This is a genomic window from Clostridium sp. MD294 (genome assembly GCF_000364165.2).
GTDB lineage: Bacteria > Bacillota > Clostridia > Lachnospirales > Anaerotignaceae > Coprocola.
This window is the reverse complement of sequence record NZ_CP097810.1, coordinates 1845487-2076172: the sequence shown is the minus strand read 5'-3', so window position 1 is coordinate 2076172 and position 230686 is coordinate 1845487. Positions and strand designations below refer to the sequence as shown.

Here is a 230686-nt window from a genome sequence, read left to right as displayed (position 1 = left end):
CACTCATTTCATAAGCTTGGGTTGCAGCAGCAATACCATAAATAGAAAACATATCATTCCTTTTAGTTTCTTTTTTTGCTACATATTTTTCAACTTCAAAATTTTTTATTTCTCCAGCAATTTTTACTTTAAATCCTTCTGTATCAAATTTTTTGATATAATCAATGCCACAAACACCATTTTTCAATCCTTCCCAATAGCTTTCGACATCGTTTCCTAATGGAGTAATTGCACCCATACCTGTGACTACACATCTTTTCATGATTTATACCTCCTTATCACATTGCCATACCACCATTTACATGTATAACTTGACCTGTGATATATTGACTTTTTGCTAAAAATACTGCTGTTTGTGCAATATCTTCTACTTGTCCTAATTTCTTCATAGGAATTTGTGCTGTCATTTGTTTTATAATATCTTCTTTTAATACTGCTGTCATATCCGTTTGAATAAATCCTGGTGCAATGGCATTACAAGTGATGCCACGAGAAGCTACTTCTCTTGCAATAGACTTTGTCATACCTATTATACCAGCTTTAGAAGCGGCATAATTTACTTGTCCTACATTTCCAATTACTCCTACAATAGAAGAAATGTTAATAATAGTTCCTGAACGCTTTTTAATCATATAGTTTATTACATGACGTGTCATATTGAAACTACCCTTTAAATTGGTATTTAATACGGTATCAAAATCTTGTTCAGACATACGCATTAAAAGGCCATCTCTTGTAACACCTGCATTATTTACTAAAATGTCAATACTACCAAATGTTTCTATTGATTTTTCAATAATTTCTTTTGACTTGTCAAAATCAGAAACATCGCCTTGTATTGGTAAACATTCAACGCCATAATTTTTAATTTCTACAATAAAATCATCAGAAATAGTGCTTCTATAATTTAATATAATATTACATCCTTCTTTTGCAAAAGAAGTAGCTATCGCTTTTCCAATTCCTTTTGCTGCACCAGTTACTAAAACTGTTTTTCCTTTTAACATATCCTCTCCTCCATTTTCATCCTAACAATTTTTCTATTGTTTTTTCTAATGTTTTTTGATTTTCTACATTAAGTATTGTTGCTCCTTTTACTGTTCTTTTTACAAATCCACTTAATGTTTTACCAGGACCAACTTCTATAAACGTATCAACACCTTTTGAAGACAATGTTAATATCGTTTCTTCCCATTTAACAGGACTCATAACTTGCTTTATTAAAAGAGGAATAATATCCTCATTATTTTCAACTTCTTGGCCAGTTACATTTGTAATAACAGGTATATTCATATCATGTAAATGTAGCTGTTGCAACTCTTTTGATAATTTTTCAGATGCAGATTTTAATAGTGCAGTATGAAATGGACCACTTACATTTAATTTTGATACTATTTTAGCACCCTTTTCTTTTGCTGCTGCTGCTGCTTTCGAAGTTATATCTGTTTCACCTGCAATTACAATCTGTCCTGGTGCATTATAATTTGCAGGTGTTACAAAACCAAATTTACTATATTCCTTACAAATATTCTCTATTTGTTCCCTTTCCATGCCAATAATAGCATACATACTGCCTTTTCCTTCTGGTACAGCTTCTGTCATAAAACGTCCTCTTTTTTGTACTAATTTCACTGCATCTTCAAATTGAAATACACCACTCGCCGTATATGCACTATATTCCCCTAAACTTAAACCAGCTACATAATCTGCTTTTATTCCTTTTTCATTTAAGCAAGCTAATGTTGCCATACTCATAGTTAATATAGCTGGTTGTGTAAATTCTGTTTGATTTAATTTTATTTCTTGTTTAAAACATATATCGCTAAGAGAAAAACCTAAAGCATTATCTGCTCTTTGAAACATTTCTTTTGCACAAACATATTGTTCCTGCAACTCTTTTCCCATACCGACATATTGTGCACCTTGTCCACTAAATAAAAAAGCTGTTTTCATGATTTTTCTCCTATTTTTTTTAAATTATTTTTTCAATCGACATTTTATGATAATGATAAGCAAGGGAGCATATGCTCCCTTTTAATTTTTTAATACTTTGTTTTTATTTCAAATAGAGCTTTATTATCTCATAACTTTTACAGCGTCTTTCATGATATTTATATATTCACAGTAAAGTTCCTCTATTATCTCTTTTGCGGTCTGTTCTTTTGTTACTAAACCTGCAATTTGACCAGACATAACAGAACCATTTTCAACATCTCCGTCATGAACAGCCTTTCTTAATGCACCTGTACCTAGTTCTTCTAATTTTTCTGCTGGTGCATTCTGTTTTTCTAATGCTTCATAAGCTCGTGCCATTTTATTACGAATAACACGCACAGGATGACCTGTAGATAAACCAGTTATTGTAGTATCAATATCTTTTGCTTTTAATATTCTTTGTTTAAAATTAGGGTGTACTGTACATTCTTTTGCAACTAAAAATCTTGTGCCAAGCTGAAATCCAGAAGCACCTAACATAGTTGCAGCTGCCATACCTCTACCATCTGCAATACCTCCTGCTGCAATAACTGGAATATTAACAGCATCAACAACTTGTGGTACAAGTGCCATTGTTGTTGTTTTTCCAACATGTCCTCCAGATTCCATACCTTCTGCAATTACAGCATTTACACCATCTTTTTCAAAACGTTTTGCAATTGCTACAGAAGGAATAACAGGAATAACCTTTGCACCCATTTCTTGGAAGGCTTTTAAATGTGTAATAGTACTACCTGCACCTGTTGTAATAACTGGAACCTTTTCTTCATAGAGTACTTTTGCAATTTCTTCTGCATAAGAGGACAACAACATAATATTCACTGCATAAGGACGATCTGTCATTTCCTTTAATTTATGAATAGCTTCACGACAGCTTTCACCATTTAAATGACCTGTTGCCAAAACTCCCAAACCACCTGCATTTGATACTGCTGCAACTAATTCTGGAGTAGCAATCCATGCCATAGCACCTTGTATAATAGGATATTCTATTCCAAGCATTTCGCAAATATTTTCATACATAAGTTTGTTCTCCTTATCTTTTGTTACAAAATTATTGCTGATTTTCTTCTACAATTTTTACAACATCAGCAACAGTTTTAATTTTTTCTGTATCTTCAATTTTTACATCAAACTCATCTTCAATATCATTTATAATTTGAAATAAGTCTAAGCTATCTGCTTCTAAATCTTCCATAACACTTGTTTCTGGTGTAATTTCAGCAATATCCTTTCCTGTTTGTTCAGCAATAATTTCTTTAATTCTTTCTAATACTTCCATTTTTATGCCTCCTTAATATAATTTTTATTTACATTTTTATAAGTAACCCACCCCATGTGAGTCCACCTCCAAAACCTGCCATTAATATATAATCTCCTTGCTGTAATAATCCTTTTTTCATCATTTGATCTAATGCAATAGGAATAGTTGCAGCGGAGGTATTACTGTATTCAGCAATATTCATATAGAATTTTTGTAAAGGTATTTTTGTTTTTCGGGATATAATTTCTACAATACGAGCATTCGCTTGATGAGGTATAACATACTTCAACTGTTCAGCACAAATCCCGGATTTTTCAATTAAACGTAAAATACATTTTGGTGTTTGTCTTGTAGCAAAATCAAAAATGGCTCTACCATCCATGTGTAAAAAATTATCTTCTTCTACTAGTTCAGTATTAAATATATGAGAAGCCTTTTTTTCAGCACAAGTTAAAGACATACCACGATTTCCATCGCTGCCTATTTCTTCTGCTAATATACCTCCATGTTCTGCCTTTTCTAAAAAGACACCACCAGCACCATCACCAAATAATACACAGGTACTTCTATCTTTAAAATTTAAGTGTTTTGACAATACCTCAGCACCAATTACTAACGCATTTTTATAAACGCCATTTTTTATAAATTTGTCTGCTGTACTAACACCAAAAATAAAACCTGAACAAGCTGCACTTAAATCAAAAGCAACTGCATTCACTGCACCTATTTTTGATTGTACTAAACACGCTGTAGATGGTGTTGTATAGTCAGGTGAAACAGTTGCAACAATAATTAATTCAATATCTAATGCATTAATATTACCATCTTTTAAAATATTTAGTGCTGCTTTAGCAGCAATATCTGATGTATTTTCTCCTTCTGAAAAATGTCGCTTTTCTATACCACTACGAGAACGTATCCATTCATCACTTGTATCAACATATTGAGAAAGCATATCATTCGTAACGATTTTTTCAGGAACATAAGAGCCTGTACATTTAATTTTTGAAAAAATCATATTTTTTCTCCCTTGCTTAGAAATATTTTTGCAAATGTAAATTTAATTTTTTATATTTTCCATATCTTTCTCTCTAAAATTTATTATATACCAAATACTTTAATAATCAAAGTATATGATACTTTTTTTCATACGTCAATCTTTATTCTAAAAATAATACATTTAATTCTAAAATATTTTTGAGTAAAATGCAACAATTAATGCAAGATATATTGACAATAACTTATATTTGTAATATATTTTTTTATAGTTAATAATATTAAATCTACATCACATAGTTACAGAAACTATGTATTAAAATAATTTTATTTTCAAAAATTTATTTCATTTTGATTTTATATCTTGTTAAAAGGAGGGTCACATTTATGAAGCTAAAACCACTCCATATTGGTGATTTAACCATACCTATTCCAATTATACAAGGAGGAATGGGGGTTGGCATTAGTTTATCTTCTCTAGCTGGAGCTGTAGCAAAAGAAGGTGCTATAGGTACTATTTCTGCTGCACAACCAGGTTTTCTATCTAAAGATTTTTTAACAAATACAGTAGAAACAAATTTAAAAGCACTAGCTTATCATATTAAAAAAGCAAAAGAAATCTCTAATGATGGTATCATTGGTGTTAATATTATGAGAGCAGCAACTCATTATGCAGATTATGTAGAATGTTGTATTAAAAATGGTGCAGATATTATTATATCTGGTGCAGGATTACCTATAGAATTACCTAATCTAATAGGCAACTCTTCTATTAAATTTGCCCCTATTGTTTCTTCTGTGAAAGCAGCAAAAGTTCTATTGCATCGTTGGGATAAAAGAGGAGAACGTATGCCAGATTTTGTTATAATTGAAGGTCCTAAAGCAGGTGGTCATTTAGGATTTTCAGAAAAAGAACTACTTTTAGGACTACAAGACGATTATGCTTATTACGATAAAGAAGTTGAAAATATTATTGCTTATGTAAAAAGCTTTGAAGAAAAATATAATCGTCATTTTCCAGTTATTTTTGCTGGTGGTGTATATGATAGAAATGATATTGATCATTATATAAATTTGGGTTGTGATGGTGTTCAAATGGCAACTCGTTTTGTTGCTACACAAGAGTGTGATGCTGACATAGAATTTAAAATGTCGTATATTAATGCAAAAAAAGAAGATATTACTATTGTAAAAAGCCCTGTTGGTATGCCAGGACGTGCTATTAATAATCCTTTTATGGAACTGAGAAAAGTAGAAAAAGAAAATATAACAAAATGCTATAAATGCTTAGAAAAATGTAATCCAGCTACAACACCTTATTGTATTACAGAAGCTTTAATTCGTGCTGCAAATGGAAATATACAAAATTCTCTATTATTTTGTGGAGCTAACGCATATAAGGTAAATAAAATTACAACTGTAAAAGAAATTATAGATGAATTAAATCAATAACCCCCCATTTAGGGGGATTTTCTATTTTATACATCAATATTACCTGAAAACAATCCATAGACATCATCAATAGGTAATGAAAATACAATTCCTTTTGCAGGAGAGTTCATGCCCATTTCAGAAGAAATATTCATCATAATTTTTTGCTTAATTTCTTCTCTAGCAACAATCATTAAAATTTCTTTGTCTTCGTTAATTGTAATACCTAAAAATTTTGCTGCTTCCCTACCACTCACACCATGCCCATGTAAAATAGTTCCTCCTGTAGCCCCCACCTTTTTTGCTGCTTCCATAGCATCAGAAGAATAACCATGATTTACAATAGCAATTACTAAAGCATATTTTTTATTCAGACTCATTATATACTATTCCTCCTTAGAAATACCCGTTAGTGCATAAAATGATGACATTCCACCAATGCTATCTAATGAAATAGTAAAAACAATACCTTTACCAGCTTTATGGAATTCTGTTTTTTCTTTTAATTGAGCAAATATTTTAGGAATATCATCTGCATATACAGTAGAAATAAATACATCTTTTTCTTCTTCATTTAGTCCAAGATAATCTAATATTTCTGAACTTGCTGTTCCTTTTCCAAAACATAAAATAGAAAAGTTAATACCTTGACTTTTATAATAAGACATTAATTTCTTGCTTTTTCCTCTATCTACAATAGTAATCATTAATTTTAGAGGCTTTACTTTTTTTACTTTTGCCATTTTTAAAAAATCTCCTTATTTTAATCAAAATTCAATAATATCATTGTCCTCTTCTTTATGAGTTTTTATAGTAGTCTGCAAGTTTCTTCTTTTCTCTCCTATGGTATAAATTAAACCTAATATTTGTATAGTCACAAGAGGAGTCATGGCAACCATAGCTACAATACCAAAAGCATTCGTCATAATTTCCCTATTTAATGCTTGACAAGCTCCCATAGCTAATGGTAATAAAAATGTTGCAGTCATAGGACCAGAAGCAACACCACCAGAATCAAAAGCAATTGCTGTAAAAATTTTAGGAACAAAATGAGATAATAATATAGCAATACCATAACCAGGTATTAAGAAATACCAAATAGGAACATTTGTTAATACTCTAATCATTGCTAAACCAATAGAAATACCAACACCACAAGATAAACTAATAAGTATTGCTTTCTTTGTAATATTACCACCTGTAATTTCTTCTACCTGTTTTGTCAATACATGAACAGCTGGCTCTGCAATTACAACAAACATACCAATAATAATTCCAATAGGTACTAATATCCAGTTATAATATAGTTGGGCAATTTTATTTCCTATATAATTACCTATTGGCATAAAACCTGCATTAACCCCTGTTAAAAAACATACTAAGCCAATATAAGTATACATAATACCAACATATATCTTTCGAATATAATGTTTTGGTAATTTTAAATAAAACTTTTGAAAAATTAAAAAGAAAATAACAACAGGAGAAAGTGCTATTGCTACTTCTATAAAATGGTGAGGAAATTTATTTAAAAATAAAAATAAAATTTCTTTTACTGTTTTTACTGTATGTTGTGTTTCTACTACATAATCTTCTGAAGAAATACCAAAAAATAATCCAAGAAATAAAACTGCTAATATAGGCCCTATTGAGCATAATGAAATTAAACCAAAACTATCTTCTTGAGAATTTTTATCTCCACGGACAGAAGCTACTCCAAGACCTAAAGCCATTATAAATGGTACAGTAATAGGACCTGTTGTAACACCACCAGAATCAAAAGCAACTGCTAGAAATCGGGTTGGCGAAATATATGCCAATATAAATACAATAACATAAAAAATAACTAACAACTTTACTAAACTAATCTGAAACAATATACGTAATAGTGCTAATACAAGAAAACAACCAACACCTATTGCTACAGACAATATTAATGTCATATTAGGAATAGATGGAACTTGTGTTGCTAAAACTTGTAAATCTGGTTCAGCAATTGTAATCATCATACCAAATAACAATGAAATTAATATTAAAAATATTAGATTTCTTGATTTTGTAAGTTGTGCTCCTACTCTTTCACCCATAGGTATCATAGCAATATCTGCTCCTAATGTAAATAGTCCCATACCAAATATTAGAAAAATAGATCCTATTAAAAATAGAAGTATGCTATACCATGGCATAGGTACAATAGTAAAATTTAAAACTAATACAATAATTACAATAGGAATAACTGATGAAAGTGCTTCTAGTACTTTTGATTTTAAAAATTGATACAAATTGCTCCCTCCTTTATTTGTTATAAAATAAAATATCCTCTAAATCGGCATAGATAATATAATAAAGATGTCAATTTAAAGGATAAATTTTTACAGTAAACAATAAAATTGTATTCATTTTACTACTTTCACCAGTATAGCATAAATATACAAAACATTGTATTATTTTTGTGTATTTTTAACAGTTTCTTTATATTTTATGTAATTTCCATTTACCAGAATAATATCTCCATATAAAACAAATAATACGAAATATCCAATCTAAAATCATACCAATCCATACACCAATAGCTCCCATTCCCATAGATTTACCAAGAATGTAACTATTGATAATACGAAATATCCACATAGAAGCAATAGAACAAATCATTGTAAATTTTACATCATTTGCTGCACGTAAAGCATTTGGTAATGTAAAAGAAGCAGGCCATAAAAATATAGCACAACCACAATGTATCCATATTAATATTTTAGCTAATTGTAATGTACTATCAGATAAATGGTAAATAGCTAATAGTAATGGTAATACACAAAGTATAATAGCATTAATAGAAGAAGTAAAAGCATAGGATATTTTCATTAACTTTTTAGTATAGTATTCTGCCTGTTTATAATCTCCTGCTCCAACACATTGCCCTACAACTGTAATCATAGCAAGACTAATTGCTTGACCTGGAATACACCCCATAGAATCAATATTATTGGCTACTGCATTTGCTGCAATCTGTACTGTACCAAAACTAGCAATAATACCTACAACAAGAACTCTACCAAGTTGAAATAAACCATTTTCTAAACCATTTGGAATACCAATATGTAATATTTTTTTAATCATTGCTTTATGTAATTGAATTTTTAGTTGTGGTTTTATATATATCTGGTTTTTAGGATTACAAATCAAATATAATATAATAATAGACGCTAATAAACGAGAAATCAAAGAAGGAATAGCTACACCAGCAATACCTAAACGAAGTAAAAATATAAAAAAAGCATTCCCTCCAATATTAATAATATTCATTAAAAACGACAGCATCATAGAAACTTTTGAATTTCCCATAGAACGAAACAACGCTGAACATGAATTATAAATTGCTAAAAATGGATAAGAAATAGCTGTAATATCCAAATAAATAATAGCATTTTTCATAACTTCTTTTTCAATTTCTCCAAATAATAATTTTAATATTGGTCTTTTCCAAAATAATATTATAATCATAACAACTATAGAAATAATAACTGTTATAATTAAAAGTTGATAAGCAGACAAACAAGCTTGTTCTCTATTTTTCTTTCCTATAAATTGTGCAGAAACAACAGCACCTCCAGTTGATAATGCAGCGAAAATATTAATAATTAAAACATTAATCATGTCTACAAGTGAAACTCCAGATACTGCTGCCTCTCCTGCTACAGAAATCATCATAACATCTGCCATACCTACTGTTACAGCTAATATCTGTTCTATAATTAAAGGTATAATTAATTGATAAATTGCTTTATTAGAGAATAATTCTTTTTGTTTCATTTCGATTGTTTCAGCCATAATTCAATCCTTCTTTATTTATTAATTTACTTTTTTATCTTTTATAATAATGGTAGTAAAATATCCTGTATTATCTGGAAACTCTTTCAAAGAAAAATATTTTTTTTCTGTTTTCATACCACAATTTTCAACCATATAACAATCAAATTTATGTTCATTATGTAAGAGAAACTGCTTTATATTTTGAAATGACTTTCCTACTTTCATTAGCACTTTTGTTCCAGATAATGATAAAGCATATTCTATACCATATGAAGCAGGAATAATATGAAGCATTTCATCGCTTTCCGTTAAACTAATACCTAATGTAGAAGAAACTGCACAAAAAGAAGGAATACCAGAAATCATTTTAACTTGTTTTCCATTTTCTTTTACTTTTTTATGAATATACATATAAGTTGCATAAATAGAAGGGTCACCTAATGTTAAAAATGCTACATCGTTATTTTGTAAATATTGTAAAATAATTTTACTTCCTTCTTTATGATACTTTTCTAATAATACTTTATCTTTTGTCATAGGCATAAATATTTTAATAATTTCTTTTTGTACTAATTCTGGTATTGCTTGCACCACAATATCATAAGCAACAAAATTACCTGTTCCACTATTGGGTATTGCAATGATATTACATTTTTTAATACATTCTACTGCTTGATATGTTAAAAGTTTAGGGTCACCTGCTCCAATACCAACACCATATAATGTTCCCATAGTATATTTCTCTCCTTTGCATTCCATTGACATTATGATAGCTCCTTACTGATTTCCTTCAATAAAGGAGCTATTATTTCATAAATCAACTATTTTTTATTTGAATTATTTCTAAAATGTGATTTGCAAAATTTTCTGCTTTTTTACTTATTCCATCTATTTTTTGTATACTGTTTGGATCATTCGCCGTTTCTAATAAAGCAAAACGAGAAGGAAGTATAAATGTTTTATTCATGTTCAAAGCACTAATTAATTGTTCTGCTACTAAATCCCCTCCACTATAACCAGATACAATAATACCAAAAATATACTTTTCATAAAACCTTGTTTTTCGAAACAAAGCAGTTAAACGGTTAATAAAAGCACATAAATTTGCACTAACTGCATCATTGTAATTAGGACAAAGTAATACAAGTGCATCACATTCTAATATTGCTGGATAAACTTCATCAACAATTACTCCACCATAATAACAATTAGATTTAGCACTAAAATGCATACACATAGTATAGGGACAACCAGAACAATCTTGAATACTTCCATTTCTTAATGAAATTTCTTTTATTTCACAACTAGTTAAATGTTGCTTTGTCATATTCCAAAGTTGAGAAGTGTTAGAAGTTTTAAAATTACTTGCATGAAGTACTAATATTTTAGGTTGTTTCTTTTTAGTAGGTTTAAAAGATAATACTTGTTCTATTAACACTCGTACAGATTTTTCATATGCTCCGATATAATTTGTTTCCAATATTTTAGCTTGTATATTAAAATTTTGTAATGAAGCTGTAGCTTCAACAAGAGGTTTTCCTGGAAATGTACAACCAGCTTGATTTGCAGTAAATACAAATTCTCTTGCAATAGATTTTGTAAATAATTCACTTTCTCCATCTACAATAATACCAGCTATAGAGTTTTCTAAGAAATTAGCATCCATTCTTATTTTTTTCAAAAATCGAAAGTATTCCAAGTTAATACCAGAAATTCCTTGAGAAATAGCAAAAATAATTTTCTTATTTTGTAAATCTTGAAAATCCTCTTCTTTTGTAATTTTTCTATAAGAAATATTCGTTAGTGCCTTTTCTAAAACTTGTTCTAATCTTTTTGTTTTTTGTTTATCCTCACAATGAGGCTGTACTAAAATTAATTCATCTTTCATATTATATTCTCCAAATTTTGAAATGCTTTTTCAATACGACAGTATAATTGTTCTGTTAAAGGTAAACTTTCTATTTCTAAACCTAATTTTGTTGTTCTATTTTTACAACCCATATAAACACCACCTAAAAAATTAGAACTGTAATGCCATTTTCCTTGTATTGTTAATATAATAGAAATTGCAGCAGAAGAAAATGCTGGTGCAATATAAGGTTTAAATCCTAATTCTCTTGTTCTAATATTTGCTTCAACAGCAAGAGTTGTTAATTCTTTTGAAAGTACATCATCATAATTTTCAATACTATTTGCAATAACTAAATCTTGACCATGAGGGCCAAATGCTCTACCTTCTTCCAAAAAAATCTGAAAACGTTTTTCTTTTTTTGCAAAATAAGCTGCCCTTGCATTCATAACACCAAGTCCATAGCCTTGTATTTGTTCTGGTAAAAGTCCTTTTCCATCAAATTGTCCTTTTTCATTTTGATTACTTGATAAAAATGCAGCTTTACATAAAGGATCTACTGGGTCAGATACCACAGCGAATAATCCAGAAAAATTTTTTTCTCTTGCTTTTTTTGCAAAATTACATACAATCATTTTATTAGCTTCAAACTGTGCCATACGTACATCTTTTATATCAGAACCAATAGGAGGAATTCCTTTTGAAGCACAAAATACAAATACATCACAATCAAATAAATGTTGTTGATCTATAATCTCTATTTCTGGAAAAGCATTATATTCCCAAGGAAAAGTCGTTTGGTTCATTTCATATTCCCATCTTTTACATACTGCTTCATTCATATCACAAATGCCAATTTTATCAATACAATCTTTTCCGAGAAGTTTTAATCCTATTAGTACTGTACTACCTACATCACCTAATGCTAATATATGAATTTTTTTCTTTTTTATAAACGACAATTCATTTTCCTCTTTATTCCATTGCTCTAAACTTTTATAGCCTATATTAACACAAGTAATATTTTCTTTTTGAATGAAAGCTTCTTTTATTCTTTTAGGTAACTTATCATATTCGTTATTCATGTGGTTTGTGCTAAGCCATTTTATACTTTCTTGTGTCAATAACATTTCTGGATATGTTGCTAAAAAACGGCCCTTTGACTTTTGAATGTCTTTTTTAACTCCAACAATAATACTATTTTCTCTTTCTAACCATTCCATTTATTACACCTCACTTTTTGTATTACTTTATTAAGCCACTTAAACGAACCAATTTTTCAATATCGTTTGCAATATAAATAGATGGTGCTAAATGATAGTCATAACTTAAACAACCACCTTTATCTGGACAACTAGGGTGAATAATTACTTCATTTAATCGATTTAATGTTAAATTTCTTTCATATTCTTTTTGATATTCTTCTTCCAATACCATCATAATATTTTTAGCATTTTCTAATGCAGTCATAGATAAGTGATATATTGCTTCTTTAGTAGTATCTTTTAAAAATCCTGGCATAACATAAGGTAATATTAAATTAATAGAATTTAATAAATTTGCTTTTAATTTTTCTTTTCTTTCTACACTATCTCCTCCAATAAAAGGATAAATAGTAGACTCTACAAACCAAGCACGTAAAGAAGGTATAAAATATAAACTTTCTACTTTTCTATTTTGAATATCCATGAGATCTTTTCCTCTACCAGAAAGAACTCCAACAATAATACGTTCAATTTCTATATTTTCTGTTTTCAATAGTGGGTCTAATTCTTTAATACGATACCCTTTATGTAATAAATCATCTACTAATATGACTGGTCTACAAAATGATTTAATTGTTTTTGCTTGATTTTTTAATGGTGAATAATTAGGGTATTCTGTAATTTTAAAGCTTTTCAATTCAGAATGATAAGTTTTTTCTGTATGAAGAACTTTTGTCACAGTATTAGGAATTACCATTCCTCTTAAAATTTTACCAAAAGGTACACACATTGCAGTACCTAGTTTTCTAATAGGTAAAGGTTCACTTGGTACACCATTTGCTTTTGTAATTAATTCTACTAATCTGTGGTGCATAATACTAGAATGAAATGACAAAACTAAATTTCCTGGATAAAGTTGCGTCATAGCTTTTTGTAATTTACTATGTGTTTCATCTAATATATCAAGTACTCTCTCATTTCTGTTAAAAGGCTCTTTTATTACAGTTTCCATATTTTGTATGAATGCAATAGGATTTTTCATATCTACTACAAATATAGGTCGTTCTGGTAATGCTTCATTTAATAAATAAAATCCTTGCTGTTCTAAAACAATATGTATCTTTTTATTTATAAACCCAATTTCTGGACTAAATACGCAATATGTATAATCTTTGGCTAATGCACTTGCTAATGTTTCTGTCAATAAAAGTTGTTCTACATTTCTAATTTTTGTATTTTTAGAAACATATAATCCTGTTATGAGTAAAATACGACCAGAAGTGTTTTCTCTAATATGGTTTGCAACTTCCATGCTTTTAAATTCTTGATATAATTTTAATGTAGTTAAAGAACAAAATATAGATACACCTACGATTTCTCCTTCCATTTTTCCATCACGAATAACAGCAAAAAGTACATCTGGTCTATCCATAGCAAAACGAATTCCTTCTTGATTTTCATGTTTATAAGAAAACTCAAGTAATTCATTTTTTAAAGAATATGTTAAATGTTCAAATAATTCAATCTGTATTGTTTTTGCACGAAGAATTTGTTTATATTGAGGTTCTCTTAAATATAAACTATTTTCATAAATATAATTTTGTGCCACTGGGTCAATCAAAGTAGAAATATCTCTATTATCATCTATATTTTCTCTAATTCTAGTAGAACTAATATCTTCTAAGTGTACAGGCAATTTTAATTTTAAAATATTCCCTAAAATTTTACTATCTAATTTACCATCTTCACCTTCTTTTTGGTGTGTTTGACTTTCTCTTAAAAATAAAATATGATTAAAAGTTTGTATAGAATGTTCTACAGAAGGTACTTTATAAGAAGACGCATTTTCTACTACATCACTACCTGCTACCATATATACTTCTTTTTCTGGAAATAACTCTTTTAATTGTTTTAAATCACTAGGATTTGCAATATTTACTGGAATATCATCTGGAAATAAATAGATATTCTCTTCATTTGCTACAGACATAGTCACAATTTCACGTCGTATCATATGGGGTTGTGTCTTTTTAGACCAAGAAAATTCATCTAATGCTAAATATACAATAAATCCCATATCTCTTATTTCTTTTGCAATTCCTTTATGGCCTAATGAAAAAGGGTCAAACGTTCCTGGAAAAAATGCAACTTTATTTGGTTCTTCAAAGTCAAAATTCTTATAAGAAAATAAATAATCTCCAATAAAACGATAAATATAATTTAAAGAAGCTGCATTATAGAAAAAAGATAACTCAGATGTTTCTTTATTTTCGATTAATGTTGTAATCTTTTTAGCCATCATTTTAAAAATATCTTTTTTCTCTTGCAATGAAAGTAACTTACTACCAAATAAATATTGGCCAATTACTAAAACAGCCTCTTGACTCACTGTTTCATTATAATTTGCTAAACCACCTAAAATCATACCTAACATGATTTTCTTACGTTCTTTATATTTTAAGCTAGTTTCTTGAAAACGTTGTTTATATACACCATAATGTTGTAATACAATACCTAACGTATCCAATGTAAGACAAACAACACGAGCATTTGTGCTAATTAAAAGACGTTTTAAATCATTTACAAATTCATCTAATTCATCAGGATGAAGATAAAGTGCAAACTCCCCTAAATATTGAGGGATATATTTTGAAAATTCATATTCTCCAATTTCGAGGCCTTTTGTTAACTCTATAACAATTTCATTTCTTTGTGCTAATGTTAAAAGAGGTGCAATACTTACTAAAGCACTACCGGCGTTATGACGTACTGCTACTCTTTCACTCACTTTTACTAAATTAGAAAAATGTGTTGCAATTTGTAAAATAGGCATTTCTCTATCTAAGTTTACTCTATCTAAAAGCCATTCTATATTTACAGATTTAATTATCCATGGTGTTGCTACTTTTGTATTTTCTAAAAATATTTCAGATACAATAGAGTTTTCTTCATATATTGTTTTTAAATCACAATAATGAAGGCACTCTTTTAAATCCCAATTTTTAGCTACTCCATAAATTAAAAATTGTAATGTAAAATAATTTTTAGAAGGAACTTTTTTTATAATTTCCTGTAAACATAATTTCCATTTATTACTTGGCGTTATATTTTTGGTCATATATTTTATAAAATGTAATGTTGATGTCCAAATTTCTATAGATGGTGTTTTAATAGCTTCCTCTAGAAAATGAAGTATTATATCAAGTTCTTCCTCTTTTATCAACACCAAAGGTAATGACAAAAGAGCATCTATCATAATAAATAGTGTTGCTTCTTCTCTTTTTGTATTTTCATAAAATTTTAATAAACAACTCAAATATATCTTTTCTTTTTTTTCAGAACATCTATTTAATACAGATTCAAGTAATATTTTTAAAGTATATCCAATCCATCTTTTATGTTTATCTGTTATTTTATGGTCAGGTTCTATAATTAACTTTAAATATTGTGTTAATAATTCTTGACTTGTATGTTCTCCTAAAGAAATTTTAACATTTTTAGGTAATTCTTTTCTATAGTCTTCATCATAATTAACAATAATATTTCCCATCAAATCAGCAGCTTGTCTACGAATATCTCCTTCTCTGTGCATTAATAATTCATATAAAAAATTTAATGTCATTGTTTTCTGTTTTTGTGTCATATATGTAAAATATTCCTCAAATATATTTAGATAAGCACGACTATTTTTCCAATTTTTTGCACTTCTAGCTGCTTCTAAAATATTACCAAAAGAAACTTCATGGCTTACTCTATGCATAAGAGAAATATTATGTTCGATTGCCATATACTTTAAAGCTTCTACTGTTTCATTCATATTTAATATAGCCTTATCTTTTTTTATTTTAATTGATAATTGGTCTGTTTTAAAATCCACATTTACCCCAAGACTAATCATATAATTTTCAAAATCTTTTAATTTAGCATATACATGACGGTACCTACTTTCTTTTGCAGCATCAACATTATCTAATTTATCTAATATAACTTGAAATGAATCTTCTAAACTAAAAAATCCCATTACTTCTTTTCCATTTTCCCAACATTTTGTTTTTACTCTAAAATCCGAATAAATTAAAATTAAAGATTCTATTGGTAAATCCTCTAATTCTAAATCCCATGTGGAATGATTTGCTGCAATATGACCAATAGATGGTAAAAGATTTCTTTTACACCATAAATCGGTATAATAGTAATGTAAATAAGGAATTCTCTTTACTTCTTCATCTTTACAACCATATTTTCCAATATCGTGTCCTGCTGCTGCACCTGAAATTAACCCTAAATCAATAGGTACATTTGTTTTTACAATTTGTCTTGCAGTATGCATAGCAATGTAATGTACACCTGCAATGTGTGCAAGAGAATCAAAAGGCATAATTTCTTTTCCAATACGCATCAATTCATAGAAATATTGGTTTTTTATACATTTACGAAATCTTTTATATTCTTCTGCATAGTGACTTTCTGCAATTTCTTCTTCTGTTGCAAATTGAAAATCCCTTATTCTTTCAAAAGGTTGAGTATTTTGTTCATAATTGAGAAAAACACGCAAAATTTCTAAATAAAAGAAAATTGCTTTTTCATAATAAGGAGTAATTGTAATTTTTACACTCTCTTGAAAAAGCCCTTTCCTAATATATTGATAAATATAATCAAGCCAATTTTGTTGCTGCTCTTGTTCACAAAAAAGTTCCATTGTCTTTAAACAAACACTAAGAACATTTTTACAAGTAATTTCTTCTTGTTGTATTACAAATTTAATATTAGACTTCCAGTCATCTTGTTTTAATAAAAGTAGCATAGACTTTTTTGTAGTACGCATTTTGCGTAAAAAACGACGGTCAGTTAAACAATCAATTAAATTATAATATAAGTCTTGTATTGATTTTTTTTGCATAAACACACCCATTTCTATTATTTTTTTAATAATATAATTATCATTATTATATTGCTTTTTCAATAAAACATAAACTACTTTTTACAAAAATATGTAAAAAAAGAATCAATATTAATAATTGACTCTTTTCTAAAATAAATTATTTAATAGAACGTAATTCTCCTGTTTTAGGACTCATAATAAATCCATAAACTTCCACCTCTTTATGAATAAGAGGATGATTTTTAATAATTTCTAATGTAGAATGTACAGATTTTTCCACACTATGAAATCCAGTTAACCATTGTTCTACATTTTTATGAGTTTCATCAATATATTTTATATTTTCTACAGAAATACCATGCTGTATCATTTTTTGTATTACTTTTTTACCATCTAAAAGTTGACCTCCACAATCATCATGTCCTATTACTATAATAGTATCAACATCTAATTCGTATACTGCTACAATTAAACTAAACATAGCACTTCCATAAGGGTGCATTATTTGACCTCCAGCATTTTTAATGAGTTTAACATCTCCATTTTTTAAGCCAAGAGCAGCAGGCAAAAGTTCCGTCATTCTAGTGTCCATGCAAGCCAATATAGCAATTTTCCTGTCAGGATATTTTGTTGTTTCATATTTTTTATACATTTCATGTTCTACAAAAATTCTATTATATTCCAACATCTTTTTCAAACCATCATTCATCATTTGCTACCCCCTTATTTAGAAAGAATTTTAGCATAAATAGTCATACCATTCCCATTCTATACCCATAATAAAAGGAATTGTTTCTTCTTTTGGAAATTCTACTAAATTAAATTCTATTTCAAAATTATGATAACGTTCATTTTCAATGATAGCAATTCCTGTTATAATATAATGAGTTCCCTCTCCTTCTATATATTCTCCTTCTAATACTAAATCATCTTCTTCAATATATATTTTATTTAGTTCTTTTTTTATTTGCTCTGGTGTAAAATATTCTTTCAAAGCATATAACCTCCTTTTTTTAATTTTATCATTTCATTTGCATTTATTCAATACTATTTAAAAAGGTTGTATCTCTAAAAAAAAGGTGCTATACTAATAAAATGAATACTGATAAAGGAGCATTTTCTATGAATTATATTGTACTAGATTTAGAATTTAATCAGCCTTTTCAATTTAAAACTGGTTTTCAAACAACATTACACCCCAAATGTCCTTTCGAAATCATACAAATTGGGGCAGTAAAATTAAATGATCAACTTTGTATTTTAGATAAATTTAATATTTTAATTAAACCAGTAATTTATCCACGTATTCATCCTTATGTAGAAAAAATTACAAACTTAACTTATGAACAATTAAAAAGTGGCGTATGTTTTTCCGAAGCTTATGCTTCTTTTATAAAATTTATAGGAAAAAAAGATGCTATATTATGTACATGGGGCAATGACGATGTAAAGTCACTTTTCAAAAATATATTATTTTATAATTTAGATGCTACTAAAATCTGTAATCAATTTATAAATGTACAAAAATTTGCTTCTATATATTTGAAATATCAGCCTGGTCAAGCTATTGGATTAAAAAATGCTGTAACCGAATTAAATTTAAAAATAGAAAGTACTTTTCATGATGCTCTTAATGATGCTATTTACACCGCAAAAATATTTCAAATTGTATATTCAAAAGAAAACTCTCCTGAAATATGTCAAATTTCAGAATTGTTTCATAATCATGAAACAACACATCTTCATATGAAAGGTTTAGTAGAATATTTTGAAAAAATATTAAATAGAAAATTAACTGTTGAAGAAAAAATGTTAATCAAAAAATCATACAAATTAGGGAAAAATTGTTCGTTTGATATACCTAAAAAGGAAAACAAATATTATAAATAAAAAATAAAAAAGACAACTCTCATTTTTTATAAGAGGGTTTGTCTTTTTTATATTACTTTTTACTATATTGTAAAAGCAATAGCTCTACTGCTAATTCGCTATTCCATTTTCCTGTTTTTATATTGATATCTACTTGTAAACAAAATTCTAATGCTTGCCTTAATTCTTCTATATTAAAATATTTTGACTGTTGTACATATTGCTTTACCATAAAATCTCTTAATCCCATTTTTTCTGCTATTTGACTTTGTACTTTTACTTGTTCTAAAAGAATTTTGCATTGAAGTATCATACGAAACTGTCGTATTATCATAGCTAATATCATAAGAGGAGACTCTTTCATTAATAATAAATTATGATAAATTGTAATAGCTTGTTTAGATTGCCCATTTATCATTGCATTAAGTAAATCAAATATTTTAGTTTCTAATGATTTTATACAAATAATATCAATGTCATAAGATGTAGCTTGTGAATTTTCTGGCAAAAAAGCACCAAGTTTTTTAATTTCTTTTTCTAGTTGTATCATTTCTCCTCCTACCACATATAATAAATAGGAAGCAATTTTTGTTTCTATTTGAAATTTATTTCTTTTGCATTCTCTTATTATCCAATATAATAATTCTTTCTCAGAAAGGCCATTCATCTCTGCAATATAACCATATTTAGAAATTGTTTTATAAAGTTTTCCTCTTTTATCAGCTGCATTTTCTATAAAAACAATACAGGTAGTATCAGGTATTGTTTTTATATAATCTGACATTTTTTCAGTATCATTTTTTCGTCCTGTTTGAAATAATTCGCTTTCTTTTACAATAACAAGTCTTTTTTCACTTAAGAAAGGAAGTGTATCAGCACTATCTAAAATAGCAGAAATGTCTTGTTTATTCCCTTCAAAAATATCAAGGTTCATAATCTCTGCCGATGGTTCTAACACTGTTTTCTTCAATAAATTTGTATATTGTGTTTTAAGATATTGTTCCGTTCCATAAAATAAATAACAAGAAGAAATATTATTTTGTTTTAATCGCTTTTCTAATTCTTTCATTTCGTATACATCCCTTCTACAGTATAACCATTTTTGTCAATTAAAACAGTAATTGTACCTTGCTTTGCAGTTTCATAAAAAGTAATGTTCTGATTTTGTAAGCGTTCTATTGTTTCAGTGTGAGGATGCCCATACAAATTATTTTCTCCATAAGATAATATTGCAATTTCTGGGTTTACTGCTTTCAAGAAATTTTCTGTACTAGAATACTTTGAACCATGATGACCTATCTTTAGTATATCGCTTTTTAAGTCAATATTTTGTTGAAGCAATATTGTTTCATCAATGATACCAATATCACCAGTTAATAAAATAGAGGTATTCTTAGATGTAATATGTAATACCAAAGAACCATGATTATCATTTATATCAAAAAATTTCATTTTATAATAAGGGTATAACACATCTAACTGCATAGTATTACCTAATTTTTCGCTATCTCCAGCTCCTATAATAAAAATAGGAATTTCATTCTTTTGAGCATTTTTTAGAAATGTTTCATATAATGGCGTTCTTTCAAAATTATAATTCGATATATAAATCTTATTGATTTTTATATCATTCATTAATTCAATAGCTCCAAGACAATGGTCACATCCATATGTGTAATAAATAAACCATCAATTTCTGAAATACCTTGTTCTTGTAAATATGGTAATACTGTATAAACACCTGTATTACTCCCTAATGCAGTTTGAGACTTTCCTCCTGTATCTACAATATAATTATATTTATCATATGTTTGTATTACAATAGCATCTCCTTGGCCAACATATAGAAAAGAAATTTTGTCCCTTTGGAATATATATTGATTGCTAAAAATAATTATTAATATCATAACTTCTACAAAAACAATAGTACATTTATAATATATATTATTTCTTTTATAAAAATAAATTATCAATAATAACAAATAACATAATAATACTGTAATTAAAAGAGGCCTTCCCCAAAGTATATATCCATATGGTACCAATGTTGCCAAAGTACATACTTTTTCATAAAAACATAATATATAATATACTATTCCACTTAAAAAAGTTGCTACTGGTATTGAAAATAGCCCTATAATTCCTACTATCATACCAATACCTAATAATATACTAGTTAACGGTAATATAATTATATTTACTAAAATACCTATCATAGAAATAAAATAAAAATGGTATGCCATAATAGGAAAACTAACAACAGAAGTTATAAATGAAATCCCTAATGTATTTTTTATATAATATGGCAATGTACTATTTTTAATAATGTCTGAACCTAATAAAATACCTGTTACTATTATAAAAGAAAGCTGAAAACCAATATCCCATAGATACAACGGCTGTATTAATAAAATACAGATTGCAGCAATTGCAATATTATTTAAAGCATCACTTTCATAGTAGAAAATATTCCCTATAAGTCCAACACTAATCATAATAACAGCTCTAATAGCGGAAGGGGAAAATCCTGCAAAAAATAAATAAAATAATAAACAGAACAATACAATAACAGAACATTTCCTTTTATTCCACTTTAAAAGCTTTTCTAAAATATAAAAAATGTAAAAACTTATAAGAGAAATATGTAGTCCAGAAATAGCTAAAATATGCATAATGCCAGCTTGTGCATATAATTCTCTTGTAATACTATCAATATCATCTTTATCTCCTGTTACCATCGCTTTTAAAATAGCACTTTTTTCTGGAGGTAAAACAGTATTATATACTTTTTGAATATTTTCTTTAAGTGTATAAATATGACACAATATAGGTGTTTTTTGTTGTCCTATTATGTTATATTCTTTAATATACATTTTATAATGATATCCTCTGGTAGATAAATATAATTTTTCATTATATCCACTAGATATAGAATTTCTTTCCAAAGAATAAAGTGTTCCTTTTAATATCACATTATTCCAAATAGGTATGGTTTCATATTCTGGTAATATTGCTAGTATTTTTAATGGTTTTGTTTCTAATTCCGTTTCTGCTTCAATATAATCTGTTTTAATTGTTATTTTTTGCCTTCCAGATGAAGTATAAGCAGTATCTACTACAGTTCCTTTTATAGTTACTTCTTGATTTATCATTTTTTCTGTTTTTTCTGAAACAATTTGTAAACTATGTGTAATCAATAAATTTCCCACTAAAAAAGACAAAACAAATATAACAGGAATTTTACTTTTAAAATACCAACTTATTATTGCAGATATGACTACTATACTTATAGCAAAAAGAGCAAAATACATCATAGATGCACTTTGCCCAACAATAATGCCTATAATCATAAAAAATAAAGTCCATACAAATGGTCTAATCATAATTTTTTCCTCAAATATTTTTACTTTCAAATGGTTTTGTGTAATCTAAATTTCCCATTGTTTCTTCTATTTTTTCTCCTTCTATTAAAAATTGTACTTTTTCTACATTATATAGTGATACTATAGAATTCACAATAGAATAAATTGCAATTTGTTCATTAATATTACCATTTATTATTTTATCTATGGAACCACTACTTAAATCAACATAGCAAATTCCTTCCTTTGTTGTAGTAACATCTCTAATTTTAATGTCAGGAGGTAATGTTGAAATATGGCTATCTTCTTTTGCTCCTAAAATTAATTGTTCTACAACAGATTTTTCTCTTGTTTGTATTTGACTGATTTCAATTTCTCGTTCTTCTTTTACAAGATATTTTTTTGTCTTATCTGTAAAATATAATGAAACAATTTCATATCGTTTTGATTCTGGCGAAACATTCGGATTTATCATAGTATTTTCACGGTTCATTAAACCAATTGGTTCACCAGAAACTTTTTTTAATTCTTTTCCCTCTACTTTAATACAAACATAATCTATAAAATCAAGACTTGTTACTGACCATACTATAGCAGAACGACACATAATTTTTTCACCAAGTGATAAATTATTATACTCCTTTGATAAATCAATTATTGCAATATCTTCTTTTATAGTAATATCAATTATTGCAATATCTTGAGGAAATACTATTGTATTTTCTTCAATTTTAGAACCTGCTTGTAATTGATTTAATACAGATAGAATTAATTCTTCTTGTGTGTTTCCTTTTATTACTCTTTCTTCTAAACACAATTTATTTGTTGCAGTATTATTAAAATATAGCTCTATTGTTTTTTCATGAATGTTTACTAATTCTTTTTCCATTTTTGTAAAAAAAGATAAAATAATTATACTTATAATAAAAAATAATAAAATGAAAATCCATATAATATATTTATATTTTTCTTTTTTTAGCAAAGGACTCCCTCCTTTGCAGCCTTTATACTGCAATATCATATCGTTTGTTTTATAGGAATACATACTAAAAAAGTAGTTCCCTCTTGCTCTTTGCTACTTACTTTAATACTTCCATTATGCATTAAAATAGTAGCATGCGTAATGGAAAGTCCTAAACCTGTTCCTCCTGTTTCACGATTTCTTGTTTTATCTACTCTATAAAATCGTTCAAATATTTTACTAATTTCTTCTTCAGCAATTCCAATACCAGTATCTGAAACAGAAAGAAATACATTTTGATAGTCACTATCAATCGTTATTGTAATAAGTCCTTTTTCAGAAGTATATTTGATAGCATTTTCTACAAGGTTAGAAATAGCCAACATAAATTTTGTTTTGTCTACCTCAGCTAATACTTTTTCTTTTAATAAAGTATAATTTAATGCTATTTTTTTTTCATCTGCTAAAGGTTTCATTCTTTTAATAACATCTAAAACAAGTTGATTTAATTCTGTTTCTATAAAAGTAATAGGAATTTCTTTTTGATCTAATTTCACTAGCGTTAATAAATCATTTATAATTTCAGTCATACGATCAATTTCAGAAGTAATATCTTCTAAAAATTCTATATATACTTCTTTTGATACGTTTTTTTGTAATAATATAGATTCGCTTAAAACTTTCATAGAACTTAGTGGTGTTTTTAATTCATGAGATACATTCGATACAAAATTTTGTCTTGAAGTATCAACCTGTTCTAATCTTTCAGCCATATTATTGCAAGCTAAGGCTAAATCTGTAATCTCGTTATGACGAATTCCTCTTATATCAATTCTTTGGTCAAAATGTCCTTCTGACATTTTAATAATAACTCCTAATACTTTTTTTAGAGGTTCTATGAAAAATCTTGTAGAAAAATATATCAATATTGTTAACATAATTGTAATCATTAAAAAAAGTATATTTGATTGATTTCTAATTTCTCCTACTGTATCACTAACATCGTCACTAAGAGCTGAAATTAATACAACTCCAATTTTATTAGAATTCTTATCTAATATAGAAACAGTTGCATATATAACACCATCTTCTTGTTGCCTTGACACATCTTTATTATCTAATGCTTCAATTACTTCTTGTACAAGATATGTTTTTCCAATATCTTGGCGACTAGAATCATTTATAACAATACCTGAAGCATCAATAACAATAACACGAAAATTTCCTTTGTTACTAATCATTCTAATTTCTTCATTAAATTGGTTCCATTTTGTAGTATCATATAAATACTCAGAAGCTGAAATTTTTCCAGAAAGTATATTAGCTTGGTTTAAAAGTTCCTTTTTTCTTTCTTCTACAAAATATTCGTCCATAGTACGAAAAATAGTATTAGTAAAAAGGATAAGAGGAACAACACCTACTAGCATATATGTGAGTAATAACATACATTGTAAACTGTTCCATTTTTTCTTTAATTTAGTTAAAATAATAACCAACTCCCCATTTTGTAAAAATGTATTTTGGGTCACTTGGATTTTCTTCTATTTTTTCTCTTAATCGACGGACATGAACATCAACAGTTCTTACATCTCCTGGATAATCATATCCCCAAACTGTATCAAGGAGTTTTTCTCTGCTATATACTTTTCCTGGATTTTCCATAAATAATTCTAATAAATCAAATTCTTTTGCTGTTAAATTTGTTTCTTTACCATCAATAAATACACGTCTACTTTCAAACTCTAGTTCTAAATTTCGAATTTGTAATGTATTTTGAGCATCTTTATAAATTCCTTTATGAGTATTACTTCTTCTTAAAATTGCTTTAATCCTTGCCTTTAATTCTAATATATTAAATGGTTTTGTAATATAATCATCTGCACCATATTCTAATCCCATAATTTTATCCATATCTTCCCCTTTTGCTGTTACCATAATTATAGGAATTTGAGAAAATTCTCGTGTTTGCTGGCATACTTCTAAACCATCTATTTTAGGTAACATAACATCTAAAACAATTAAATCAAATTTTTCTTCCTTTATATAACGGAGGGCTTCTTCTCCATCATAAGCAGGTGTTACTTTCATTCCATCTTGTTCTAAAGAGAATTTAATTCCTTTTACAATTAACTTTTCATCATCCACAACTAAAATATGGTATGCCATTTCACTTTCCTCCTGTATTTTATTGGATTGTAATATAATCTTTTATTTTTTCAAAAATGCTATTTCCAATTTTAGGTACATTCTTGATTTCTTCTATTGTTTGAAAAGAACCATTTTCTGTTCTATATGAAATAATATTTTGTGCTAATTTTTCTCCTATGCCAGGCAATAAATCTAATTCTTCTACATTGGCTGTATTAATATTGACATATAACCTTTTTGTATCTTCTGATACTATTTCTTCTAACGTTTCATTTTGTACTTGTTTCTCTTTTTGCTCTAAAAATAAAGTACTATATTCTATTATAAAATTTTCATTTTTTTTAGGTATTACAATTTTTTGTCCATCAAATACATTCCAATCTAATGAAATAGCATTAGCATATTCTGTTACTCCTCCTGCTTTTTCGACCACATCTTTTAAAGTATATCCTTCTGTAATATTATATATGCCAGGATATTTTATTTCTCCTTCTATTTCAACTGTTATACCTTCTAGTACATCTAAAGAAGATTGTGAAGATACAGATACAAATTTCCTTTCTGTACCAAAATTCAATAAATTTTTTTTGCGTATTTTGCTATAAGATATACCACAAATGGTTATAATGAATAATAATAGGAAAATTAGCCACCTATTATCTACTTCTTTTTTTATTTTGCTCATATTTTTTCCTTCCTTGAAAATAAATAAAGAAAATTGCTTTAAATTACATCTCTATTTATTATAATTGATATTATTGTATCACATATTTTTATAAAGGAGTATATAATGAAAAAAAATATTTTATTGATTTTTTATATAATATTAATTTTATTAAATTTTACTTTTACAACATGGTCAAAGTCTAATGAAATAGTGCAATATCATGCTATAAAAAATGATCTAGAAATTAATGCTGACGCAGCGATATTAATAGATGCTACCACTGGAGAAATACTATTTGAAAAAAATAGCAATAAAAGAGAATATCCTGCTAGTATTACAAAAATAATGACAGCACTTTTAGCTTTTGAAGCTAATAAAATGAATGAAATAATTACCTTTTCACACAATGCTATATATGGTATAGAACCTGGTAGTAGTCATATCGCATTACAAGAAGAAGAACAAATTACTATGGAACAAGCTATCTATGCTCTACTTCTACGTTCTGCCAATGAAGCTGCACTAGGTATCGCAGAACAAATTGATGCTTCAGTAGAGAAATTTGCAGAACATATGACAACAAGGGCGAAAGAATTAGGTTGTAAGAATACAAATTTTGTAAATCCTCATGGACTTCATGACGAAAACCACTATACTACTGCATACGATATGGCACTTATTGCAAAAGAAGCACTAAAATTTCAAGAATTTAGAAAAATAATTAAAACAATTTATTATGAAATTCCCCCTACTAATAAACAAAATGAAACAAGATATCTTTATGGTCAACATCAAATGATAAAGCCGCCTTCTATTTATGTTTACGAAGGTTGTGAAGGTGGAAAAACAGGGTTTACAAACGAAGCACAGAATACACTGGTTACTTATGCTAAAAGAGATAATACAGAATTAATTGCTGTTGTATTTCAATGCAAAGGAGTACAACACTATGAGGATACTATTAAATTGTTTGATTATGGTTTTTCTCATTATAAAACAGTAAAGCTTTCTTCTATAAATGAAATTTCTCAGGCAATACCTGTTGTAAAAGAAAATGATAAAACAGTAAAAATATCTTCTATATTAGCCAAACCTACTGAAGATATTTATGAAACCGTTCCTATTGATTTTGACATCAATAAAATCAAAAAAATAATAGATTGTCCTGAAAATTTAGTTGTTCCTATCAATAAGAATGATACTATTGCTACTGTTACATTTTATTATGAGAATATACCTATTAAAACAGTAGAACTATTAGCAGACCATTCTGTTATTTTGGAAGAAAACGTAGCATTAGCATCTTTACAAAATGATAAAAAAATAAGTAATAACAAAAATCTATATTTTAATTCTATATTTAATATATTGATTTTTGCCATAATTTGTAGTATTTTATCCTTTTTAATAATATTTATTACCTATCATTTTATATTATGGCGTAATAAAAAACGAATAAAAAGAAAAAAACGACTAAAACAAAAATAATCAATTGTTTTTAATGAAATTAGTTAGTACTTTCTTTCAATTTGAAGAAAGTACTATTTATTTTTTGTTTCTCTTTCATATGGCATTGAAATAGTAAATGTAGTACCTTCTCCTTCTTTACTTTCTACTTTTACTTTTCCATTATAAAGCATCATAATATGCTTTACAATAGATAATCCTAAGCCTGTACCACCAGCCTTTCGAGAACGACTTTTATCAACTCTATAAAATCGCTCAAAAATACGATCAATACTTTCTTCTGCAATGCCTATGCCAGTATCTTTTACTTGTAATACAAAATACTCTCCCTGAAATTTGCAAAAAACCATTACACTTCCTTTTTCTGTATATTTAATTGCATTTTCAATTAAGTTAATAAACATTTGAGAAATTTTATCTTTATTACAAAAATAAAAAGGCATTGCTTCACATTCTATAGTTAATTTTAATCCTTTTTCTTCTGCTTGAGGACGTAAAAGCCCCTCTACATAAGTTAATATTTTTTCAATAGACTCATATTGCATATTAGTATCTTCTTTTCTTGTTTCAATCTCAGATAATGATAATATATCTTGTATTAAACGATATAGTCTATGCGTTTCAATGTCAATAATTTCTAAAAAATGTATTGCCATATCTTGATTGTTAATAGCTCCTGAACGTAATGTATCTGTAAATCCCATAATAGACGTTAAAGGTGTTTTTAATTCATGTGTTACATTTGATATAAAATTACTTCGCATTTCTTCTAATTTTTTAATTTGAGTTACGTCTTGAAAAACAAGTAATGTTCCTAAACTATTGTTCTGATTTTTAGTAGTAAAAATAGGATTAATATATATACGTAATATTTTATCTCCATTAAAATTAGATTTTAATATTACAATTTCTACAATATTTCTTTTTTCTGAAATAGACGTTTCTAATAACATTTGTATATCTTTATTATCACAAATTTCATAAAAATCTAATCCTTTACAATATGTATTTTTAATATCAAATAATTCGTAGCATTGAGAATTTATCATTAATATTTTATTTTTTTTATCTATAGCAATTACGCCATTTATCATACTATTTACAATAGCTTCCATTTTCTTATTTTCTGTTTCTAAAGCGTTTATAGTAGTATTTAATTTTATACTCATCATATTAAATGTTTCTGTTAAAAAACCAATTTGGTCATTTATAGTTACAGATATATTTTTATTATACTTTCCTTGAGAAACTTTCATAGCTGTATTTATTAAAGTATCTAATGGTTCAGATATCTTTTTAGACAAATAGTATGCACAAATAAAAGCAAAAATAGTACTAACAGTAACATTAATTATCATATTTGTCATTAATTCATTTAACTTCAATAAAGGTACACAAAAACGTAATACTATTCTTTCTGAATTCAATGTAGTAGGTATAGCTATATAAAAATAATTTTTATTATATACTTCATTTTTTCTAATAATTTTTAAGATTTCTCCTCTTAATGCTCCTTGTACTTCTGGCATATTTTTTAGGTTTACATTATGTAAATTTGTTTCAGAAGTGCTAATGATATTTCCATTTTTATCAATCATAGTAATATCTACATCTAAATCATTTGCTGTTTGTTTTATAAAATTATTTAATTCCATAAAATTTTTAGTACTATAAATTACATTTAAGTGCTTAGAAATTATATTTCCTTCTTTTAAAATATGACTTTGAAATTCTTGTATATAATAGTCATAACTAATTTTAATAGAATAAAAACCAATCAAACCAACAATAAAACATATTACAAATATATAAGAACAAAATACTTTTCTTTGCATACTTATCCCTCCTTATTTTTTGCTATTTTTAAAAACCTCATAATCCTTGATTTTGCAAGATTTTTTACATATGAAGATTATATAAAATCTTATAAAAACTACTTAGTAAAAATAATAAATTCATAACAAAAAAGTTTTTTATTTATCATACACTCCCATTCTATCATTTACAACAAATATCCTCAACATAACATCTATTAAACATTAACTTGCCTTTTTTGTTACCTTAGTAATGTATCTTTATCAATCAGTTTGTGTACTATTAGCCTTACCACTACCATCTGTAGTCGTTACTATAATAGAAAGTGTTTTTGTACTATCAATGATATTTTCAGATGATGTTCCTTCCCTTGAAACAACACTTCATAAAGCCTTTGAAGATAAAAAAGTAAATATAGTAAATCATAGACATAAACTCTTTTATGTAACACTTGATAAAATCAAAAAAGTTATCAAGAAAAACTTTGATAAAACAATAGAATTCATTGATATTCCAGATACAGTATAATATTATGTTAGTCAGAAAATAAGAAATTGTGGAAACTAAAATAAGTATTGTAAAATTACATTAATCGTGCTAAAGTCAAAATAGCTTTAGATTTTCTTAAAACTGCAAATGATAGTCATAAAGATGTAAAACGTATTTTATTAAAAAGTGATTTTACTGATTTTGAAGATTATCTATAAAATGAATATGCAGTAAGATAACTAAACAAATTTACTAAATGGAGAGATTTTCTTATGAAAAACCCTAATCGTTATGGTACCATTACAAAACTATCAGGAAAACGTCGCCGCCCTTTTATTGTAAAAGAAGGGCAATCAGGACAACAAAAAGTAATAGGTTATGCTGCTACAAAAGCAGAAGCAATGATATTGCTTGCTCAATATAATAATAATCCTTGGGATATTGAAACAAGCAAAGTTACATTACAACAGCTTTATGAATTGTGGTTACAAAAAAGAGCTGTAAAACTTGGTAAATCAAATCAAGGTTCTTTAAAAGCGTCCTATAATTTTTGTAAAAGTTTAGCTAATACTCCTTATAGACAAATTAGAGCCTATGAAATGCAAGACTGTATTGACAGTTGTAATTTAAGCCATTATACTCAATCTAATATTAAAAATCTTTGGGTACATCTTGACCGATTTGCTCTGGAATTAGATATTATTTCAAAACGTTATTCTGACTTACTTACAATAGCACCTACACCAGAAACTAATCGAAAAGTATTTACAGAAGAGGAAATCGCTCAAATATGGCAAAATCAAAATATAAAGTATATGGATACTGTATTATTTTTCCTTTATACTGGATTTCGCTTTTCAGAAATGATAAACTTAAAAGTAGAAAATGTGGACTTAGATACTGATATAATGATAGGTGGTGTAAAAACAAAAGCAGGTAAAAATCGTGTTGTACCTATTCATTCTAAAATAAAAAGTATAGTACAAAATAGAGTGGAGTGTTCTAAAAATGGCTATCTTTTTGAGTATAATGGTAAAAAATGGAGTTCTTCTTTTTATAGGATTATTTGGTCTGATTTAATGTCTACATTGAATATGAACCACATACCACACGAATGTCGACATACTTTTCGTTCAAGACTTGATAGTGCAGGAGCGAATAAAGTTTGTATTGATAGAATAATAGGACATAAATCAAATGACACAGGAGAACGAGTTTATACACATAAAACATTGCAAGAGTTAAAAAATGCTATAGAATTGCTTAATTAGTAACACTACTAAAAGTAATATAAATTGATAACAAATTAGTAACATAATATACAGAAAACTTGAAAATACTTAGTTTTTCTGTATATTATGTTTAGTCCTCCCTAAATTTATATCCAAAACCACGCACCGTTTTTATAAATATAGGAGTGCTATCATCTTCTTCTATTTTCTTTCTAATATGTCTGATATGTACATCTACAGTCCTTGTTTCACCAATATATTCATAACTCCATATTTTTTCTAAAAGTACATCTCTTGAATAAACCTTTCCAGGATTTTCTGCTAAAAATTTTAAAAGTTCAAATTCTTTTAAAGACATTTCAATAGGAACACCATGTTTTTTTACAGTCTTCGTTTCTAAACCAATTTCAAGACCATGTGTAGAAATTAATTTTTTTTCTGTTAATGAATATTGTTCTTCTGATACACGACGTAAAACAGCCTTTACTCTTGCTTGTAATTCTCTAACACTAAATGGTTTCGCAATATAGTCATCTGCTCCTGTTTCTAATCCCAGCACTTTATCAAATTCATCACTTTTTGCAGTTAATAAAATAACAGGAATTTTTTTAATTTCTTTAGTACTTCTAATACGACGCAATACTTCTAAGCCATCTATTTTAGGCAACATTAAATCTAATAAAACAGCATCAATTTTTTCTTTTGTCAATAATTCAAGGGCTTCTTCTCCGGTTTCTACTGTAATAACATAATAACCATTTGTTTCTAAATTATATTTTAATAGTTCTAAAATATGTATTTCATCATCAACAGCTAATATCGTTTTCTTCTCCATAGATGTTCCCCTTATCTGTAATACTTACTTTTATTGTAATTTACATAGTTTGTCAAAATAAGTATAACCAAATTATACTTATTTATATTATTATACCATATAATTACAAAAAAAGCTGGCTTTTAAGAATATTTCTAAAAGCCAGCTTTTTCATATATTATTTTTGATTTGCTTTTTGTTCAATAATTTTTTTCTGCATTTCCATAGGAGCTTCTTCATAACGTTCAAAATAATATTCGTAGTAGCCTCTACCCTGAGTCATAGAACGTAAATCTGTAGCATATTTGTGCATTTCTGCCAGAGGTACTTCTGCAATAATTACTTTTTTCTCATGTTCAGGGTTCATACTTAATATACGACCTCTTCTTTTATTGATGTCCCCCATAATATCACCCATATATCTCTCTGGTATTGTTACTTCTACATGAGCTATAGGTTCTAATATAGTTGGTTTTGCTTGTGGAAGACCATCTTTAAATGCAACAGAAGTTGCCATTTTAAATGCCATTTCTGAAGAGTCTACAGGATGATAAGAACCATCTACTAATGTAGCTTTCAAACCAACAACAGGATATCCAGCCAACACACCATTATTTACACATTCCTGTAATCCTTTTTCTACTGCAGGAAAATACTGTTTTGGAACAGAACCACCAAATATTTTTTCTTCAAAAATATAAGGTTGAGATTGATCATCAGATGGTTCGAATTCCATCCAAACATCACCATATTGTCCATGACCACCAGATTGTTTTTTATATTTACCTTGTACTTTTACCTTAGATTTAATTGTTTCTCTATAAGGAATAATAGGATCTGTTAATTCTACATCAATTTTATATTTTGTTTTTAATTTATTTACAACAACTTCTAACTGTTGTTCACCTTGTCCATATATAATTGTTTGTTTTGTTTCTTTGTTAATTTCTAAAGATAATGTTGGGTCTTCTTCTAATATTTTTGATAAAGCTGCAGAAATCTTATCTTCATCGCCTTTTCCTTTTGGTGCAATACACATAGAAAGGCCTGGTTTAGGTAAATCAATTTTTTCTAATTCAACAGGAAAATATTTTGAACAAAGTGTATCTTGTGTAGATGTATTAGATAATTTTGCTAATGCACCAATATCTCCTGCTTGCAATTCATCTACTTCAATTTGTTCTTTTCCTCTTACTACATAAAGATGTGCTACTTTTTCATAAGTATCTTTTTCAGGGTTATATACTGTTTTTGTAGTATTGATAACACCAGAAAGCACACGGAATATATTTAAACGACCAACATAAGGGTCAGATATTGTTTTAAATACAAAACAAGCAAGATGATCTTTTTCAGAGTTATATCTTTTCATGCCCTCTCCTTCGTTCTTCAAATCTTTACAGATGAAAGATGGACGACATTCAATAGATGGTGGCATAAATTTCACTATTGTACTCATTAAAAGTCTAATACCATATCCCATCATAGCAGAACCAAATATAACAGGAGCAATAGAATGATTACGAATGCCTTTTTTTAATCCTAAATAGATTTCTTCCATTGTTAACTCTTCATCATTAAAGAACTTTTCAAGTAAGTCATCGTCACTTTCTGCTGCAACTTCTACAACCCATGCACGTAGTGTTTCTACCTCTTCTACTTTATCCTCTGGAATATCACATTTTACCAATTTTCCATTATTATCTAGCATTCTAGCATCTCTTTTTAACACATTAATAAAACCTAATACTCCATTTGCATCTCTAAAAGGTACTTGTAAAGGTGCTACAATTTTTCCATATTTTTCTCTTAACTGATTAATTGTATTTTGGAAATCTGCACTTTCATCATCCATCTGATTAATAAAAATCATTTTAGGAATACCAATTTCTTCTGCATATTCCCATGCTTTTTCTGTACCAACTTCTAAACCTGATTTTGCTGAAACAACAATCAGAGCAGTATCTGAAACACTCATTGCTAATTTAACTTCTCCTACAAAGTCAAAATAACCTGGGGTATCTAAAAAATTGATTTTTGTGTCTTTCCATTCTACAGGTAAAACAGATGTACTTATAGAAACATTTCTACGAATTTCTTCAGGGTCATAGTCACTTACAGTATTTCCTTCTGATACCTTTCCAAATCTTTTTGTTGCACCAGAGTAGTATAATAATGCTTCTGATAGTGTAGTTTTACCACAACCACTATGACCCAATATCACAATATCTCGAACTTCATTTGCAGCATAATTTTTCATACTTTGTTTACCTCCTCTTGTTGTATTAACAGGCATTTTATATAATACTTTATTAGAATATCTCTCAAACATATAATTAAGGATATTATTATACTAATTCGACAATTATAATAAATATCCTTCTTTTTTATTAAAAATTATAAAAATATGTACATCTTTTATATTACAAAAGCCTGCAAATAGTAATAATTACTATTTACAGGCTTTTTTTATGCTTCTGGTTCTACAAATGGAATACCAAAATATTCTGTAAGGGATAAAACTAAATTTCGTGCAATTTTATCAATATTATCTTTAATCCATTGAGCATCTGTAGGATTATCATGATAAGCCACTTCAATTAGTGCGGAAGGTGCATAAGTTCTTCTTAATTCACGTAATGTTGATGTTGGAATGGTTTTCACTTTGTTGCTATCTGGATATATATCTTTATAATTTTCTGCAATAATTTCTGCTCCAGCTTTCCCCCATTTACTATCATACCAATAATATACATCTGCTCCTTGCATTTGACCTGCTAAAGAAGGAGAAGCTGCATTGGAATGTAAAGCTAAATGAAAATCATATTCTCCTTTATTAGAGTCATCAATAGCTTCTCCTAATGTTTGAGAAGGTTGATTTCTTGTAAATTCAATACCACTTGCAATTAAATAAGGCTCCATAGCATCTGCAATTAAATTCATATATTCTTCTTCTGTACCTCCATTTACGAATTGATTATATTCTTGTAAAGAAGGACTCAAATAAATTCTAGGCATATTTTTTCTCCTTTTATTTATTTCTTTGTTTTTATAGTATGCAATAAAATAAAAAGCGAAACTATTTTTTTAAATTTAAGATATTTTTTATTGTTTTTTGCTGTCGAAAAATGTATACTAAATATGGTAAATTTGTATATTTTAATACTATAAAAAGGAGCGATTTTAATGGGTATTTTCTTTTCAACAACATTCCCATCTTTACTTTTGTCTGTTGCTATCGCTACACAACCAACTTCTATTTTCGAAACACGAAATGAAATTAATTTCTTGTCTTCTGCTTCACAAGAAGAACATTTTATATTAGTAGAAGAAGAACAAGAAGTATCAGACAAAACAGAATTAATCATAGAAAATTTAGATGAGAGAAAAGATTTTTCTTTAGATAGAGGAGAAGCTTGTCGTTATATTATGGATACATATGAAATATTAACAGGTAAAAAGCCTAAAATCATATCGGAAACCCCCTTTTCTGATATTGATGCTGACAGTCAACAATTTATATTACAAGCATATCATTTAGGAATTGTAAACGGAAACGAAGATGGAACTTTTTTACCTTCAGATGGATTATCTAGAGGTGATTTTACTATATTACTTTACCGTTTGATACAAACAGTATATCCTGATGCTGACCTTTCTGGTGGAGAAAATATTGTATTTGAAGAACACGTTACAAAAGTAGCAACAATTCCACTTCAATTTGCATATTCTCGAGGATTAATAGATATTCAAAGTAATGGTTTAATAGGTTCAGATGACACAATTACTTTAGGTGAAGTTGCTGATATATTAAATAATGTTATAAAAACTGCACCTAATTTTCCTGTACAATATACTAAATTTGCACCTAAAAGAGCCTATTTAACATTTGATGATGGAACATCTGAAAATACACCAAAAATTCTAGATATTTTAAAACAATATAATGTAAAAGCAACGTTTTTTGTAACAGGAAATTGTGATGAGGTATTATTAAAAAGAATGCAATCAGAAGGTCATGTAATAGGAAATCATACAAGTAGTCATAAATATGAAACTTTGTATTCTTCTTCTGAAGCTTTTTGGTCTGATTTTAATAAAGAACAAGAATATTTAAACAATATACTAGGTACAACATCAATTTTTATGCGTTTTCCAGGTGGTTCTAATAATTCTATAGGCATGAAAAATGGTGTTATGGGTGATATTACAACACAAGCAAAACAAAACGGATATATTTATGTAGATTGGAATGTAGATTCTGGAGATGCTCGTGGTAATAATGTTCCAAAAGATACTATTATAAATAATGTTTTAGATGGTACATCTGGAAAAAGCCAAGCTATTATATTAATGCACCAAACAAAACCAAAACAAACAACTGTAGAAGCATTACCTGAAATTATAGAAGGACTACAAACACAAGGATATGAAATACGTCCTTTAACAGAAAAATCTTATACACCAAGATTTGTAAAATAAAAATTATATATTTAAAACTAAAAAGTCCATTATTTTTTAGATAATGGACTTTTTAATATTTAATAGACTTTTTTAATTATTGAGTGATATTATCTATAAATGTAAAAGGAATTGGATTTTTTATACTGTACCACTTGTCATTATATTTTATGTAACAATCTTCTGTACTATTTATAATATAATCAAAATTTATATTTTTTTCTTCAGATTGATACACTATAAAAGAATAAAATTCTTTTTCATTTGCATCTATTGGTATTTCATTTTCTGAAAGAAAGATTTCTTCTAATGATAAGTCATTCAACCAATTTGCAATTTGGTTAATTGTATCTGTATTTTCTATTATTTTTGTACTACTTGTATCTTTCATATAATGCGTATATTCTATTTTTGTAGCATTTGCAATTTCTTCAAAATTAATTACTTCTATTTGTTTCTGTTTACAACTTGAAAAAAGAAAAATACATAGCATAAGCAATATCAAAACGTCTATTACTTTTTTCATAATTTCACCTTACTTTTTAATATATTATCCAAAATGGTCCTAAGCTGTCTGCACTTCCTTTTGCTTCTGATAAAATTAATCCAAGAGGAAATGTTTTTCTTGTATTTTTTTTACTTTTAGGGTCTGCTACCAAAACATTTCCTTGCTCTGTAATGCCTTTCAATACTATAAAATGACCACTAGATGTAAATGTTCCTTTTCCCATCAATGCAATAACTAATTTATTATCAGAAAGGGCATCAACAATTTTTTGTCCTTCTAATACAGTAGCTTGTTCTACCTGTAATCCAAATGTTTTTGCAGCGTTTTCTATCAAAGTGTGATAACTGCCACTACCTTCTGCACAATATCCATTTTGATAAGACCAATCAGCCATTTGTTTCGGATTGATTGTAATATCTGTTAATGTAGAAACAACCATAGCTAAACAAGTTGGGCCACAGCCTGTAACAGAAATTAAATCTGTTTTTCCGTATTTTTCATTTGCCCATCGAATATCTTCTTGATTATAATATACTACTTCACTTTTTGCTGTGTAGTATGTAATTCCTCTTGTCAGTTCTTTTGCTGTAGCTTGATTTGCTGCTTGTTCTGCAATCCACTGTACAGTTTTACTTTCTGTAACTATTTCTTGTTGCTGCAAAGAAAAAGAAAGGAAAATGAAAACTGATAGTATACTTATCAAAGTTGATTTTTTGACATAATAAAATTTTGCTATATTCCATATTTTATCATTTGGTATTGTAACAGTTCTGTTATAATATGCTACTAATATTAAAAAAATGCTACTAAATAGAAATATTTGTAATATGATTTCTAACCTCATAATATCCCCTCCGTTCCTTTTTCTTTGTTAGTACTATCATATAACAAAGAGTTTAAGAAACACTCAATGGTTCATTACGAGTTTCTTAAAATTTAAGAAAGAAAAAATAACAATTTGTTTATTTCTATTTTTCTCTTAAATGAAATATTTTCTGATAGGAAGCAATTAGTAAACCACCTATACTATTTCCTATAGTCATAACAACAAGCGAAATCATTGTATCAATAGACCATGTTTTTGCCATAGCAAAATAATACATATTTGCTACAACGTGTTCAAAACCACTTAATATAAATACCAGAACAGGTACAAATACAGCAACAACTTTTATTGTCGAACCCTGTTGTTCTCGAAATGTATCTACTGCAATAAACATAAGTACACCACAAAAAATAGATAGTATAAAAATACTAACTAAATTATCATTTAATTTAGTTTGTGCCATAGTAAATACTTTATTTGACATTTCTTCTGTAAAAATTCTTGTATTTTGTACACATTTTGCAATTAAAGTTGTACCACAAAAATTTCCGATCCATGTAATTACCAATTCTAATATATATTCTTTTTTTTCAAAAGGAATATAACCAATTTTTCCTGTAAATAATTGTAAACGAAATATTACTACAGTAAATAGTCCTACGCCAAACATACAAGCCCCTAATGCCTTATTATCAAGTGAAAGAAAAATTGTTCCTCCCATACCAATCATAAATCCTGCTAATATTGCTGATACAAACTGTCTTATTTGTTCCATTTTAAAAACCTCCTATTTTTTAAATTATTTACCATAACAAAAAAAGCCGTGTCTGAACAAAATTGCCCAGACGGTCGGCTTAAAATACATCATACTTCATGTGGTTATTCCACTTCCGTCAGTTGTATGACTATTTTTTTACTATAACAAAAAAAGGAGTCACTTGTCAAATATATTTTTATTTTATTCATATCCATATTGTTTTTTAAATGCCCTATAACAATAAATGCTAATAAATATCGTACAAATTTCAGAAATAGGAACTACTAACCAAATTCCTATTACTTTTAAAAATAAGGGTAATATCAATATAATAGGTACAAAAAATCCTAAAGAACGCATAAATGATATAAATGCAGATATTTTTCCATTTGCAAAAGCAGTAAATAAAGCAGAAGAAAATATATTAAATCCATCAAATAAAAATGAAACAGCAAAAATGCGAAAACCTGTTACAGTAATATTATATAATGTAGAAGTTTTATCTGTAAAAATAATTGTAATAAAAGGTGCAATGATTTCAGATATACAAAACACAGAAAAACAAAATACTATAATAATATAATACCCATATCTTACTAATTTTTTCAAATTTTCTTTGTCATTTTTTCCATAATTATAGCTAACTAAAGGAGCAATACCAGAAGAAAAACCTAACACAATGGAAGTTAATAAAAATTGAGCATATAAAACAATTGTAATAGCCCCCACTCCATCTACGCCAATATATTGAAGCATTTTAATATTAAATAAGTACGTAGTAATGCCTGTTGAAATTTGTGTTACCATTTCAGAACTTCCATTTATACAAGCTTTTAATATAGTATTTAATTGAAATGTTGGCTTTTGAAAATATAATATTCCTTTTTTTCTTGAAAAATAAATAAAATAACTAAAAGCTATAAAAACAGGAATTATCATACCCATTTGTGTCGCCAAAGCAGCACCTTTTACTCCTAATTTAAGTGGTACTATGAAAATATAATCTAATATCATATTTATTATACCACCTATTATACCACTAAATAATCCAAGACCTGGCCTTCCAGCAGTAACAAGAAAATAATCAAAATATGTTTTTAATATAGCAATTGGTACAAAATATAATGTAACAGATAAATAATCATAGCAATAAAAATATAATTCTTCTGTAGAACCTGCTAAATAAATAATATTTTTAATAAATAAATTTCCAAATATTGAAATGAATACACCAATAAAAAGTACTACAATCGTTAGTGATGTGAAAATACTTCTAGCCTTTTTTTCTTTTTTTTCTCCTAAAAGCATAGCTACAATAGCACTTCCTCCTGTTGACATCATAATAGAAACACCTAATACTAAATTAACAACAGGATATACAATATTTGTAGCTGATAACGCTTGTGCACCTACATAACGAGAAATAAATACTCCATCCACAATTGTATATAATGACAAAAATATCATTGTAGACATTGTAGGTAATGTAAAAAGAATAATAGACTTAAGTGATATTTTTTTGTCTAATCCTACCGACATATAAAATTCCTCTTTTCTTTAAACTTTATTAGAAATTACTTCTGTTTTTAATATCTGATAAAAATAATATAAAAAATACAGGTAATAATATAAAACAGCAAAATAAAATAGACTTCTGTTTTAATATATGAATTAAAAAAGTACCTACTGCTGCTCCTATAACAAAAAATGCTATTACAGAAACATAATATAAAGATTTTATTTTACTTTGTTGGTTTTTTTGTTCTATTCCAGTACAAAAATGAATTACTGCTTGTCTAAGATTATTTGTACAAAATGTAGTAGCAAGAGGAATACCATTAGATTTACGAAATGTATTATATTGCATAGCACAAATAAAGGAAATTGGTACATTTGTAACACCATTTGAAAAAGTACTTGGAAGAAATGCTAATACAAATAATATTAATATTTCACATACTATAAATATTGTTTCCCAATGTAATATACTTAATTTTGAAAGCCACTTTGGAATGTATATTGTACAACTAATACCTACCATATAGGCTAATATAGGTAGTATATAGTAAGCAGCTTGTTCATATTGTTTATTTATAAAGAAAATAGCAAGTAGTGCAAAATTACCTGTTTGAGCATTACAAAACACGCCACCTTTTAAAAGGTATGTAAAAGCTTCTAAAAACCCTCCAACACTTGCTAATATAATACATACTAAAAAAGAAGCTTTTTTTGAAATTCTATTATCTTCATTTAGAGCCGTTTGTTCCATTTACTACACCCTTTCCTAATCTTTTTAAAGCTTCTTTTATTCTTTTTTCAACACCATTTTCTGTAGGTTCGTAATAAATCCTATCTATCAATTCATCTGGTAAATATTGTTGCTTTACATAGTTTCCTAAAAAATCATGAGGATATTGATAATTTAATTCTCCTTCTTCTTTTTTTGCACCACTATAATGACAATCTTTTAAGTAACTTGGAACAGATTTTATTTGTATATCAATTACATCTTTCATTGCTTTTTCGATGCCCATGTAACAAGCATTACTTTTTGGTGCACAAGATAAATAAGTGACAGCTTGTGCTAATGTAATACGACATTCAGGCATACCAACAAAATGAACAGCTTGTGCTGCTGCTACAGCTACCTGCAGTGCATGAGGGTCAGCATTTCCAATATCTTCTGATGCTGCTATAACAATACGTCTTGCAATAAATTTAGGGTCTTCTCCTGCATATAACATTTTTGCTAAATAATATAATGCTGCATGAGGGTCAGAACCTCTTATGCTTTTTATAAAAGCAGAAATTGTGTCATAATGGTTATCTCCATTTTTATCATAATTTAATGCTCTTTTTTGAATACAATCTTGTGCTATTGTTAAATCAATTTTTAATGTTCCTGTTTCATCTTTTTGAGTAGTAAGTACTGCTAATTCTAAAGCATTTAATGCAGTACGAGCATCTCCATTTGATATATCTGCTAAAAAATCAATTGCATCTTTTGAAACTTGTGCATGATAATTTCCTAATCCTTTTTCTGTATTTTCTAAAGCTTTTTGAAGTATTTGCTTTATATTTGTGCTTGTTAATGGTTTTAATTCAAATAATACAGAACGTGAAACAAGAGCCTTATTTACTTCAAAATAAGGATTTTCTGTTGTAGCACCAATTAATATAATTGTGCCATCTTCTACATAAGGTAATAAAGCATCTTGTTGTGTTTTATTAAATCTATGAATTTCATCAATAAATAATATTGTTTTGTTTTGATACATACCTAAAGTTATTTTGGCTTTTTCAATGGTTTCTTTAATATCTTTTATACCAGAAGTTGTAGCATTTAATTGCTGAAAACTATTTTTTGTTGTATTTGCTATAATTTTTGCTAATGTAGTTTTTCCCGTTCCTGGAGGTCCATATAATATAATAGAACTTAATCTATCACATTGAATAGCTCTATAAAGTAATTTGTTTTTTGCTATAATATGTTCTTGTCCTATAAATTCTTCTAATGTAACAGGACGCATACGAGAAGCAAGAGGAGCATTTTGTTTTTCTCTTTGTATATAGTTATATTCAAATAAATCCATGTTACTTTCTCCTTATTTTTTTAAAAGAAACTTTTCAAGTGCTAATGCTACACCATCTTCTTGATTAGAAGCAGTAACATAACCAGATATTTTTTTAATATCTTCATGAGCATTTCCCATAGCAATACCTAGACCTGCCTTTTCTAGCATATCAATATCATTTCTATCGTCACCTATTGCAATTGTTTGTTCCATAGCAATGCCAAAATGTTTACAAAGTCTTTCTACTCCAGAGGCTTTATTCCCTCCTTTTTTATTTATAAAAAGGTATTTATCCCACAAATGTTCACGAATATCAATTTTGCTGCAATCTCCCTGTTGTATAGTATCTTTTATTTCAGATATAACATCTGATTTTCCTGCAATTACAATTTGATAAATAGGTGATGATATTTCTTTTAAATTTTGCCAGTTTTTGATATAACGAACTCCTCCCATATAACTTTTTATTCTTCCGAGTGGTGTTCTTTTATTAAAAATGTCATAACGATACTCCTTTTCATTTTCTGCAAATTTATGATAAATATAACCAGTATTTATTTCTGTAAATACTTCTTTTCCTTGTGCAGAAGAAAGTATTAAATCAATTTCATACTGAGATAACTCTAATCCTTCTATAATATTTTCTGTTTCTGGTTCTATCAATACTGCACCATCAATACACCCCATAGCAACTTTAATTCCTGCTTTTTTTGCTACAGGTAATGCTTTTCGTATATTTCTACCTGTACAAATTGTTACAATTCCTCCTGATTGATTTACATTTGCTATTGTTTGTATTGTTTTTTTTGAAATATTACCTTTATTATCAATTAATGTACCATCAATATCTAATACTGCTAATTTATACATCTTTTTCCTCCTATTTTTTATAGCATATCATAAATTAAATAGTTTCTCCATATACACATAACAAAAAAGAGTATCATATATTTTTGATACTCTTTTATATACTATTTAAGCTGAAAACGTGACTCGAACACGCGACCTGCTGATTACGAATCAGCTGCTCTACCAACTGAGCTATTCCAGCAAACATAACTGCATAGTATTATAGCATTTTTTAAAATAGATTGCAACTAAAAAATAAGTTTTTAGTATAAAACAAAAAACAGTCTTCCTAGTGTATAAAGAAGACTGTTTTATACAATATAACTATTTTACTAATTTTTACTGATAGTATATAGGCATTACATCATGCCACCCATACCACCACCCATGCCTGACATATCAGGGTGAGCATCATTTTTAGAAGGTAATTCTGCTACAACAGCTTCTGTTGTTAAGAATGTAGAAGCAACAGATGTTGCATTTTGCAAAGCACTTCTTGTAACTTTTGTAGGGTCTAATATACCAGCATCTACCATTTCAACATACTCTTCTGTTAAAGCATTAAAGCCCATACCAGAAGAAAGTTCTTTTACTTTATTTACAATTACAGAACCTTCTAAGCCAGCGTTTGCTGCAATTTGACGCATAGGTGCTTCTAATGCTTTTAAAACAATTTCTGCACCTGTTTTTTCATCTCCTGTTAATCCATCAGCAACTTTTTTTACTGCTTCAATAGCGTGAATATAAGCAGCACCACCACCAGCAACAATACCTTCTTCTACTGCTGCTCTTGTAGCTGCTAAAGCATCTTCCATTCTTAATTTCTTCTCTTTCATTTCTGTTTCTGTTGCAGCACCAACTTTAATAACAGCAACACCACCAGATAATTTTGCTAATCTTTCTTGTAATTTTTCTTTATCAAAATCAGATGTTGTTTCTTCCAATTGTGCTTTGATTTGGTTAATTCTGCCTTGAATATCTTCTTTGTTTCCAGCACCATCAGCAATAATTGTCAATTCTTTTTCTACTCTTACTGTTCTTGCATGACCAAGCATATCAATAGTAGCTTCTTTTAAATCAATACCTAACTCATCAGAAATTACTTGAGCACCTGTTAAAGCTGCAATATCAGCAATTTGTGCTTTTCTTCTTTCACCATATCCAGGAGCTTTCACTGCAACACAATTAATAGTACCTCTTAATTTATTTACAACTAATGTAGCAAGTGCTTCTCCTTCTACATCATCAGCAATAATAAGTAATTTTCCTCCTACTTGCATAATTTGTTCTAACACAGGTAACAAATCTTGAATATTTGAGATTTTTTTATCTGTAATTAAAATAAATGGATCTTCTAATACTGCAATCATTTTTTCCATATCTGTTGCCATGTAAGAAGAAAGATAGCCCTTATCAAATTGCATACCTTCTACTAATTCAAGTTCTGTATTCATTGTTTTAGCTTCTTCTACAGTAATAACGCCATCATTTGTTACTTTTTCCATAGCATCTGCAATCATTTCTCCTACTTCATCATCACCAGCAGAAATAGCTGCAACATTTGCAATATGTTTTTTAGTAGAAACAACCTGACTCATTTTTTTAATTTCATCTACAGTTACTTCTGTTGCTTTTTGCATACCTTTTCTTAAAATGATAGCATTTGCACCAGCAGCAATATTTTTTAAACCTTCTTGTATCATAGCCTGTGCTAAAACAGTAGCTGTTGTAGTACCATCACCAGCAACATCATTTGTTTGAGTTGCAACTTCTTTTACTAACTGTGCTCCCATGTTTTCATATGGATCTTCTAATTCAATATCTCTTGCAATAGATACACCATCATTTGTAATTAAAGGAGAAATAAATTTTCTATCTAAAACAACATTTCTACCTTTAGGGCCTAATGTTACTTTTACTGTATTTGCTAATTTATTTACACCAGCTTCCATTGCTTTTCTTGCTTCTGTACCATATTTAATTTCCTTTGCCATTATAGTTTCCTCCTAAAAATATACTCTTATATTTTATAAAATTATTATTGTTCTACTTTTGCAAGAATATCGTTTTGTTTTATTACAATATATGTTTCACCTTCAAATTTAATTTCTGTACCCGCATATTTAGAATAAACTACTCTATCTCCTTCTTTTAATACCATTTTTACCTCTGTATCACCAACTAATCCACCTGGGCCAACAGCAATAACCATTGCTTCTTGAGGTTTTTCTTGTGACTGTGATGTTAATATTAAACCAGATTTTGTTTTTTCTTCTGCCTCTAACTGTTTAATTACAACTTTATCTCCTAATGGTACAAGTTTCATAAATAATAGCCTCCTTAATAAATATATACTCTAAAACTGTTAGCACTCATTGAAACCGAGTGCTAATTCCTAGTTATTATAGTATACATTGTTTTCCATTTATGCAAATATTATATTCCGTTAAATTTCATAATATTATAAAATATTTTTATAAATTTATATTATTTTATTATTATATCTTTTATATTCTTTTTTTTTCTCTTGTTTTTAAATAATATATATTTTAATACTATATAGAAAAGATATTTATTCAAAAAATTCCATAAACTCTTTATAAAAATAGAAAAAATTTTATCAAAATTTACAGTATACTATCTTTTTCCGACATGATATAATTTTTTCATATTTTACCAAATAAGGAGGAACAAAAAATGAATGAAAAAATAAAAGTAGCCATTGCAGGTTATGGTAATATTGGTCGTGGCGTAGAAGCTGCTATTGCACAAAATAAAGATATGATATTAACAACTGTTTTTACAAGAAGAAACCCTGAAAGCATTCAAATTAACACAGTAGATGCAAAAGTAATGAATATATCAGATGCTGCTTCTTTAAAAAACGATATAGACGTTGTTATACTTTGTGGAGGCTCTGCAACAGATTTGCCAGTACAAGGACCAGAAATGGCAGCTCTTTTTAATACAGTAGATAGTTTTGATACTCATGCAAAAATACCAGAATATTTTAAATCAGTAAACGATGCTGCTTCTCAAAATAACAACACTTCTATTATCTCTGTTGGTTGGGATCCAGGATTATTTTCTATCAATAGACTGTATGGAGATGCTATATTGCCAAATGGAGGATATTATACATTCTGGGGAAAAGGTGTAAGTCAAGGCCATTCTGATGCAATTAGACGTGTAAAAGGCGTAAAAAATGGTATTCAATATACTGTACCTGTGGAAAGTGCTGTAGAGGCAGCAAGAAGCGGAAATTTACCAGAATTAACAACTCGCCAAAAACATACTCGTCTTTGCTATGTTGTAGCAGAAGATGGTGCTGATTTAGCAGAAATTGAAAAAACAATAAAAGAAATGCCAAATTATTTTTCTGACTATGATACAACAGTAAATTTTATTTCAGAAGAAGAATTGAAAAAAAATCATAGTAAAATGGCACATGGCGGTTTTGTAATTCATAGTGGTAGCACAAATAACGGTGCAAATAATCATGTTATTGAATATTCTTTAAAATTAAATTCTAATCCAGAGTTTACAGGCAGTGTTTTAGTTGCTTATGCAAGAGCTGCTTATCGTCTTGCACAAAAAGGTGAATATGGTGCAAAAACAGTATTTGATATTGCACCTGCTATGCTTTCTCCAAAAACAGGAGAAATATTAAGAAATACATTATTATAATAAATAAAGGTGCAGTATTTTGGTTACTGCACCTTTGTTTTATTGTTATGACAATCATTATGAAAAGGACAATGAATACACCCTTCTCCACAATTTTCTTTTTTTCTCTTTTTTTTAGTATATTGATAATGTATTACACAAAATACTAAAAAAAGAAGTATAGTTATTGTAATAATATTTCCCAATATAAAATTCTCCTTTAATTAAATATAATAATCCATATATTGTTTTAATAAATTTTCAAATTGTTCTCCATCAGGTATATTTTTTTCATATTGTTCTATAGTATATTGATGTTGTGTATCTAGTTTATTTATCATTGTCCAATCTCCTGCAAATCCCATTCTTCTAGCAATTTGATACTTTCTTTGTGTTTGTCTAGGTAATGATAAAAAGGAGTTGATATAATCTATCATATCATTTAAATCTTTATCTAAATATCCATTTACATTTTGCAATAAATTAATAATATGGTCACTTGCTAAATAACCATTACAATTTTGAATATGTTCTAACATTATTTTAATTTCTAGCAATTTTTGTATATCACTACATTCTACAAATTCTCCAGATTTTACTAAATCTTCCATAAGAGAACCACTTTTTACAACAAACGTTCTCAGTCTTACAAAGTCTGGATTGACAGCATTAATTACATTTGCTGTTTCAATAGCATTTTTTTCAGAATATTTTTCTCCGCCAGCACCTGGCATAAAATAAATAGACAGTTCAATACCAGCTTGTTTTACTTTTTTTCCGCCTTCTATTTGTTGTTTTTGAGTAGTTCCTTTTCCAATTAACTGTAAAATATCATCGGCACCTGTTTCAAAACCTGAGTGAATTCTGTCTAATCCTGCTGACTTTAATTGATAAAATTGTTCTTGTGTTATTCGACATAACGTATCTGCTCTACCATAAGATGTAATACGTTTTATTTCAGGCAATTTTTGACGAATATATTTTATAATTTCTGTAAGCCATTCTGTTTTTAATACAAGAGTATTCGCATCTTGCAAAAATATAGAATGACAGCCTCCTTCTGTTATCCAATGAAAAACCATATAATAACATTCTTTTTCAGTTGATGTAGATAATTTATCAAATTCTTTTTGAATAGAAGAAATATCTAGTTTTCCGTTGCTATTATATTTTTGTATTTCATCACGATAATATGCCATAGCATCTATATCTTTTTTTATATCCTCTACTGTTCGAGTATGAAATTGTTTTGTTTTATACAACATACAAAATTTACATTTATTCCAAGGGCAATTTTCTGTAACACGAAGTAACAAACTGTTTGCCTCACTTGGTGGACGAATAGGTCCAATTTGAAATTCCATAGTAATATTATCCTCTCTTTATATTTATTGAAATAAAAGGAATGGATTTTTCCACTCCTTTTTTATTATACTATATCCATTTCCTTTTGTATATGACTTTATTCATAAGCAAAAAATGTACTTTGTGCTGGTGTACCATCTAGTTCCCAAAGTGTATTACTTGGTACAATTTCTATAGTACCATTTGGTCTTTGTATTGCTACATTATTTGCCATATTATTATATTCTTCTACTAAAACATAAGGCGAAGCAGAATAATCTTCTATTATAGCAACTTTTTCTCCTGTTGCCTTATCTTTTTTTTCAGAAAGTATAAATCTTTTCCAGTTATCGTCCCAATAATAATTTTGATTTACTACACGATTTTTTGCAGTATAAAATGTACTTTCATCTGGAATATTGTCTTTATCTGTACTTTCTGAAATTTTATATGCTTGATATTGTACTAATTTTAATGTAGGATTATTCTCATTATTTTCTCCTGATGAAAACTCTGAACGTTCTTCAATTTTTTGCCAACGTTCTTCTCCAGAGGTGTCCCAACTGCCATTCCATGTCACTTCAATACCTTCTGGTACATTTAGAACATTTTGAAACATTTGATTTTTGTCGTCCCAAATATAGCCTTTTAAAAAAGAAGAACGTTCGTAAGCACCAATATTTTGATTTGCATATTCTCTTACAATCATAATATTTGTACCATCACTATTTAAAGGTAAAAATAAAACATCTCTAACATCAAAAAAATCTCCTACATCATCTATATATGTATAATTTTCTCCTGTTTTATCTTTTGTATAAGCTGCTAAAACTGTATTTTTTAGTCCAAAAGATAATGCAATTACTGCTTGTTGTTGTCCATTTCCTAATAAATCTCCTTGATATACTGTAATTTCTAATACTTCATTAGGAGAAAAAGTTACATTTCTTCCTGTATCATTTAATACAATTCTAGCAATATTTTGTTTATTTTTTTCATCGTTTGGATTTTCTAACATATCTGATGTAATCTGTTCTACAACACCATATGTTTTTATGGTAAATATTGTAAATATTGCAAAAGCAATACAAATGATAATACCCCATCTTTTTAAAAACTTAACCATGTGGTATACACCTCCTATACCACTATGTATATGATTGTTTTTGTCAATTCTTTCCCATTTTTTTACCAAACAGCAACGATACCATCTGCTCTAGGTTCTGTTGCACCAACTAATACACCATTTTTTTGACGCAATATAATTTGCCCTCTACCAAAATCAATATTTTCTGCCTCTACTATAACATTATGCCCTTTTCTTACTAATTCTTCTGTAATAGCATAAGGAAATGTTCTTTCTAAGGCGATTTTTTTGTCGCCTAGCCATTGCCATCTAGGTGCGTCTAAAGCTTCTTGAGGGTTCATATGAAAATCAATTAAATTCATAATTGTTTGCATATGACCTTGTGGCTGCATAAAGCCACCCATAACACCAAAAGCTCCTACTGCTTCTTCATCTTTTGTTAAAAATCCTGGAATAATTGTATGATAAGGTTTTTTACATGGAGCAATACAATTTTCCATTGTTTCATCTAATGAAAAATTAGCACCTCTGTCATGTAGTGCAATACCTGTATCAGGTATTACAATTCCAGAACCAAAACCTTCATAATTGCTTTGAATGTAAGAAACCATATTACCTTGTTCATCTGCAGTACAAAGATATACAGTGCCGCCACAATAAGGATTTCCATGTTTTGGAAAAATAGCCTTTTCTCCTATTTCTTGTCGTCTTTTTTCAGCATACTGAGTAGAAAGAAGTTGTTGTGTTGTAACTTTCATAAAACGCTTATCACTTATATATCTTTTTCCATCTTCAAATGCCAATTTCATAGCTTCTATTTGTTTATGATAGGTATCAGTACATTCTCTATATTTTATATCAAATCCATTTATGATATTTAATGCCATCAATGCTACAATACCATGACCATTTGGAGGTATTTCCCAAACATCATACCCCTTATAATTGATAGAAATAGGTTCTACCCACTCTGGTGCGTAATTTTTTAAATCTTCTTTTGTTAAATAACCACCTGTTGTTTTTGAAAAGTCATCTATTTTATCAGCTAATGCACCCTTGTAAAAAGAAGTACATTTTGTTTGAGCTAATTCTTCCAATGTTTTGGCATGATATGGAGCACTCCATATCTCTCCCACAAAAGGGGCTCTTCCTTTTGGAGCAAAAATGCGAAACCATTCATCAAATACAGCTTCCTTACATTCTTTGCTATAAGTTTGAAAAGATTTTTCCCAAAGTCTTGCAATGGTAGGTGTTACAGCAAAGCCTTCTTTTGCATAAGAAATTGCAGGCTGTAATAATGTTTCAAATGGTAATTTTCCATATTTTTCAGAAAGTTCTGCCCATGCACCTACTGCACCTGGTATGGTAACAGGGAGCCAACCCCAAAAAGGCATTTTTTGATAGCCTTGTTTTTTTACTTCTTCTACTGTAATTTTTTTTGGTGACATACCACTGGCATTTAATCCTAATAACTTTCCTTCTTTCCATATCAGTGCAAAAGCATCACTTCCTAAGCCATTTGAAGTAGGTTCTACTACTGTTAAACAAGCTGCTGTAGCAATAGCTGCATCAATAGCATTTCCTCCTTTTTTTAACATATCTAAACCAGCCTGTGCAGCAAGAGGTTGAGAAGTGCAAACCATACCTTTTTTACCATATACTACTTTTCTTATTGATGGATATATATATTTTTGACTATCGAATTTTAATTCCAAAAATAACCCTCCCTTATAAAATAAATATTATTTCTATTATTGTATGTATTTTATAAGTAGAAAGCAATATATTTTGTTGTTAATTGTCAGAAGATTTTTGTTTTTGTCTTCCCTCATGGTCTATTTCGTAATTATCTCTTATGATTATTTCAGAAATTGGCACAATTTCATAACCCTTTTGTTTTAATCCTTTTATAATACTGTCTAAAACTTGAGGTGTGTATTTTGCATCATTATGAAACAATATAATAGAACCATTTCCTAAATGCTTATGATTTAATACTTGATTTATTTCATGTTCTGCTCCTAGTTCTTTCCAATCTAAACTATCTACATCCCATTGTATTGTATAATATCCTGTTTCTTGTGCTGCTTCTATTGTTTTATTATCGTATTCTCCAAAAGGAGGACGAAATAGCTCCATATCTACCCCTGTCAAATCTTTTACTTTTTGATGTGCTGTTTGTAATTCTTGTTTAATCTGTTCTTTTGTAAGCTGGCTCATATGAGGGTGTGTTGCAGAATGATTTCCTAAGTCATGCCCTGCTTCTGCAATTTTTTTAACTTCTTCTGGATAATCTTCTACCCAATAACCACACATAAAAAATGTTGTTTTTACATCGTTTTTATCTAATATTCTTAAAAGTTCATCTGTGTCATCTGCACCCCAGTGTGCATATAAATAAGTACGATTTATTTGTTATGTGTCTTTTTTATTATAAATTTTATGATAAAATAATATTGAGGTGATATTTTATGTTTAAAAGAGAAGAAGTAGTAAAAATACTTAATCAAGCACATCAAATTGATAAAAATTGTGAAATATTTGGTTCATCAAAACATCGTTATGTTCTTAATCCCCCTATAAGAAAGTCTTTTGTTCAAGGAGTAGAGCAAAAATATGGTTTTAAATTACCAGAAGATTATTTTCAATTTATTACAGAAGTTGGTGATGGAGGAGCAGGCCCTGATTACGGAATATGGCCATTTACAGATTTTTTAATGAAAGGTAACAGTCCAAGTATCGAAAAATTTAAAGAAGCCTATCGATGTAGCCTTTCAAATTCTTTTACACCAAGACAAATGCAATTAGAAGAAGTAGAAGAATATTGTACTGTGTCAAAAGAATTTTATAAAAAAAATCCAGACAAATATTTTATATATAAAAAATTTGATGACGAAGATAGTTGTGATGAAAATGGCTTTTTCATACCTGATACAGATTTATGTGATACAAATGGCTTTTTTGTACTTGGAACACATGGTTGCCAATTTGACTTTGGAATTGTTATATCAGGAGAAATGCGTGGACAAATACTTACTACAGATAATGAAGGAGCTTATGCTGTTATTGCACACAATTTTAGTGAATTTTATCAAGAATGGCTTGATTACCTTTCAGATAAGGAACAATTTCAAAAAGATTTAGAAGAATGGAAAAGATATTGAAAAGAGAAATATAGTAAATTGACAAAAAAATAATGTTATATTATAATTAATATATAATTTTATAATATTTTCTTCAAAAATGGTAATATCCTACCGGCGGTAATAGCCCGCAAGCATTTCATGCAGAATTCGGTTTTATTCCGAAGCCGACAGTAAAGTCTGGACGGGAGAAGAAAAATTGTATGATGTTTTAATATCAATTATTTTTCTTCTCTTTCATATAGGTTATAGAAGAAAATTCTATTAAAACATCGTACTATAAACGATGTTTTTTTATTTTGTAAAAAAGAAAAGAAAGGAAGTGTTTTTTATGGAAGTAAAAGTAAATCCTCTAGCAACGGAAAGTATACCAAAATTATTATTAAAATTTTCTGTTCCTACTACACTTACATTAATGGTAAATTATTTATACAATATTGTTGACCAAATATTTGTAGGGCAAGGTGTAGGTATTACAGGTATTGCAGCTACTAATATTTCTTTTCCCTTCTCTATAGTATGTACTGCATTGGCACTTTTAATAGGAGATGGCTGTGCCGCTCGTATTAGTTTATATCTTGGAAGAAAAGAACAACAAAAAGCTGATAAATGTTTTGGAAATGCTTTTCTTCTCTTAATTTTATGTGGTTTATCTATTGTATTATTAGGAAATTTATTTTTAAAAGAGTTATTGTTACTTTGTGGTGCAACAGAAACAATATTACCTTCTGCATTACAATATACAAGAATAATATTGTTTGGATTACCTTTTATGATATTTAATGTTGCATTTACTGCTATTATTCGTTCTGATGGAAACCCTAAATATACTATGAAAGCTATGATGATTGGTGCTGTGATTAATATTATATTAGACCCCATTTTCATATTTTATTTTCATATGGGAGTACAAGGAGCTGCTATAGCTACTATACTAGGCCAAATTGTATCTGGTATTATTTGTATTTATTATATACCTCGTTTTCAAAATATTACATTTCAAAAAGAAAATATGGCATTTGATTTACATACTTCTGTCAAAATTTTGTCACTTGGTATTCCTAGTTTTATTACTCAAATTGCAACAGCTTGTACTCAAATTGCTATGAATAATATAATGAGATATTATGGTACTGATACGATATATGGTAGTGATATTGCACTTTCTTGTTATGGTACTATGATGAAAGTATACCAAATTGCTCATGCTATGTTTGTAGGTGTTTCTTCTGGAACACAACCTATCAATGGTTTTAATTATGGAGCAAAACAATATAAAAGAGTAAAACAAACCTATTGTACTGCTGTTATAATTGCATTAGTTATTTCAATTATATGGTGGTTTATATATCAATTTTTCCCAGCACAAATTGCTGCACTTTTTGTTAGCAATGAGCAAGAATATTATATCTCATTTGCTGTTCATTGTTACCATTTTTATATGATGGCATTTTTTATTTATGGAATTCCTACTGTGACATCTTCTTTTTTTCAAGCAATAGGAAAACCTGCCAAAGCTCTTATTATTTCCGTTTGTCGCCAGATATTATTTTTAATACCTCTTTCTATTATTCTTTCTTCAAAATATGGTATAAATGGTGCGTTAATATCTGCTCCTATTGCAGATATTCTAGCATTTTTATTAGCTATTACATTAATATTATATGAATTAAATAGTTGGAAGAAAAAAGAATTAATTTAAATAAAACAAATCCCAAATTTACATATAACATAAAGAAATTTGGGATTTATTATAAAAAATAAAATGGAGAATATTGCTATATCAATAATGTATTAGATTTTTTTTAAAATAATCATCAATTTTTTTCTTAATTTCTGTAAGTTTTAAATATTTTGATAAATACCCCTCTGGCTTTAATGCTATTACCTTTTCAACGCTTTCATGGTCTGTTTTACTAGTTAAAAAAACAACTGGAACATCTGCAAATTCTTCTTCTGAACGAAGCATTTCTAGTATTTGTTTTCCATTACAAATTGGCATTTCGTAATCTAGCAAAACCAAATCTGGTTTATCTAATGTGATAGCTCGAATTGCAGACAAGCCTGATTTTGCTAATGAAACAGCATAATCTTCACTAAGTAATTCTTTCATACCTTGTCGTATTGTAGCAGAATCATCTACTACAAGTACTTTTGGTTTTGATGTTCTTTCTTCCATTTCTTTTTCTACAAGTGTTTTTTCAAGTTCAATAGTTACAGTAGCTGTGTTTGTTTGTTTGGGTATTACTTCTTTATTACTTGTTTTTCTTTCATTAAAGTATTTTTCAAGTTCAAACATTTTAGTATCTATATTATTTGTAGTATCCGTTTTTGCTTGTTTATCATTCATTTCCATTTCTGCAAAATATTTGTCAATTTCTTTTATTGTATTATTTATATTATTTCCTTTATTTGTTTTAGTAGCTGCTGCTTTGGCTCTTTTTTGTATTACTTCTTTTTCATTTTGTTCTTTTTCCATAAGATATTTTTCAATTTTTGCTATTTCTTTATTTGTATCAATTGGATTTATAGTACTATTCTGAAGTAACTGAGGTGCAATAACACTATAAGAAAAATATCCTGCACCTGTATTAAATAATAAACTAACTTGAGTTTTTTCTTTTTCAAGTGTTTTTTGAAACTGTTCATAACTTAATAAATTTTCTTCTTCTATTTCACATAATTCTGTAGATGGAAAATATTTCATAACACGTCTTACAAACTGTTGTGCTGTATATCTAGTAGCATTTAACAACATAGTATCAAGTTTATTTGATTTAATCCCCATAATTTTTCCAACTGTATTGATAAGTAGTTGTTCTTCAAAAGCCATAAAAATTTCCCATTTTTCTTCTTCATTTCCTTCCATACTATAAACTACATGATAATATATTCCTCTACCAAATTTTTCACCACCATAAGTTTGACTAATTACTTGAGACTCTAAATGAAACATATTATATAAAAGTTGTATAATTGTCTTTTCTATTGCTGTATATTCCTTATCTGATAAGCGATTTTCCCATCTACTTATTGTTTGCCCTACAATAGCAAGGTCCTCTGTTAATGTATGTCCAATTAACCACCCAGCACAAACACCTATAAAGTGACTCATTGCCTCTGGAGAATAATTTGTAATTTTTAATTCTTGTTCTAATGCAGGCAATGTGTGGTCTCGAAATCCTTTATGTATATATCTATGCGTTTCAAGTTCTCTATAAGAAATAGATTCCATGTACTTTTCTTCATCTTCAAAGTGTTTTAGTGCATGTTCTTTAAAATATTTTATTCCTTCTAAACATGCCCATTGACCTTTTTTTTCTTCTTCTCCAAATGCTAAAAGCTTGTTGATAATCCTAAAAAGTCTTTGATGTTCTTTATCAATAATATCTACACCGATATTATAATTGTCACTCCACACTAATTGATTATCCATATAAAATCCTCCTTTTACTATAGTCAAGCTTATATTTCATGTAAAATTAGAATTTTTGTAAAAATTCCTTTCTTTTGTTTTATTATGCTTTTTATTTAGTACTTTAAAAATCTAATCTACAATACAATTTTAATAAATATGCTATAAATGAAAGAAGAAATTTATAAAAATTGTATTTTTGTTTTAAATAACATAAGCATTCTTAATAACATAATAATATACCTTCCTTTTTTTATAATTATTTTTCTACATTACTTACTTTACATTATGCCATATTTCTAATATTTTTAAAATAGACTTTTTGCAATAAAATGGCACACAAATTTTAGCACTATTTTGGTAAATGCTTTATAAAATATTATGTATACTAATATAATATGTAGCCTGTCCATTTATTGTTACTTTATAATATAATTATATTATAATCGTATTTTTATAAATTAAATTTTTTCAAAAGGTATACTTTTTAGAAAGACAGTAAAAAATGTCAAAAAGTATACTTTTTGACATTTTTTCTATATTATTAAATTTCTTTAATTTTTGTATTATCACAATACATTTTTTATTTCTGCTGCATTTGTTCAATTTTATAGCTTGCTATATTTTTTAATATTGTTAAATAATTAGCATATAATATTTTAGTTCTTTGCTGTGTAATAGGTTCTTGTACTAAATAACACATTTCAAATACTTGACGTATCCAATTATAATAAGTATATGAAATGTTTTTAATTGCTTCTTGAGAAGATACTTCTTTTAGCTCTAATTCCATTTGTTTTACTTGAGCATCACAAATTACTTGTATGACATTTTCTGTAATTTTTGTTTCTTTTGCTTTTTTTATTATTTGGTTCCAGTTTCTTTGATAAATAGAGTTAATTCTTCCACCATATCCTCTACATATTCTTTCCCAATCGTTCCACATTTTTTCCATATTTTCACGAGGAACTAAATCATTAATTTCTTTGCACATATGATTTAACTGCGTAATACACATTATAGCAGTTCTATCTAATTGTTTTTCTTCTGGTTTTATATTAAATGCTTTTTCAGTAGTATGTTCTTGAGATAATTCGACAGCTGCATTTTTTAGTGTTGTAATATTTTCGTTTTCTCCTTCTAATTTTTCTAATTCTTTTTCTAAATCTTCTATAGTAGGTTCTGTTTTTTCATTCCAAATCGTTTTATGTTGTTCTATTTCAGAAATTATTTCGAGTTCTTCATTTTCATTTTCTTTTTGGGCAATAAGTTCTCCTAATTCTTCTAGTTCTTCCCATGCTGGTTCTTCAATTTTATCTGTCGCTTCTTTCAAAAAAGAATTTTCTTGATATGTTTCTGTATTATCTTTTTCTATTATGTATTGTTTTAACTCATTGACTGAGGCTAAAATTTCAGCTAATGTAATAGCAATATCTTCTAGTATACTTTTTTCACTAGAATAATTTTTTGGATTTTCCTTTACATTTAAAACATCATGAATATTTACTTTTTGATATTTTTGTATTATCTCTTCTTCTTTTTGTTTTGAAATATTTTCTCTAAAATCTGCTATCACACGAAATAAACTAGATTCAGAAAGATTTAAACAGTCTGCTGCTTGTGCAGCTGTTAACATACGATTTTCTGCCAAATTATAATAATAAAATACTTTTTCTAGTGTTTCATCATCATATTTCTTTCTCACTTTATATTCCCCTTCCCCTTGCATTACAGAAAAGCACAAAGAATATTCTTTGTGCTCCTAATTTTAATTTAATGTAACTATTAGTGTTTCTGGGTTCCATTGAATATTATTTTCATTAATTCCTAAAAGGTATGCCATATCTTCTACAGAAATAAAAACTCTACTATTCTTAATTTCTGGTGCAGTTTTCATAGGTGTAGCAACACCATTCAAATTCATAATATTATTGCCAATTTGTATACTACCAATACGTTGACCAGAACGTATCACAACAGTTTTTGTTTCTTCATTCCATTGTACACTCACACTATCAGATAAGTTTTCTATAACAACACGCAAAGGTATCATAATTGTTCCATTATATAAATAGCCTTTTTCCGGTTCTGTATTTTGTTCTGATACTGGAATAGATATCACATCTCTATATAGAATAGGAGTTTCTTGTTTCTCTCTTGGTGTTGTACTAATTGTTACAAAATCTTTTATTAAAGTAACAGATGATGTGGCATCATTTCCTTTTTTTGTACTTTGTTCATAAAATCCACCAAACACATTATTAGGATATGTCTCACTTTCTTCTGTAATTAAATCTAAATTATAAGTACCATCTGCTAAATTTCCATCTAAATAAAACTTAATATTAGAAATTTTTATTTCAGATGCTTGAGAACTTGCTTTTTCAATAGTAATTTTTAAAATATCTCTATCTATATCTATTTTTTTAACACGAATATTTCCTTTTGTAATTTCTACTGTTGCACCATCTTCAAAGAGCAATCGGTCTGCCTTTAAATAAATTGTTTTATCTTTTTCAAAAAGTCCTGGCGTTGGTTCTGTAATAACAATATCTTTTACTTGTGATTGACGAGTTGCAGAATGTAATCCGTTTGTAGTTGTCTTATCAATTGTATAGGATGGTGTATTTGCATAAACTACATTTCCAATAGTATTAGTCAATAACATAATGGATAAGACAAGTGCTGTTTTTTTCATGTCTTTTCCTCCTTATTTAATATACTACTATTTTACTGTATTTTTCGCCAAAAATCAATGGAAATAAATATTATAATAATAAGAATTATTTCAAATTTTTTATTAGGAAAGATATTCATTTATAAATTGATTTTCATTTAATATAGGTATATTTAATTCTTTTGCTTTTTTATTTTTAGAGGAATTAGATGTTATATTATTATTAATTAAACACTTTGTTTTTTTAGTAATAGTTCCTGTTACTTTTCCACCAAGAAGCTCTATTTTTTGTTGTAATTCTTTTCTATTTGAAAATTGTATTAAATCTCCTGTAATAACAAAAACCATATTAAGCAAAGGCAAATTTTCAACCTCTTCTACAATTTCTGGCTTTGTAAATGTAATGTATTGTAGTACTTTCTGTAACAATTTTATATGTTTTTCGTTGTGAAAATACTGATAAATACTATGAGCGATAATTTCACCAAAACCATCAATAGAAACAATGTCTTCTTCTTTTGCCTCTATTATTTTTTGTAAATCATATTCAAAATATTTACAAAGTAATTTAGCATTACTAAGTCCTACATGATTAATACCAAGAGCATATATAAAATTTGGAAGTGATACTATTTTAGATTTTTCAATAGAAATTATTAGTTTTTCATAAGAACGTTCTCCAAATCCTTCCATATTTTCTATAATATTTTTATGTTGTTTTAATAAGAAAATATCAGTATAGTCTTTTATAAACTCTTTTTCTACAAATTTTTTTAATGTTTCCTCAGAAAGTCCTTCTATATTCATAGCATCTCTTGAAACAAAATGAGAAAGTGAAAGAATTTTTTGTGCTTGACAATTCGGATTAGTACAATATAATGCTTTTCCATCTTTTAAAATACGAATTTCTGTTTCTCCACCACAAACAGCACAATATTGAGGTATTTTGATATTATTTTTTTGGGTTAAATTTTCTGCAATTTGGGGAATAATCATATTTGCTTTATAAACTTTAATGATATCCCCTATTCCTAATTTTAATTCTTCTACTATACTAACATTGTGTACACTTGCCCTACTAACAGTAGAACCTTCTAATTCAACAGGTTCAAAAACAGCAATAGGATTAATTAAACCAGTACGAGATGTATTCCAAATTATTTCTAACAATGTTGTTTTTGCCATTTCATCTGCCCACTTAAATGCAATAGAATCTTTTGGAAATTTAGAAGTTGTTCCCAAGCTATTACTATAAGAAATGCTGTCATATGTTAATACAAGTCCATCTGATGCAAAATCATTTTTCATTACTTTATTTTTATATTCTTGTACTGTTTTCTCTATAGTATCTTCTATAACTTCACTATGTTCTACAACAGTAAATCCCATTTTTGTAAGCCAATTCATTTGATTTATTTTAGAATTTTTAAAATCAATATTATCTGCTTTTGCTAATGTAAAAGCATAAAAAAGTATATTTCTTTTTGCAGCAATTTCACTATTTAATTGACGAACAGAGCCACTACAAAGATTTCTAGGATTTTTATAACTTTCTCCTTCTTGTAAAGAAAGATTAATTCTTTTAAATTCTGAAAAAGTAATAATCCCTTCTCCTCTAATAACAAGTTCTTCTTTATAAGGAATTTTTAAAGGAATGTTTTGAAATACTTTTGCATTATGTGTTACATCTTCTCCTATAGAACCGTTTCCTCTTGTTACTGCTTGTACTAACTCACCATTTTGATATGTTAATACAATAGTTAGTCCATCTAATTTCCAAGAAAGAATACCCTTTTGTTCTTTTAAAAACTCTTTTAACTTTTCTACTTCTTTCGTTTTATCTAATGAAAGAATAGCAACATCATGTTTTATTTTTTTTAAATTGCTTAATATAGTATAGCCTACTTTTTGAGTAGGACTGTTTGCCAAAATAGTATTTGTTTGTTTTTCTAATTGTAACAATTCATCATACAATTTATCATACTCATGGTCAGACATAATTTCTTTATCTTCTTGATAGTATGCACAAGAAGCCTTATTTAATAATGCAATCAGTTCTTTCATTCTTTCCATATATGAAAACTCCTTATTCTTCAATTTTTTTCAATTTAGAAAGTCCTGCCATAAATTTTTTAATTCCTTTTTCTCCAAAAGAAACTTCTACTTCAAAATCAGCACCACCAGAAGAAATAGATTTTACAATTCCAATACCATATTTAGGTGCACGTACTTTATCTCCTTCTTTAAAATCAATTTCAATATTTTTTGGAGAAGGAATTTCTAATTTAGTTTTTACCATACCATAAGGATTTGGCTTTGTAAATGTTGGCTTAATTCTCATTTTTGTTTTTAAAGCATATTCTTTTGCTGCAGCAGAAATAGGACGTACTGGCATTTCAATTAATTCTTCTGGTATTTCATTTAAAAATCGAGATGGTGTATTATATTGTGTAATACCATGTTGCATTCTACTTTTTGCAAAGGATAAAAATAATTCTTGTTTTGCTCTTGTAATCCCTACATAACATAGTCGTCTTTCTTCTTCTATTTCTTTTGTTCCTCCATACATAACACTGCTATAACTAGGAAAAATTCTTTCTTCCATACCAATTATAAATACATAATTAAATTCTAACCCCTTAGCAGTATGTAATGTCATAAGTGCAACATTACCATCATTTTCTTCATAGCTATCAATATCAGCTACTAATGCAATATCTTCCAAAAATCCTGAAAGCCCTCCCTCTATATTTTGTTTTTCGTATTCAGCGGCTTTATTTATAAATTCGTCTATATTTTCAATTCTTGATAATGCTTCATCTGTACCTTCATTTAACAGTATTTGTAAATAGCCTGAACGTTTTAAAATACAATCAATTAAATCCATTACAGAAAGTTGATGTACTTCATTTCTTAAGTCTTCTATTAGTTCATAAAAGTCTTGAAATTTTTTAGCTCTTGTTTTTAATTCTGGTATTTCATCTAAATGGGATAATGCTTCATAAAATGTCATATTATTTTCTATTGCAAAATGATTTACTTTTTCAATAGAAGTATCACCAATGCCTCTTTTAGGAACATTGATAATTCTAAATAGTGCAATATTATCTGATGGATTAGATAATACTTTTAAATAACAAATAATATCTTTAATTTCTTTTCTTTCATAGAAACGAACACCGCCAAAAAGATGATAAGGTATAGATTTTTTTACAAGTTGGTCTTCAATTGTACGAGATTGTACATTAGTACGATATAAAACAGCCATTTCGTTATAACTTTTTCCACTTCTTTTTAATTCTTCTATTTTTTCTGAAACAAAACGACTTTCATCATATTCATTTTCTGCTTTATAGACGTGAATAACATTTCCTGTTTCATTCTCTGTCCAAAGAGATTTACTTTTTCTTGTAATGTTATTATGAATAACAGAATTTGCAGCTTCTAATATTGTTTTTGTAGAACGATAATTTTGTTCTAATTTAATAAGCTTTGCTCCTACAAAATCTTTTTCAAAATCCAGTATATTTCTAATATTAGCACCACGCCAGCCATAAATACTTTGGTCATCATCTCCTACTACACAAATATTATTATGTCTTTCAGCGAGCATTTTAATTAATATATACTGAGCAGTATTTGTATCTTGATATTCGTCTACCATAATATATTGAAAACGATTTTGATATTTTTCTAAAACTTCTGGGTGTTGTTGAAACAATAGTACTGTCTTATAAATTAAATCATCAAAATCAAGTGCATTATTTTCTTTTAACATAACTTGATATATTTGATATATTTTTGCAGTTTGTACTTCTTTAAAATCATTTTTGTCTATTTTTGCTGCATATTCTGTCCAGCTAATTAGTTCCTCTTTTTGTTTACTAATGCGAGCTATAGCACTTCTAACTGAATATTCTTTATCTGTTAAACTAATATTTAATTTTTTAAAACATTCTCTCATTAATTTTTCTTGGTCATCAGCGTCATAAATAGAAAAATGATTATCAAAATCCATATGATGAATTTCACTTCTCAAAATTCTAACACAAGTAGAATGAAATGTACTCACCCAAACATCATTTGCAACTTCTCCTATCAAGTTGTTAATTCTTTCTCTCATTTCTTTTGCTGCTTTATTTGTAAATGTAATAGCAAGTATATTCCATGGACGAATTCCTTGTTCAATCATATGTGCAATACGAACAGTTAATGCTCCTGTTTTTCCAGAACCTGCACCTGCTAAAATCAATACAGGTCCATCTACCTGTAACACAGCTTTTTGTTGCATATCATTTAATTGTGTAAAATTTATCATAATTTTTATTTCTCCTATTCTGCTTTTAAAACAAAAAAAGAGGAAGGCAGAATACCTCCCTTCTGTTTTTAGTTCATTGTTTTGTTTTCCTCATTTTGTTTAATACGATTGATGGCTAATTTATATCCATCTGTGCCATATGTTAAAGCTCTATTTACACGACTGATTGTCGCAGTAGAAGCACCTGTTTTTGCTGCAATTTCAACATAAGTACATTTATTATCAAGCATTTCTGCTACTTCCATACGTTGTGCAATAGCGTGTATTTCATGAACAGTACATAAATCTTCAAAAAGCTGATAACATTCTTCTATTGTTTCCATAGACAAAATATATTGAAACAGTTTATCTGTAGACGGATTTTTAATTTTTATATTCATTAAAATGCACCTTCTTTACCTCTTTTTTCTATATTTATATAGTAACATTCTAAAGTGCTAAAGTAAAGAAGTTATTGATTTCTTTTTAATGCTTTTTTTAATTTTTCAACAGAAGTATTTACAACTAATGTATCTGGAAAACCAACTTTTTCTAAAAGAGAATTACAATATGTAAAATCTCCTATTTGCGTATAAAAATGTGCATCGCTTCCTAACACTACAGGTACCTCATATTCCATAGCATAATTTAATATTTGTTCAATAATAATATCGCTTCCTTTTCTAAATCCACTAGGAACAAGAGAAGCATTATTGATTTCTAATAAACATTTGGTTTTTTTTGAAGTTTGCACAATTTTTTTTATATCAATAGGATATCTGGGGTCACCAGGGTGTCCTAAAATATCAATAAATGGATTTTCCATAGCTTTAATACAAGCATTTGTATTTTCTTTTTCTGTACCAAATGAAATACATGGAGGGTGTAAACTAGCAATAGCAATATCTAATGTTTTTAATATATCTTCTTGTAAATCAACTGTACCATCATAATCCATAATATTCAATTCTGCACCATGCAAGACTTCTACATTATGCAGAAATTTTGGTAAAATATGATAATTAGTAAAAAATGCTCTGGGAGCTGTATTTTTCATACCAGGTGCATGGTCTGTCATAGCAATTAATTTCAATCCCTTTTGATTTGCTGCTTTTGCATTTTCGTCTATAGTACTATATGCGTGTTGACTAATAACAGAATGTGTATGAATATCTACAACATATTTCATAAAATTCATCTCTTTTCAATCGTTTTTATTAAAACAAGTATACCATGTTTTATTTATATTTTCAAAATAAAAATGGAGAACAAAAACAAAAAGAAATAATAATTTCTTTATTTTCATTGATATAAATAGTATCCACAAAATAATGTAATAAAATACGATTTAATTTTTCTTCTTCACAAAAAGTACTATTCTTATAAATATTTTGTAATGATGATTTTATTTTTTGTATTTTTTTTTGATATGTATTTTGATATTCTATAATATCTCTTTCTTCTAAAATGCCATGAGAAAAGGCTTGTAATAATCTTTTTTTTCCTTCAGAATATTTTTTTTGTTCTTGTTTTAATTGTTGTTGTAGCGTTATTTGATTTTGTTTGCTTTGTGCTTTAATACAAATTTGTTGTTCCTTTTCAAAAAAAAGAATAAATAATATATTTAATATATATTGTAATATATCAATTAATGTTTCTTCTTTTATAGTGTGAGGAGTACAAATAATTTTAGAAGCATTTTTATAACTACTACAACGATAATAATAAATTTTCTCTCCCTTTACATTGTTACTATAACAATAATATAACGTTCTATGACAATGATAACATTTTAATATTCCTGAAAATAATGCTGTGTTTTGTTTTTGTTGTATTTCTCTCCTTTTTGTTTTCATCATCTGTTGTACTTTTTGGAATGTTTCCTCTTCAATAATGGCTTTATGAGTATTTTTTATTTTAATTTCCTTTCCTTTTTCAATAGGTACTTTTTTTCTTTTACTCTTGTTATCTTCTAAAACTTTTATCATTTTTGTTTTTTTTTGAATTAAATTACCTATATAAACTTCATCAGAAAGTATTTTATGTATAGTAGAATAAGTCCATATATAAAAAGGATATTCTTTTTTTGCTGGCTTATAGTTAGAATGATTTTTCTTTTTATATTCTGTGGGGCAAAGTATCCCTTGTTTATTAAGATATATCGCAATAGATTGCTTTGACATACCTTCTAAAAACAAATAAAATATCTTTTTTACAGTTATTGCTGCTGGCTTATCTATTACAAGCAAATATTTATTAATCTTATCTTTTTTATATCCATAAGGGGCAAACGCTCCTACAAATTTTCCATCTTGTCTTTTGATGTCTAAATTCATAGAAACTTTTCTAGATATATCTTCTGGATAAGTACTATTTAATACTGCTAAAAATCCCATTTTTAAATCATCAATTCCATTTTGAGCATATAAACTATCAAATCCTTCTCCTAATGACACAAAACGAATATTTAATTTTTGAATATCATATGCTATAAATTTTAAAGAATCTACAGAATTTCTACTTAATCGAGAAAAATCTTTTACAATAATCATATTTATTTTTTTGTTTTTAGCATCTTGTAGTAGTTGTTGATAAGCTGGTCTATCTGTAACTGTACCTGTTTTACCATCATCAATATAATAAGATACAATTTCAATGTCATCTTCGCTATTTTCTGCATATATTTGTGCCAATCTCTTTTGATTTTCTATACTTTCAGAACTAGAATGCTTTTTTCGTGTAACGTCTTCTTTTGATACTCTAGCATAAACTCCAGCTTTTCTTGCAATAATGTCTTTCATAAAAAATTCCTCCGTACTTTGTACTATGCTGCCCACGCTGCATCAAAACTAATAGAAACTTTTTTTTCTGATGTATCTACACAATAAATAGGCAATTTTCTTTCTGCTTCTGCAACATGAAATACAGATTGTACTGTTGGAGAAATCATATGTACAGACAACGCAAGTGCTGCAATACCTCCTAAAACGCAAAGAATTTTTTTCTTTGTTACAACAATAGATTTTATTATTTTCATAATAGTACCTCCTAAAATATCATATTTTCTTTTTCAATATATTCTAGGTAGTACTATGTTTATGCAAAAAAACCTTCTTTCTTAATTTAAAAGAAAGAAGGTTTTCATATTAATCGTTATATCGTATAAATACGTAACTTTTCAATTCTATTTTTGTCAACTTCTTCTACTACAATTTTAATATTGTCTGTTTCTACCTCTTCTCCCCCATCAGGAAAAGAGCCTAAAATACCAATGACATAGCCTCCTATGGTATCAAAATCTTCTGACTCTAAATGTAATCCTATCATTTCATTAACATCTTCTAGCCTTGTAGAACCATCAACAATAAATTCATCTTCTTTTATTACTTCAATTTCTTCCTCTTGCTCATCATATTCATCAGCAATATCTCCTACAATTTCTTCAACCAAATCTTCTAATGTGACAAGCCCAGATGTACCACCATATTCATCTAATATTACAGCTGCTCGAATACGATTTCCTCGCATCTCTGAAAATAATTCTGAAATAGGTTTACTTTCATAAGTAAAAAATGGTTCACGCATATAGTCTGTAATTTTAAAATGTTTTTCATCAATGAATATAATATCTTTTACATATAAAATGCCTACAATATTGTCTACACTTTCATGATAAACAGGAAGTCTGGAAAAGCGTTCTTCTTTAAATATAGAAACAATTTCATCATATGTTATTGTATCTTCCACACAAACCATATCTGTACGAGGTGTCATAACATCTTTTGCTTTTAAATCACCAAAGTCAAACACATTATTAATCATACGACGCTCATCAACTTCCAAAACGCCCTCTTCGTGACTTACATTTACCATTGTTTTTAACTCTGCTTCTGTAATGGTAGGTGTTTTTTCAGTTGAGTTTCCACCTAATATTTTAATTAATACATTTGTAATTAAATTCATTACTTTTACAACAGGCGTTGAAATAAATACAATAACTGAAATAATGTTTGCTACCACTAAAGACACTTTTTCTGCATTTTGCGATGCTAATGTTTTTGGTGTAATTTCACCAAATATTAGTATAATAATAGTAATTACCATTGTAGCAGCACCTACACCAGATTGACCACCCAATAAAGATACTGCAATCATCGTTGTTAAAGCAGCAGCAGCATTGTTTACTAAATTGTTTCCTATCAATATAGAACTTAACAGTCTGTTAGGGTCATCTATTAGTTTTTGAACTTTATCAGCATTTTTTACATTTTCTTCTGTCATATTTCTTAATTTAATTTTGTTTAAAGAAGTCAAAGCTGTTTCTGATGCAGAAAAAAATGCAGAACCACATACTAAAATCAATAAAATTAATATTAACCACCAACTGCCGGGGTCTTCCACTGAAATCACACTCCTAAAATATAAATAATAATATTATCAGTTTACACGTTAAAATATTATACCAGAAACTAATTCATAATGCAAATAAATCTATATTTTTGCTACACCAGTACAAATAGCAGCTTCAGATACTGCTTTAGCAATAGCAGAAACAACACGTTTGTCAAAAGGAGAAGGAATAACATAATCTTCATTTAGTTCCTCTTTTGTAATCAAATCTGCAATAGCGTAAGCAGCTGCTAATTTCATTTGTTCGTTAATATCTTTTGCTCTTACATCTAACGCTCCCCTAAATATACCTGGAAATGCTAATACATTATTAATTTGATTTGGATAATCAGAACGTCCAGAACAAGCAATCCTTGCCCCTGCTGCTTTTGCTTCATGAGGTAATATTTCAGGTATAGGATTTGCCATAGCAAATACAATAGGATCTTTTGCCATAGTTGCTATCATTTCTGCTGTTAATAATTTTGGAGCAGATACACCAATAAATACATCTGCACCTTTTATTACTTCTGCTAATGAACCTTTTTTGCAATAAGGATTTGTAATTTGTGCTAACTCTGTGAATGCTACATTTTCATAAACTTCGTCTTTATGAATTGCTCCGCAACGGTCAACCATAACAATATCTTTTATTCCTGCTTGCAACAACAATTTTGAAATCGCTGTTCCTGCACTACCTGCACCAGAAATTACAACAGAAATTTCACTTTCTTTTTTACCAACAATACGTAGTGCATTTTTTAGTCCTGCAAATACTACAACAGCTGTACCATGTTGGTCATCATGAAATATAGGAATGTCTGTTACCTCTTTTAATTTCTGCTCTATTTCAAAACATCTAGGTGCGGAAATATCCTCTAAATTAATTCCCCCAAAACTGCCTGAAAATAGACTAATTGCATTTACAATTTCATCAACATTTTTAGAACGAACGCAAAGCGGAATAGCATCAATATCTGCAAAACATTTAAAAAGAGCAGCTTTCCCTTCCATAACAGGCATACCTGCTTCTGGTCCAATATCTCCTAATCCTAATATGGCTGTACCATCTGTAATAACGGCAACTGTGTTCCATCTTCTTGTTAATTCAAAAGATAATTCTGGATTTTTTTGTATTGCAATACAAGGTTCTGCTACACCAGGTGTATAAGCAATAGAAAGTTCTTCATTATTTTCTATTTTTGCTCTACTGATTACTTCCACTTTTCCCTTCCACTGTTTATGTGCTTGTAGTGCCTTTTGTTTTAAATCTTCCATTTATTATGCTCCTCTTTGCTTTTTTCTATTTCTTCTGCTAACTCACTAAGGTATATCCATCTTTGCATTGCATTTTCTAATTCTATTTCAATATTTTCTTTTTGCGTAACAATTTCTTGTAATTTTACATAATCACTAGCAACTTCTTCTTCTTGCTTTTGTAATTGTTTTAATTTTTCTTCTAAATTACTAATTGTATCTCCTATCGTTTCGTATTCTCTTTGTTCTATATAAGTCATTTTTTTGGCTCTTTGTGTTTTAATTGGAGTAGATTGTTTTTTAGGTGTCGTAATAGTATCTACAGTAATTTCTTGTTGTTCTGATTGGTGCTTATAGTCACTATATCCACCTTCATATTGTTTTATATAACCATCTTTTTCAAAAGCAAATATTCTATTTACAACTTTATCCAAAAAATATCTGTCATGAGATACCGTAATAACAGCACCTGAAAAAGTATCTAAATAATTTTCTAATATTGTTAATGTTTGTATATCTAAATCATTTGTTGGTTCGTCCAAAAATAATATATTTGGTGCTTCCATAAGTACTTTGAGTAAATAAAGTCTTCTTTTTTCTCCTCCTGACAAAGTAGATATAGGACTTCTCTGCATATCCAAGGGGAAAAGAAACTTTTCAAGCATTTGAGAAGCTGTAATTTTTCCATCAGCAGTAGAAACATATTCAGCTATATCTTTAATATAATCAATTACTTTTTGAGATTGTTCCATATCTTCATTTTCTTGTGAAAAAACACCTACTTTTACAGTTTCGCCAATTTCAATATTTCCACTATCTGGTTTTAATACCCCTGTCATCATTTTAACAAGTGTAGACTTTCCACAACCATTTTTTCCAACAATACCAATTCTATCATGGCGAAGTAATATATAACTAAAATCATTGATATATTTGATATTATGATAACTTTTTGAAATATGTTCTACTATAATTGTTTTTTTGCCTAAACGTGCAGAACCAGCACTAATTTCAATATTATCTTTTTGTTCTGGTGCTTTTTGAGAAGAAATTTCTTCAAAACGCTGTAATCTTGCCTTTTGTTTTGTACTTCTTGCTTGTGCCCCTCTTCTTACCCACTCTAATTCGGTTCTTAAAAAATTTTGCCTTTTTCTTTCTCCTAATTGAAGTAATTCTTCTCTTTGTGCTTTCAATTCTAAATATTTACTATAGTTGCCTTCATACGGATATAATTTTCCTTGTTCCAGTTCAATAGTACGATTTGCAACTCTATCCAAAAAATATCTATCATGAGTAACCATAATCAATGCTTTTGTATAATGAGAGAGATGTTTTTCTAGCCATTCCACTGTATCATTATCAATATGGTTTGTAGGTTCATCTAATATTAACAAATCTACAGAAGAAATCAATGATCTTGCTAATGCTACTCTTTTTCTTTGTCCTCCAGAAAGTTGAGATGTTTCTTGTTGAAATTGCGTAATTCCTAATTTTGTTAATATTGTTTTTGCTTCACTTTCTAGTGACCAAGCATTTTCTTTGTCCATTTGTTCCGTTAGTATTGAAATTTGTTTTTGCCAGTAAGCATCAGAAGGATTTTCTATATTATTTGTAATTGCTGTTTCATAATCTCTTACTAAATTCATTTTTTTGTCATTACTTTCAAAAACTTGCTGCAATACAGTACCTTTATGATGAAATATAGGTGTTTGTGGTAAATATGCCACTTTTAATCCATTCATTGTTACAATTTGACCACTATCCCCTTTTTCTACTCCTGCTATAATTTTTAATAATGTAGATTTTCCTGTTCCATTTACACCAATGATACCAATTTTGTCGCCTTCATTAATGCCAAATGTAATTTCATCGAAAAGTATTTTATTTCCAAAACTTTTATACAGTTTTTCTACTGTTAAAATATTCATATTTTAAAGCTCCTTTTATTTTCCATATTGCTGCATTGCTTTAAAAACTGCTTCATATGCTTGCTTTGGTACAATAGAAATATTATCAGACTGTCTTTCCAAATAATAAACATGGGCACCTTCTTCTACAATAGATGCTACCATAAATGCTCTGTCCAACGTTTGTGCTCCTGCAACAACGCCATGATTTGCTAGTAAACAAGCATAATTTTTACCTAGTGCTTTTACTGTTTCATAAGCAAGTTCTTTGCTTCCAGGAGGAGCAAATGCAGCAACTTCTATTTCTCCTGCACCAGCTAATCCCATTTCTGTTAATACTGCTGGAAGTTTTTCGCCTTGAGATGCTAATACAGTGGCATAAAGAGAATGTGTGTGTATTATGGCATGAATGTCTTCTCTTTGTTTGTACACAGCTAAGTGCATAGGTAATTCAGAAGAAGGCCTTTTTCCATTTTCTAAATATAAATTTCCCTCTAAGTCTGTAATACAAATATCTTTTTCTGTCATATCCTCATAAGAAGCACCAGAAGGTGTAATTGCTACAAATCCTTTTTTTCTATCTATCATACTAATATTTCCAAATGTTCCAGAAACAAGTCCAGAAGCTACAATAGATTTTGCAGTTTTTAATACTTGTTTTTGCATTTTAAATATACTTTCTGTACTTTTTGGTTTTCTGCCTTCTCTTAATGCTTGTAAACTTTCAGAAAATGGAGGATAGGCTACTCCCTTTTCTGTAATAATAGCAGTAATATTTTGATGAGGTGTTACATCAAATGCAGGATTAAATATAGATACATTAGAAGGTGCAGTTTGTTTTTCTCCAAAATAACGTACTTCTTGAGCATCTCTTTGTTCAATGGGTATTTCTTCTCCTGTTTCCATATCAAAATCAATCGTAGAGAGTGGTGCAGCAATAAAAAATGGTATATTATGTTCTTTTGCTAATATAGATAAACTATAAGTACCAATTTTATTAGCACTATCTCCGTTTTTAGTAATGCGGTCAGCCCCTGTAATAACAGCTTGTACCCATTTATTTTTCATTACCACACCAGCCATATTATCGCATATTGTTGTTACATCAATACCGCTTTGAGAAAGTTCCCATGCTGTCAAGCGACTGCCTTGCAAAAGAGGTCTTGTTTCATCAGAAAATACTTTAATTTCTTTTCCTCTTTGTTTCATTATATATGCAGGAGCAAGAGCAGTACCATACATAGATGTTGCTAAAGCACCTGCATTACAATGTGTTAAAAATGCTTTAAATCCACTAATATTATCTAAAATATCAGCACCATATTCTCCTATTGTTTTACAAGCCTCAATATCTTCTTGTAACATTATTTCAGCTTCATTTAAAAGTTGTTGTAACATCATTTGTATAGACATTTCTTTTTGTAAATGAGATTGCCATATTTCTTTTCCCTTTTGTTTCATTCTTTCTATTGCCCAATGTAAATTAACAGCAGTAGGACGAGATGTATCTATATAATCACCAATTTCTATCAATTTAGATAAGAAATCATTTTTATTTGCATTTTCTTTTTCTGTCCAATTTTTCATACCAATATAAACGCCAAATGCTCCTGCTAAACCAATTGCTGGTGCACCTCTCACTTCCAATTTTTTAATAGACTGCCATATTTCTTCTACTGTTTTCATTTCTTTTACAACACAATTTTCAGGTAACTTTGTTTGATCCAATATCATCACTTTATTATTTTCAAACCATATTGGTTTTGGCAACATTTTTTACACCACCTTTTTACGAAAGAAAGCCTCGCAAAATACGAGGCTCGAATTATAATTAAATATTATACAGCTGCCAAAGCTTTTATAGATGCAATAAAATCTGTATATTCTTGTGTATCTTTCATTTCCTCTAATAAATTTCCAAATCTTTGTTTTGGTTTTCCATGTGCTTTAAAAAAGTCAGTACAAATTGTTGTTACTTCTGCTGCTTTGTCTGCTTCAATTCTACAAATTTCTTCTCCCATTATAGACTCTCTACCAAATCTACCACCAATAAATATTCTTAATCTGCCCTTTGGTGCTCCCATAAATCCTAAATCATTAATTTGTACTTTTGCACAATTATTTGGACAGCCTGTAACATTAATTTTAAATTTATGTGGTAAATTCATTGGGTAAAATTTATCATGAAGTTCTTTACAAATAGCTTGCGTATCTACTAAACCAAATTTGCATACTGTACCTTTGCAACATACAAGAGGACGAACCTTAGCACCTGTTCCGCCATAAATAACACCAAGTCTGTCCATTTCTTCTTTCATTGGAGCAATATTTTCATAAGGAATTCCTACAATTTCAATGTTCAAACGAACTGTAACAGCACCAATTCCTTTACCATATTTTTCAGCTAACATAGCAACATTTTTTAAATCTTCTGCTGTTGCGATACCAGCTGGAAATATAATACGCAAAACAAACTGCTCTTTATCTTTCATCAATAAAAAGCCTTCTCCTTTTAATGCGGCTAATTCTTCTGGTGACAAATTTACCATATATACAACCTCCTTTTTTTTATCTTTATAGTATAATTTTTATAAATATTATACCATAAAAAGGTTATTTTTCAACATATTTATTTTTCCTCTATATTGTCACTTTATACTTTTATTTAATATAAAATAAAAAAGAAAAAAGCTATTTATTCAAGATATAATAAATAGCTTTTACTATAAATCAATATAATTATATTAACTCTAGTTGTTGTTGTGATATTACTAAATGTTCTTGATTTGATGTACAAATAACATATTGAGAAGAAACATCTTCTACAAGAGAATATACATAATTATTTAAATCATGTATTACTGCAACTTCTTCTCCTGTAGATTTATGTCGACCTTCATAAAGAATAAAGCAATTCCATTTTTCACTCCAGCTATATGTTTCTACTAAAAAACGACTTTTTGCAATTTGAAAAGTATTATCTTCAGGTAAATGTATACTTTCCTCTACATTTGATATGCTGTATTCTTGTGCTCTATAAATATATATTACAATTTTTTCAACATTGTTCCAAGTAAAATTACAACTTTGTTGTGCTTTTTCCCAAAATTTATTTGGAGAACTACAGTTTATCCAAGCGTTATTCCAATAAGCCTTTATATTAAATGGAGTATTTAATACCTGAGAATAAAAATTGCCATTCCATAAATATCCTTTTAAAAAATCATTTGTTTCATATATTCCTGTTGCCATATTCACCTGCTCACAAAATAATATCAATGTATTTTTTGAAATAGGTTCTAGTATAAAATTTACTTCTACAATTTCGTAATATCTTCCAAGTACAGAAAATATTGTACAATCATCATTATTTTGTTTATATATTACAGCTAATGTATTTTTCTTATCAAACTGCACTAAAACTAAAATATAATTTGTACTATTATTTAATAAATTTCTTTCAAATACTTTAATTTCTGCATCACAGTTTTCTTCTTTTAATGTTCCACCTCCAAAGGCAGTTACTACAGAATGTATAATACGAGATTTATTTTCAGGTTGCGTACAATTTTGTATGCAAGATATTGTTAGTTTATTTTCTTGATTTGGCATATTTATTTCTCCCCAAAAATTATTAATATATTATGTAAAAATATCATTTATTATTTTTATTTTATGCAGTAGTATATTTTATTATAACAATATATTACAAATCACTTATGTAAAATAAATGAGAGAAAAATAAATATTTTTATTATATTTTAAACAATATCACATTTAGCCATTTTTCATTTTTACGTTCTATTCTAGCATCATTTGTTTTAAAAATTTCTTTTATAGCAAATAATTTATTATTATCTAATAAAGTATAAATTTTATGTTCATTCATATCTAAAAAATACCTTCCATTTCTTTCTCCTGAAAAGTTTCCATATTTAAATGACATATATAAAACACCATTATTTTTTAATGCTTTATGTAACTTTTTTAAAACTTCAATCAATTCATACTCTTTTACATGAAGCAAAGAAGAACATGCCCAAATACCATTAAATTCATTATTATAATCTATTTCTTGAAATAATTTACACATTACATCAATACCAGTATATTTTTTTGCAATTTTACATAACTCTTCCGAACCATCTATTGCTGTTACAGCATATCCTTTTTCCATAAAATATTTTACATCTCTTCCAATGCCACAGCCTAAATCTAATAAACTTCCTTTACAAGTAACATATTTTAAAAATTTTTGGTATACTATTGTCATATCTGCATTTATAGTTTGTTTTTTAAATTTTTCTGCGTTTTCATTATAATATCGAATAGTATTGTTCATATTTTCTCTCCTAAAAAATTTTTTTACCTTTGGACTGTGTTTGCCATCTATGAATTAAATAATCAATTGCTATTTTATCCATTTCTTTTAAAAATAAGGCCCTTTTTTCTACTGTATTCCCCATTTGTGTAATTAATGTTTCTCTCAACGGGTGATGACTACTAATAAGATATTCATTTCTTTTATACAACCTTTGTAAATATTCTTTTACAGGCACTTTCGCAAATTTCCCTTGTAATCCCCTATTACAATTAGTACAAGACAAAACTAAATTCCATACACCATTTAAATTAATATTAGGTATATATTTTTGTAAAGCATAGGGAAAAAAATGGTCAACATCACAAACTTCTTTGTTTTTAGTATCTATAGTAATATCATCAAAACAATAAAAACATTTTCCTTTTTGATAACCATTTAAAGCAGCTCTAGCAGATGTTATATTTTTCCTTTTTAGTTTATTATCTATATAAAAAATATTGTTTTCTTCATTATAATTTACATTTAAAAGATTTCTAGATACATTTAATTCCCAAGCTGTTTCAACTAATTTCCATCTAGCTTGTACTTCCTGTACTAAATTATTATAAAATTTTTCATCAGCTAATTTAAAAATTTCATCTGTTAATATAATTTTTTTTGTTTTAGCAGAATAATCTTTTTGGTAAAATTGTATCGGTAATGTATCATTATTCACAATATGAAAAGCATCAATAACATGGTTAAATCCTTTTTTTACAGTAGTATGTAATAATTGTTCATAACTTATTTCATTATTATTAAAAGCATTACAAGTATCCAAAAACTGGCTACTTCTACTGGTACATTGTTTTGGTGCTGTTTTCAAATGTTGACATATATTCCTAGAAAAAGGAACCGCTAATTCTTCTAATGTAACACTAGACCTTTTTTCAAGCATTAGTTCTATCAGTGATAATGCTAATGCAAATTTATAAGATGCAACATTTTTACCAAATAAATTAATGGAACGCCAATAAGAAGATATACAAGGATTTGTTTGTTTAAATTCTTCAATAGTATATTCCTTTTCCATTTTTTATTTTCCTTTCTCATATAAAAAATTTATTTTAAAGTAAAAAGCAGTATGAAATTTATATCATACCGCTTATAAAAAGTTTTATTTACTCGTCCCAATTATGATATACATTTTGTACATCGTCATCATCATCTAACAAATCAAGTATTTTATTCATTTTTTTGATTTCTTCTTCTCCTGTCAATTCTATATATGTTTGAGGTATCATTGTCACTTCAGCACTTACCATAGTAATACCTGCTTGTTCCAAAGCTTCTCTAACAGCAGAAAAATCATCTGGTGCTGTAGTAATTTCATAACTATCTTCTTCAGAAGCAACATCTTCCGCTCCTGCATCAACAGCTATTAACATTATCTCGTCTTCATCAATTTCTACTTCTTCTTTATCTACAACAATTAGACCTTTTTCATCAAACATAAAAGATACACAACCGCTTGTTCCCATATTACCGCCGCCTTTTGTAAAAGCATTTCTTACATTTGCAGCTGCTCTGTTTCTATTATCTGTTAATACTTCTACAATAATAGCAACACCATTAGGGCCATATCCTTCATATACAACAGTTTCATAATTCACATCATCGCCGCCACCAGCAGCTTTTTTAATACTTCTGTCGATAGTATCATTAGGCATATTATTCGATTTTGCTTTTGCAATTACATCACGTAATTTTCCATTATTAGCAGGGTCTGGGCCACCAGCTTTTACAGCTACTGCAATTTCTCTGCCTAACATAGTAAAAATTTTTCCTTTTTTAGCATCATTTTTTTCTTTTTTGTGTTTGATATTTGCAAACTTAGAATGTCCTGACATAAAAATCCTCCTTAAAATTCTTTTCTTTCAAAAATATATTTATCTGTGTTTTCACAGTCAAATAACATTAATTTTATACTATTTCTAATTTATCATTTACCCATGTAGCATAAAAAGTTTCTTCTTCTTTTATTTCTACATTATTTTTTGTAACATCTATTATTTTTTTTAAAAAGAAATCACATTGTTTCCATTTTACTAACACAATATAAGTAACATTTTCTGTATAAAGTGTATCATACAATTCATATCCGTTTTGTAATATTTCATACTGTACTTTACCAGAATTGGTATAAGATACTGTTACACAAAATTTTTTGTATAATATTACTTCACAAATACCTGAAGTAATTAGTGCTTGTTTGGCTGCTTTTCCATAAGTTCTTACAAGACCACCTGTACCTAAAAGTGTTCCTCCAAAATATCTTGTAACAACAATAACTGCATTTTTGATTTCTTCTCTTTGAAGAACATCTAGTACTGGCATACCAGCTGTACCTTGTGGCTCTCCGTCATCGCTAAAACGTTGTATTTCATTTTGTTCACCAATTTGATAAGCAAATACATTATGTGTTGCATTCCAATATTTTTTTTTCATTTCTTCTATAAATGTTTTCGCTTCTTCTTCTGTTTTCACAGGACATACTGTAGCAATAAATCGTGACTTTTTTTCTATGATTTCTTGTTGCCCTTGTTTTATTATTGTTTTATATTGTTCTAGCATAAAACAAACTCCTTCATTTTTCATTTTAAAACATTGTATAAAAAACAATTTTTTGCACATTCTATCTGTGAGGCATTAATTACTGCCCAAAAATGAAAACCAATATATAAAATATGGAAAATCATATTTCATTACACACTCATGCAAACAACCTTTTGAAAAACAACAAATCACAAGGAGGAATTGATATGCATAAAACGTACAAAAATTTAGCTGATTTATTATTAAATTGCGACTCTGCTCAAAAATTTTACAATAATTTATCTCTCCATTCTAAATTAGAAGTAAAAGAAAAAGGCTCTCATTTGCAAACAGAGTCTGAATTGCGTTCTTTAGCAAAAACGATTTCAGAGCAATAAAAAATTTTGTTTTATAACTTATAAATAAAACAAAACTTGCCCCTTTTACAAGGGGCTATTTTTTATGCAATTTTTCTAATGTTCCATCTGTTTTTTGTATATATGTGCTCTCTAATATATTTGTCATACCTGCTCGAAATTGTTTTAAATATTCTTTTCTTAGATTATCCCTTTCTTGTATTTCTTGCTCTGTTAATCCTTGTTCTTTTTGCTTTTTTGCCAAAGCGTTGATACGGTCTAATAATTTATTATCCATTGATTTACTCCTCTGCCTTTTGTCCAGATTTTCTCATTTTTCTGTTTCTAGAACGCATTTCTTCTCTTGCTTTTCTTCTTTTTTCAAAATCAGACAATTCAGTATTATTTCGTTGTTCTGTGTTATTTTCTATATTTTTATCTAATGAAAGTTCTTGATGTAATGGAATTTCTTCTTGAACTTGAAATTCTGGTTCTTGTTGTAATAAAATTTCTTCCTGTTGTAATTGTGTTTGTTCTGTTTTTATTTCTTCTTCTAATACATCTTCAGGTAAAAATGTTTCCATGAGAGATTTTTTGCTCGTTTTCTTTTTTTCTTTTTTATTTTCTTCTTTTTGTTTATTATTTTCGTTTTCTTTATGTTTTTCGTTTTCCTTTTCTTTTATTGTAGCATTTTCTTCCTTTTCTTTTTTAAATAGAGAAGATAATTTTTTTGATTGTTTTTTCTCAGCTTCTTTTTCTATTAATTCCTGTTTTAATGTTTTATATAATTCTATTGTTTCTGTGTCTACTTTAAAACGAATTGATTTTTCAAAAAACTCTAAGGCATACTCTTTTTTATCTCTTTTTAAAGCAAATTTACCACAGATTTTATAAAGGTCTGCATTTCTATTATTTTGGCTATTTTCTGCCTTGAGTAAATATTTTTTTGCTAAAACAATATCACCAAATTCTGCTTCAAAACAAGCATAGTTGTCATAACACCAATACATATCTCCTACTTTTTCAATAGCCAGTTCAAAAAGAGCTCTAATTTCTCTTATTCTTGCTTCTAAAAGAGTTTCATCTTTTCTAAGCATTTCTATTTTATCTACAGCATTGTTAACATATGCAATAGGATAATATAAACGATTTAATGTGCTTTTTTCCTCCTGTATATTAGTAGCATTTCCCCTAAAATCATATTGTAAAAAAAGCCCACAAGGAAATTTCCATTCAATAGCATTATTTGTAACTTGTATAGTACTTTGAGAAATCTGGTCAGAGTCTATATCAAAGTATTTTTTATATATAAAATTACCCTTTTGCGTATCATAAATAGACAGAAAATACCTTCCTTCTTTTTTATAAAGTAATATTGTAAATAACTCACAAAAATAGCTTGTAATGATTTGCCTCTCTTCTTCTTCCATTTCCACTAAAGCGGCTTCTTTTTGCCCAATATCATATAAATAAAACTTTCCATCTACTGTTAAAAGGGAAAAAGCACCTGTATTTGTTACATATGCTTCTTTAAAAGGTGAATTTGTAATTACTTTATATAAAGGACGTTCTCTATTAAAAAAAACATAACAATCCACTGCTACTTTTTTGCCATAAGAACCAATTGCCATAACATACTTGTTATTTTTAGATTTTTTGACTAGTGTTCCTTTAAACATCATATCTATACTACGAAATGTTACCACATTTTTATCATCTACTTCTAAAAAGTCTGTTTTTACACGAGGGCGAGGCTTTTGTGGATAAAAAGGAAAAATATTATTCTTTCTATTTTCTTCATTCTCTTTTGGTTTTTTATTTCCTATTAAATTCCTTTTTAGTATATTAAATAATGTTCTTTTAGGCTGTGATTGTTTATATATTTTATTGTTAATATATGCTTCAGCTTCTTGTAAACTAATATCAGAATAGTAAGCAAGAACTTCAATACCATATTCCTTATTTTTTTCATAATGTTCCATTATTTCTGTTATATTAATAGAATGATTATTAATATATTCTGATACATCTGTTTCAAGAGGTTTTCTTGGTGGTTGAATATATTGCTTTTTTTCTTGTTCTCCTTCTATAAGAAGGCCTCCACATTCAGCACAATATTTTCCGCTTCCCTCTTTTCCACAACTAGAACAATACATATATGAGCCCCCTTTATATTATGATTATTTTTAAATTTTTTATATCTTGGAGTAATATAGTATTTTTATCTATAAAAATGGGGCAATATTGTATAACAAAAATGCTCCTATACTAATATAATACATTTATATACAAATATATTACATTCAAAAAATATTATAATACAATGATTTATGAATTGCAATATCAAAACTTATCTATAGGTATGGATTTTAATCGTTATTTTAAATATACTATAGACTAATTTAGGTTTAAAATTTACATAATTATTTTACTATTTTCTACTTTTTTTTACAATATTTTTATTATCACTGTTAGATTTATTAACAAATCTATAAAAAATAGTTGCTTTTTTTAATTGCTATTGGTATAATTACCACTGTCAGCAAGCCAAGGAGAAATGTCCGAGTGGTTTAAGGTGACAGTCTCGAAAACTGTTGAGGGGTATCCCTCCGAGGGTTCGAATCCCTCTTTCTCCGTTTGAGTAAAAAGGCCGTTGAGAAAATCAATGGCTTTTTTCTATGTATATTCTAATTTTTACTTGACACTTTTTAATATGTCATATAAATTATATAATAATACAGAACAAAAGTTCTTAAAAATTGAGGTTATATTTATGAATGAAAATCAGACAAATTATAATAATGAAAGTATTACATCTTTAAAAGGAGCAGATAGAGTTCGTCTTCGTCCTAGTGTTATTTTTGGTTCTGATGGTTTAGAAGGCTGCCAACATTCTATATTTGAAATACTTTCTAATTCTATTGATGAAGCAAGAGAGGGATATGGTTCTTTTATAGAAGTAACGCGTTATAAAGACCATTCTGTTCGTGTAAAAGACTATGGACGTGGTATTCCTGTTGATTATAATTCAAAAGAACAACGATACAACTGGGAACTTGTATTTTGTGAATTATATGCTGGTGGAAAATATCAAAATAATTCTGGTGAAAATTATGAATTTAGTTTAGGTTTGAATGGTTTAGGTACTTGTGCAACACAGTATTCGTCTAATTATATGAATGCTATTATTCATAGAGATGGATATTGTTATACGCTTCATTTTGAAAAAGGAGAAAACATAGGCGGTTTAAAAAAAGAACAAAGTATTGAAACAACAACTGGTACTGAAATCAAGTGGTTGCCAGACAGAGATGTTTTTACAAATATTGATATTCCCCTTTCCTTTTTTCAAGATATATTAAAAAAACAGGCTATTGTTAATGCAGGATTAACATTTGTGTTATATGATGAAGAAACAAATAATTCTTTCACTTATGTTTATGAAAATGGTATTAAAGACTATTTAAAAGAATTAAATGAACAAAAAGCATTTACAGAAATACAATATTATGAACAAGAAACAAGAGGTCGTGATAGAGAAGATAAACCAGAATATAAATTAAAATTTCAAATTGCTTTTTGTTTTAACAATGATGTAAATTTATTAGAATATTATCATAATTCCAGTTTTTTAGAGTATGGAGGTTCACCAGATAGAGCAGTAAAAAATGCCTTTGTTTTTGCGATTGATAAATATTTAAAAGCAAACAATTTATATAAAAAAGAGGAAAAGAAAATTACATTTAATGATATAGAAGACAGTTTAGTATTAGTCATTAATTCTTTTTCTACCATTACAAGTTATGAAAATCAAACCAAAAAATCAATTACAAATAAATTTATACAAGATGCTATGACAGAATATCTTCGTCATCAGCTTGAAATATATTTTATAGAGAATAAATTAGAAGCAGATAAAATTGCAACACAGGTTTTAGCAAATAAAAGAAGTCGTGAAACAGCAGAAAAAACACGTATTAACATAAGAAAAAAATTAACTGGTAGTATTGATATGAATAATCGTGTTGAAAAATTTGTAAATTGTCGTTCTAAAGATATTACAAGACGAGAAATCTATATTGTAGAAGGCGATTCTGCTTTAGGGGCTTGTAAATTAGGCAGAGATGCAGAATTCCAAGCAATCATACCTATTCGTGGTAAAATATTAAATTGTTTAAAGGCAGATTATAACAAAATTTTTAACAACGATATTATTACAGATTTATTAAAAGTATTGGGTTGTGGTGTTGAAATTAAATCAAAACATAATTCTAATATCAACTCATTTGATTTGGAGCAGCTTCGTTGGAATAAAATTATTATTTGTACAGATGCTGATGTAGATGGCTTTCAAATTAGAACATTGATATTAACAATGCTTTATCGTCTTGTACCTACATTGATTAAAGAGAAAAAAGTGTTTATTGCTGAGTCCCCTCTTTATGAAATTACTTGTGGAAAAGATACTTATTTTGCTTATTCAGATGCTGAAAAAAATACTATTGTATCAAAAATAAAGAATAAAAAATATAAAATAAATCGTTCTAAGGGCTTAGGAGAAAATCAACCTGAAATGATGTGGCAAACTACAATGAACCCTGAAACAAGAAGATTAATATTAGTTTCTGACGATGAGGTGGAAAAAACACAACAAAAATTTGAATTACTTTTAGGTGAAAATTTAAAAGGAAGAAAAAAATTTATTGAAACAGAGGGATACCGCTATTTAGATTTAAGTGATTTAAGTTAAAATTTGCTTTGCAAGGAGTGAATAAATAATGCCGAAAAAGAAAAAAACAGTAGAAACGCCAAAAGAATATTTTATTGAAGAACAAAAGATAACTGACACATTAGAGTGGAATTATATGCCTTATGCTATGAGTGTCATTGTTTCTCGTGCTATTCCAGAAATAGACGGTTTTAAACCTTCTCATAGAAAATTACTTTATACTATGTTCAAAATGAATTTATTAAAAGGTGATAGAACAAAATCTTCTAATGTTGTAGGACAAACTATGAAATTAAATCCTCATGGAGATAGTGCTATTTATGAAACACTTGTACGATTAACAGAAGGGAATGGAGCTTTACTTCTTCCTTTTGTAGACTCTAAAGGAAATTTTGGAAAACAGTATTCTCGTGACATGGCATATGCTGCTCCTCGTTATACAGAGGTGAAGCTTTCTTCTGTTTGTCAAGAAATATTTGCTGATATTGATAAAAATACAGTTACATTTGTAGATAATTATGATGGTTCTATGAAAGAACCTCTTTTACTACCTACTACTTTTCCTAATATACTTGTAAATCCTAATTTAGGTATTGCAGTTGGCATGGCTAGTTCTATTTGTAGTTTTAATTTAAGAGAAATTTGTAAAACAACAATACAGCTTCTTAAAAACAAAAATGCGGATATATTAGCAACATTAAAAGCCCCTGACTTTCCTACTGGAGGTCAGCTAATATATAATGAAAATGAATTAAAGCGTATTTATGAAACAGGTCGTGGTAATGTAAAAGTTCGTGCAAAATATCGTTATGATGAAAAAAATAATTGTATTGAAATTTATGAAATTCCTTACACAACAAATATAGAGGCTATTATGGATAAAATATTTGCACTTGTAAAATCTGGAAAAATAAGAGATATTACAGATGTACGCGATGAAACAGACTTAAATGGTTTAAAAATTACTATTGATGTGAAAAGGAATACAAAAGTAGATTTATTGATACACCGTTTGTATCAAATGACCCCTCTTTCTGATACATTTAGTTGTAATTTTAATATACTAATAGATAGCAAACCCATTACATTAGGTGTTTGTGCTATATTAAACCATTGGATAGATTTTCGTGTTAATTCCATAAAACGTCAATTAGAATTTGATATTACTAAAAAATCTGAAAAATATCATCTTTTAATTGGTCTTTCCAAAATATTGATAGACATTGATAAAGCTATTTCAATTATTCGTCATACAGAAAAAGAAGAACTAGTTGTACCTAATCTTATGAAAGGTTTTTCTATTGATGAAAAGCAAAGTGAATATATTTCAGAAATAAAGCTTCGCAATATTAACAAAGAATATATATTAAAGAGAATTGAAGAACTAGATAATTTGAAACAAGAAATACAACAATTAAAAGATACTTTAAATAGCGATGATAAAATCAAAGCAATTATTGCGACACAATTAAAACAAGTTTCCAAAAAATATGGTCAAGATAGAAAAACAGAAATTATTACAGAACAAGAAATTGAAGATATTTCAGAACAGGAATTAATAGAAGATTATGGCATACGTCTTTTTTTAACAGAACAAAACTATTTTAAAAAAATTTCTCTTGTATCATTGCGTTCTGCTGGAGAACAAAAATTAAAAGAAGATGACAAAATTATATCTGAAATAGAAACAACAAATAAAGTAGACATTTTATTATTTTCAGACAAACAAAATTTATATAAATTAAAAGCAAATGATGTTACTGATACAAAAGCAAGTTCTTTTGGAGAGTATCTCTTTAACATTTTAGGTATGGAGCAAGATGAAAAAATAATATATATGACAACAACATATGATTATACAGGCTTTATTGTATTTTTCTTTGATAATGGAAAAGCTGCTAAGGTACAGCTTTCTAGTTATGCAACAAAAACAAACAGAAGGAAAATTATAAATGCCTATTCTAAAAAAGCAAATGTTATATTTATGAAAAAGCTAGAGCAAGATTTAGATTTTATATTATTAAGAGATACAGATAAAGCATTGTTATTTCATACTTCATTGCTTCCTTTAAATGCTTCAAAAAATGCAAGTGGCATACAAGTGTATAAATTGAAAAAAGATAGTTGTGTTACAAAAGTGTTCGAAAAAGAAACATTTCTTTCTGATGATGTAGAATTTTATCGTACAGAGCAAATTCCTTCTACAGGACATTTTGTACAATTATTAGATAGACAAAAAAATTATATTATTTAGTAAGTAGAATAAAATATTCTGTTTTGTTTAATAGAATATTTTATTTTTATTATTTTTAATAAACATAAAATAATTATTGTAAATTTAATTTTTTATTTTGAGTAAAGTAATTTGTGTTTTTTATTTTTTGGTATATAATGTTTTCTACAATTATTATTTATATTATTTATTGTTTTAAATTAGTAGTAAGTAATTTTTTAGTTACTCAAATATTTCTGTAAACTAAAACTATTATTTCATATTTAATCTATTTCTGATTGTTTTGTCTTTGATTGGATATAATTTCTCTACTGGTAAATTTCTGGAGTTTAATTTTCCATTTTTCCTTTGTTCATTCCATTTTCTAACTAACAGGGTTAAATCTTCTATACGATAAATACTCATATTTAAAAAATCTTTTAATGTATTTCCTTTTAATCCAATTTGAATTGCTGCACGATTGATAGCATTTCCATTTATATTTCTATCTGGGTCCCATTGGCAATATACCGTTGTTTCATCAAAGGCTTTCTCCCATTGTGTACCTGTATAACTTATAGAGTCTGGCGATGTCAAAACAGCTTTTTGTAATATTTCATTAAATTTTGACTGATATATATCTATAGCTAAAATACATTCTTGATTTTTTTTAGTTCCCCAATTAGAACGATACATAAGCCATAGAAAAGATGGTTTTATCCATGTCATACGATTTACATTAAAATTTTCTCCAAATGTTTGTAAAGCAATCGCTTCTTTTGCAATCATAGTATTATATGCTTGATAAACTCGAATACATTGCCTATCATATTGTGCAAATATTTCTTTTATATATTCCATATAGCTCCCCCTTTTTTGTTTACTAATTTTTAATTTACATTATATGTTGTTTAAAATATATCTCTATAAAGTTCTTCTTTATGAGCATATTATTTCCAAAATAAAAACAGGCTTTTTCGCCTGTTTTTATTATTTTATATTAAAGTTTTTCTACTTTTACAGAAGTATCGACATCTTTATCTGTACAACAACAATCATCTTCATCAAAATCGTCCCAATCGGTATCCCAATCTTCATCAAAATCATCATCATTCATTTTATTTTTGAGCAAATATACTACAGCAATTAACGTTGCTACTAATATTGCTGTAACAATAGCAATAAAAATATATAGCCCTCTTTTATCCTCTCTCTTTTGAATGCCACGAATAGCTTCTTTTATGTCTTCTAGAGAAGTGTTGTTTTCTAAATACTTTTTCATTTAAATTCCTTCTTTCTTTATTTTATTTTAATAGATGGTATTTCTATAAAACATTTTCTACTATCATTTATATCCTCTAAACATCTTTTTTCTTATAAATTCCTTATTCTTTTTTAATTCTGTATATTCAAAATAAGCTTTTTTTAGTATTTGTCTTTCATCATTAAATTTTAATAGATGATATGCTTCATGAAATTTATAAAAACCAGCATCTGCAAAATATTCTTCACTTTGTGGCTTACAATAAAAAGAATTTGTTGTCATTAAATACCAATGTACTGTTTTATTTACAAAATCTTCATTTCCTTTAAAATTATATTGTGTTTTTCCAACATATTTAATAATATTGCCTATTGCTCCAGTTTCTTCTTGTACTTCTCTTAATGCTGTTTGACGATAAGTTTCGCCTGGTTCTACTGTACCTTTTGGCAATACCCAACCTAAATATTTTCCATTTTGATTTTTATATAAAAGCAATATTTTCCATCGATAAATGACAATGCCTCCACAGCTAATTGCTTCTATCAAAACATTACCTCCACTTTTGTTCTATTTTTCACTTGCTTTTAGTATACATTGTATTGTAGTGTTTTTCAAGTCAGTTTTGAATAAAAATAATTATTTTTGCTGTAATATGTTTTTAAAGGGAGAACATTCTAAAAGTATTTTCATTCTTTTAGCTCCTATATACCATAAAAATAATACAAAAATTAAAAAAGGAAACCATAATATTTTTCTATCTAAAAACAAAATATAATTGTATATGCCATGCAACAAATAAGGAACAATAAATGTTTTTACTAAATATATAGATTTATGATAATATTTTGATAATGCTAAATAATACCCCATTTCTAAACCAAATAAACCATGTCCTGGAACAGAAAAAATTGCTCTTGCTAAAGCTGTTTCATATCCTCCTAATTCCTTATGAAATACATATATAATATTTTCTAACCAAGCAAATCCTAATGCAATAAAAACGCCATATACAATACCATCAAAAGGTTCATTAAAATTAGGATTTTTAAATACTAAAAAATATAAAAATAAAAATTTAATGCCCTCTTCTACACCAGCAGAACTAATAAAAGCATTAAAAAATGGGGTTTCTGTATGAGGGAAAGTCCTTTCAAGAGTAGTTCCTACTGCCCATATTACAAATGTACTATAGACACCATACAGAAGTCCTAAAAATAACATTTTATAAGGTTCTTTTTCATATTTATCTCGTATGAATAAATAAACTGCACCAATAGCAACAGGTGCAGAAGCAGCCTGTAATAAGCCAGTCACAGCTTCTCACCTCCATAGCTATCAGTCTATCCAATTTTTTTCAAAATATGTTATTGATATTTTTGTAGTGCAGCTTGTAACACTTTTCCAGCAATAGGTGTTGCACTTCCTCCTTGATTTGCATTTTCAATCATAACTGTAACAGCAATTTTAGGATCATTTGCAGGTGCAAAACCAATAAACCACGAATGGTCACTTCCTGTAGCATTTTCTGCTGTTCCTGTTTTTCCTGCTACTTCTACACCATATATTTGTGCTGCTGTCCCTGTGCCTTCTGACACACAAGAAATCATCATATCTGTAATAATGTTTGCTTCTTCCACAGAAATAACTTGTTTTATTTTTTCTGGCACAGTTGTCTTAGAAATATCACCGTTATAATATTGTATATGGTCCACAATATAAGGTTTCATCATAATACCATCATTTGCAACAGCAGACGCTACCATTGCCATATGTAATGGCGTTGCAAGTGTTTTTCCTTGTCCTATAGCAGTTTCTACAATTTCATTTTCTTGAGATTTTTTTTGTAAAGCAACTTGACTTGTACTATGTGCTAATGCAAAAGGATAGTTTTGATTAAAATAAAAATCTTCTGCTTTTTTTCTAATATTTTCTGCTCCTATTCTTTTTCCTAATTCTGCAAAATAACAATTACAAGAAGTAGCAATCGCTTTTTTCATATCTACTGTACCATGTACTTTATTATTATAACAATGTATTACTTTATTCTCAAAAGTAGCTTCTCCAGTACATTCATAAGTAAAATTTTTCCAATCACTATAATATTCTAATGCTGCTAAAGCCGTAATCACTTTAAATGTAGAACCTGGAGGATACAAACCTTGCGTTGCTCTATTTACAAGAGAACTGTCTTCATCATTTTTTAATATTTCCCAGTTTTGTGCTACTGTATTTGGGTCAAAATCTGGATAAGCTTGTAAAGCTAATATTTTTCCTGTAGAAGGTTCTATTACTACAATAGCACCTTTTTTATTTCCTAATATATTTCCTGCAATGGATTGTATATCCATATCTATTGTTAAAACAACATCATTTCCTTGTACTGGTTCTCCCTTTAACATATTGTTTATTCTTTGTAGTACTTCATTATGTGCCTTTTGCAGTTCAAAATTTTCTGCAGCTTCTACACCTGTTTTTCCTTTACTACTGTATCCTGTGATATGTGCTGCCATACGAGAACGATTATAATTTCTTGTATAACTACCATCTGCATTTTGAATACTTTCTGCTAGTATATCACCATTACTATCTCGTATATTTCCCCTTTTTACCGAATTATCTACATAATTTATTCTAGGATTATAAGCACTAGATGAAATTTCCTGTCTATCTATAAACACTAATTTTGCCATAGCTGCTAATATCAAAAAAAATATAAGTGTAATCAGCCAAAATATTCTTTGTGCACTTCTTTTCATATTATTCACGGAAGTCATCACCGTCCCATTTTGTTGTACCTGATTTTTGTTGCAAATTATCCTGATAACCTAATTCGTGTTGTTCACAATAAACATTTACCCACTGTAACAAACCTATCATCATAATACTAACTAATACAGAGCTTCCTCCATAACTAACAAATGGCAATGTTACACCTGTTAAAGGAATTAACTTAATTACACCACCAATAATTAAAAATGCCTGAAAAGCGAACATTGTTGTAACTCCTGCTGCTAAAAGACTATAATATCTTCTTTGGCAACGTATTACAACTAATATTCCTCTAAAAAATAGCATAATATAAAGACAAACAATGCCCATACCAAACAATGTACCCATTTCTTCACAAATAGCTGCAAATATAAAATCACTTTCTACTACTGGGATACTATTTGGCATACCTTTTGTTAAACCACTGCCTAAAAGTCCCCAAGTTGTAATAGCAAAAAGAGAATTTACAATCTGGTATCCTCCTCTATCTATATCTGCCCAAGGATTTCTCCATGCGGCTACTCTCACTCTTACATGAGAAAACAAATGATATGCCAATGTAGCAGCAGCACTTGCTGCTCCCATACCTGCAAAAAACAGTATTTCATTTGATGTAGAAATATACAGCATAACCATATATGTCATAAAAAATATCAATGCACTTCCTAAATCTTTCTGTAATACTAACAAAAGTACAATACCTGCACTTAATGTACCTGTTATCAATAGTTCTTTGAGTTCTACTCTTTTTCGGAAAACACTTGCTAAATAAAATATAAATAAAAATTTTACAATTTCAGAAGGCTGAAATGTAACAAAACCAATTTTTAGCCAATTTACAGAACCATATTTTGATGTACCAAAAAGTAATGTACTTAATATCAAAGCATATGCTATAATAATATACACATACTCAAATACTTCAAATCTAGGTATTAACCGTAATATAAAAGGGATAAAAAGCATAATAACAATACCTAATGTCATCCACACTAACTGCCTTACTGCAAGGTCAGGTTTTAATCTTTGCAGCATAATCAAACTAATATCCAATAAAAATAACATACCTGTCCATATTAAAGGACAACCTTCATAATAAAACTTGTCTAAAAGCATCATAGAAAACAATAAAAAGATTAGTCCTGCTAATGCAATACCTAATGTTTTAAAATTGAAAAAAAATGCTCCTGGCTCATAAGACAATATCAAAAATGCTGTTACATGAAGCCATATAATTAAGCCCTTTTGTATTGAAATGGCACGAGAAGGACTCCCTAAATAACCACCTTGCTCATAGGCAATATATACAATCGCTTGCCATAAAAATAGTACGATATAGAATAAAAATAAATATCTACTAAATAGTATGATTAAATTAAACATATAATCCCTCTTTTATCATTTATTCTACGCCTCTAAAATAATGACCTTTTGTGCTTCCTTTTTCATTCATTTCATGTAACAAAATTTTTGTTTCACCACTTTGTATCGTACAATCTTCTGTCATTTCTGCATAGGCGTTTAATATTCTTTGTGTTCTTTTTGCTCCTTCCTTTGTAAATATCAGTCTAACACTTCCTGTAGTACTTTCTAATATTTCATCATAAAATTTTAATGTAAACAGAGGTTTTCCATTTAATATAGTACAAATACATTGTTTACAATCTGTCATTAGAGGAAATTTTATGCCTTTTCTATCTTTCAAAAAATATAAGTCGTCATTGTCTTTTTTAGAACAATAAATACCGTTTGTTTTTCCTCCTGCATAATTTCCTATAGGACATTGCTGTGTTACCATAAGAGGCAAATAACCATATACTACCATTTCACATTGTTTATTTGCTATACTATTAATTTCTTGTAAATTGTTTTCTAAAGAAATACAAACCGTTTCAGCACCTTTTTGTTGCCAAAAATTAACACTTTCTTTATTTAACACATTCATAGTATAATCTATTGTTATTTTTTTACCAGCACCAGCTACATCTAAAAATTGTCCTGATGACCTTACTAAAAAACCATCTATGTCACTTTGTTTTAGCATTTGTATTGTTTCTGCATACAATGCTTCTGTTTGCTTTCTTTCAATTCTTGGCAATGCTGTATATAATTTTATATTATTTTTATGGCATTTTTCAATATATCTATTATAATTTTTTTTGAAATCTTCTGTCAATTCACAATATATTATATGAACACGTCTATCCTCACTCACTATATTGAACTGTTCTGTTGTGCTAACAAGTACATTTATTTTTTTTGTTTTCATGATGGGCATTTGTGTATTATTTTCTTTTTGAAATTCTAATGCTTTCCTTTTTGATTTTTTCAATATAGCATTTTGTAAAGCATCTGTAGCTGCTCTACGAATTTCATTTATACTGCTGATATTTATATAAATATCGTCATCTGCTTCTATTTCTAAACATTTCATATAAAAAGGTGTTGCACCTGTTTTCATAGCTTGCTGCTTTAATTTTTCTATAGAAAGAGATTGTTTTTGTGCTGCTTCTACTACATCTCCTTCTTTATATATTACATTACCCTTATTATCCCAAATTTGATAGCATAAAGGTAATCCTTTTTTTGCTCTTAATTTTCCATATATAAGTAATTTTCTATTGTCTTTTTCCCATGTTTTTTTTAAAGCATCTTGTAATGCTTTGTCATGTGTTTTATATACTATATCATTTTTAGAAATATTACCTTCTATTTTTAAACTAATAAACTCCCCTGCTTTAGAGGCTTTAGAAATATTACTTCCTACATGAGGTTCCTTTTGTGTCCAAATTTCAATACCATCACCAGCTACAAGAGGTTCTCTTGTTCTAATAGTTACTTTACTTATTTTTTCATTATAATTATCTACAAATCCAGTTTTCAATCCCCAAGTTTTAGGACGCTCTATACTCATCATATCACTACCTGCATTTGTGTTATAATATCCTTCTGTAAAACCTCCACGATTAAAAAGTTGTGTTAATATTTTAATATCTTTATTATCCACTTCATAATTTTCTGGAGAATTTGCATACAAATCCAAATATTTTCTATAAATTTGTGTTACACCAGCTACATATTCTGGATTTTTCATACGTCCTTCTATTTTTAAAGAAGATACACCACTTTTAATTATTTCAGGTAATATTGTAATTGTTTGTATATCTTTTGGAGAAAGAAGATGTCCCTCTTTTATTTTATCATACTGTCTATACAATGTATAAGGTAGTCTACAAGTCTGTGCACATCTTCCACGATTACCACTACGTCCTCCCAATATACTACTCATAATGCACTGACCAGAATAGCAAACACATAATGCTCCATGAACAAAAACTTCTATTTCTGCTTCTGTATTTTCTGTAATATATTTTACTTCTTGTAGTGATAATTCCCTGCTTAATACAATTTTAGAAAATCCTTGTTGATATAAAAAATTGACATCTTTTAAATTATTTGTTGTTAATTGTGTGCTAGCGTGTAAAGGCATATCTGAAAAATATTTTTTAATGATTTCTGCTGCACCAATATCTTGCACAATTAGTGCATCTACACCTATCTCATAAAGTTGTTTAATATAATCTAGAAATGATGGTATTTCTTTTTGTTTATATAATGTGTTTACTGTTACATATACTTTTACACCTCTTAAATGACAATAATCACATGTTTGTTCTAATTCTTTTATAGAAAAATTATTTGCATATTGTCTTGCACTAAAATGTTTTCCTCCTATATATACAGCATCACAACCATTATTTACTGCCGCATAAACACTTTCTATAGAGCCTGCTGGCGATAATAATTCTGGTAATGTTTCTTTTTGCATAATATGCTCCTTTCTAACTATTTTTTATGTGCCTTTATTTGACTACGATTTCTTCTATTATAATTAAAACGCCTATTTTCTTCCATATTTCTTTTTTCTTGTTCTTTCAATTTTTGTTTTAATTCTTCTGCTAATTTTGTTTGTTCTTCTAATTTTATTTGTAATTGTTGTAATTCTGAAAACTCATTTTTTTCATCTAATTTTTGTTGTAATTCCAAAAATTCTTTTTGTTTTTGTTCTAATTCTGTTTTTTGTGTTAATTGTTGCTGTAAATCTTGTGTGTTTCTTTTTTCTTGCTCTAATTGCAAATTCAAATCAAATAATTTATGTTCTAATTCTTTTTGTTTATTCTCCCAAACAGATTGATTTTTGTGCTCATCTATATTCATTTGTTTTTCTTTTTCTAATTTGCTTTTCAAATCTTCCGCTTTTTTTGTTTGTTCTTCTAATTGTAAACGAATATCATAAAGTTGTTGTTTATATTGTTTGTTTTGTTCTAACTCTTTTTGTAATTGTTCTGATTTTGTTTTTTCCTGTTCTAATTGTGCTATAACAGTATGTAATTTTTCTTTTTCGTTTTCTACTTCTTCTGTTTGTTTTTGTTCAATTTGTTCTAACTCTTTTTGTAATTGTTCTGATTTTGTTTTTTCTTGTTCTAATTGTGCTATAACAGTATGTAATTTTTCTTTTTCGTTTTCTACTTCTTCTGTTTGTTTTTGTTCAATTTGTTCTAATTTTTTTTGTAACTGTTCTGATTTTGTTTTCTCTTGTTCTAATTGTGCTATAACAGTATGTAATTTTTCTTTTTCGTTTTCTGATTGTTCTACTTGTTTTTGTTCATTTTGTGCTAATTCTCTTTGTAACTGTTCTGATTTTGTTTTCTCTTGTTCTAATTCTATTGTTAAACTTTGAAGTATAGAAGAAGCCTCTTTTTGTTTTTTCTCCCAAATTGCCTGCCTTTCAAATTCTCTTTGTTCTAATTGAGAAGTTTCTTCTATTTTTTGCTGTAAATGTTGTGTCTGTTTTTTTTCACTTTCTAAAAGTAATATCAAGCTATCTAATTCTTGATTATATTGTCTTTCTTTTTCTTCCCATGCTGTAACATGATTTTGTTCATTTAATTCGTTATTTGCTAACTCTAACTGTTGTTGATATGTATTTTTTTGTTGTTCTATTTCTTGTAGCTTTTCTTTGCTCTCATTCCATTGTTGCCTTATATTTTCTAATGCTTCTTCACATTGTTTTAACCTTTCCTTTGTTTCAGACAGTTGTTTTTGTTCTGTTTCCAGTTTATCAAACTGTGATTGTTTTTGTACTAGTGTTTCTTTTGCTTGTTTATATTGTTCCTCTGTCTGCTGCTTTTCTTTTTTTAACGTTTCTAAATTCTGTTTACATTTTTTCAATTCATCAGAAATATTTTGATATTTTTGTTTTTCCTCTAATAGTAGCTCTTCTTTTTGTTTTAATTTATTTTGATTTTCTACAATAGCATTTCTTGCTGCTTCTAAAAGTTTCTTTAACTCTTTCATTTGTTTATTTCTTGTTTCTTCTAATGCTCTTCTTCGTTCTGTATCTGTTAGCTGTTTTGTTAATACAGCATTTTTTTCTCTTTCTTTAAAAAAATCATCTGCAACATTAATAGATGTCAACACATGAGTCATTCTAACATCAGCAGCTATATGAGGACTAAGCCCTTTTACTTCTTGTATTTTAACGTTGATATAATCAGCCACTTGTTTAATATGTTCTTCTGTTTCTTCTCCTACTAATGTAAACGGCTTATCATCAACAATAATTTTCACTCTGTTTTTTGGCAAAAAAACCCCTCCTAAAATCCTTTTATGGACTTATTACATTTCATTATATCATACTTTTTTATATATGGAATACCATTTCTTTTTACATAAAACATATAGAAATGATACAAAAAAAGAAAAGAAAAATACAATGATAGAGTTTAATATAAATTTATAAAATATGGAATGTATACCTACTTTAAACCAATGTTCATTACAAGAATATAATACATAACAATGCCCTAAAAAAATATAAAAACTACTTGCATCTATTGCTTTAAAAATGGAAAGAAACCATTTTGAAGCTTTTTGTGTAATAACATATGAAATATGGTAAAATGCAAATATACCACTAATAGAAAATAAACAAGTAAAAATTCTCCAATTTCTGTAAATAATTCCTTCTATAGTTGAAGCATAAGAATGTGTAATATGCCAATAGACAAAAAAAAGAAAAAATACATAAATTAAAATGTTATATTTTTGTATTTTATTTTTAAAGAATTCTAAATTTTCTGCCATACTACAACCCAATACAAAATAAATAAAATATGTCATAAAAAACCTGTCATCATATGGAACATAAATATACTTCAAATAAACATATTGTATAATTGTAGAAACTATAATAACATATATTAATTTATATTTTCTTACAAAATACAAAAATATACCAAATAATAAATAAAATTGAAAAATGATTGTCACAAAATAAAATGGTGATATTAAATCCCCCATTATAAAACTAAAAATATGTTGTTGTATTGTTTTTTCTGTCATAAATTCAAGCGATGTTAAAAATCTATAGTAAATTATATACCAAAAAATATAAGGAATTAATATTTTTAAAAATCTTTTTTTCATAAAATAGAGAAAATGAAAAGGCTTTTGTTTATAAGAATATGTTAATTTTAATCCACTTAAAAATACAAATCCTGGTACTACAAAAGAAAGTGCTTTATTAAACATAAAAAACACTTTATGTTGCCAACTTCCTATTATTAATTTTGTTACTCCCTCTGAAGATGTATGTATTAACACCACAAAGCAACATAAAAATGATGTTAACAAAAATAGTTCTGTTAATTTTTGCTTTTTTTCCAAAAAAATCCCTCTTTCATACCTAATTTGCTATAAAAATTTATTTATATTTCCAAAATACTTCGTCAATATTATTCAGTATACCGTTTTCTTTAAAAATATACAATATATAGTTTATTTTGTTTTATTTATTTCTCTTTTTTTATAAAATAGAAAAACTGCCACAATTATCTGTGGCAGTTCAAAGTCGGTTTTGATAAAAGGATTTCTATATTTTATTGCTGATTTCTTACATATTCAGCACCTTTTGCAAGTGCTTCTTTATTGATAGGAATAAATTTTGCTTTATTTTCGCCAAATACTTTTGTAAATGCGTCTAAAATAGCTTGTTCTGATACTGTTTTATCAACTTCTAACAAAGCACCTAATAAAATAATATTTGCTAATTTAGGATTGCCTAAATCTTTTGCGATTTCATTTGCTGGAACATAAAATGCTTTTACATCTGTACGTTCTACTTTTGATTCTATCAAACTGGAATTTAATATAATTGTTCCACCTGCACCAACGATTTCCACAAATTTGTCATAAGATGGTTGGTTCATAACGATAGAAGCTGTAGCACCTGCTGTAATCACTGGAGAACCTACTGGTTCATCAGATACAACGATGGAGCAGTTTGCTGTACCACCACGCATCTCAGGACCGTAAGAAGGACACCATGAAACTTCTTTTCCCTCAAGCATGCCAGCATAAGCAAGTAATTTGCCCATACTTAAAACACCTTGACCACCGAAACCTGCACAACATACTCTTTGTGTACTCATATTATTTTCCCTCCCCTGTAAGATCCTTAAATACGCCAAGAGGATAGTAAGGAATCATTTTTTCTTTAACATATTCCATTGCTTTTACTGGTGTTAATCCCCAGTTTGTAGGACAGCTTGAAACAACTTCTACAAATCCAAAGCCAAGACCTTCTTTTTGTACTTTTAATGCTTTCATAATTGCTTTTTTAGTTTGTGCTACCTGTCCAGGTGTTGTTACACTAACTCTTTCTATATAAGCAGGACCATCTAATGTTGCAAGCATTTCACTTACTCTAATAGGGTTACCCTGTACATTTACATCTCTACCTTTTTTTGCTGTTGTTGCTTTCATGCCTGGTAATGTTGTAGGAGCCATCTGACCACCTGTCATACCATAAATACCGTTATTGATGAAAATAGTTGTAACTTTTTCACCTCTAGCTGCTGCATGAACAATTTCACAAGTACCGATGGAAGCTAAGTCACCATCACCTTGATATGTAATTACTATTTTGCTAGGGTCTACTCTTTTAATACCAGTTGCAGTAGCAGGAGCTCTACCATGGGCACATTGAATTGCATCAAAGTTAAAATATTTATTTGCCATAACAGCACAACCTACAGGTACACAAGCAATAGCGTTTCCTGTTTCACCCATTTCTTCCAAACATTCTGCCAGTAATTTATGTACTATACCATGAGCACAGCCAGGGCAATAATGTAATTTCACATCTGTTAAAGCTTTAGATTTTTCATATACGACTGACATTATTTGTCACCTCCCATTACAGACTTACCAAATTCAACAACTTCTTCTGGTGTCAATATAATACCACCAGTTCTGCCATAGAATACAACTTTATCTACATCATTACAAGCAAGTTTTACATCATCTGCCATTTGTCCCATGCTCATTTCAACATCAAGATATTTCTTAATGCTTTCTCTTTTAAATGCGTTTACTGGGAATGGATATAATGTTTTTGGACGAATTAAACCAACTTTATAACCTGCTGCTCTTAATGTATCCACAGAAGATTTTACAATTCTGGAAGAAGTACCATAGGAAACGAAAGCATATTCTGCATCGTCCATGCAATATTCTTCCCAAGATTGCTCATCTTTTTCGATAACATCATATTTTTTCTGTAATGCAATATTGTGATTTTCGCAGTCTTCAGCGTCCATGTTTAAGTTTACAATCATGTGTTTTTCGCCTGTACCTTTACCTTTTAATGCCCAAGCATCTTTTGAAGGTAAAGATTTTATAGGAGAATAATTAAATTCAACTGGTTCCATCATTTGACCAATCAAACCATCAGAAAGAATAATAACTGGAGTTCTATAAAAATCAGCTAAATCGAAAGCATTCATAACCATATCTACTGCTTCTTGTACAGAAGCCGGTGCTAAAACGATATTATGATAGTCACCATTAGAACCACCTTTTACACACATATGATAGTCTGCTTGACCTGGTTGAATTGTACCAAGACCTGGGCCTCCACGCATCATATTTACAATAACTGCTGGCAAATCAGCATTTGTAATATAACCAATACCTTCTTGTTTTAAAGCGAGTCCTGGAGAAGAGGAACTTGTTAATACTCTCGCACCTGCTGCTGCTGCACCATATACCATATTAATTGCTGCTAATTCACTTTCTGCCTGAACGAAAGTACCACCTACTTTTGGTAATTCATCAGATAAATACTCTGGCAATTCACTTTGTGGTGTAATAGGATAGCCAAAAAAGAATTTACAACCTGCTTCGATAGCCGCCTTTCCAATCGCTTCATTGCCTTTCATCAATACCTTTGCCATATTAAAATCCTCCTCCCTTAATCTATTTTTTCCACTGTAATCGCTGAGTCTGGACACATTCTTGCACAACTCGTACAAGCGATACAGTCATCATTTACTACTTCTGCTGGGTTATAACCTGCTTCATTAATTCTTGTTTCTGATAATTTGAGTACTTTTTTTGGACAAACAGAAACACACAATTCACAGCCCTTACAGTAGTTCTCGTCAATCGTTACTTTACCTTTTGCCATTTTTGATACACCTCCATTATTTTTGCCTACATCCAATCTTTTCTCATATAAAACTTCAGAGGAAAAAGCTTTCCACCTAAATCATCAGGTAAATTCTTTGTATCTTTTATAACTTCTTCCACATAGGTTGTATATTTGATCGGTACTCCAGAAAGCTTACTAGCTTCTTTGAGTATTTTATCTCCCATTGTAATATCTTCTGCTGTTGTTTCACGGATAAGATTTGTATTATTTATAAATCCCGTTATTTGCAAGCCAGAAGCATCTTCAATGCTTTTCATTTCCCTTAAAATACCTTCTGGGGACGAGGTATCTGGTCTATTTACATTAACCACCATAAGGAAATCTGTTTCTGCACTATCCAAGAGAGGTTTTAATCTACCAAGTACCATTGTACCTACATCATTGCCACCTAAATCAACAACATATTTTGTTGATTTATCTCTTACAGGAGATGCGATTGCTGCAACTGCAGGAATATCTACACTATCTCCTTCCAAGTTAGAAGAAATTACATGAATACCCATTTCTTCTAATTGTTTTTTTCTCTCTCTGGAACGAAAATATACATTTACAATATCCAAATCACCTAGGGTGACTTTGGGAGAAATCTCACTTAATTTCATAGCATAATTTACAGCAAATTCTGTTTTGCCACTGCCATAATGCCCTGTAATTATGGTTACTCTTTTATCATTGTATACCATAAATACTACCTCCTAATTATACTATTTCAATAAAAAATGATTTTTATACTTTTGTAAAAATTGTACATTCATACACTTTTACTTATCAAACTTGCATAATATAAAAATCAATTACTGTATCTATTTTAATACATTTTTATATAATTTCTTGTTTCTGTTTGTATTATAACTCAACTTGCACAATAATGCAATAATTTTTATAATATTTTTTTGTTTTTTTTAAAAAAATACAAAACATTTATAATCATATATTATAACTTATGATTTATTTTTATTATATTATTTGTATATTTTTGTGTATTTTATTAGAATTTTGCCAAAAATAGCCTTTTATTGTTTGACAAGCTTGTTCTTTTTTTATATTATTGCATTACAGTGTTTGTTAATAAAAAAACAGTTATTTCATGGCTTGTATACACTAAGAAATAACTGTCTTACTTTTTATTTTTATTATTGTTGTCTAACAACAATAATATCTTTATTTTATTTTTATAACATATTTTTATTTATATTCTACATATTTTTTATTATTTTAAAACCTATTATATATTGAATAAAAGTTCACCATAAGTTGGAAATGGCCAAATATCTTCATCTACAAGCATCTCTAACTTGTCTGCTGGCTTTCTTAATTCTTCCATTGCTTTGGCTACATGGTCACGATAAAATATAGCCTGTTCTTGATTAGAACATTGTAAATGATGTGCTTTTTCCGTTTCTTGTTCTAATATTTTTAAATTTTTATAAAATAACTTTATATTTTCTGTAATATCACATAATAATTGTTCTTCTATACTAATATCGCCTTCTACTTCTTTTACAGCACTTAAAGACTGTGCTATACTACTTTTATACTTTACAATTACTGGCAATATTTGTTTTGATGCAATATCTATCATTGTTTTTGCTTCAATATTTATTTGTTTGATATAGGACTCATAATGTATTTCTGCTCGAGATTGCAATTCTAAACGGCTTAATACTTTATGACGTTCAAATGTTTCTACTGTAGTATCGTATGTTAGTGCTGGAATTGCATCTACCATTGTAGGCAAATTAGGTAATCCTCTTTTTTCTGCTTCTTCAATCCATTCTTCAGAATATCCATTACCATTAAATATCACTCTTTTATGTTCTACATATGTTTTATGAATTAAATCATGTACTGTTGCTGTAAAATCTTCCGCCTTTTCCAATATATCAGCAAATTCTTTCAAAACGTCTGCCACTACTGTATTTAATATAAAATTAGGGCCAGAAATAGAACCAGAAGATGGCACCATACGAAACTCAAATTTATTCCCTGTAAAAGCAAAAGGAGATGTTCTATTTCTATCAGTAGCATCTTTTTTAAGTATAGGTAATGTATTTACACCAACTTTCATTTTGCCCCCTTGTATACTAGAAGTTGCTTCTCCATGTTCTATTTGCTCAAAAATATCTGTTAACTGGTCGCCTAAAAATATAGAAACAATCGCTGGAGGAGCTTCTCCTGCACCTAATCTATGGTCATTTCCTGGATTAGAAGCAGAATGACGAATTAATGCTGCGTGCAAATCAACCGCTTTAATTATAGCTACTAAAAACAATAAAAATTGTGCATTTTCATGAGGTGTTTTACCAGGGTCTAATAAATTTTGTCCATCATCTGTACCTATAGACCAGTTATTATGCTTTCCACTTCCATTTACCCCTGCAAATGGTTTTTCATGTAACAAACAAGCAAGACCATGATGACTTGCAATTCTTTTCATTGATTTCATAACAAGCTGATTGTGGTCAGTAGCAATATTGCAAGTATCATAAATTAAAGCTAGCTCATGCTGTGCTGGTGCAACTTCATTGTGCTGTGTTTTTGCGGAAACACCCATTTTCCATAGTTCAATATTTAATTCATTCATAAATTTTGCAATTCTTTCTTTAATACTACCAAAATAATGGTCATCTAATTCTTGTCCTTTTGGAGGAGCTGCACCAAACAATGTTCTTCCTGTAAATATTAAATCTTTTCTTTTTTTATATAATTCTCTATCTATTAAAAAATATTCTTGTTCTGCTCCCGCATAAATATTGATTTTTTTAGAAGTCGTATTTCCGAAAAGACGTAATACTCTTAAAGCTTGTTTGTTAATTGCTTCTACAGAACGAAGCAAAGGTGTTTTTTTGTCTAATGCCTCCCCTGTGTAAGAACAAAATGCCGTTGGAATACAAAGTGTTACACCCGCAGAGTCCTCTCTTAAAAATGCAGGAGAAGTACAATCCCATGCTGTATAACCTCTTGCTTCAAATGTTGCTCTTAATCCTCCAGAAGGGAAAGAAGAAGCATCAGACTCTCCTTTTATTAACTCTTTTCCAGAAAATTCTGTAATTGCCTTTCCATTATTTACTGTTAAAAAAGAGTCATGCTTTTCTGCTGTAATACCTGTCATAGGCTGAAACCAATGTGTAAAATGAGTTGCTCCTCTTTCCATCGCCCAGTCTTTCATAGCATTTGCTACTACTTCTGCAACAGAAGCATTTAATTCTGCACCTTCTTCAATAGTATGCTGCAGCTCTGTATAAATTCTTTTAGGTAAGTGTTCTCTCATTTGTGCATCATTGAATACATTTGTACCATAAAGCTCTACTATAGAAATTTTTTCCTGCATATATCTTCATCCTCCCCGGCTTTTATATTGTCTTATATAAGTAAAATTACTTATATATTTGACTTTATCTATTTTACAGATATTAACATAAAAATACAATACTAATATGTAACAAAAAACCGCCTTTTTAGAGGCGGTTTTTTGCTGTGTGTATGTATGTGTTTTATGCAGATAGAAAATCATCTGCGAGGGGAAGCAATGTCATAGGTGTTACATTTCCTCGTGCCATTTTTTGTATCAGTTCCACAACACGACTTTCTGATGTAGATAAACTTGCAATTTGTTCTTTTTCAATAAGTTGTTCTTGTTTATATTTTGTAATTTCTATACCATAAATAGCATCTTCTGTTCCCTTTGTTTTCTTTTTTAATAGCCAATAATACAAAAGATGCTCTTGACCTGTTTCATCAATTATTTTTTTGCAAAAAGTCAATATACGTTCCATGTTTCTCTCCTTTATATTTAGAGTATTTATTTTCTGAAGTATATTATATAGACTTTTCACATAAAATACCACTAAAATATTATTACAAAATAGTACAAATTACAACAAATTAGATAATATACGACAGTATATTACACTATTTTGTGAAATATACTGTTGTACAAAGTAATAATTTGTCAAAATATTTTATTAAAATATCTTTTTATTACTATATTTTATATTTTTGCAATCTATTTTCCATTTCTTGTTGTGCATATATTTCTAAATATACCCCTTCTGCTCTATGTTGTTCTACAACAATTTCACATTTTCCATGTATCATATTTAAAAGACTACCTTCTGTATAAGGTAAAAAAACTTTCATTGCTATACGAAAACTTTTTAATAATGTTTCTATTTTTTCAAGCATACTATCTAAACCTTGTTTAGTTTTAGCAGAAATTGCCACTTTATCTCTTGCAATATTATCAATAGGCAAAGGTGTTTGTACATTTTTATCTATTTTGTTATATACTGTTATCACTGGTGTTGTTTCACAATGCAGTCCTTTTAATGTTTGATACACTATGTTCATTTGTTCCTGTCTATTTTCATTGGAAGCATCTACTACGTGAATTAAAATATCTGCAAAATTTAATTCTTCTAATGTAGCACGAAATGCTTGTATCAAATGATGAGGTAATTTTTGTATAAAACCTACAGTGTCTGTAAGTAATATTTCAGTACCATTAGGTAATTTTACTTTTCTAGTAGTAGTATCTAATGTAGCAAAAAGTTTATCTTCTGCTAATACGCCTGCATCTGTAAGTGTGTTAATTAAAGTAGATTTTCCCGCATTTGTATACCCTACCAATGATAATAATGGTGTTCCTTTTTTATTTCTTTGATTTCTTAAAAGCTGTCTATGTGTTTGAATTTGATTTAACTCTTGATTTAATTCTCCAATTCTGTCTTTAATGTGACGACGATTTGTTTCTAATTTTGTTTCTCCTGGTCCTCTTGTACCAATACCTCCTCCTAAACGTGACATAGATGCACCAATACCTGCAAGTCTTGATAATCTATATTTTAGCTGTGCTAATTCTACTTGTATTTTTCCCTCTTTTGACATAGCACGAGAAGCAAAAATGTCTAATATCACCATTGTTCTATCCATAATTTTAGTTTGAAGCATTTGCTCCAAATTTTTCATTTGAGCAGGTGACAATTCATCATCACAAACAATACCAGAAGCATCATAAGTTTGTATCATCATTTTAATTTCTTCAATTTTTCCTTTACCTATATAATGGCCTGAATGTATCCTTTCTCTTTTTTGCACAACTGTTGCTACTGTAACAGCACCAGCTGTTTTTACTAGTTCTTCTAGCTCATTTAAACAAGCTTCTGTATCCATCGTCGTATTATTTTCTAAATCTACAGCTACTAATATCACTCTTTCTTTTGTTTGTTCTGATATATGAAGTTGTGTTTGTTTTGCCATATTATTTTTCACTCCTATAATTTTGTACAAAATTAGCGTTCCGATAAACTCGGCACGCTAATTAGTTTTTGTTACTACTGTTAAAATTCAAATTCTACATCAGAAAGTCTTCTTTTAATTTCTTCCATAACCTGTCTTTCTTCCTGTTCACCATATGCTAAAAATGTTACTGTCATTCTAACACAATGTTCTACATCGTCCCATGGTACTGTAGAAATACATTTTTCTCTGATAAGATATTGACTAAAGTCCTCTCCTGTTTTAAATCTTTCTCCTCCTTTTATTCCTTTTGGTACTTTAAAATAAAGATAAAATGATGCTTTTGGTTTTACTACATCAAAGCCTAAACTCGTTAATGTTTCTACAAGCATATCATGTCTGCGGGAATATTTTTTATTTGTTTCTTCTGTAATTTCTGTATGTTCCATAGCATATTTACCAGCTAATTGTATCGCTGCAAATTGTCCAGAGTCATTATTATCTTTTACTGTTGCAAATGCTTTTATGGCAAGAGCATTTCCTACTACAAAAGCCATTCTCCAACCTGTCATATTAAAAGCTTTACTCAAAGAATGAACTTCTATACAAACATCTTTTGCTCCTTCTAAAGAAAGTATACTTAATGGCTTTGTGCCATCAAATGTTAATGCTGCATAAGCTGCATCTTGTACTATTAGTATACTATTTTTTTTAGCAAATGCAATGACCTCTTTAAAAAATTTTTCTGTAGCAAAAGCTCCTGTTGGATTATTAGGATAATTGATATAGAGAAGTTTTGCTTTTTTTGCAATATCTTTAGGAATGGCTTTTAAATCAGGCAAATAGCTATTTTCTTTTTTCAAAGGTATATTATAAACTTCTCCTCCTAGCCACTGTGTCATAGTACCCATAACAGGATATCCTGGTACTGTCATAAGTGTTACATCTCCCGGATTGATAAAACATTGTGCCATCATAGCAAGAGCAGGTTTAGAACCAATAGCATGACAAATTTCTGTTTCTGGGTCAATTCCTTCTACATGATATACTTTTTTCATATATTCTGCTGCTGCTTGCTGAAATTCTAATATGCCATTGTCTGTATATCCTCTGTTTTCCCATACTGCTGCTTGCTCTGCTAATGTTTTAATAACACCTTCATCTGCCATAGCATCAGGTTCTCCTACGCCTAAATCAATCATAGCCATTTCAGGGTGTTCCTGTTCAGCAAGACGTCTTGCTCTTTTTATTTTTTCAAATTTATAAATTACTGTATCCTTTCCGAATTTTTTTCCTCCCAATCTTTCCGCAATCAAATTTTGAATATAACTTTCTTTCATAATAAAATTCCTCCTTCTTTTTTTCGTAAGTATATGTATACAAAATCATATGATTTTGGTTGTTGTTTTATTTTAGCCATACACCATCAAAACAAAATCTTGCTTCTCCTGTCATATAAATATGATTGTTTTGCTCATTCCATTGAATATGCAATGTACCACCTAAAAGTATCACATCAGCTTCTCTTTTACAGATACCATTTTTTGCTGTTGCTACAACTGTAGCACAAGCGCCTGTTCCGCAAGCCATTGTTTCTCCTGAACCTCTTTCCCACACTCTCATTTTTAAATGGGTATCATCTATTATTTGTACAAATTCAATATTTGCTTTATTAGGAAAAAACGGATTACTTTCTAATACACTTCCATATTTTTGTACATTAAAATTGTCTGTATTTTCTACATAAGTAACTGCATGAGGATTTCCCATAGATACACAGGTCATTTCAAATGTTTTATCATTTGCTGACAACACCTCTTTTTGTACAAATTCTCTATCACTCATAGTAGGTATTTTTTTCCCTTCAAATATAGGCTCTCCCATATCTACCGTAACTGTATCTACTATACCATTTTTAATATGTAATTGTAAATATTTTATACCTGCTAATGTACTAAGAGAAATATTTGTTTTATTTGTTAAACCTTTGTCGTATACAAATTTTCCAACGCATCTACTGGCATTACCACACATTTCTCCCTCTGAGCCATCAGCATTAAACATTCTCATTCTAAAATCAGCTTCTTCACTTGGCATTATCATAACTATGCCATCTGCTCCTACACCAAAATGTCTTTCACTCATTGTTATTGCTAATTGTTGTGGATTTGTTACTGTTTCTTCAAAACAGTTAATATAAATATAGTCATTTCCGCAGCCTTCCATTTTTGTAAATTTCAAAAAAAACACTCCCTTTTTATGTAACTTTTTATCCTATGCGGGGCAGTATTGCCCCTAAAAATATTATCGTGATGATGTTGACGATATGCCTTTATAAAATGTTAATGCGTATATTCCTGCTAATCCTACTACTGCAAATATAATTCTTGCAATCCAGAAAAAAGCACCGCCAAATATAGATGTCACTAAATCAAACCCAAAAAATCCTATTAGTCCCCAGTTTAATGCACCTATGATAACTAATGTTAATACTATCCAGTTGATATTTTTCATAGATACAACCTCCTTTAGAAAATAATAAATAAATGAAGCGGTTTTCCGCACAATTATATTCTCCAAAGTTATTCAATTTTATTAGAAAGTATTTTCCAGTGCTTTTTCTAAACAAACATTTTTAATATTTCCTACAATAGAAATACTCATATTTTGTTTTACAAATATTTTTTCTATTACATTTTGTATGTCTTCTGCTGTTATTTTTTCAATTTGTTGTAATATTTCCTCTGTATCTTGTACAAATCCTCTTAAAAGCACAGAAGCACCTGAAGCAGTCATCAAATTTACTGTACTTTCCTGTCCTATAATAAAATTGCTAATCATTTGTTCTTTTGTTACATCAATTAGTTTTTGAGAAAGTTTATTCTGTTTTAGCATTTTAATTTCCTCAAATATCAATTCTATTACTTTTTCTGTTTGATTAGGGTTCATACCAGCATAAATAGCAAATAAACCACTGTCTACATAAGCAGAAGTATAACTATATATAGTATATGTCAAACCATTTTCTTCTCTTACCTTTTGGAATAAGCGAGAGCTCATGCCTCCCCCAAATATTGTATTAAATACTGCCAAGGCATATTTTTGAGGGTGGTCTCTTTCTAATGCTGGAAAAGCTATACATAAATGTACTTGTTCAATATCTTTTTCTTTTTTTACAATATCAGGTGTATATATTGTTTTGGTATCATAATATACAAAATCACTTTTTCTTTTCCACTGTCCTAATGTTTTATTTAATTTTGAAAACATTTCTTCTGTATCAAAATGTCCTGCTACAGAAATAACTGTATTTTCTGTATGATAACGACTTTCAAAAAAATCTTTCATATTTTCTGTATGAAATTTTGAAATACTTTCTACAGTACCTAATATAGGTTGACCTAAACTACTGTCTTTCCAAATTGCTTCTTGTAAACTATCATGTACTAATTCTTCTGGTGCATCTTCATACATATTGATTTCTTCTATTATGACATTTCTTTCTTTTTCAATATCTTTTTGTGCAAAACGAGAATGCAAAAACATATCACTTATGACATCTAATGCTCTGTCAAAATGTTTATCTAACACTCTTGTATGATAACAAGTGTATTCTTTTGTGGTATAAGCATTGATTTGTCCTCCAACAGCGTCCATTTCTTCTGCAATTTGCTTTGCTGTTCTGTTTTCTGTTCCTTTAAAAAGCATATGTTCTATAAAATGGGACATACCATTATATTCTGATTGTTCATTGCGAGAACCATTTTTTACCCATATACCAAATGAAATACTTCTTACATAATCAATTTCTTCCAACACTACTCTAACACCATTATCTAATTTTTTTATAATCACCATAATACACTATTCTCCCATCAAAACGAATTAGCATTAGCATAGGCATTTTTTTAATATTTATACATAATAATAGGACTGCAACAATAGACAGTAATACTCTGTCATTTTGTGTACAGCCCTATCGTTGTTATGTCACTATCTATTATTTATCTGCATCTTTTACAGAAAGATTTAATCTACCTTGACTATCTATTTCAAGTAATTTTACTCTTACCGCATCTCCTACAGAAACAACATCTTCTACTTTTGCTACTCTTTGTGGAGATAATTTTGAAATATGAACAAGTCCTTCTTTTCCTGGTGCAATCTCAACAAAAGCACCAAATGCCATCAATCTCGTTACAGTTCCTTTATATGTTTTACCTGGTTCTGGTTCCATTACAATACCAGTAATCATTTCAATCGCTTTTTGAATATCATCTGTATTTTTACCTTTTATAAATATTCTGCCATCGTCTTCTGTATCAATTTCACAGTTTGTTTCTTCTATAATTTTTTTAATTACTTTTCCTCTTGTTCCAATCACTTCTGCAATTTTATCCACATCAATAGTCATAGTTGCAATTTTAGGAGCATATGGAGAAAGTTCTTTTCTAGGTTTTGCAATCGCTTTTGTCATAACTTCATCTAATATATAAGCTCTTGCTCTACCTGTTTGTGCAAAAGCCTGTTCAATCATTTCAAATGTCAAGCCTTTTATTTTCATATCCATTTGAATTGCTGTAATACCTTTATGTGTTCCTGCCACTTTAAAGTCCATATCTCCAAAGAAGTCTTCTAATCCTTGAATGTCTGTAATTTCTATAAAATCGTCATCTGTTTCTCCTGTTACAAGACCAACAGAAATACCTGCTACAGGACGTTTAATAGGCACGCCTGCTGCCATAAGAGATAATGTTGAACCACATATACTTGCCTGGGAAGTAGAGCCATTAGAACTCAATATATCAGAAACTAATCTAATTGCATATGGAAATTCTTCTTCACTTGGAATAACTGGTAACAATGCTCTTTCTGCTAAAGCACCATGTCCAATTTCACGACGTCCTGGCCCTCTGGAAGATTTTGCTTCCCCTACAGAAAATCCAGGGAAATTATAGTGATGAATATATCTTTTATAAGTTTCTGTTTCATCTAATCCATCTAACTTTTGCATTTCTGCAATTGCACCTAATGTTGTAACAGTTAGTGCTTGTGTTTGTCCTCTTGAGAATAAAGCAGAGCCATGTACTCTTGGTAAAACATCCACTTCTGCAGAAAGAGGTCTTATTTCTTCAATGCCACGACCGTCAGGACGTTTATGCTCTCTCAATATCATTCTTCTTACTGTATTTTTTTCAAATTTATATATTGTTTCATCAATTAATGTAACAATATCTGTTTCTTCTCCTACTTCTTCTATCAATTTTTCTGTAAGATTTTCATTGACTTCTTCTGTAATTGCTTTTATTTTGGCATCTCTATCTTGTTTCTTTTCTGCATAAACTGCTTCTTCCATACGAGCATCTGTAATATATTCACGAATGATATTATATACGTTTTCTGGAATAATATGTTCTTCATAAGGTGCTTTTTCTTTTCCTTCTTTTTCAACAATTTCTTCTATCCATTTTACAATTTTTCCATTTTCTTCATGTGCAAGACGAATTGCTTTCATCATTAAATCATCTGGAATTTCATAAGCTCCTGCTTCTATCATCATTACTTTATCTTTTTTAGAAGATACTGTTAATGATAAAAGTGTTGTTTCTTTTTGTTCTGCTGTAGGATTGACAACAAGCTCCCCATCACAATAACCAATATTAACAGAACCTACAGGGTCAGTAAATGGTATATCAGAAATATTTAATGCCAAAGCTGCACCAATCATAGCAGTTACCTCTGGTGAACAGTCTTGGTCTACCGCCATTACTGTAGCGACAATGCTAACATCATTTCTATAATCTTTTGGAAAAAGGGGTCTCATAGGTCTATCAATACACCTAGAAGTCAATATTGCTTTTTCAGAAGGTCTTCCTTCTCTTTTAATAAATCCTCCTGGTATTTTTCCCACAGAGTAAAGTCTTTCTTCATAATCAATACTCAATGGAAAAAAGTCAATACCTTCTCTTGGTTTTTCAGATGCAGTTGCTGTTACTAATACAACAGTTTCTCCATAGCGAAGTAATACAGCACCATTTGCTAATTCTGCTACTCTGCCAATTTCAGCAGTCAATGTTCTGCCTGCTAATTCCATAGTATAGCTTCTATACATAAAAAATCTCCTTTACATAAATCTTTTTTCGCACTATAGACCTTCAGCTTTATTAACATAAAACACAATATGTTTGCAAAGCTGGAAATCTATAGTGACGCTTTTTGTTTTGATAATAGAATAGAGAGGAAAAATTCTCCTCTCTACTCTTGTTATTTTTTACTTTCTTAATCCTAAATTACTAATCAATTCACGATATTTTTCAATATCATTATCTTTTAAGTAATTCAAAAGACCACGTCTTTGACCAACCATTTTCAAAAGACCACGTCTAGAATGATGGTCTTTTTTATGTGTTTTTAAGTGGTCTGTTAACAATGTAATTCTTGCTGTTAACAACGCAATCTGTACTTCTGGTGAACCTGTATCAGATGGTGTTCTTCCATACTTTTGTATAATTTCTTGTTTGTTAATTGCTGGCATAATAAAAAGCCTCCTTAAAATAATAATAATATTTCGTATCCCCAAACGCTAAGTAAATGGTCGGAGCTTCCAAATACTGGGCATTGGTTTTACAGCCTCTTTAGTGTATCACATTTTTTAATGCTTGACAAGTCTGTTTGTATAAATATCACTGTTTTTCACGCCAAAAATCATATTCTTTAGAAGCAAAATATTTTTTTGCACTTTCTGCATCTCTTTCCATTTGCTCTCTTAATGCTTCTACAGAAGGAAATTTCTGTTCTTCTCTTATAAATTTAAAAAAATAGGTTTGTATTGTTTCTCCATAAACCATTTTTTTAAAATCAAAAAGATATGTTTCTACTACTTTTGTTGTTCCATCAACTGTAGGATTTCTACCAATATTTGTTACACCATAATATAGTTTGCCATCATGAAGCGTTTGCGTAGCATAAACACCATTAGGTGGAAACAATTTTTTAGTATGTGCTTTAATATTGACAGTAGGAAATCCTATTGTTCTGCCTAATTTTTTCCCTTGTGCTACTTCTCCTAATATAAAATAAGGAGAGATTAACATACGATTTGCTTCTTCTAAATTTTTATCTTTTAAACATTGGCGTATTCTTGTGCTGCTTACTCTATCTCCTTCAAATAATACAGAAGGTACATAAATTACTTTTACACCTCTTTGCTCCCCTAGAACTTTTAAAAGTTCATAATCTCCAGATTGATTTTTTCCAAATTTGTAATTTTCTCCTACAATAAGCACTTTACAATTTAATTGTTCAAATATCAAATTACAAGCAAATTCTTCAGGTGTCATAGAGGAAAATTCTTTATTAAAAGGATATTCAATATAAATATCTACTCCCATTTTTTTCATCATATATTCTTTTTCAGAAGGTGCCATAACAAGTGCAAAATCTGGCTTTCTTCCAAATACAAACATAGGGTGAGGAGAAAAAGACAATACAACGCTTTTTAAATCTTCTTCTTTTGCAAACTGTTTTGTCAAACGAATTAAAGCTCTATGTCCCATATGCAAGCCGTCAAAATTGCCTATTGTAACTGCTGTAGGCTGTTGCTGTGTAATATTTGTATCTGTTATATGTTTCATGATTGACTCCTTTAAAGTAATATTTTTAAAGGCTTCATACATAGCCCATTTTTTTCTGTTATGATTTCATATATACCAATTAGTGTATTATTACTGTCATATCCTATCACAATTTGTCCTTTTGTAATATTTCCTTTTATTTTTTCAAAAAAAGCTTCATAAATTTTATTTCCATTGTACAATAGTATATTTGCCTTTTGAGATACTACAATACTGTTATATTTTTCTAACACAGTATTCAAAGGAAGTAATGCTTTTTGTAACTGATTTTTTTCTGCTAATTCTTTTAATTGTTCCAATGTAATAGCAGTGTCTAATGAAAACATACCCGAAGAAGTTCTCAAAAGAGAACTCATATATGCACCACAACCTAATTTTTCGCCAATATCTGCACAAAGTGTTCTAATATAAGTTCCTTTTGAACAAACAACATCTATTTCAAATTGGTCAGGTGGCATAAATTTCGTAATATGAATATCAAATATTGTAATCTCTCTTTGTTTTCTTTCTATTTCTTTTCCTTCTCTTGCCAATTCATATAATTTTTTACCATTTACTTTAATTGCAGAATACATAGGAGGCGTTTGATAATAAGTACCTAAAAAAGATTGTACTACTTGTTCTATTTTCTGTTGTTCAAATATAACTTCTTTTTTTTGTAATATTTCACCAGAAGCATCTTGTGTTGTTGTAGTTATGCCCAATACTACAACAGCTCTATAACTTTTTTTGCCATTCATAATATAATCAGCTAATTTTGTACCTTTTCCTACGCAAATAGGCAAAACGCCTTCTGCATCAGGGTCTAATGTGCCTGTATGTCCTACTTTTTTTTGTTGTATTATTTTACGCACTACTGCAACAACATCATGAGATGTAAATCCCTTTTGTTTATAAATATTGAAAATACCGTCCATACTATTCCCCTTAAAATAACTCAGACATTTTTAACTGTATATCATGCCATGCCTGTTCTATTGTACTGTAAATGGTACAGCCTGCTGCTTTGACATGACCGCCTCCACCAAAGCTTTGGGCTAATTTGCAAACGTCAAATCCGTCTTCTCCTCTAAAACTTGCTTTTACTTCATTTTCTCCTTTTTGATAAATAAAGCAAGCAATTTTAATGCCTTCTACCCCTTTTATAAAATTAACAATGCTATCCACTTCTTTGCTCGTACCATGACATTGTTCAATGTCTTTTTGTGTCAAAAAAGTATAAATGACATTTCCATTAAAATATCTTTCTGCTTTTTCAAATGCTTTAGCTAATAGCTTTAATTCTGAAAAAGTTCTATTGTCAAAAAATGTAGTATAAATTTTATTTGCTGGAATAGAATACGTCATTAGTTCTGCTGCTGCTGTCATTGTTATAGGCGTTGTAGAACTATGGCGAAATCCTGCTGTGTCATAGAGTATTCCTGCATAAAGTGCTGAGGCAATCTTTTGATTTAATACAGTATCATCTCTTAAATACTGATATATAATTTCAGAAGTAGAAGAAGCATCACTATTTACATAATTATACTCACCAAAATAAGTATTACTAATATGATGGTCAATATTTATTTTCTGTTTTGTTTTATCAAAAATTTGCTGTGCCTCTCCTAAGCGTTGTTTATCTCCGCTATCTAATGCTATAAAAGCATCAAATACTGTATCAGTATATTTTTCTATTGGTAATAATAAATTTTTATCTGCAATTATATCATATTTATTTGAAAATTCCTCTAAAACTACAGATACATTTTTTCCTTGTTTTTGTAAAGCATAGGCAAGAGCAAAACAAGCACCTACTGCATCACCATCGGGGTTTTGATGTCCCCCAATGGCGATATTTTGGCAATGTTGTAATGCTTCTTTTATTTGTTCAAATGTGTTATTCATTTTTATTCACCAGTTTCCCTTGCTTCTCTCTCTTTTGCAACTTGTTCCATAAGCTGGTTCATATGAATAGCATATTCTGTTGTTTCATCTAATTTAAATTGCAACTCTGGTGTAAAACGTAAATTCACTCTTTCTGCTATCAAATGTCTTATAAAACCACTTGCATTTTTTAATCCCTTCATTACATTTTGTTTTTCTTCTTCTTGTCCTAATACAGATACAAATACTTTACAATATTTTAAATCTGCAGTAGTATCCACTCGTATTACACTTGTCATAGCATTTATACGAGGGTCTTTTACTTCAAAACGTATTATTTGAGAAAGTTCTTTCATAATTTCATCATTAATACGAGAAATTCTGTTATTATTTTTCATAATTTTTCTCCTATTTATCTTGGTACTTCTACCATTTTAAAGGCTTCTACAAAATCGCCTACTTTAATGTCATTAAATTTTTTAAATACAAGACCACATTCATATCCTGCAGCAACTTCTTTTACATCATCTTTAAAACGCTTTAAGCTTTCTAATTCTCCTTCAAATACTACAATACCATCTCTTGTAATTCTAACCTGACAATTTCTTTCGAATTTTCCGTCCAATACATAACTACCTGCAATATTGCCTACACCAGAAGCTTTAAAGAGTTGGCGAATTTCTGCATGACCTAATACTTTTTCCTCGTATACTGGGTCAAGCATACCTTTCATAGCTGCTGTAATATCTTCAATAGCATTATAAATTACTCTGTAAAGACGAACATCGACTTTTTCTTCATCTGCAAATAATTTTGCAGCAGGTTCAGGACGTACATTAAAACCAATAATAATAGCATTTGATGCAGAAGCAAGCATAACATCAGACTCTGTAATTGTACCTACACCACCATGAATAATGCGAATACGTACTTCTTCATTAGAAAGTCTTTCTAAACTTTGACGTACTGCCTCAACAGAACCTTGTACGTCTGCCTTTACTACAATATTTAAGTCTTTTACATTTCCAGACTGTATTTGTGTAAACAAATCGTCAAGAGATACTTTTTGTGGCGTATCTTTTATCAAATTTTCTCTATTTTTTGCGATAATACTTTCTGCTACTTGTCTTGCTTGTTTTTCATTTTCTGCTACATAAAAAGTATCGCCTGCTGTAGGTACTTCTGAAAGGCCTAAAATTTCTACAGGTGTAGAAGGGCCTGCTTTTTTTACACGTCTACCTTTATCATCTGTCATTGCTCTAATTTTGCCATAAGCACTGCCTGCCACAATAGGGTCACCTACATGAAGTGTACCATTTTGTACCAATACAGTAGCAACAGAGCCTCTACCTTTGTCAAGCTGTGCTTCTACAATAGCACCTCTTGCTTTTTTATTAGGATTAGCTCTTAATTCTTTCATTTCTGCAACTAATGTAATCATTTCTAAAAGTTGGTCAATACCTTCTTTATTTACAGCAGAAACTGGAACACAAATCGTTTCTCCTCCCCAATCTTCTGCCAAAAGGCCATATTCTGTCAATTCCTGTTTTACTCTATCTGGATTTGCAGATGGTTTATCCATTTTATTGATAGCAACAATAATTTCTACACCTGCTGCTTTAGCATGGTTAATAGCTTCTATTGTTTGAGGCATAACACCATCATCTGCTGCTACAACTAATACAGCAATATCTGTAATTTGTGCTCCTCTCATTCTCATAGCAGTAAATGCTTCATGTCCTGGTGTATCTAAAAAAGTAATTGGTTTTCCATCAATCTGTACAGTATAAGCACCTATATGCTGTGTAATACCACCTGCTTCATTGCTTGTTACACTACTGTGACGAATAGAGTCTAAAAGAGAAGTTTTACCATGGTCAACGTGTCCCATAACAACTACAACAGGAGGTCTTTCTTTTAAATCCTTCTCGTTGTCTTCTTCCTCTTGCCCAAATACTTCTTCCATAATATCTTTTTCTTCTTTTTTTTCTAATATAATGTCAAATTCCTCTGCAATAGTAACCGCCATATCAAACTCAATATTTTGGTTAATAGCTGCCATAATGCCCTTTTTCATAAGAGATTTTACAATTTCTGACGCATTTTTATCAAGCACTTCTGCAAGTTCTTTTACAGTTGGATTTTCACTGATATATTTTACTGTTACATCTTCTTCTATTTTTTCTTCTATAGCATATTGTTTTTGTTCTGTTGTATGAAAATCCTGTTTCTGATTTTTTTCTTTTTTATGTTTCCCCTTTTTATTGTTTTGATACTCTTGTGTTTGTTCCACAGTAATTTTTTGTTCTTTTTGTTCTTCTACTGTTTTCTCTTGTGCGATAATAATATCCTCATTTTGTTGTAATCCAAAAACTTCCATTACAACTGCTGCATCTTCTTCTTTTAAACCGCTCATATGACTTTTTACTTCAATACCCAATTCTTTCAATTTTTCAATCAATTCTTTATTTTCTATTTTTAACATTTTTGCAAGCTCATAAATTCTAATATTAGGCATTGCTCCACCTCCAATAATTTTATTGTTCTATTTTTTGTAATATACTTTTTGCAAATCCTTCTTCTGTTATTGCTATTATAGCTCTGCTTTCTTTTCCCAATGCCATACCAATTCTTTGTTTAGAACCTAATACCAAAATTGGAATATGATAATAAGCAGCACTATTTTGAAATTTTTTTTGGGTATTTTCTGAGGCATCTTCTGCTAATAAAAGTAATTTCGCTGTTTTATTTCTGACTGCTATTTCACAACCAACTTCACCAGAAACTACTTTACCTGCCTTTTGACAAAGTCCTAAAAAAGAATATATTTTATCCATTTTTTATCTCACCACACAATTGTTTTGCTAATTGTTCATAAACCTCTTTAGGTACAGCTTTTTTGAAAGACCTATCTAATCCTTTTGATTTTTGTGCTTTTTCTAAACATTCTATATTAGGACAGATATATGCACCACGTCCTGGTTTTTTTCCTGTTGTATCCAGAAAAAACTCGTCTTGCTCATTGTGTACAATTCGTATCATTTCTTTTTTATTTTTCATTTCTTGGCAGCCAGTACATTTTCTTAATGGAATTTTTCTTTGTTTCATAAATAAAACCTCCTTTCATGCTTTCTAGAAAGAAAGCCTTACAAAGAATTTTGCTGTAATAAAAATTTTATTATCATTATTATTGTTGTTATTCCTCAAATTGCTCCATAAATTCATCTGTATCTGCTCCACAAGTAGGGCATTGTTTTGGTATAAAACCGCCTTCACATACATGGCCGCATATAGAACAAGCAAGCTTTTTCATATCATATTCTGTTTCATCATACATTTCTTCTATGTCTTCTACTTCTTCTATTTCTTTTATTTCTTCTATTTCTTTTACTTCTTCTATTTCTTGTTCTTGTTTTTGTTCAAAATCCTCAGAAGTTTCTTCTTCTGGTTCTTCTAAATCTGCAAAAGCCTCTTGACACAAACGTAACATTCTTTCTTGTTCACTTTCTTCTTTATTACATTTTAATTCATTTTCTTGTTCTAAAAAGTTTGTTTCTCTTGCCTGTGTTTCACTTTTAATATCAATTCTCCAGCCTGTCAATTTTGCAGAAAGTCTTGCATTTTGTCCTTCTTTTCCTATTGCAAGTGAAAGTTGATGGTCAGGTACCACAATTTTTGCACTTTGTTCTTGTTCATTGATAGCAACAGCTACTACTTTAGAAGGACTTAATGCTGCTGCAATAAATTCTTTAGGGTCTTCACTCCAGTTAATAACATCTATTTTTTCGCCATGTAATTCATTTACAATAACATTTACTCTATAACCATTTTGCCCTACACAAGCCCCTAAAGCATCCACATTTTTATCTTTTGTGTAAACTGCAATTTTTGTCCTAGAGCCTGCCTCTCTTGCAATACTTTTTATTTCTACAGTTCCATCATATACTTCTGGCACTTCCTGTTCAAAAAGTCTTTTTACTAATTCTGGGTGTGTTCTAGAAACATAAATTTGAGGGCCTTTTGTACTTTGTTTTACTTCTAAAACATAAACTTTTATTCTATCCATAAAATTATATTCTTCAAAAGGAATTTGCTCATTTGGTGTTAATATCGCATCAATTTTTCCTAATTGTACAATCACATTTTTTCTTTCTCGTCTTTGTACAATGCCTGTCATAATATCTTTTTCTTTTGTAATGTATTGATTATAAAGTATTTCTCTTTCTGCTTCTCTAAATTTTTGAACTACTACTTGTTTCGCAGTTTGTGCTGAAATTCTGCCAAAATTCTTTGGTGTTACTTCAATATCAATAATATCACCTATAATAAAATAAGGATTGATATTTCTTGCATCTTCTAAAGAAATCTGAAGCATTTTGTCTTCTACTTCTTCCACTACTTCTTTTTGTGCATAACAAGAAACATCTCCTGTTTCACGGTTAATTACAACTTTTATATTTTGACTTGTACCAAAATTTTTTTTACAAGCTGATACAAGAGAAGTTTCTATCGCTTCAAATATCACTTCTTTATCAATGCCTTTTTCCTTTTCAATTTGGTTTAACGCATTTATAAATTCTACTCTATCCATTTTTTTAATTTCTCCTTTTTATACTATTTGTATTTTTGTGTTCCAAAAATACATTCACAACGGACAGTAAACTAAAATATGACTGCTAAACGAACACTTGCCGTTTCTTTTTGTACAAACTGCTTTTCTGTTCCATTTTCTTCTATTATGGTAATTACACCATCATTAAATTGTTTTAATTCTCCTTGATATTCTTTTTTGCCTTCTAATGGTTTATACAATTTTATGTCAATGATTTCTCCAATATATTTTTCAAAATGTTCTGGTTTTTTCAATGGTCTGTCAATGCCTGGAGAACTTACTTCTAATATATAAGCCTGCTCAATAGGGTCTGTCTCGTCCAATTTTTTTTCCAAAATGCGGCTTACATTTTCGCAATCCTCAATGGTAACACCACCATCTTTATCTATATATACTCTTAAATACCAATTAGGGCCTTCTTTTACAAATTCTAAATCTGCTAATTCCAATGCTTTTTCTTCTAATATAGGCTCTAATATCGCTAATACTTTACTTTCTGTATTATTTTGTTTTGCCACAAACTCACCTCATAACAAAATTTAAGAGTGGGTTTTCACCCACTCTTTTGATATAAAAATCTATTGATACTGCTTTTAGTATAGCACCTTATACTATTAAATGCAAGAAATATTTACAAAAATATTATACTCTTATTTCTTCTCCCTCTTCCTCTAAAAGTTGTTTATTTTTGTCTAGCATAGGCTGTACAAAATTTTTAATATAATCTTCTGTTTGTTCTGGTGCAATACCAACAAAATTTTCTGGTATCATAATGGCTTCTAATTCTTCCATAGTCATGCCAAAAACAGCATCATTTGCAATCCTTTGTAACAAATCATTTTGTTTTCCTTCCATTTTGACTACTTTTCCTGCTTCCATAGAATGTATTCTAATTCTTTCATGCAGTTCCTGCCTGTTTCCACCTTTTTTTACAGCGTCCATCATAATATTTTCTGTTGCCATAAATGGTAGTTCATCATTCAGATGTTTTCTAATGACTTTAGGATATACTACTAAACCATCAACTACATTTCTATATAATGTCAATATGGCATCTACACACAAAAAAGCCTCTGGTATGCTAATTCTTTTATTGGCAGAGTCATCTAATGTTCTCTCAAACCATTGTATAGAAGATGTAATTGCAGGATTGATAGCATCTGCAATGACATATCTTGCAAGAGAGCCTATTCTTTCACAACGCATAGGATTTCTTTTATATGCCATAGCAGAAGAGCCTATTTGGCTTTTTTCAAAAGGTTCTTCAATTTCTTTTAAATGTTGTAACAGTCTAATATCATTACTAAATTTAAAAGCACTTTGTGCAATAGAAGAAAGCACATTTAATATTTGAGCATCTAATTTTCTAGGATAGGTTTGTCCTGATACTTTAAAATAATTTGTATAACCCATTTTATTGGCAATAATATCATCTAATTGTTTCACTTTTTGTTTATCTCCATCAAATAATTCTAAAAAACTAGCTTGTGTACCTGTAGTACCTTTTGAGCCTAATAATTTCGCTTTACTAATTTGAAATTCTAAATCTTCTAAATCCATCATTAAATCTTGTAGCCAAAGTGTTGCTCTTTTTCCTACTGTTGTAGTTTGTGCAGGCTGAAAATGTGTAAATCCTAATGTTGGCATATCTTTATATTCTAAAGCAAATTTTGAAAGTTCATTTATGACATTTAATAATTTTTTTCTAATGAGTTTCATTGCTTCTGTCATAATAATAATGTCTGTGTTATCTCCTACATAACAGCTTGTTGCTCCCAAATGAATAATCGCTTCTGCCTTTGGTGCTTGTTTTCCAAAAGCATATACATGACTCATAACATCATGACGCACTTCTTTTTCTCTTGCTTCTGCCACTTCATAGTTAATATCATATTGATGTGCTTTCATTTGGTCAATTTGTTCTTGTGTAATAGCAAGTCCTAGCTCTTTTTCTGCTTCTGCTAAAGCAATCCACAATTTTCTCCATGTTTGAAATTTAAATTCTTGTGAAAATAAATGGGACATTTCTTTACTTGCATATCTTGTATTTAATGGAGACTGATATTGTTGTTTCATTTGTATACTCCTTTCCATATTTGAGTAATGATTATACCCAGACACCAAATCTATTATTTTCTATATCATAAAAATTTTGAGAAAAACTATTTCCAAACATAACCGCAATATCCTTTAATGAAATATAAATTGTATTTTCTTTATTTACAAGAGGATATTCCAACGCTCTAGCTTTTTCTCCATTGAATGAAATTTTGCTGTTCTCTATTTGTATCATACTACATCTTTGTGCTATATGACATTCTATTTGTTTTGTATTTTCATGCCATATTAAATCACACGCTGTTAAATTATATGTTTTTTCTGCCTTTCGAATAACATCAAACAAATCTCTTAAAGGTATCATTATCATACCATTTTCTAACAGATAAGGACAATGATTTGTTTCAAATGTGTCCCCCTCTAAATAAAACAAATTACTTTTTATTTCAAATGATAAAAATTTAGGAAAATATATAGTATCATTATCATTTGTAGTAACCGTATTTATTATAGGCTGTTGCATTTCATTTGCATAGCAATTTATAGTAAAAATTATAAAAGATAATAAAACAGCAACTATTTTTTTACTCATAAATATCACCTTTTTATTTGTCTTTTTTCAGAAAAGTGTTTCCATTGAATAAAACTTGAAACATAATACATATTTCTGTATCTAATTATGAATTTTTTGTTTAATAGCTTCGTAAACTGAAATTCGATTACTTTAAGTACAATAAATCATTTTTGAATTTATTATAATTAAATTTACCTTTAGATTTAATTCGTTTTATCGCTGTCAAAATCATTTCTTTTGTTTGCTCTACTTTCTCTAAACTATTCGCTTTGTAGTAATTTTCAAAATTCATTCTAATTGTTATGCTAGCAATACTTTTATTACAAAGAAATTTGATACTTTCTTGCCATTTTCCATTATCATATATTTCTTGTGGAGCTACAACAGGAATGATGCCAACAATATGTAAAATATCGCTATATTCCTTATCCTTGAAAAAAACATATGCTTTTTGACAAAACTTATATACTTCATCATCAACACCATAATGCTCTTTGAAATAGGCAGGTGAATTTATATTTAATTCCATAATTCACTCCAAATTCCGATGTATACTTCGTATTTTAATATATTTCCCTAATACCTATAATGTATATTGATAGGCTTATTTTTAGTAGATACATAATTTCTAAAAGGGAGTTTTATTTTGACGTAATTCTTTTCCAAACTTCTTCATAAGCTTCTTCTATGCCACCCAAATCTCTACGAAATCTATCTTTATCTAATTTTTGTTTTGTATTTGCGTCCCAAAGGCGACAGGTATCAGGAGAAACTTCATCAGCAAGTATTATTTTATCACCATATTTACCAAATTCTATTTTAAAATCTACTAATATAATATCTCTTTCTATAAAGAATTTTTTCATCAATTCATTTATTTTTAATGCACTTTCAGAAATTGTTTTTAATTCTTGTTCTGTTGCTATACCAATGGCTGTAATTTGCATATTATTTATCATAGGGTCACCTAAAGCATCATTTTTATAAGAAAACTCTAGTACTGCATTTTTTAATGGTGTACCTTCCTCTACCCCAAATTTTTTAGAAAAGCTTCCTGCTGCAATATTTCTTACAATAACCTCTAATGGTACAATTTTTACTTTTTTTACAAGTGTTTCTCTATCACTAATTTCTTTTACAAAATGATTTTCAACACCATTTTCTGCTAAATATTGAAATACAATATTTGTCATTTTATTATTGATAACACCTTTTCCTGCAATAGAACCTTTTTTCAATCCATTAAATGCAGTTGCATCGTCTTTGTAATCTACAATATACAAATTTTCATCTTCTGTTTTGTACACTTTTTTTGCTTTTCCTTCATAAAGCATTTCTAATTTTTTCATACCATTCTCCCCTTTGCAGTTATATTACAAAATTTTCTATTTTATACTACCACAACAAAAAAAGAACCGCAATACTTTCAAAAATTCTTTACAGGGCAATTTATTTTTTCTATTGTAATATGTCCTTTTGTCACAGACACAAGAGAATAGGTTTCTTGCTCTAAAAAGAACTTCCAAAAACCGTCATATCCTGCCCCTGTTAAAACACAAAGCATAACACTCATAACACCATTATGTGTTACTAAAAGCACTGTTTCTTCCTCTGCCGTTTCTTTTATTACTTGTTCCAATGCTTTTCTAATTCTTTCATAAAATGCAAAAAATGCCTCTCCCTCAGGTATACAAAAATTTTTCCAATCTTTTCCCCATTGTTCAAAGGCTTCTGGATATTCTTGTTGTAATATTTTATAATGTTTTCCTTCCCAAAGTCCGAAATTTAACTCTCGAAATTCTTTTCTTTTATCTAATACGATATTTTTTCCTTTTGTAATAATTTCTGCTGTTTCTACAGAACGTTTTAAATCACTTGTAATTACTTTATCACACACCACATTTTTAAAAAATCCATATAATGTCTGTGCTTGTTTTATTCCTATTTCATTAATAGGACAATCTGTCCAACCATAATATAGCTTTTCTTTATTCATATCTGTTTGTCCGTGACGTACTAAATATAATTTCATACTATTCCCCCTTGTAAAGTCATTACTGCTAAAAATACGATTTCTGAAAGTTCATAACCAGCTCCTAATGTATCGCCTGTCATACCACCAATTTTATGCTGGCAATATTCTCTAAAAAGAAAACCAAAAAGTAATACTGTTATTATAGGTAAAATACTTTTCATTTGTAAAAAACCTGCTAAAAGTGCTATACCTATCAAAACCGCTGCTATCATATATTTTGTATATTTTTGTGTTAAATACAAACTTCCTAAGCCTGACTGCTCTTTAGCATAATTACTTTTCATTAATATAGGTGTTGCCATTTTTCCTGCCACTGGTGCAAGCAATACCGCTAAATATCCATCACTTTCTGTCATTGATACCAAAAATACTATTTTTAATAGTATGTCAAACAGTAATGCTAATGCACCATTAGTGCCTACTCTGCTATCTTTCATAATTTCAATCATTTTTTCTTTTTTTCTTGCTGAAAAAAAACCATCACAAGTATCTGCTAAACCATCTAAATGAAACCCTCCTGTTACTATCGTTTCAGAAAGTACTGCAAAAACTGCCCCTATTAAAGGCATTTTGAAAAAAAATACTATTGCTCCATAACAAATATAATCAATCAGTCCTACTAAAAGTCCTATTAGTGTATAAAATAATATTCCCTTTGAAAATTCCTCTTGAGGCAATATTTTATTTGAAGTAGGTACTGGTAATATTGTTAAAAAACTAACTGTACTCCAAAATAACTGCAATATAGTCACCCCTTTATTTTCATAGCAATACCAGATACTACAAAATATACTTCATTTGCTTTTTGTGCTAATATCTGATTGACACTTCCTATAATATCTCTAAAATGTCTGCTTAATTTATCCATTGGTACAATACCCAGCCCTATCTCTCCTGTTACGATAATTACTTCACTTTTTGATATACTACAAACTTCGGCAATTTCTTCTAATTCTTTTACTATTTTATTTTCTAGTTCTATAAAATCCATATTTTCAATATCATCTGTTTTACTATATTCAAATATCAAATTTGTTAAAAGCATTGTAATACAATCTAATAATATACAATGATATTTCTTTTGTGCATTTTTTATTTTTTCTCCCAAATGAATATAGCTTTCTAATGTATCCCACTGTTGTGGACGGCGTTGTTTATGTTTTTGAATACGGTTTTCCATTTCTTTATCCATTATTTTAGCTGTAGCAATATAAAGTACTTTTCCCTCTGTTTTTTTTGCTAAATTTTCTGCAAAAGCACTCTTTCCACTTCTGTCACCACCTGTTACTAATATCATATTGTTTTATCCTCTCTAATGTCTATGTAATTTGATTTGTCTACATTCCCCTGTTCAAATGTCGCCATTTCTGCCATAATTTTCGTTGCTGCATCTGCTAAATACATTGTAAAAGGGCAGCCTGTACCTTCTCCTAATCTCATTTCTAAATCAAAATAAGCATGTAATCCAATTTTTTCTGCTGCAATATGATAGGCAGGTTCTGCTGATTGATGAGAAGCTAATAAATATTGTTTTACCAAAGGCTGACATACACACGCTGCTAATGCTGCACTAATGGATATTACACCATCTACTATAATAGGTATTCTATAATAAGCTGCACCTAAAAAACAACCCATAAGTCCCGCAATATCAAACCCGCCTACCTTTTGTACTACTTCAAAAGCATTTTTTCTATCCATATTATGATGTAATTGTAATATTCTTTTTAAAACTTCTTTTTTCTTTTGAAATAACTCCTCTGTTAGTCCTGCCCCTTTTCCTGTTGCTTCTTCTACATTACAGCCTGTTAATGCTATAATTACTGATGTTGCTGTAGTAGTATTGCTAATTCCCATTTCTCCCGTTCCTAATATTTTATAGCCTTGTTGTTTGAGTTGTTTTACTAATTCAAAACCTGTATAAATTGCTTTTTCCATTTCCTGTTTTGTCATAGCTTCCTGTTCTGCACTATTTTTTGTACCATAATTAATTTTTTTATAAATAAGTTGTGGGTGTGTTATATTGCCGTTAATTCCGATGTCTACAATTTTTAAATCTATATTTAATTGTCTTGATAATATAGAAATACCCGTCATTCCCTCTAACATATTATATGTTTGTACTGCTGTCACTTCTTGCGGTGCTGTACTAACACCTTCTTTATATACACCATTATCTGCACACATTACTATAATTGCTTTTTTATCTAATTTGTTTTGTATATTTCCCGTAATACCAGAAATAGTAATTGCTAATTCTTCTATTCTACCTAAACTACCTATAGGCTTTATTAAATTATCCTGATATTGTTTTGCCTCTTTCATTGCCTTTTCAAAAAGAGGTTGTATATTATTTATCACTTGTTTTATCTCTTTCATATATATGCCCACCTTTTTAAAATACTTATATTTATATAATAAATCAATTTAAAAACAAATAAAAGCCCCTTATTGTACCGATAAGTATAATAAGGGGCTTTTTATAAATGAAATTATTTCAATACACAATATAATATCACTTGTGAATTGAAACAAATATTATATAATTTATTGAATTTAAAGCATTTTTGAAATAAACTATTTTAAAATTTATAAAAATATATGCGTTGTTTTGTATAGAAAAGGGACAAAAAAAGGACAAAAAACAAAGTTGCAGGACGGCTTTTATGATATAATATAAGAGGGATTTTTCCCTCTTATCTGTCATATATACCCATTCTGTCGTGTATTACAAATAGCCTCAACATTGTACCAGTTAACAACAATTCCCCTTTTTCATTTCCTTTTAGTGCACCTTTATCAATCAGTTTTTGTACCGTTGACTTTGCCCAATCTGGCATATTTTCATCAACATAATTATATATCATTTCGTTTTCACCTTCTTTTTGTTCTATCAATTTCTGCTTAAAGTCTAACCATTGCACTTGGTTTCTAATAAAAGGTTCTGGGCACATTTTGCCCGTCACATCATAGTGCCTTATTACATTTCCTATAGGCACACTGTATTTTGCCATAAGCACCTTTATTAACTCAATCGCTGTATATTGTGTTGCTTGGTTTATGTAGTATTGCCCTTTGTCATCTTTTTCACTACACATTTCAACACCAATACTGTTATCATTCCTGCATTTGGGGTGTTTGTAGCTTTTCGCTCCACAATGCCAAGCGGTATCGCTATCTTTTACACTTTGTACTACATTGCTTTCATCTACAAAATAATGAGCCGAAGCATTTCTATTTGGTTGACTGAAATAATTGCCGTTGCTTTCTGCCCTGTCACCATTATTCGCAGTATAGTGTACTACAATAAACTGTATGGGTTGTTTTCTGCCCTCATTGTAATTGCTTGTGTGTGCTAAAATTTCTTTTATCTCCATATTTATCACCTCAATCCTTTTCCTCTGTATTAGCTGTTAAACTGTTTTCTATTCTTTGTTTTGCAATATCAAAATAGTTTTTATCAATTTCCATACCTATAAATTTTCTATTTGTGTTGATGCAAGCAATACCTGTACTACCGCTCCCCATACAATTATCAAGTATTACATCTTGTTCGTTAGAATAGGTATTGATAAGATATTCCAAAAGAGGAATAGGTTTTTGAGTAGGGTGTTTTGTAGCATTTTCAGTGTTTCCAAATAATGCTCCATTCCAATTAGAAAACTCTATTACATCTTTAGGGTATCTTGTTCCTTTTTCTGTATAACTGCCTTTTGTATATTTTCCATATTGCTTACAGATGCCTTTTTTTGCTACACGTTTTCTCCCTATTTGCAGCCCTTTTTGTTTTATTTCGTGTTCACTTAATACATACATTTTGGGGTGATAAACGGGCAAATGTTTATAAAATACACAGATATTTTCATGTATTCTCATTGGCATTTTTTTAGCATTCAGAAATCCTGAGGGAAGCGTTTTTTTCCATATAATCTCATAACGAAACATTTTTCGATTACTGCAAATCAAATCTGTTGTAAAAGGCTGTGCAGAAAAAAGAAGTATTGCAGCATTATCTTTTATTATTCTGTTATAATGTTTCCATAATGTGTTTAAATGTAATGGTTGTTTATCAAAATCTAATTTTGTAGTACCATATGGTATATCACAGAGAATTAAATCAATACTTTTATCTGGTATATTGTCCATCAATTTCAGACAATCCCCCTGTAGTAAATTTATGATATTATCCACATATATCACCTCAATCCCTTTTAGGCTTACTGTACTGTAATGCCTGTTTACTATCTGTAATACCTTCTGTAGTAGGGTCATTGATATAGCCCACAATTGCCACAATAACACAACCTAATGCAAAAGGATTACCAAAAAGCTGCTTCACTTGTGTTATGAGTATCTCCCAACTTGTAAACATTTCTGGTTTTGCACCAACAGCTGCCAACACTATCGCCACCAATCCAAACCAAAAATACGGATTTTTTGCCCTTACCTTCCAGTTGATTTTTTTCATAGCTATACCTTCCTTTCTTCTAATATACTTATTCTATTCTCGTGTTCTGCTAGCTGTTCATCTTGTTTATTATTGTGTGCCCATATTTTGACATGACTATCATGATTATGATTTTCAAATTTCTCCATTTTTGACTCTAAATGCTCACAAGTATCATTTAATTTTGTAATGGTATTTGTCAAATTCATAATAGGCTTTGTGACTGTAGCAATCAGCCCTAGCAACGCAATCATTACTGTTACAATTTCCCATTCCATACTATTCCTCCCTTCTCCCTTATACTAAAATGAAAAACATCTCAAAAAATCTCAATAAAAAAAGAGTTAAAAAACGTTTTAATGCTTTTTAAAACTCTTTTAAACTTCTTTTTCAGTTTTTTCTGTTTCTTGTTTTTCTCCTACAATCTCTAAATACTGCTTTTGTGTAATTTTCCCCAACGTTACATATCTTTGTAACTGGTCTTTTCTCACAAAATTCCTTTCATATCTTTGTTTTAATATCTCAAACATTTCCATTTCCTCCTTCTAACACTGCTAATTCTAAATCTACCATTTGTTGTGCTAACACTCGCCTTTCTTGCTGTGCCTCAAAATTCTGTAATTCTAATTCTGATATACTTTGCATAATGATTTCACTGTCAGATGGTGGTTGTGGCATTTCTTCTTTCTCTACTTCTTCCCACACACCATTGACATACCTTTTCCCTAACGGAGAAGGTTCGTCATCTGTCAAAAGTATCATATCCTCTGCATCTACTTCTTCAGATAAAAAAGACTCCGCAAAGCAAACACCGTTGCTATTAATTTGTGCATATCTCATATAAAATACCCCCTTAATAAATCAATAAAATTCGATTGCTTGCCAGCGTACTCCATAACTTCCACTTGCAGTCCCTGCAAATCCTGGTAAATATATAAAATATGTTGTCCCTATAGTATCAATGTTATCTTCACTTATAGTGCCAGACGCATTAAACATTTTACCTGAAGTTAAAATAAAAGTTTTAGAAGGTACAACTGTTGATAATGTTATTCTATATTCATCTTCTACAGGTATTCCATTTTTTATACTTACAAAAAAAAATCCTCTTTGTATATTCTTAATGCTAACACCTCTATTTAATAAATCTAAATATCCTGCTCTTGTACTTGTAAGTCTCGTATTTAAATTAGCAGCATTTGTATTTATTGTATCAATTTTACTTGCTCTTGCACTTGTCCAATCTGTCAACAGCTTATTCAGCTTCGCCATTACTGTACCTGAGGAAGTCGTTCCGCCTGTATTTGCTGTTGTGCCTATAGCATTATTTATTGTATCAATTTTACCTGCTCTTGCCGTTGTCCAATCAGTGAGCAATTTATTCAGTTTTGCCATGATTGTTCCAGCTGATGCTGTACCACCTGTATTTGCTGTTTGCCCTATCAATTCTTTTATACTATCTATATTTTGTTGTACTTCTTCTATATCATTTTGACTTGCACCCTCTACATTTACGCTTCCAATCATAGTATCACCCTTTCAATATAATATTATTTCTGTTGTTATTTCTGATATGGGCTGTTTCATTGCTCTTACTCTTACTTTTCCAGAAAATGTCTCTGAAATAGCACAAAATCCACAACTTACTGCTACTTTCATACTTTGAGACAGTATAATTATGTCAGCTCTATTATCTTCTGTTGCTTGTTGTAGTACAATATCATAGTATTTTGGATAAATGTTACTGTCACTTTGCCATCCATTTGTTGAAATTGTAATATAAAAATATTGTGGTTTATCAGCTTTTTTATTTTCTATTTCTTCTATTGCTGCAACAGTGGCGTTAGTAAGTTCACTGATTTTACTTGATGTATACCCTTTTACTCTTTGTAAACTTTTTTTAATCTGTTCAAAAGTTACTATTTTCATTTATTTCTTACCTCCTTTACACAAAAGGAATAGGGGAGAAAATCTCCCCTGCCATTATGCACTTGCTTCTACTGTACCAAACACTTCATCTAGCATTGCGTTGACTTCTTCTGTTGTAGCAACTTCTTGTTCATACACTTTTGTTTCTACACCATTTATTTTAATATTACCATTTGTAGCACTTGCTTCTACTTTTACAGCACCTTCTGCAATGCCGTCTAATTTTGTTATTTTTTCTGTAGCAATCAGTTCTTTTCCTTCTTCTTTTAAAACATAATCCTCTAAATTTACACTAGTATCATCAAGCTGTTCCAACTTTTCGCCAATTTTAGCATAAATATCATAATGATTTGTTTCAGTATTAAAAAGCAAATACATTACATTTTCTTGTGCGTCAGCAATTTCTGGCAATGTATCCACTTTTTCAAATTTCGCATGACCTGCTTCTGCAATCGCTGCTTTAATCCCTTTTTCTGTTTCTAGTTTTGTCCTTTCTGCTAATAATTTTAATGCTTCTAATTTTGTTGTTTTTGTTAAACTCATAATAAAATCCTCCTATTTTTCAAATACTTCGTTTAATACTTTTTCTACTTCTTCATTTGTTGCTACATAATTTTTGTAAAATTCTTCTATGTCTAAACCATAACCACCCTCTGTAATTTCCCCTGCAATACCATGATATGCCTTTAATAATACAAGACTTGCTTTGATTTCTTTTTTGGGTATTTTATCTGCAAAAAATCGTACTGCACCATTTATTGTTTGCACTGTAGTATTCATACCACAACCCCTTGCAACACTCATATCATTAGGGTATATGCTCACAATCGGTATCATGTTTTCTGTAACATCTTTTTGCACTATATCTATGTATACGCCTCCCTCTCCACCCTCTATATTTTCTAACCACCCTGTAATCGGTATTACAATATCCCTTTGCTTTATCTGATTTTGTAAATCCTTTTTAGAAACATAAACTAAATTTGTATCTATTTTAAAGTTTAAGGCTTCTTTATTTATAAGTGCGATACTCATAGAAAGAGCGATTTCTGTCTGCATACCATCTGTAGAACGTACTTTTACAACATCTGCCATATTTGCAACAGCAATTAATCTATTTTTTGTATCAAATATTCCCATTTCCCTCATTGTAAAACCGCCTGCATCAGACGGAACTAGTGTATCTACTCTTATTACATTAGGGGATTGTGGCGACTCTTCATAATTTATAATATCTCCACGCCATACCTCATTTTTTAACGCTGTCATATCTGTAGTAGGTATATAAGGTAATCCTCCACCATCTCCTACTGCATAGTAAACAGCATCTACTTTTACACCATCATGTATTGCTTTTGTCATAGCAGCTGTACCAATATCTGTTACAACAGAAAAATATTTTCTTTCTGACATATTAAACCACCTCCAAATAAATACCAACATGAGCCCTACTGCCAACTGCAATATTTGCTTCTGTTTTCCATTCACTAGCTGTATAGGGTAAAACATGAATATAAATTGCTGACTGCACAAAAGAACCTACTGTAACAGTATTTTGTATATTTGGCAAAATATATTTTAAATTCCAACCAATATGAGCCGGTTTTACTTCCTCAATCGTATGAACTACATCATATAAATTGACAGATTGCAGTATTTCTCCCTGTATAGTAATCATCAATCTTTTTTGAAATGCTACAATAATATTCCCTGTGATATAACATTGTAATGTTCGCTGTATCAAAAATAATATTAATTTTCCTGCACCTCTCCATTTTGCTTTTATGGCAGCTTGTCTTTGCTCTATTGGCTTTGATTTCCCTTTTCTATTTAATTCCTTTTCAAAAATATCTAATCCCCATGTTGCACTATCTAAATATTGCTGTTTGGCTATTTCTTTTATATTTTGTTCTGCCTTGTCTAACTGTATTGAAATTGTTTTTGTTAATTCCAGCGTAAATTTATCTTTTCTATAAATTTTATGTAGTAATTTCAGTAGTGTATTCTGTATTATCATTCAACAGCACCAACTCTCCCAATAGCATAACTTCTTCTTTTTTACAAGTGATATTTTGTGTCAATCCGTTTAGTGTCATATTTTCGTAATCAAGCACATTTTCTACAGATAATATATTTGCTCCTATTTGTGCAAAACTTGCATAGTCTTGTTCAAATGCAATCTGCTTTAAATAATTTGTAATTTTTGTTTTCATTTCTTTTTTTACAACTTCCAAATTGGCATATTTAGAAGTATGAAGCATAACAGAAACATTGATTATTTTAGGTTTTGCACTTTCTACAGTGCAATATGCTCCTATAGGTGCCTGTCCTTCTCCTGTGCCTGTACAATTAGGGTCTATATAGTTTTGTACTTTTTCTACTAATTCTGTACTTGCTGGCTGTCTTTCTAAATCAATAATCACAACTTTAACAGTATTATCCCCTGCCCACAAAGGAAAAACATGAGCTGCTCCTACTCCTTCCACTTCTTTCGCCCATCTCTTATAGTGATAAATATTTCCTGATGTAGCTGGTTCTCTTAATCTTTCATAATAACGTAAAAGTAAATCTTCATCGCTTTCTGCCTCATAACCGCCTTCTGTAGAAACTTCATTAACACAACTTGTAATGCCTTGTATGGTAATAGGCATTTTTGTAATACTACCCACAGGCACATTGCTACTTGCACCTACTAAAACTGCTTTTATAGAAATATTTGCTTGTTCTACTACATTTACTGTTTCTACTGCTTCAAATCGAACAAGTCCTTCTGTTTCAAATAAATCTCCTTTTGTTACAATACCATTTCCTTTTACTTTTACAACGCCTTCTGCAAATGTAGCTTGTCGTCTTGTAATACCTGTTCTTTGAAATATAAAACGCTCTCTTTCTTTTCCATATGTATTTTCTACATCTAATTTTTCTGAAACAATTTGCAGTTTTTCTAGTAAATTTTTAATTCCAATCGCAACCGCCTTTAGAATGTCCCATAAAAAATACCCCTTTGTTTTTTCATAACTATCATCAATTTCTGAAAGCAGTTCTTTTTGCAAAACATCTGCTGACTTTCTATACTCCATATAACTGCACTTCCTTTTTGATTTCTTCTTCTGTTATCAATACTGTTGTAAATAATATATGTAGTCCCTTTTTTTCTCGTATTACTTGATAGTCTGTTACCTCCTTGATATATCTATGATTTAGCATTTGTTCTGTAATTTCTCTTTTTAATTCTGACACTACATAACTCATAGGAATATTTTTTTCACCAATATAACGATAAATAGATATACCAAAATTTTCTGTTTCATCTATATTATAAATACCATATTTGTTTAATTCTGTACGCAATACTTTTTCTATCCATTGCTCCATTGTTTCAACAGATGAACATAGTACAGTTTTTCCGTCTATTATTTTGTGTTGTCCTGTTTTATAATCAAAAAAACAGCTTTTGCCTAAAGGTTTAACGCTGTTTTGCTGTTGTGATAATTTTTTATTTAATTGTTCTAAATCTGCATAGACAGTAGGAAACATTATTCATCACCTATTTTTTTAACCTTTCCTATTACAAAATATGTTTGATTATCTGGAGAAACTACAAGCAATACTTCATCACCTGCTTTTAAAGTATCCTCAAAACAAATTTCTGCACTTGGTAGTGCTATTGTTTTTATAGTGACATCTGTTGTAACAGTATGACTGTGTGGGCTTGCTCCTTCTCCCCCATCATTTACAATATTTGTTGTACCTTTTCCATTTGCTGTACCTGTTGCTATTTGTTCTGGTATTGTGGCAATTTTAGTAAATCCATTTAGTAAATTTTCAAGTACATAGCATTTTGTAAGCAAAACACTACCATTTAATATACTGATTTTTAATTTTGGAGGTGGTGTAATCACTATTCCTAATATTGCCCCTAATATAGCAGGATTTTCTCTTTGTTTTAATTCTTTTGCAAATGTCGTTGCCCAGTCCATTATTATCAAATCCTCTCTAATTCTAATGTCATAGTATGTATTCCTTTTGAAAAAGTATGATTACAGCTTGTAATGAGAAAGTTGCCTAAAATTTCAGATTTTTTATGATTTATTGTAATTGTTCTTCCTGCTCTGGTACTGTCATCTCCTAACAAATTTACACTTATTGTTTCTTCTATTTTGTTGTATTGTTTTAATTTGTTTTGTGCAATATTTTGTGCTTTGTTAAATTCTTTTTCGTCAATAGTTTCTATTTCCTGCAACAATCCATATTTTTTTATATTTTGTTCGTCTTTTGCTTCACCTAATATACGAACACTTTTTTCGCTTCCTGATACAATTTTGACATCATTTTTCATTTCTTCTATACTCCATACTTTATTGAAACTACCTATTTCATTTGTAACAGGAAATGCTGCTATATTAACTGCTGGCTTAAACATAGGCTGTATTGTAATGCTTCCTTTTTCAAATATATAAAAACTATCTCCTCTCATTTCTTTGATATAACTTTTTGCTGTTTCTGCTGTTTCTTGTTCTAATATATCCTCTATAATATCAGCCGCTGTTTTATCATAATAAATATGTTTTATATTACTTCTCATAGGAGCAATTTCTCCTATTTTAATGTTTAATTCATCACATAATTGTTGTATTGCCTTACCTGCATTGATGCCATTAAACTGCTTTATCACTTTGCTTTTATTAAAATACCAACAAAAATCATACGCTTTAAAATTTTGTTCTGTTGTTGCTGATACTGTTTTACTTACAATAATCCCTCTAAATATTTCATATTCCTTTGTAAAAAGTACCATATCACCTACTTCTATTACAAATTTTGTAAAATACTTTTCGTCAGATGTTGCTATAGAAAAATCAAATTCCATACCTAAGCTTTCTATACTATCATTCCAACTTATATTACCTGCAATATCTGAAACATCATAACATTGATTTTGTTTTACAATGATTACTTGATACGTCATATTTTATACTTCCTTTACTTTTACAAAACGATATTCTTTTAGTTCTACAGTATAATTGATGTCCTTTCTTCTGTTAATTTGTGCTGTAAATTTTTCTATTGTATATGCCATATTAGATAATTCTTTCATATCATCTAAAAATATCATTCTAATAGGTACTCTTAAATCTGCATATTTCTGAAAAAAAGCAACATATTTCCAACCATCTTTTTCACTTCCTGCCCTTTGAAATTTATAGTTTTTGTTCACAGGAAAAAAGGACTGCAACGTTACAGTCCTTAATCCCTTTGTTCCTATTAAATTGATGTCATTGTTTATGCTTTCAAATGTGCTGTTGTTCCATGTTTCTACTAATTCCGGCATATTTTCTGGTAATACTGGTAATAGAAGCACTGTTTCTCCATTATTTGCCGATACCACTATATCCATTTATTTCATCTCCATTAAAAAAAGCACATACATTTTATTGTAAGTGCCTTTTTACTTTTATTTATTTGTTATTGGTACAAATTCCAATTTGATTGCCATACCAAGCCCATTCGCTAATTTTTTAAGTGTTTGTAAAGAAGGATTTGCATTACCATTTTCTAATTTGCTAATATCGTTTTGTGTGATACCAGTCATTTCTGCTAATTCTTTTTGTGTGATATTTTTTTCTTCTCTTGCTGTAATGATTGCTTTTATAATTTGATATTCTATTTCAGTTTTATCCCATTCTTGCTTAAATTCTTCATTTTCCATCTGCTCTTTTAAACTCTCTCTAAAATTTTTACTCATTTTTACACTTCCTTTCTTGATACTGTTGTCTATATTTTTTTGCAAGCATAATTTCACTTTTAGGTGTTTTTTGTGTTTTTTTAACAAAACCATTTGTTAATATAATTTTATGTCCAATTACAAAAAAATATAAAACTCTAGTAATATTATTTCCTTGTACTGCTCTTATTTCAAATATACCATCTTCAAGCGATTTAGAGTAGGGTTCTCTTAATTCATTACCTCTTAATTCTAGTAATTCCAATAATCTATATAGTTTAACTTGCATTTTTGTATTTTGGGATAATATAAATTCTTCTGCTGGATAAGTTCCATCATCTTTTTCAAAAAATTCTACTTCAAAATTACTCATTTTTCACCTCAGTATATCACTATATAACATTTTATATATATTATTATATATCATAAAATATATATTTTCAATTTACATTATATATTTCCTTGTGCTGCTAATACTTTTTGTACAATAATACTTCCTAGTTGATTTGCATACTGTTCATTGCCTATCACATTGCCTTGTACTGTAATATGTACATTTACAGAATTTCCTGATTTTAATAGTTGTTTTGTTTTGTCAGCTGGTGTTACTTTACTTCCTGAAGGCATATTGACAATTTCTGCACCATGTTCCCCTACTAATGCTATACCACCATTAAAATATTGTGTTCCTGTAGCAAATTGAGGAATATTTATTTTTTGTGCAATTCCACCTATCAAGGGGACATTTGAAATCTTTTGTGCAACATTATTTATTTGACTTGTAATGCCATTGATACGCCCTTTTATCACTTCTATCACACCCAAAAATATACTTTTGATACTTTGCCATATACCACTAAATATATCTTTTATACCTTGCCATGCTTTTGACCAATCACCTGCAAAAATACCACTTAAAAATGTCAATATACCATTAAATGCCGTCAATAGACCTTCAATCAATACTTGTACATGAGGCAATACTGCACCTATTACAGCAAAAAAGTTTTGAAATGCAATACCTATTCCTGAAATAAATACATCTGTAATCCATGCTACAAAAGGCTGTATTGTCTGCCATAATAATAGAAACGCTTGCCCTATTTGTGATAATATAGGCATTATTTTTTCACTAAACCAGCTATATAATTGTTGTAATGCTCCTATTGCAGAACTGCCTACACCTGCTGCAAACTCTTTTAATCTTGACCATAATTCTTGTACCTTTATACGAAATAATTCACTTTTTTGATAAAGTAATACAAAAGCACCTACAAGCACACCAATACCAACTGCTACTAACACAAAAGGATTTGCAAGTAATGATGTTTTTAATGCACCAAAAATAAACTTTGTTATACTACCTGCCTTATTTACTTCTTTTAGTGCTTTGCCTGCAACTATTATTGTTTTTAGTCCTACAAAAGCACCTGCTAAACCTGCAATTACTGCTTTAACTTCTTGTATATGCTCTTTAAAATATTGAAATTTTTCTTTTAAAAAGGAAAATATTTTACCTGCTAAAAAAGAACGCATACTACTCATAGATAATATAGCTTCTTTTCCTAAATCCTGCCACATTGTACCGAACAAAGTATTACCAGCAAAAGCACGTGTTTCTTCGTCATCTAATTCACGTAATCTTTTGATTGTTTCAGAAAATGCTTCTTTTGCACTACTTCCACCTTCTAAAAATTTTTTCTTCATTTCGTCAGCATCTAATCCAATAGAATGAAATGCTTTTGTTGTTTCTTCTGAACCTTTAAAAACATTTTGTTTTAATTTCACAAAAACCCTATTAACGTCTTCTTTCTCAACAGATGCTATCATTTTCCCTGCAAATTTTTCTATCTTTTTAGGTACATTATTTAAAATATTCGAAAATGCTTCTACAGCTTTTGGCAATTTATTACTTAAAAAATTTGCAAACTGATTAAGATAAGGTAGTATTGTTTCTCCTATAGGTAGAAATGCTACAGACAACTGCCGTCCAATTCCTGTAATTGCCTTTGAAAAACTACTATACTTTATTTTGTTTATTTCTAGCATTGTTTGTCTATTTTTATCAAAAGCACCGCCCATTTTATCCATATTTAATACAACATCTTTTCCCAAATCTTCCCACATCGTACCAAACAAAGCTACACCTGCTGCATCTTGTGCTACAGCATCATCCATTTGTTTTAGTCCTTGTATTGTTTCAAAAAAGGCATTTCTTGCTGTATCACCTCCTACAGTAAATTTTTGTGCCATTTCATTGGCATTTTTTCCTATTGCTGTAAATCCTTCTTGTGTTGTTTTACTGCCATCTATGGAGCGAATACTAAATTCTTTTAAGGCATCACCTATTTTATCTATATTCCAAGCACCATTTTCTGTACCACTTGCAAATATAGCAAACATATCTTCTGCAGATAAACCTAACTTTTTTACTTGAGAGGAATATTCATTGATACTGTCAACCAATTCTCCAGAAAAATCTAAATTTTGTTGTGCTCCTTGTCCTATCAAATTAAATGCCTCTTTTGATGAAACGCCAAAATTTTTCATTAAAGCATCTACAGAACGCATACTTTCTGTTACATCAGTACCAAAAGTATCCCTTAATGCTAAAGCATTTTTTGTTGCTTCTTCAATAGATTTCCCTGTACCACCTAAATATTTTTGTACAGTTGCAACACTACTGCCAACATCTTCCCAGTTTTCACCATAATTACTGCCATAAACATCTTTTATAACGCTTTTTAATTGTTTCATATCTTTTAAAGATGTTCCTGTAGAAGCTGCTGTTTGCCTTATTGCAGTATCATAATCAGCAAAACTTTTCATACCTGCACCGATACTTACTGCACCAAATGCTGTAGCTGCCTTTGCTGTTTTAAATAACCCCTTTTCTATTTTTTCTGTAAATTTATTTGCTTGATTAAGTTGTGCTGAAAATTTTTTTGTATTTTTGTTTACATTCTGTAATGTGCTACTAAATTTATCTTTTAAATTTAATATAATCCCTATTGTTCTTCCCATAAATTTCACCTGCCAAAAAGAGCATTGTATTTCTCGGCTTCTTCATTATAATATTGTTCTCTTGCACAATGCAGAAACAGCCTTTCTAAATAAGACAAATTTGCTAATTCTGAAAGGCTATAACCTCTTACTACATAAAATGCGTACATAGCAAAATCTGCATTGTGTTTTATGAGTTTTTTATTTCTTCTGTTTTTTCCTCTGCAAAACTTTCTACACCATTTAATTTCATAGCTTCTTTTGCAATGAAGTCTGTTTCTTGTAAATCAAATAACTTTTCTACTACATCAAAAGGTTCTGCAATTCCCAATTCCTGATGCAGCTTTGTATCTTGTAGAATTGGACAACAATAATATATCAATTTTCTTTCTGCAGCAATATTTTCTGAAAGACTATTACCTTTTTGTCCTTCTTCTATAATATCTAATAATTTATTTTCTGGTATTGTTTTTAATAACAATGTACCACCTATAGAAGGTACTTCTATTTCTGCTACTTTCATTTTGTCCTGTTCTCTTTGTATGCTTCTTTGTATTAACTGTTCAAATGTAATTTTTTGTAATGTTTCTTTGCTCATTTTTATTCTCCTTTTTTATTTGTATTTTTGCATGAAAAAAGCACCTGTTTTCTATCTCAACAAGTGCTTTACAATTTTATTTTTTTCAGTTATACTAATATCATTAGGGCGGGGTGACCACCGCCTTCTGCAAAAGGCATTAGACGGTCAGCCTCTTTTGATTACTATCTAGTAAATAACTGCCCTAAAGGCTATGAAGGGCAGTTATTTTTTTGACCTAAAGTCAAGGATAATAACAACTAGCGTTGCGAACGCTATACAAAGGTATAAACATTCAAATGTAGTCATCATAACCCCACCTCCCCCCTAATAAGTGGGAGGCTGACTGCCCATCACGGTCACCTTGTCGTTATTTTAGCACATACCTTTTTTCTTTTTCAACAAATACTGTCAAAATTTATGCTGTTTCTAAAACGTCATAATCATCAAATGTAAAAGGCACTTCTTCCATCAATGTCCCTTTCGCTTCAAAATTGACTAAATTGATTTCAGATAACACTACCCCTTTTAACGCAATACGTTCTGTTTTTTTAGTATTTTTATTTGTAAGTTTTGATATAATTGTGATTTCTGGTTCTACACCAGTTTTTGCCATATCTGAAACAATTTTCAACACACTACTATCAATTTTATACATACTAAGTGTTCCTTCACCATTCCAACCTGTAAACAAATGATGTGTTGCATAATCTCCTATTACGGTAACATCTTCTAAATCATATGTAATTTTTGCTTCTATTTTTTGAATATTGGCTAAAAGCTGCCCATTTAACCACACATTACCATTTGTACCTATAAATATACTTTTTTTAGGCAAAGCCATAATAATCCCCTCTTTCTAAAACAATGTTACTGTAAATTTTAAATTTTCCATACTGCCTAATATTTTAATGTCACCTGCTAAAAACACAGTTCTTTTAAAAGCATTATTTTTGACTGTTTGTACCTCCCAATTTTCTGCTTCTGTTTTTCCTACTCCTAGCCACGCTAATCTTTGTGCTTCTACATCAACATCTGCTTTATTACTATAATTATTATCTAATACATAATCATTTGCCAACTCCTGAAAATAGGTGTTTATGGCACTGATAAAAAGTATTTGATTGTCATAATTATTTCTATAATTACCAATATATTCTTCTTTAAATACTCTACTAATGTCATCATTGATAATATCCATAGCTTCTACTGTTTCAATATATTTCATATCCTCAGTATTGTATAAGCCATCTGTTGTTGTCATGGAGTTAATACCAGCTGCAACCCTTACAAATTCATCATCATGAAACAATATAAACTTACCCTCTGATAATGCTTTGTCATTGTTTTCCATTTCTTCTACACTTTCTAAATTACTACATTTAAAATAAGTACAGCCTTTTTTGATATTGCATTTTGCCAATATCCCTATTAAAGAAGGGCAATAACTAGCACCATTTTGCTCTCCTCTTTCTTCATCAGCAAATACAACCGTTTCATTCCAAAAATTCACCAGATGTTTACAATCTGCTACTGCTATTTTATAAACTACTGCTTTATACGTTTTATTATTATTTTCTCTTGCTTTTATCCAGCTTGCAAGTGCTTCAAATTCGTCAGGTTTACCATCTGCTATAGTTATCCAGCCTGTTTTTACTTTATTTTCTATTATTTTGAGTGCTTCTGCTATTTTTCCCTGTTCTGCATCTATTCTTAGTACATGACATTCCATAACACCCCATATCAATACATCTTTTATATATCTCAAATTTTCTATTGTATAAAGTTTTTCATCAGCATCTGCTTGTGAAGCATCTTTATATTTTTTATACTGAAATGTTTTGTCTGTACTGTCTTTTATAATTAGTATGGCAATGCTTCTTTCACTTCTATCAATCAAAGAGCCTGCTAATTGTTTAAATATTACTTCTATAGAAGGCATTTTTACTGCCATAACACATACCCCCTTTAATATAATTTTGTTTTCAATTCTTCCATATAGTCGTCTGTTTGTTTTCTTTCTATTTCCTCTATCATTTCCAAATCAAAACTACAACACAATATGCCATCTGAATTATCGGAATGAACTTCTTCAATATCAAACCACATATCATTTATAGTAATACCATCTAAAAATGTTTGTTCTATAGCATTTTGTACTTTTATATTGTCAAATTTAGAACGATTTTCATTTTTAGCAAAAAAATAAATAAACACTGTCATATTTTTTTGTTGAAAAAAATAATTCAATTTGCCATTTTTATTATTTTCAATGATGATTTTTAAACTAGGTCTTTGAATAGGTTCTTTTAATTCTTCTGCAACAATAGGCACATCATAATCAAATACATTTTTTATTATATTTTTTATAGTATCATTTACTGATTTGTTCACGTCAAATATTGTTATCATAGTTCGTCTATCACTTCATCAATAAAATTTTCAATATCTTTTTCAAATTCTGACTGAAATTCTCTTGCACTTTTATCTAACACATAAAATGCTTTCGCTCTACCTAACACTACACCATCTTTTTTATTTTTAATATTGTGCCCTTGTTCTATCAAATGAGTATGCGGTGCTGCACCATATACCCTAACAGAAAATGCTCCATTACCACTATAAATATATACTTTTCCTTTTTTAATACTTTTTAAATAATTTCCTGTTTTCTTTTTAACATTTTGTTTTGCTCTTTGTTTCGTTTGTTTTTTCAGTTTTTGTCCTTCTTGGTTCATAAATTTTCTTGTTTTTTTAGGCATTTGTTTATTTGCTATATTTAGCAATTCCTCTGTAAATAAATCTAATTCTCTTGTGTTAATACTTATCATTATTCCACCACCAATTTACAAAAAATTTCTATTCTATCATTCCATTTATAATTAGGTTGAAAATATTTTATATCGTATCTTTGTCCCTCAAAAGCGAAATACATATCATTTGATAAACTATCTATTGCTTTTGTTCTAACTGTAAATTTATGGCTAATTTCAGCAAAAATAGTATTTCCTTGTCCTGTCTTTTCACTTCCTGATTGTGGCAATACTTCTGCCCATATTGTTTTTATTTTTTGATACTGATAATCCTTTTCCCCTAATTCATTTATTACTTCTATTTTTCCATACAATACTACTCTATTATTTAATCTGCTGCATAAGCTAGCCATTGTATTCCTCTTTTCTGATATGTGCTAATTGCGATACTATATTTTTAAACTGCATAGAAAGGGTATCTTTTGCTGAAATCACATCTCTATTATCATACCAATTTGCTACAAGCATATTGACAGCAGTACAATATAAAGCATTTTCATATCCTACAGAAACACCTGCATTTTTTAAATATTGTTCTGCACTTTGTTTTAATTGCTCTAATAAAATATCATCATCGTCTGTATCTATGCGAATGTACTGTTTTAACCTCTCTAATTCCATAAATTACATCATCCTTTTTTCAGATAAAGCAATCCTTTTGCCCCTACTAATTTTTTATTACTTCCTGTAACTGTTTCACCAATTGCCATTTTACCATCTGCTATTGTCAATGCTTTATGTATCCATTTGTTTTTATCTTCATCAAAATATTTTTTATAATACATTGCTAAATTGCTATTCAAACAATATTGTGATAAATCTACTACTGCACCAAATATAGCACCTTCTTCTGCATTTATAAAACTTGGAAATTTATCTACTGTCAAAACTTCTCTACCATTTAATATCTTTTGTCCCCTTTCATTTATTCTACCTAATCCTATTTTTTGTCCTGTAGTATCTGTCATACCATTTAAGTACATTTCCCATGTCTTTTTTGCCATAACATATATTACACTATCTTCATAACTTTCGGGTATTTCTCCTTCTACTTCTGCCCACTTTTTCACTGTACCAATATCTGTTTCTGTCATAGTAATCACTTGATTTTCTGGTAATGTATATTTTGTAAATCCTAAAGGCTGTCCATTTCCACTACCTTCTACAATAGCTGTTTCTAATGCTTTTGTCATTGCCTTTTTTAACTGATTTACAACAGTTGCTTCAAACAAAGGCAATGAAACAGTTGCAGAAAGTAATCCAATCGCAACCCTTGCTTCCAACACGTGATAACTAAAAGTTAATTTTGTATTCATTTCCGCCTTTTGTTCTTCTGATACTTCATTCTCTGATGCAAGCCATGTTGCTATAATATTAATATCAGAAATCGGAATTTCTAACCCTCCCTGATAAGATGTTTGATTGATACGAGATAATATTTTTCCCTCTATTGTCATATCTTCAATGACTTTATTTTGTATTGTGGTAGGAATAACTGCACCTATATCAGACACTGTTGTTAGTGCTGCTGTTCTTTTTTCATTAAATTTTTGTGGTATTGGTTCGCCTTTTAATACATAATTTTGAAATGCTTTTCTATATTCTATTGTACTGTAAATATCTTCCTCACTTTCTAAACTTCTATTTGCTGTTTGAAATGTTGCAACTGCTTGAAATGGTTTTGTATATTGTTGTGGTTCTGCTTTTCGTGCTTCTGGAGGCAAATCATTATGATTTGATTTTTCTATTTGACTTTTTATATTTTCTATCTCAATATTTGCCTTTCGCAATTCCATTTCTGCAGCATCTAGTTTTTCTAAATTATCTGCATTTTTAATATTTTCTAATGCTTCTATTTTTCTTTGTTCTGCCTGTTGTAACAATTTTTCCAATTCCATATATATCCTCTCCTTTTTAATTTCCATATAACAATAACAATTTTTTCTTTCTCAATATGATATTTTTATTTTGCTGCAACATTTGCTTTAATTTTTCTATATTTCTAGCATAAACTGTTGTTGTATCATAAAACGGGGTATCTACCACACTAACATCGCTCAATTTTTCAATATTTGTAATTTCTCTATCAGTTTGATTTTTTGTTGTACTCCAACTATCTCCTTTTTCTGCTACAACAAAAGAAAAAGACATTTTATCAATCAACCCCGACTGGATTGCCTTGTAAATGTCCCTGTTACTTTGTGTATTTCTTAAATTAGCTTGTATTTTCAATCCCTTTTGTTCTTTTATCAGCTTCAAACTATTATTTTTTGTTCTAGCCATAATACACCATGTATCATTATGATTATATCTTAATATCACATCACTCAAATCGGTATTATCCAAAGCCCCCCTTTTTATAACTTCTGTAAAAGTATATTCTCCAAAAGTATGCTTTGCTGGTTCATCATATACTACAGCATAACCTTCAATTCTCATTTCATCTGTATCATTTGGCAATGCTGTTATATTTAAAAACCTTTGTTCTACGTTCACGTTTTATCACTCCCTTTCCCATTCATTTGATAACTGTCCGCTAATTCTGCATTGATATAGTTCAAACTTTGCTTTCTCTTGTTTCCGCCCTCAAAAGGAGGATAACCAAATACTGACAATATTTGATTATCTGTAAATGTTCCTCTGCTACTCAATATATCTACTGCTGCTATTTTATTAGCCATAGAAGTATAAACAAGCCCTTGATTATAAAATATAATTTCATTTCCAAACTCTAATTCATTTTCTGTAAAAAGTGTTGCACTAAAGCATCTCCCTAGACTAATTATCATATTTTCAAGTGTTTTTTCATAAAATGCTTGATATTGTTCTTCCGTAAAATCACCATTGTATATTGCCATAGAAATACCATACTGATTTAATATTCTTTGTTCTACAAATTCCATAGTATCCTTATCCAACACTTTAGGATTTAACTGTATTGGTATAAAATCGCTTTTAGCGTCCATTGTTAAAAATCCACTTTGTCCAGCATTTAATTTTTGTTCAAAAGCAATTCTTTGTTGTTTTTGTTTTTCTTCATCAAATAAACCCACCATTTTTACAATGCCTCTTACTCCTGTTGTAGAACGTACTGCATTGTCCATACTTTCTATTACAGTATGGTCTGTTTTAAGTAATTTTAATATAGCATTATTTGCTGCGCTTCCTGTACTATCTCCTCCCATAAATTCATTTGCACCAAAATCTTTACGCCAATGTATAATGTCTTTATATGGAAATATATAACTTTCTCCATTCGCAAACAAAAATTCTATAAAAAGTGTGCCTTTCTCATTTTCTAAAAATGTTGTTTGAATAGGTTGCAAAGGATAAAATCCAGTATATTCTCTTTTTACATACCCCTCTTTTATAGGAATTTCTTTAAATGTAGTATAAATAAAAGCATTTTTATACATTTCCCTTAAATATACAATTTTTTCTAAAAAATCTGTTGTTGTCATAAAAGGATTAGGCTGGAAATGCAATAATCTGTTAATACTTCCTTTTACCGTTTTCTGCATACCTTGTTCATCTGTTTTGATATGTCTTGGACTGCATTTTCCTATCGCTGTTGCAATACATCGTATACACCCTTGTACAATATCGCTTGCATAAATATCATTACCAAATTGCGAAAATATAGGTGTACTACCATTCATCATATTGATATAGTGATATTTTTGTTGTTTTGTACGAAATCTATCCAATATCCCCAATTTATCACCTTCTATCTATTTACAAAATCCATAAATTCTTTTTTATATCTGTCTAGCATAACATAACACATTATCATTGTAACTGCTCCATCAATACGTTTATTGGCATTATCCAGTGTTTTTTTAGGCATAATTCTAGCAAATTTATCTACACTACAAGCTGTATTCTTCAAACAATAAATATCTAACGGATTTTGATTATAATTGACAATATTACCTGTTTTTAAATCTGCTTCTAATAGTTTCATAGGTGTAGAAAGTGTTTGATAATCTTGTGCTACTTTTTCTGTATCAAATCCATAATATTCCATTTCATTTACAAATGATTTTGCATTCCATCTATCATGTCCTTCTTTCCACACTCTAATATTATACTTTTGATACAATGAAACATACCATTGCACTACCATACTATAATCTACTTCATTACTGGGGCATATTGTCAATAAATTTTGTTTTGCCATTTCAAAATAGTCAATACCATCTTGTTTACTTTGTTCTATTTTAGACTGTGGTATAAAATAATGCTGAAAAAAATATTTCTGTTTTTGTCCTTTTTTCATCAAAAGTATTCTAGCACTTGTTAAATCTGTTGTTTCAGACAAATCTGTTGCAGCCAATGCAAAACAATTTTGAAATTCTTCTATATCAAATGTCAAATTATTTTTAATATCTTTTTCTAACAACCACGTTTCTACACTATTTTGTTTGATATTAAAATCTTTTGACAATGTAAATATTCTGTCTGCTTTTGATGCCTGTGCTTTTCTCAATTCTTTTTTTAAATATTCCACTTTTTTAATTGTGCCCAAACTTGGATTTGCTTTTTTCCAACTTCTTTCATTTTGATATATTTCTTGTTCACTATCCATAGTATACAGCCACGACAAAAGTTCCTCGTCCTCTCTCTCTCCTCTCAAAACTTCCCTAGCATATTTTAGTTCATTATCTAAATAGCCATTTTCAACAAATCCTTCTGTAGTAATATTTATAAATATAGGTTCCTCTTTTGATGATTGTGATTGTTCAATACTTTTGGCAATGATATTTGATTTCATTTCGTGGCTTTCATCTAGTATTGCAAGTTCTATATTTCTACCTTCTTTGTTTTGTGTTTTTTCAGACAATTTTGTAATAGTGCTATCATTTTTTAAATGAAATATTCCTTTTAAATTTTTATGAGTATATTTTTGTTTTGTATCAAATTTTGCTCTCATATTTGCAATTTCAGAAAATATCAAATTCGCTTGTGCATCATCATTACTACTACATACAATATCACTTCCTGCATTGCCTATCATAAACTCTGCAAAACAAATTGCTGCACAAAATGTACTTTTGCCATTTTTTCTGCCCACAAGCAATATCAGCTTTTTAAATCGCCTAATTTTTGTATCTGCAAAATAAAAAGAATAAAATACTTCTATGACAGCCTTTTCCCATAATTCCAATAAAAAAGGTTTATTATGAAAAGGACTTTTTGTATGTTTTACAAATTTTTGTATAAAATCAATTCTTTTATGTGCCTTTTTCATATCATAAAAATATCTATTATTTTCTAAATCACAAATACAGTTTTTAAGACATTGCAGAAGTTCTTGTCCAATAATTACACTATACTCTGTTTTATTTACTGCTTTATTATAATATTCTAAAAAATAAGAATGTTTTCCATTGATAGTGCAATTTTCTATATCATACATCTGCATCACATTCTTTTAGCCACACATCAAAAGCATTTTCTTGTTCATTATCCAATTTATGAAGTAGGGAATATAATTGCTTGATATTGAGTGCATAAATATTTGCTGTTCTTCTATATTCATTTGCAATAGGTAATGCTTTTTGTTTTGTACTGTCTTTTGGGTGTATCAATAACATTCCTGTTTCTGACATAATTTCTCTCATTTCGCACAATGTTACTTTTTGATAAGCGGTTTCTTCTAACAATCCACTTATGAAATCTAATTCTTTTTGTTCTAATTTTGAAAAAATTTGTTTTAATTTTTCAAACTCTTTTTGATATTTTTGTTTTCTGTCCATTTTCTCACCTTGATTTCATTTTTAGTATTTGCGTGCAAACAATGGATAGGCTGCGGTCTAGGAGTATAAGTACAAAAAAATAAAATAGGGGGGTTATGGTACAAAATTTTCAAACCATTTTTCAATATACTTTTTATATTCTTCCTTTTGATATTGTCTTTCATCATTACAATATTCTAATCTTTGTAAACATTCTTCTTTTGTTGCTTGCATATATATTAGTTCTGCTGCTAATTCTTTTGCTGCTGTTTCTCTATCACGTTTGTTTGCATAACCACCTATTACCCAAGCATTTTTAAATTTACCATATCTTGTTTTAATTTGGTCAAACAAATGATTTTTAAGTGCAAAAACATTGTATGATAGCAATGAAGGTTTATCGTATTGTGGTAAAAAAGAAACTGCTTCAAACAGTCTGTCAAAAGACAATACAATATCTCCTCTTGTCATATATTCTTTGATATAAGTGCTTTTTCCTGAAAAAGGTGCACCATAAACTAAAAATACTTTTTTGTTTGTATTTGTAAATCTACCATGTTTTTTATTATGGCATTCATGACAAGCTATTTTTAAATTATCAGCATTTAAAGAAATATTGACATCATTTACATTTTCTTTTGTCAATTCTTTGATATGGTCAACTTCTACATCTCCAAATGTTGAAATCACTTTACCGCAATATTCGCAAATAATATTGCCATTTGTTTTTTGGCTTCTTTGTGCAATTACTACCTTTCTGACGTCATTCCATTGTTTGCTGTTGTAAAACTGTTTCATTGTATGCCACATTACCACATTTTCCCTTCTGCTTCTTTTTCTCTTAATTTCATAGCCTTTTTATCATTTTCTACTTTATGAGGATTATCCTGCCATTTCTTTTTTGCAGCATTGATTAAAAAGAATTTTGCAGCCTGCACATCAGCAGGAACGTGCATTTTCTTTTTGACTTCCTGCAATTCTTCTTTTTCCCACTTTTTTCCTTTGTCATCATATCCAGTTTGTTTTACTTTGATATAGTCTGTTATTTCATAATCATAGCCTTTTGCCCTTTCAAATAAAGAACGTTCTATCTGTTCCACTTGTGTTTTTAAAGTATTACGCTTTACCATAGCACAGTGCTTCAAAAGTGCTAAAAGTGCTACATTTTGCTTTTTTATTTTGCGAAACGTGGAATAACCTATTCCTAAAAGTTCTGCAATTTCTGCTTCTGTTAATCCCTGCAATGCCCATTCTTCAATGGTTTTAAGGCATTTCATTATTTTTTGTTCTGCCGTTTCTGACATCACAATTCCCCCTTATAAATGTAGCACTTTTTCGTTTTTACTGCTATGATTTTCAAACCAAACGTTTTTTTCAAAAATATTGCACAAAAATAGTCGAAAAGCATTATAAATACTTACTTTTCAGCACTTTATTTTATTTTTATCAAATTTAACATTTTATAATAAACTGTTAAATATTTTTTATTACCACATTATAATGTAATTTTCTTTTTTATTTCTTTTCTTTTTACCAAAACTTATATTTTAAAAATAACTCTCTAAAAAAAATAGTTTGTCACTTTTCTACAAATGGTAATTGACAAACTAAATCATCTTTGCATTTTTGGTCTATGCCGATATATCTCTTTGTAATAGAAATATCTGACTGATTAAGCAATTCTTTTATTGCAACAACATCTTTACTATTTTGATATAACCAATAGCCAAATGTTTTACGCAATGTATGACAGCCTATATTTTCTGTATAACAAAATGCTTGTGCTGCTTCATTAAGTATTTGCCATACTCTTACTCTTGTGATAGGCTTGGGTGGTTTTCTATTATTCGGGAAAACATATTCATAACTACTTTTGCCTTCACAATATTTTTGAAATATCTTTTTCAATTCTGGGTGTATGATAATATCAGCTTTTTTATTTGTCTTACTCTCCAGAAAACAAATACGGTCTTTGTTTTTTATATCTCTCACTTTCAAAGGCAATATGTCCCCTATACGTCTACCTGTATATATTCCCGTCCAATACAACACATAATCTCTTTCGTTTTTCTCTCTCAAATAATCTCCAAAATCCAACACCACACTATAATCTGTTAACGGTTTTACTTCACTCACATACACATTCCCCCTTTCCCATAAAAAAAGCCCTGCAATAACAACTATTGCAAGACTTGACCTATTTCCACGTTTTTAGTATAACACAAAGTATTGTATAAAAGTGTACAGTTTTTGTACAAAAATGTACAGATTTTTAAATGTCAATCAAACATATCATCATTTTCTTTTTGTCTTGCCCAATACTCCTCAATGCTCTTTTTCATTGTTACACACTTTTCATAATCTATTAATTTCCCCTTAAAACAATTAATGTGAAATTTTAGTAAGTGTTTAGCAAAATATTCAATATATATTTTTTTATTTAAAATGCTATCTTGACTATCTTCATCGTCTGAATTAAAATTTTTAACACAACCATTTTTTATATTTATAATATTACCTTTATTATCCATAGTTATGCTTCTACGATATTCAATATTATTTTCATTCTTTATAAATAAAATTAAATTATCTTTATCTTTCTCGTCAATGTTATTATTGTCATTATAACAACAAGAATTAAAAATATCAATTTTTCTTTTATACAGAAATGTTGATATAATAAACTTATTTGAAGGTACTGGTAATATATAAATTCTATTATCATTGTCACAATCAATAGTTAATATGATTTGATCATAACAAAATCCCAATTTTTTCTTCAAATCAATTAAATTTTTATCAAATTGTTTAAAATATTTATTCTGATAAGAAGAATTATAATATTGAATAAAATTTTTTACTATAGTATATATTATAATATTTTTCATATTTTCTGACATATCAAAACAAAAATGCAATATATTGTCATAATGAAGAATATATTCTTTTGAAAATATTTTTTCTATCATTTCTTTACTATTTTTATTGCAGAGATAACAAGCTGCAAAATATTCACTAAATGATTTATGTATCCATCTGCAATACTCTCCTTCTTTTATAAAAAATGGAACTGCTTGTAAAATATCTTCTAAAAAATCTTTTGCTTTTACTTTTTTATCTCTAAATGCTTTTGCTAATACCTTTTCAATTATATCAATTAGTTTTTCTTCTGTACACTCTACTATCTCATTTTTTACAAAATACCAACCTAAATAACTTAATACTGTTTTCATTTCTTCAATATCTAAACCACTTTTTTTAATATGTTTGTATCCATTTTTTGTAAGGTCATGTTCTTCATATAATACTGTATAAACTCTTTTATAAAACAAATGTTTTTTGTTAGGAATATCTCTATATCGTAAATATGTTTTATATAATAATGATACCATAAGAGGATTGCTTAAAAACTCATTTAATATAGCAATATTATTTTCTGTTTTTAATTTCTCTATCAATTCTTTTCCAATATTTACACTGTCTGGATATTCATCAGCACTACTATATTTTTCAATTAGTTGATATGCTTCTGCTTTTTTTAATCCTTGTATATGAAATTCTTTAAATCCTCCAAAACTAGTAAGAGCATTATCTTCTCTTGATGTTAATACAAAAATATTATTACCTGCTTTTGCTACAAAATTTTTTATCATTTTTATAACATTCTCTCTTTCACTTTCTGCTACTTCATCAAATCCATCAAAACAAATAATAAAATCACCACCATTCAAAAGGTCTTTCACAAATTGTAAAGGAAATTCTCTATGTATAGAATTCATTTCTTTTTGTATATATTCCTCAATAGAATTTACTTCTTTTAAATTTCTTAATTCAATCACAACAGGCATTCTATCTATATTTTGAAAGTTTAACATAGTAAAATACTTTACAATAGTAGATTTTCCCATACCTGCATTATCTACTATCAATACTTTGTCATGTTTTTGAAAAATATTCATTCCCTTTTCATCAATATAAAAAATTTCACTTCTATTTACTTTATCTCTTAAAGTTAAAGGTATATACAATTCATTTATTGTTTTTTTCTGTCCTCTTAAAACAATCGTATTCATATATCTATTCTTTTTATAACAAATTCTTAAATACTCTTTCTGCATTTCTTCCAATTCTTTTAATTCTTTTTCTGTAACTATATATTTAAGCACCTTTTGAACAAACTGTTTTGCTTTACTTGCAATAATTTCTTCTACTACTCCACTTATCGCATCATTTGTCCCTTCTATGAAAGCATCTCCAATCAATCCCATTTCTATTCTCCTTCCCATCAAACTTCACATTACAACATCTTACTATGTTTTTTCGACAAGAAGGTATAAAAATCCTTTTTTTACAAAACAGCTTTTAATTTTTTTAGTATTCTTTGTTGTATTGCATAGCAAGTACTTCTACTACAAAACAATTCTTTAGAGATACAGCGAAAAGATTTCTTATCAAAATACCTCAATTTTACAAAGCGATATTCTTCTTCAGACAATGTTTGTGATAGTACCATTTCTATTTTATTTTGTTCTACAATATACCTTTTTAATTTTAAAAGCATTTCATTTATAATTTGTTCTATTTCCAGTAATTTTACTGCATTATTTGCTGTTTCATCTTTTTTAGCATTACTTTTAGGCATTCCATCACAGCAAATAGACTGCAAGGAGTACAAGTATTGCTTTTCTGACTGCAAAGACATTACTTTTTCTTTCAACCTTTTTATATTGTATTCTCTTTGTACTGCTTCAATAAGCAATGTTTTAATTTCTTTTTCCTGCAACACTTGTCCCTCCCTTTTTATCCCCTCAAATAATACTTTTCACTTCCTTCATATCTATGAAACTGTTTCTGCCATATTTGTTTTTGTTTATCATATTCAGCTACATTTTTTTTGAGTTCTTCCAATGCCACAAACGCATCAAAATTTTCATCAGTTTTTGACTGTTTCAATATATTTTTATATCCTTGCCAAATATCAGAAAGTTTTTCCATTTCCAATGCAGCCACTTTTTGTCTTGCATACTCATCAGATTTTTTATAATAATAATCCATTATTTCAAATGTTTTTTGCCATTGTTTATGAAACCATTGTTCAGACATTTCATCAAAACGTTGTTGTATTTGTTTTATTTTTTTATTTCTTTTATCATTTACAATATGATTAACTGTTTCTTGTAAAGACACTTTTCATCACCCCTTTTTTATGAAGTACAATTTCGAAATGTAGTATAGTTCTCTAAAAATTCTAGTTCTACACTTCCTGTTGCACCATTTCTATTTTTTGCTATAATTACTTCTGCAATATTACCCATTGGTGTATCTTTATCATAATATTTCTCTCTATACAACATTAAAACAATATCTGCATCTTGTTCTATTGCTCCTGAGTCCCTTAAATTATCTAATGTTGGCTTTTTATTTAGCTTTTTTTCATTTTCTCTACTTAATTGGCTCAATGCTACCACTGGACAACAAAACTGTTTACTCAAATTTTTCAATCCCATAGACAAATATGCAACATCTATTGCTCTATTTGCTGTTTTTTCCACTCCCATAATCTGCAAATAATCCACTACCACAAGCCCTATTTTTTTCCCTGTCTGCACCTGTTGATTATGACATTTTTCATATATTTCCTCTAATGTAATACCTGCGGTATCATCTATATAAATATCACTTGTATTTTGTTCAAATTCTTTTGCTTCTTGCTGTATACGATGTATGATTTTTTGCCACTTTTCATCATCTTTTATACACAATCTAAAATAGGCATTATCTACGCTACTCTCTGCTGAAAACATTCTTGCTGCAATTTTATTTTTATCCATTTCAAGAGAAAACAACATTGCAATATATTCTTTTCCCATATTTTTCGCACCATTTCTTAGCAAATCCAATGCAAAAGCAGTTTTTCCCATAGCGGGGCGACCTGCCACAATAATCAAATTTCCCTGTTGCAATCCCCCAATATAATAATCTAAATCATCAAAGCCTGTAGATATTCCAGCAAATCTTTTATTTGAATTTCTATCTTTTTGCAACAGTGTAATATAATCTGCTAATACATCTGGTATATTTGTTATTTTTTCTGTTTGTACACCATCTTGTTCTGACTGTTTACTTATCTGCTGCAATTTTTGTTTATCCTGTTGAAAGCCTGCTTCTGTCAACGCCCTACCTTGTGCTATTTTTCTTCTAAAATATGCCTTTTCTTTCAGTATTTTAACATACTCTTTCATTCTTACAGAAGTTGCTACACTCATAGCAATTTGCACAATATATTCTTTTCCGCCTATTTTGTCAAAATTATTTTGCTGTTTTAAACATTCAGAAACAGTTACAACATCTGCAATTTTCCCAGATTTTAGCACATCTGAAAACGCTTCAAATACTATTCTATTATCCTGCTGAAAAAAATCGTCACTGTTTAACAAAGAGTATCCCACTTTAGCACTATTTTCATCTAAAAACATACACCCCAATACTGCCTGTTCTGCATCGCTACTAAATGGCATTCCATTTTCCATATACTATCACTCTCCATTTACCAGCTTTTTCCATTGTTCTAATTTTTCATCTTTTTCAGGAGATTGTGGTATTTGTGTTTTGATTTCCACACAACTACTATCTTTCCAGCGTTCTCCCCTCAGCCAAGTAGAAGGATAAGGCACATACTGCCCTTTTTGTTTTTGCCAATCATACTGCTCTTTTTGTTTTTCTACTGCTTGACAAATCTCTTGATACAGTTTTTGCTCTACTTTTATCTGTTTCCAAGCCTTTTGAGCTTCTTTTTTTGCCATTTTTTTAGGGTACTTTTCCCAGAACAAATCAAAGTATTTTTGTTGAAGCATTTCTTTTTGTTTTTCAACATCATTTTCACACACTTCTTCAGAAGGGCATATGTTTTTACTTTCTTTTCTTTCCTTTACTTTACTTTGTCCTTTTCTGTTTACATTTTCTGCATTTTTGCATACATTTTTATCATTTATGTATACATTTTGGGGAATTTCCTCTTTCGAAATCAATAAATACTCTTTTTGTATTTCTGCTTTTGTTCTTCTTTTGACAATTTCGAAATACGTTTTTTGTATTTCTTCGCTTGTCAATATACCATATTTTTTATATTTTTCTTCCGAAAAAATACCTTTTTTAATTGCTACATTTGCGATTTCGAAAGCAATATTATCTCCTGTCATCAAATTACAGTTTCTTCTACTAAACAGCAATGCAATTTCTTCATTCCATTCACAATAATATCCCTTTTCTGAATATATCAACTGAAATAACTTAATCATTATTGCAAATCCTTTTAAGCCAAATTGTGCTTCTATCAATTCCATGTTTTTATCCATATAACAATCTAATGGAAAATAATCTATTCCTGTTTTCATTGATACCATTCCTTTCTCCACACCTAATCAACCTCACCACTATGAAACGGATTAGGCACAGAATTTTATCCACATCTAGCCAACCCCATCATTATGAAACGGACTAAACACAGATTTTGTTGCATCCACATCTAGCCAACCCCATCATTATGAAACGGACTAAACACAGATTTTGTTGCATCCACATCTAGCCAACCCCATCATCATGAAACGGACTAAACACAGATTTTGTTGCGTCCACATCTAGCCAACCCCATCACCATGAAACGGACTAGACACAGATTATACTATGTCGACATTTTTTGTTTCTTTTATCATCTCATTCTAAAAGTCTAAAAAAGTATCAATATAAATTGACAAGTAGTATCTTTTTTATTAAAATAACAATAATCAATTTTGTTATTTTCAATTTTTTCAAAATTGGCTGTCTTCTCAGACAGCCTTCTTTATTTTATTACATAATATCATCATTTTTTAAAATATAGCTTTTAATTTTCCTTTCTGATTTTGTTTTTGCACTTTAACACTATTTTGATAATACCTTTTTATCTCATTCAAATCTACTAATTTACGCCTACCATCTTGTTTATATGAAATTTTTCCTTCTTTTACCAGCTGTCTAATACGCCATTGTGTAATGGCAGTTCCTTCATCTTGTTGTTTTAATGCTTCTGCTGCTCTCTGAATACTTCTCCATTGCGGAGAACTACTCTCCTTTACTACCTCCAACTGCTTTTGTTTTTTACACATACTTTTTTTAATGGAATATGTTGGAACTTCTCCTTGTTTTACTTCCAACAAAAACTCCTCTAAATTCTCTAACACTTCTCCATTAATACGAATGATTACATCATTTTGGGATACGACATCAATGCTAATATTTTGCATTAGCATAACCCCCTTATTTTTCAAAGCCGTCCTACTGACTTTTTTATTTTATTATTATACTTTTATTACACCGCTTGGACACAAATTTCTGAATATATTGCTTTTTCTGCCATTTTTTCCTATACTTTTTTTATCAGCAACCGCCATTGCTGAAATTTATAAAGAAAGGGATATTTTTTATGAAATTAAATCTTGATTGCTGTCGAGATATACTTCTTACGATAGAAGCTCAAACAGAACGTATGGATATGCAATTATATGACTTTTTAAAATTGCTACCCCAATATTCTGAACTTGAAATTGAATATTGTCTTGAAAAATTATATGAAGCTGATTATATTCATTTAACTTGTGAGCCTTTTTCTAATAGTTCATCGGAATTAATTATTATCTCTATTGAAGATTTAACTTTTCAAGGACATGAATTTCTTGAGAATATTCGCTCTAAAAATGTTTGGGACAAAACAAAAAACATATGTGGAAATATTGGTTCATTTTCTCTTGATGTTATAAAGACTGTTGCAACTGATATTATTACAAATCTAATTAGTCAGCATCTAAACATTTAATTTTTTATTCTTAACAAATCTTTTAATAAATTTGTTCCAGCATAGATTGTATATTCTTTCATTTGCTTTTTATCTGGTATTTGCAATCTATGCTCTATCATATAAGCTACCAAACCCATAAATTTGCATTTATAGTCCCACCATTTTACTAAAGTAATTATCAATACTATTTTTTGAATTACATCTAAAAATGTTTCCATAGTATAACCTCTCTAAACTTTAGGTAGTAACTGCTTTTCTTACATAAATTTAAGTAACTTGTAGTGATTGTTTTACTGTTTCAATAGATTACTCTATTTTTTTTATTACACCGCTTGAACACAAATTTCTAAATATATTGCTTTTTCTGCCATTTTCTCCTATACTTTTCTTATCAGCAACTGCCATTGCTGAAATTTTGAGAGAAAGGAGAATTTTACATGGAAAAACCATCATTATCAGACTGTGAAAAATTTGCTATAGAGTTAACAAAAATCCTTTTAGCAAATTCTGAAACCAGTTCTTCTATTGATATATGCAATTTAAAGTCTGTTGAATTAATAAATGACTTTATCTCTGTATTATCAAAAAAATTTCATAATATTTCTATAAAAAACAATACAATAGAAATTTTAAAAATACTTTGCAAAAATGAAAAAACTTCTTCATCTTTTAGTTTTGAAAATTCTGCAAGCATTGAAGCATTTCTATCATTTATAGAAAAATTAAACACTTCTTTGAAATGATAAATAAAAACCTTATAGAATGACAGTATAATTTATTTCTGTCATTCTTATTTCTTATCATTTTCCTTTTTTCACCAATGATAAAACAATTTTGTTTCTCTACATTTCTGCAGTAAATAAGCAACTGAAAATGTAAGAACTGCTAATTTAATACCATTTGATTTTTGTGATACTTCTGATATCCTCTCTATCTGCTTCCACATAATATTTTCTATTTTTTCATTATTTATTATCATAAATTCCTCCTAGACTGTAGGTAGTAGCTGTTTTTCTTGCATAAATTTAAGTAACTTGTAGTGATTGTTTTACTGTTTCAATAGATTACTCTATTTTTTTTATTACACCGCTTGAACACAAATTTCTAAATATATTGCTTTTTCTGCCATTTTCTCCTATACTTTTCTTATCAGCAACTGCCATTGCTGAAATTTTCAAGGGGAAGGAGGCTAATATTATGTATCAACCTCAAAAAACACTTTCTATACATGGATTTTGTAAACACTTATCTAAACAACTAACTGCATTAGCAACTTATAATCAAATATCAACTATTGGCGATGAAAATAATTATGCTTTACTAGTAGGTTTTGACTGCAAGTGTTCAGATAAATGTAATATAGAAGATATACAAAACGATTGCCCATTGTATGAAATTGCAGATGCAAGAGAATTTTGGTAAACATTCATTTTAATTTCTTTTTGCATCTAGCTTCAGCATCACTAGAACCTATAATGTTTAAATCTAAACCTGTGATTGTCTGGAGCTTTTTTCTAATAATATTAAAATGAAATTTACTTGTATTTTTTTGCTTTATCATTTCAATACACTTCGGTCGATACTCACAATACTTACAAGCAAAAAACATACCTATATCATTCTTAAACAATATACTTTGTAAAACTCTAGTAATACAAATAATATCTTTTTTGTTTAAATTCATATCAGACCTCCTAAGTAACTTGTAGTGATTGTTTTTCTGTTTCAATAGATTACTCTATTTTTTTATTACACCGCTTGAACACAAATTTCTAAATATATTGCTTTTTCTGCCATTTTCTCCTATACTTTTCTTATCAGCAACTGCCATTGCTGAAATTTTGAGAGAAAGGAGAATTTTACATGGAAAAACCATCATTATCAGACTGTGAAAAATTTGCTATAGAGTTATCAAAAATCCTTTTAGCAAATTCTGAAACCAGTTCTTCTATTGATATATGCAATTTAAAGTCTGTTGAATTAATAAATGACTTTATCTCTGTATTATCAAAAAAATTTCATAATATTTCTATAAAAAACAATACAATAGAAATTTTAAAAATACTTTGCAAAAATGAAAAAACTTCTTCATCTTTTAGTTTTGAAAATTCTGCAAGCATTGAAGCATTTCTATCATTTATAGAAAAATTAAACACTTCTTTGAAATGATAAATAAAAACCTTATAGAATGACAGTATAATTTATTTCTGTCATTCTTATTTCTTATTATTTTCCTTTTTTTACCAATGATGAAACAATTTTGTTTCTCTACATTTCTGCAGTAAATAAGCAACTGAAAATGTAAGAACTGCTAATTTAATACCATTTGATTTTTGTGATACTTCTGATATTCTCTCTATCTGCTTCCACATAATATTTTCTATTTTTTCATCATTTATTATCATAAATTCCTCCTAAACTGTAGATAGTAGCTGTTTTTCTTGTTCTTTATTTTCTGAATAATCAAACAATTCTTCAAGTGGCATTGAAATATTTAATATTTCTTTAATTTTTTTTGCTTCTGGTAATAACAATGTTGCTTTTCCATTTAATTTTAATGATAAAGTTCCTAATGTGATACCTAATTGTTTTGCTAATTCTGTTTTTGTAATATGTTTTCTTGCTAATTCCGCTTCTAGATTATAATACATATAAGTTCCCTCCTTTTCGTATTTTCATAAATTACAATTTCATTATAAACTAAATTTCGTTAAAGTCAATTATTTTTTTTGATTTTTCATAAATTTATGAATTCTAAACATATATATTTTTGATTTTTCATAAATAATTATTGATTTTTTAACAATGTTATGCTATATTAAAAAATATGGAGGTTAATGGTATGGAACAATTAGAAAAGGATTTAAAGGATTTAATATTAAGTCGCTATAAGAGTATCAGAGAATTTACAACAGCAATTAATTTACCATATTCTACTGTTGACAGTGTTTTAAAAAGAGGAGTTAACAAAGCAGGCATTAATACCATCATTACAATTTGTAAAGCCTTAAAAATTGATACTGAAAAACTTGCTGATGGAGTAATTGAAGATGCGAAAATACATTCTATTACTCCTGACGTAAAAGAACTGTTACATTATTATAATTTATTAAATGAATTTGGAAAAACAGAAGCAATAAAACGTATAGAAGAATTAACACACATTGATAAATATGTGTCTTATTCAATATAATCAAAGGAGATGAAAATACAATGAAATGGTACAAGTATTGGAAGGTCTATATAGGGATTGGTATTTTCTTTACTTTATCCGTTTTATGTGGTGCTATTCCCAACATCATTTTTGCAATATTATTTCTTTATTTAGGAATTACGCAAAGAAAAAAGGCTTATTCTGATACGGAATATATAGAGGAAATAGAACGTCGAAAACAAGAAAAGGCATTAGCAAAAATTCCTCATCAAGAAAGATACAAAGATTGTAAGAATATACACACAAAAATTGTTGGTGTTACATTTAAAAATGATGATGGTTCTTCCAGACAGGATTATTTATGTCATTTGCATAATGGAGAAGAATTATTTTTAAAAGAATATATATATGAAGAAAGTCCAGCATTTCATGTTTGTAATAAACGTGGAAAATGTTTAGGAAATTTAGCAGAAGATATTGCACAAAAAATAAAGGCAAAATATGACGAAAAAGAAAAAATTGTATTTGTAGAAGAAGTAGATAGCTTTGACAGAAATGAACTATATGACAGAAAAAGAGAAGAAGAAGATTATATTTATTACTGCAAAATTGTAATTTACTTCAAATAAAAAAATGCCCTTGTGTTGGAAGCACAAGGGACATGAAATAAGGTGAGTGCTATTGTTATAACACCCAGTTTTTTTTATGCAAGGTTATTATAACATAGTACCTCTTATTTTACAAGTTTTTTGAAAAAATAAGGAGGTTTTTTTTTATGTTAAATTTTGATTATTATTACAGTAACCCTAAACAAAACTACTATTTTAGTTTTAACACACTATTTTCTGACGCATTTAAGCCACTTTCTGTAGAAGCAAAAGCACTTTATGCCCTTATGTTAGAGCGTTCTAATCTTTCCAATAAAAACAACTGGCTTGACAGTGAAAACAAAGTATACATTATTTTTACAGCAAAACACGTTATGGATTATTTTCAGTGTAGCGAACGTACAGCATTAAAGTTATTAAAAGAGTTAGACGAATTTGGTTTGATTGAAAGGCATCGCACAAAAATAGGACAGCCTTACATAATTTATGTAAAACTATATCATATTACAAATGATACTATTTGTGATGCACAACCTAATATTTCAGAAAAGGAAACAGACAAAATACAATCAACAAATTTTGATTTACTAGAAAAGCCAGAACGTTCAAAATGTGCAAACACACAAGAGTTTATAAACAAAAAAATAGCTTATCAAAAAGCATTAGAAAAAATGCAAAAAGAAGCATCTGAAAATATGCCTATTAAACCACCTGTAAAAAATGATGTTTCTACCTGCAAAAATTGCAGTTATCACCTGCAAAATATGCAGTCAAGTAACATTAATTCTAGTAACATAAATTCTAATATATATTATAATCCATATCTATCTTATCATTATAATTCATCTAATAAACAGATTGATGTGATAGATGAGGAACAAACACAAAAAACAACAGAATTTATAAAACGAAATATTGAATATAATGCTTTAACGAAAAATAAGGGTATAAACATAGAGGAATTAGACAACATTGTTGACATTATGACAGAAGTTATGACAAGCAAAAAGCCTACCATACGTATTGCAGGGGAAGAACGTTCTATTACTGTTGTAAAAAGTGTATATTCAAAATTAAATCTATTTCATATACAATATGTACTGGAATGTTTGTCTAAAAATACCACAAAAATAAACAATATTGTGGCTTATATTCGTACTGCGTTATATAGAGCAAAACAAACGCTAGATTTATACTATACGAATTTAGTGCATCACAATATGACTTACAACTAAAATAAAAATCCCCAGCACCACCAATGCTAAGGGATTTTATAAAAGATATTACATAATGAATTTCAATTCACATTTATTATATCAAAGCCGTCCTACACTTTCAAGTTTTTTACTAGAAAGGATTGATATAATATGGCTACTATCAGAAAAAGAGGAAATTCTTATCAAATTAGAGTTTATTGCGGTACAGATATATATGGTAAATCAATCGTACAATCTATGACTTGGAAACCTGACAGCAATATGACAGAAAGACAAATACAAAAAGAGTTAAACAAAATTGCTGTACATTTTGAAGAAAAAGCAAAAAAGGGTATTACTATAAAAAGTGATAGCAAAATAAAATTATGTGATTTTTGTGATATTTATTTAGATATGCAGCAAAAAAAGCTTTCCCCTATTACTTATTACAATTATACAAAAGTAATACAAAATTATATTGTTCCTGCTTTAGGGCATCTCAAACTAAATGACATAACACCTTTACATATACAAAAATTTGTAAATGCTCTCTCGGAACACAAATCTATTTACAATATAAAAATGAAATATTTATCCCCTGCTACTATAAAAGTTTATTATATTGTATTACAATCTATATTCAAATTTGCTTGCAAAATGGGTATATTAGAATTTAATCCTACTTCATTGAATTATATTGATATTTCCAAAACACCACCAACACACACTGATATATTAGATGAAAATGGTATTTCTGTATTATTGAACTATGTAGAAAAAGAGCCTTTTGAATATAAAGTATTAATTCATATTGCTTTATGCACAGGTTGCAGACGTGCAGAATTAGCTGCTTTGCAATGGAGTGATATATTGTGGGATAAAAAACAAATTGTTATTTCAAAATCAGTATATCAAATTAATGGTAAAAAAGGAATAAAATCCCCTAAAACAGTTAGCAGTAATCGTACCATTGCTATACCTGATTATATGCTTCAACTTCTTAGGCAATATAAAAAATATCAGCTAGAACAACAACTTCTTACGCAAATACCAAATCAATACAATATGCTTTTTACGGACAAATATGGAGATTATTTACCTCCTGTAGCAATAACAAACTGGTTTCAACATTTTTTGAAAAAAAACAATTTAAAACATATTAAATTTCATAGTTTAAGGCACACCTCTGCTTCACTATTACTATGTAATGGAACCAATATAAAAACTGTATCAAATCGTTTGGGACATACTAATTTATCTACTACAAATAGATATTTACACTCATTAGCTGAAGCAGATACTATTGCTGCTAAAACATTAGAACACAAATTAAATTTTAACAAAATAGGACAAAAATGGGACAGAAATGCTTAAATGCCATACAAGCTACAAACAAAAAAGTGCTACAAGCATTGTAATATCAACACTTTTAGCACTTTTTTCTATTAAAAAATATTTGTTACCATTTTGTCAAATTATTTCAATACAAAAGATTGACAGTCAGTACACTGGTCCATTGTTGGATTTGTTTCATGAGTGCCTACTTGGATACTTTTTAAAGAACAATAATCTTTTGAGCCACAGTGATATTTACAGTTTGTTACACTACATCTAATACATTCGTTTGCAGTTTGCATAATGAATTCCTCCTAAAATATAAATCATATTTGTTACAAAAATAGTATGACCAAAAATAAAAAATATATCAATATTTTTCTTTTCAAACATTGGTAATATCTGCTATACTAATGTCATAACAAATATCAAAATAAATATAAGGAGAATTTTTATGAGAATAAAAAAAGAAAATACAATGTGCATTATTATTGACGACCAGGAAAAACTAATTCCTAGTATATTAGAAAAAGAGCAACTTTTAGAAAATACTAAAAAACTTTGTACTGGTTTATTAGCATTAAATGTACCTTGTATTGCAACAGAACATTACAAAAAAGGACTAGGCGAAACAATGCCTTTATTAAAACAAGCATTAAAAATGCCAGAAATTACTAAAGCATATGATAAAATTACATTTAGTGCTTACGAAAATGAACAAATCAAACATTTTATTACACATTCTGGCAAAAAAAATATTATAATATGTGGTGCAGAAGCTCATATTTGTGTATTACAAACAACAATTGACTTACAAAATGCTGGCTATCAAGTAATATTAGTAGAAGACTGTATTGGTTCTCGTACACAAATCAACAAAGATGGTGCTGTAAAAAGAGCAATGCAAGAAGGTGCTATTATAAGCACATATGAAGCAATATTATTTGAATTAGTAAGAGTAGCTGGAACATCTGAATTTAAACAAATATTAAATATTATAAAATAATTTAAAAAAGAGAGTATTTTTATTATTTATACGAAATACTCTCTTTTCATATTTACAGTATTATAATTCTATTTCTTCCTTTGTTAAAAAAATGTTACTGATATATCTAATTCTTTATACTAAAAATAGAAGATATATTATATCCTATTTTTTGTAAAATTTTTATTCCATCTAAGCCTTTATAGTTATGATTGTATTCAGTTTGTAATATTTTTTCATTTTTTCTGTAATAATGTATTATTTGAGCAACATAAAATGGTCGGTTTAGATTGATTTCAACATTATTTTCTTGAAAAACTGCGGGAAAACCACTATTCAATAAAAAATGCTCCTTTATTGGAAAATAAACACACAATGTTTTTTTCGGAAAAGAGTTATTCACTATAAACAAATAAGGAAAATGAATATAATCATAGTGACTATATCGAAAAAGCTATTTATATTCTATAGTGTTAACTACTATTTTTCTAAATCTCCGCATAATATATTCCTCTTAATAACTTTTTTGTTCATAATATATAATCATAAACTGACCTTTTATGGATATATAGCTTTAAAAAGAAAGTTCTATTTTTTGAATTAACTTTTCTATTGCCTCATCTAAAAATGAAACGTCTTTTTGTTCTATATTTCCAGCATCACAAAGCATTGCAATATCTGGCTGTATTGGGAGTTGTGCCAACACATCAATATTCATTTCATCAGCAACTTGTTGCAATTTGCTCTCTCCAAAAGGATACAATTTTTTACCGCAATCATCACAAATCATATAGCTCATATTTTCAATAATACCACAAATCGGAATAGACATTTTTTCTGCCATATGATAGGATTTTTTTACAATTAAGGAAACTAAATCTTGTGGTGTTGTTACAATCACTACACCATCTACGGGAATACTTTGAAATACTGTCAAAGGCACATCTCCTGTACCTGGTGGCATATCAATAAGCAAAACATCTAACTCTCCCCAAGCTACATCTGTCCAAAACTGTTTTACTGCATTACCAATTACAGGGCCTCTCCATACTACAGGGTCATCTTCTTGTTCTAATATTAAATTTGCAGACATAATAGAAATACCATTTTTTGTTTTTACTACATCAATACCATTTCCATTACCTACTGCTTTTTGATGTACGCCAAAAGCTTTTGGTATAGATGGGCCTGTAATATCTCCGTCTAATATTCCTACACGATACCCTTTTTTACAAAGTGCTACCGCTATGCAAGATGTCATAGAAGACTTTCCGACGCCGCCTTTTCCACTCATAATAGCAATTACTTTTTTAATATGACTTTGTACATTTGGCATTTCTATAAAATCTGTTTTTCTTTCTGTACAGTCACTTTTACAGCTAGCACATTGTGACTTGTCACAGTTGTTACTCATTTTTTTCCATCTCCATTCTTATTCTGCCGCTGGTGTAAATAAATCTAATGTAACATGAATTGTAAAATTAGAGTCAAATGCAGCTAAACCATAATGTGTTAATTCCGGATTTAACAAATTTGTTCTTGTGCCTGCTTCCATCATAAGTTGATGATATGCACTGATTGCATCTTCACCTTCTATTTTTACAACACTTTCTCCTGCCATAGTGTATTTTACACCCCCTGCTGTCATTCTGTCAAATGGATTTTGACCGTTTGGATTAGTATAACCCACATAATTATTTTTGCTCATATCCCAGCTATGATAGTATGCTACATTTGCTGCGGTATCATCACTTGTTAATGAAACAGCACCTTCTTGCACACGGGCACTATTTATAATATCAATCAATTCTGTTTTAAAATTATCTAAAAACTGTTGAGAATAACGCAACTGTAACTGTTGTTTATAATCAGAAGTACGTACTAAAATGCCCTCTGCTTTATAATCTTTATTCAACAATACAAATGTATCTCTTCCATCATCTTTTAATTCTGCTCTAAAATTTTTTAAATCCAAATATCTTACATTTGTAATATCATTTGCGTCCATTTTTCCCGTAACGCCTTTATACTGAAATGTCATATCATTTGTAAATATTTCTGCTATTTTATTTTCTTTTATAGAAACCATAAAAAAATGTTTATAATCATTTATATAGACGTATCTTTCTAAAGAATAACTATTTTGGTCAATACGGCTAGGTTCTCCCCAATCTGATTTTAATTTTGAAACACTTTGTCCAATAGCAATCGTTTTACCATTTATTATTATGCCATCTGATTGATTTTGTGATGTTGTATTTTGTTCTGTTTGTTCTGTTGGTTTCGTTGTAGCTGGTTGCTCTGTTTTTGGCGTTTGTTCTGCTGGTTTCGTTGTAGCTGGTTGCTCTGTTTTTGGCGTTTGTTCTGCTGGTTTCGTTGTAGCTGGTTGCTCTGTTTTTGGCGTTTGTTCTGTTGGTTTCGCTGTAGCTGGTTGCTCTGTTTTCGGTGTTTGTTTTGCTGGTGCGTCATTTGATATTGTATTTTCATAAATTGTTGTAAATGCTACAACAGCTTCTTCTACTGTAACATCTTTAAATGGATAAAAATATCCTTCAAATCCATTCATAATACCAGCCATTTGTATTTTTTTAATATAAGGCAAAACACTTTTATCTAGCTGAGCAACATCTTTAAATTTTATTTCTGCATTTTTTTCTTTTAATTCTACATTACTTTTTTCCAATGTTTTTACAAGCATAATTGCCATTTGTTCTCTTGTAATAGCACTCTCTGGCTCAAAAATATGCTCTTGTTTTCCGCTAATAATACCCATAGCATACGCAAATACAACTTCTGGCTGATTAGTATCCCAAAAAGGATTATGTATATTATCAATATTTATTCTTTCTCCTGTTACTTTTTGATAAAACTGTATAGCCATTTTTGTAAATTCTTGTCGTGTCATATTTTCTGTGCCATGTAAAAGTAATTCTTGTGGTATCAATTCCAACTGATAAGCCTTTTCCATACTAGAAACAGCCCAATCACTTGCTTTTATTTGTGGCGTTGCAAAGGCAGTTGTTGTGATAGAAACAGTCATCGCTGTCGCTATACCCATTTTTAAAAACCATTTCATACAACATTTCCTTTCTTTGTATTTTAAATTTTTATTGCTACTTGTTACAAAAATATGTACAATTTATGAATAGTATACCATATTTTATAAATTTTTCAATACATATATTTTTATAAATTTTGTCATTTCTTTTATTTCCATAACAATACTATTCAAAAAATTTTGTAAAAATTCTGTTACAATTTTTATAAAAAACAACACAGAAAGGCTGCCGATAATACGGACAGCCCCTTTTTGCTTTTTATTATAATTGTCAAATTTTGTATTTTTTCTATTTTTTGTACTTTACTTCATTATAGATATACTTACAGATTATAAAAATATAATTGCCAAAAATTACGCTAAAACACCTGCTAATTCATTTACAGCCTGTTCTGCATCGCTTCCTTCTGCTGTAATAACTGCTAATTTTCCTTCTATCATGCCTAAGGCAATTGTTCCCATAATACTTTTTGCATTGATTTTTTTGTTATCAATCATGACTTGTATTCTACAATCATATTTACTTGCTGTTTGTACAAAAAAAGCTGCTTGTCTTGCATCTAAGGAACTATTGATAATTACCTTTTTTTCTGCCACGCAAAATCACCTTTATCCTTTCTCAACTGTTCAGCAATATTGCTGATTTTTTTTAAACGATGGTTTATTCCTGATTTTCCTATAGGCGGAGCCATCAAAAACCCTAATTCTTTTAAACTTGCTTCTGGATACTGCAATCGTAACTCTGCTGTCTTTAAAAGAGCTTCTGGCAAATATTTCCACTCTTTATGCTTTTGAATATATTGTATATCTTCTATTTGTTTAATAGCTGCCGTAACTGTTTTATTCAAATTAGCTGTTTCACAATTTACTTTTCTGTTTATGCTGTTACGCATATCTTTCCATACACGTACATCTTCCATTTTCAGCAAAGCAGTATGTGCCTGTATAATATTGAGTATATCTGCAATTTGTTCGCCTTCTTTTAGATATACTACATAATACTGCTTTCTATATATCATTTTTGCATCTAAATGAAATGTGTGAAGTATGTTTTGTATATACTGTGCTTGTTTGACATCTCCATGTACAAATTCTAAATGATAATTTTTTTCAGGGTCATTCACAGAGCCTGCTGCCAAAAAAGCACCTCTAATATAAGCTCTGCGGCAGCAAATGCTGTGTATCACAGGCATATAACATTGATTAGATATTTTTTTGTTTTCTTCTGACAATATGCCTGTTGCTGTCAATATTTTTTCTATGTCTGTTGTTTTTGTTATTGTCAGTATATATATGATATTTCCGTGATAGTGCTGATTTTTTCTAACAGTTACATTACACCTTATTTTAAAAGTTTTTTCAATTAATGTAAAGTATTTTTTAGCAACGAAAAAATTTTCTGTTTGCAATTTTAAACAAAATTTCTTTCTGAAACACCCTATATATGCACACATATTTATAATACCTGCTATTTCTGCAATATTGCAATGGCGTGCATTTCCAAATCTTTGTGCAATTTCTTGTTTAACATTATATGAAAATGACAAACTTTTTCCTCCTAAAATTTTTTATGTCTAACATCTTTTTCTATATCATTATGTTTTAACAATATAGTATGATTTTTTCCATATAACTTTTTATATAAAGCATTTGCAAGTGTAACAGAACGATGCTTTCCTCCCGTACAACCTATACTAATAATCAACTGGTTTTTACCCTCTTTAATATATTGTGGTATTAAAAACTCTAACATGTCTGTCAACTTTTGCAAAAAAACATTACTTTCTTCAAAATTCATTACATAATCATAAACAGGTGCATCATTTCCTGTCAATTCCTTCAGTTCTTGTATATAAAATGGGTTTGGTAAAAAACGAACATCAAACACTAAGTCACTGTCTACAGGAATACCATATTTAAATCCAAATGAACATACTGTAATAATAAGACTTTCGAATTTTTGATTTTCTAAAAATATTTTATTGATTTGTTCTTTTAATTCTCTTGTCAATATATGGCTTGTTTCAATAATATAAGTTGCTTTCTTTTTTACTTCTTCCAACATTTGTCTTTCTTTTATAATACCTTCTGCAATAGAGCCCCCCTTTGAAAGTGGGTGACTTCTTCTGGACTCTTTATATCTTTTTATCAATGTTTTTTCAGAAGCATCTAAAAACAATATTTCATAATCATAGCCAAATACTTGTAGCTCAGAAAGCACAGAAAACAAATCAGAAAATAATTTTCCTCCTCTTATATCAATTCCCATAGCAACCTTATCTATTTCTCCACCTTGTTCATAGCAAAGTTCTGCAAATTTTGGTAGCAATGCAGGAGGTAAATTGTCTACACAAAAAAAGTTAATATCTTCTAAAAATCTCAATACAGTAGATTTTCCTGCTCCAGACATTCCTGTTACAATGACAAATCTCATATTATTTCACCTCACATCGTTATTCTTCTCCAATCACTTTTACTTCTGTTTCTAATAATACACCAAATTTTTCAAATACTGTTTTTTGGCAATGCTTTATCAATTCCATTACTTCTGCACAAGTAGCATTTCCTCTATTGATTACAAATCCTCCATGTTTTTCAGAAACTTGTGCATCTCCTATACGATACCCTTTCAATCCTGCATCAGAAATCAATTTTCCTGCAAAATATCCTTCAGGACGTTTAAATGTACTCCCTGCACTAGCAAAATTTAAAGGTTGTTTCTGTCTTCTTTGTTCTGCTAGTTCTGTCATTCTATTTTCTATAGCATCATGTTCTCCTTTTTGTAGCTGAAGCACTGCACTTAGTACAATATATCCTTTTTCTGGTATAATACTATGTCTATATGCGAAATCTAATTCATTTACAGCAAGCGTTTTACATTCTAATTCTTTTGTTAACACCTCCACTTCTAATACAATATCTTTCATTTCTCCTCCATAAGCACCTGCATTCATACAAACTGCACCACCTAAAGAGCCAGGAATACCAGAGGCAAATTCAAATCCTTTTAAATGATGCTGTAATGCTACTGCACCTATAGCACTTAATAAAGCACCTGCTTGTGCTTTTATTTTTTGTCCTTCTACAGAAATATGGTTCATATCTTTTGCTATCTGTATTACAATGCCTCTAATGCCTTTATCTCTTACAAGCAAATTACTACCATTTCCTACAATGTTAACTGCTACATTATGCTTTTCTGCAACAGCAATGATTTTTTTTATTTCCTCTGCATTATGAGGAGAAATATAAATATCTGCTGCTCCTCCTATACGAAAAGAAGTATGATTTGCCATGCTTTCACATTGCAATACATTTTGTTGCTTTAAAACACTTTTTAATTCTTCTATTACATTCAAATTATTCTCCTCTTTCTTTTAAGCGTCTTCTAAGCCAAAACTTTGGCTAATTCTTTGGCTTAATACTTCTGCTGCATTATATCCCATGCGTTTCTGTCTTTGGTTAATTGCCGCAGACTCACATATTACTGCCACATTTCTACCTGGACGTACTGGAATAGAATTACAAACTATTTTATTGCCAAGTATGTCAATATATTCCTCTCCTAATCCTAATCTATCATAATCTTTTTCACTATCCCACATTTCCAAACGTATTACAAGGTCTATACTTTGGGAAATTTTTACAGAACTAACACCAAATAATTCTTTTACATCTATAATGCCTATTCCCCTCAATTCTATAAAATATCGTATCAATTCGGGACTTGTACCAATCAACATATCATGTGATATTTTTTTGATTTCAACAGCATCATCAGCAACTAATCTATGTCCTCTTTTAATGAGTTCTAATGCGGTTTCACTTTTGCCTATACCACTCTCTCCTATTATCAATATGCCTTCTCCATAAATATCTACCAAAACGCCGTGCATAGTAATACGTTCTGCTAGTTGTTCTGTAAGCCAACGTATACATTCTGCCATAAATATGCTTGTGCCTAATTCTGTTTTTAACAAAGGTACTTTATATTTTTCTGCAAATTCTATCATCTCTGGAAAAGGTGTCAAATCTCTACATATTACAACACTTGCTACAGAAAAAGAAAAAAACTTTTGTAATATCTCTTTTCTTTGTTCTGCATCTAAATGACTCAAATAACTATGTTCTACCTTACCAAATATTTGCAGTCTATCATTGTCAAAATGTTCATAAAATCCTGTTAACTGCAATGCTGGACGGTTTACATCACTTTTTGTTAATATTTTGTCCTCTAAATTGACTGATGGTACTAAATTAGTTAAATGGAATTCTTCAGCCAATTTATTTATTTTTACTGAATACATTTTCATACCCTCCATTATAATGATTACACTTTATCATACATGATTACAACTATGTTTGCAACTTTATAACAAAATAAAATTATATTCTAAAAAAACGATAAACACTTTCCGCTGATTGTATTGTCATTTGTGGTATTTGTAAAATTTGTTCTACTTCTGCATTTGCTATTGCTTCTATATTACCGAAATGTTCCATAAGAGCTTTTTTTCTTGCCTTTCCAATATTGGGTATATCATCTAATACAGAATGTACTGTCTTTTTTTCTCTCAATTTTCTATGATATTCTATGGCAAAACGATGTACTTCATCTTGTATTCTTGTTAACAATTTAAATCCTTCTGTATGGGTATCTATTAAAATCTCCTGTCCTTTAAAAATCATACCTCTTGTTCTATGTTTGTCATCTTTTACCATACCACATACTGCTATATCTATATCAAATTGTTTTAATACTTCTTCTGCTGCCTGCACTTGTAAACTGCCTCCGTCCATCAATATCAAATCTGGCAGTCTAGCAAAATTTTCTTTTTTTGCTTGCTCTTTTTCTTTTACAGCATGGTTCATTCTTCTTGTTATCATTTCTTTCATACTTGCAAAGTCATTTGCTCCTATTACTGTTTTTATTTTAAATTTTCTATAATCACTATATTTTGCTTTTCCATTTTCAAACACTACCATAGCTCCCACAGACTCAAATCCTTGTGTATTCGAAATATCATATGCTTCTACTCTTTCTAATTTATATTGCAGTCCTAAAGCATTTTGTATTTCTTGCATAGCACCTACTGTTCTATTTTGTTCTCTTTTTATTCTTTCTCCTGACTGCTCAAATGAAATCATAGCATTTTTCCATGCTAAATCTATTAGTTTTCGTTTTTCGCCTTTTTTTGGTATTGTAAATATTACTTTATTTCCCCTTTTTTCTGTTAAAAACTGTTCTAATAACAGCTTTTCTTCTGGCACTAACTCCTCTTGCAATATTATCTCTTTTGGTATAAATGCTGTACCACTATAAAATTGTTTTATAAACTCTGTCATTACTTCACTTCTTGTTCTATTTTCAACAGAATGTAAATGATACTGTTCTCTGCCTGTCATTTTTCCTCCTCTTATAAAAAACATTTGTGCCAGACCTTGCTCATTTGCTCTCACAAAAGCTGCTACGTCACAATCTCCCAGCACTGTATTCGTTATTTTCTGTTTTTCACTAATATTTTTTATGCTTATCAATTTATCTCTCAATATGGCAGCTTTTTCAAATTCCATATGCTCAGATGCTTCACACATTTCTTTTTCTATTCTTTTTATAATTGTTTCATGTTTTCCATTTATAAATTGTTCTATTTCTATTATCATTTTTTGATACTCTTGTTGTGTAATTTTATTATCGCAAGGAGCACAGCATTGTCCAATATGATAATTTAAACAAGGTCTTTCTTTTGCTATATCTTTTGGCAAGTTTTTTTTACATTTTCTAATAGGCCACAATTTCTGTATGGTATCAATAGTTTGTTTTATAGCAAAACCATCTGTAATAGGACCAAAATATTTCGCTTTATCTTTTTCAACACTTCTCGTAATAAACACACGAGGATATGCTTCATTTGTAATTTTAATATAAGGGTATGTTTTTCCATCTTTTAAAAGTATATTATAAAATGGTTTATGTTTTTTTATCAAATTACACTCTAAAAGTAATGCTTCTAATTCATTATCTGTTATAATATATTCAAATTCTTTAATATGCTGTACCATTGTTTGTACTTTTGGTGCATGGTTTTTATTATTTTGAAAATATTGTCTGACACGATTTTTTAAATTGATTGCTTTTCCCACATATATAATTTGTTCTTTTTCATCTTTCATTAAATACACACCTGGTTTTTGAGGAACTTTTTTCAATTCTTGTTCTATATCAAACATTTTTTACACTCCTTAAAAATTTTTTAAGTATTTCAGAATAACATGACGAAAAATTATTTTTCCGTTATAATATAAAGAATATCACAAAATTTTAACAAACGAAAGGATAGTATACATGAAAAAAAAAGTACAGAAAAAAATCCCCCTTTTCTTTAAAATATTAGGTGCTGCTGGCATACTAGACTGTCTATCTATATCACTTGTTTCAAATTTTAATTTTGGAACACTTTTTCCTGGTGGTATGGGTTGTATATTTCTTATATACGGCTGTTTTTATCAAAAGTTAAACAATTGGGGAAAATCTGGTATTGGTAAAATTTTTATGAAAACAGCAAAAATTGGTTTTTGTTTTTTCTTTATCAGTTTTTTTATCATTACTTCTATTGTAATACTAAATGGTGCAAAAACACCTTATAAAAATGCTGATGCTATTGTTGTACTTGGTGCTGCACTTCATGGCTGGACTGTCAGTCCTGCACTCGCTCAGCGTCTAGACACCGCAAAACAATACTGGGACGAAAATGATGTTTCTTACATTGTTGTTACAGGCTCTCAAGGCCCTCAAGAAGACAGAACAGAAGCAGAAGCTATGAAAGAATATCTTGTAACAAAAGGTGTTCCTGCTGATGTTATACTAATAGAAGATAAAGCTCACAATACAAGACAAAATTTTACTTTTTCTAAACAAATATTAGACGATATTTACCAAAATGAAAATTATACTATTGTTTATGTTACAAATTATTTTCATACATTTCGTGCGGGTCTTCTTGCAGAAAAAGTTGGTTTTCATGCACAAGGTTTAGGTGCTCCTGTTACATTTTATATGCTGCCTAACTACTATATTAGAGAATATTTTTCTGTTATAAAATATTTTTTATTAGACAGTCACACCTAATAAAAAGGGGATATTCCATTTTTTATTAAATCGGAATATCCCTTTTATTATTATATTATCAACCTATACCACCATATATAATACTTAATACAACAACAATTGCAGCTAAAAATACATAAAAATATTTTGCTATCCAGAAAAAAGCATCTTTTAGTGGTTTTTCTCTGCCTGTATTTAATTCTTTTGCAATATTCTCTTTTCCCAATACCCAATAAATCATAATAGCACCTAATACTGCTCCTATAGGTACAACATATATTGTAATCATATCCATCCATTGCCCCATATAAGGCTCATATTCTAAAAATAAACCTACTGCAAATACAACGACTCCTATTAACACAACAGAAAATTTTCTTTTGAAATTTGTTCTACTTTGTACTGCTTCACTACAAACTTCAAACAGATTAATAAGAGAAGTAATTCCTGCAAACAATACAGAGGCAAAGAAAAATGCTCCAAAAAGCTGTCCCATAGGCATTTTTGAAAATATTTTTGGTATCGTAATAAACATAAGAGGAGGGCCAGAAGCTGGGTCCATACCAAAAGCAAATACTGCCGGAATAATAGCAAATCCTGCAAGCATTGCTGCACAAGTATCTAATACTGCTGTCATTGCTGCAGAATGTACTATATTTTCTTTTTTATCCAAATAACTACCATATATTATCATACCAGAGCCTGTAATAGACAATGAAAAAAACGCTTGTCCCATTGCCATAATCCACGTTTCAGGTTTTAATAAATATTCCCATCTTGGAATTAAAAGATATTTATATCCTTCTACTGCACCAGGTAAAAATGCCACTCTTATCGCCAATATGATAAATAAAATATAAAATGCTGGCATCATAATTTTACTTACTTTTTCAATACCTGTAATAATTCCTGTCATTAAAGCAATCACAGCAATCAATATTACAATAATATGCCATGGAACACTACCAAAAGCACCTGTGATTTGTCCAAAATATTCAGACGACTCTACATTTAACATCTCTCCTGTAATAGAACCAAATAAAAAACGCAATACCCACCCAACTATAATAGCATAACCAATAGCAATACCAAGAGAACCAATTAAAGGAATAGCACCTAATATTGCTCCTCCCTTTTTTCCTCTTGTTTTCATAGCGTATTCATAAGAACCTATAGGTCCTGTACCTGTCAAACGTCCAAAGGCAAATTCCCCTGAAAGTCCTACCGCTCCAAAAAGAGCAATAAAAAATATATAAGGCAATAAAAAAGCTGCTCCCCCATATGCCCCTACACGATAAGGAAACATCCATATATTTCCCATACCTACCGCCGAACCAACAGAGGCAAGTACAAAGCCTAATTTGTTTGTAAATGTTGTTTTTGTTACTTCTTTCATTTTTTGCACCTCTACTCCTTTATTATTTTTGCCATAAATTAGAGATAATTATAACAAACACTTTTGTCCTTTAAAGTGTCACACTTTAAAGCGTATAAGTATTGTATTCTTTTTTTAGTATTATCGCAATATCAAAAATAACCTATTTTAGTATAAAAAATTATATCATTTTACTTTTATTTCATCAATTATATTGTAATTTATTATTTTTATTATCTCTTTCACAAAATATAGTGTATCGTGCATTGTATTTTTTGTTACTATTGACCATAATAAAAAATGGCGAAGAATATAAAATTCTTCGTCAAAATTACTATTTCTTTATCAAAAAATTTTTTAATTTTCTTTTTCTTTGTTGTTTTATTACTTTTCTAGCATAACATAATGCTTTTTGTTCTCCCTGCTCTGCTAATATATGCAAAAGTTTCTCTAAAAGTTTTTGTGAAGAAGGATACATCACATGATATGCTTTACTATTTTCATAATAAAGCAAAGGACTTCTTTGTGTATAATTTTCTTTTTGGTATGTTTTACAAGCTGCAATTCTATCTAAAAACATCTCTACTACATAACATACAGGCATTTTCATACCTATAAAAACAGGGTCTTTTTTTCCGCTATAATCTAGCCAATATTCAAAATGATGTTTATTTCTACCTTTATGATGAAGCCATGAACAAGAATACCCTTTTTGCTCTTTTTCTGCATTATTAGGGCTTCTTGTACCTTGATAATATTTTGCACCAACTAAAAATTCTGTAGGAGCATATTTTGATAAATCATGCAGCAATCCCTGACGATACAATCCTACTGAAAAACAATATTTCATAACAATTAATTTATGTTTTGTTATAGTATTAAAATGTTCTATCCATTTCATAAAACCGCTCTCCTTTTTCTATTAGCATACCACATTTTTGCTAATGATTTCAAGCGGCTTACTATCATTACATATATTTTCTCATATGACGCAATGCACTTTTTTCTAAACGTGACACTTGTGCCTGACTAATACCAATTTCTGTACTTACTTCTGTTTGTGTTTTTCCTTGAAAAAATCTAAGATGAACAATTCTCTTTTCTCTTTCTGTCAATCTTTCTATTGCTTCACTCAGAGAAATATTTTCTAGCCAAAGACTATCTCCATTTTTTTCATCACTGACCTGGTCCATTACAAAAAGTGTATCTCCTCCATCATGATATACAGGCTCAAAAAGTGAAATAGGGTCTTGTATGGCATCTAGTGCCATTACAACATTCTCTTTTGGCATACCTAATTCTTTTGCAATTTCTTCAATAGCAGGTTCTTTTGATTTTTCTGCTGTCAATCTTTCTTTTACTTGCAATGCCTTATATGCTGTATCTCTCAACGAGCGACTTACTCTTATAGTATTGTTATCCCTCAAATACCGCCTTACTTCTCCTATAATCATAGGTACTGCATAAGTAGAAAATTTTACTCCTTGTGTTACATCAAAATTATCTATTGCCTTCATAAGCCCTATACAACCTACTTGAAACAAATCGTCCATATATTCTCCTCTATTAGAAAAACGTTGTATTACACTCAAAACCAAACGTAAATTGCCATAAATATATTGTTGTCTTGCTTCTTTATCACCTTGTAATATTTTTTGAAACAATATTTCTTTTTCTTCATTTTTCAAAATGGGCAGTTTTGAAGTATTCACGCCGCATATTTCAACTTTGTTGACCATTTCTCATGCCTCCTCTTATCTCTTCATTAAAAATGATTTCCAGAGAAGGAAATTTTATACCCAACAAAGCCTGCCATAATATAACAGTCATTTCCAAAGTGAATAATATTACAATATTTTATAGTATAAAATGATTACTTTTTTACATACTATACTAACAAATACTTTAAAATACAATTATAAACTACATTTACTATACAATACTTTTACACTCAGGAGGTACATTATTATGCTTATTATGCGTCAATATGATGGTATTATATCAGCCCAAAATGAAAAAAACAGTACTATATTTAAAAAAACAGTTACACACGGAAGTGTACAACAAACTATAAAACAACAAAATGGCAATTTTATTAACTATGATTATGAATTGATACATCATATGGATTTATTATAATACTACAACATAAAAAAGGAGCATTTTTAAAATACTCCTTTTTATACATTCTATAAAACATATTTATTTTTTAGTTTTCTAAACACAACTGATAAAAATCGTATCCATAACTATCAGGAGCAATACCAATGGTATCTAATAGTTCATTTACGCCTTCTTCCATCAATACATGATAAGCATTATGATAAGTATATAATTGTTCTGCTTTTTGTATCATTTCTGTATATATTTCTAATGCTGTTTTCTTTTCTGCTTCATATGTTATTGTTTTATATGCCTCCTGTTTTATCAGCTCTTTTAGCTCTATTAAAGTATGCCCCCATTGTTTTTCTAATGTTTCTAATTCTTTTTTGGCATCTTTACCTAACTGCACCAATTTTGCAAAATCTTCATGTGTTGCTTTTACGCAGCGAATTGTTTTTATTTTACCATCAGCTGTAATATTTTCCACAATAATGCCCCCTTTTAAATTGTTTTTGTACTACTTTAACAATACAAAATTTTCATAAAAAGGTCAACTATTTTTTTATATTATTTTTCTTCTTTCCATTTCATACGAACAATAGCTGTATTATTTGTTTTAAAACAGCTAAAAACAGTAAATCCCATATTTTCATAAAATTTAAGAGCCTTTACATTTTGTTTATTTACATCTACCCACATAACATCATAATTTTCTACAGCAAAAAGCAATAGAGCCTTATCAACACCTAATTTCCAATATTCAGGTTTTATAAAAAACATTTCTATTTTTTTATTTTCTAAAGCAATAAAACCCATTATAGTATCATCTTTTTGTTTGGCAATAATAAGTGTTTGCATATTTTTAATCGCTAGTTTTACCAATGGTCGCAATTTTTCAATATTTTCTTCTTTTAAAAAGGAATGTGTTTTTCTAACAGCATCTTCCCAAATTAAAATTAAATTCTCTACTATTAATTTTTTATTTGCTGTCACTTTTTCTAAAATCATAAGTAATTCCTTTCTTTGCACCGATATAGCAAAACATTGATGTTATAGCATACCTCTCCTTTTTATCATTATATGCTTTGTTTTGATAGCTGTCAAATTATATCATTTTATTCATCTCTTTTTTTAATCTACCTATAATTTTCTTTTCTAATCTTGAGATATAAGACTGAGAAATTCCTAATAAATCTGCGACTTCTTTTTGTGTTTTTTCTGTTGTTTCTGGTAATATGCCAAAACGCATTTCTACAATTTTTCTTTCTCTTTGACTTAGCTTTTCCATTGCCTTTGATAATAAATCTCTATCAACTTCTTCTTCAATATCTTTATAAATTACATCTGCATCTGTCCCCAATATATCAGACAAAAGCAACTCATTTCCTTCCCAATCTACATTTAATGGCTCATCAATAGAAACTTCTGATTTTGTTTTACTATTTCTTCTTAAATACATTAGTATTTCATTTTCTATACAGCGAGAAGCATAGGTAGCTAATTTTATTTTTTTTTCAGGATTAAATGTATTAATTGCTTTTATCAATCCAATTGTTCCAATAGAAATTAAATCTTCTACATTTACACCTGTATTTTCAAATTTTCTAGCTATGTACACTACAAGACGAAGATTTCTTTCTATCAATACAGATTTTACTTTTACATCATCTTCCCCTCCTAACTGCTCTAATAAAATCGCTTCTTCCTCTGTTTTTAATGGTGGAGGAAAAACATCACTTCCCCCTATGTAAAATATACCACCTAACTTTTTACGCCATTTTCTCCAAATACAACCTATATCATATTTTATCTGAAACAATAAAAATTTCATTTTTTTGCCTCCTCGTTTTATGTAAGTATTTCAGGACTCATCAATCCATCATATCCTTCAGAAAAAGAACCGCAATAAATGCCAAGAGAAATATTACTTTTTATATTTCCTTCTATTTCTAGTATTTCTGGTTCAAACACAAGCAAAAGTCCATTCTCTTTTCCTAAACTAGAAAAAGGAACAAAATGCAACGACAACATTTTCTCTTTCTGCAACACATATTCATAAAATTTTTGTTGATTTTGATATTCTTTAAAAAAATAAATTTGTGTTTCTTTTGAAAATAAATTTTTTATGGCAGGAAAGGCTGCTACAATGACATCATTGCCAGAAAAAGGGTCTTTTAAACTATTTCCTGTATCAATAAGCATACGCAATGGTATTTTTATTCCCTTTTGTTTTAATACAACAGCACAATAAGCTCTTCTATTTATAACATTTATTTTTATCCAATTCTCCCCTAATTTTATTACAATGTAAAAAAAACAAATCGTTGCTATCAATATTTTAATAGGAAACTGTTTTGTATTTAATATAAAATAATTTCCTATTGTTGCCATGCCTGTGACAAAAAACAATGCAATCGCCACACCACCTATAGCAAATGCTACAATATTGCCAATCAAAAAATATTGCAACAATACCTTTATTGTTTTTGGAAAAAATACAATTTCTATTCCTATAACAAAAAGTATCATACCTCCAACACCATGACAAAAAAAAGAAAAAACTGGAAAAATCAAAGCTATGCAATATATCAGTGACAAAAAAAGACTACCCAGAAAAATACGTTTATAACAAACTTTATTTTTTTGCAACACAGCAGTTATCCATAATATGAGAAAATCCATACAAAAATTGACTAGAAATACAATGTCACCATAAATTGTTACCTCCACAAAACGCCTCCTTCTTTTCTGTCTTTTAAAGGCTCTATTGTTATTATAGGTAAGTTTGTGCAAGTTTTTTGTCAAATACGCTGTTATTTTACAAAAATTATAGTATAAATATTGACAGCACCACTCAAAAAAAGCCAGCATAAATACTTTTTATTGTTTGCTGACTTTTATAATACAATATATATTATGATTTTATTATTTTTTTGCACAAAAAAAGGAACGGTTTATTTTCCCTTTTCCTCTTTTTGTTTTATTATTCTTTTTGTTAAAATCTTTTTCTTGTTAAAAAATCTGGTATTTTAATTTCAGACTCAAAATCATCTAAATTACCAAATCCTCTTGGTTTATTTTCTTCTACAGCTTGTTGAGGCTGTGGTACTTGTTGTGGTTGTTGTTGCTGTTGTACAGGCTGTGATGACATTCTTTGTTGTGGCATTACACGTCTGCTAGAAAATGATTGTTGCTGTTGTTGAGCAGGTTGTGGCTGTGGTTGTGGTGCTGGTGTTTCCTCATCTTCTAATCCTGTTGCAATTACTGTTACTACAACCTGGTCTGTTAAATCTTCATTAATTGTTGTACCAAAAATGATTTCTGCTTCAGGGTCAAGTGACTCTCTAATCAATTCTGCTGCTTCTTCTGTTTCCAAAAGACCTAAATCACTATCACCACTGAAATTAATAAGTACACTTTTTGCACCTTCTATTGTTGTTTCTAACAATGGACTTTGTATTGCTGCTTTTGCTGCAACCTCTGCTTTATTTTCTCCAGATGCTTGTCCAATACCCATATGAGCAATTCCTTGGTCAGCCATAATAGTACGTACATCTGCAAAGTCCAAATTGATAACACCTGGTTTAGAAATCAAATCTGCAATTCCTTGTACACCTTGTCTTAATACTTCATCTACTTTTTTAAATGCTTCTGTCAATGTCGTTTTCTTATCTATAATGCCCATAAGACGTTGGTTAGGAATAATTACAAGTGTATCTACATTTTTCTTCAATTCCATAATGCCTCTTTCGGCATTCGCCATTCTTTTTTTCCCTTCAAAATTAAAAGGTTTTGTTACAACACCTACTGTTAAAATACCCATTTCTTTCGAAATAGAAGCAATTTTTGGTGCTGCACCTGTTCCAGTACCTCCGCCCATACCAGCAGTAATAAACACCATATCAGCACCTTTTAAAGCTTGTGCTACTTCTTCTTGTGTTTCTTCTGCTGAGCGTTCTCCAATATCAGGATTTCCTCCTGCACCAAGACCTTTTGTTAACTTTTCTCCAATTTGTATTTTAACAGGTGATTTTGAGTCTATCAACTGTTGACTATCTGTATTAACAGAAATAAATTCAACGCCATCTAAACCATCTTCAATCATACGATCTACTGCGTTATTGCCTCCGCCACCGACACCAACTACTTTAATTTGTGCCATGGTATTGCTACGTGGAATATCAAATTCGAGCAAAAAAATCCCCTCCTAGAGTTTCAGAATTACATAGAGTAATTTTTATTATACATGAAAAAAACAGATAGTACCATACCTAATTTTGTATTTTTTTGTTCTTTTTTCACGTATTTTCATTTTAATACATATTACTATAGAAAATAGTATCATATAATATATATCAATATATACTATTTATTTCGCGAATTGCTTATTTATACTATAATATGTCTTTCTACTATCTTATCTCTTTTTTCATTTTTATTCAATACAAAATTAGTAATATTGTAAAATTTTTTTATTTTATAATATTATAATTGCTATATTGTAAAACATATTTTATTTTATCAAGACAAATATCGAAATACAATAGGACGACTCATGTCACTCAAATCTAATACTCCCCTATCCTTTTCTGGTATTGTACTCAATATTTGAGCAAGATAAGCCATTTTTTGCTCACAATTTTCAATACTACCAAAACGTATTTCTATTTGATTGATACTTGCTGTAATATTTTCTGGGTCATTGACATCTATTTCCATAATATTATTGAGTAATTCATATTTTGTAATCATTTGAGAAATCAATACAACAACATCAAATGACTCTTTGTTTTTTGCATCTAGCAATTCCCCTAATCGAAATTGGTCAAATTTTAAGCCATATACTACAGGCAATGCTTTTTTTGTTTCATTTTGCACATCTAATACTCTGCCATATTCATCTATGTAAAGGTATGCCCCTGCATAAGGTACATACCCTCTTACTTTTCTCTCATCAATATTGATATAAATGGTACTAGGAAGTTGTGCTATAATTTCTGCAGTTTCAATATAGTTATTTTCATTTAAAATTTCTGTTGCCTTTTTTTTATCATACAAAAATATATTTGCTCCCGTTTTTAGCCCTATGATATTACAAATATCTTCATCTGAATACTGTTCCATTTCTGTTATCTCTACTATTTTTACAGAAAAAATTGGGGAAAATATAATACCTACACCACCTAAACAAGCTACAAGTAATATCATTATAAATTTCAAAGACAATTTTTTTCTTATTTTTTTCTTTTTATTTACAGTTTTTTTTCTGTTATAATTTCTTTTTGTTTTTTTCAATTTATACTCACCTTTTTTTATTCTTCTAAAAAAATAGATGCTCCTAAAGAAGTTAACACTTTTTCTATTTGTTCATATCCTCTTTGTACATAACAAGCATTTTCTACTACTGTTTCTCCTTCTGCTACCAATCCAGCCAATATCAATGCAGCACCACATCTCAAATCTTTACCAGAAACATAAGCCCCTTTTAAACTTTTTACGCCCTTTATAACAGCCGTTTGTCCTTCTACTGTAATGTCTGCCCCCATACGACACAATTCACTGATATGTTTAAATCTTGCCTCAAATACCGTTTCACTAATAATACTTGTTCCTTCTGCTAATGTCAATATTGACATAAACTGCGGCTGCATATCTGTTGGAAAATCAGGATAAGGCCCTGTGTGTATTTTGGAAACAGGCTTTATTTTTTTTGGTGCTTTTAAATAAATACTATTTTTTTGCTCTTTTATAAAACAACCTGCTTCTCCTAGTCGAAGTAAAACCTGCCTCATAGTATCTGCACAAATATTTTTTAATTCAATTTCTCCTTTTGTAATTGCTGCACCACATAAAAATGTACCTGCTTCAATTCTATCCGATGATACATGATATTCTGTACCATGCAATGATTTTACACCTTCTATTACGATACATTTTGTACCTGCACCTTTTATATTTGCTCCACATTGATTTAAAAATGTTTGCAGTTCTACTATTTCAGGTTCACACGCTGCATTATATATTGTAGTATATCCTTTTGATTTTACAGCTAAAAGAATACAATTTTCTGTTGCTCCTACACTTGGAAAATCTAAATTGATTTTTGTTCCAATACATTTTTCACCATCACAGCACAATATTCCTTTTTGTTCTTCTATCTTGATACCCATTTCACGAAAGGCTTTTAAATGTAAATCAATAGGACGCATACCAATTTCGCAGCCTCCAGGATAACCAATATTTGCTTTACAAAATCTACCCAATAAAGCCCCCATAAACAATATAGAGGAACGCATTTTTTGAACACTCTTACTATCAATATTTTCATTTTTACAGTCTTTTGTATTAATAACAACCGTTCTATTTTCTTTTTTTACAACACAACCTAATTGTTTTAACATTTCTAATGTAAAATGTACATCAGAAATATTAGGGCAATTATGCAGCACAGTTTCCCCCTCTGTCAGCATAACTCCTGCTAATATAGGCAATATGCCATTTTTGCTACCTTTGACCGTTACCGTTCCCTTTAGAGCATGACCGCCTTCTATTCTATATTTACCCATTGTATGCCCCTCCCAAAAGTATCAAATCATATTTCATAGTATGCAAAATCAATAAAAGCGTTCCATTTACACAAATGTAATTTCATTGTATACTTGTATCAAAAAAGGAGGATACTGTTATGAAACAAAATATATTAGACATAAAAGGCATATTGGTAGGACAAGCAGAGGATAATAAAGGAAAAACTGGTGTTACTGTAGTAATTGTTCCAGATGGTGCTGTTTGTGGTGTTGATGTTAGAGGTGCTGCACCAGGTACAAGAGAAACAGATTTACTTGACCCTGTTAATGCTATGGAAAAAGTTAATGCAGTAGTACTTTCTGGAGGTTCTGCTTACGGTTTAGAAGCTGCAAGTGGTGTTATGCAATATTTAGAACAAAAAGGTATTGGTTTTGATGTAGGCTGTACTGTTGTTCCTATAGTACCTCAAGCAGTATTATTTGATTTAGCTTATGGAGATTGTCATTGTCGTCCTGATAAAAAAATGGCTTATATTGCTTGTGAAAATGCCAATAATGAAACATTAAAAGAAGGCAGTTTTGGAGCAGGTTGTGGTGCAACTGTAGGTAAACTATACGACATGGAGTGTTGCACAAAAAGCGGTATAGCCAGTTATTCTCAAACGCTTGAAAATGGTATTACTGTTTCTGCTATTATTGCTGTTAACGCATTTGGTGATGTTATTGAAAATGGAAAAATTATAGCTGGTACAACAAATAAACAGAAAACTGCTTTTATTGACACAGAAAAAACAATGCTTGAAATGGCATATCCTCCTGCTTTTCACGGAAAAAATACCACAATAGGCATTATTGCTACAAATGCTGCACTTACCAAAGCAGAGGCTAAAAAAGTCGCAGGTATGGCTCATGACGGACTTGCTAGAGCAATCAGACCTGTTCATACACAATTAGATGGAGATACTCTTTTTTGTTTGTCTACCGGCGAAATACAATCTCCTAAACCTATTGTAGATTTAATTGGTACATTAGCAGCACGTGTAACAGAACAAACTGTAATACGTGCTGTAAAAAAAGCAAATGAACATACTATATAACATATAGTATAACTGTTGATTTTTATAAAAAACATACAATACAATAGTATACAATATATATCAATACTACTAATATATACTGATATGTATTGTATTTATTTATAACATTTTAATAAAAAAAGAACAGTATATCATATACTGTTCTTTTTTCTCTCCCCTCCCCCACCAGCTATATTATTATATTTTTTGTAATTTTAATATTTCGTCAATAATATTATGTGCAACTTCTTCTTTTGACATCAATTCTAATTCAATTTCTTCTTTTTTAGAAATCATTGTAACAACATTGGTATCTGTGCCAAAACCAGAACCACTTACTTTTAAATTATTTGCCACAATCATATCTACATTTTTTTTGTCTAATTTTATGCGGGAATTTTCAAGCATATTTTGTGTTTCCATAGAAAAACCACACAAAAATTGTCCTTGTCTTCTATGTTGTCCCATATATTGCAATATATCCACTGTTCTATCAAGAGCAATGCTCATTTCTCCCTCTTTTTTCTTCATTTTTTCATCACTGACAGTACAAGGTTTATAGTCTGCTACCGCTGCTGCTTTTATAATAATGTCATTTTCAATAAATCTTTGTTTCATTGCTTCAAACATATCTCCTGCACTTTTGACATCTACCACTGTTACAAAAGGAGGTTTTTGAAGTGCTGTCACACCACTCACTAATGTGACATCTGCACCTCTAAGCATACACGCTTTTGCTAATTCATAACCCATTTTTCCCGTAGAATGATTTGTAATATAACGTACTGGATCAATACTTTCTTGTGTTGCTCCTGCTGTTACAATTACTTTTTTCCCTATAAGGTCTTTTTTATAAGCAATTTCTTTCAAAATATAATTTACTAATACTTCTTCACTTGGCAATTTGCCATCGCCAACATCTCTACAAGCTAACATACCACTTTCTGGTTTGATAACTTCAAAACCATATTTTTTTAATTTTTCTATATTGTCCTGCACAATTTCATTATGATACATATTTGTATTCATAGCAGGAGCAACTATTTTTTTACATTGACAAGCTAATACTGTCGTTGTCAACATATCATCTGCTAAACCATTTGCCATTTTTGAAATAACATTTGCTGAAGCTGGTGCAATCAACATAATATCTGCTCTTTTTGCCAGTGAAACATGAGCTACATGAAATTGAAAATTTCTATCAAATGTATCTACCATACATTTATTTCCTGTTAATGTTTCAAATGTAATAGGCGTAATAAAATTTGTTGCATTTTCTGTCAATATTACATGAACATCACAACCCATTTTTACAAGCATACTTGTTACATTTGCCATTTTATAAGCAGCAATACTGCCTGTTATACCTAACAAAACCGTTTTACCTTTTAACATAAAAACACCCTTTTCTTTTATTCATATTGATTTAAAAATAGATTGAAAACATTATAACAAATTTTATCTATTTTTCGCAACAAAAAAAGCAGACAAAAGTCTGCCTTTTACTATTCGTATTTTTTATTTTAAAACACGTCTTGCTGTTACATATGTACTTTCACTATAAGCATCTGTCATATCTGATATAATAACACCTGATTTATTTCCTGATGAGGAATGAATATATTGGCCATCGCCAATATAAATACCAACATGAGAAATACCACCATTTCTATCTGTATCAAAGAAAACTAAATCGCCAGGTGCTAAATCAGCTTTTTTTACTGCTACACCATTTGATGTCATACTAGCAGAACTTCTATTTAATGTTACACCAAATTTTTGCATTACTGCATAAACATAACCAGAACAATCTACACCACCATTTAAATCTGTTCCACCCCATACATATGGAGTACCTAAAAATTGTTTTGCATAAGAAACAACATCATTTGCTTTACTAGAAGGTGCTGGTAAAACTGTTTTAGTATCTGGTTTTTTACCTGTTCTTAATGATACATATTCTGTGCTGACATAACCTGTTGTACCTTCTGCTGTTTTGATTTTTAACCAGTCTGCACCAGACTGCATTACATCAAATATTTCTCCACCACTTAAATTTTCTAAAACATCTCCATTTGTAGATGCAGAACTTCTCACTCTTAAATAAGAGTCTGCAATTACAACGCCATAAGTTGTCTTTTCATTGCTGTTAGTATCTTCTACTTTGTCAGAAACAGTTTTTTCTGGTTCTTTTTGTTCTTCTTTTTTCTCTTGTTGTTTTGTTTGTTCTTCCTTTATTTCTTCTGTAGCAGAAACACTAGGAAGATATGTAAGCATATCGCCATTTAAATAATCTTTGCTAATATAGGCATTTCCATTATTGTATGCTAATTGGTACCAACCATCTAATTTACCTATTACAGTAATAACATCACCGTCATTTACTGTTTTAATAATATCACTTTTGGTATTGCTACCAGTTCTGACATTGATATTTGTTCCTTGTACTTTTCCCTCTGCTCTTGTTATATCAAAATAGTCAGCAGAAACATAAGCATTTTGATTTCCGTTAAATGTAACCTGATACCAATCTCCATCTCTACCATGAAGAACAAGCTCTGTTCCTTTATCTGCTGTTCCTAATATTTCAGAACCCATATTTGCTGCAGAACGTATATTCACACCATCATCATTTATAGAACCACTTGCTGCTGCAAAAACTGTTGCTGTACTTAACACACAAATACTACTTACTGTCATTAATATTCTTGTCCAAACTTTACGCTTACCCATAATAAAATTTTTCCTCCAAAATATACTTATTACGTATTTGTTACAACTTATTATATTCAGTCTTAATAAAGTTGTCAAGAAAAATTTATGAAATATTAAGAATATTACTTTTATATGCTGCATATATTGAATTTACTAGCTTTTTGCACTTTTTAGAAATGTGTTTTTTTACAAAATACAATGAAAAACGATAAATTTGTTACACAAATGTAATAATTCGCATAATTCTTTTTATAAAAAATCTCTCTGTTAGTCAGTTTACAGAGAGATTTTTTTATTTACATTATTTTTTTGGTAATTATTTCAGTTTTTCTAACTCTTCCTCTAATATTTTTGTGACAATAGCAGGATTTGCTTTTCCTTTTAATTGTTTCATACATTGTCCCATAAGGAATTTATTTACTTTTTCATTTCCTTCTTTATATTGTGTAATAGAATTTGGATTTTCTTCAATCACTTTTGCTACTACTTCTTTTACTGCACTATCATCATTTACCATCTTTAAATTGTGTTGTTCAATATACTGTTCTGGTTCTATATTATCAGAAAACATTTTTTCAAATACTTCTTTTGCTGTATTTCTATTTACAACACCATTTTTTACAAGTAATATCAATTTTCCTAAATTTTTCGCATCAAATGAAATATCCTCTGGCAATGTACTTGTTTCAGAAGCAAGACGAAGCACTTCTCCCATAATCCAGTTAGAAACTTCTTTTGCATTATGACATACTTCATACGCTTGTTCAAATATTTTTACAAGGTCTTTAGAGCCTGTAATAATATCAACATCATATTCAGGTAATTTATATTCAGATAGATATCTCGCTTTTTTTGCTTCTGGCAATTCTGGTAAAGATTGTCTTACTCTTTCAATCCATTCATCATCAATTTCAATAGGCACAAGGTCAGGCTCTGGGAAATATCTGTAATCTTGTGCATTTTCTTTGGAACGCATAGCATAGCTTGCTCCTTTGTTATCGTCCCATCTTCTTGTTTCTTGTATTACTTTTTTACCTTCTTGTATCAATTCAATTTGTCTAGCTCTTTCTCCTTCTATTGCTCTAGCAATCGCCTTAAATGAATTGATATTTTTCATTTCTGTTCTTGTACCCAATTCTTTAGAACCCACTGGTTTTACAGAAAGATTTACGTCTGCTCTCAAAGAACCCTGTTCCATTTTACAATCAGAAACGCCTGTATATTGTAATATTGCTTTTAATTTTGTCAAATAAGCAATGACTTCTTCTCCATTAGAAAAATCTGGTTCACTAACAATTTCTAAAAGAGGTACACCACAACGATTATAGTCAACTAATGTACAATCGTCCCAAGGGTCATGTATCAATTTTCCAGCGTCTTCTTCCATATGAATTTCTTTAATACGAATGGATTTTTTTACACCATTTACTTCTATATCAATATGGCCATTTTGGCAAATTGGCAAATATAATTGTGATACCTGATATGCTTTTGGCAAGTCAGGATAAAAATAATTTTTTCTATCAAATTTATTATATCTTGTAATTTCACAGTTTGTCGCCAAACCTGTTCTAATTGCAAATTCAACAACTTGTCTATTTAAAACTGGCAGTGTTCCAGGCATACCACTACACACCTCACAAACGTGTGTATTTGGCTCACCACCAAATTCTGTAGAACAAGAACAAAATATTTTTGTGTCTGTAGCAAGTTCTGTATGCACTTCCAGACCTAATACAGTTTCAAATTCCATTTTATTATTCCTCCTTTCATTTAGGTGATTTTGTATGAAAATCAGTTGCTTTTTGGAAGGCAAAACCTGCATTTAATAATATTTCTTCACTAAAAGCTTTTCCAATTAACTGCAATCCAATAGGAAGCCCTGTTTTATCAAATCCGCAAGGTACTACAAGTCCTGGAAGTCCTGCTAAATTAACAGAAACAGTACAAATATCACTCAAATACATTTTTAATGTATCTTTAAAACTTTCTCCTATTTTTGGTGCTGTAGTAGGTGCTGTTGGTGTCAAAAGAAAATCATATTTGCTAAAAGCATCATCATAAGATTGTTTAATAAGTGCTTTTACTTGTAATGCTTTATTATAATACGCATCATAATAGCCACTACTTAACACAAATGCTCCTATTAAAATCCTCTTTTTTACTTCTGAACCAAATCCTTCGCTTCTGGATTGATAATACAAATCTACTAAATCATCATATTTTTCTGCACAATGACCATATTTAATACCATCGTATCTTGACAAGTTACTACTTGCTTCCGCACAGGCTGCAATATAATAAGCAGGAATAGCATACTTAATAGTAGGCATTTTAAATTCTTCTATTGTTGCACCAAGACTTTCATATACTTTCGCAGCACTATAAATCGTTTCTTTTACATCTATATCTATACCTTCTCCAAAAAAGTCTACAGGAATACCAATTTTTTTACCTTTCATATCTTCACATAATGTAAAATTAGGTGCTGCTTGGTTCACTGATGTACTATCTTTTTTGTCATGTCCTGCAATTATTTTATAAATTTCAGCAACATCTTCTACATTTTTTCCCATAGGGCCAATTTGGTCTAATGAAGAAGCATAAGCAATCAAACCATAACGGGATACTGTACCATAAGTTGGTTTTAAACCAGTAATACCACAGTAAGATGCTGGTTGTCTAATAGAACCGCCTGTATCAGAGCCTAATGTATAATATGCTTCTTGTGCAGCAACCGCTGCAGCAGAACCTCCACTACTTCCTCCAGGAACGTGTTCTACATTCCAAGGATTTTTAGTAATGCCAAAATATGATGTTTCTGATGTACTTCCCATAGCAAACTCGTCCATATTTGTTTTACCAACTATAACTGCACCTGCATATTGCAATTTTTGTACTGCTGTTGCAGTATAAACTGGTTTAAATGTTTCTAACATACGAGAAGAACAAGATGTTTGCATACCTTTTGTACACATATTATCTTTTACTGCTGCTGGTACACCTGCTAAAGGTGTATTCAATTCTCCACTATCTATCTTTTTTTGTACTGCTTCTGCTTCTGCCAATGCTTCTTTTTCACAAACAGTAACATAGCAATGATATTTTTGTTCTTTATTTTGAATATTTTCCAAAATAGCTTTTGTTGCTTCTACAACGCCAACTTCTTTTGACTTTATTTTTTTGCCTAGCTCCAATGCTGACAGCTGACATAACTCCATACTTTATACCCTCCTATTCTACTGCTTTTGGCACTTTGAAACAGCCTTCTTTTTTATTTGCGGCATTTAATATAACATATTCTCTTTCTATAGAAGGCTGTACAGCATCTTCACGAAATACATTTTTTACTGGAAAAGCATGGCTCATTGCTTCAATACCTGTTGTATCTAATTCATTTAATATATCCATATATTCTACAATTTTATTGATTTCTTGTTTTGTTTTTTCCCTTTCTTCTTCTGAAATATGAAGACGAGCTAGTATTCCAATATAATCTAACAATTCGTCTGTAATTTTCATATCTATAACATTCCTTTCTTTGTACTATTATGGTTCTAATCTGCTCATATCCCTTGGGAACATAGTAGCTACACGTACATTCGTTTCATCTAATAACTTCATACAAAGTCTTTCTAAACCAATGCCCCAACCGCCATGAGGTGGCATACCATGTTTGTGTATCATCAAATAACTCTCAAAATCTTCAGCATTTAAACCTTTTGATTGCATTTTTGCTACTTGTGTATCATAATCATGTATTCTTTGTCCACCTGTTGTAATTTCCATTCCTCTAAACAATAAGTCAAAGCTCAATGTAAATTTATCATTTTCTGGGTCGTCCATAGCATAGAAAGGACGTTTTTTTACAGGGTAATGTGTTACAAAAACAAATTCACTATTATATTTTTCTGCAAACAATTTAGAAATCAGTTGTTCTTCTTCTGGTTCTAAATCATAAGGGTCTTTTATTTTTCTATTATATTCTTTTGCAATCATTTCTTTTGCATCTTTAAATTTCACTGTAGGGATAGTATCAATTTCTGGTATAGGTACATTTAATATTTTTATTTCTCTTGCATACTCTCTTTTTAATAATTCCATAGTATATTTCAATGCACCTGTTTCTACTTCCATTAAATCTACAAAACTATCAATAAATCCCATTTCCATATCAATGCCAATATATTCATTCAAATGCCTTGTTGTATTATGTTTTTCTGCTCTAAAAACGTGACTGATTTCAAATACTTTTTCATAAACACCTACAAGCATCTGTTTATAAAACTGAGGACTTTGTGCTAAATATGCTTTTTTACCAAAATAATCTAATTTGAATATATTTGCACCGCCTTCTGCACCACTTGCTACAATTTTAGGTGTATTGATTTCAGTAAAGCCATTTTTACTAAAATATTCTCTAAATCCTCTAATAACACCTTCTTGTATTTTAAATATTGCACGTTCTCTATTATTTCTCAATGTAATAGGACGCTGTGCAATATTTGTTTCTAAAGACATTCCTAATTTTCTTTTAGAAAGATTGATAGCAGGAGCTTCTTTAGGCTTTGTTAATACTTCTGCATTTAATAAATGAATTTCAAAGCCACCTGGTGCTCTTTCATCTTTTTTTAGTTTTCCTTCTACATTAATAGACATTTCAACACCTAAATCTTCTAATGCAAAATTAGACTCTTCTTTATTAAACACACATTGTACTAAACCATCTCTTTTACGTAATGTTAAAAATCCAAAATCTCCCATATTTTTAATGGAATAAACCATACCATGTGTTTTTACAATAGAATTATCTTCTGCTTGCATTAAATCAGAAAATTCCATATCTTTTGCTTCACAGCTTCCTGTTACAAAATCCATTTTTTTATTCTCTCCTTTATCACTCAATGTCACAGTATCAAAATTTGACACTTTAAAACTATCTTATAAGATACCATAATTTCACAGCAAAAGCAATGCTATTGTGTTGAAAAAGATAGTACTAGTATAACACTTCCTCTATAAAATGACCATTTTTATAAAAAAGTTGTCCGTCTGCATAAATTTCACCTTGCTGTTTCATGTCATTTATCATATCCCAATGTATTGCTGACTCATTTTTTCCACCAGCTTCTTGAAATGCTTCCCCTATAGCCATATGAATAGAGCCACCTATTTTTTCATCAAATAATATATTTTTTGTATGCTTTTGTATGCCATAGTTTGTACCGATTGCTACTTCTCCAAAATAACGAGAACCCTCATCTGTATCAATATAAGAAAGCAAGTCTTTTTGTTTTTGTTCATTTTTACAGCTTGCTTCTATTATTTTACCTTGTTTTACTACTAATTTTACTTCTTCAAATTCATGCCCATTTATAATAGATGGATAAGAAAATGTAATATATCCATTAATATCATTTTCTACAGGAGAGGTAAATATTTCTCCATCTGGAAAATTTTCTTTTCCACAACAATTTATCCATTTTCTTCCACAAATATTTACTGTAATATCTGTATCTTTTGAAATAATATGCAGTTGTTTTTTAGTGTTTAAATATTCTACCCATTTTTGTTGATAGCTTTCTATTTCTTTCCATTTTTCAACAGGATTTTCTGCATCTAAAAAACCTGCTTGATACACAAAATCTTCATATTCTTCTAAACTCATACCTGCATTTTGTGCATCACCATTTGTAGGAAATTGTGTACCACACCATTTTAAAGAGCCTTCTCCCATTCTTTTAGAATAAATTTTTCTATTTTGCTGATTTGCCAATCTTCTCATTTTCAATTTTTCACTGTCCACATTTTGAAATGTTTTTACATTATCACTTCCCCACGCACTAATCCAAACATCACTTTTTGCACATTCTCCAAAACGAAAATTAGGCTGTGCAATTTGTGTGTCATTTCCTTCCTTCACAATCATAGCATCTACATTAGGCATATCTACAAAATAACGTACAATTCCTCCTGCTCTAACTGCTGCTCTTGCAACTGCCTGTATAAAAGGTAGTGCACAATCTTCTGCTGAAATACAAACATCATCTCCTGCTTTTACTCCTGTAGAATATTTTACAAGCACATCTGCTAATTTTTCCAGTCTTTCATCTCTCATGTCGTTATTCCTTTCTTTCATTTTTATTTTTTTCAGTATAGCACTTAGCAAAAAAAGTCACAATGTATATTTTATAAAATTTTTCTTGACTTTTTATTATGCTATATGTATCATAAAAAAATAAGAAGAAATGATGACAGAAGACTATTAAAAAAGCTCTTTGTGTACAGAGAAAAGGCGTTTGCTGAAAGCCTAAACAAATCTTTTTGAACCTACTTCTTGAGTTCTGTGCTAAAACACAGCGTTACCTACGTTATAAGGTATAGAGTGGATAATATTTATTATTATCAATAAGGGTGGTACCGTCGTGACTTGACCCCTTTTATAAGGGAAGCAAGTCTTTTTTTATGCCCTTGATGATATTTTAATCAAATTAGGAGGAATGAAATTATGGTAAAAGAAAAAAAATTAGTAGAAGCAATTACTGATATGGAAAAAGATTTTGCACAATGGTATACTGATGTTGTAAAAAAAGCTGATTTGACAGACTATTCTCAATTAAAAGGTTGTATGATTATACGCCCTTATGGCTATGCAATATGGGAACTCATACAAAAACAAATGGACGAACGTTTTAAACAAACAGGACACGAAAATGTATATATGCCTATGTTTATACCAGAAAGTCTTTTGCAAAAAGAAAAAGACCATGTGGAAGGTTTTGCACCAGAAGTTGCTTGGGTAACACATGGCGGAGAAACTGAATTACAAGAAAGAATTTGTGTACGTCCTACTTCTGAAACATTATTTTGCGAACATTATTCTAATATTATACAATCTTACAGAGATTTGCCAAAACTTTACAATCAATGGTGCTCTGTAGTACGTTGGGAAAAAACAACAAGGCCATTTTTGAGAACAACAGAATTTTTATGGCAGGAAGGACACACTGCTCATGCTACTGCAGAAGAAGCACAACAAGAAACCATTAAAATGTTAAATGTTTATGCGGACTTTTGCCACGATGTACTAGCAATTCCTGTTATAAAAGGAGAAAAAACAGCAAAAGAACGTTTTGCAGGAGCAAAAGCAACCTATACTATTGAAAGTTTAATGCATGATGGCAAAGCATTACAATCTGGTACAAGTCACAATTTTGGAGATGGTTTTGCAAAAGCATTTGAAATACAATACACAGACAAAAACAATCAATTACAATATGTACATCAAACTTCTTGGGGCACAACTACTCGTTTAATTGGTGCTATTATTATGGTACATGGTGACAACAGTGGTCTTGTACTTCCTCCAAAAATTGCACCTACACAAGTGATTATGATACCTATTGCACAGCATAAAGAAGGTGTATTACAAAAAGCAGAAGAATTAAAAACTATGTTATCTAATGTTTGCAGGGTAAAATTAGACGATAGTGATAAATCTGCTGGCTGGAAATTTAGTGAATATGAAATGAAAGGTGTACCAATTCGTTTAGAAATAGGCCCTAAAGATATTGAAAAAAATCAAGTTGTGTTAGCTCGTCGTGATACTGGTGAAAAAGAAATTGTTTCTATAGATAATTTACAAGCAAGAGTAAAACAACTTTTAGAAGAAATACAATACAATTTATTACAAAGAGCAACAGAGCGTCGTAATTCTAAAACATATGTAGCAAAAACAATGGAAGAATTTGAAAAACAAATCAATGAAACACCTGGATTTATTAAAGCAATGTGGTGTGGTGACCAAGCCTGTGAAGATGCTATAAAAGAAAAAACTGCTGCAACTTCTCGTTGTATTCCTTTTGAGCAGGAACATATTTCAGATACTTGTATCTGCTGTGGTAAACCTGCCAAACATATGGTTTATTGGGGTAGAGCTTACTAAAAATAATATTAATTTTAAAAAGAGAGGTACTTCAGTATGAAAAAAACAATTTTATTTGTGATTTTACAACAGTATGCAGATTGGGAGGCCGCTTATATAGCATCTGCAATCAATATGTTATGTCAAGGACAATATGATATTAAAACAGTATCATTGTCAAAAGATTTTGTACAGTCAATAGGTGGATTTAAAGTATTGCCTGATTATGATATTTCATCTGTACCAAATGATTATGAAGCTCTCATTTTAATAGGCGGAATGACGTGGAGAAATGAAAATTCTAAACAAGTGAAAACACTTGTAAATGACTGCCTTCAAAAACAAAAAATATTAGGAGGTATTTGTGACGCATCAGCTTTTTTAGCTACAACAGGTGCTTTAAATAATGTAAATCATACAAGCAATGACTTAAATGACTTAAAACAATGGGCAGGTTCTATTTATACAGCAGAAAATAAATATATTTCAAAACAAGCAGTTAGAGATAAAAACATTATTACAGCAAACGGTACTGCAACTATGGAGTTTGCAAAAGAAATTTTATTTGCATTAAATATAGCCAGTGAAAAAAGCATTATAGAATGGTACAATTTCCATAAATTAGGTGTATATACTGCAGCTATGCCTAGTATGTAATAAATAACACTCAAGCCTCAAGTAAAGTCTTGAGGCTATATTTATAAAAAAGGATAAATGTATAATGATACAAAAATTAAAATTATTACAAAATACTGTACAAAATAATAAATATATTGTTGCTCTATTTACAACATTTTGTTTTATACTTCCTTTTCTGTTTTTTGGAAATATTAGCTTTTATATTTGGAACGGTGATTTATTAGATTTTGGAGATTTTTTTTGGACTGGATTTTATAGCATAGTATTTCATTTTACACTATTTCGTCATTGCAAATTTTTACGAACGGCAAGATTTTTATTTAATATTTTTAATTTGTGTATTTTAGTAAGTTTTTATATTTTTGGTATTTTAATGCAAGGAGTATATGGAATTTTTTCAATGCTGGTCATTTCTATCATACCATTTGGTAATACATTAATATTAATTTAATTATGTAATAAAAAAGTTTCACTCACCTAAAATATCAGCAAATTATTAGGTGAGTGATAATTTATTTTTTATTCTCCTGCTGCAATCAAAAAATAATACATAGGTGCCAATATACGAAATCCTTCTTCCAATTCTTTATAAAAGTCATCACGATACAATGTTTGAAAGTCTTTACTTGTTTTGATAAAACTAATACTTTTTCTATTCAACCAATTTTGCAATTCTTTAGGCTGTTCTGCAAAACGATTTCTTTTATAAAATTCTCCATCTATTTCAAATAAATTTTGTTTTTCATATGCTTTTTTTGCTTCTAAAAATCGTTTATCTTCTTTTAATATCAACTGACGAAGCATTTCCATTTGTTTTGGTGGTGCTTCATAATATCCACAGCCATATCTAAAAAACGTAGGACAAAATTCTATAAAAAATACAGGAGAACTATATTTCTTTTTATCTCTCGCAAAAACACACCACATAACATCTCTATACAATGTTTTATCTTTTGAAAATCGAATATCTCTATATACTCTAGAAATACTTTTCCCTATTTTAGGTATTACAATAAGCAAAGGGTCAATTTCATGAAGTGTTTTTTCTAATTGCTCTACTAATTCTATCATAGGTATTAATACAAATTGTTGAAATTCACTTTTATGTTCTATATACCACTCACGATTATTTTTTATTCTATTTTCCCACAAAAATTCTAATGTTTTCTCAGAAATAGCCATACGATTACTCCTTATTTGTTTTTAATTCGCTGCAAGAAATCTGTGGATGACAATAGCGTTGTTTTCCTACTGTCGCTTTTTTCCACTCTATTGCATTTTTAGGACACCAGTGCAGACACGCAAGACAATTTTCACAATGGTGTTGAAAAATAGGTTTACCATCTTTCAATATAATATTATTAGAAGGACATACTTGCTGACAAATACCACATGAAATACAATCGTTTGTTATATAAAATCCATTATCACTATTAGGGTATTCTTTTAAATATAATTTGTAAAATGCTTTTGAAATAACACCTACTTTTGGTATATTATTTTTTTGTTTTTTGGCAACTGCTTCTGCAATTTTATTTGCTTTTTTATTTTCAGATTGTACTAATTTTGCTATAGATTTTTGTCTTATACGATATTTTGTAATGTTATTTGCTACAGTTCTAATCGTTTTTCCAAAATTTAGCTGTTGTCCTTTTTTATTTAATATATCATTTAATTGCCCTAATGCTCCCCCGCTGGAAAGCCCACAAGTTGTTACAGCAAATATATAAGGATTTCCTTCTATTTTCAATTTTTTAGCAAAACGTGCTACCAATGCTGGCAATCCCCAATAAAATGTAGGATATACAAATCCAACAACATCTTCATTACACACTATTGATGTCTTATTTGTAATTTTAACAACTTCTGCATCTATTTTTTTCGCTATGATTTTTGCTGCTTGTAAGCTATTTCCCGTTGCTGAAAAATAATAAATTATTCCACTCATAAAAATTCTCCTTTTTTCTGTTTTTGTTTTGTAACAATATCTGTAAATAGTGCATTTGCAGATATAGAATTTTTTAATAAATTTTTACAATCTCCTTCATACAATATTTGTTGTGTTGTAAGCATTGCAGTAATGCCATGTACTAATGCAATCATAGCAATTAGAGCATCTAAACGCTTTTGAGGAGGATATTCTATTTTTTCCATAATATCAAATGCTGCTTTTTTAAAAATATTACAAGGTGTATAATTATTTTTTAATATTCCATTTTCTGTAAAATCAAATTGTATTCCTGATTTTCCATATAAAAATGTAAAATATTGTTTATGCTCTACAAAAAAAGAAATATACGCATTTCCTAAATAAAGCATAATATCTAAATCATTTTTGTGTTGTTGTATTGTTTGTTCTAATACTTGTGTAAATTGTTTTGTAACGTGTTGTTTCATTGCTTCTATAAGAGCCTCTTTATTTTCAAAATGGCTATAAGGTGCGGCATGACTTACACCACATTTTGTTGCTACTTTTCTAAGTGAAAAATTCTCCTGTCCTTGTTCATTTAGTAAAGCAATACCCACTTCAATCAATGTATTTCTTAAATTGCCATGATGGTATGGTTTTTGTTCCAAATTATCACCTCCAAATATTGACACTGTAAAGATAATATCACAGTATCTTTACACTGTCAATATTTATTGATAAAAAAACACCTATCATTATGATAAGTGTTTCTTTTTATTTTTAGTTTAATTTTGCTTTTGCAGCATCTACTAATTTTGTAAAAGCAGCTGCATCTGTTACAGCCAAATCAGCCAACATTTTTCTATTGATATTAATATCAGCTAATTTTAAACCGTGCATCAATTTGCTGTAAGAAATATTATTTAATCTTGCTGCTGCATTAATTCTAGTAATCCAAAGACTTCTATATTCTCTTTTTGTTTGTTTTCTACCAGCAAAAGAATATGCCATAGCTTTCATTACAGATTGTTTTGCTACTCTGTATTGTTTACTTCTAGCACCTCTATAGCCTTTTGCTAATTTCAAAACTTTTTTATGTCTTTTTCTTGCGTTTAACGCACCTTTTACTCTTGCCATATTTCAAGTCCTCCTAACAATTTTATCAATTATGCGTATGGTAACAGTTTTTTCTTAATAGTGTTCAAAACTGTTTTGTCAACCAATGTTGCGTGTCTTAAATTTCTTTTTCTTTTTCTGGACTTTTTGCCAAGAATATGTTGTGTATTAGATTTATTTCTTTTCAACTGGCCAGTTGCAGTAATTCTGAAACGTTTTGCTGCTGCTTTTTTAGTTTTTAATTTAGGCATATTAAAATTCCTCCTGTGTCATTTATCAATTTTTTGGTGCAAGGAACATAACTAAGCTTTTTGCTTCCATTTTAGCTGGCTTATCTATGATACCATATTCGTCTACATCTTTAGCAAAATTTTCTAATATTATCATAGCAGATTTAGAATGACCAATTTCACGGCCTCTAAAACGAATACTAACTTTTACCTTGTCACCATTTTTCAAAAATTCAATTGCTTTTTTCACTTTTACCTGCACATCATGAGTATCTATGCTAGGGGAAAGACGCAATTCTTTAATGTCAACGGTTTTCTGTTTTTTTCTAGCTTCTTTTTCTTTTTTTGTTTGGTCAAATTTATATTTGCCATAGTCCATAATACGACAAACTGGTGGTTTTGCTGTTGGAGCAATTTTCACCAAATCTAATTTTCTTTCGTCAGCCAACTTCTGTGCTTCTCTCGAAGATACAATTCCTAGCTGTGCACCATTTTCATCAATCAATCTTACTTCCTTATCCCTAACTTGCTCATTAATCATTAACTCAGTAATATAAAGCACCTCCCATAATATACAGTATTGTCCTTTTTTTCAAAAAAAAAGCAGATAGAAGCACTATCCACATAAACATACTTATAAAACAATACAAACTACTTGTATTGTCTTTCTACTAGTATAAACCTTATGCACATTTGTATGATAAGGTGAGAAGTGGATACTTCTGCTTTGTTACCAAAATACTATAACACCATTTTAAAATAATGTCAATATTTTTCATGACTTTTTTTATTAAAATGCTTCACTAATTCTACTACAATATTTTCAGTACATTCAAAATCTTGTTTATTCATATTGCTTAGAGCCTGTGCTAATACTGATATATCATTATTTTTGTCTGTATTTATTCCCATAATGTAATCTGCTGAAACATTTAATGCAGTACAAATTTTTTTAAAATAAAATAATGTCATACTTTTTTTACCATTTTCTATAGCAGCTAAAAAACTAGGCTCCATTTCACATAATTCTGCAAGTTGTTCTCTTGTTAATTTTAATTTTTCTCTTGCTTCTCTAATTCTTTCTCCTACAAATAATTTATATTCTTCTTTATCCATTTATCTTCACTCTCTTTCTAAAATATAGAGTATTTGAAAATAAATCTTTTGAAATATTCCATAGAATAAAAATAATATTCTATTGAATATTTTCACGATTTGATATATAATATTAAAAAATATTTATTAAAGTGAGGAGCTTTTTATTATGGAAACTATATTTCAAAAACGTTTAAAGTATTTAAGAATTTACTACAATGTATCACAGAAAAAATTAGCAGACGGTTTAAACATTACAACTAAAGTTATATCTGATTATGAACTTGGTAAAGTAGAACCAAATTGCAAAGCTATTGTTGATATTGCTCATTTTTTTAATGTGAGTACAGACTATCTTTTAGGAGTTAGTGACAGATTTGCTCCTGCTCGTTTTGTTGTTACTGCCAAAGAGAAATAAAAACAACAAATAAAAATAGTGAGTTTCAAAATCCCTTTACTTTGAAACTCACCTATTTTTTAAATTCTCTTTAAAACTTGCTCATTATTTTTTATTCTTCTACTTTTGTGCTTACATTACTTACTCTTGTTTTAATTTCTTGCTGTACCCTTTCAATAACATCTTTTAAGTCAACTTGTCCTTCTTCACCATTTGCTCTAGAACGTAATGAAACTTTATTTGCTGCTTCGTCTTTTTCTCCTACAACAATGATATAAGGCACTCTTTCATTTCTTGCTTCTCTAATTTTATAACCAATTTTTTCTGCTCTATGGTCTGTTTCTACTCTAATACCTGCTTTATCTAATTCATCAGATACTTTATTCGCATAATCAGCAAATTTTTCAGATATTGGCAACACTTTCACTTGTACTGGTGATAACCATGTTGGGAATTGTCCAGCAAAATGCTCTATCAATATACCAATAAATCTTTCTATACTTCCAAAGCACACTCTGTGTATCATTATAGGGCGTTTTTTACTGCCATCTGCTGCTGTATATTCCAGTTCAAAGCGTTCTGGCATTTGCATATCAAGCTGTATTGTACCACATTGCCATGTTCTTCCTATAGAGTCCTCTAAATGGAAATCAATTTTAGGGCCATAAAAAGCACCATCACCCTCATTTACTGTATATGGTATATTATTTTCTTCCAAAGCATCTCTTAAACCATTTGTTGCAATTTCCCATGCTTCATCAGAACCCATACTATCCTCTGGGCGTGTAGAAAGTTCTATATGATATTTGAAACCAAACAATTTATATACACCATCAATTAAACTGATAACACCACTAATTTCACTTGTAATTTGTTCTTCTGTCATAAAAATATGAGCATCATCTTGATTAAAACAACGTACTCTCATTAAACCATGCAATGCACCAGATTTTTCATGTCTGTGTACTAAACCAATTTCGCCCACTCTCATAGGCAAATCTCTATAGGAGTGCATATCTTGTTTATATACAAGCATACCACCAGGGCAGTTCATAGGTTTTACACAGAAATCATGTTCATCAATTACTGTTGTATACATATTGTCTTTGTAATGGTCCCAGTGTCCACTTGTTTCCCAAAGTTCTTTACTTAATATAATAGGTGTGCTTACTTCTACATAACCTGCTTTTTTGTGTATTTCTCTCCAGTATTCCAGCAATGTATTTTTCAATACCATACCTTTTGGTAAAAAGAATGGAAAACCAGGTCCTTCTTCTAATAATGCAAACAATTTCAATTCTTTTCCTAATTTTCTATGGTCACGTTTTTTAGCTTCTTCCATCATTGTCAAATATGCTTCTAAATCAGATGCTTTTGTATAAGCCGTACCATAAATACGAGAAAGCATTTTATTTTTTTCGTTTCCTCTCCAGTAAGCCCCTGCTACAGAAGTTAATTTAATTGCTTTAATTGGTTTTGTACTTATCAAGTGAGGGCCTGCACAAAGGTCTGTAAATTCACCTTGTTTGTAGAAGGAAATAATTGCATCTTCTGGTAAATCATTTATCAATTCTACTTTATAAGGCTCTCCTTTTTCTTCCATCAATTTAATCGCTTCTGCTCTTGGCAATTCAAAACGTTCTAGTTTTAAATCTTCTTTTGCAATTTTTTTCATTTCTTTTTCGATTTCTTCTAATTCTTCTGGAGAAAATGGTTTTTCTCTATCAAAATCATAATAAAAACCTTCTGCAATAGATGGGCCTATTGCTAATTTTGTATCAGGATACAATCTTTTAATTGCCTGTGCCATAACATGAGATGCTGTATGACGAAATGCTTGTTTACCTTCTTCATCATCAAATGTACAAATACTTACTTCAGCATCATTTTCTACTAAAAAACGTAAATCTTTTGTTTCTCCATTTACAATACCTGCACAAGCATTTCTAGCTAAACCTTCGCTAATGCTTTTTGCAATATCATATACAGATACTGCACTATCAAATTCTTTTACAACACCATCTTTTAATGTAATTTTCATTTTCTTTTTTCTCTCCTTAAATTATATTTATTCCACTTTTTTTAAACGGCTCATATTAAATTTTAAACGACCTATTTCTGTATCATGTAACTTTATAGTAGATACTATAACATCTGTTTGTAATTTAACATATTCTATATCTTCAGCAACTACATCTAATTTTTCCTCTACTTTATCAACACGTTGTCTTACTTGTTGTATTTCTTCTTTTAGTTCTGTCCTTACTTGTTGTATTTCTCCTTTTAGTTCTGTCCTTACTTCTTCTATTTTATCATTTAACATTTTTCCTATTTCCTTCATCTCTGCAATAATTAGCTTGCTTTCTTCGTTCATAAAATACCTCCCTTCACTATTTCAAAAACAAAAAAGCCCTCAATCCCTTCTAATAAGAAAAGGGACGAGAGCATATTATTCCCGCGGTTCCACCCTAATTGCTTTAAAAAAAACCACTTTATTATGACGATAACGCAGTCAGCGTGCTGTATTAAAGCCGCTCCGAGGTGGTTTTCACTTTCACATTCTACAGAAATGCTCTCAACCAAAAAAATTTTTTTGACATTTCTTCTCTGTATGTATACTGTGTGCTACTGTCCTCATCAACACTTTACTTTACACAATTATATCACAACTATTTTTTCTGTCAACATCTTTTTTATTACAACACTTTTGCTAAAAATGTCTGCAAACGTTCACTTTTTGGTGCTTCAAATATTTGTTGAGGAGTACCCTCTTCTATTTGTTTGCCATCAGCCATAAATATTACTCTTGTTGCTACTTCTTTCGCAAAGCCCATTTCATGCGTTACAACAACCATTGTCATATTTTCTTTTGCAAGTCCTTTCATAACTTCTAATACTTCTCCTACCATTTCAGGGTCTAGTGCAGAAGTCGGTTCGTCAAAAAGCATTACTTCAGGCTGCATACACAATGCTCTTACAATAGCAATTCTTTGTTTTTGTCCACCAGAAAGCTGAGAGGGATACGCATTTGCTCTATTTTCCAATCCAACCCTTTTTAAAAGTTCCATAGCAAGTTCTGTTGCTTCTTTTTCACTTTTTCCTTGCAATTTCATAGGGGCAATAATCATATTTTTTAATATTGTCATATGAGGAAATAAATTAAAATGTTGAAATACCATACCCATTTTTTGTCTATGCACATTGATATTTGTTCTTTTATCTGTAATGTCTACTCCCTCAAAATAAATATTTCCTTCTGTAGGAACTTCTAAAAGATTTAAACAACGTAGAAATGTAGATTTACCAGAACCAGAAGGCCCTATTACAACAACGACTTCTCCCTTTTTAATTTCTGTATTTATATCAGAAAGTGCTTTCATATCTCCAAACTTTTTTTGTAAATGCTTAACGCTGATTAAACTTTTTTCTAAATTAGTGGTCACTATTTCTCAGCCTCCTTTCTAATCTATTAACACCTGCTGACATTATCATAACAATTACCAAATAAATCGCTGCTACTGTCAGCAATGGAAAATAAGGGTCATATGTACGGCTTCTAATAATATCTCCGCCTTTTGTTAAATCTTGTATGGCAATATAACCAGAAATAGCTGTTTCTTTTAACAACACTATCATTTCATTTCCCAATGCAGGCAATACATTTTTCAATGCTTGAGGCAATATAATATAAATCATAGTTTGTATATAAGTAAATCCTAAACTCCTGCCTGCTTCCATTTGTCCCTTATCAATAGACATAATGCCTGAACGTACAATTTCCGCTACATAAGCACCTGAATTAATACCAAATGCTAATATTGCAACCACAATTTTATTATTTACACTTGCAAATACTATAAAAAACAATATCAAAAGCTGTACCATTGTTGGCGTACCGCGAATGATTGTCAAATAAATATTACATATCACATTTGGTAGTTTTAATTTACCTGTCATGTCATGTGTTGCTTTTATCATAGCAATTAAAAAACCTACTGCAATACCTAATAATACTGCAAAAAATGTAATTTTTATTGTTGTAAAAAAACCATTTATAATAAACAAATATCTGTCATCTGCAATAAAATTTCTCACAAAACCATTGTGAAGCATTTCTATCATGCTTATACCCCCTCCTTACACCTACAACATCTTTTTACAAAATTACCCACCAGAGTATACTAAGGTGGGTAAAACATTTACTTTTTTGAAACATATTTTTATTATTCAGCTGTAATATATTTGTCAACGATTTCTTGTAATTTACCGCTTTCTTTTAATTCTGTTAAAGCTGCGTTAATTTCTTCTACTAATTCTGCATTATCTTTTTTTACTGCAATAGCATATTCTTCTTCTGTGAATGGTTCATCTAATACTTTTACATCTGCATTATCTGCTGCCAATGCTTTTGCAACTTGGTCATCAATAATTACTGCATCAATTTTGCCTTGTGAAAGTGCTTGTACTGCTTCAAAACCTTTGTTATATCTTTCTACTGTATCTGTAACATCAGAAGCATAGAGGTCACCTGTTGTACCAAGCTGAACACCTATTACTTTTCCTTCAACACTATCTGCACCTGTAATTTCTGTATTATCTGATTTTACAATAATTACTTGAGATGCTTTTACATAAGTATCTGTAAAATCAACAGAAGCTTTTCTGTCTTCTGTTACTGTCATACCAGCTGCACCAATATCTGCTTTTCCAGACAACAATGCAGGAATAATAGAGTCAAAAGCCATATCTTCTACATGAAGCTCTTTTCCCATACTTTCTGCTACTGCTCTTGCAATTTCTACGTCAATACCTACTACATCGCCGCCTTCATAAAATTCATAAGGTGGAAATTCTGCATTGGTTGCCATAACAAGCACATCGCCACTTTCTGAAGGTGTTTCCGCTTGTTCACCCTCATTTTCTCCTTCTGTTGACTGTACATTTTGCTCGTCACTTGCTGGCTCTGATGAAGAACCACAGCCTACTGCAGCAAATATCATTGTTGTTGCCATTGCAAAAGCAAATATTGTTTTTAAATGTTTTTTCATGATAATATCCTCCCTAAAAATACAATTTACTTTATTTATCACAACTAGCATTATACTTCTTGCATAAATATAATGCAAGTCTTTTTTTATTTTTTTAACATGAAAAATAGTATAAATGAAAAAAAGAAGGATTATACTATGAAATAATCCTTCTTTTGCACAAAATAAATTCACAAATCAATTGTTTTTTTACAAAATATTACAAATTTAACTAGAAATACAAAACTACATTTTATACATTTATGCACAAAATATTGCATAAAATAATCACTCTGCATTACGATTGATAAACTCTGGTTTTACTTTTGAATACATTATTTTTTGTTCACTATACAAACCATAATAACCTGAAAGCATATAACTAATAGCACAGACAAGCATATAATAAACAATATTTTCTCCCCCAAACAGCTCTACAGAAAGTATTACAGCAGATAGAGGACAATTTGTAACACCACAAAACAACGCTGCCATACCTAATGCTGCACCAAAAGAAGGACTTAATTCCATAAAATGACTCATTGTTGCACCAAATGTTGCCCCTACAAAAAAAGAGGGTACTATTTCTCCTCCCTTAAAACCAGCACCTAATGTTACAGCAGTAAATACTATTTTTAACAAAAATGCAAAAGGTTCTATACCACCATAAAATGCCCATTGTATAACGTCCATACCTGCACCATTATAATTTCTTGTACCTACCATATAAGTTAGTACAATAACAATGCAGCCCCCTACAAATACCCTTTTATAAGGATTTGGAAAATATGTTTTATATAATGCAGACACTTTTTTCATAGTAGTACAAAAAAGTATACTCAATACTGCACCAATTACGCCAAAAAACATTACATTAATACACATAGAAAATGAAATACCTTGTGGTGTACCAGTTAATAAAAATGCTGTGGGTTCTATACCAAAATATCTAGACAATCCTGCCCCAATTAAAGCGGAAATTGTACAAGGTACAATAGCAGAATAGTGCATAATGCCTACTGATATTACTTCCATAGAAAACACTACAGAAGCAATTGGTGTGCCAAAAAGTGCTGCAAAAGCGGCACTCATGCCACACATTGTCATAATTCTTTCATCTTTTTCATCTAATTCTAATATTCTGCCTAATTTTCCTGCAATACTGCCTCCTAACTGTAATGCAGCCCCCTCTCTACCAGAAGAACCCCCAAAAAAATGTGTAATGATTGTACTAACAAATATAAGAGGAGCCATTTTAATCGTAATATTTTCATTTGTTCTAACAGATACTAATATAAAATTTGTTCCTCCATCTTTATCCATGCCTTCTAAATGATAAAAATAAACGATTGCTAAACCACCAAAAGGTAGCAAAAACAGCACCCACGGATGAGCAATACGATACTCTGTGGCTAATTCAATGCCAAAGTGAAATAAAACGCCTACAATCCCTACAATAATGCCCACAACACACCCAAAAAATACCCATTCTCCAAAAATACGAAATTGTTCATAAGCCTTTTTCCACATACTATCCCCCCTTAACACAAAACACAGTTTTTATCTCTCTGTTGTCATTATAATTGTTATTTATTTCATTTTCAACTGCTTTACCATTTCATTATTTTGTACAAAATATAAAAACCATTGACAAGATATATTTCATTTGTAATAATTGATTTAACTATGTACATATTATATTGTAAAATACTCTTAAAAGTAGTAAAATAATATTAATTCTATTAAAGTATTAGGAGGAAAAATATGTTAGAGTTTAATACAATTGATTTACATTCATTGCAAAATAATAATAAAACAACGCCTGTTTTAAGTAATACTTCTGTTTCTTTTTCAGATACACTTCAAAATACTGCTTCTACTTCTTTAGACGCAATATTTCAAAAAGCCTCTGAAAAATATGATGTACCAGTTAGTTTATTAAAAGCAATAGGAAAAGCAGAGTCTAATTTTAATCCAAATGCTGTTTCTAGTGCAGGTGCACAAGGTGTTATGCAGCTTATGCCTGCTACTGCAAAATCATTAGGTGTTACAAACTCTTTTGATGCAGAGCAAAACATTATGGGCGGTGCAAAATACATAAAACAAATGTTAGACCGTTATGATGGTAATACAAAATTAGCTTTAGCAGCTTATAATGCTGGTAGTGGTAACGTTCAAAAATATGGAGGTATCCCTCCTTTTAAAGAAACACAAAATTATGTAAAAAAAGTAATGGCTTATGCTGGTGAAACGCTTACTGCTGGCAATTATACTATTGGTCAAAATCAGACCGTTAACAGAACAAATACAACAAATCCAGCAAATACTTCATTACAAAGCCAAATTGAGCAATCTATATTAAATTTTAAAGAATTGACACAAGAAGATTATTTATTATTTATAGAGTCTTTAAAAAATGATATGAGTGCCTCTTTGTTGAGTTCTATTAGTGATATGGATTATGACAACAATAGCAAAAAAGATAGCTTATTCAGCCAAAACGACTATTTAAAAAATTACAATTATATTCTCAATAATTCACCTTCTTATTATGATATTTCTAATTTATCAAATAGTAATGCCAATTTATTGGGAAATCGTTTTCAAACAATGTATGATACTGAAAATAACATATAAAAAAAATACCCCCCTTTTACCAAAAAGAGGGGTATTTTTTAAATAATTGTATAGCTATCATAGAACCAAAAGATAAAGCATATATCGTCAGCAGCATTGTAATATTGACTGATGTTACTACAAAAAATGTTTTTAATGCTGGAAGCAAAAGCACAACATTTAAAAGTATAAAACCAATAAAAAACGCTCCCCATAGATATAAATTGTCAAAAAGCCTTTTTGTTAACAATACCGCTTTTTTAGATTTACAGCTAAAACCATGAAACAAACGAGATAAACAGAGTGTTGCAAAAGCCATTGTACTAGCAAGAGCTGCACCGCCTTGTCTATTACCAATATAATATGCTGTCATAGTAAATACTGCTATCACTAAGCCTTGTAATACTACATCTTTTAAAAATGATTTTGTCATAATAGGCGTATTGATAGAACGAGGTTTTTCATTCATTACGTTTTTATTATGAGGTTCTACTCCTAATGCAATCGCTGGTAAACTATCTGTAAGTAAATTAATAAAAAGTAAATGTACTGGAGCAAAAGGTACATTTAATCCTACTAAATACGCATACAATACAGCTAATATACCTGCTGTATTTCCAGAAAGCAAAAATTGTATTGCATTTTTAATATTTTGATACAAATTTCTGCCATTTTCAACTGCTTTTACTATAGTAGCAAAATTATCATCTGTTAGTACCATAGAAGAAGCATCTTTTGCCACTTCAGAGCCTGTAATACCCATTGCTACACCAATATCTGCCTGTTTTAATGCTGGAGCGTCATTTACACCATCACCTGTCATTGCTACAACATTTCCTTTTTTTTGCCATGCTTTTACAATTCTAATTTTATGTTCTGGTGAAACTCTAGCATAAACAGAAACTTCTTCTACAAAATTATCAAGTTCTTTTTCTGTCATGGTATCAATTTCTGCACCATCTACTGCTTTTTTTCCTTCTGTTAATATTCCTATTTGTTTTGCAATTGCTGATGCAGTTACTTTATGGTCACCTGTAATCATAACAGGGCGAATACCTGCTTTTATACATTCTGCTACTGCAATTTTGCTCTCCTGTCTTGGTGGGTCTATCATAGCTATTAGTCCCAAAAAAGTATAATTATTTTCTTCTTCTAATTCTAATTTTTGCAATTCTTTATAGGCAAATGCCAATACTCTTAAACCATTTTCTGAAAATGTTTTATTGATTTGTATTACTTTTTGTTTATCTTTTTGTGTAAATGCTGTAATTTCATCATCTTTTTCTATAGAAACTACTCTATCTAATAATACATCTACAGCTCCTTTTGTTACCATAATATATTTTCCTTCTATTTGGTGTACAGTAGACATCAATTTTCTATCAGAGTCAAAAGGAATTTCAAGTAATCTTTTATATTGTTGTCTAATTTGTTGATATTCTAAATTACACTTTTTAGCAAACTGTATGAGTGCCACTTCTGTAGGGTCACCTATTTCCTGACCATCATTTATACTTGCATCATTACATAAAACACTCATTAATATCAATTTTTTATCTGTTTGTTTTGTCATATCAATAGACTGCTTTTCCACAATAGCATGATTGACACAATATTTTTGTACTGTCATTTTATTTTGTGTTAATGTACCCGTTTTATCAGAACAGATAACAGAAACACTTCCTAAGCCCTCTACAGCAGGTAGTTTTCTTACAATAGCATTTTCTTTTGCCATTTTTTGCGTTCCTAATGAAAGTACTATTGTTACAATAGAACCTAATGCTTCTGGTATTGCTGCTACAGCAAGTGCTACTGCAAATAAAAAAGCATCTACTACATTTCCTCCTTTTGCAATGTTAGCAAAAAATAATATTGCACATACTATTAGTATAATAATAGAAAGTTTTTTTCCAAAATTATCTAAATTTTGCTGTAAAGGTGTTTTCTTTTCCTGTGTATTTTTTAATAATTGTGCTACTTTTCCGATTTCTGTTTCCATACCAACATTCGTTACAATATAACTTGCTCTACCATATGTTACAAAACTGCCTGAAAATACCATATTTTTTCTATCGCCAATAGGTACTTCTTGTGATAATTCTATCATTTCTTTTTCTACACTGACAGACTCTCCTGTTAAAGAACTCTCATTTACTTTTATACTAAAATTCTCCAATATTCTACCATCAGCACTAATAAAATCTCCTGCCTCTAAAAAAACAACATCTCCTATTGTAACCTCTTGTGAAGGTATTGTTACTTTTTGTCCATCTCTCAATACTTTTACATAAGGGGAAGAAAGTGCTTTTAAACTTTCTAGTGATTGCTCTGCTTTAATATGTTGTATAGTACCTAATATTGCATTTAATGTAATCACAACAAATATTACAATGGCACTTTCTGCATCTGCCAAAAATAAAGAAATCAATGCTGCTACAATTAATATTATAACAAGGAAATCTTTAAATTGTTCCAAAAATATGACAAATGTGCTTTTCTTTTTTGCTTCCTGCAATACATTTTTACCATATTTATGTAACCTTTGCTGTGCTTGTTGTTGTGTTAATCCTTTTTCTGAACTTTCTACATTTTCTAATACTTTTTGTAATGGCAAATTATAATATTTTTGCATATTTTTCCTCCTTATCACTTTATACAGATACTCTTTATTTAAAATATGATAAAAAAAGACTTTTCATTATTATTTCAAAAATGATAAAAACCATTCTAAAAAATAATAATAAAAAATCTTTTTACTATATTTACTATAAATGATAGCATATTACAATTTGTGCATAGCCAATTTTTTTTGATATTTATTTTAGTAATGCTATATTTGCTGTTAATTTATTTATTTTCCTTTTCTTTCCACATAATGCAATACCAATATAATTTAATTCCGCTTCAGCAACAGATTTTATTTTTATTATAAATTCAGTATAACTATTACACATCTGTGCCACATCAGAAAAATCAACTACAGTTAAATCAGAATATTCTGGTTGATACAGTTTTTGTCGTATTGTCTTTATTGTTTGTATATCTCCCTTTAATATGGGTATAGGAAATGTTATAATTCCTAAATGTTTATTACCTGTTTTATCATAAACATCATTCCCTACCACTTCAGGTATATTTTTACCTAAAGTAATGCCCATAATAGCAGCAGTATTTGCTATTATTCCTATTGGTAACTGTCCATCAATTATCATAACACATTTTTCATATTGTAAATTCATTGTTTTACTCCTTCTAAATTTTTATTTTTATTATAAAAAATATCACGATAAACACCTGGAGAAATTCCTATAAAACTACTAAAATAATTTGTAAAATGACTTTGGTCTGAAAATCCCATTTGTATTGCAGCATCAATAGGGCATACTCCTTCTGACAAAAGTTTTTTGGCTTCATTAATACGAATGTTTTCTAAATAACGATAAGGTGTAATTCCTTTTTGTTTTGTAAATGCTCTAATTAGTGTTGATTTGCTAATTTTGGCATAATGACAAATTTGTTCCAAACAAATATGTTCTGTATAATGGCTTTGTATAAATTCACATACTTTTTCAATTTCTTTTCTACATTCTAATGTATTATTTTGAAAAGGCTCTCCATAATTTTGTATCAGTGCAGTAAATAATAACAGTAAAAATTCCTCTTTTACAAAATTCATTGTACCATTCATTATCATTTTATGTAATGTAATGAAATAATAAGCAATTTCTTCATTATGAATTACATTTTGAGAAAATTGAGGTAATTCTTTTTTATTTGTTATTTTTTCTGTTAAATAAAGCATAACATTATTGTGAATATGAAATCCTCTATAACATAATGTATCTTCACCACTTTGCATACAAGAATGATTTTCTTCTGTATGAAATAATACAATATCTCCTTTTTTGACAATATATTCTCTATTTTTGCAACACAAATAACGTTGTCCATTTTCAATAAAACCAATGACATAATATTTATGAAAATGACTAGGAAATGATTGACGAATACCCTCAAAATAATATGCTTCTATATGCAGTTGTTTATCATAAACTACTGTTTTCATTTATTTTCCCCCTTACCACAAACATTTTACATTTCTTATATTGAAAAGTCTTGTAAAATATATTCATTATTTATATTTTATAAAACATTGTTTGTTATAAGTAAATCAAACCACTATATAAAAAAGCCGCTATTTCAGCGGCTAATACTCATTTACTTTCATTTTTTATCATTCCATTTGTAGAAATAGTTATTACATTACATGGTATTGATTTTCCACTACATTGCAAAGCATGCTTCACTGCATTTTCAATACCTCCACAACAAGGTACTTCCATACGAGTTATTGTAATACTTTTAATATTATTTTGTGTAATAATTTGTGTTAATTTTTCAGAATAGTCACAATTATCCAATTTTGTACAAGCAATTAATGTAATGTGACTACGCATAAATTTATTATGAAAATTTGCATAAGCATATGCAGTACAATCTGCTGCAACTAATAAATTTGCTCCTTCAAAATAATCTGCATTGACAGGTACTAATTTTATTTGTATAGGCCATTGTGAAAGTTGGCTTACTATTTCATTTGTTACTGTATTATATTCTGTATTTTGGTGTAAAATTGTTTTTGCTTGTACTCCAGAACACCCTTTAAATTGTTTTTGTTGTTTTGCTGCCATAACAGCCTTCTCATTATAAGCAGGAGCTTCTCTTTGTTCAAATGAAATTGCATTTGTAGGACAATTTGGTAAACAGTCACCAATACCATCACAATAATCTTCTCGAGTAAGTTTTGCCTTGCCATTTATCATTTCAATAGCACCTTCATGACAAGCTACAGCACAAGCACCACAACCATTACATTTTTGTTCATCAATTTTAATAATTTTTCTAATCATATTATTTCACTACCTTTTCTTTTTTTATATTTCATTTGATTGACCTTTTGATAGTATTCTAGTATAATACAATCAAAAAGTATGTTGAAATTTCAACAAAGGAAAAATTTTATGAAAAATTATATTGAAGTACTAAAAAAATGTCCATTATTTTACAATATTACAGAAAACGACATCACAACGATGCTTCATTGTCTTGATGCAAAAGTAGTTTCCTTTCAAAAAAAAGAAACCATCATAGCAGAGGGAGAAGCTGCAAAATATATCGGAATTGTTCTTTCTGGTGCTGTGCAAATTATACAAATAGATTATTTTGGAAATAGAAATATTGTAACAGATGTAAAGCCTTCTGAATTGTTTGGAGAGTCTTTTGCTTGTGCTGGCATAATATCAATACCTGTAGATGTTGTTGCATCTACTGTCACAGAAATTCTTTTTATAGACTGTTTACGTATATTACACTCTTGTAGCAATGCTTGTATATTTCACCGTCATATCATATATAACATTATGAAAATTGTTGCAATGAAAAACATCATGTTTCATCAAAAAATTGAAATCACTTCTAAGCGTTCTACAAAAGAAAAATTGATAGCATATTTATTACTTCAAGCTAAAAAACACAATAGTAATAGTTTTGAAATTCCATACAATAGGCAAGAGCTTGCTGACTATCTTGAGGTAGATAGAAGTGGTTTGTCTGTTGAAATCAGTAAATTATGTCATATAGGACTCATTGAGGCAAACAAAAAAAATTTTAAAATACTCAAAAATATCAATGAACATTCTATGTAAAAAAGGCAGTCTTTCGACTGCCCTCTTTTTTTGTGTTTAGTTACAACCGCAACCATTGTTGCAGCCGCAGCCACCGTTGTTATTGCTGTTACTGTTACTGTTATAGCCACAACCATTATTGTTACCGTTGTGACCACAACCGCAGCCATTGTTGTTACTGTTATTGCCACAGCTTTGGCTATTCCAATAATCATACCAAGCATCTAAATAAGCACTACCACAGCAACCTCCACAATCGCAGCAACCACAGCCGCAACCTCCACAACCACAGTTATTACATCCATTACATCCACACATTTTTTTGTTCCCCTTTCAAATTTGATTTATAGTACATACTATGCTAGTACCAAAAAAATGTGCATAAATGTAAAAAATTTTTTTATAATACGAGTGCTGCCATATGTCCCAATGTTTCACTTTCTGTTTGATTTAAGCGTTCTTCTAATTTTGTCGTATGAGTTGGATTATTAAATAGTGATTTTGAAAATTCAGAAGTATAATATATAAAATCCTCTTCTGTACTATCTTTTTCTAAGCAACACGTCCACATAAATAAAAATAGACTATATATCGTTGCCATAGCACAATAATTTCTCCATAAGCCACCGTTTATGAAGAAAGGAAAGCGATGAGATAAAAACCCTTCTATTATCACATTTTCTATCCAATACTCCTTACCTTTTATAAATTCTTCAAAGTCCTTTATAGCTTGTTGATATTTTTCAATGTCATATTCTATGTTTAAAGTTTGAATTTTTTCTTCTCCAATTTTTAAATTTATTTTGATACCTACTCTATTATTTATCTTTTCTTGTATTTTTAAATCCTCTTTTGCTTTTGTGCCATTATAATGATATACAATAGAATTAAAAAGCCTTTTTTTACCACTTTTATCTACCTTTTCAAACAATTTACTATAAATATCTTTATTTTTACTATCATTAAAATCAGCCACAAACTGCTGTATATAACTAGGTATTGTTTCTTTACTTTCTAGTTTTGTTTTTCTCATATCTTCTATTTTTTTTATTGCCATTCCTAATACTATCATTCTTTCTCCAAAATTATACTCTCTATTTTGAAGTACACCTAGTAATAATATTTTAAATTCTGTATAATAATGATATAGCGAATTTTTGTTTGCTTTTACACTATCTATTCTTGCGGCACCTCTTTTTTCAGCATCAGTTATTTCTCTTTCTATTATATCTAATTTTATGCCTTCTTTTTCTTTTAATAATAGCCTAACTACTTCTTCACAAGCTATATCTAAAAAACATTCATATTTTCCTATAAAATATGTAGGCTGTCTTGGAAATATTTTACAAGTTAAACTCATATTTTCAGAACCCATTTCTTTATAGATTTTACATAATCCATACTCATCTAAAAATTTACATCTATTATTTTCATCTAATTTAATTTTATAATTGAATATATCAAACTGATATTTTTCAAAAGCATCTTCAAATATTTTTCTAAATTCTTCTGTTTTGATATTTTTTTTCATATCTTTTAATTCTTTTTTTGTAATACCAATACTCCACTCTCTACAGCAGTTATATTTACAGTCACTTCCTATACATTCAAATTTATTATAAAAACTTGGCTGTAATACAATATGCTTCATATTATTTCACCTTCCTTATTGTTTTAGCAACATTTTATAGAAGGGAGTGAGGGATTTCCCTCACTCCCTTTTTTATGAAATAAAAAAGGCTGGCAATTTGCCAGCCCCTATATAGTTTTGATATATTATTGTAATAACTGAAGAACACCCTGAGGTAACTGATTTGCTTGAGCCAACATAGCTTGAGAAGATTGAACAAGAATATTGTTCTTTGTATATTGCATCATTTCTTTTGCCATGTCTGTATCTCTGATACGGCTTTCTGCATCTGTCAAGTTCTCTGTTGTTGTTTCCAAGTTATTCAATGTATGGTCTAATCTGTTTTGAGTAGCACCAAGTTTTGCTCTTACTTTAGAAACAGTATCAATAGCATCTTTAATTTTTGTAATACCAGCTGCTGCACTTGATTCTGTAGATACATTAATATTACCTACGCCTAATGCACTTGCATGGCAGTCTTGAATACTTACACTTACTCTGTTGTATTCATCTGCTGTATCACCAATTTGAAGGCTTAATCCTCCACCAAGTGCTTTACCTTGAGAAGAAATACCTAATGCTTCAGCAAAATGGTCACTTGGTGTTTTATCAGAAAAACCAATTGTTGCATCAGTACCATTTATAATTTCTAATCTACCATCATCTGTAAAGTTTACAGTAATATCTGCCGCTGTTAATTGGTCATCAGTACCTACTGCTGTATTATAATTACCAATTGTAGCTTGTATAGCATTTTGCAATGCAGTTGCAACTGCACTACCTGTAGCACCATCTGCTAAACCAGCACCTGACATATCAACTTCATAGTCAGTACCGTTGATATTCATATAGAATTTTCCATTTGCTCCACTAGCACCATTTACTTTACTTGTTGCCTCTACTGCAGTATCTGCTGTTGCTCCAAACATTTTTGTAAAAATACCACCTGATGCACCATTTGCTGTTGTTTCTGAATTAGCTGTACCATTACCCATGAGAAGCAAACTACCTGTACCATCTTTGGTATTAGTTTCTATTGAAAATGAACCATTTTTTCCACTTACAGTAACACTAGATGTAGAACCTGCATCTGCTAATGCTTTGTTAATAGTATCCTGTAATATTTTTGCTGCTTCTTCATTTGCAGTTTTACTACCTGCTACTGTAGTATCTGTCCAATCTCTATTTAGTTTTGCTTTGTCATCAGAACTTAATTGACTCCAGTCAATTGTTACTTGTGTATCATCTACAACAATTGTTTCTTTTTCAAATTTCAAATTAGTACCGCTAAGGTCAGCTGCTGCTGTAGTCATCTTTGGAGGAGTAAATGTACCAATTACGCCACCTACTAAATTACCACCTGTTGAGCCACCACCACTCAAATTACCATTTAACAAGTCAATACCATTGAAATTTGTAGAGTCTGCAATTCTATCAATTTCATCTTGCAGTTCTTGAATTTCATTCTGATATTTTTCTCTGTTGCTGTCGGAGTATGTTCCGTTTGATGCCAATGTAGAAAGTTCTACCATTCTGTTTAACATAGAGTGAACTTCTGTCAAAGCACCTTCAGCTGTTTGAACCAATGAAATACCATCTTTAGCATTCTGTTGGCAAGCTTCCAAACCTGTGATTTGAGCTCTCATTTTTTCAGAGATTGCTAAACCTGCTGCATTGTCAGCTGCACTATTGATTTTGTAACCAGATGACAATTTTTTCAAGTTTGCTGCTACGTTTTTGTTGTTTGTTCCTAATCTGTTATAAGAGTTTAAAGCTGGAATATTATGTTGTACTATCATAAATACTACCTCCTTGAATTTTGACGGGGAGTATCCTTTCTCCCCCACCTTTGATATTATTTTTTACTCTGAGTAAAATCATATGCAGTCTGACACACTCATTGTTTTACAAAGAGTATGCCTTTTATCGTCCTAATGCTCTCGTGCGTACAATACAATCTGGTACGGCATGGTGCTTTTCGTAGTTTTCTCCTCGTTCAATTTTGATTTCTTTTGGTGCTTCAATCGCTAAACGAAGAGAACCATCTATTGACACCACTTCCACAATAATGTTGCCATTTATGACGATATATTCTCCGGGATTCCTTCCAAGTGATAGCATTTTAAACAACCTCCTTGTCAATTTAATTTTACTCTGTGTAAATATAGTAATACCATTTGTAAAATTTGTCAAGTATTTTTTTACGAAAAGTCAAAAAATTTTACTTTCGGTCTGTTACCCTTTTTTCTTTTACAAAGTAAAGTTATGTTGTGGGGTGATATTATGGATTGCAAAGAAATGGGCAGTAGAATAAAAAAAGCTAGACTTAGTCAAAATTTAACACAGGAGCAGCTTGCGGAATTGCTCGATATTTCTGTATCTTATGTCAGTCTAATAGAACGTGGCAGCCGCAACGCTACTGTGGAAACCCTCCTTGCTATTGCCGACGTACTTCATGTTTCTGTCACTTCTCTTTTACAAGATAGTGGCGATTTGGATCGCGACGAGGAGCAAAGTAATATTTGGAACGAATTAACCAAAAATAGAACGGCGGAAGAAAAAGACATGATTTTACAAACAGTCAAAACCATTGTCACTTTTTTAGACCGTCAAAAAAAATAAGAACCCCTAGGAATGTTTTTTACATTCCTTTTTTTCGCTAGACTTTTAGTCAGAAAGGCAAATTATTTTATTATTGCCTTTTCTGCACTGCTTCCATATTTTTTATCTTATTTTTTTATCTGTTCTGTCTAAAAGTTATATTTTGTTTTGTTTTTAGAGAGAGGAGCATATTTTTATGGATAAAAAACGACAACTGATGGAACAGAATTTAAACGCTTTTTTGGAAAACTACATTTCTGATTTACTACAATATTATGCTAAAAATGATGAGCATTTTGCTGCACTACTTGCACAAAAAAAAGAGCTTACTGCTCAACTTACAAAATTTGGAACGCCTTTTTTTGAATATGATGATATTCAAAATACTATACTACATACTATAGCAGAACTTTTTTACAGAAATGGTTTTTCAGATGCCATTGCTCTACATAAAAAGTTAAAATAATTTTTCTATATTGCCCTCGACAAATGATTTTTATTTTGTTATAATAATATAAATTATTTTTCGGCTAAAGGAGGGGATTTTATGAATATTTCTTTATTAGATATGTCACCAGCTTATTCTGTTTCAACACAATTTCACCCTGTTGAAAATTTTTCACAATCTGCTCAAAAGGATACTATGCAATATCAACAAGGCAATACCGATAATGCTTCGCCTGTTGCACAATATCAAACTCCTTTTGATACATTAGAACTTTCTAACACTTCCCCAAAAAAAGACGAAAAAGATATTTCTAACGAGGAGTGTCAGACTTGCAAAAATCGCAAATATCAAGATGGTTCTAATGACCCTAGTGTTTCATTTAAAACACCTACCAAAATATCACCCGATAGAGCAGCAGCAGCTGTTCGTAATCACGAAATGGAACACGTTTTTCATGAACAGGCAAATGCTAAAAGAGAAGACAGAGAAGTGGTTTCTCAGTCTGTTATATACAAAACAGATATTTGTCCAGAATGTCATAGAATATACATTTCTGGCGGTGAAACACGTACCGTAACAAGAGGAAAACAAGAATACGACACTATTACAGACCCACAGCAACAAAAAGGAAAATTTTTTGATGCTGTCGCTTAATTTTATTCGTTCTCCTTATTAACATATATATATCTAAAAAAGGCAAGCCTTGCTAACTTGCCTTTTTTTTACGCAAAAATAAAACAACACTGTTTCTTATAAAAACGATGTTGTTTTATGATATATTTTCTATTTCAAAAAGTATACTCTTTTGAAATAATATTACTCTTTTACAAATCTAATTTCTACTTTTGACTTTGTTTCTTCTAAAAACACCTCTCTCATATTACATTTTAATGTAACTCCCATATCTATCAATACATCTTCTAACGCCGCTAATGTTTGTGCTACATCAGCAACATTTGCATTTTCTCCCATATGTCCAATACGAATAACTTTTCCTGCAAGTTCTCCAAAACACCCCGAAATCATAATATGAAAACGATACCTCATAATATCCAAAAGTACTCTAGCTGAAATACCTTCTGGTAATACAATTGCTGTTACAGTATCAGAATATCCACTTTTAATATATTGTTTTAATCCTGCTGCTTCCACTGCCTTTCTTGTAGCTTGTGCTATTGTTTTATGTCTTTGAAATATTTCTTTATCTTTTAAAATATTTTCTAGTGCTGTACCAAATCCATATATATCACTAATAGGCATAGTATAAGGAAACCATTTTTTTTCATAATATCCCACATAAGACAATATATTAGCATAAAAAGATGTAATTGGTGTTTTTCTATTTTTCATTACTTCTATCGCTTCATCGCTGACCCCCAAAAATGTAAGCCCAATTGGTGCAGAAAGTGCTTTTTGAGAACCACCACAAAGTATATCTATCTGTGCTTTTCCTACATCTAAGTGTACACCAAAAGACGCTGAAACACTATCTACTACAGTTAATATACCATACTGTTTTAATACAGGACAAATTTCTTCTACATCATTGAGCATACCACTTGGTGTATCACAATGTACTACTGTTGCATATTTAAAATTACTATCTTTTTTTAAATATTCTTTTAAACACTCCACATTTACTGGTTGTTTATCATCTACAGTATAAAGTACAGCTTCTCCTCCATATATTTTCACAAAATCTGCAAATCCCTTTCCAAATATACCATTATCTATTACAAGCACTCTGTCCCCTACTTCTGTCAATGAAGCACAGGCTGCTTCTAATCCAAGTATACCTTCTCCACTTAATATATAAAAAGTGTTTTTTGTATGAAAAAAATCTGCTAATTTATCACAAATTTGTTTATAATATTCGCAAAATGAAATATCTTCATCTGGATTTGTTGTGACAGTACTTCTAGCCAAACGTACATTCTCTCTCACTTGTGTTGGCCCTGCTGTCATCAATGTAATATGGTTCATATTTCTAAACCTCCTATTTGTTTTAATATTGTTTTTCTTAGTGCTGTTATAATAGGAACAACAATAACTCCTGCTACTACAACTTGTACGACATTTCCTATAATTGACGTCATTGGTGCTATCCAATTTCCATATATAATTGCCTCTGCAATATAATATCCTATTATTTTAATTAACAATGCAGCTAAAACTGCAACAGTATACCAAACTACTGTTCTTTTTTCTGAAATTTTACCTGTTACATATCCCATAATTGCTACAATAACAAATGTAAAAGGTGCCCAAGCTGTCCACCCAGAAAATAAATCAAAAAGTCCCATACCAAAAGCTCCTGCAATTGCTCCTGTTTTTTTACCAAATATCATTGCAGTTAAAAACAATGGTACATTACCTAAATGTATTAGTCCTCCATTTGCCATAGGCAAACGAATATTTATAAATGCTGTTGCAACAAATGTTAATGCAATACACATTGCGTTGATAGTTAATTTTTTAGTAGTTGTTATTTTTATTGCTGTAGTATTCATTTTTATACACACCCTTGCACTATATTTTTGTTGTTTTTTATTTTGATAAGTAGCTACTTTATCTATGTATAATTAAATATCATTTTACCAAAATAAATAAAATTGAACATACTAATATCAAAAATTATTGTCTGTTTTTTTCCTTTTTTCAAAATTGTACCCATACAATTCTATGTTATATACTTACAATATAATATAAAAAATTCCTTGTAAAAACAAGGAATTTTTATAATGATGTGAATTTATTTTACATTTTTATTTATTGTTACAACATTATTATTTCTTTCTATAAATCATACTATATTCTTGTTCTCCTGTTTCTTTTTGAACACTTTGTTTTTGTATTTCAAATCCCATATTTTGATAAAAAGCAACTGCATTACTATTTTTAGTATAAACACATAGTGACAATGTATCAAAATATTGTTTTGCTTCTTCTATTAGTGCTTTTCCTATTCCCATACGCTGAAATTCTTTTTTTACAAAAAGTCCATGTATAAAACCATCAGAAACTCCCAAAAATCCTTTTATGTCTTTTTCTCCCTGACAAAATATCATAGCATCAGGCAATGCTTTTTTTACAAGTTCTATATTACTTTGCCAATATTGTTCTACTATAAAATGATGTGCTTGTATATTTGTTTCTAGCCATATTTTTGCCAATTCTTCCAAATGCTCATAAACAAATTCTTTTTTAATAAGCATATGTCATTATCACTCCTGCTGTAATTTCTATATCTTCATAACGTATATTTCCACCATCTTCTGTTTGTGCTGCTGTATCAGCTTCTCCTCCAAAAGCCATACTTTTAGCATTATTTACTGCTCTTTCTTTTTCATAAGAATTATAGCTTGACATTTCTTCTACAGAAATACAACTTCCCAACGTTGAACCTAAAGCTTCTGCTAATGCTTCTGCACTGGAAGAAGCATTTTTCACTGCTGCCTGTAAAGCTTGTTTATAATATTGGTTTGGGTCAGAAATAGAAAAAGAAATAGAACCTACATTTGTTACACCTGCTTTTGTTGCAGCATCAATATATTTTCCTACATTATCAACATCATTTATTTTTACTAAAAAACGGTTATATGCTCTATATCCATCTTCTTCCCATTTATTTTTTTGTTCATTATATACCTGTTCTGCATCAATAGAATAATATTGTGTGATAATGTTTTCATCTCTTACTCCTAATGCTTTTATTGCTTTTGTCACTTTTTCTGTAGTTTCTGCATTTTTCTTTTGTGCTTGCTCTGCTGTTTTCTCTTTTGTTTCCACTGTAAGATAAATACTTGCTACATCTGGTTTTGCTGTTATAATGCCTTTTCCGTTCACTTCTATTGTTTTCTGTGTTGTCTGTGTAGTTTCTGCTGCATATGCCGTTATAGCTGTTACGCTAGCTACACTAACTGCTATTGTCATCGCTGTTATCATACTTACTAATTTTTTCATAATAAAAACCTCCCTTTATTCTACAAATGTAATATGAATTGTAGCAAAATCTGCTGTTTTTTGTAATTCTTCTAATGCTTTTTCACATTCTTTTTGTGTTTTTCTTGCCTCTTGTGCCTTTCTAGGCTGTTCTTTTTGTGTAGCTTGTTTTTCTATTTGTTTCGCTTGCTCTAATTGTTGTTGTATTTCTTTGTATTGTTTTCCTAAATCTTCTACAATTTCATTTTTATTTATTATTTCACATTGTTGTCCTAACCAATTTACAATATCATTATATTCTGAAATAGGTATTTTTACTGTCATACTATTTTCTGCATAGTGTGTTTCTATTTCTCCCTTTAATGATTTTGTTCTTTTTTCTACATCTTGTGCTATTTTTTGTTCATTTTTTGACTTCAAACTAATTTGCAATGACTTTGATTTCATATTTGCTGGAACACTTTTTCTAACGGTATTTGTTATAGCATCTTCTATACTTTCTGTTTCATCACTTTCAGTAGACATTTTTTCTTTTTTATCTTCTTTATCTTCTTTATCTTCTCCTGCTGACATAGGTTGTATCATAATGTCTTGCTGTGTATGTTGTAGTTCATTACCATTATCATTTTCATCGTATTGTTGTAATATTTCTTTTTGTTGTGTAGTTTCCTTTTGTTGTTGTGTTATTTGTTCTTTTGCTACTTGTTGTTCTTCTCCTCCTTCCACATCTTTTACATCATCTTCTGTACTTCCTGCTGCTGTTAAAGCAGGTGTCGCTGGCAATGCTTTTGCTGTTTCAGGTGCTTTTACACTTCTTGTTTGTGTAATAGTTGGTGATATTTGCTGTTGTTCTACTTCTGTTTGCTCTACATTTGCTTGTTGTAACTGTATAGAAGCAATTTCTGCCGTTTGTGCATTTTCTGCAACATCTGTTTTATTATGGAAATATACTTTTGATACTCCTGCCAATACCAAAAAAGAGGCAGCAACTGCAACATATTTTTGCCAAGCAATATTTTTTGTTTTTTTCAGAGGGGATACTTTTGTTTTTGCTTTCGTTTCCATTTCTTTGTTGATTGCTTCCATAATGTTTTGATGGAGTCCTTGCGGTACTTTTTCCATAGGCATTTCTAAAAGCATCTGTCTTAATTGTTGTGCTTGTTGCAATGCTTTTTTACATTCTGGACATTGTTTGATATGTTTCAAAAATTCTTTTTCTTCTTTCCAGTCTAGCTGCCTGTCTATATAAAGAGAAATTTTTTCTTCTCTATTTTCACATTTCATATAGTATCCCCTCCTTTCTTACTTACTTTATTTATTTGACGAGGTTTTTTTACTAAAAGTTCCCTTTTAGCTAAAAATTCTTTTTTAAATTGTTCTCTTGCTCTTGCAATACGTGATTTTACTGTTCCCAAAGAAATAGACAAACACTCTGCAATTTCTCCATATGTCATATTTTCCATATCCCTCATTAACAATACTGCCCTATATTCTGGTGACAAATTTTGTATCATATCCATTATTTGCACTTGTTTTTCTTTTTGTAAATAAGTTTCTTCAGGTGTTTTTATTGTTGTATCTGTTATAGTTTCTTTTTGATATTGTGTTTTTTCCTCCCAAGAAACAGTATCTTTTCCTTTCTTTTTTCTTAGAGCATCAATACAAGTATTTACTGCAATGCGATATATCCATGTAGAAAATGTAGATTTTTCATCAAACTTTTGTAAATTTCTATATATTTTTATAAAAATTTCTTGCGAAATATCTTTTGCTTCTTCTTCATTTTGCATCATGCGATATGCTACATGGTATACTAAATTTTCATTTTCTGTTACTAATTTTTCCCATGCTTTTTTATCATTTTGTTTTGCTGCACTCAGCCATTCGGGTTGTTCTTTTTTCTCCTCCATAGTTTCGCCCCTTTTATTTTTATTTTCCCTCTCACAAAACTATAACAAAAAATATGCTACTTTGCACCTAAAAACAAAAAAAAATAACAAAAAAAGCCGCTTCTCTAAGCGGCAATTTATTTTTTAAGCAATTTCTTTATGAAAAGTTCCAAAAACAACATCTCTATTAATATCGTTTAATCTTTCTCCATATATTGGATTTTGTCTGTTTTTTTCAATACCTTCATTTATTTTATCTATATATTTATTTAAAAAAGGTTCATATGTTTTTTCTATTGCCTGTCTTAAATTTTGGCTAATATGCAAACGATAAGAAATCTTTTTTATTTCAGTAAACTGTTGTGCAAATTTTTTACCTATATCTTCATCATCTTTATTTCTATAGCCTGAATAAGAAGCTGTTTCTCTAATATAGTTTTCCATAGTATCTACATAAATTCCTGCAAATTTCAAATCTTCCAAAGAATAAACACTATCAGAATATTCTCCTTTTTCACCAGTCACATTTCCTTCTAAATTATATTTTAAACGTTCAGAAAAATCAATATCCGACCAACTGTTTGTATAATTTTCTCTTTGAACGTCTGAAACATCATTTGTAATACCTTTAGAAGCCCTTACATTTTTGAGAAGCTGTGCTGTCATAAAAGAACTATCTTTATATAGCCATGTATCTTCTTCATTTGAAATACAAGCATAATTTTCATTTTGAGCAATATAATTTTCATATTCTGCTACTTTTTGGTCTAAAATACTATTTAAACTATCTTTTATATCTTCTACAACACCAGTATGCCCTAAACTTTCAAAAAAATCGCTGACATCTTTAGAATAAGAATTAATTAAGTTATTTCTATCATCATTATATATTTCATTAAGAATTTGCATATTTTTCTCTTTTTCTTCTCCTGTGTATTGTGTTTCAATACGATCTTTCAATACTGCATAACGAGCACACATATAGTCCATATAGTTCTCTAATTCAGAAGCAGCCCCAGAACCTATTTGCATAGATACTCTATCACTGCGTACTTCCCACCAGTCAATATCATCACTCACACCATTTTCTACTAATTCCTTTCTAAAATTTTCCAATTCTTCTTTTGTTATTGTTTCTTTTAATTCTGCTCTACTAAATTGGTTCATACCAACTTCTACTATTTTCATAGTGTAATTTTTAATTTCTTCTTCTGTAGCACTACTATCTATTACATATTTATCTGATGTAAAACCCCAATCGTGATAGCAATTTTTTTTGTAATATTGATACATTAAAGCATCTTCTTCTGAATAATTATATTGGTCTTGTAATCCTGAGAATGTTTTGTCCAAATTCAATACTCTTTCTGGGTCTATTTCGCTATATGTAATAGGTTCTTTTGTAAGAGGTGTCAACCTATTTACTCCCTTATATGTTTCTGAATATATTATATTACTTTTTGATGAACGTGTAAAAGTATCTGTATTTTTTACTTCTCTTACTTTGCTCTGATTTACAATCTGGTGCAGTTTAGAAGTAGATTTTTGTTGATTTAATAAAAAATTTGTTTGCATATTTTTTATATTTTGTTGAAATCCCATTTTTCCTATAAACATATCTTTTCCCCCTATTTGCTTTTATTTTGTCTGTACTAATATCATTATCATTACACTATATTATTTATAAAAATTTTCTTTATTTAAAATAAATTAAAATTATATTGCATTTATATTCTTTATATCGTTACTATTTTAATAAAACTTAATACTTAAAATAGAGTAACTGTATTTATTAAAACTTGTTGTTTTAATCATTATAAATTTTACTTTAATTTTATCATTTTGTAATAGAAATTTTTTCTTTCTCTGTTTATGCAATAATAAAAATACAACTTATACCAAAAAGTATACTTTTTGGAAAAATAATTTTTCTTCACTTTTTGTAAATTTTTTAAAAATTCTCTTGGACATTTTAAATAAATTGTGTTATAGTATAAACATAAAATTTATAATAAATGTATTTTTTAGAAGTATCAAAAATCCTTTCAAAAAGTATACTATTTGATAATTTTCACATTATATAGTGGTTTATTATCAATATTCTTTTCATTCCGATATTATTTCAATATACTTGTTTATTTAAAGTAATATATAAAAGTCCCTTAAAAGAATATTTATTCTATTAAAGGACTATTATTATATTATTTATTTAAAAATTATAAATATTGTTTATTATCAAGCACTTCTTTTACATCTGACACATTATTTACTAATGTACCTGCTTTTTCAGTATGGAGTAATTGTGTAGCTGCTTCTAATTCTGCTATAAGTTGTTGTGTTACAGCATCATCTGGTTTTTCATTTTCTACTGTTTCTAAATATTTTTCACAAGCCTTTTTTAATTTTTCATTTGGTGTTCCTCCTGGAAATCCACAGAAAAAAAAGGCATCTATTTTAAATTTTTCATCTTTTATAATTTGTTTAATTTTAGAAATGACATATTCTTTTTTTTCTAAGTTATCAGACATATTTTTATTTCCTTTCTTATATCATATTTTTTCTTTTTTCCATAAAATCATTTAATTCTTGTTGTATATTTAAAATATCTGGCTGTTGTTCTATTTGTTTTCCTATTTCTGAAATTCCTTCTGTTTTCATTTGTTTCTGATATTCTTTTAATGTTTTTGGAACTTTCGTCAATGTTTGAAATAAAGGTGCTTGTTCTATATGTCCTGTAAATGGCATAGGCAAATCATAATCTCTTATATGTTGTATATAATGTTCTATGCCCATTGTTCCATATACTCTACATTTTTCTACTAAATCTAAATCTAATGTAATAACAGCAACAGATTGTGTTTCTCCTGCCTCCCAAAGTAAATTTCCTTGTGGGTCAATTACCATAGAATGACCATACAAATGGGTACTATGATGAAATCCTACAGCATTTGTAGAAACTAAAAAAGCTTGATTTTCTAATGCCCTTGCAAAATGAATAGGTCTATTTAGTAAATATAATTCCTGTGGGTCAAGTGTCAGTTTTACAAGCACTTCTGCTCCCATAAGTGTTTCATTTCTGGATATTTCAGGAAAATTCAAATCATAACAAATTTGTACGCCTATTTTTGTTTGTTTTTCTGGAATGTCAAATACTACATATCTATTTCCTGGCTCTACCATATCCTCTACAGGCCTCCAAGGTACCATTTTTCTATAACTATCTATCAGTTCTCCTTTGGGATTAAATATAGGTGCAGTATTATAATATTTTCCTTCTGGCAGTTCTTCACTCTTTTCGCAAAGTGTACCAGGTATGAAATAAATACCATATTTTTTTGCTATTTTTCCAAAATATTCCGTAATGCTACCAGGTATATATTCTGGTGTAAAAGAAGAAATACTTTCTACTCCAACAATTAACTCCGGTGTACGAAATCCACTCATTAAAGAAGCTACACTTTTTTCAATATATTCTAAATTCTCAGAAGTATATTCACTTATAGGCATCTGTATAATACCAACATTTAAAAACCTTCCCATAGTATTTTTTTCACACCCTTTCACTGTAAAAAGACGAACGAAATCAATCCGTTCGTCTATATTACATATCTAAAATAATGAGTTATTTTAAGACTTTAACAGCAAAGTGTACTTTTTATTATTCTCCTGGGTGTTTTCTGTCCATGAAAGAAGACTCCTGAGGACCTCTTTGGTCTTTTTTCGCAATAAACAAGCTTCCTGTTGCTCTACCACACAATACTGGAGGTTCACAAGCTGTTGCTGCTGTGCCAGGTGTTGCTACGCCACTTAAATCTGCATCTGTTCTATCTAATTGTGTAGCAACTTTCCATGCTTCAAATTTACAAGTATAAGATTGATTTCCTACTTTTTCAATCCAACCATGGTATTCCATGAAGTCACCTACATATACAGGTGCTAAAAATTCTACTTTCTCATAGCCCAAGAATAAACTGATGTCACCATCTACATAAACCATAAGCTCTGTTCCAACGTCGCCCCATTGGTCAACTATTCTTGCTCCATTTACTAAACCACCTACATAATGTGCATCTTTTGCGCTCATCATTAAATGATGTACTACCTTTTTACCTACCATATTATTTTTCCTCCTTTAAGTATATTACTACATTGTTACATTCTATATTTAGCGAATAATTTCGCTTCATATCAATCTTCACAAACAACATTTTCTTTAATATCAATTTGATATGTAATGTCTAATTCTTCTGCCCATTTCAAATATTGTTCTACTTGTTCATCATTTAACATATCAGAAGAAATTAAACCTGTTTGTGTAATTTTATCATTTACAAACAGTTTTGTAAACAAAAATGCTCCTTGTCCTGTTAAATACATTTCTCCAGACATTTTTGCTTTATCATATGCTTCTACTAATCCTGGAGCAAATACGTGCAAATCTACCATAATATTTTTACCATCTTTTTGACCATATGCTTCACAAACAAATGCACCTTCATCTGAAATTAAACCTTCATCAATAATTTCTTTAATTACTTCTGGGTCTTTTGGTGCAGCAGGTGTATGTTTTAATATAACATCAAATGGTACAACTTTTCTGCCATTAATTTCTTCTTCTTCATAAGAAAGTAAACCAGCTCTATAAAGTGGTTCTGCAAAACGAATACCTACTCCGCCATATTTAAAATAAGCATTTTTACAATTTTTAAAATATTTTTCTCTATTAAATCCAACATAAACAGGCTCATCATGTGCGTGTTCTACTAAAACAACTTCTTTATTTCCCATTTCAGGCCATGTTCTTTTTACTGGTCTGCTAAAAGGTGTTGTTCTAATTTGTTCACAGTTTTCAAAAGCATAAGCATCTTCTGCCATGTCACTTAAAGCAACCAATGGTGACCACCAATAAGGTAAAAATCTTTTAGACTCTACGCCTTCATAAACCATCATATTTATTGTATCACATTCGTCTAATTCATTTACTGCTTTTCTTGCCATAACGCACATTACACCAGGTGCAGAACCTGTTCCAATAATTGCTGTTGTGCCATTTTCAGCGAACCTTTTACCATAATCATTATACATTATTTTAATGCCTTCTAACCAACTATCTCTAGGGTCTGGGCAGTCAGCAATATTTTCACACGCTGCAAGGTCTTGATAATTTGCTTTTACACGAATAGCTGCTTCTAATACATTAATACCAAAGTCTAAAGGCATAACATTTACAATTAATTCACAGCCCTGTGCTGCTTCTACAATAGCATCAATACTTGACGCATCTACTTGTTTTGGTGTACCCTTTTTCATCAATTTACATACTGCTTCTGCTGCTGCTAGACTATAGTCTGCACAGATTATTTCTTGTATATTAGGTTCTTCATCTAATTTTCTACAAATTGTTGAACCTTGTGCACCACAACCACATACCATTACTTTTTTCATACAAATTCCTCCTTATTATATCATTATTGTTATATTATTTGTTATTGAAATTTTTCGATATTATATTACATAGTTATTCTCTAGGTACAGCACCATGAAATTCTTCTATCATTTTATCAAGATGCTGTTTTCTTCCTTCTTCTAACTCTTTCAATTTTGGTTGTTCTGTTTTTTTGCCTATATATGTCATAATTGCACCTACTACAAGCAATATAATACCAATTATAAGACATACTTGAACCATTCCATCAAAATTACTAAAAAGTCCACTTTCATATTCTTCTAAATAGTATTCTGCTCCATATTCTCCTTCATAAAATCTAAAGAATAAAGCTGCTCCAACAGACAACGCACCAGAAAGTATCATATAAACTCCCATATTTATCAAATCCCCTAAATCTAATTTCGTTTTTGGATTAAGAGGATAAAGTTCTGGTTCATCTAATACCCTACCTTTATAAACCCATTTACAAAGTACATAGGATATTAAACCACCTATAATAACAATAAATCCTGTTACAAAATAATCTGTTCCATTTACATATATTGCAAATAAACTAACAAGTATTACACAAGCTGACAAAAACCATAAACCTAGTTTTCCGCCTGGCATAACTGTAAGACCCATTTTTTTCCTTGCTTCCACTGGATACAATTTTCTGATTTTCAATACACAAGCAACTAACATTAAATACAAATATAATTGTATTGGATTTGTTGCCATAACAAGCGTTGTAAAATCAAATTGACAAGTAATAATTGTAAAAATTGCCAACAGTATAATAGACACTGTAGGAATTCCTCTTTTGTCTACTTTCTTCATAATTGGTGGAAACATATGGTCATCTGCCATAACAAAAAATGCTCTAGAACCGTGTGCTATGTAAGAACAAAAAATAGAACAATTTGAAATAATCGCTACAATAATAAAAAGTACGCCTGCCCATGTACCAACGTGTTGTATCAATACATCTGCATAACCAACAGCACCGCCGCCTGACTCAATAGACCAAGCATTCCATGAACCAATCGCTGCTAATGCTGCCAATGTAGGAAGAATATATGATAATGCAATAATAGGTTGAGATAATCTCATAGCTTTTGGTATAATTTGAGGATTATCCATTTCTCCTGCCATATTTGACATACATTCATAACCCATATACATCCATATAATAATTGCAACACCTTCTCCTACAGAATGGAATAAACCTTCTTCTGGATTAAAAAATGGTTGTATTGGATTGATATTCCAATTCATAAAACCAACTACCGCTACTGCTGTAAATGCTGCAACTACAAGTACAATAAAAAATGTTTCTAATCTTTCAAGCCAATCTAAACCAATAATATTAACAATAGTAAATATAACAACTACGCCTATTTTTACAACATAACTTGCCATAGGAGAAAGATCAACTAATTTAGCGGCATAGCCTGCAACCAATGCACAATACTCTGCTTGACACAGCCATGTTGTAATTGCTGACCACAAGCCTACCTGCCAGCCCCAAAATTCGCCAAAGGCTTCCCTCCCCCAAGAATAAACGCCGCCTTCTGTAGGAAATATAGAA

At 29.4% G+C, this 230686-nt stretch carries 241 protein-coding genes, 2 tRNA genes, 2 riboswitches and 1 other annotated feature (2 of these 246 running past the window's edge); of the genes, 34 read left to right on the top strand and 209 right to left on the bottom strand.

Features of this window, described 5'->3' with window-relative positions:
- The 6 genes from fabF to C820_RS10490 form a co-directional block, all read right to left on the bottom strand.
- On the bottom strand, nucleotides 1-265 hold the start of the coding sequence (fabF, locus tag C820_RS10515) for a beta-ketoacyl-ACP synthase II (RefSeq protein WP_156801387.1). The gene continues 974 nt to the left of window position 1, outside the view; 265 of the gene's 1239 nt are visible here — the first part of the coding sequence; it begins with the start codon at nucleotides 263-265; the stop codon falls past the left edge of the window.
- A gap of 13 nt (nucleotides 266-278) precedes the next feature.
- On the bottom strand, nucleotides 279-1007 hold the full coding sequence (gene fabG / locus C820_RS10510) for a 3-oxoacyl-[acyl-carrier-protein] reductase (RefSeq protein WP_004034085.1): 729 nt from the start codon (nucleotides 1005-1007) through the stop codon (nucleotides 279-281).
- Nucleotides 1008-1023: 16 nt separating this feature from the next.
- Nucleotides 1024-1956, bottom strand: a complete 933-nt coding sequence (fabD, locus tag C820_RS10505) for an ACP S-malonyltransferase (protein WP_035295522.1) — start codon at nucleotides 1954-1956, stop codon at nucleotides 1024-1026.
- 120 nt (nucleotides 1957-2076) lie between these two features.
- Complete coding sequence (gene fabK, locus C820_RS10500) at nucleotides 2077-3018, bottom strand: enoyl-[acyl-carrier-protein] reductase FabK (RefSeq protein WP_004034099.1); 942 nt, start codon at nucleotides 3016-3018, stop codon at nucleotides 2077-2079.
- A gap of 31 nt (nucleotides 3019-3049) precedes the next feature.
- A complete protein-coding gene (locus C820_RS10495) occupies nucleotides 3050-3277 on the bottom strand; it encodes an acyl carrier protein (protein ID WP_004034101.1) in 228 nt (75 codons plus the stop codon).
- A 28-nt stretch (nucleotides 3278-3305) separates the two neighbouring features.
- Complete coding sequence (locus C820_RS10490) at nucleotides 3306-4277, bottom strand: beta-ketoacyl-ACP synthase III (RefSeq protein ID WP_004034104.1); 972 nt, start codon at nucleotides 4275-4277, stop codon at nucleotides 3306-3308.
- Between the two features lie 365 nt (nucleotides 4278-4642).
- Between C820_RS10490 and C820_RS10485 the strand changes: the two genes are divergently transcribed.
- Nucleotides 4643-5707, top strand: coding sequence for an NAD(P)H-dependent flavin oxidoreductase (locus tag C820_RS10485; RefSeq protein ID WP_004034105.1), 1065 nt, complete (start codon nucleotides 4643-4645; stop codon nucleotides 5705-5707).
- Nucleotides 5708-5733: 26 nt separating this feature from the next.
- Here C820_RS10485 and C820_RS10480 read toward each other — a convergent pair whose 3' ends face one another.
- The 10 genes from C820_RS10480 to C820_RS10435 form a co-directional block, all read right to left on the bottom strand.
- Entirely contained in the window at nucleotides 5734-6066 is a 333-nt protein-coding gene (locus C820_RS10480; RefSeq protein WP_004034106.1) for a P-II family nitrogen regulator, read from the bottom strand.
- A 6-nt stretch (nucleotides 6067-6072) separates the two neighbouring features.
- Entirely contained in the window at nucleotides 6073-6429 is a 357-nt protein-coding gene (locus tag C820_RS10475) for a hypothetical protein (protein WP_004034107.1), read from the bottom strand.
- A gap of 24 nt (nucleotides 6430-6453) precedes the next feature.
- A complete protein-coding gene (locus C820_RS10470; protein WP_004034108.1) occupies nucleotides 6454-7968 on the bottom strand; it encodes a DUF1538 domain-containing protein in 1515 nt (504 codons plus the stop codon).
- A 190-nt stretch (nucleotides 7969-8158) separates the two neighbouring features.
- A complete protein-coding gene (locus C820_RS10465; RefSeq protein ID WP_004034109.1) occupies nucleotides 8159-9514 on the bottom strand; it encodes an MATE family efflux transporter in 1356 nt (451 codons plus the stop codon).
- Between the two features lie 21 nt (nucleotides 9515-9535).
- Nucleotides 9536-10261 carry a precorrin-2 C(20)-methyltransferase gene (gene cobI / locus C820_RS10460; RefSeq protein ID WP_004034110.1) on the bottom strand — a complete coding sequence of 242 codons (726 nt, stop codon included), beginning with the start codon at nucleotides 10259-10261 and terminating at the stop codon, nucleotides 9536-9538.
- Nucleotides 10262-10313: 52 nt separating this feature from the next.
- Entirely contained in the window at nucleotides 10314-11384 is a 1071-nt protein-coding gene (locus C820_RS10455) for a flavodoxin family protein (RefSeq protein WP_004034111.1), read from the bottom strand.
- On the bottom strand, nucleotides 11381-12568 hold the full coding sequence (locus C820_RS10450) for a Rossmann-fold NAD(P)-binding domain-containing protein (protein WP_004034112.1): 1188 nt from the start codon (nucleotides 12566-12568) through the stop codon (nucleotides 11381-11383). The genes C820_RS10455 and C820_RS10450 overlap by 4 nt, the downstream gene beginning before the upstream one ends.
- Nucleotides 12569-12590: 22 nt before the next feature.
- Nucleotides 12591-17450 (bottom strand): nicotinate-nicotinamide nucleotide adenylyltransferase, encoded by a 4860-nt coding sequence (locus C820_RS10445; RefSeq protein ID WP_035295828.1) that lies wholly within the window; start codon nucleotides 17448-17450, stop codon nucleotides 12591-12593.
- Between the two features lie 139 nt (nucleotides 17451-17589).
- A complete protein-coding gene (locus C820_RS10440; RefSeq protein WP_004034114.1) occupies nucleotides 17590-18144 on the bottom strand; it encodes a beta-class carbonic anhydrase in 555 nt (184 codons plus the stop codon).
- A 27-nt stretch (nucleotides 18145-18171) separates the two neighbouring features.
- Nucleotides 18172-18426, bottom strand: coding sequence for a hypothetical protein (locus C820_RS10435; RefSeq protein ID WP_004034115.1), 255 nt, complete (start codon nucleotides 18424-18426; stop codon nucleotides 18172-18174).
- A gap of 128 nt (nucleotides 18427-18554) precedes the next feature.
- Here C820_RS10435 and C820_RS10430 point away from each other — a divergent pair, with 128 nt between their 5' ends.
- Entirely contained in the window at nucleotides 18555-19322 is a 768-nt protein-coding gene (locus C820_RS10430) for a 3'-5' exonuclease (RefSeq protein ID WP_004034116.1), read from the top strand.
- A 52-nt stretch (nucleotides 19323-19374) separates the two neighbouring features.
- Here the strand turns inward: C820_RS10430 and holA are convergent, their stop codons facing one another.
- From holA to C820_RS10395, 7 genes are read right to left on the bottom strand one after another with little or no spacing between them, the layout of a single operon-like run.
- Nucleotides 19375-20370: a DNA polymerase III subunit delta gene (holA, locus tag C820_RS10425; RefSeq protein WP_004034117.1), complete on the bottom strand. Its 996-nt coding sequence runs from the start codon at nucleotides 20368-20370 to the stop codon at nucleotides 19375-19377.
- Nucleotides 20367-20936, bottom strand: coding sequence for a ComEC/Rec2 family competence protein (locus C820_RS10420; protein ID WP_004034118.1), 570 nt, complete (start codon nucleotides 20934-20936; stop codon nucleotides 20367-20369). Before C820_RS10420 ends, holA begins: the two co-directional genes overlap by 4 nt.
- Nucleotides 20936-22684, bottom strand: coding sequence for a ComEC/Rec2 family competence protein (locus C820_RS10415; protein ID WP_004034119.1), 1749 nt, complete (start codon nucleotides 22682-22684; stop codon nucleotides 20936-20938). Before C820_RS10415 ends, C820_RS10420 begins: the two co-directional genes overlap by 1 nt.
- A gap of 10 nt (nucleotides 22685-22694) precedes the next feature.
- Nucleotides 22695-23645, bottom strand: coding sequence for a GerMN domain-containing protein (locus C820_RS10410; protein WP_162213033.1), 951 nt, complete (start codon nucleotides 23643-23645; stop codon nucleotides 22695-22697).
- A 35-nt stretch (nucleotides 23646-23680) separates the two neighbouring features.
- Nucleotides 23681-25153, bottom strand: a complete 1473-nt coding sequence (locus tag C820_RS10405) for a sensor histidine kinase (RefSeq protein WP_051057737.1) — start codon at nucleotides 25151-25153, stop codon at nucleotides 23681-23683.
- Nucleotides 25101-25790, bottom strand: a complete 690-nt coding sequence (locus C820_RS10400) for a response regulator transcription factor (protein WP_004034123.1) — start codon at nucleotides 25788-25790, stop codon at nucleotides 25101-25103. Before C820_RS10400 ends, C820_RS10405 begins: the two co-directional genes overlap by 53 nt.
- 19 nt (nucleotides 25791-25809) lie before the next feature.
- On the bottom strand, nucleotides 25810-26457 hold the full coding sequence (locus C820_RS10395; RefSeq protein ID WP_004034124.1) for a DUF655 domain-containing protein: 648 nt from the start codon (nucleotides 26455-26457) through the stop codon (nucleotides 25810-25812).
- 105 nt (nucleotides 26458-26562) lie between these two features.
- Between C820_RS10395 and C820_RS10390 the strand changes: the two genes are divergently transcribed.
- The gene (locus C820_RS10390) at nucleotides 26563-27927 is read left to right on the top strand and encodes a D-alanyl-D-alanine carboxypeptidase family protein (protein ID WP_004034125.1); all 1365 of its coding nucleotides are present in this window, start codon (nucleotides 26563-26565) and stop codon (nucleotides 27925-27927) included.
- Nucleotides 27928-27980: 53 nt separating this feature from the next.
- On the opposite strand, the gene C820_RS10385 is transcribed toward C820_RS10390, so the two are convergent.
- Nucleotides 27981-29741 (bottom strand): HAMP domain-containing sensor histidine kinase, encoded by a 1761-nt coding sequence (locus tag C820_RS10385; protein ID WP_004034126.1) that lies wholly within the window; start codon nucleotides 29739-29741, stop codon nucleotides 27981-27983.
- Nucleotides 29742-29973: 232 nt separating this feature from the next.
- Between C820_RS10385 and C820_RS10380 the strand changes: the two genes are divergently transcribed.
- Both C820_RS10380 and C820_RS10375 read left to right on the top strand, forming a co-directional pair.
- Entirely contained in the window at nucleotides 29974-30249 is a 276-nt protein-coding gene (locus C820_RS10380) for a GIY-YIG nuclease family protein (RefSeq protein ID WP_502799854.1), read from the top strand.
- A 233-nt stretch (nucleotides 30250-30482) separates the two neighbouring features.
- Nucleotides 30483-31481 (top strand): tyrosine-type recombinase/integrase, encoded by a 999-nt coding sequence (locus C820_RS10375; RefSeq protein WP_004034127.1) that lies wholly within the window; start codon nucleotides 30483-30485, stop codon nucleotides 31479-31481.
- A 91-nt stretch (nucleotides 31482-31572) separates the two neighbouring features.
- Here the strand turns inward: C820_RS10375 and C820_RS10370 are convergent, their stop codons facing one another.
- The 3 genes from C820_RS10370 to C820_RS10360 all read right to left on the bottom strand — a co-directional run bounded on the left by C820_RS10370 (nucleotide 31573) and on the right by C820_RS10360 (nucleotide 35274).
- Nucleotides 31573-32277, bottom strand: a complete 705-nt coding sequence (locus C820_RS10370) for a response regulator transcription factor (RefSeq protein ID WP_004034128.1) — start codon at nucleotides 32275-32277, stop codon at nucleotides 31573-31575.
- Between the two features lie 157 nt (nucleotides 32278-32434).
- Nucleotides 32435-34516, bottom strand: coding sequence for an elongation factor G (gene fusA / locus C820_RS10365; RefSeq protein ID WP_004034129.1), 2082 nt, complete (start codon nucleotides 34514-34516; stop codon nucleotides 32435-32437).
- A 209-nt stretch (nucleotides 34517-34725) separates the two neighbouring features.
- The gene (locus tag C820_RS10360; RefSeq protein ID WP_004034130.1) at nucleotides 34726-35274 is read right to left on the bottom strand and encodes an N-acetylmuramoyl-L-alanine amidase family protein; all 549 of its coding nucleotides are present in this window, start codon (nucleotides 35272-35274) and stop codon (nucleotides 34726-34728) included.
- Nucleotides 35275-35442: 168 nt separating this feature from the next.
- On the opposite strand from C820_RS10360, the gene C820_RS10355 reads away from it, so the two are divergent.
- Nucleotides 35443-36738 carry a polysaccharide deacetylase family protein gene (locus tag C820_RS10355; protein ID WP_004034132.1) on the top strand — a complete coding sequence of 432 codons (1296 nt, stop codon included), beginning with the start codon at nucleotides 35443-35445 and terminating at the stop codon, nucleotides 36736-36738.
- Nucleotides 36739-36814: 76 nt separating this feature from the next.
- Here C820_RS10355 and C820_RS10350 read toward each other — a convergent pair whose 3' ends face one another.
- From C820_RS10350 to C820_RS10305, 10 genes are all read right to left on the bottom strand, one after another.
- Nucleotides 36815-37243, bottom strand: a complete 429-nt coding sequence (locus C820_RS10350) for a hypothetical protein (protein WP_004034134.1) — start codon at nucleotides 37241-37243, stop codon at nucleotides 36815-36817.
- A gap of 16 nt (nucleotides 37244-37259) precedes the next feature.
- The gene (locus tag C820_RS10345; RefSeq protein ID WP_004034136.1) at nucleotides 37260-38069 is read right to left on the bottom strand and encodes a C39 family peptidase; all 810 of its coding nucleotides are present in this window, start codon (nucleotides 38067-38069) and stop codon (nucleotides 37260-37262) included.
- A gap of 124 nt (nucleotides 38070-38193) precedes the next feature.
- Complete coding sequence (locus tag C820_RS10340; protein ID WP_004034138.1) at nucleotides 38194-38826, bottom strand: formate/nitrite transporter family protein; 633 nt, start codon at nucleotides 38824-38826, stop codon at nucleotides 38194-38196.
- A gap of 57 nt (nucleotides 38827-38883) precedes the next feature.
- A riboswitch (ZMP/ZTP riboswitch) is annotated at nucleotides 38884-38962 on the bottom strand.
- A 47-nt stretch (nucleotides 38963-39009) separates the two neighbouring features.
- Nucleotides 39010-40347: an MATE family efflux transporter gene (locus tag C820_RS10335; RefSeq protein ID WP_004034140.1), complete on the bottom strand. Its 1338-nt coding sequence runs from the start codon at nucleotides 40345-40347 to the stop codon at nucleotides 39010-39012.
- Between the two features lie 28 nt (nucleotides 40348-40375).
- On the bottom strand, nucleotides 40376-41077 hold the full coding sequence (locus tag C820_RS10330; RefSeq protein ID WP_004034142.1) for a YoaK family protein: 702 nt from the start codon (nucleotides 41075-41077) through the stop codon (nucleotides 40376-40378).
- A complete protein-coding gene (locus C820_RS10325) occupies nucleotides 41055-42401 on the bottom strand; it encodes a replication-associated recombination protein A (protein ID WP_004034144.1) in 1347 nt (448 codons plus the stop codon). The genes C820_RS10330 and C820_RS10325 overlap by 23 nt, the downstream gene beginning before the upstream one ends.
- Nucleotides 42402-42413: 12 nt before the next feature.
- Nucleotides 42414-43253: a Cof-type HAD-IIB family hydrolase gene (locus tag C820_RS10320; RefSeq protein ID WP_004034146.1), complete on the bottom strand. Its 840-nt coding sequence runs from the start codon at nucleotides 43251-43253 to the stop codon at nucleotides 42414-42416.
- Nucleotides 43254-43361: 108 nt separating this feature from the next.
- Nucleotides 43362-43434: transfer RNA gene (locus tag C820_RS10315), tRNA-Thr, on the bottom strand.
- A 157-nt stretch (nucleotides 43435-43591) separates the two neighbouring features.
- The gene (gene groL / locus C820_RS10310; protein WP_004034147.1) at nucleotides 43592-45226 is read right to left on the bottom strand and encodes a chaperonin GroEL; all 1635 of its coding nucleotides are present in this window, start codon (nucleotides 45224-45226) and stop codon (nucleotides 43592-43594) included.
- A 44-nt stretch (nucleotides 45227-45270) separates the two neighbouring features.
- Entirely contained in the window at nucleotides 45271-45558 is a 288-nt protein-coding gene (locus C820_RS10305) for a co-chaperone GroES (protein ID WP_004034148.1), read from the bottom strand.
- Between the two features lie 371 nt (nucleotides 45559-45929).
- On the opposite strand from C820_RS10305, the gene C820_RS10300 reads away from it, so the two are divergent.
- Nucleotides 45930-46919, top strand: coding sequence for a diaminopimelate dehydrogenase (locus C820_RS10300; RefSeq protein ID WP_004034150.1), 990 nt, complete (start codon nucleotides 45930-45932; stop codon nucleotides 46917-46919).
- A 23-nt stretch (nucleotides 46920-46942) separates the two neighbouring features.
- On the opposite strand, the gene C820_RS10295 is transcribed toward C820_RS10300, so the two are convergent.
- From C820_RS10295 to C820_RS10275, 5 genes are all read right to left on the bottom strand, one after another.
- Nucleotides 46943-47104 (bottom strand): FeoB-associated Cys-rich membrane protein, encoded by a 162-nt coding sequence (locus tag C820_RS10295; protein ID WP_162213034.1) that lies wholly within the window; start codon nucleotides 47102-47104, stop codon nucleotides 46943-46945.
- 18 nt (nucleotides 47105-47122) lie between these two features.
- Nucleotides 47123-48262 (bottom strand): radical SAM protein, encoded by a 1140-nt coding sequence (locus C820_RS10290; protein ID WP_004034151.1) that lies wholly within the window; start codon nucleotides 48260-48262, stop codon nucleotides 47123-47125.
- A 98-nt stretch (nucleotides 48263-48360) separates the two neighbouring features.
- Complete coding sequence (locus C820_RS10285; protein ID WP_004034152.1) at nucleotides 48361-49368, bottom strand: hypothetical protein; 1008 nt, start codon at nucleotides 49366-49368, stop codon at nucleotides 48361-48363.
- 62 nt (nucleotides 49369-49430) lie between these two features.
- The gene (locus tag C820_RS10280) at nucleotides 49431-51044 is read right to left on the bottom strand and encodes a gamma-glutamyltransferase family protein (RefSeq protein ID WP_004034153.1); all 1614 of its coding nucleotides are present in this window, start codon (nucleotides 51042-51044) and stop codon (nucleotides 49431-49433) included.
- 79 nt (nucleotides 51045-51123) lie between these two features.
- Nucleotides 51124-51741 carry a polysaccharide deacetylase family protein gene (locus tag C820_RS10275; protein ID WP_083863621.1) on the bottom strand — a complete coding sequence of 206 codons (618 nt, stop codon included), beginning with the start codon at nucleotides 51739-51741 and terminating at the stop codon, nucleotides 51124-51126.
- A gap of 59 nt (nucleotides 51742-51800) precedes the next feature.
- On the opposite strand from C820_RS10275, the gene C820_RS10270 reads away from it, so the two are divergent.
- Together C820_RS10270 and C820_RS10265 are read left to right on the top strand one after the other, a co-directional pair.
- Nucleotides 51801-52493 carry an SMI1/KNR4 family protein gene (locus tag C820_RS10270; RefSeq protein WP_004034155.1) on the top strand — a complete coding sequence of 231 codons (693 nt, stop codon included), beginning with the start codon at nucleotides 51801-51803 and terminating at the stop codon, nucleotides 52491-52493.
- 65 nt (nucleotides 52494-52558) lie between these two features.
- A riboswitch (FMN riboswitch) is annotated at nucleotides 52559-52672 on the top strand.
- A gap of 131 nt (nucleotides 52673-52803) precedes the next feature.
- Complete coding sequence (locus C820_RS10265) at nucleotides 52804-54174, top strand: MATE family efflux transporter (protein WP_004034156.1); 1371 nt, start codon at nucleotides 52804-52806, stop codon at nucleotides 54172-54174.
- A gap of 81 nt (nucleotides 54175-54255) precedes the next feature.
- On the opposite strand, the gene C820_RS10260 is transcribed toward C820_RS10265, so the two are convergent.
- The 19 genes from C820_RS10260 to C820_RS10165 all read right to left on the bottom strand — a co-directional run bounded on the left by C820_RS10260 (nucleotide 54256) and on the right by C820_RS10165 (nucleotide 77351).
- On the bottom strand, nucleotides 54256-55908 hold the full coding sequence (locus C820_RS10260; RefSeq protein WP_004034164.1) for a hemerythrin domain-containing protein: 1653 nt from the start codon (nucleotides 55906-55908) through the stop codon (nucleotides 54256-54258).
- A gap of 562 nt (nucleotides 55909-56470) precedes the next feature.
- On the bottom strand, nucleotides 56471-57592 hold the full coding sequence (locus tag C820_RS10255; RefSeq protein WP_035295536.1) for a hypothetical protein: 1122 nt from the start codon (nucleotides 57590-57592) through the stop codon (nucleotides 56471-56473).
- A gap of 63 nt (nucleotides 57593-57655) precedes the next feature.
- The gene (locus tag C820_RS10250; protein ID WP_004034168.1) at nucleotides 57656-58585 is read right to left on the bottom strand and encodes a copper amine oxidase N-terminal domain-containing protein; all 930 of its coding nucleotides are present in this window, start codon (nucleotides 58583-58585) and stop codon (nucleotides 57656-57658) included.
- A 102-nt stretch (nucleotides 58586-58687) separates the two neighbouring features.
- On the bottom strand, nucleotides 58688-60637 hold the full coding sequence (gene ligA / locus C820_RS10245; protein ID WP_004034170.1) for an NAD-dependent DNA ligase LigA: 1950 nt from the start codon (nucleotides 60635-60637) through the stop codon (nucleotides 58688-58690).
- 13 nt (nucleotides 60638-60650) lie between these two features.
- A complete protein-coding gene (locus C820_RS10240) occupies nucleotides 60651-62882 on the bottom strand; it encodes an ATP-dependent helicase (protein WP_004034172.1) in 2232 nt (743 codons plus the stop codon).
- Nucleotides 62883-62950: 68 nt separating this feature from the next.
- A complete protein-coding gene (locus C820_RS10235; protein ID WP_004034173.1) occupies nucleotides 62951-63262 on the bottom strand; it encodes a YerC/YecD family TrpR-related protein in 312 nt (103 codons plus the stop codon).
- Nucleotides 63263-63333: 71 nt separating this feature from the next.
- On the bottom strand, nucleotides 63334-64050 hold the full coding sequence (locus C820_RS10230) for a phosphatase (protein ID WP_004034177.1): 717 nt from the start codon (nucleotides 64048-64050) through the stop codon (nucleotides 63334-63336).
- Nucleotides 64051-64111: 61 nt separating this feature from the next.
- Nucleotides 64112-65662, bottom strand: a complete 1551-nt coding sequence (locus C820_RS10225; RefSeq protein ID WP_004034179.1) for a recombinase family protein — start codon at nucleotides 65660-65662, stop codon at nucleotides 64112-64114.
- A 23-nt stretch (nucleotides 65663-65685) separates the two neighbouring features.
- Nucleotides 65686-65898, bottom strand: coding sequence for a hypothetical protein (locus C820_RS10220; RefSeq protein WP_004034181.1), 213 nt, complete (start codon nucleotides 65896-65898; stop codon nucleotides 65686-65688).
- A 116-nt stretch (nucleotides 65899-66014) separates the two neighbouring features.
- Nucleotides 66015-67262 carry an HlyC/CorC family transporter gene (locus C820_RS10215; protein ID WP_004034182.1) on the bottom strand — a complete coding sequence of 416 codons (1248 nt, stop codon included), beginning with the start codon at nucleotides 67260-67262 and terminating at the stop codon, nucleotides 66015-66017.
- Between the two features lie 90 nt (nucleotides 67263-67352).
- Nucleotides 67353-68528: an NAD(P)-dependent malic enzyme gene (locus tag C820_RS10210; protein ID WP_004034184.1), complete on the bottom strand. Its 1176-nt coding sequence runs from the start codon at nucleotides 68526-68528 to the stop codon at nucleotides 67353-67355.
- A complete protein-coding gene (locus tag C820_RS10205; protein WP_004034186.1) occupies nucleotides 68516-70435 on the bottom strand; it encodes an ABC-F family ATP-binding cassette domain-containing protein in 1920 nt (639 codons plus the stop codon). The genes C820_RS10210 and C820_RS10205 overlap by 13 nt, the downstream gene beginning before the upstream one ends.
- Before the next feature lie 15 nt (nucleotides 70436-70450).
- Nucleotides 70451-72187 carry an S-methyl-5-thioribose-1-phosphate isomerase gene (mtnA, locus tag C820_RS14595; protein ID WP_004034187.1) on the bottom strand — a complete coding sequence of 579 codons (1737 nt, stop codon included), beginning with the start codon at nucleotides 72185-72187 and terminating at the stop codon, nucleotides 70451-70453.
- Between the two features lie 65 nt (nucleotides 72188-72252).
- Nucleotides 72253-72963 (bottom strand): ferredoxin-like domain-containing protein, encoded by a 711-nt coding sequence (locus C820_RS10190; RefSeq protein WP_004034188.1) that lies wholly within the window; start codon nucleotides 72961-72963, stop codon nucleotides 72253-72255.
- A gap of 190 nt (nucleotides 72964-73153) precedes the next feature.
- The gene (locus tag C820_RS10185) at nucleotides 73154-74026 is read right to left on the bottom strand and encodes a hypothetical protein (RefSeq protein ID WP_004034190.1); all 873 of its coding nucleotides are present in this window, start codon (nucleotides 74024-74026) and stop codon (nucleotides 73154-73156) included.
- A 142-nt stretch (nucleotides 74027-74168) separates the two neighbouring features.
- Nucleotides 74169-74756, bottom strand: coding sequence for a class I SAM-dependent methyltransferase (locus C820_RS10180; protein ID WP_004034194.1), 588 nt, complete (start codon nucleotides 74754-74756; stop codon nucleotides 74169-74171).
- Between the two features lie 10 nt (nucleotides 74757-74766).
- Nucleotides 74767-75810: an HNH endonuclease family protein gene (locus tag C820_RS10175; protein ID WP_004034196.1), complete on the bottom strand. Its 1044-nt coding sequence runs from the start codon at nucleotides 75808-75810 to the stop codon at nucleotides 74767-74769.
- An 88-nt stretch (nucleotides 75811-75898) separates the two neighbouring features.
- Nucleotides 75899-76627 (bottom strand): YebC/PmpR family DNA-binding transcriptional regulator, encoded by a 729-nt coding sequence (locus C820_RS10170; RefSeq protein WP_004034198.1) that lies wholly within the window; start codon nucleotides 76625-76627, stop codon nucleotides 75899-75901.
- Between the two features lie 73 nt (nucleotides 76628-76700).
- Complete coding sequence (locus C820_RS10165) at nucleotides 76701-77351, bottom strand: YigZ family protein (RefSeq protein WP_004034200.1); 651 nt, start codon at nucleotides 77349-77351, stop codon at nucleotides 76701-76703.
- Between the two features lie 188 nt (nucleotides 77352-77539).
- Between C820_RS10165 and C820_RS10160 the strand changes: the two genes are divergently transcribed.
- Nucleotides 77540-77710 carry a hypothetical protein gene (locus tag C820_RS10160; RefSeq protein WP_004034202.1) on the top strand — a complete coding sequence of 57 codons (171 nt, stop codon included), beginning with the start codon at nucleotides 77540-77542 and terminating at the stop codon, nucleotides 77708-77710.
- A gap of 55 nt (nucleotides 77711-77765) precedes the next feature.
- Here the strand turns inward: C820_RS10160 and C820_RS10155 are convergent, their stop codons facing one another.
- Both C820_RS10155 and C820_RS10150 read right to left on the bottom strand, forming a co-directional pair.
- Nucleotides 77766-77966: a DUF896 domain-containing protein gene (locus C820_RS10155; RefSeq protein WP_004034207.1), complete on the bottom strand. Its 201-nt coding sequence runs from the start codon at nucleotides 77964-77966 to the stop codon at nucleotides 77766-77768.
- Nucleotides 77967-77970: 4 nt separating this feature from the next.
- A complete protein-coding gene (locus C820_RS10150; protein ID WP_004034208.1) occupies nucleotides 77971-79824 on the bottom strand; it encodes a hypothetical protein in 1854 nt (617 codons plus the stop codon).
- A 395-nt stretch (nucleotides 79825-80219) separates the two neighbouring features.
- On the opposite strand from C820_RS10150, the gene C820_RS10145 reads away from it, so the two are divergent.
- From C820_RS10145 to C820_RS10135, 3 genes are all read left to right on the top strand, one after another.
- Nucleotides 80220-80304: transfer RNA gene (locus C820_RS10145), tRNA-Ser, on the top strand.
- Nucleotides 80305-80441: 137 nt separating this feature from the next.
- Nucleotides 80442-82418, top strand: coding sequence for a DNA gyrase/topoisomerase IV subunit B (locus tag C820_RS10140; RefSeq protein ID WP_004034209.1), 1977 nt, complete (start codon nucleotides 80442-80444; stop codon nucleotides 82416-82418).
- Nucleotides 82419-82446: 28 nt separating this feature from the next.
- On the top strand, nucleotides 82447-84651 hold the full coding sequence (locus C820_RS10135; protein WP_004034210.1) for a DNA gyrase subunit A: 2205 nt from the start codon (nucleotides 82447-82449) through the stop codon (nucleotides 84649-84651).
- Between the two features lie 231 nt (nucleotides 84652-84882).
- Here the strand turns inward: C820_RS10135 and C820_RS10130 are convergent, their stop codons facing one another.
- The 81 genes from C820_RS10130 to C820_RS09730 all read right to left on the bottom strand — a co-directional run bounded on the left by C820_RS10130 (nucleotide 84883) and on the right by C820_RS09730 (nucleotide 154729).
- Nucleotides 84883-85470 (bottom strand): DUF4291 family protein, encoded by a 588-nt coding sequence (locus tag C820_RS10130; protein ID WP_004034211.1) that lies wholly within the window; start codon nucleotides 85468-85470, stop codon nucleotides 84883-84885.
- Nucleotides 85471-85609: 139 nt separating this feature from the next.
- Complete coding sequence (locus tag C820_RS10125) at nucleotides 85610-85891, bottom strand: hypothetical protein (protein WP_004034212.1); 282 nt, start codon at nucleotides 85889-85891, stop codon at nucleotides 85610-85612.
- A 63-nt stretch (nucleotides 85892-85954) separates the two neighbouring features.
- Nucleotides 85955-86419, bottom strand: a complete 465-nt coding sequence (locus C820_RS10120) for an NUDIX hydrolase (RefSeq protein ID WP_004034218.1) — start codon at nucleotides 86417-86419, stop codon at nucleotides 85955-85957.
- 90 nt (nucleotides 86420-86509) lie between these two features.
- Entirely contained in the window at nucleotides 86510-87187 is a 678-nt protein-coding gene (locus tag C820_RS10115) for a PrsW family glutamic-type intramembrane protease (RefSeq protein WP_004034221.1), read from the bottom strand.
- Between the two features lie 50 nt (nucleotides 87188-87237).
- Nucleotides 87238-88629, bottom strand: a complete 1392-nt coding sequence (locus C820_RS10110) for a peptidoglycan D,D-transpeptidase FtsI family protein (protein WP_242824478.1) — start codon at nucleotides 88627-88629, stop codon at nucleotides 87238-87240.
- A gap of 1 nt (nucleotide 88630) precedes the next feature.
- Nucleotides 88631-90025: an FtsW/RodA/SpoVE family cell cycle protein gene (locus C820_RS10105; protein ID WP_004034226.1), complete on the bottom strand. Its 1395-nt coding sequence runs from the start codon at nucleotides 90023-90025 to the stop codon at nucleotides 88631-88633.
- A gap of 19 nt (nucleotides 90026-90044) precedes the next feature.
- Complete coding sequence (locus C820_RS10100; protein ID WP_004034227.1) at nucleotides 90045-92471, bottom strand: U32 family peptidase; 2427 nt, start codon at nucleotides 92469-92471, stop codon at nucleotides 90045-90047.
- A gap of 17 nt (nucleotides 92472-92488) precedes the next feature.
- Entirely contained in the window at nucleotides 92489-94288 is a 1800-nt protein-coding gene (locus C820_RS10095; protein ID WP_162213036.1) for a cell division protein ZapA, read from the bottom strand.
- 48 nt (nucleotides 94289-94336) lie between these two features.
- Nucleotides 94337-95371 (bottom strand): acyltransferase family protein, encoded by a 1035-nt coding sequence (locus C820_RS10090; RefSeq protein WP_004034234.1) that lies wholly within the window; start codon nucleotides 95369-95371, stop codon nucleotides 94337-94339.
- A gap of 212 nt (nucleotides 95372-95583) precedes the next feature.
- Entirely contained in the window at nucleotides 95584-96135 is a 552-nt protein-coding gene (locus tag C820_RS10085; RefSeq protein WP_004034236.1) for a 2-oxoacid:ferredoxin oxidoreductase subunit gamma family protein, read from the bottom strand.
- A gap of 1 nt (nucleotide 96136) precedes the next feature.
- Complete coding sequence (locus C820_RS10080; protein ID WP_004034237.1) at nucleotides 96137-96886, bottom strand: thiamine pyrophosphate-dependent enzyme; 750 nt, start codon at nucleotides 96884-96886, stop codon at nucleotides 96137-96139.
- On the bottom strand, nucleotides 96886-97941 hold the full coding sequence (locus tag C820_RS10075) for a 3-methyl-2-oxobutanoate dehydrogenase subunit VorB (RefSeq protein WP_004034238.1): 1056 nt from the start codon (nucleotides 97939-97941) through the stop codon (nucleotides 96886-96888). The genes C820_RS10080 and C820_RS10075 overlap by 1 nt, the downstream gene beginning before the upstream one ends.
- Before the next feature lie 17 nt (nucleotides 97942-97958).
- A complete protein-coding gene (locus tag C820_RS10070; RefSeq protein WP_004034245.1) occupies nucleotides 97959-98174 on the bottom strand; it encodes a 4Fe-4S dicluster domain-containing protein in 216 nt (71 codons plus the stop codon).
- A 26-nt stretch (nucleotides 98175-98200) separates the two neighbouring features.
- Complete coding sequence (locus tag C820_RS10065; protein WP_004034246.1) at nucleotides 98201-98881, bottom strand: hypothetical protein; 681 nt, start codon at nucleotides 98879-98881, stop codon at nucleotides 98201-98203.
- A gap of 542 nt (nucleotides 98882-99423) precedes the next feature.
- Nucleotides 99424-101529 carry a glutamine synthetase III family protein gene (locus C820_RS10060; protein ID WP_004034247.1) on the bottom strand — a complete coding sequence of 702 codons (2106 nt, stop codon included), beginning with the start codon at nucleotides 101527-101529 and terminating at the stop codon, nucleotides 99424-99426.
- Nucleotides 101530-101692: 163 nt separating this feature from the next.
- Nucleotides 101693-101974, bottom strand: coding sequence for a DUF6514 family protein (locus C820_RS10055; protein WP_004034249.1), 282 nt, complete (start codon nucleotides 101972-101974; stop codon nucleotides 101693-101695).
- Nucleotides 101975-102182: 208 nt separating this feature from the next.
- Nucleotides 102183-103457 carry a GTPase HflX gene (hflX, locus tag C820_RS10050; RefSeq protein WP_004034251.1) on the bottom strand — a complete coding sequence of 425 codons (1275 nt, stop codon included), beginning with the start codon at nucleotides 103455-103457 and terminating at the stop codon, nucleotides 102183-102185.
- A gap of 80 nt (nucleotides 103458-103537) precedes the next feature.
- Entirely contained in the window at nucleotides 103538-104776 is a 1239-nt protein-coding gene (locus C820_RS10045; RefSeq protein WP_004034253.1) for an LL-diaminopimelate aminotransferase, read from the bottom strand.
- Between the two features lie 67 nt (nucleotides 104777-104843).
- Nucleotides 104844-105677 carry a diaminopimelate epimerase gene (gene dapF / locus C820_RS10040; RefSeq protein WP_004034255.1) on the bottom strand — a complete coding sequence of 278 codons (834 nt, stop codon included), beginning with the start codon at nucleotides 105675-105677 and terminating at the stop codon, nucleotides 104844-104846.
- Nucleotides 105678-105740: 63 nt separating this feature from the next.
- Complete coding sequence (locus tag C820_RS10035) at nucleotides 105741-105950, bottom strand: DUF378 domain-containing protein (protein WP_004034257.1); 210 nt, start codon at nucleotides 105948-105950, stop codon at nucleotides 105741-105743.
- Between the two features lie 81 nt (nucleotides 105951-106031).
- A complete protein-coding gene (locus C820_RS10030) occupies nucleotides 106032-107294 on the bottom strand; it encodes a M16 family metallopeptidase (protein WP_004034259.1) in 1263 nt (420 codons plus the stop codon).
- A 142-nt stretch (nucleotides 107295-107436) separates the two neighbouring features.
- Nucleotides 107437-109548 carry a polyribonucleotide nucleotidyltransferase gene (locus C820_RS10025; protein ID WP_004034261.1) on the bottom strand — a complete coding sequence of 704 codons (2112 nt, stop codon included), beginning with the start codon at nucleotides 109546-109548 and terminating at the stop codon, nucleotides 107437-107439.
- A 159-nt stretch (nucleotides 109549-109707) separates the two neighbouring features.
- Nucleotides 109708-109971: a 30S ribosomal protein S15 gene (rpsO, locus tag C820_RS10020; RefSeq protein WP_004034263.1), complete on the bottom strand. Its 264-nt coding sequence runs from the start codon at nucleotides 109969-109971 to the stop codon at nucleotides 109708-109710.
- 148 nt (nucleotides 109972-110119) lie between these two features.
- Complete coding sequence (locus tag C820_RS10015) at nucleotides 110120-111070, bottom strand: bifunctional riboflavin kinase/FAD synthetase (RefSeq protein ID WP_004034265.1); 951 nt, start codon at nucleotides 111068-111070, stop codon at nucleotides 110120-110122.
- An 11-nt stretch (nucleotides 111071-111081) separates the two neighbouring features.
- Nucleotides 111082-111987 carry a tRNA pseudouridine(55) synthase TruB gene (gene truB, locus C820_RS10010; RefSeq protein ID WP_004034267.1) on the bottom strand — a complete coding sequence of 302 codons (906 nt, stop codon included), beginning with the start codon at nucleotides 111985-111987 and terminating at the stop codon, nucleotides 111082-111084.
- A 10-nt stretch (nucleotides 111988-111997) separates the two neighbouring features.
- Nucleotides 111998-112957 (bottom strand): DHH family phosphoesterase, encoded by a 960-nt coding sequence (locus tag C820_RS10005; protein ID WP_004034269.1) that lies wholly within the window; start codon nucleotides 112955-112957, stop codon nucleotides 111998-112000.
- Nucleotides 112958-112959: 2 nt separating this feature from the next.
- Nucleotides 112960-113334 carry a 30S ribosome-binding factor RbfA gene (gene rbfA, locus C820_RS10000; protein ID WP_004034271.1) on the bottom strand — a complete coding sequence of 125 codons (375 nt, stop codon included), beginning with the start codon at nucleotides 113332-113334 and terminating at the stop codon, nucleotides 112960-112962.
- A gap of 14 nt (nucleotides 113335-113348) precedes the next feature.
- Nucleotides 113349-115454 carry a translation initiation factor IF-2 gene (gene infB, locus C820_RS09995; protein WP_004034273.1) on the bottom strand — a complete coding sequence of 702 codons (2106 nt, stop codon included), beginning with the start codon at nucleotides 115452-115454 and terminating at the stop codon, nucleotides 113349-113351.
- A 19-nt stretch (nucleotides 115455-115473) separates the two neighbouring features.
- Nucleotides 115474-115773: a L7Ae/L30e/S12e/Gadd45 family ribosomal protein gene (locus C820_RS09990; protein ID WP_004034274.1), complete on the bottom strand. Its 300-nt coding sequence runs from the start codon at nucleotides 115771-115773 to the stop codon at nucleotides 115474-115476.
- Entirely contained in the window at nucleotides 115766-116044 is a 279-nt protein-coding gene (rnpM, locus tag C820_RS09985) for an RNase P modulator RnpM (protein WP_004034276.1), read from the bottom strand. The genes C820_RS09990 and rnpM overlap by 8 nt, the downstream gene beginning before the upstream one ends.
- An 88-nt stretch (nucleotides 116045-116132) precedes the next feature.
- Nucleotides 116133-117527 (bottom strand): transcription termination factor NusA, encoded by a 1395-nt coding sequence (gene nusA / locus C820_RS09980; protein WP_004034278.1) that lies wholly within the window; start codon nucleotides 117525-117527, stop codon nucleotides 116133-116135.
- A 71-nt stretch (nucleotides 117528-117598) separates the two neighbouring features.
- Entirely contained in the window at nucleotides 117599-118066 is a 468-nt protein-coding gene (rimP, locus tag C820_RS09975; RefSeq protein ID WP_004034280.1) for a ribosome maturation factor RimP, read from the bottom strand.
- 124 nt (nucleotides 118067-118190) lie between these two features.
- The gene (gene purB / locus C820_RS09970; RefSeq protein ID WP_004034283.1) at nucleotides 118191-119624 is read right to left on the bottom strand and encodes an adenylosuccinate lyase; all 1434 of its coding nucleotides are present in this window, start codon (nucleotides 119622-119624) and stop codon (nucleotides 118191-118193) included.
- Nucleotides 119625-119655: 31 nt separating this feature from the next.
- On the bottom strand, nucleotides 119656-120198 hold the full coding sequence (locus tag C820_RS09965) for a stalk domain-containing protein (protein WP_004034285.1): 543 nt from the start codon (nucleotides 120196-120198) through the stop codon (nucleotides 119656-119658).
- 127 nt (nucleotides 120199-120325) lie between these two features.
- Nucleotides 120326-120709: an Imm44 family immunity protein gene (locus C820_RS09960; RefSeq protein ID WP_004034287.1), complete on the bottom strand. Its 384-nt coding sequence runs from the start codon at nucleotides 120707-120709 to the stop codon at nucleotides 120326-120328.
- A 112-nt stretch (nucleotides 120710-120821) separates the two neighbouring features.
- Nucleotides 120822-121529: a phosphoribosylaminoimidazolesuccinocarboxamide synthase gene (purC, locus tag C820_RS09955; protein WP_004034289.1), complete on the bottom strand. Its 708-nt coding sequence runs from the start codon at nucleotides 121527-121529 to the stop codon at nucleotides 120822-120824.
- 77 nt (nucleotides 121530-121606) lie between these two features.
- Nucleotides 121607-122212: an alpha-ribazole phosphatase gene (cobC, locus tag C820_RS09950; protein ID WP_004034291.1), complete on the bottom strand. Its 606-nt coding sequence runs from the start codon at nucleotides 122210-122212 to the stop codon at nucleotides 121607-121609.
- On the bottom strand, nucleotides 122209-122958 hold the full coding sequence (gene cobS, locus C820_RS09945) for an adenosylcobinamide-GDP ribazoletransferase (RefSeq protein WP_035295547.1): 750 nt from the start codon (nucleotides 122956-122958) through the stop codon (nucleotides 122209-122211). Before cobS ends, cobC begins: the two co-directional genes overlap by 4 nt.
- A 5-nt stretch (nucleotides 122959-122963) precedes the next feature.
- A complete protein-coding gene (gene cobU / locus C820_RS09940; RefSeq protein ID WP_004034295.1) occupies nucleotides 122964-123512 on the bottom strand; it encodes a bifunctional adenosylcobinamide kinase/adenosylcobinamide-phosphate guanylyltransferase in 549 nt (182 codons plus the stop codon).
- Entirely contained in the window at nucleotides 123509-124594 is a 1086-nt protein-coding gene (gene cobT, locus C820_RS09935) for a nicotinate-nucleotide--dimethylbenzimidazole phosphoribosyltransferase (protein ID WP_004034296.1), read from the bottom strand. The genes cobU and cobT overlap by 4 nt, the downstream gene beginning before the upstream one ends.
- 317 nt (nucleotides 124595-124911) lie before the next feature.
- The gene (locus C820_RS09930) at nucleotides 124912-125592 is read right to left on the bottom strand and encodes a peptidoglycan recognition protein family protein (protein WP_004034298.1); all 681 of its coding nucleotides are present in this window, start codon (nucleotides 125590-125592) and stop codon (nucleotides 124912-124914) included.
- A gap of 10 nt (nucleotides 125593-125602) precedes the next feature.
- Nucleotides 125603-126406 (bottom strand): DNA-methyltransferase, encoded by an 804-nt coding sequence (locus C820_RS09925; RefSeq protein ID WP_004034300.1) that lies wholly within the window; start codon nucleotides 126404-126406, stop codon nucleotides 125603-125605.
- A gap of 10 nt (nucleotides 126407-126416) precedes the next feature.
- Entirely contained in the window at nucleotides 126417-126683 is a 267-nt protein-coding gene (locus C820_RS09920; protein ID WP_004034302.1) for a phage holin, read from the bottom strand.
- A 2-nt stretch (nucleotides 126684-126685) separates the two neighbouring features.
- Nucleotides 126686-126940, bottom strand: coding sequence for a hypothetical protein (locus tag C820_RS09915; RefSeq protein ID WP_004034304.1), 255 nt, complete (start codon nucleotides 126938-126940; stop codon nucleotides 126686-126688).
- A 99-nt stretch (nucleotides 126941-127039) separates the two neighbouring features.
- The gene (locus C820_RS09910) at nucleotides 127040-127192 is read right to left on the bottom strand and encodes an XkdX family protein (protein ID WP_004034306.1); all 153 of its coding nucleotides are present in this window, start codon (nucleotides 127190-127192) and stop codon (nucleotides 127040-127042) included.
- Nucleotides 127185-127502 carry a hypothetical protein gene (locus tag C820_RS09905; RefSeq protein ID WP_004034309.1) on the bottom strand — a complete coding sequence of 106 codons (318 nt, stop codon included), beginning with the start codon at nucleotides 127500-127502 and terminating at the stop codon, nucleotides 127185-127187. The genes C820_RS09910 and C820_RS09905 overlap by 8 nt, the downstream gene beginning before the upstream one ends.
- Nucleotides 127503-127523: 21 nt before the next feature.
- The gene (locus tag C820_RS09900) at nucleotides 127524-128189 is read right to left on the bottom strand and encodes a hypothetical protein (RefSeq protein ID WP_004034312.1); all 666 of its coding nucleotides are present in this window, start codon (nucleotides 128187-128189) and stop codon (nucleotides 127524-127526) included.
- Between the two features lie 12 nt (nucleotides 128190-128201).
- Entirely contained in the window at nucleotides 128202-128591 is a 390-nt protein-coding gene (locus C820_RS09895; RefSeq protein WP_004034314.1) for a hypothetical protein, read from the bottom strand.
- Between the two features lie 54 nt (nucleotides 128592-128645).
- Nucleotides 128646-129134 (bottom strand): hypothetical protein, encoded by a 489-nt coding sequence (locus tag C820_RS09890; RefSeq protein ID WP_004034315.1) that lies wholly within the window; start codon nucleotides 129132-129134, stop codon nucleotides 128646-128648.
- A gap of 12 nt (nucleotides 129135-129146) precedes the next feature.
- Nucleotides 129147-130004 carry a phage tail-collar fiber domain-containing protein gene (locus tag C820_RS09885; protein WP_004034316.1) on the bottom strand — a complete coding sequence of 286 codons (858 nt, stop codon included), beginning with the start codon at nucleotides 130002-130004 and terminating at the stop codon, nucleotides 129147-129149.
- Between the two features lies 1 nt (nucleotide 130005).
- A complete protein-coding gene (locus C820_RS09880) occupies nucleotides 130006-130608 on the bottom strand; it encodes a putative phage tail protein (RefSeq protein WP_004034317.1) in 603 nt (200 codons plus the stop codon).
- Nucleotides 130571-131671, bottom strand: coding sequence for a baseplate J/gp47 family protein (locus tag C820_RS09875; protein WP_004034318.1), 1101 nt, complete (start codon nucleotides 131669-131671; stop codon nucleotides 130571-130573). Before C820_RS09875 ends, C820_RS09880 begins: the two co-directional genes overlap by 38 nt.
- The gene (locus C820_RS09870; protein ID WP_004034319.1) at nucleotides 131661-132128 is read right to left on the bottom strand and encodes a DUF2634 domain-containing protein; all 468 of its coding nucleotides are present in this window, start codon (nucleotides 132126-132128) and stop codon (nucleotides 131661-131663) included. The genes C820_RS09875 and C820_RS09870 overlap by 11 nt, the downstream gene beginning before the upstream one ends.
- Nucleotides 132128-132571 carry a DUF2577 family protein gene (locus C820_RS09865; protein ID WP_004034320.1) on the bottom strand — a complete coding sequence of 148 codons (444 nt, stop codon included), beginning with the start codon at nucleotides 132569-132571 and terminating at the stop codon, nucleotides 132128-132130. The genes C820_RS09870 and C820_RS09865 overlap by 1 nt, the downstream gene beginning before the upstream one ends.
- A 5-nt stretch (nucleotides 132572-132576) precedes the next feature.
- Entirely contained in the window at nucleotides 132577-133560 is a 984-nt protein-coding gene (locus tag C820_RS09860; RefSeq protein ID WP_004034322.1) for an XkdQ/YqbQ family protein, read from the bottom strand.
- Between the two features lie 3 nt (nucleotides 133561-133563).
- Nucleotides 133564-133989 carry a hypothetical protein gene (locus C820_RS09855; protein WP_004034324.1) on the bottom strand — a complete coding sequence of 142 codons (426 nt, stop codon included), beginning with the start codon at nucleotides 133987-133989 and terminating at the stop codon, nucleotides 133564-133566.
- Between the two features lie 57 nt (nucleotides 133990-134046).
- On the bottom strand, nucleotides 134047-134337 hold the full coding sequence (locus tag C820_RS09850; protein ID WP_004034326.1) for a helix-turn-helix domain-containing protein: 291 nt from the start codon (nucleotides 134335-134337) through the stop codon (nucleotides 134047-134049).
- Complete coding sequence (locus C820_RS09845; RefSeq protein ID WP_004034328.1) at nucleotides 134330-134689, bottom strand: type II toxin-antitoxin system RelE/ParE family toxin; 360 nt, start codon at nucleotides 134687-134689, stop codon at nucleotides 134330-134332. The genes C820_RS09850 and C820_RS09845 overlap by 8 nt, the downstream gene beginning before the upstream one ends.
- A gap of 77 nt (nucleotides 134690-134766) precedes the next feature.
- Nucleotides 134767-137340, bottom strand: coding sequence for a phage tail tape measure protein (locus tag C820_RS09840; RefSeq protein ID WP_004034330.1), 2574 nt, complete (start codon nucleotides 137338-137340; stop codon nucleotides 134767-134769).
- Nucleotides 137341-137345: 5 nt separating this feature from the next.
- Complete coding sequence (locus tag C820_RS09835; protein ID WP_180313399.1) at nucleotides 137346-137489, bottom strand: hypothetical protein; 144 nt, start codon at nucleotides 137487-137489, stop codon at nucleotides 137346-137348.
- Between the two features lie 20 nt (nucleotides 137490-137509).
- Nucleotides 137510-137917, bottom strand: coding sequence for a hypothetical protein (locus tag C820_RS09830; protein ID WP_004034332.1), 408 nt, complete (start codon nucleotides 137915-137917; stop codon nucleotides 137510-137512).
- 397 nt (nucleotides 137918-138314) lie between these two features.
- Complete coding sequence (locus tag C820_RS09825) at nucleotides 138315-138740, bottom strand: phage tail tube protein (protein WP_004034334.1); 426 nt, start codon at nucleotides 138738-138740, stop codon at nucleotides 138315-138317.
- A 15-nt stretch (nucleotides 138741-138755) separates the two neighbouring features.
- Nucleotides 138756-139850, bottom strand: coding sequence for a phage tail sheath C-terminal domain-containing protein (locus tag C820_RS09820; RefSeq protein ID WP_004034336.1), 1095 nt, complete (start codon nucleotides 139848-139850; stop codon nucleotides 138756-138758).
- Nucleotides 139851-139864: 14 nt separating this feature from the next.
- A complete protein-coding gene (locus C820_RS09815) occupies nucleotides 139865-140308 on the bottom strand; it encodes a phage tail terminator family protein (RefSeq protein WP_004034337.1) in 444 nt (147 codons plus the stop codon).
- A complete protein-coding gene (locus C820_RS09810) occupies nucleotides 140305-140727 on the bottom strand; it encodes an HK97 gp10 family phage protein (RefSeq protein ID WP_004034338.1) in 423 nt (140 codons plus the stop codon). The genes C820_RS09815 and C820_RS09810 overlap by 4 nt, the downstream gene beginning before the upstream one ends.
- On the bottom strand, nucleotides 140727-141062 hold the full coding sequence (locus tag C820_RS09805) for a phage head closure protein (protein WP_004034340.1): 336 nt from the start codon (nucleotides 141060-141062) through the stop codon (nucleotides 140727-140729). Before C820_RS09805 ends, C820_RS09810 begins: the two co-directional genes overlap by 1 nt.
- Nucleotides 141055-141330, bottom strand: a complete 276-nt coding sequence (locus C820_RS09800) for a head-tail connector protein (RefSeq protein WP_004034342.1) — start codon at nucleotides 141328-141330, stop codon at nucleotides 141055-141057. The genes C820_RS09805 and C820_RS09800 overlap by 8 nt, the downstream gene beginning before the upstream one ends.
- Before the next feature lie 8 nt (nucleotides 141331-141338).
- Nucleotides 141339-142607: a phage major capsid protein gene (locus tag C820_RS09795; RefSeq protein ID WP_004034344.1), complete on the bottom strand. Its 1269-nt coding sequence runs from the start codon at nucleotides 142605-142607 to the stop codon at nucleotides 141339-141341.
- A 16-nt stretch (nucleotides 142608-142623) separates the two neighbouring features.
- On the bottom strand, nucleotides 142624-143205 hold the full coding sequence (locus C820_RS09790; RefSeq protein ID WP_004034346.1) for an HK97 family phage prohead protease: 582 nt from the start codon (nucleotides 143203-143205) through the stop codon (nucleotides 142624-142626).
- Nucleotides 143202-144425, bottom strand: a complete 1224-nt coding sequence (locus tag C820_RS09785) for a phage portal protein (protein ID WP_004034348.1) — start codon at nucleotides 144423-144425, stop codon at nucleotides 143202-143204. The genes C820_RS09790 and C820_RS09785 overlap by 4 nt, the downstream gene beginning before the upstream one ends.
- Nucleotides 144426-144436: 11 nt before the next feature.
- Complete coding sequence (locus C820_RS09780) at nucleotides 144437-146128, bottom strand: terminase large subunit (protein ID WP_004034350.1); 1692 nt, start codon at nucleotides 146126-146128, stop codon at nucleotides 144437-144439.
- On the bottom strand, nucleotides 146121-146468 hold the full coding sequence (locus tag C820_RS09775; RefSeq protein WP_004034352.1) for a hypothetical protein: 348 nt from the start codon (nucleotides 146466-146468) through the stop codon (nucleotides 146121-146123). The genes C820_RS09780 and C820_RS09775 overlap by 8 nt, the downstream gene beginning before the upstream one ends.
- 93 nt (nucleotides 146469-146561) lie before the next feature.
- A complete protein-coding gene (locus C820_RS09770) occupies nucleotides 146562-147257 on the bottom strand; it encodes an HNH endonuclease (RefSeq protein ID WP_004034354.1) in 696 nt (231 codons plus the stop codon).
- Nucleotides 147257-147751, bottom strand: a complete 495-nt coding sequence (locus tag C820_RS09765) for a helix-turn-helix transcriptional regulator (RefSeq protein ID WP_004034357.1) — start codon at nucleotides 147749-147751, stop codon at nucleotides 147257-147259. Before C820_RS09765 ends, C820_RS09770 begins: the two co-directional genes overlap by 1 nt.
- A 274-nt stretch (nucleotides 147752-148025) precedes the next feature.
- Nucleotides 148026-148583, bottom strand: a complete 558-nt coding sequence (locus C820_RS09760; protein WP_004034359.1) for a tyrosine-type recombinase/integrase — start codon at nucleotides 148581-148583, stop codon at nucleotides 148026-148028.
- A gap of 143 nt (nucleotides 148584-148726) precedes the next feature.
- On the bottom strand, nucleotides 148727-150715 hold the full coding sequence (locus C820_RS09755; RefSeq protein ID WP_004034362.1) for an NACHT domain-containing protein: 1989 nt from the start codon (nucleotides 150713-150715) through the stop codon (nucleotides 148727-148729).
- An 80-nt stretch (nucleotides 150716-150795) separates the two neighbouring features.
- A complete protein-coding gene (locus C820_RS09750; RefSeq protein ID WP_035295552.1) occupies nucleotides 150796-151230 on the bottom strand; it encodes a DUF722 domain-containing protein in 435 nt (144 codons plus the stop codon).
- 17 nt (nucleotides 151231-151247) lie between these two features.
- The gene (locus C820_RS09745) at nucleotides 151248-151634 is read right to left on the bottom strand and encodes a hypothetical protein (protein ID WP_004034365.1); all 387 of its coding nucleotides are present in this window, start codon (nucleotides 151632-151634) and stop codon (nucleotides 151248-151250) included.
- 17 nt (nucleotides 151635-151651) lie between these two features.
- On the bottom strand, nucleotides 151652-152977 hold the full coding sequence (gene dnaB / locus C820_RS09740) for a replicative DNA helicase (RefSeq protein WP_004034367.1): 1326 nt from the start codon (nucleotides 152975-152977) through the stop codon (nucleotides 151652-151654).
- A gap of 6 nt (nucleotides 152978-152983) precedes the next feature.
- Nucleotides 152984-153841, bottom strand: a complete 858-nt coding sequence (locus C820_RS09735; protein WP_180313400.1) for a DUF4373 domain-containing protein — start codon at nucleotides 153839-153841, stop codon at nucleotides 152984-152986.
- 474 nt (nucleotides 153842-154315) lie between these two features.
- Nucleotides 154316-154729, bottom strand: coding sequence for a hypothetical protein (locus C820_RS09730; protein WP_004034378.1), 414 nt, complete (start codon nucleotides 154727-154729; stop codon nucleotides 154316-154318).
- Between the two features lie 179 nt (nucleotides 154730-154908).
- Here C820_RS09730 and C820_RS09725 point away from each other — a divergent pair, with 179 nt between their 5' ends.
- Complete coding sequence (locus C820_RS09725) at nucleotides 154909-155298, top strand: DUF2513 domain-containing protein (RefSeq protein ID WP_004034386.1); 390 nt, start codon at nucleotides 154909-154911, stop codon at nucleotides 155296-155298.
- On the opposite strand, the gene C820_RS09720 is transcribed toward C820_RS09725, so the two are convergent.
- Nucleotides 155295-155498: a hypothetical protein gene (locus C820_RS09720; RefSeq protein ID WP_004034388.1), complete on the bottom strand. Its 204-nt coding sequence runs from the start codon at nucleotides 155496-155498 to the stop codon at nucleotides 155295-155297. The genes C820_RS09725 and C820_RS09720 overlap by 4 nt on opposite strands.
- Nucleotides 155499-155717: 219 nt before the next feature.
- Here C820_RS09720 and C820_RS09715 point away from each other — a divergent pair, with 219 nt between their 5' ends.
- Nucleotides 155718-156023 (top strand): hypothetical protein, encoded by a 306-nt coding sequence (locus tag C820_RS09715; protein WP_162213037.1) that lies wholly within the window; start codon nucleotides 155718-155720, stop codon nucleotides 156021-156023.
- A gap of 71 nt (nucleotides 156024-156094) precedes the next feature.
- On the opposite strand, the gene C820_RS09710 is transcribed toward C820_RS09715, so the two are convergent.
- A complete protein-coding gene (locus tag C820_RS09710) occupies nucleotides 156095-156259 on the bottom strand; it encodes a hypothetical protein (RefSeq protein WP_162213038.1) in 165 nt (54 codons plus the stop codon).
- A gap of 218 nt (nucleotides 156260-156477) precedes the next feature.
- Between C820_RS09710 and C820_RS09705 the strand changes: the two genes are divergently transcribed.
- Nucleotides 156478-156702: a hypothetical protein gene (locus C820_RS09705; protein ID WP_004034390.1), complete on the top strand. Its 225-nt coding sequence runs from the start codon at nucleotides 156478-156480 to the stop codon at nucleotides 156700-156702.
- Nucleotides 156703-156706: 4 nt separating this feature from the next.
- On the opposite strand, the gene C820_RS09700 is transcribed toward C820_RS09705, so the two are convergent.
- Entirely contained in the window at nucleotides 156707-156964 is a 258-nt protein-coding gene (locus tag C820_RS09700; RefSeq protein WP_004034392.1) for a hypothetical protein, read from the bottom strand.
- A gap of 179 nt (nucleotides 156965-157143) precedes the next feature.
- On the opposite strand from C820_RS09700, the gene C820_RS09695 reads away from it, so the two are divergent.
- Nucleotides 157144-157449, top strand: a complete 306-nt coding sequence (locus C820_RS09695) for a hypothetical protein (RefSeq protein ID WP_004034394.1) — start codon at nucleotides 157144-157146, stop codon at nucleotides 157447-157449.
- A gap of 71 nt (nucleotides 157450-157520) precedes the next feature.
- Here C820_RS09695 and C820_RS09690 read toward each other — a convergent pair whose 3' ends face one another.
- Nucleotides 157521-157685, bottom strand: coding sequence for a hypothetical protein (locus C820_RS09690; protein ID WP_004034397.1), 165 nt, complete (start codon nucleotides 157683-157685; stop codon nucleotides 157521-157523).
- 9 nt (nucleotides 157686-157694) lie between these two features.
- Complete coding sequence (locus tag C820_RS09685) at nucleotides 157695-157931, bottom strand: helix-turn-helix transcriptional regulator (RefSeq protein WP_004034399.1); 237 nt, start codon at nucleotides 157929-157931, stop codon at nucleotides 157695-157697.
- A 191-nt stretch (nucleotides 157932-158122) separates the two neighbouring features.
- On the opposite strand from C820_RS09685, the gene C820_RS09680 reads away from it, so the two are divergent.
- The 4 genes from C820_RS09680 (at nucleotide 158123) to C820_RS09665 (ending at nucleotide 161612) form a co-directional block, all read left to right on the top strand.
- Nucleotides 158123-158473, top strand: coding sequence for a hypothetical protein (locus C820_RS09680; protein ID WP_004034400.1), 351 nt, complete (start codon nucleotides 158123-158125; stop codon nucleotides 158471-158473).
- 20 nt (nucleotides 158474-158493) lie between these two features.
- Nucleotides 158494-159063 (top strand): hypothetical protein, encoded by a 570-nt coding sequence (locus C820_RS09675; RefSeq protein ID WP_004034402.1) that lies wholly within the window; start codon nucleotides 158494-158496, stop codon nucleotides 159061-159063.
- Nucleotides 159064-159209: 146 nt separating this feature from the next.
- Complete coding sequence (locus tag C820_RS09670; RefSeq protein WP_004034404.1) at nucleotides 159210-160277, top strand: replication initiator protein A; 1068 nt, start codon at nucleotides 159210-159212, stop codon at nucleotides 160275-160277.
- Nucleotides 160278-160409: 132 nt separating this feature from the next.
- Nucleotides 160410-161612: a tyrosine-type recombinase/integrase gene (locus C820_RS09665; RefSeq protein WP_004034412.1), complete on the top strand. Its 1203-nt coding sequence runs from the start codon at nucleotides 160410-160412 to the stop codon at nucleotides 161610-161612.
- 101 nt (nucleotides 161613-161713) lie between these two features.
- Here the strand turns inward: C820_RS09665 and C820_RS09660 are convergent, their stop codons facing one another.
- Nucleotides 161714-161875, bottom strand: a complete 162-nt coding sequence (locus tag C820_RS09660; RefSeq protein ID WP_004034414.1) for a DUF1540 domain-containing protein — start codon at nucleotides 161873-161875, stop codon at nucleotides 161714-161716.
- Nucleotides 161876-162027: 152 nt separating this feature from the next.
- Between C820_RS09660 and C820_RS09655 the strand changes: the two genes are divergently transcribed.
- Nucleotides 162028-162579, top strand: a complete 552-nt coding sequence (locus tag C820_RS09655) for an isochorismatase family protein (protein WP_004034418.1) — start codon at nucleotides 162028-162030, stop codon at nucleotides 162577-162579.
- 106 nt (nucleotides 162580-162685) lie between these two features.
- Here the strand turns inward: C820_RS09655 and C820_RS09650 are convergent, their stop codons facing one another.
- The 9 genes from C820_RS09650 to uvrC all read right to left on the bottom strand — a co-directional run bounded on the left by C820_RS09650 (nucleotide 162686) and on the right by uvrC (nucleotide 171847).
- Nucleotides 162686-162898, bottom strand: coding sequence for a hypothetical protein (locus tag C820_RS09650; RefSeq protein ID WP_004034419.1), 213 nt, complete (start codon nucleotides 162896-162898; stop codon nucleotides 162686-162688).
- 234 nt (nucleotides 162899-163132) lie between these two features.
- On the bottom strand, nucleotides 163133-163972 hold the full coding sequence (locus C820_RS09645; RefSeq protein ID WP_004034420.1) for an Mrp/NBP35 family ATP-binding protein: 840 nt from the start codon (nucleotides 163970-163972) through the stop codon (nucleotides 163133-163135).
- Between the two features lie 18 nt (nucleotides 163973-163990).
- Nucleotides 163991-165634, bottom strand: a complete 1644-nt coding sequence (locus tag C820_RS09640) for a CAP-associated domain-containing protein (protein WP_162213040.1) — start codon at nucleotides 165632-165634, stop codon at nucleotides 163991-163993.
- Between the two features lie 336 nt (nucleotides 165635-165970).
- Nucleotides 165971-166213 (bottom strand): HPr family phosphocarrier protein, encoded by a 243-nt coding sequence (locus tag C820_RS09635; RefSeq protein ID WP_004034424.1) that lies wholly within the window; start codon nucleotides 166211-166213, stop codon nucleotides 165971-165973.
- Entirely contained in the window at nucleotides 166195-167163 is a 969-nt protein-coding gene (whiA, locus tag C820_RS09630; RefSeq protein ID WP_004034426.1) for a DNA-binding protein WhiA, read from the bottom strand. The genes C820_RS09635 and whiA overlap by 19 nt, the downstream gene beginning before the upstream one ends.
- An 11-nt stretch (nucleotides 167164-167174) precedes the next feature.
- Entirely contained in the window at nucleotides 167175-168050 is an 876-nt protein-coding gene (rapZ, locus tag C820_RS09625) for an RNase adapter RapZ (protein ID WP_004034431.1), read from the bottom strand.
- Nucleotides 168051-168069: 19 nt separating this feature from the next.
- Nucleotides 168070-168975 carry a UDP-N-acetylmuramate dehydrogenase gene (gene murB, locus C820_RS09620; protein ID WP_004034432.1) on the bottom strand — a complete coding sequence of 302 codons (906 nt, stop codon included), beginning with the start codon at nucleotides 168973-168975 and terminating at the stop codon, nucleotides 168070-168072.
- Nucleotides 168976-168993: 18 nt separating this feature from the next.
- Nucleotides 168994-169923: an HPr(Ser) kinase/phosphatase gene (gene hprK / locus C820_RS09615; protein WP_004034436.1), complete on the bottom strand. Its 930-nt coding sequence runs from the start codon at nucleotides 169921-169923 to the stop codon at nucleotides 168994-168996.
- 79 nt (nucleotides 169924-170002) lie between these two features.
- Nucleotides 170003-171847 (bottom strand): excinuclease ABC subunit UvrC, encoded by a 1845-nt coding sequence (gene uvrC / locus C820_RS09610; protein WP_004034438.1) that lies wholly within the window; start codon nucleotides 171845-171847, stop codon nucleotides 170003-170005.
- A gap of 115 nt (nucleotides 171848-171962) precedes the next feature.
- On the opposite strand from uvrC, the gene C820_RS09605 reads away from it, so the two are divergent.
- Entirely contained in the window at nucleotides 171963-172745 is a 783-nt protein-coding gene (locus C820_RS09605) for a YdcF family protein (protein WP_004034440.1), read from the top strand.
- A 58-nt stretch (nucleotides 172746-172803) separates the two neighbouring features.
- Here the strand turns inward: C820_RS09605 and C820_RS09600 are convergent, their stop codons facing one another.
- The 3 genes from C820_RS09600 to sigG form a co-directional block, all read right to left on the bottom strand.
- On the bottom strand, nucleotides 172804-174120 hold the full coding sequence (locus tag C820_RS09600) for a sodium-dependent transporter (protein WP_004034441.1): 1317 nt from the start codon (nucleotides 174118-174120) through the stop codon (nucleotides 172804-172806).
- 313 nt (nucleotides 174121-174433) lie between these two features.
- On the bottom strand, nucleotides 174434-175000 hold the full coding sequence (locus C820_RS09595; RefSeq protein WP_004034442.1) for a DUF5662 family protein: 567 nt from the start codon (nucleotides 174998-175000) through the stop codon (nucleotides 174434-174436).
- 67 nt (nucleotides 175001-175067) lie between these two features.
- Complete coding sequence (gene sigG / locus C820_RS09590) at nucleotides 175068-175838, bottom strand: RNA polymerase sporulation sigma factor SigG (protein WP_004034443.1); 771 nt, start codon at nucleotides 175836-175838, stop codon at nucleotides 175068-175070.
- A gap of 229 nt (nucleotides 175839-176067) precedes the next feature.
- Here sigG and C820_RS09585 point away from each other — a divergent pair, with 229 nt between their 5' ends.
- The gene (locus C820_RS09585; RefSeq protein ID WP_004034444.1) at nucleotides 176068-176238 is read left to right on the top strand and encodes a hypothetical protein; all 171 of its coding nucleotides are present in this window, start codon (nucleotides 176068-176070) and stop codon (nucleotides 176236-176238) included.
- A 70-nt stretch (nucleotides 176239-176308) separates the two neighbouring features.
- Here C820_RS09585 and C820_RS09580 read toward each other — a convergent pair whose 3' ends face one another.
- The 7 genes from C820_RS09580 to murA all read right to left on the bottom strand — a co-directional run bounded on the left by C820_RS09580 (nucleotide 176309) and on the right by murA (nucleotide 182768).
- The gene (locus tag C820_RS09580) at nucleotides 176309-176689 is read right to left on the bottom strand and encodes a hypothetical protein (RefSeq protein ID WP_004034446.1); all 381 of its coding nucleotides are present in this window, start codon (nucleotides 176687-176689) and stop codon (nucleotides 176309-176311) included.
- An 80-nt stretch (nucleotides 176690-176769) separates the two neighbouring features.
- Nucleotides 176770-177210 carry a GNAT family N-acetyltransferase gene (locus tag C820_RS09575; RefSeq protein WP_004034447.1) on the bottom strand — a complete coding sequence of 147 codons (441 nt, stop codon included), beginning with the start codon at nucleotides 177208-177210 and terminating at the stop codon, nucleotides 176770-176772.
- Nucleotides 177211-177307: 97 nt separating this feature from the next.
- Nucleotides 177308-178033, bottom strand: coding sequence for an RNA polymerase sporulation sigma factor SigE (sigE, locus tag C820_RS09570; protein ID WP_004034448.1), 726 nt, complete (start codon nucleotides 178031-178033; stop codon nucleotides 177308-177310).
- Nucleotides 178034-178050: 17 nt separating this feature from the next.
- The gene (locus C820_RS09565) at nucleotides 178051-178932 is read right to left on the bottom strand and encodes a sigma-E processing peptidase SpoIIGA (RefSeq protein ID WP_004034449.1); all 882 of its coding nucleotides are present in this window, start codon (nucleotides 178930-178932) and stop codon (nucleotides 178051-178053) included.
- Between the two features lie 265 nt (nucleotides 178933-179197).
- On the bottom strand, nucleotides 179198-180397 hold the full coding sequence (ftsZ, locus tag C820_RS09560; RefSeq protein ID WP_004034452.1) for a cell division protein FtsZ: 1200 nt from the start codon (nucleotides 180395-180397) through the stop codon (nucleotides 179198-179200).
- 326 nt (nucleotides 180398-180723) lie between these two features.
- Nucleotides 180724-181497: a cell division protein FtsQ/DivIB gene (locus tag C820_RS09555; protein WP_004034454.1), complete on the bottom strand. Its 774-nt coding sequence runs from the start codon at nucleotides 181495-181497 to the stop codon at nucleotides 180724-180726.
- A gap of 17 nt (nucleotides 181498-181514) precedes the next feature.
- Nucleotides 181515-182768: a UDP-N-acetylglucosamine 1-carboxyvinyltransferase gene (gene murA / locus C820_RS09550; RefSeq protein ID WP_004034455.1), complete on the bottom strand. Its 1254-nt coding sequence runs from the start codon at nucleotides 182766-182768 to the stop codon at nucleotides 181515-181517.
- 119 nt (nucleotides 182769-182887) lie between these two features.
- Between murA and C820_RS09545 the strand changes: the two genes are divergently transcribed.
- The gene (locus C820_RS09545; RefSeq protein ID WP_004034458.1) at nucleotides 182888-183826 is read left to right on the top strand and encodes a P1 family peptidase; all 939 of its coding nucleotides are present in this window, start codon (nucleotides 182888-182890) and stop codon (nucleotides 183824-183826) included.
- Nucleotides 183827-184003: 177 nt separating this feature from the next.
- Here C820_RS09545 and coaBC read toward each other — a convergent pair whose 3' ends face one another.
- The 7 genes from coaBC to C820_RS09510 all read right to left on the bottom strand — a co-directional run bounded on the left by coaBC (nucleotide 184004) and on the right by C820_RS09510 (nucleotide 192638).
- Nucleotides 184004-185200 carry a bifunctional phosphopantothenoylcysteine decarboxylase/phosphopantothenate--cysteine ligase CoaBC gene (coaBC, locus tag C820_RS09540; RefSeq protein ID WP_004034459.1) on the bottom strand — a complete coding sequence of 399 codons (1197 nt, stop codon included), beginning with the start codon at nucleotides 185198-185200 and terminating at the stop codon, nucleotides 184004-184006.
- 123 nt (nucleotides 185201-185323) lie between these two features.
- Nucleotides 185324-186538, bottom strand: coding sequence for a C40 family peptidase (locus C820_RS09535; RefSeq protein ID WP_004034460.1), 1215 nt, complete (start codon nucleotides 186536-186538; stop codon nucleotides 185324-185326).
- Nucleotides 186539-186836: 298 nt separating this feature from the next.
- Nucleotides 186837-188273: an Asp-tRNA(Asn)/Glu-tRNA(Gln) amidotransferase subunit GatB gene (gene gatB / locus C820_RS09530; RefSeq protein WP_004034461.1), complete on the bottom strand. Its 1437-nt coding sequence runs from the start codon at nucleotides 188271-188273 to the stop codon at nucleotides 186837-186839.
- Between the two features lie 16 nt (nucleotides 188274-188289).
- The gene (gatA, locus tag C820_RS09525) at nucleotides 188290-189741 is read right to left on the bottom strand and encodes an Asp-tRNA(Asn)/Glu-tRNA(Gln) amidotransferase subunit GatA (protein WP_004034462.1); all 1452 of its coding nucleotides are present in this window, start codon (nucleotides 189739-189741) and stop codon (nucleotides 188290-188292) included.
- 13 nt (nucleotides 189742-189754) lie between these two features.
- A complete protein-coding gene (gene gatC / locus C820_RS09520) occupies nucleotides 189755-190042 on the bottom strand; it encodes an Asp-tRNA(Asn)/Glu-tRNA(Gln) amidotransferase subunit GatC (RefSeq protein WP_004034463.1) in 288 nt (95 codons plus the stop codon).
- 27 nt (nucleotides 190043-190069) lie between these two features.
- Nucleotides 190070-191398, bottom strand: a complete 1329-nt coding sequence (gene aspS, locus C820_RS09515) for an aspartate--tRNA(Asn) ligase (RefSeq protein WP_004034467.1) — start codon at nucleotides 191396-191398, stop codon at nucleotides 190070-190072.
- 121 nt (nucleotides 191399-191519) lie between these two features.
- Nucleotides 191520-192638: an aminopeptidase gene (locus tag C820_RS09510; RefSeq protein WP_004034469.1), complete on the bottom strand. Its 1119-nt coding sequence runs from the start codon at nucleotides 192636-192638 to the stop codon at nucleotides 191520-191522.
- A gap of 124 nt (nucleotides 192639-192762) precedes the next feature.
- Nucleotides 192763-192962 (top strand) — a binding site (T-box leader).
- A gap of 66 nt (nucleotides 192963-193028) precedes the next feature.
- Between C820_RS09510 and proS the strand changes: the two genes are divergently transcribed.
- From proS to C820_RS09495, 3 genes are all read left to right on the top strand, one after another.
- Nucleotides 193029-194465, top strand: coding sequence for a proline--tRNA ligase (proS, locus tag C820_RS09505; protein WP_004034471.1), 1437 nt, complete (start codon nucleotides 193029-193031; stop codon nucleotides 194463-194465).
- Nucleotides 194466-194501: 36 nt separating this feature from the next.
- Entirely contained in the window at nucleotides 194502-195101 is a 600-nt protein-coding gene (locus C820_RS09500) for a type 1 glutamine amidotransferase family protein (protein ID WP_004034473.1), read from the top strand.
- A 64-nt stretch (nucleotides 195102-195165) separates the two neighbouring features.
- Nucleotides 195166-195534, top strand: a complete 369-nt coding sequence (locus C820_RS09495) for a hypothetical protein (protein WP_004034475.1) — start codon at nucleotides 195166-195168, stop codon at nucleotides 195532-195534.
- A 68-nt stretch (nucleotides 195535-195602) separates the two neighbouring features.
- Here C820_RS09495 and C820_RS09490 read toward each other — a convergent pair whose 3' ends face one another.
- From C820_RS09490 to C820_RS09460, 7 genes are all read right to left on the bottom strand, one after another.
- Nucleotides 195603-196265, bottom strand: coding sequence for a DUF2461 domain-containing protein (locus C820_RS09490; protein WP_004034477.1), 663 nt, complete (start codon nucleotides 196263-196265; stop codon nucleotides 195603-195605).
- A gap of 4 nt (nucleotides 196266-196269) precedes the next feature.
- On the bottom strand, nucleotides 196270-197031 hold the full coding sequence (locus tag C820_RS09485; protein WP_004034479.1) for an EFR1 family ferrodoxin: 762 nt from the start codon (nucleotides 197029-197031) through the stop codon (nucleotides 196270-196272).
- Entirely contained in the window at nucleotides 197028-197660 is a 633-nt protein-coding gene (locus C820_RS09480; protein ID WP_004034481.1) for a TetR/AcrR family transcriptional regulator, read from the bottom strand. The genes C820_RS09485 and C820_RS09480 overlap by 4 nt, the downstream gene beginning before the upstream one ends.
- 112 nt (nucleotides 197661-197772) lie before the next feature.
- Nucleotides 197773-198129: a 50S ribosomal protein L20 gene (rplT, locus tag C820_RS09475; protein WP_004034483.1), complete on the bottom strand. Its 357-nt coding sequence runs from the start codon at nucleotides 198127-198129 to the stop codon at nucleotides 197773-197775.
- A 29-nt stretch (nucleotides 198130-198158) separates the two neighbouring features.
- Nucleotides 198159-198359, bottom strand: a complete 201-nt coding sequence (gene rpmI, locus C820_RS09470; RefSeq protein WP_004034491.1) for a 50S ribosomal protein L35 — start codon at nucleotides 198357-198359, stop codon at nucleotides 198159-198161.
- A gap of 25 nt (nucleotides 198360-198384) precedes the next feature.
- Nucleotides 198385-198879 carry a translation initiation factor IF-3 gene (infC, locus tag C820_RS09465; RefSeq protein ID WP_035295561.1) on the bottom strand — a complete coding sequence of 165 codons (495 nt, stop codon included), beginning with the start codon at nucleotides 198877-198879 and terminating at the stop codon, nucleotides 198385-198387.
- Between the two features lie 224 nt (nucleotides 198880-199103).
- Nucleotides 199104-199454, bottom strand: a complete 351-nt coding sequence (locus C820_RS09460; protein WP_004034495.1) for a helix-turn-helix domain-containing protein — start codon at nucleotides 199452-199454, stop codon at nucleotides 199104-199106.
- Between the two features lie 148 nt (nucleotides 199455-199602).
- On the opposite strand from C820_RS09460, the gene C820_RS09455 reads away from it, so the two are divergent.
- Nucleotides 199603-199851 carry a helix-turn-helix domain-containing protein gene (locus C820_RS09455; RefSeq protein ID WP_004034496.1) on the top strand — a complete coding sequence of 83 codons (249 nt, stop codon included), beginning with the start codon at nucleotides 199603-199605 and terminating at the stop codon, nucleotides 199849-199851.
- A 91-nt stretch (nucleotides 199852-199942) separates the two neighbouring features.
- On the opposite strand, the gene thrS is transcribed toward C820_RS09455, so the two are convergent.
- The 6 genes from thrS to C820_RS09425 form a co-directional block, all read right to left on the bottom strand.
- The gene (thrS, locus tag C820_RS09450) at nucleotides 199943-201871 is read right to left on the bottom strand and encodes a threonine--tRNA ligase (RefSeq protein WP_004034497.1); all 1929 of its coding nucleotides are present in this window, start codon (nucleotides 201869-201871) and stop codon (nucleotides 199943-199945) included.
- A gap of 27 nt (nucleotides 201872-201898) precedes the next feature.
- Complete coding sequence (locus tag C820_RS09445; RefSeq protein WP_004034498.1) at nucleotides 201899-202204, bottom strand: hypothetical protein; 306 nt, start codon at nucleotides 202202-202204, stop codon at nucleotides 201899-201901.
- Between the two features lie 322 nt (nucleotides 202205-202526).
- Nucleotides 202527-203210 (bottom strand): amino acid ABC transporter ATP-binding protein, encoded by a 684-nt coding sequence (locus C820_RS09440; protein WP_156801406.1) that lies wholly within the window; start codon nucleotides 203208-203210, stop codon nucleotides 202527-202529.
- 52 nt (nucleotides 203211-203262) lie between these two features.
- Nucleotides 203263-203952 carry an amino acid ABC transporter permease gene (locus tag C820_RS09435; protein WP_004034503.1) on the bottom strand — a complete coding sequence of 230 codons (690 nt, stop codon included), beginning with the start codon at nucleotides 203950-203952 and terminating at the stop codon, nucleotides 203263-203265.
- Nucleotides 203953-204053: 101 nt separating this feature from the next.
- Nucleotides 204054-204878, bottom strand: a complete 825-nt coding sequence (locus C820_RS09430; RefSeq protein ID WP_004034505.1) for a basic amino acid ABC transporter substrate-binding protein — start codon at nucleotides 204876-204878, stop codon at nucleotides 204054-204056.
- Between the two features lie 267 nt (nucleotides 204879-205145).
- The gene (locus tag C820_RS09425) at nucleotides 205146-206387 is read right to left on the bottom strand and encodes a chloride channel protein (protein ID WP_004034506.1); all 1242 of its coding nucleotides are present in this window, start codon (nucleotides 206385-206387) and stop codon (nucleotides 205146-205148) included.
- Nucleotides 206388-206621: 234 nt separating this feature from the next.
- On the opposite strand from C820_RS09425, the gene C820_RS09420 reads away from it, so the two are divergent.
- Nucleotides 206622-207494, top strand: coding sequence for a lytic transglycosylase domain-containing protein (locus C820_RS09420; RefSeq protein ID WP_004034508.1), 873 nt, complete (start codon nucleotides 206622-206624; stop codon nucleotides 207492-207494).
- Nucleotides 207495-207510: 16 nt separating this feature from the next.
- On the opposite strand, the gene C820_RS09415 is transcribed toward C820_RS09420, so the two are convergent.
- The 4 genes from C820_RS09415 to C820_RS09400 all read right to left on the bottom strand — a co-directional run bounded on the left by C820_RS09415 (nucleotide 207511) and on the right by C820_RS09400 (nucleotide 212383).
- A complete protein-coding gene (locus C820_RS09415; protein ID WP_004034510.1) occupies nucleotides 207511-210105 on the bottom strand; it encodes a calcium-translocating P-type ATPase, PMCA-type in 2595 nt (864 codons plus the stop codon).
- Nucleotides 210106-210289: 184 nt separating this feature from the next.
- The gene (locus C820_RS09410; RefSeq protein ID WP_004034512.1) at nucleotides 210290-210712 is read right to left on the bottom strand and encodes a DUF2000 domain-containing protein; all 423 of its coding nucleotides are present in this window, start codon (nucleotides 210710-210712) and stop codon (nucleotides 210290-210292) included.
- A complete protein-coding gene (locus C820_RS09405) occupies nucleotides 210709-211539 on the bottom strand; it encodes an AraC family transcriptional regulator (RefSeq protein ID WP_004034514.1) in 831 nt (276 codons plus the stop codon). The genes C820_RS09410 and C820_RS09405 overlap by 4 nt, the downstream gene beginning before the upstream one ends.
- A 148-nt stretch (nucleotides 211540-211687) precedes the next feature.
- Nucleotides 211688-212383 (bottom strand): ATP-binding protein, encoded by a 696-nt coding sequence (locus tag C820_RS09400; RefSeq protein ID WP_004034516.1) that lies wholly within the window; start codon nucleotides 212381-212383, stop codon nucleotides 211688-211690.
- Nucleotides 212384-212494: 111 nt separating this feature from the next.
- On the opposite strand from C820_RS09400, the gene C820_RS09395 reads away from it, so the two are divergent.
- Nucleotides 212495-213178 (top strand): Crp/Fnr family transcriptional regulator, encoded by a 684-nt coding sequence (locus C820_RS09395; RefSeq protein WP_004034518.1) that lies wholly within the window; start codon nucleotides 212495-212497, stop codon nucleotides 213176-213178.
- Between the two features lie 36 nt (nucleotides 213179-213214).
- Here the strand turns inward: C820_RS09395 and C820_RS09390 are convergent, their stop codons facing one another.
- From C820_RS09390 to C820_RS09375, 4 genes are all read right to left on the bottom strand, one after another.
- Entirely contained in the window at nucleotides 213215-213475 is a 261-nt protein-coding gene (locus C820_RS09390) for a hypothetical protein (protein ID WP_004034520.1), read from the bottom strand.
- An 82-nt stretch (nucleotides 213476-213557) separates the two neighbouring features.
- Nucleotides 213558-214808: a flagellin lysine-N-methylase gene (fliB, locus tag C820_RS09385; RefSeq protein WP_004034521.1), complete on the bottom strand. Its 1251-nt coding sequence runs from the start codon at nucleotides 214806-214808 to the stop codon at nucleotides 213558-213560.
- A 125-nt stretch (nucleotides 214809-214933) separates the two neighbouring features.
- Nucleotides 214934-216586, bottom strand: a complete 1653-nt coding sequence (locus C820_RS09380) for a flagellin N-terminal helical domain-containing protein (protein ID WP_004034522.1) — start codon at nucleotides 216584-216586, stop codon at nucleotides 214934-214936.
- Between the two features lie 124 nt (nucleotides 216587-216710).
- A complete protein-coding gene (locus C820_RS09375) occupies nucleotides 216711-216908 on the bottom strand; it encodes a carbon storage regulator (RefSeq protein WP_004034523.1) in 198 nt (65 codons plus the stop codon).
- A 162-nt stretch (nucleotides 216909-217070) separates the two neighbouring features.
- Here C820_RS09375 and C820_RS09370 point away from each other — a divergent pair, with 162 nt between their 5' ends.
- From C820_RS09370 to C820_RS09360, 3 genes are all read left to right on the top strand, one after another.
- Nucleotides 217071-217409 carry a helix-turn-helix domain-containing protein gene (locus C820_RS09370; RefSeq protein WP_035295564.1) on the top strand — a complete coding sequence of 113 codons (339 nt, stop codon included), beginning with the start codon at nucleotides 217071-217073 and terminating at the stop codon, nucleotides 217407-217409.
- Nucleotides 217410-217584: 175 nt separating this feature from the next.
- Nucleotides 217585-217854 (top strand): hypothetical protein, encoded by a 270-nt coding sequence (locus C820_RS09365; RefSeq protein ID WP_004034525.1) that lies wholly within the window; start codon nucleotides 217585-217587, stop codon nucleotides 217852-217854.
- A gap of 81 nt (nucleotides 217855-217935) precedes the next feature.
- The gene (locus C820_RS09360) at nucleotides 217936-218490 is read left to right on the top strand and encodes a hypothetical protein (protein WP_004034527.1); all 555 of its coding nucleotides are present in this window, start codon (nucleotides 217936-217938) and stop codon (nucleotides 218488-218490) included.
- A 162-nt stretch (nucleotides 218491-218652) separates the two neighbouring features.
- On the opposite strand, the gene C820_RS09355 is transcribed toward C820_RS09360, so the two are convergent.
- From C820_RS09355 to C820_RS09300, 12 genes are all read right to left on the bottom strand, one after another.
- Nucleotides 218653-219819 (bottom strand): pyridoxal-phosphate-dependent aminotransferase family protein, encoded by a 1167-nt coding sequence (locus C820_RS09355; RefSeq protein WP_004034529.1) that lies wholly within the window; start codon nucleotides 219817-219819, stop codon nucleotides 218653-218655.
- Nucleotides 219816-220346, bottom strand: coding sequence for an ECF transporter S component (locus C820_RS09350; RefSeq protein WP_004034530.1), 531 nt, complete (start codon nucleotides 220344-220346; stop codon nucleotides 219816-219818). Before C820_RS09350 ends, C820_RS09355 begins: the two co-directional genes overlap by 4 nt.
- A 276-nt stretch (nucleotides 220347-220622) precedes the next feature.
- Complete coding sequence (locus C820_RS09345) at nucleotides 220623-221051, bottom strand: GNAT family N-acetyltransferase (protein ID WP_004034533.1); 429 nt, start codon at nucleotides 221049-221051, stop codon at nucleotides 220623-220625.
- A complete protein-coding gene (locus tag C820_RS09340; protein WP_004034535.1) occupies nucleotides 221041-221799 on the bottom strand; it encodes an SIMPL domain-containing protein in 759 nt (252 codons plus the stop codon). Before C820_RS09340 ends, C820_RS09345 begins: the two co-directional genes overlap by 11 nt.
- Before the next feature lie 15 nt (nucleotides 221800-221814).
- Nucleotides 221815-223062, bottom strand: coding sequence for a zf-HC2 domain-containing protein (locus C820_RS09335; RefSeq protein ID WP_004034537.1), 1248 nt, complete (start codon nucleotides 223060-223062; stop codon nucleotides 221815-221817).
- Nucleotides 223059-223688 carry an RNA polymerase sigma factor gene (locus C820_RS09330; RefSeq protein ID WP_004034539.1) on the bottom strand — a complete coding sequence of 210 codons (630 nt, stop codon included), beginning with the start codon at nucleotides 223686-223688 and terminating at the stop codon, nucleotides 223059-223061. Before C820_RS09330 ends, C820_RS09335 begins: the two co-directional genes overlap by 4 nt.
- A 123-nt stretch (nucleotides 223689-223811) precedes the next feature.
- Entirely contained in the window at nucleotides 223812-225284 is a 1473-nt protein-coding gene (locus C820_RS09325; RefSeq protein WP_004034540.1) for a hypothetical protein, read from the bottom strand.
- Between the two features lie 599 nt (nucleotides 225285-225883).
- Complete coding sequence (locus C820_RS09320; protein WP_004034541.1) at nucleotides 225884-226195, bottom strand: hypothetical protein; 312 nt, start codon at nucleotides 226193-226195, stop codon at nucleotides 225884-225886.
- Between the two features lie 16 nt (nucleotides 226196-226211).
- Nucleotides 226212-227207, bottom strand: a complete 996-nt coding sequence (locus tag C820_RS09315; protein WP_051057740.1) for a carbon-nitrogen hydrolase family protein — start codon at nucleotides 227205-227207, stop codon at nucleotides 226212-226214.
- A gap of 118 nt (nucleotides 227208-227325) precedes the next feature.
- Nucleotides 227326-227784 carry a hotdog fold domain-containing protein gene (locus C820_RS09310; RefSeq protein WP_004034543.1) on the bottom strand — a complete coding sequence of 153 codons (459 nt, stop codon included), beginning with the start codon at nucleotides 227782-227784 and terminating at the stop codon, nucleotides 227326-227328.
- A gap of 71 nt (nucleotides 227785-227855) precedes the next feature.
- The gene (locus tag C820_RS09305) at nucleotides 227856-229112 is read right to left on the bottom strand and encodes a saccharopine dehydrogenase family protein (protein ID WP_004034544.1); all 1257 of its coding nucleotides are present in this window, start codon (nucleotides 229110-229112) and stop codon (nucleotides 227856-227858) included.
- A gap of 73 nt (nucleotides 229113-229185) precedes the next feature.
- A protein-coding gene (locus C820_RS09300) for an APC family permease (RefSeq protein ID WP_004034545.1) crosses the window boundary here: on the bottom strand, nucleotides 229186-230686 show its 3' portion. The gene runs 206 nt beyond the window's last position; 1501 of the gene's 1707 nt are visible here — the last part of the coding sequence; the start codon falls outside the window, past its right edge; its stop codon occupies nucleotides 229186-229188.

Bases quoted from the DNA above. Each gene is read 5' to 3' on its own strand.
- fabG (WP_004034085.1), bottom strand. From the start codon at position 1,007: ATGTTAAAAGGAAAAACAGTTTTAGTAACTGGTGCAGCAAAAGGAATT.
- fabK (WP_004034099.1), bottom strand. From the start codon at position 3,018: ATGTATGAAAATATTTGCGAAATGCTTGGAATAGAATATCCTATTATA.
- C820_RS10495 (WP_004034101.1), bottom strand. From the start codon at position 3,277: ATGGAAGTATTAGAAAGAATTAAAGAAATTATTGCTGAACAAACAGGA.
- C820_RS10490 (WP_004034104.1), bottom strand. From the start codon at position 4,277: ATGATTTTTTCAAAAATTAAATGTACAGGCTCTTATGTTCCTGAAAAA.
- C820_RS10485 (WP_004034105.1), top strand. From the start codon at position 4,643: ATGAAGCTAAAACCACTCCATATTGGTGATTTAACCATACCTATTCCA.
- C820_RS10480 (WP_004034106.1), bottom strand. From the start codon at position 6,066: ATGAGTCTGAATAAAAAATATGCTTTAGTAATTGCTATTGTAAATCAT.
- C820_RS10475 (WP_004034107.1), bottom strand. From the start codon at position 6,429: ATGGCAAAAGTAAAAAAAGTAAAGCCTCTAAAATTAATGATTACTATT.
- C820_RS10465 (WP_004034109.1), bottom strand. From the start codon at position 9,514: ATGGCTGAAACAATCGAAATGAAACAAAAAGAATTATTCTCTAATAAA.
- cobI (WP_004034110.1), bottom strand. From the start codon at position 10,261: ATGTCAATGGAATGCAAAGGAGAGAAATATACTATGGGAACATTATAT.
- C820_RS10455 (WP_004034111.1), bottom strand. From the start codon at position 11,384: ATGAAAGATGAATTAATTTTAGTACAGCCTCATTGTGAGGATAAACAA.
- C820_RS10450 (WP_004034112.1), bottom strand. From the start codon at position 12,568: ATGGAATGGTTAGAAAGAGAAAATAGTATTATTGTTGGAGTTAAAAAA.
- C820_RS10445 (WP_035295828.1), bottom strand. From the start codon at position 17,450: ATGCAAAAAAAATCAATACAAGACTTATATTATAATTTAATTGATTGT.
- C820_RS10440 (WP_004034114.1), bottom strand. From the start codon at position 18,144: ATGATGAATGATGGTTTGAAAAAGATGTTGGAATATAATAGAATTTTT.
- C820_RS10430 (WP_004034116.1), top strand. From the start codon at position 18,555: ATGAATTATATTGTACTAGATTTAGAATTTAATCAGCCTTTTCAATTT.
- holA (WP_004034117.1), bottom strand. From the start codon at position 20,370: ATGAAAGAATTAGAAAAGCGATTAAAACAAAATAATATTTCTTCTTGT.
- C820_RS10420 (WP_004034118.1), bottom strand. From the start codon at position 20,936: ATGAATGATATAAAAATCAATAAGATTTATATATCGAATTATAATTTT.
- C820_RS10415 (WP_004034119.1), bottom strand. From the start codon at position 22,684: ATGATTAGACCATTTGTATGGACTTTATTTTTTATGATTATAGGCATT.
- C820_RS10400 (WP_004034123.1), bottom strand. From the start codon at position 25,790: ATGGCATACCATATTTTAGTTGTGGATGATGAAAAGTTAATTGTAAAA.
- C820_RS10395 (WP_004034124.1), bottom strand. From the start codon at position 26,457: ATGAGCAAAATAAAAAAAGAAGTAGATAATAGGTGGCTAATTTTCCTA.
- C820_RS10390 (WP_004034125.1), top strand. From the start codon at position 26,563: ATGAAAAAAAATATTTTATTGATTTTTTATATAATATTAATTTTATTA.
- C820_RS10385 (WP_004034126.1), bottom strand. From the start codon at position 29,741: ATGCAAAGAAAAGTATTTTGTTCTTATATATTTGTAATATGTTTTATT.
- C820_RS10380 (WP_502799854.1), top strand. From the start codon at position 29,974: ATGTATCTTTATCAATCAGTTTGTGTACTATTAGCCTTACCACTACCA.
- C820_RS10375 (WP_004034127.1), top strand. From the start codon at position 30,483: ATGAAAAACCCTAATCGTTATGGTACCATTACAAAACTATCAGGAAAA.
- C820_RS10370 (WP_004034128.1), bottom strand. From the start codon at position 32,277: ATGGAGAAGAAAACGATATTAGCTGTTGATGATGAAATACATATTTTA.
- fusA (WP_004034129.1), bottom strand. From the start codon at position 34,516: ATGAAAAATTATGCTGCAAATGAAGTTCGAGATATTGTGATATTGGGT.
- C820_RS10360 (WP_004034130.1), bottom strand. From the start codon at position 35,274: ATGCCTAGAATTTATTTGAGTCCTTCTTTACAAGAATATAATCAATTC.
- C820_RS10355 (WP_004034132.1), top strand. From the start codon at position 35,443: ATGGGTATTTTCTTTTCAACAACATTCCCATCTTTACTTTTGTCTGTT.
- C820_RS10350 (WP_004034134.1), bottom strand. From the start codon at position 37,243: ATGAAAAAAGTAATAGACGTTTTGATATTGCTTATGCTATGTATTTTT.
- C820_RS10345 (WP_004034136.1), bottom strand. From the start codon at position 38,069: ATGAGGTTAGAAATCATATTACAAATATTTCTATTTAGTAGCATTTTT.
- C820_RS10340 (WP_004034138.1), bottom strand. From the start codon at position 38,826: ATGGAACAAATAAGACAGTTTGTATCAGCAATATTAGCAGGATTTATG.
- C820_RS10335 (WP_004034140.1), bottom strand. From the start codon at position 40,347: ATGTCGGTAGGATTAGACAAAAAAATATCACTTAAGTCTATTATTCTT.
- C820_RS10330 (WP_004034142.1), bottom strand. From the start codon at position 41,077: ATGGAACAAACGGCTCTAAATGAAGATAATAGAATTTCAAAAAAAGCT.
- C820_RS10325 (WP_004034144.1), bottom strand. From the start codon at position 42,401: ATGGATTTATTTGAATATAACTATATACAAAGAGAAAAACAAAATGCT.
- C820_RS10320 (WP_004034146.1), bottom strand. From the start codon at position 43,253: ATGTATAAATTAGCAGTATTAGATATTGATGGTACATTAATTGATAAT.
- groL (WP_004034147.1), bottom strand. From the start codon at position 45,226: ATGGCAAAGGAAATTAAATATGGTACAGAAGCAAGAAAAGCAATGGAA.
- C820_RS10305 (WP_004034148.1), bottom strand. From the start codon at position 45,558: ATGAAACTTGTACCATTAGGAGATAAAGTTGTAATTAAACAGTTAGAG.
- C820_RS10300 (WP_004034150.1), top strand. From the start codon at position 45,930: ATGAATGAAAAAATAAAAGTAGCCATTGCAGGTTATGGTAATATTGGT.
- C820_RS10290 (WP_004034151.1), bottom strand. From the start codon at position 48,262: ATGGAATTTCAAATTGGACCTATTCGTCCACCAAGTGAGGCAAACAGT.
- C820_RS10285 (WP_004034152.1), bottom strand. From the start codon at position 49,368: ATGGTTAAGTTTTTAAAAAGATGGGGTATTATCATTTGTATTGCTTTT.
- C820_RS10270 (WP_004034155.1), top strand. From the start codon at position 51,801: ATGTTTAAAAGAGAAGAAGTAGTAAAAATACTTAATCAAGCACATCAA.
- C820_RS10265 (WP_004034156.1), top strand. From the start codon at position 52,804: ATGGAAGTAAAAGTAAATCCTCTAGCAACGGAAAGTATACCAAAATTA.
- C820_RS10260 (WP_004034164.1), bottom strand. From the start codon at position 55,908: ATGGATAATCAATTAGTGTGGAGTGACAATTATAATATCGGTGTAGAT.
- C820_RS10250 (WP_004034168.1), bottom strand. From the start codon at position 58,585: ATGAAAAAAACAGCACTTGTCTTATCCATTATGTTATTGACTAATACT.
- ligA (WP_004034170.1), bottom strand. From the start codon at position 60,637: ATGGAAAGAATGAAAGAACTGATTGCATTATTAAATAAGGCTTCTTGT.
- C820_RS10240 (WP_004034172.1), bottom strand. From the start codon at position 62,882: ATGATAAATTTTACACAATTAAATGATATGCAACAAAAAGCTGTGTTA.
- C820_RS10235 (WP_004034173.1), bottom strand. From the start codon at position 63,262: ATGAATATAAAAATTAAAAATCCGTCTACAGATAAACTGTTTCAATAT.
- C820_RS10230 (WP_004034177.1), bottom strand. From the start codon at position 64,050: ATGAAATATGTTGTAGATATTCATACACATTCTGTTATTAGTCAACAC.
- C820_RS10225 (WP_004034179.1), bottom strand. From the start codon at position 65,662: ATGAAAGACATTATTGCAAGAAAAGCTGGAGTTTATGCTAGAGTATCA.
- C820_RS10220 (WP_004034181.1), bottom strand. From the start codon at position 65,898: ATGAAAATAATAAAATCTATTGTTGTAACAAAGAAAAAAATTCTTTGC.
- C820_RS10210 (WP_004034184.1), bottom strand. From the start codon at position 68,528: ATGGAAGATTTAAAACAAAAGGCACTACAAGCACATAAACAGTGGAAG.
- C820_RS10205 (WP_004034186.1), bottom strand. From the start codon at position 70,435: ATGAATATTTTAACAGTAGAAAAACTGTATAAAAGTTTTGGAAATAAA.
- mtnA (WP_004034187.1), bottom strand. From the start codon at position 72,187: ATGTTGCCAAAACCAATATGGTTTGAAAATAATAAAGTGATGATATTG.
- C820_RS10190 (WP_004034188.1), bottom strand. From the start codon at position 72,963: ATGGTAAATTTGTCACCAGAAGAATTAGCCGCATTAAAAGGAGAAGGC.
- C820_RS10185 (WP_004034190.1), bottom strand. From the start codon at position 74,026: ATGCCAAATCAAGAAAATAAACTAACAATATCTTGCATACAAAATTGT.
- C820_RS10180 (WP_004034194.1), bottom strand. From the start codon at position 74,756: ATGAACAATACTATTCGATATTATAATGAAAACGCAGAAAAATTTAAA.
- C820_RS10175 (WP_004034196.1), bottom strand. From the start codon at position 75,810: ATGGAAAAGGAATATACTATTGAAGAATTTAAACAAACAAATCCTTGT.
- C820_RS10170 (WP_004034198.1), bottom strand. From the start codon at position 76,627: ATGTCAGGACATTCTAAGTTTGCAAATATCAAACACAAAAAAGAAAAA.
- C820_RS10165 (WP_004034200.1), bottom strand. From the start codon at position 77,351: ATGCTAGAACAATATAAAACAATAATAAAACAAGGGCAACAAGAAATC.
- C820_RS10160 (WP_004034202.1), top strand. From the start codon at position 77,540: ATGCATAAAACGTACAAAAATTTAGCTGATTTATTATTAAATTGCGAC.
- C820_RS10155 (WP_004034207.1), bottom strand. From the start codon at position 77,966: ATGGATAATAAATTATTAGACCGTATCAACGCTTTGGCAAAAAAGCAA.
- C820_RS10150 (WP_004034208.1), bottom strand. From the start codon at position 79,824: ATGTATTGTTCTAGTTGTGGAAAAGAGGGAAGCGGAAAATATTGTGCT.
- C820_RS10140 (WP_004034209.1), top strand. From the start codon at position 80,442: ATGAATGAAAATCAGACAAATTATAATAATGAAAGTATTACATCTTTA.
- C820_RS10135 (WP_004034210.1), top strand. From the start codon at position 82,447: ATGCCGAAAAAGAAAAAAACAGTAGAAACGCCAAAAGAATATTTTATT.
- C820_RS10130 (WP_004034211.1), bottom strand. From the start codon at position 85,470: ATGGAATATATAAAAGAAATATTTGCACAATATGATAGGCAATGTATT.
- C820_RS10125 (WP_004034212.1), bottom strand. From the start codon at position 85,891: ATGAAAAAGTATTTAGAAAACAACACTTCTCTAGAAGACATAAAAGAA.
- C820_RS10110 (WP_242824478.1), bottom strand. From the start codon at position 88,629: ATGAAAAGAAGTGCACAAAGAATATTTTGGCTGATTACACTTATATTT.
- C820_RS10105 (WP_004034226.1), bottom strand. From the start codon at position 90,025: ATGTTTAATTTAATCATACTATTTAGTAGATATTTATTTTTATTCTAT.
- C820_RS10100 (WP_004034227.1), bottom strand. From the start codon at position 92,471: ATGCAAAAAGAAACATTACCAGAATTATTATCGCCAGCAGGCTCTATA.
- C820_RS10085 (WP_004034236.1), bottom strand. From the start codon at position 96,135: ATGAGTACACAAAGAGTATGTTGTGCAGGTTTCGGTGGTCAAGGTGTT.
- C820_RS10080 (WP_004034237.1), bottom strand. From the start codon at position 96,886: ATGTCAGTCGTATATGAAAAATCTAAAGCTTTAACAGATGTGAAATTA.
- C820_RS10075 (WP_004034238.1), bottom strand. From the start codon at position 97,941: ATGGCAAAGGTATTGATGAAAGGCAATGAAGCGATTGGAAAGGCGGCT.
- C820_RS10070 (WP_004034245.1), bottom strand. From the start codon at position 98,174: ATGGCAAAAGGTAAAGTAACGATTGACGAGAACTACTGTAAGGGCTGT.
- C820_RS10065 (WP_004034246.1), bottom strand. From the start codon at position 98,881: ATGGTATACAATGATAAAAGAGTAACCATAATTACAGGGCATTATGGC.
- C820_RS10060 (WP_004034247.1), bottom strand. From the start codon at position 101,529: ATGCAGGAAAAAATTTCTATAGTAGAGCTTTATGGTACAAATGTATTC.
- C820_RS10055 (WP_004034249.1), bottom strand. From the start codon at position 101,974: ATGGAACGTATATTGACTTTTTGCAAAAAAATAATTGATGAAACAGGT.
- hflX (WP_004034251.1), bottom strand. From the start codon at position 103,457: ATGGCAAAACAAACACAACTTCATATATCAGAACAAACAAAAGAAAGA.
- C820_RS10045 (WP_004034253.1), bottom strand. From the start codon at position 104,776: ATGAAAGAAAGTTATATTCAAAATTTGATTGCGGAAAGATTGGGAGGA.
- C820_RS10035 (WP_004034257.1), bottom strand. From the start codon at position 105,950: ATGAAAAATATCAACTGGATAGTATTAACATTAGTTATCATAGGTGCA.
- C820_RS10030 (WP_004034259.1), bottom strand. From the start codon at position 107,294: ATGGTGATTATAAAAAAATTAGATAATGGTGTTAGAGTAGTGTTGGAA.
- C820_RS10025 (WP_004034261.1), bottom strand. From the start codon at position 109,548: ATGTATAGAAGCTATACTATGGAATTAGCAGGCAGAACATTGACTGCT.
- rpsO (WP_004034263.1), bottom strand. From the start codon at position 109,971: ATGCCAGCAATTAACAAACAAGAAATTATACAAAAGTATGGAAGAACA.
- C820_RS10015 (WP_004034265.1), bottom strand. From the start codon at position 111,070: ATGAAACATATAACAGATACAAATATTACACAGCAACAGCCTACAGCA.
- truB (WP_004034267.1), bottom strand. From the start codon at position 111,987: ATGGACGGTATTTTCAATATTTATAAACAAAAGGGATTTACATCTCAT.
- C820_RS10005 (WP_004034269.1), bottom strand. From the start codon at position 112,957: ATGAATAACACATTTGAACAAATAAAAGAAGCATTACAACATTGCCAA.
- rbfA (WP_004034271.1), bottom strand. From the start codon at position 113,334: ATGAAAAATAATAACAGAATTTCTCGTATTAATGATGAAATTATGAAA.
- infB (WP_004034273.1), bottom strand. From the start codon at position 115,454: ATGCCTAATATTAGAATTTATGAGCTTGCAAAAATGTTAAAAATAGAA.
- C820_RS09990 (WP_004034274.1), bottom strand. From the start codon at position 115,773: ATGGATAAAATATATTCTTTTTTAGGACTTTGTCAAAAGGCAGGTAAA.
- rnpM (WP_004034276.1), bottom strand. From the start codon at position 116,044: ATGAAACAAAGAAAAATTCCATTAAGAAAATGTACTGGCTGCCAAGAA.
- nusA (WP_004034278.1), bottom strand. From the start codon at position 117,527: ATGGATAGAGTAGAATTTATAAATGCGTTAAACCAAATTGAAAAGGAA.
- purB (WP_004034283.1), bottom strand. From the start codon at position 119,624: ATGAAACAACAATATCAGTCTCCATTAAATACAAGATATGCAAGTAAA.
- C820_RS09965 (WP_004034285.1), bottom strand. From the start codon at position 120,198: ATGAGTAAAAAAATAGTTGCTGTTTTATTATCTTTTATAATTTTTACT.
- C820_RS09960 (WP_004034287.1), bottom strand. From the start codon at position 120,709: ATGGAATTAAATATAAATTCACCTGCCTATTTCAAAGAGCATTATGGT.
- purC (WP_004034289.1), bottom strand. From the start codon at position 121,529: ATGAAAAAATTAGAAATGCTTTATGAAGGAAAAGCAAAAAAAGTGTAC.
- cobC (WP_004034291.1), bottom strand. From the start codon at position 122,212: ATGAAATTATATTTAGTACGTCACGGACAAACAGATATGAATAAAGAA.
- cobU (WP_004034295.1), bottom strand. From the start codon at position 123,512: ATGATATTAGTAACAGGTGGTGACAGAAGTGGAAAGAGTGCTTTTGCA.
- cobT (WP_004034296.1), bottom strand. From the start codon at position 124,594: ATGAAAGAGATAAAACAAGTGATAAATAATATACAACCTCTTTTTGAA.
- C820_RS09930 (WP_004034298.1), bottom strand. From the start codon at position 125,592: ATGGAGATAAAAGAAATTTTAGCACACACAAGCAATTACAATGAGGGC.
- C820_RS09920 (WP_004034302.1), bottom strand. From the start codon at position 126,683: ATGAAAAAAATCAACTGGAAGGTAAGGGCAAAAAATCCGTATTTTTGG.
- C820_RS09915 (WP_004034304.1), bottom strand. From the start codon at position 126,940: ATGGAATGGGAAATTGTAACAGTAATGATTGCGTTGCTAGGGCTGATT.
- C820_RS09910 (WP_004034306.1), bottom strand. From the start codon at position 127,192: ATGTTTGAGATATTAAAACAAAGATATGAAAGGAATTTTGTGAGAAAA.
- C820_RS09905 (WP_004034309.1), bottom strand. From the start codon at position 127,502: ATGAGATATGCACAAATTAATAGCAACGGTGTTTGCTTTGCGGAGTCT.
- C820_RS09900 (WP_004034312.1), bottom strand. From the start codon at position 128,189: ATGATTGGAAGCGTAAATGTAGAGGGTGCAAGTCAAAATGATATAGAA.
- C820_RS09895 (WP_004034314.1), bottom strand. From the start codon at position 128,591: ATGAAAATAGTAACTTTTGAACAGATTAAAAAAAGTTTACAAAGAGTA.
- C820_RS09890 (WP_004034315.1), bottom strand. From the start codon at position 129,134: ATGAGTTTAACAAAAACAACAAAATTAGAAGCATTAAAATTATTAGCA.
- C820_RS09885 (WP_004034316.1), bottom strand. From the start codon at position 130,004: ATGTCAGAAAGAAAATATTTTTCTGTTGTAACAGATATTGGTACAGCT.
- C820_RS09880 (WP_004034317.1), bottom strand. From the start codon at position 130,608: ATGATAATACAGAATACACTACTGAAATTACTACATAAAATTTATAGA.
- C820_RS09875 (WP_004034318.1), bottom strand. From the start codon at position 131,671: ATGGAGTATAGAAAGTCAGCAGATGTTTTGCAAAAAGAACTGCTTTCA.
- C820_RS09870 (WP_004034319.1), bottom strand. From the start codon at position 132,128: ATGTTTCCTACTGTCTATGCAGATTTAGAACAATTAAATAAAAAATTA.
- C820_RS09865 (WP_004034320.1), bottom strand. From the start codon at position 132,571: ATGGACTGGGCAACGACATTTGCAAAAGAATTAAAACAAAGAGAAAAT.
- C820_RS09860 (WP_004034322.1), bottom strand. From the start codon at position 133,560: ATGACGTATCAAGTAATCATTGTAAAACAAAATCAATGTTATGATGTT.
- C820_RS09855 (WP_004034324.1), bottom strand. From the start codon at position 133,989: ATGGATATAGTGGTATCGGCAAATAATGGAGAAACAGTGCTTCTATTA.
- C820_RS09850 (WP_004034326.1), bottom strand. From the start codon at position 134,337: ATGAGTAAAAATTTTAGAGAGAGTTTAAAAGAGCAGATGGAAAATGAA.
- C820_RS09845 (WP_004034328.1), bottom strand. From the start codon at position 134,689: ATGAGTAATTTTGAAGTAGAATTTTTTGAAAAAGATGATGGAACTTAT.
- C820_RS09840 (WP_004034330.1), bottom strand. From the start codon at position 137,340: ATGGGAAGAACAATAGGGATTATATTAAATTTAAAAGATAAATTTAGT.
- C820_RS09835 (WP_180313399.1), bottom strand. From the start codon at position 137,489: ATGTACGCATTTTATGTAGTAAGAGGTTATAGCCTTTCAGAATTAGCA.
- C820_RS09830 (WP_004034332.1), bottom strand. From the start codon at position 137,917: ATGAGCAAAGAAACATTACAAAAAATTACATTTGAACAGTTAATACAA.
- C820_RS09825 (WP_004034334.1), bottom strand. From the start codon at position 138,740: ATGGCTTTGCCTAAAAAAAGTATATTTATAGGTACAAATGGTAATGTG.
- C820_RS09820 (WP_004034336.1), bottom strand. From the start codon at position 139,850: ATGGCAGTAAAAATGCCTTCTATAGAAGTAATATTTAAACAATTAGCA.
- C820_RS09815 (WP_004034337.1), bottom strand. From the start codon at position 140,308: ATGATAACAATATTTGACGTGAACAAATCAGTAAATGATACTATAAAA.
- C820_RS09810 (WP_004034338.1), bottom strand. From the start codon at position 140,727: ATGATAAGTATTAACACAAGAGAATTAGATTTATTTACAGAGGAATTG.
- C820_RS09805 (WP_004034340.1), bottom strand. From the start codon at position 141,062: ATGGCTAGCTTATGCAGCAGATTAAATAATAGAGTAGTATTGTATGGA.
- C820_RS09800 (WP_004034342.1), bottom strand. From the start codon at position 141,330: ATGGAATTAGAGAGGTTAAAACAGTACATTCGCATAGATACAGACGAT.
- C820_RS09795 (WP_004034344.1), bottom strand. From the start codon at position 142,607: ATGGAATTGGAAAAATTGTTACAACAGGCAGAACAAAGAAAAATAGAA.
- C820_RS09780 (WP_004034350.1), bottom strand. From the start codon at position 146,128: ATGTATGATATAGAAAATTGCACTATCAATGGAAAACATTCTTATTTT.
- C820_RS09775 (WP_004034352.1), bottom strand. From the start codon at position 146,468: ATGGACAGAAAACAAAAATATCAAAAAGAGTTTGAAAAATTAAAACAA.
- C820_RS09770 (WP_004034354.1), bottom strand. From the start codon at position 147,257: ATGTGGCATACAATGAAACAGTTTTACAACAGCAAACAATGGAATGAC.
- C820_RS09765 (WP_004034357.1), bottom strand. From the start codon at position 147,751: ATGTCAGAAACGGCAGAACAAAAAATAATGAAATGCCTTAAAACCATT.
- C820_RS09755 (WP_004034362.1), bottom strand. From the start codon at position 150,715: ATGGGATTGATTGGAGATGCTTTCATAGAAGGGACAAATGATGCGATA.
- dnaB (WP_004034367.1), bottom strand. From the start codon at position 152,977: ATGGAAAATGGAATGCCATTTAGTAGCGATGCAGAACAGGCAGTATTG.
- C820_RS09735 (WP_180313400.1), bottom strand. From the start codon at position 153,841: ATGAAAACAGGAATAGATTATTTTCCATTAGATTGTTATATGGATAAA.
- C820_RS09730 (WP_004034378.1), bottom strand. From the start codon at position 154,729: ATGCAAAATATTAGCATTGATGTCGTATCCCAAAATGATGTAATCATT.
- C820_RS09725 (WP_004034386.1), top strand. From the start codon at position 154,909: ATGAAATTAAATCTTGATTGCTGTCGAGATATACTTCTTACGATAGAA.
- C820_RS09720 (WP_004034388.1), bottom strand. From the start codon at position 155,498: ATGGAAACATTTTTAGATGTAATTCAAAAAATAGTATTGATAATTACT.
- C820_RS09715 (WP_162213037.1), top strand. From the start codon at position 155,718: ATGGAAAAACCATCATTATCAGACTGTGAAAAATTTGCTATAGAGTTA.
- C820_RS09710 (WP_162213038.1), bottom strand. From the start codon at position 156,259: ATGATAATAAATAATGAAAAAATAGAAAATATTATGTGGAAGCAGATA.
- C820_RS09705 (WP_004034390.1), top strand. From the start codon at position 156,478: ATGTATCAACCTCAAAAAACACTTTCTATACATGGATTTTGTAAACAC.
- C820_RS09700 (WP_004034392.1), bottom strand. From the start codon at position 156,964: ATGAATTTAAACAAAAAAGATATTATTTGTATTACTAGAGTTTTACAA.
- C820_RS09695 (WP_004034394.1), top strand. From the start codon at position 157,144: ATGGAAAAACCATCATTATCAGACTGTGAAAAATTTGCTATAGAGTTA.
- C820_RS09690 (WP_004034397.1), bottom strand. From the start codon at position 157,685: ATGATAATAAATGATGAAAAAATAGAAAATATTATGTGGAAGCAGATA.
- C820_RS09685 (WP_004034399.1), bottom strand. From the start codon at position 157,931: ATGTATTATAATCTAGAAGCGGAATTAGCAAGAAAACATATTACAAAA.
- C820_RS09680 (WP_004034400.1), top strand. From the start codon at position 158,123: ATGGAACAATTAGAAAAGGATTTAAAGGATTTAATATTAAGTCGCTAT.
- C820_RS09675 (WP_004034402.1), top strand. From the start codon at position 158,494: ATGAAATGGTACAAGTATTGGAAGGTCTATATAGGGATTGGTATTTTC.
- C820_RS09670 (WP_004034404.1), top strand. From the start codon at position 159,210: ATGTTAAATTTTGATTATTATTACAGTAACCCTAAACAAAACTACTAT.
- C820_RS09665 (WP_004034412.1), top strand. From the start codon at position 160,410: ATGGCTACTATCAGAAAAAGAGGAAATTCTTATCAAATTAGAGTTTAT.
- C820_RS09660 (WP_004034414.1), bottom strand. From the start codon at position 161,875: ATGCAAACTGCAAACGAATGTATTAGATGTAGTGTAACAAACTGTAAA.
- C820_RS09655 (WP_004034418.1), top strand. From the start codon at position 162,028: ATGAGAATAAAAAAAGAAAATACAATGTGCATTATTATTGACGACCAG.
- C820_RS09645 (WP_004034420.1), bottom strand. From the start codon at position 163,972: ATGAGTAACAACTGTGACAAGTCACAATGTGCTAGCTGTAAAAGTGAC.
- C820_RS09640 (WP_162213040.1), bottom strand. From the start codon at position 165,634: ATGAAATGGTTTTTAAAAATGGGTATAGCGACAGCGATGACTGTTTCT.
- rapZ (WP_004034431.1), bottom strand. From the start codon at position 168,050: ATGAGATTTGTCATTGTAACAGGAATGTCTGGAGCAGGAAAATCTACT.
- hprK (WP_004034436.1), bottom strand. From the start codon at position 169,923: ATGTATTCAGTAAAAATAAATAAATTGGCTGAAGAATTCCATTTAACT.
- uvrC (WP_004034438.1), bottom strand. From the start codon at position 171,847: ATGTTTGATATAGAACAAGAATTGAAAAAAGTTCCTCAAAAACCAGGT.
- C820_RS09605 (WP_004034440.1), top strand. From the start codon at position 171,963: ATGAAAAAAAAAGTACAGAAAAAAATCCCCCTTTTCTTTAAAATATTA.
- C820_RS09600 (WP_004034441.1), bottom strand. From the start codon at position 174,120: ATGAAAGAAGTAACAAAAACAACATTTACAAACAAATTAGGCTTTGTA.
- C820_RS09595 (WP_004034442.1), bottom strand. From the start codon at position 175,000: ATGAAATGGATAGAACATTTTAATACTATAACAAAACATAAATTAATT.
- sigG (WP_004034443.1), bottom strand. From the start codon at position 175,838: ATGGTCAACAAAGTTGAAATATGCGGCGTGAATACTTCAAAACTGCCC.
- C820_RS09585 (WP_004034444.1), top strand. From the start codon at position 176,068: ATGCTTATTATGCGTCAATATGATGGTATTATATCAGCCCAAAATGAA.
- C820_RS09575 (WP_004034447.1), bottom strand. From the start codon at position 177,210: ATGATTTTAGAAAAAGTGACAGCAAATAAAAAATTAATAGTAGAGAAT.
- sigE (WP_004034448.1), bottom strand. From the start codon at position 178,033: ATGAAATTTTTATTGTTTCAGATAAAATATGATATAGGTTGTATTTGG.
- murA (WP_004034455.1), bottom strand. From the start codon at position 182,768: ATGGGTAAATATAGAATAGAAGGCGGTCATGCTCTAAAGGGAACGGTA.
- C820_RS09545 (WP_004034458.1), top strand. From the start codon at position 182,888: ATGAAACAAAATATATTAGACATAAAAGGCATATTGGTAGGACAAGCA.
- coaBC (WP_004034459.1), bottom strand. From the start codon at position 185,200: ATGTTAAAAGGTAAAACGGTTTTGTTAGGTATAACAGGCAGTATTGCT.
- C820_RS09535 (WP_004034460.1), bottom strand. From the start codon at position 186,538: ATGGGTAAGCGTAAAGTTTGGACAAGAATATTAATGACAGTAAGTAGT.
- gatB (WP_004034461.1), bottom strand. From the start codon at position 188,273: ATGGAATTTGAAACTGTATTAGGTCTGGAAGTGCATACAGAACTTGCT.
- gatA (WP_004034462.1), bottom strand. From the start codon at position 189,741: ATGGAGTTATGTCAGCTGTCAGCATTGGAGCTAGGCAAAAAAATAAAG.
- gatC (WP_004034463.1), bottom strand. From the start codon at position 190,042: ATGAAAATTACAGACGAATTGTTAGATTATATTGGAATACTAGCTCGT.
- aspS (WP_004034467.1), bottom strand. From the start codon at position 191,398: ATGGATTTTGTAACAGGAAGCTGTGAAGCAAAAGATATGGAATTTTCT.
- C820_RS09510 (WP_004034469.1), bottom strand. From the start codon at position 192,638: ATGAGAGATGAAAGACTGGAAAAATTAGCAGATGTGCTTGTAAAATAT.
- proS (WP_004034471.1), top strand. From the start codon at position 193,029: ATGGTAAAAGAAAAAAAATTAGTAGAAGCAATTACTGATATGGAAAAA.
- C820_RS09500 (WP_004034473.1), top strand. From the start codon at position 194,502: ATGAAAAAAACAATTTTATTTGTGATTTTACAACAGTATGCAGATTGG.
- C820_RS09495 (WP_004034475.1), top strand. From the start codon at position 195,166: ATGATACAAAAATTAAAATTATTACAAAATACTGTACAAAATAATAAA.
- C820_RS09490 (WP_004034477.1), bottom strand. From the start codon at position 196,265: ATGGCTATTTCTGAGAAAACATTAGAATTTTTGTGGGAAAATAGAATA.
- C820_RS09485 (WP_004034479.1), bottom strand. From the start codon at position 197,031: ATGAGTGGAATAATTTATTATTTTTCAGCAACGGGAAATAGCTTACAA.
- rplT (WP_004034483.1), bottom strand. From the start codon at position 198,129: ATGGCAAGAGTAAAAGGTGCGTTAAACGCAAGAAAAAGACATAAAAAA.
- rpmI (WP_004034491.1), bottom strand. From the start codon at position 198,359: ATGCCTAAATTAAAAACTAAAAAAGCAGCAGCAAAACGTTTCAGAATT.
- infC (WP_035295561.1), bottom strand. From the start codon at position 198,879: ATGATTAATGAGCAAGTTAGGGATAAGGAAGTAAGATTGATTGATGAA.
- C820_RS09460 (WP_004034495.1), bottom strand. From the start codon at position 199,454: ATGGATAAAGAAGAATATAAATTATTTGTAGGAGAAAGAATTAGAGAA.
- C820_RS09455 (WP_004034496.1), top strand. From the start codon at position 199,603: ATGGAAACTATATTTCAAAAACGTTTAAAGTATTTAAGAATTTACTAC.
- thrS (WP_004034497.1), bottom strand. From the start codon at position 201,871: ATGAAAATTACATTAAAAGATGGTGTTGTAAAAGAATTTGATAGTGCA.
- C820_RS09445 (WP_004034498.1), bottom strand. From the start codon at position 202,204: ATGAACGAAGAAAGCAAGCTAATTATTGCAGAGATGAAGGAAATAGGA.
- C820_RS09440 (WP_156801406.1), bottom strand. From the start codon at position 203,210: ATGAAAGCACTTTCTGATATAAATACAGAAATTAAAAAGGGAGAAGTC.
- C820_RS09435 (WP_004034503.1), bottom strand. From the start codon at position 203,952: ATGATAGAAATGCTTCACAATGGTTTTGTGAGAAATTTTATTGCAGAT.
- C820_RS09430 (WP_004034505.1), bottom strand. From the start codon at position 204,878: ATGAAAAAACATTTAAAAACAATATTTGCTTTTGCAATGGCAACAACA.
- C820_RS09425 (WP_004034506.1), bottom strand. From the start codon at position 206,387: ATGTGGAAAAAGGCTTATGAACAATTTCGTATTTTTGGAGAATGGGTA.
- C820_RS09420 (WP_004034508.1), top strand. From the start codon at position 206,622: ATGTTAGAGTTTAATACAATTGATTTACATTCATTGCAAAATAATAAT.
- C820_RS09415 (WP_004034510.1), bottom strand. From the start codon at position 210,105: ATGCAAAAATATTATAATTTGCCATTACAAAAAGTATTAGAAAATGTA.
- C820_RS09410 (WP_004034512.1), bottom strand. From the start codon at position 210,712: ATGAATTTACAATATGAAAAATGTGTTATGATAATTGATGGACAGTTA.
- C820_RS09405 (WP_004034514.1), bottom strand. From the start codon at position 211,539: ATGAAAACAGTAGTTTATGATAAACAACTGCATATAGAAGCATATTAT.
- C820_RS09400 (WP_004034516.1), bottom strand. From the start codon at position 212,383: ATGATTAGAAAAATTATTAAAATTGATGAACAAAAATGTAATGGTTGT.
- C820_RS09395 (WP_004034518.1), top strand. From the start codon at position 212,495: ATGAAAAATTATATTGAAGTACTAAAAAAATGTCCATTATTTTACAAT.
- C820_RS09390 (WP_004034520.1), bottom strand. From the start codon at position 213,475: ATGTGTGGATGTAATGGATGTAATAACTGTGGTTGTGGAGGTTGCGGC.
- fliB (WP_004034521.1), bottom strand. From the start codon at position 214,808: ATGAAGCATATTGTATTACAGCCAAGTTTTTATAATAAATTTGAATGT.
- C820_RS09380 (WP_004034522.1), bottom strand. From the start codon at position 216,586: ATGATAGTACAACATAATATTCCAGCTTTAAACTCTTATAACAGATTA.
- C820_RS09375 (WP_004034523.1), bottom strand. From the start codon at position 216,908: ATGCTATCACTTGGAAGGAATCCCGGAGAATATATCGTCATAAATGGC.
- C820_RS09370 (WP_035295564.1), top strand. From the start codon at position 217,071: ATGGATTGCAAAGAAATGGGCAGTAGAATAAAAAAAGCTAGACTTAGT.
- C820_RS09365 (WP_004034525.1), top strand. From the start codon at position 217,585: ATGGATAAAAAACGACAACTGATGGAACAGAATTTAAACGCTTTTTTG.
- C820_RS09360 (WP_004034527.1), top strand. From the start codon at position 217,936: ATGAATATTTCTTTATTAGATATGTCACCAGCTTATTCTGTTTCAACA.
- C820_RS09355 (WP_004034529.1), bottom strand. From the start codon at position 219,819: ATGAACCATATTACATTGATGACAGCAGGGCCAACACAAGTGAGAGAG.
- C820_RS09350 (WP_004034530.1), bottom strand. From the start codon at position 220,346: ATGAATACTACAGCAATAAAAATAACAACTACTAAAAAATTAACTATC.
- C820_RS09345 (WP_004034533.1), bottom strand. From the start codon at position 221,051: ATGCTTATTAAAAAAGAATTTGTTTATGAGCATTTGGAAGAATTGGCA.
- C820_RS09340 (WP_004034535.1), bottom strand. From the start codon at position 221,799: ATGAAAAAATTAGTAAGTATGATAACAGCGATGACAATAGCAGTTAGT.
- C820_RS09335 (WP_004034537.1), bottom strand. From the start codon at position 223,062: ATGAAATGTGAAAATAGAGAAGAAAAAATTTCTCTTTATATAGACAGG.
- C820_RS09330 (WP_004034539.1), bottom strand. From the start codon at position 223,688: ATGGAGGAGAAAAAAGAACAACCCGAATGGCTGAGTGCAGCAAAACAA.
- C820_RS09325 (WP_004034540.1), bottom strand. From the start codon at position 225,284: ATGTTTATAGGAAAAATGGGATTTCAACAAAATATAAAAAATATGCAA.
- C820_RS09320 (WP_004034541.1), bottom strand. From the start codon at position 226,195: ATGTCTGATAACTTAGAAAAAAAAGAATATGTCATTTCTAAAATTAAA.
- C820_RS09315 (WP_051057740.1), bottom strand. From the start codon at position 227,207: ATGGGAAGGTTTTTAAATGTTGGTATTATACAGATGCCTATAAGTGAA.
- C820_RS09310 (WP_004034543.1), bottom strand. From the start codon at position 227,784: ATGGTAGGTAAAAAGGTAGTACATCATTTAATGATGAGCGCAAAAGAT.
- C820_RS09305 (WP_004034544.1), bottom strand. From the start codon at position 229,112: ATGAAAAAAGTAATGGTATGTGGTTGTGGTGCACAAGGTTCAACAATT.